The 226,792-nt window shown below is 54.8% G+C and carries 223 protein-coding genes, 2 tRNA genes and 6 pseudogenes (2 of these 231 cut by a window edge); 117 read left to right on the top strand and 114 right to left on the bottom strand.

All coding sequences use genetic code 11. The features are described 5' to 3' along the window. The 4 genes from ACOTY9_RS01720 to ACOTY9_RS01705 form a co-directional block, all read left to right on the top strand. Positions 1-2,547 carry the 3' portion of an efflux RND transporter permease subunit gene (locus ACOTY9_RS01720; protein ID WP_421637295.1) on the top strand. 543 nt of this gene lie to the left of the window's left edge, so 2,547 of the gene's 3,090 nt are visible here — the last part of the coding sequence; the start codon falls outside the window, past its left edge; it ends in the stop codon at positions 2,545-2,547. Positions 2,548-2,581: 34 nt separating this feature from the next. Next, positions 2,582-3,175, top strand: a complete 594-nt coding sequence (locus ACOTY9_RS01715; protein WP_348565521.1) for a TetR/AcrR family transcriptional regulator — start codon at positions 2,582-2,584, stop codon at positions 3,173-3,175. A gap of 73 nt (positions 3,176-3,248) precedes the next feature. After that, a complete protein-coding gene (locus ACOTY9_RS01710; RefSeq protein ID WP_047027391.1) occupies positions 3,249-3,848 on the top strand; it encodes an NAD(P)H-dependent oxidoreductase in 600 nt (199 codons plus the stop codon). A 337-nt stretch (positions 3,849-4,185) separates the two neighbouring features. Further along, the gene (locus ACOTY9_RS01705) at positions 4,186-4,725 is read left to right on the top strand and encodes a cysteine hydrolase family protein (protein WP_014883728.1); all 540 of its coding nucleotides are present in this window, start codon (positions 4,186-4,188) and stop codon (positions 4,723-4,725) included. 64 nt (positions 4,726-4,789) lie between these two features. Here ACOTY9_RS01705 and ACOTY9_RS01700 read toward each other — a convergent pair whose 3' ends face one another. Next, positions 4,790-5,266 (bottom strand): WbuC family cupin fold metalloprotein, encoded by a 477-nt coding sequence (locus ACOTY9_RS01700; RefSeq protein ID WP_014883727.1) that lies wholly within the window; start codon positions 5,264-5,266, stop codon positions 4,790-4,792. Between the two features lie 468 nt (positions 5,267-5,734). Between ACOTY9_RS01700 and ACOTY9_RS01695 the strand changes: the two genes are divergently transcribed. Beyond that, entirely contained in the window at positions 5,735-6,175 is a 441-nt protein-coding gene (locus ACOTY9_RS01695) for a VOC family protein (RefSeq protein WP_014883723.1), read from the top strand. Here the strand turns inward: ACOTY9_RS01695 and ACOTY9_RS01690 are convergent. Further along, positions 6,150-6,764, bottom strand: coding sequence for a TetR/AcrR family transcriptional regulator (locus ACOTY9_RS01690; protein ID WP_348565522.1), 615 nt, complete (start codon positions 6,762-6,764; stop codon positions 6,150-6,152). The genes ACOTY9_RS01695 and ACOTY9_RS01690 overlap by 26 nt on opposite strands. Positions 6,765-6,903: 139 nt before the next feature. Here ACOTY9_RS01690 and ACOTY9_RS01685 point away from each other — a divergent pair, with 139 nt between their 5' ends. Continuing rightward, positions 6,904-7,305, top strand: coding sequence for a RidA family protein (locus ACOTY9_RS01685; protein WP_014883721.1), 402 nt, complete (start codon positions 6,904-6,906; stop codon positions 7,303-7,305). Positions 7,306-7,420: 115 nt separating this feature from the next. Here ACOTY9_RS01685 and ACOTY9_RS01680 read toward each other — a convergent pair whose 3' ends face one another. The 10 genes and pseudogenes from ACOTY9_RS01680 to ACOTY9_RS01635 all read right to left on the bottom strand — a co-directional run bounded on the left by ACOTY9_RS01680 (position 7,421) and on the right by ACOTY9_RS01635 (position 13,783). Then, positions 7,421-7,795 (bottom strand): cell envelope integrity TolA C-terminal domain-containing protein, encoded by a 375-nt coding sequence (locus tag ACOTY9_RS01680; protein WP_348565737.1) that lies wholly within the window; start codon positions 7,793-7,795, stop codon positions 7,421-7,423. A gap of 215 nt (positions 7,796-8,010) precedes the next feature. Beyond that, the gene (locus ACOTY9_RS01675) at positions 8,011-8,493 is read right to left on the bottom strand and encodes a glutathione peroxidase (protein WP_348565523.1); all 483 of its coding nucleotides are present in this window, start codon (positions 8,491-8,493) and stop codon (positions 8,011-8,013) included. A 59-nt stretch (positions 8,494-8,552) separates the two neighbouring features. Next, on the bottom strand, positions 8,553-9,044 hold the full coding sequence (locus ACOTY9_RS01670) for a DinB family protein (RefSeq protein ID WP_348565524.1): 492 nt from the start codon (positions 9,042-9,044) through the stop codon (positions 8,553-8,555). A 222-nt stretch (positions 9,045-9,266) separates the two neighbouring features. Continuing rightward, complete coding sequence (locus tag ACOTY9_RS01665; RefSeq protein ID WP_348565525.1) at positions 9,267-10,472, bottom strand: MFS transporter; 1,206 nt, start codon at positions 10,470-10,472, stop codon at positions 9,267-9,269. Positions 10,473-10,476: 4 nt separating this feature from the next. Further along, positions 10,477-11,505 carry a zinc-binding dehydrogenase gene (locus ACOTY9_RS01660; RefSeq protein WP_348565526.1) on the bottom strand — a complete coding sequence of 343 codons (1,029 nt, stop codon included), beginning with the start codon at positions 11,503-11,505 and terminating at the stop codon, positions 10,477-10,479. Positions 11,506-11,531: 26 nt separating this feature from the next. Next, positions 11,532-12,050: a carboxymuconolactone decarboxylase family protein gene (locus ACOTY9_RS01655; RefSeq protein ID WP_117582039.1), complete on the bottom strand. Its 519-nt coding sequence runs from the start codon at positions 12,048-12,050 to the stop codon at positions 11,532-11,534. A 36-nt stretch (positions 12,051-12,086) separates the two neighbouring features. Continuing rightward, a complete protein-coding gene (locus ACOTY9_RS01650; RefSeq protein ID WP_348565528.1) occupies positions 12,087-12,569 on the bottom strand; it encodes an OsmC family protein in 483 nt (160 codons plus the stop codon). A gap of 45 nt (positions 12,570-12,614) precedes the next feature. Beyond that, positions 12,615-12,740 (bottom strand): annotated as a pseudogene (locus tag ACOTY9_RS01645) (SDR family oxidoreductase); the annotation flags it as partial. A 1-nt stretch (position 12,741) separates the two neighbouring features. Then, a pseudogene (locus tag ACOTY9_RS01640) lies at positions 12,742-13,194 on the bottom strand (MFS transporter); the annotation flags it as partial. A gap of 127 nt (positions 13,195-13,321) precedes the next feature. Then, positions 13,322-13,783, bottom strand: a complete 462-nt coding sequence (locus tag ACOTY9_RS01635) for a cyclophilin-like fold protein (RefSeq protein WP_248189386.1) — start codon at positions 13,781-13,783, stop codon at positions 13,322-13,324. 116 nt (positions 13,784-13,899) lie between these two features. On the opposite strand from ACOTY9_RS01635, the gene ACOTY9_RS01630 reads away from it, so the two are divergent. Further along, positions 13,900-14,799, top strand: a complete 900-nt coding sequence (locus tag ACOTY9_RS01630; RefSeq protein ID WP_348565529.1) for a LysR family transcriptional regulator — start codon at positions 13,900-13,902, stop codon at positions 14,797-14,799. A 299-nt stretch (positions 14,800-15,098) separates the two neighbouring features. Here ACOTY9_RS01630 and ACOTY9_RS01625 read toward each other — a convergent pair whose 3' ends face one another. From ACOTY9_RS01625 to paaA, 15 genes are all read right to left on the bottom strand, one after another. After that, on the bottom strand, positions 15,099-15,773 hold the full coding sequence (locus ACOTY9_RS01625) for a hypothetical protein (RefSeq protein ID WP_421637294.1): 675 nt from the start codon (positions 15,771-15,773) through the stop codon (positions 15,099-15,101). A 458-nt stretch (positions 15,774-16,231) separates the two neighbouring features. After that, entirely contained in the window at positions 16,232-17,020 is a 789-nt protein-coding gene (locus ACOTY9_RS01620; RefSeq protein WP_348565531.1) for a phosphotransferase family protein, read from the bottom strand. Between the two features lie 148 nt (positions 17,021-17,168). Then, positions 17,169-17,765: a phenylacetic acid degradation protein PaaY gene (paaY, locus tag ACOTY9_RS01615; protein ID WP_032636682.1), complete on the bottom strand. Its 597-nt coding sequence runs from the start codon at positions 17,763-17,765 to the stop codon at positions 17,169-17,171. Between the two features lie 9 nt (positions 17,766-17,774). Next, positions 17,775-18,710, bottom strand: coding sequence for a phenylacetic acid degradation operon negative regulatory protein PaaX (gene paaX / locus ACOTY9_RS01610; protein ID WP_014883708.1), 936 nt, complete (start codon positions 18,708-18,710; stop codon positions 17,775-17,777). Between the two features lie 89 nt (positions 18,711-18,799). Further along, positions 18,800-20,116 carry a phenylacetate--CoA ligase PaaK gene (gene paaK, locus ACOTY9_RS01605; protein WP_014883707.1) on the bottom strand — a complete coding sequence of 439 codons (1,317 nt, stop codon included), beginning with the start codon at positions 20,114-20,116 and terminating at the stop codon, positions 18,800-18,802. 26 nt (positions 20,117-20,142) lie between these two features. After that, positions 20,143-21,348 carry a 3-oxoadipyl-CoA thiolase gene (pcaF, locus tag ACOTY9_RS01600; RefSeq protein WP_318594213.1) on the bottom strand — a complete coding sequence of 402 codons (1,206 nt, stop codon included), beginning with the start codon at positions 21,346-21,348 and terminating at the stop codon, positions 20,143-20,145. Beyond that, positions 21,348-21,770: a hydroxyphenylacetyl-CoA thioesterase PaaI gene (gene paaI, locus ACOTY9_RS01595; RefSeq protein ID WP_014883705.1), complete on the bottom strand. Its 423-nt coding sequence runs from the start codon at positions 21,768-21,770 to the stop codon at positions 21,348-21,350. Before paaI ends, pcaF begins: the two co-directional genes overlap by 1 nt. After that, positions 21,760-23,184 carry a 3-hydroxyacyl-CoA dehydrogenase PaaH gene (gene paaH, locus ACOTY9_RS01590; RefSeq protein WP_318594212.1) on the bottom strand — a complete coding sequence of 475 codons (1,425 nt, stop codon included), beginning with the start codon at positions 23,182-23,184 and terminating at the stop codon, positions 21,760-21,762. Before paaH ends, paaI begins: the two co-directional genes overlap by 11 nt. A 1-nt stretch (position 23,185) precedes the next feature. Continuing rightward, positions 23,186-23,974 carry a 2-(1,2-epoxy-1,2-dihydrophenyl)acetyl-CoA isomerase PaaG gene (gene paaG / locus ACOTY9_RS01585; protein WP_100246810.1) on the bottom strand — a complete coding sequence of 263 codons (789 nt, stop codon included), beginning with the start codon at positions 23,972-23,974 and terminating at the stop codon, positions 23,186-23,188. Continuing rightward, the gene (paaF, locus tag ACOTY9_RS01580; protein ID WP_348565533.1) at positions 23,974-24,741 is read right to left on the bottom strand and encodes a 2,3-dehydroadipyl-CoA hydratase PaaF; all 768 of its coding nucleotides are present in this window, start codon (positions 24,739-24,741) and stop codon (positions 23,974-23,976) included. Before paaF ends, paaG begins: the two co-directional genes overlap by 1 nt. After that, a complete protein-coding gene (gene paaE / locus ACOTY9_RS01575) occupies positions 24,738-25,808 on the bottom strand; it encodes a 1,2-phenylacetyl-CoA epoxidase subunit PaaE (protein ID WP_045269530.1) in 1,071 nt (356 codons plus the stop codon). Before paaE ends, paaF begins: the two co-directional genes overlap by 4 nt. Positions 25,809-25,815: 7 nt before the next feature. Further along, positions 25,816-26,313: a 1,2-phenylacetyl-CoA epoxidase subunit PaaD gene (gene paaD / locus ACOTY9_RS01570; RefSeq protein WP_032636692.1), complete on the bottom strand. Its 498-nt coding sequence runs from the start codon at positions 26,311-26,313 to the stop codon at positions 25,816-25,818. An 11-nt stretch (positions 26,314-26,324) separates the two neighbouring features. Continuing rightward, positions 26,325-27,071, bottom strand: a complete 747-nt coding sequence (gene paaC / locus ACOTY9_RS01565; RefSeq protein WP_348565535.1) for a 1,2-phenylacetyl-CoA epoxidase subunit PaaC — start codon at positions 27,069-27,071, stop codon at positions 26,325-26,327. An 8-nt stretch (positions 27,072-27,079) separates the two neighbouring features. After that, positions 27,080-27,367 (bottom strand): 1,2-phenylacetyl-CoA epoxidase subunit PaaB, encoded by a 288-nt coding sequence (gene paaB, locus ACOTY9_RS01560; RefSeq protein ID WP_006175064.1) that lies wholly within the window; start codon positions 27,365-27,367, stop codon positions 27,080-27,082. A gap of 12 nt (positions 27,368-27,379) precedes the next feature. Next, positions 27,380-28,309 carry a 1,2-phenylacetyl-CoA epoxidase subunit PaaA gene (paaA, locus tag ACOTY9_RS01555; protein WP_014883698.1) on the bottom strand — a complete coding sequence of 310 codons (930 nt, stop codon included), beginning with the start codon at positions 28,307-28,309 and terminating at the stop codon, positions 27,380-27,382. A gap of 282 nt (positions 28,310-28,591) precedes the next feature. Here paaA and paaZ point away from each other — a divergent pair, with 282 nt between their 5' ends. The 3 genes from paaZ to ACOTY9_RS01540 all read left to right on the top strand — a co-directional run bounded on the left by paaZ (position 28,592) and on the right by ACOTY9_RS01540 (position 34,334). Beyond that, complete coding sequence (gene paaZ / locus ACOTY9_RS01550) at positions 28,592-30,631, top strand: phenylacetic acid degradation bifunctional protein PaaZ (protein WP_063434439.1); 2,040 nt, start codon at positions 28,592-28,594, stop codon at positions 30,629-30,631. A gap of 204 nt (positions 30,632-30,835) precedes the next feature. Further along, on the top strand, positions 30,836-33,109 hold the full coding sequence (gene tynA / locus ACOTY9_RS01545) for a primary-amine oxidase (protein ID WP_023330318.1): 2,274 nt from the start codon (positions 30,836-30,838) through the stop codon (positions 33,107-33,109). Between the two features lie 118 nt (positions 33,110-33,227). Beyond that, positions 33,228-34,334, top strand: a complete 1,107-nt coding sequence (locus ACOTY9_RS01540; protein WP_348565536.1) for a GGDEF domain-containing protein — start codon at positions 33,228-33,230, stop codon at positions 34,332-34,334. 87 nt (positions 34,335-34,421) lie between these two features. Here ACOTY9_RS01540 and ACOTY9_RS01535 read toward each other — a convergent pair whose 3' ends face one another. Continuing rightward, on the bottom strand, positions 34,422-35,921 hold the full coding sequence (locus tag ACOTY9_RS01535) for an aldehyde dehydrogenase family protein (RefSeq protein ID WP_250365992.1): 1,500 nt from the start codon (positions 35,919-35,921) through the stop codon (positions 34,422-34,424). A 240-nt stretch (positions 35,922-36,161) separates the two neighbouring features. On the opposite strand from ACOTY9_RS01535, the gene feaR reads away from it, so the two are divergent. Further along, a complete protein-coding gene (feaR, locus tag ACOTY9_RS01530; protein WP_348565738.1) occupies positions 36,162-37,070 on the top strand; it encodes a transcriptional regulator FeaR in 909 nt (302 codons plus the stop codon). Here feaR and ACOTY9_RS01525 read toward each other — a convergent pair whose 3' ends face one another. The 5 genes from ACOTY9_RS01525 to ACOTY9_RS01505 form a co-directional block, all read right to left on the bottom strand. Continuing rightward, entirely contained in the window at positions 37,071-37,388 is a 318-nt protein-coding gene (locus ACOTY9_RS01525; protein WP_023330315.1) for a YdbL family protein, read from the bottom strand. 7 nt (positions 37,389-37,395) lie between these two features. Continuing rightward, complete coding sequence (locus ACOTY9_RS01520; protein WP_014169918.1) at positions 37,396-37,587, bottom strand: YnbE family lipoprotein; 192 nt, start codon at positions 37,585-37,587, stop codon at positions 37,396-37,398. Continuing rightward, complete coding sequence (locus tag ACOTY9_RS01515; RefSeq protein WP_348565537.1) at positions 37,584-40,223, bottom strand: YdbH family protein; 2,640 nt, start codon at positions 40,221-40,223, stop codon at positions 37,584-37,586. The genes ACOTY9_RS01520 and ACOTY9_RS01515 overlap by 4 nt, the downstream gene beginning before the upstream one ends. A 202-nt stretch (positions 40,224-40,425) precedes the next feature. Next, complete coding sequence (locus tag ACOTY9_RS01510; RefSeq protein WP_248177527.1) at positions 40,426-40,749, bottom strand: hypothetical protein; 324 nt, start codon at positions 40,747-40,749, stop codon at positions 40,426-40,428. Between the two features lie 2 nt (positions 40,750-40,751). Next, on the bottom strand, positions 40,752-41,507 hold the full coding sequence (locus tag ACOTY9_RS01505) for a DUF4225 domain-containing protein (RefSeq protein WP_248177525.1): 756 nt from the start codon (positions 41,505-41,507) through the stop codon (positions 40,752-40,754). A gap of 359 nt (positions 41,508-41,866) precedes the next feature. On the opposite strand from ACOTY9_RS01505, the gene ACOTY9_RS01500 reads away from it, so the two are divergent. Then, a complete protein-coding gene (locus ACOTY9_RS01500) occupies positions 41,867-42,856 on the top strand; it encodes a 2-hydroxyacid dehydrogenase (RefSeq protein WP_023338286.1) in 990 nt (329 codons plus the stop codon). A 19-nt stretch (positions 42,857-42,875) separates the two neighbouring features. On the opposite strand, the gene ACOTY9_RS01495 is transcribed toward ACOTY9_RS01500, so the two are convergent. Both ACOTY9_RS01495 and ACOTY9_RS01490 read right to left on the bottom strand, forming a co-directional pair. Continuing rightward, positions 42,876-44,084 (bottom strand): MFS transporter, encoded by a 1,209-nt coding sequence (locus ACOTY9_RS01495; protein ID WP_248082216.1) that lies wholly within the window; start codon positions 44,082-44,084, stop codon positions 42,876-42,878. 106 nt (positions 44,085-44,190) lie between these two features. Next, positions 44,191-44,643: a MarR family winged helix-turn-helix transcriptional regulator gene (locus tag ACOTY9_RS01490; protein ID WP_023330311.1), complete on the bottom strand. Its 453-nt coding sequence runs from the start codon at positions 44,641-44,643 to the stop codon at positions 44,191-44,193. A gap of 239 nt (positions 44,644-44,882) precedes the next feature. Here ACOTY9_RS01490 and ACOTY9_RS01485 point away from each other — a divergent pair, with 239 nt between their 5' ends. Then, on the top strand, positions 44,883-45,005 hold the full coding sequence (locus ACOTY9_RS01485) for a DUF1330 domain-containing protein (RefSeq protein WP_348565739.1): 123 nt from the start codon (positions 44,883-44,885) through the stop codon (positions 45,003-45,005). A gap of 145 nt (positions 45,006-45,150) precedes the next feature. Continuing rightward, complete coding sequence (gene uspF, locus ACOTY9_RS01480; RefSeq protein WP_023338284.1) at positions 45,151-45,585, top strand: universal stress protein UspF; 435 nt, start codon at positions 45,151-45,153, stop codon at positions 45,583-45,585. A gap of 75 nt (positions 45,586-45,660) precedes the next feature. Here the strand turns inward: uspF and ACOTY9_RS01475 are convergent, their stop codons facing one another. Then, a complete protein-coding gene (locus ACOTY9_RS01475) occupies positions 45,661-48,231 on the bottom strand; it encodes a bifunctional diguanylate cyclase/phosphodiesterase (protein ID WP_348565538.1) in 2,571 nt (856 codons plus the stop codon). Between the two features lie 297 nt (positions 48,232-48,528). After that, positions 48,529-50,562, bottom strand: a complete 2,034-nt coding sequence (gene dcp, locus ACOTY9_RS01470) for a peptidyl-dipeptidase Dcp (protein ID WP_348565539.1) — start codon at positions 50,560-50,562, stop codon at positions 48,529-48,531. 142 nt (positions 50,563-50,704) lie between these two features. Between dcp and ydfG the strand changes: the two genes are divergently transcribed. Both ydfG and ACOTY9_RS01460 read left to right on the top strand, forming a co-directional pair. Further along, positions 50,705-51,451 (top strand): bifunctional NADP-dependent 3-hydroxy acid dehydrogenase/3-hydroxypropionate dehydrogenase YdfG, encoded by a 747-nt coding sequence (gene ydfG / locus ACOTY9_RS01465; protein ID WP_023330307.1) that lies wholly within the window; start codon positions 50,705-50,707, stop codon positions 51,449-51,451. A gap of 91 nt (positions 51,452-51,542) precedes the next feature. Beyond that, positions 51,543-52,229, top strand: a complete 687-nt coding sequence (locus tag ACOTY9_RS01460; RefSeq protein ID WP_014883681.1) for a GntR family transcriptional regulator — start codon at positions 51,543-51,545, stop codon at positions 52,227-52,229. A gap of 34 nt (positions 52,230-52,263) precedes the next feature. On the opposite strand, the gene ACOTY9_RS01455 is transcribed toward ACOTY9_RS01460, so the two are convergent. After that, positions 52,264-52,695, bottom strand: coding sequence for a universal stress protein (locus ACOTY9_RS01455; RefSeq protein WP_014883680.1), 432 nt, complete (start codon positions 52,693-52,695; stop codon positions 52,264-52,266). 288 nt (positions 52,696-52,983) lie between these two features. On the opposite strand from ACOTY9_RS01455, the gene ydfZ reads away from it, so the two are divergent. After that, complete coding sequence (gene ydfZ / locus ACOTY9_RS01450; RefSeq protein ID WP_014883679.1) at positions 52,984-53,187, top strand: putative selenium delivery protein YdfZ; 204 nt, start codon at positions 52,984-52,986, stop codon at positions 53,185-53,187. A gap of 43 nt (positions 53,188-53,230) precedes the next feature. Here the strand turns inward: ydfZ and ACOTY9_RS01445 are convergent, their stop codons facing one another. From ACOTY9_RS01445 to ACOTY9_RS01425, 5 genes are all read right to left on the bottom strand, one after another. Continuing rightward, positions 53,231-54,694: a mannitol dehydrogenase family protein gene (locus ACOTY9_RS01445; protein WP_047626284.1), complete on the bottom strand. Its 1,464-nt coding sequence runs from the start codon at positions 54,692-54,694 to the stop codon at positions 53,231-53,233. A 219-nt stretch (positions 54,695-54,913) separates the two neighbouring features. Further along, the gene (locus ACOTY9_RS01440) at positions 54,914-56,281 is read right to left on the bottom strand and encodes an MFS transporter (RefSeq protein WP_014883677.1); all 1,368 of its coding nucleotides are present in this window, start codon (positions 56,279-56,281) and stop codon (positions 54,914-54,916) included. A gap of 70 nt (positions 56,282-56,351) precedes the next feature. Next, complete coding sequence (locus ACOTY9_RS01435) at positions 56,352-57,374, bottom strand: Zn-dependent oxidoreductase (protein ID WP_348565540.1); 1,023 nt, start codon at positions 57,372-57,374, stop codon at positions 56,352-56,354. 14 nt (positions 57,375-57,388) lie between these two features. Then, entirely contained in the window at positions 57,389-58,603 is a 1,215-nt protein-coding gene (gene rspA, locus ACOTY9_RS01430) for a starvation-sensing protein RspA (protein ID WP_014883675.1), read from the bottom strand. A gap of 110 nt (positions 58,604-58,713) precedes the next feature. Beyond that, positions 58,714-59,040: a YnfA family protein gene (locus ACOTY9_RS01425; protein WP_023330304.1), complete on the bottom strand. Its 327-nt coding sequence runs from the start codon at positions 59,038-59,040 to the stop codon at positions 58,714-58,716. A 152-nt stretch (positions 59,041-59,192) separates the two neighbouring features. Here ACOTY9_RS01425 and ACOTY9_RS01420 point away from each other — a divergent pair, with 152 nt between their 5' ends. Further along, the gene (locus ACOTY9_RS01420) at positions 59,193-59,531 is read left to right on the top strand and encodes a DUF1283 family protein (protein WP_008502414.1); all 339 of its coding nucleotides are present in this window, start codon (positions 59,193-59,195) and stop codon (positions 59,529-59,531) included. After that, positions 59,531-60,091: a spermidine N1-acetyltransferase gene (speG, locus tag ACOTY9_RS01415; RefSeq protein ID WP_014883673.1), complete on the top strand. Its 561-nt coding sequence runs from the start codon at positions 59,531-59,533 to the stop codon at positions 60,089-60,091. The genes ACOTY9_RS01420 and speG overlap by 1 nt, the downstream gene beginning before the upstream one ends. 100 nt (positions 60,092-60,191) lie before the next feature. Here speG and ACOTY9_RS01410 read toward each other — a convergent pair whose 3' ends face one another. Beyond that, a complete protein-coding gene (locus ACOTY9_RS01410) occupies positions 60,192-60,902 on the bottom strand; it encodes a YnfC family lipoprotein (RefSeq protein ID WP_348565541.1) in 711 nt (236 codons plus the stop codon). A 106-nt stretch (positions 60,903-61,008) separates the two neighbouring features. Between ACOTY9_RS01410 and ACOTY9_RS01405 the strand changes: the two genes are divergently transcribed. The 5 genes from ACOTY9_RS01405 to ACOTY9_RS01385 all read left to right on the top strand — a co-directional run bounded on the left by ACOTY9_RS01405 (position 61,009) and on the right by ACOTY9_RS01385 (position 66,512). Further along, complete coding sequence (locus tag ACOTY9_RS01405) at positions 61,009-61,302, top strand: DUF1161 domain-containing protein (protein WP_023330302.1); 294 nt, start codon at positions 61,009-61,011, stop codon at positions 61,300-61,302. Positions 61,303-61,433: 131 nt separating this feature from the next. Next, positions 61,434-63,872: a selenate/tellurate reductase subunit YnfE gene (ynfE, locus tag ACOTY9_RS01400; protein ID WP_348565542.1), complete on the top strand. Its 2,439-nt coding sequence runs from the start codon at positions 61,434-61,436 to the stop codon at positions 63,870-63,872. Positions 63,873-63,965: 93 nt separating this feature from the next. Next, a complete protein-coding gene (dmsD, locus tag ACOTY9_RS01395; RefSeq protein WP_014883669.1) occupies positions 63,966-64,580 on the top strand; it encodes a Tat proofreading chaperone DmsD in 615 nt (204 codons plus the stop codon). Between the two features lie 439 nt (positions 64,581-65,019). Next, a complete protein-coding gene (asd, locus tag ACOTY9_RS01390) occupies positions 65,020-66,138 on the top strand; it encodes an aspartate-semialdehyde dehydrogenase (RefSeq protein WP_348565543.1) in 1,119 nt (372 codons plus the stop codon). 149 nt (positions 66,139-66,287) lie between these two features. Then, positions 66,288-66,512 carry a hypothetical protein gene (locus ACOTY9_RS01385; RefSeq protein ID WP_014883667.1) on the top strand — a complete coding sequence of 75 codons (225 nt, stop codon included), beginning with the start codon at positions 66,288-66,290 and terminating at the stop codon, positions 66,510-66,512. Position 66,513: 1 nt separating this feature from the next. Here ACOTY9_RS01385 and ACOTY9_RS01380 read toward each other — a convergent pair. Then, a pseudogene (locus ACOTY9_RS01380) lies at positions 66,514-66,782 on the bottom strand (MipA/OmpV family protein); the annotation flags it as partial. 56 nt (positions 66,783-66,838) lie between these two features. Here ACOTY9_RS01380 and ACOTY9_RS01375 point away from each other — a divergent pair. Continuing rightward, positions 66,839-67,051 (top strand): annotated as a pseudogene (locus tag ACOTY9_RS01375) (sensor histidine kinase); the annotation flags it as partial. Between the two features lie 198 nt (positions 67,052-67,249). Then, complete coding sequence (locus ACOTY9_RS01370) at positions 67,250-67,729, top strand: RrF2 family transcriptional regulator (protein WP_023330297.1); 480 nt, start codon at positions 67,250-67,252, stop codon at positions 67,727-67,729. Positions 67,730-67,794: 65 nt separating this feature from the next. Here ACOTY9_RS01370 and oqxB read toward each other — a convergent pair whose 3' ends face one another. Then, entirely contained in the window at positions 67,795-70,947 is a 3,153-nt protein-coding gene (gene oqxB, locus ACOTY9_RS01365) for a multidrug efflux RND transporter permease subunit OqxB (RefSeq protein ID WP_348565544.1), read from the bottom strand. 24 nt (positions 70,948-70,971) lie between these two features. Continuing rightward, positions 70,972-72,147: an efflux RND transporter periplasmic adaptor subunit gene (locus ACOTY9_RS01360; RefSeq protein WP_047344089.1), complete on the bottom strand. Its 1,176-nt coding sequence runs from the start codon at positions 72,145-72,147 to the stop codon at positions 70,972-70,974. A gap of 336 nt (positions 72,148-72,483) precedes the next feature. Here ACOTY9_RS01360 and ACOTY9_RS01355 point away from each other — a divergent pair, with 336 nt between their 5' ends. Next, on the top strand, positions 72,484-72,837 hold the full coding sequence (locus tag ACOTY9_RS01355; RefSeq protein WP_014883647.1) for a helix-turn-helix domain-containing protein: 354 nt from the start codon (positions 72,484-72,486) through the stop codon (positions 72,835-72,837). Between the two features lie 69 nt (positions 72,838-72,906). Then, positions 72,907-73,221: a YebG family protein gene (locus tag ACOTY9_RS01350; protein ID WP_014883646.1), complete on the top strand. Its 315-nt coding sequence runs from the start codon at positions 72,907-72,909 to the stop codon at positions 73,219-73,221. An 11-nt stretch (positions 73,222-73,232) separates the two neighbouring features. Here the strand turns inward: ACOTY9_RS01350 and catA are convergent, their stop codons facing one another. Then, positions 73,233-73,907 carry a type A chloramphenicol O-acetyltransferase gene (catA, locus tag ACOTY9_RS01345; protein ID WP_421637293.1) on the bottom strand — a complete coding sequence of 225 codons (675 nt, stop codon included), beginning with the start codon at positions 73,905-73,907 and terminating at the stop codon, positions 73,233-73,235. A gap of 113 nt (positions 73,908-74,020) precedes the next feature. Further along, positions 74,021-74,905 (bottom strand): LysR family transcriptional regulator, encoded by an 885-nt coding sequence (locus tag ACOTY9_RS01340; RefSeq protein WP_045269514.1) that lies wholly within the window; start codon positions 74,903-74,905, stop codon positions 74,021-74,023. A 114-nt stretch (positions 74,906-75,019) separates the two neighbouring features. Here ACOTY9_RS01340 and ACOTY9_RS01335 point away from each other — a divergent pair, with 114 nt between their 5' ends. From ACOTY9_RS01335 to clcB, 13 genes and pseudogenes are all read left to right on the top strand, one after another. Continuing rightward, positions 75,020-76,147, top strand: a complete 1,128-nt coding sequence (locus ACOTY9_RS01335) for an alpha/beta hydrolase (protein WP_047028290.1) — start codon at positions 75,020-75,022, stop codon at positions 76,145-76,147. A 50-nt stretch (positions 76,148-76,197) separates the two neighbouring features. Continuing rightward, a complete protein-coding gene (locus ACOTY9_RS01330; RefSeq protein WP_047028291.1) occupies positions 76,198-77,379 on the top strand; it encodes an MFS transporter in 1,182 nt (393 codons plus the stop codon). Between the two features lie 324 nt (positions 77,380-77,703). Then, positions 77,704-78,018: a hypothetical protein gene (locus ACOTY9_RS01325; protein WP_071922275.1), complete on the top strand. Its 315-nt coding sequence runs from the start codon at positions 77,704-77,706 to the stop codon at positions 78,016-78,018. A 45-nt stretch (positions 78,019-78,063) separates the two neighbouring features. After that, complete coding sequence (hxsD, locus tag ACOTY9_RS01320) at positions 78,064-78,441, top strand: His-Xaa-Ser system protein HxsD (protein WP_248196546.1); 378 nt, start codon at positions 78,064-78,066, stop codon at positions 78,439-78,441. 218 nt (positions 78,442-78,659) lie between these two features. Beyond that, positions 78,660-80,117, top strand: a complete 1,458-nt coding sequence (hxsB, locus tag ACOTY9_RS01315; protein WP_045269509.1) for a His-Xaa-Ser system radical SAM maturase HxsB — start codon at positions 78,660-78,662, stop codon at positions 80,115-80,117. Next, positions 80,114-81,352, top strand: coding sequence for a His-Xaa-Ser system radical SAM maturase HxsC (hxsC, locus tag ACOTY9_RS01310; protein ID WP_050862162.1), 1,239 nt, complete (start codon positions 80,114-80,116; stop codon positions 81,350-81,352). The genes hxsB and hxsC overlap by 4 nt, the downstream gene beginning before the upstream one ends. A 60-nt stretch (positions 81,353-81,412) precedes the next feature. Then, positions 81,413-81,912, top strand: a pseudogene (locus tag ACOTY9_RS01305) (glutathione S-transferase family protein); the annotation flags it as partial. Positions 81,913-82,082: 170 nt separating this feature from the next. Beyond that, positions 82,083-82,826 (top strand): YoaK family protein, encoded by a 744-nt coding sequence (locus ACOTY9_RS01300; protein ID WP_014883641.1) that lies wholly within the window; start codon positions 82,083-82,085, stop codon positions 82,824-82,826. A gap of 273 nt (positions 82,827-83,099) precedes the next feature. Further along, positions 83,100-83,810 carry an osmoprotectant ABC transporter permease OsmY gene (gene osmY / locus ACOTY9_RS01295; protein WP_063861673.1) on the top strand — a complete coding sequence of 237 codons (711 nt, stop codon included), beginning with the start codon at positions 83,100-83,102 and terminating at the stop codon, positions 83,808-83,810. A gap of 18 nt (positions 83,811-83,828) precedes the next feature. After that, a complete protein-coding gene (gene osmX, locus ACOTY9_RS01290; RefSeq protein WP_348565546.1) occupies positions 83,829-84,728 on the top strand; it encodes an osmoprotectant ABC transporter substrate-binding protein OsmX in 900 nt (299 codons plus the stop codon). 8 nt (positions 84,729-84,736) lie between these two features. After that, entirely contained in the window at positions 84,737-85,384 is a 648-nt protein-coding gene (osmW, locus tag ACOTY9_RS01285) for an osmoprotectant ABC transporter permease OsmW (protein ID WP_014883638.1), read from the top strand. After that, the gene (osmV, locus tag ACOTY9_RS01280; protein ID WP_348565547.1) at positions 85,384-86,532 is read left to right on the top strand and encodes an osmoprotectant ABC transporter ATP-binding protein OsmV; all 1,149 of its coding nucleotides are present in this window, start codon (positions 85,384-85,386) and stop codon (positions 86,530-86,532) included. The genes osmW and osmV overlap by 1 nt, the downstream gene beginning before the upstream one ends. 102 nt (positions 86,533-86,634) lie before the next feature. Next, a complete protein-coding gene (gene clcB, locus ACOTY9_RS01275) occupies positions 86,635-87,945 on the top strand; it encodes a voltage-gated ClC-type chloride channel ClcB (RefSeq protein WP_348565548.1) in 1,311 nt (436 codons plus the stop codon). On the opposite strand, the gene bioD is transcribed toward clcB, so the two are convergent. The 3 genes from bioD to ACOTY9_RS01260 form a co-directional block, all read right to left on the bottom strand. Beyond that, positions 87,880-88,575, bottom strand: a complete 696-nt coding sequence (bioD, locus tag ACOTY9_RS01270; protein ID WP_014883635.1) for a dethiobiotin synthase — start codon at positions 88,573-88,575, stop codon at positions 87,880-87,882. The genes clcB and bioD overlap by 66 nt on opposite strands. A gap of 130 nt (positions 88,576-88,705) precedes the next feature. Beyond that, entirely contained in the window at positions 88,706-89,926 is a 1,221-nt protein-coding gene (gene mlc, locus ACOTY9_RS01265; protein ID WP_014883634.1) for a sugar metabolism global transcriptional regulator Mlc, read from the bottom strand. Between the two features lie 120 nt (positions 89,927-90,046). Further along, positions 90,047-90,952, bottom strand: a complete 906-nt coding sequence (locus ACOTY9_RS01260; protein WP_023330286.1) for a LysR family transcriptional regulator — start codon at positions 90,950-90,952, stop codon at positions 90,047-90,049. Positions 90,953-91,073: 121 nt separating this feature from the next. On the opposite strand from ACOTY9_RS01260, the gene ACOTY9_RS01255 reads away from it, so the two are divergent. Further along, the gene (locus tag ACOTY9_RS01255) at positions 91,074-92,327 is read left to right on the top strand and encodes an MFS transporter (RefSeq protein ID WP_014883632.1); all 1,254 of its coding nucleotides are present in this window, start codon (positions 91,074-91,076) and stop codon (positions 92,325-92,327) included. Between the two features lie 75 nt (positions 92,328-92,402). Here ACOTY9_RS01255 and ACOTY9_RS01250 read toward each other — a convergent pair whose 3' ends face one another. From ACOTY9_RS01250 to ACOTY9_RS01240, 3 genes are all read right to left on the bottom strand, one after another. Then, positions 92,403-93,794, bottom strand: a complete 1,392-nt coding sequence (locus tag ACOTY9_RS01250; RefSeq protein ID WP_014883631.1) for an APC family permease — start codon at positions 93,792-93,794, stop codon at positions 92,403-92,405. Continuing rightward, complete coding sequence (locus ACOTY9_RS01245; RefSeq protein WP_418251745.1) at positions 93,784-93,969, bottom strand: hypothetical protein; 186 nt, start codon at positions 93,967-93,969, stop codon at positions 93,784-93,786. Before ACOTY9_RS01245 ends, ACOTY9_RS01250 begins: the two co-directional genes overlap by 11 nt. 181 nt (positions 93,970-94,150) lie before the next feature. After that, positions 94,151-95,569 carry a glutamine synthetase family protein gene (locus ACOTY9_RS01240; RefSeq protein WP_032636739.1) on the bottom strand — a complete coding sequence of 473 codons (1,419 nt, stop codon included), beginning with the start codon at positions 95,567-95,569 and terminating at the stop codon, positions 94,151-94,153. A gap of 226 nt (positions 95,570-95,795) precedes the next feature. On the opposite strand from ACOTY9_RS01240, the gene puuD reads away from it, so the two are divergent. The 8 genes from puuD (at position 95,796) to ACOTY9_RS01200 (ending at position 104,588) form a co-directional block, all read left to right on the top strand. Further along, the gene (gene puuD / locus ACOTY9_RS01235) at positions 95,796-96,548 is read left to right on the top strand and encodes a gamma-glutamyl-gamma-aminobutyrate hydrolase (protein WP_196238017.1); all 753 of its coding nucleotides are present in this window, start codon (positions 95,796-95,798) and stop codon (positions 96,546-96,548) included. Between the two features lie 25 nt (positions 96,549-96,573). After that, positions 96,574-97,131: an HTH-type transcriptional regulator PuuR gene (gene puuR / locus ACOTY9_RS01230; RefSeq protein WP_013096835.1), complete on the top strand. Its 558-nt coding sequence runs from the start codon at positions 96,574-96,576 to the stop codon at positions 97,129-97,131. 155 nt (positions 97,132-97,286) lie between these two features. Continuing rightward, positions 97,287-98,780 (top strand): aldehyde dehydrogenase PuuC, encoded by a 1,494-nt coding sequence (puuC, locus tag ACOTY9_RS01225; RefSeq protein WP_200925185.1) that lies wholly within the window; start codon positions 97,287-97,289, stop codon positions 98,778-98,780. Next, positions 98,777-100,057 carry an NAD(P)/FAD-dependent oxidoreductase gene (locus tag ACOTY9_RS01220; RefSeq protein ID WP_014883627.1) on the top strand — a complete coding sequence of 427 codons (1,281 nt, stop codon included), beginning with the start codon at positions 98,777-98,779 and terminating at the stop codon, positions 100,055-100,057. Before puuC ends, ACOTY9_RS01220 begins: the two co-directional genes overlap by 4 nt. Positions 100,058-100,082: 25 nt before the next feature. Beyond that, a complete protein-coding gene (gene puuE / locus ACOTY9_RS01215; RefSeq protein ID WP_213784471.1) occupies positions 100,083-101,354 on the top strand; it encodes a 4-aminobutyrate transaminase in 1,272 nt (423 codons plus the stop codon). 123 nt (positions 101,355-101,477) lie between these two features. Next, a complete protein-coding gene (locus ACOTY9_RS01210) occupies positions 101,478-102,965 on the top strand; it encodes a carboxypeptidase M32 (protein WP_348565549.1) in 1,488 nt (495 codons plus the stop codon). Positions 102,966-103,114: 149 nt separating this feature from the next. Next, the gene (asr, locus tag ACOTY9_RS01205; protein WP_014883624.1) at positions 103,115-103,489 is read left to right on the top strand and encodes an acid resistance repetitive basic protein Asr; all 375 of its coding nucleotides are present in this window, start codon (positions 103,115-103,117) and stop codon (positions 103,487-103,489) included. A 277-nt stretch (positions 103,490-103,766) separates the two neighbouring features. Beyond that, complete coding sequence (locus ACOTY9_RS01200) at positions 103,767-104,588, top strand: trypsin-like serine peptidase (protein ID WP_014883623.1); 822 nt, start codon at positions 103,767-103,769, stop codon at positions 104,586-104,588. 38 nt (positions 104,589-104,626) lie between these two features. On the opposite strand, the gene mdtI is transcribed toward ACOTY9_RS01200, so the two are convergent. The 3 genes from mdtI to ACOTY9_RS01185 all read right to left on the bottom strand — a co-directional run bounded on the left by mdtI (position 104,627) and on the right by ACOTY9_RS01185 (position 105,595). Next, on the bottom strand, positions 104,627-104,956 hold the full coding sequence (mdtI, locus tag ACOTY9_RS01195; RefSeq protein ID WP_014883622.1) for a multidrug/spermidine efflux SMR transporter subunit MdtI: 330 nt from the start codon (positions 104,954-104,956) through the stop codon (positions 104,627-104,629). Then, positions 104,943-105,305, bottom strand: coding sequence for a multidrug/spermidine efflux SMR transporter subunit MdtJ (mdtJ, locus tag ACOTY9_RS01190; RefSeq protein WP_014883621.1), 363 nt, complete (start codon positions 105,303-105,305; stop codon positions 104,943-104,945). The genes mdtI and mdtJ overlap by 14 nt, the downstream gene beginning before the upstream one ends. Positions 105,306-105,424: 119 nt before the next feature. Continuing rightward, on the bottom strand, positions 105,425-105,595 hold the full coding sequence (locus ACOTY9_RS01185; RefSeq protein WP_086527785.1) for a hypothetical protein: 171 nt from the start codon (positions 105,593-105,595) through the stop codon (positions 105,425-105,427). A 133-nt stretch (positions 105,596-105,728) separates the two neighbouring features. Between ACOTY9_RS01185 and ACOTY9_RS01180 the strand changes: the two genes are divergently transcribed. Continuing rightward, positions 105,729-106,763, top strand: coding sequence for an AI-2E family transporter (locus tag ACOTY9_RS01180; protein ID WP_014883620.1), 1,035 nt, complete (start codon positions 105,729-105,731; stop codon positions 106,761-106,763). 110 nt (positions 106,764-106,873) lie between these two features. Here ACOTY9_RS01180 and ACOTY9_RS01175 read toward each other — a convergent pair whose 3' ends face one another. Then, on the bottom strand, positions 106,874-107,899 hold the full coding sequence (locus ACOTY9_RS01175; RefSeq protein ID WP_014883619.1) for an LLM class flavin-dependent oxidoreductase: 1,026 nt from the start codon (positions 107,897-107,899) through the stop codon (positions 106,874-106,876). A gap of 195 nt (positions 107,900-108,094) precedes the next feature. Here ACOTY9_RS01175 and ACOTY9_RS01170 point away from each other — a divergent pair, with 195 nt between their 5' ends. Both ACOTY9_RS01170 and yajD read left to right on the top strand, forming a co-directional pair. Further along, the gene (locus tag ACOTY9_RS01170) at positions 108,095-108,988 is read left to right on the top strand and encodes a PhzF family phenazine biosynthesis protein (protein WP_047625205.1); all 894 of its coding nucleotides are present in this window, start codon (positions 108,095-108,097) and stop codon (positions 108,986-108,988) included. 77 nt (positions 108,989-109,065) lie between these two features. Continuing rightward, entirely contained in the window at positions 109,066-109,413 is a 348-nt protein-coding gene (gene yajD, locus ACOTY9_RS01165; protein ID WP_006808895.1) for an HNH nuclease YajD, read from the top strand. A 50-nt stretch (positions 109,414-109,463) separates the two neighbouring features. Here yajD and ACOTY9_RS01160 read toward each other — a convergent pair whose 3' ends face one another. After that, on the bottom strand, positions 109,464-110,231 hold the full coding sequence (locus ACOTY9_RS01160; RefSeq protein WP_348565550.1) for an arylamine N-acetyltransferase family protein: 768 nt from the start codon (positions 110,229-110,231) through the stop codon (positions 109,464-109,466). 95 nt (positions 110,232-110,326) lie between these two features. Here ACOTY9_RS01160 and ACOTY9_RS01155 point away from each other — a divergent pair, with 95 nt between their 5' ends. Beyond that, positions 110,327-111,763, top strand: a complete 1,437-nt coding sequence (locus tag ACOTY9_RS01155) for a PLP-dependent aminotransferase family protein (RefSeq protein WP_045134986.1) — start codon at positions 110,327-110,329, stop codon at positions 111,761-111,763. A 17-nt stretch (positions 111,764-111,780) separates the two neighbouring features. Here ACOTY9_RS01155 and ACOTY9_RS01150 read toward each other — a convergent pair whose 3' ends face one another. From ACOTY9_RS01150 to ACOTY9_RS01135, 4 genes are all read right to left on the bottom strand, one after another. Next, positions 111,781-112,227, bottom strand: a complete 447-nt coding sequence (locus ACOTY9_RS01150) for a hypothetical protein (protein ID WP_032628920.1) — start codon at positions 112,225-112,227, stop codon at positions 111,781-111,783. Between the two features lie 68 nt (positions 112,228-112,295). Next, positions 112,296-113,558 (bottom strand): translesion error-prone DNA polymerase V subunit UmuC, encoded by a 1,263-nt coding sequence (gene umuC / locus ACOTY9_RS01145; RefSeq protein ID WP_059371921.1) that lies wholly within the window; start codon positions 113,556-113,558, stop codon positions 112,296-112,298. After that, complete coding sequence (gene umuD / locus ACOTY9_RS01140) at positions 113,542-113,976, bottom strand: translesion error-prone DNA polymerase V autoproteolytic subunit (RefSeq protein ID WP_063433828.1); 435 nt, start codon at positions 113,974-113,976, stop codon at positions 113,542-113,544. The genes umuC and umuD overlap by 17 nt, the downstream gene beginning before the upstream one ends. A 109-nt stretch (positions 113,977-114,085) precedes the next feature. Then, complete coding sequence (locus tag ACOTY9_RS01135) at positions 114,086-114,964, bottom strand: aldo/keto reductase family oxidoreductase (protein WP_348565551.1); 879 nt, start codon at positions 114,962-114,964, stop codon at positions 114,086-114,088. A 144-nt stretch (positions 114,965-115,108) separates the two neighbouring features. On the opposite strand from ACOTY9_RS01135, the gene tcp reads away from it, so the two are divergent. Continuing rightward, the gene (gene tcp, locus ACOTY9_RS01130) at positions 115,109-116,770 is read left to right on the top strand and encodes a methyl-accepting chemotaxis citrate transducer (RefSeq protein ID WP_088126829.1); all 1,662 of its coding nucleotides are present in this window, start codon (positions 115,109-115,111) and stop codon (positions 116,768-116,770) included. Between the two features lie 38 nt (positions 116,771-116,808). Here the strand turns inward: tcp and smrA are convergent, their stop codons facing one another. Next, entirely contained in the window at positions 116,809-117,372 is a 564-nt protein-coding gene (gene smrA, locus ACOTY9_RS01125) for a DNA endonuclease SmrA (protein ID WP_348565552.1), read from the bottom strand. A gap of 346 nt (positions 117,373-117,718) precedes the next feature. Further along, complete coding sequence (locus ACOTY9_RS01120; RefSeq protein WP_058690816.1) at positions 117,719-118,636, bottom strand: LysR family transcriptional regulator; 918 nt, start codon at positions 118,634-118,636, stop codon at positions 117,719-117,721. A 175-nt stretch (positions 118,637-118,811) separates the two neighbouring features. On the opposite strand from ACOTY9_RS01120, the gene ACOTY9_RS01115 reads away from it, so the two are divergent. From ACOTY9_RS01115 to uspE, 7 genes are all read left to right on the top strand, one after another. After that, positions 118,812-120,122 carry a M20 family metallo-hydrolase gene (locus ACOTY9_RS01115; RefSeq protein WP_023330272.1) on the top strand — a complete coding sequence of 437 codons (1,311 nt, stop codon included), beginning with the start codon at positions 118,812-118,814 and terminating at the stop codon, positions 120,120-120,122. Beyond that, positions 120,122-121,567, top strand: a complete 1,446-nt coding sequence (locus tag ACOTY9_RS01110) for a M20 family metallopeptidase (protein ID WP_164954963.1) — start codon at positions 120,122-120,124, stop codon at positions 121,565-121,567. The genes ACOTY9_RS01115 and ACOTY9_RS01110 overlap by 1 nt, the downstream gene beginning before the upstream one ends. Before the next feature lie 49 nt (positions 121,568-121,616). Continuing rightward, positions 121,617-123,143, top strand: a complete 1,527-nt coding sequence (gene abgT / locus ACOTY9_RS01105) for a p-aminobenzoyl-glutamate transporter (RefSeq protein ID WP_348565553.1) — start codon at positions 121,617-121,619, stop codon at positions 123,141-123,143. Between the two features lie 10 nt (positions 123,144-123,153). Beyond that, positions 123,154-123,669 carry a methylated-DNA--[protein]-cysteine S-methyltransferase gene (gene ogt, locus ACOTY9_RS01100; protein ID WP_014883605.1) on the top strand — a complete coding sequence of 172 codons (516 nt, stop codon included), beginning with the start codon at positions 123,154-123,156 and terminating at the stop codon, positions 123,667-123,669. Between the two features lie 183 nt (positions 123,670-123,852). Continuing rightward, the gene (gene fnr, locus ACOTY9_RS01095; RefSeq protein WP_006174991.1) at positions 123,853-124,605 is read left to right on the top strand and encodes a fumarate/nitrate reduction transcriptional regulator Fnr; all 753 of its coding nucleotides are present in this window, start codon (positions 123,853-123,855) and stop codon (positions 124,603-124,605) included. 146 nt (positions 124,606-124,751) lie between these two features. Further along, a complete protein-coding gene (locus tag ACOTY9_RS01090; RefSeq protein ID WP_014883604.1) occupies positions 124,752-124,934 on the top strand; it encodes a hypothetical protein in 183 nt (60 codons plus the stop codon). Between the two features lie 109 nt (positions 124,935-125,043). Beyond that, the gene (gene uspE, locus ACOTY9_RS01085) at positions 125,044-125,994 is read left to right on the top strand and encodes a universal stress protein UspE (RefSeq protein ID WP_014883603.1); all 951 of its coding nucleotides are present in this window, start codon (positions 125,044-125,046) and stop codon (positions 125,992-125,994) included. Between the two features lie 40 nt (positions 125,995-126,034). On the opposite strand, the gene ACOTY9_RS01080 is transcribed toward uspE, so the two are convergent. From ACOTY9_RS01080 to pntA, 3 genes are all read right to left on the bottom strand, one after another. Further along, positions 126,035-127,144 (bottom strand): mechanosensitive ion channel family protein, encoded by a 1,110-nt coding sequence (locus ACOTY9_RS01080; protein WP_045269495.1) that lies wholly within the window; start codon positions 127,142-127,144, stop codon positions 126,035-126,037. Positions 127,145-127,251: 107 nt separating this feature from the next. Then, complete coding sequence (pntB, locus tag ACOTY9_RS01075; protein ID WP_023330269.1) at positions 127,252-128,640, bottom strand: Re/Si-specific NAD(P)(+) transhydrogenase subunit beta; 1,389 nt, start codon at positions 128,638-128,640, stop codon at positions 127,252-127,254. A gap of 10 nt (positions 128,641-128,650) precedes the next feature. Further along, on the bottom strand, positions 128,651-130,180 hold the full coding sequence (pntA, locus tag ACOTY9_RS01070; RefSeq protein ID WP_023330268.1) for a Re/Si-specific NAD(P)(+) transhydrogenase subunit alpha: 1,530 nt from the start codon (positions 130,178-130,180) through the stop codon (positions 128,651-128,653). A gap of 535 nt (positions 130,181-130,715) precedes the next feature. Between pntA and ydgH the strand changes: the two genes are divergently transcribed. The 3 genes from ydgH (at position 130,716) to folM (ending at position 133,991) form a co-directional block, all read left to right on the top strand. Further along, on the top strand, positions 130,716-131,660 hold the full coding sequence (ydgH, locus tag ACOTY9_RS01065; protein WP_014883599.1) for a DUF1471 family protein YdgH: 945 nt from the start codon (positions 130,716-130,718) through the stop codon (positions 131,658-131,660). A 185-nt stretch (positions 131,661-131,845) separates the two neighbouring features. Next, positions 131,846-133,228, top strand: coding sequence for an amino acid permease (locus ACOTY9_RS01060; RefSeq protein WP_348565554.1), 1,383 nt, complete (start codon positions 131,846-131,848; stop codon positions 133,226-133,228). A 40-nt stretch (positions 133,229-133,268) separates the two neighbouring features. Further along, on the top strand, positions 133,269-133,991 hold the full coding sequence (gene folM, locus ACOTY9_RS01055; RefSeq protein WP_014883597.1) for a dihydromonapterin reductase: 723 nt from the start codon (positions 133,269-133,271) through the stop codon (positions 133,989-133,991). Here the strand turns inward: folM and ACOTY9_RS01050 are convergent. Continuing rightward, positions 133,988-134,323 carry a GlpM family protein gene (locus ACOTY9_RS01050; RefSeq protein WP_032640070.1) on the bottom strand — a complete coding sequence of 112 codons (336 nt, stop codon included), beginning with the start codon at positions 134,321-134,323 and terminating at the stop codon, positions 133,988-133,990. The two genes, folM and ACOTY9_RS01050, sit on opposite strands and share 4 nt — an antisense overlap. Before the next feature lie 128 nt (positions 134,324-134,451). On the opposite strand from ACOTY9_RS01050, the gene rstA reads away from it, so the two are divergent. The 4 genes from rstA to tus all read left to right on the top strand — a co-directional run bounded on the left by rstA (position 134,452) and on the right by tus (position 138,043). Continuing rightward, complete coding sequence (gene rstA / locus ACOTY9_RS01045) at positions 134,452-135,168, top strand: two-component system response regulator RstA (RefSeq protein WP_032636775.1); 717 nt, start codon at positions 134,452-134,454, stop codon at positions 135,166-135,168. Positions 135,169-135,405: 237 nt separating this feature from the next. Next, complete coding sequence (locus ACOTY9_RS01040; protein ID WP_014883594.1) at positions 135,406-135,666, top strand: hypothetical protein; 261 nt, start codon at positions 135,406-135,408, stop codon at positions 135,664-135,666. A 75-nt stretch (positions 135,667-135,741) separates the two neighbouring features. Next, positions 135,742-137,040, top strand: coding sequence for a two-component system sensor histidine kinase RstB (rstB, locus tag ACOTY9_RS01035; protein WP_014883593.1), 1,299 nt, complete (start codon positions 135,742-135,744; stop codon positions 137,038-137,040). Positions 137,041-137,113: 73 nt separating this feature from the next. Continuing rightward, on the top strand, positions 137,114-138,043 hold the full coding sequence (tus, locus tag ACOTY9_RS01030; protein ID WP_050862540.1) for a DNA replication terminus site-binding protein: 930 nt from the start codon (positions 137,114-137,116) through the stop codon (positions 138,041-138,043). Here tus and fumC read toward each other — a convergent pair whose 3' ends face one another. Both fumC and fumA read right to left on the bottom strand, forming a co-directional pair. Beyond that, positions 138,044-139,438 (bottom strand): class II fumarate hydratase, encoded by a 1,395-nt coding sequence (gene fumC, locus ACOTY9_RS01025; RefSeq protein WP_045134979.1) that lies wholly within the window; start codon positions 139,436-139,438, stop codon positions 138,044-138,046. A gap of 139 nt (positions 139,439-139,577) precedes the next feature. Further along, entirely contained in the window at positions 139,578-141,224 is a 1,647-nt protein-coding gene (gene fumA / locus ACOTY9_RS01020) for a class I fumarate hydratase FumA (RefSeq protein ID WP_348565555.1), read from the bottom strand. Between the two features lie 199 nt (positions 141,225-141,423). On the opposite strand from fumA, the gene manA reads away from it, so the two are divergent. Both manA and ACOTY9_RS01010 read left to right on the top strand, forming a co-directional pair. Continuing rightward, positions 141,424-142,599, top strand: a complete 1,176-nt coding sequence (gene manA, locus ACOTY9_RS01015) for a mannose-6-phosphate isomerase (RefSeq protein ID WP_348565556.1) — start codon at positions 141,424-141,426, stop codon at positions 142,597-142,599. 99 nt (positions 142,600-142,698) lie between these two features. After that, positions 142,699-144,231, top strand: a complete 1,533-nt coding sequence (locus ACOTY9_RS01010) for a YdgA family protein (RefSeq protein ID WP_050862541.1) — start codon at positions 142,699-142,701, stop codon at positions 144,229-144,231. 104 nt (positions 144,232-144,335) lie between these two features. On the opposite strand, the gene ACOTY9_RS01005 is transcribed toward ACOTY9_RS01010, so the two are convergent. Further along, on the bottom strand, positions 144,336-145,364 hold the full coding sequence (locus ACOTY9_RS01005; RefSeq protein ID WP_014883587.1) for a Mal regulon transcriptional regulator MalI: 1,029 nt from the start codon (positions 145,362-145,364) through the stop codon (positions 144,336-144,338). 177 nt (positions 145,365-145,541) lie between these two features. Here ACOTY9_RS01005 and malX point away from each other — a divergent pair, with 177 nt between their 5' ends. The 3 genes from malX (at position 145,542) to add (ending at position 149,453) form a co-directional block, all read left to right on the top strand. Continuing rightward, positions 145,542-147,134, top strand: coding sequence for a maltose/glucose-specific PTS transporter subunit IIBC (malX, locus tag ACOTY9_RS01000; protein ID WP_045269488.1), 1,593 nt, complete (start codon positions 145,542-145,544; stop codon positions 147,132-147,134). Between the two features lie 48 nt (positions 147,135-147,182). Next, positions 147,183-148,355 carry a MalY/PatB family protein gene (locus ACOTY9_RS00995; RefSeq protein WP_348565557.1) on the top strand — a complete coding sequence of 391 codons (1,173 nt, stop codon included), beginning with the start codon at positions 147,183-147,185 and terminating at the stop codon, positions 148,353-148,355. A 96-nt stretch (positions 148,356-148,451) separates the two neighbouring features. Further along, a complete protein-coding gene (gene add, locus ACOTY9_RS00990) occupies positions 148,452-149,453 on the top strand; it encodes an adenosine deaminase (protein ID WP_023332825.1) in 1,002 nt (333 codons plus the stop codon). 52 nt (positions 149,454-149,505) lie between these two features. Here the strand turns inward: add and ACOTY9_RS00985 are convergent, their stop codons facing one another. Next, positions 149,506-150,546: an oxidoreductase gene (locus ACOTY9_RS00985; protein WP_023337193.1), complete on the bottom strand. Its 1,041-nt coding sequence runs from the start codon at positions 150,544-150,546 to the stop codon at positions 149,506-149,508. Positions 150,547-150,789: 243 nt separating this feature from the next. Between ACOTY9_RS00985 and blr the strand changes: the two genes are divergently transcribed. The 12 genes from blr (at position 150,790) to gstA (ending at position 161,065) form a co-directional block, all read left to right on the top strand. Then, complete coding sequence (gene blr / locus ACOTY9_RS00980) at positions 150,790-150,915, top strand: division septum protein Blr (protein ID WP_168112406.1); 126 nt, start codon at positions 150,790-150,792, stop codon at positions 150,913-150,915. Between the two features lie 231 nt (positions 150,916-151,146). Further along, positions 151,147-151,362, top strand: coding sequence for a transcription modulator YdgT (ydgT, locus tag ACOTY9_RS00975; protein WP_013096896.1), 216 nt, complete (start codon positions 151,147-151,149; stop codon positions 151,360-151,362). Between the two features lie 86 nt (positions 151,363-151,448). Then, positions 151,449-151,889: a DUF2569 domain-containing protein gene (locus tag ACOTY9_RS00970; protein ID WP_014883582.1), complete on the top strand. Its 441-nt coding sequence runs from the start codon at positions 151,449-151,451 to the stop codon at positions 151,887-151,889. Positions 151,890-151,965: 76 nt separating this feature from the next. Beyond that, on the top strand, positions 151,966-152,547 hold the full coding sequence (rsxA, locus tag ACOTY9_RS00965) for an electron transport complex subunit RsxA (RefSeq protein ID WP_014883581.1): 582 nt from the start codon (positions 151,966-151,968) through the stop codon (positions 152,545-152,547). After that, positions 152,547-153,125, top strand: a complete 579-nt coding sequence (gene rsxB, locus ACOTY9_RS00960; RefSeq protein ID WP_023337191.1) for an electron transport complex subunit RsxB — start codon at positions 152,547-152,549, stop codon at positions 153,123-153,125. Before rsxA ends, rsxB begins: the two co-directional genes overlap by 1 nt. Continuing rightward, positions 153,118-155,235 carry an electron transport complex subunit RsxC gene (gene rsxC, locus ACOTY9_RS00955; RefSeq protein ID WP_047344992.1) on the top strand — a complete coding sequence of 706 codons (2,118 nt, stop codon included), beginning with the start codon at positions 153,118-153,120 and terminating at the stop codon, positions 155,233-155,235. Before rsxB ends, rsxC begins: the two co-directional genes overlap by 8 nt. Next, entirely contained in the window at positions 155,236-156,288 is a 1,053-nt protein-coding gene (rsxD, locus tag ACOTY9_RS00950) for an electron transport complex subunit RsxD (protein WP_023332821.1), read from the top strand. Between the two features lie 10 nt (positions 156,289-156,298). Then, a complete protein-coding gene (rsxG, locus tag ACOTY9_RS00945) occupies positions 156,299-156,919 on the top strand; it encodes an electron transport complex subunit RsxG (protein ID WP_063667285.1) in 621 nt (206 codons plus the stop codon). 2 nt (positions 156,920-156,921) lie between these two features. Next, entirely contained in the window at positions 156,922-157,608 is a 687-nt protein-coding gene (locus ACOTY9_RS00940) for an electron transport complex subunit E (protein ID WP_023337188.1), read from the top strand. Beyond that, positions 157,605-158,240 carry an endonuclease III gene (gene nth / locus ACOTY9_RS00935; protein ID WP_348565558.1) on the top strand — a complete coding sequence of 212 codons (636 nt, stop codon included), beginning with the start codon at positions 157,605-157,607 and terminating at the stop codon, positions 158,238-158,240. Before ACOTY9_RS00940 ends, nth begins: the two co-directional genes overlap by 4 nt. A gap of 605 nt (positions 158,241-158,845) precedes the next feature. Beyond that, on the top strand, positions 158,846-160,354 hold the full coding sequence (dtpA, locus tag ACOTY9_RS00930) for a dipeptide/tripeptide permease DtpA (RefSeq protein WP_348565559.1): 1,509 nt from the start codon (positions 158,846-158,848) through the stop codon (positions 160,352-160,354). Between the two features lie 105 nt (positions 160,355-160,459). Further along, positions 160,460-161,065, top strand: coding sequence for a glutathione transferase GstA (gene gstA / locus ACOTY9_RS00925; protein ID WP_014883574.1), 606 nt, complete (start codon positions 160,460-160,462; stop codon positions 161,063-161,065). A gap of 77 nt (positions 161,066-161,142) precedes the next feature. Here gstA and pdxY read toward each other — a convergent pair whose 3' ends face one another. The 5 genes from pdxY to anmK all read right to left on the bottom strand — a co-directional run bounded on the left by pdxY (position 161,143) and on the right by anmK (position 165,725). Then, the gene (gene pdxY, locus ACOTY9_RS00920; RefSeq protein ID WP_247170765.1) at positions 161,143-162,003 is read right to left on the bottom strand and encodes a pyridoxal kinase PdxY; all 861 of its coding nucleotides are present in this window, start codon (positions 162,001-162,003) and stop codon (positions 161,143-161,145) included. 66 nt (positions 162,004-162,069) lie between these two features. After that, positions 162,070-163,344: a tyrosine--tRNA ligase gene (gene tyrS, locus ACOTY9_RS00915; RefSeq protein ID WP_348565560.1), complete on the bottom strand. Its 1,275-nt coding sequence runs from the start codon at positions 163,342-163,344 to the stop codon at positions 162,070-162,072. A 125-nt stretch (positions 163,345-163,469) separates the two neighbouring features. Further along, positions 163,470-164,126: a pyridoxamine 5'-phosphate oxidase gene (gene pdxH / locus ACOTY9_RS00910; protein ID WP_421637292.1), complete on the bottom strand. Its 657-nt coding sequence runs from the start codon at positions 164,124-164,126 to the stop codon at positions 163,470-163,472. Between the two features lie 57 nt (positions 164,127-164,183). After that, positions 164,184-164,507, bottom strand: a complete 324-nt coding sequence (gene mliC, locus ACOTY9_RS00905; RefSeq protein WP_014883571.1) for a C-type lysozyme inhibitor — start codon at positions 164,505-164,507, stop codon at positions 164,184-164,186. A gap of 93 nt (positions 164,508-164,600) precedes the next feature. Further along, complete coding sequence (gene anmK, locus ACOTY9_RS00900) at positions 164,601-165,725, bottom strand: anhydro-N-acetylmuramic acid kinase (protein WP_014883570.1); 1,125 nt, start codon at positions 165,723-165,725, stop codon at positions 164,601-164,603. Positions 165,726-165,980: 255 nt separating this feature from the next. On the opposite strand from anmK, the gene slyB reads away from it, so the two are divergent. Both slyB and ACOTY9_RS00890 read left to right on the top strand, forming a co-directional pair. Continuing rightward, positions 165,981-166,448 carry an outer membrane lipoprotein SlyB gene (gene slyB / locus ACOTY9_RS00895; protein WP_014883569.1) on the top strand — a complete coding sequence of 156 codons (468 nt, stop codon included), beginning with the start codon at positions 165,981-165,983 and terminating at the stop codon, positions 166,446-166,448. 201 nt (positions 166,449-166,649) lie between these two features. Further along, positions 166,650-168,011: a GGDEF domain-containing protein gene (locus ACOTY9_RS00890; protein WP_348565561.1), complete on the top strand. Its 1,362-nt coding sequence runs from the start codon at positions 166,650-166,652 to the stop codon at positions 168,009-168,011. 37 nt (positions 168,012-168,048) lie between these two features. On the opposite strand, the gene slyA is transcribed toward ACOTY9_RS00890, so the two are convergent. Further along, on the bottom strand, positions 168,049-168,489 hold the full coding sequence (gene slyA, locus ACOTY9_RS00885; RefSeq protein ID WP_032628878.1) for a transcriptional regulator SlyA: 441 nt from the start codon (positions 168,487-168,489) through the stop codon (positions 168,049-168,051). A gap of 186 nt (positions 168,490-168,675) precedes the next feature. Here slyA and ACOTY9_RS00880 point away from each other — a divergent pair, with 186 nt between their 5' ends. From ACOTY9_RS00880 to ACOTY9_RS00870, 3 genes are read left to right on the top strand one after another with little or no spacing between them, the layout of a single operon-like run. After that, positions 168,676-168,912, top strand: coding sequence for a DUF1656 domain-containing protein (locus ACOTY9_RS00880; protein ID WP_014883567.1), 237 nt, complete (start codon positions 168,676-168,678; stop codon positions 168,910-168,912). Between the two features lie 2 nt (positions 168,913-168,914). Further along, positions 168,915-169,775 carry an HlyD family secretion protein gene (locus tag ACOTY9_RS00875; RefSeq protein ID WP_014883566.1) on the top strand — a complete coding sequence of 287 codons (861 nt, stop codon included), beginning with the start codon at positions 168,915-168,917 and terminating at the stop codon, positions 169,773-169,775. Continuing rightward, positions 169,775-171,808, top strand: coding sequence for an FUSC family protein (locus tag ACOTY9_RS00870; RefSeq protein WP_348565562.1), 2,034 nt, complete (start codon positions 169,775-169,777; stop codon positions 171,806-171,808). Before ACOTY9_RS00875 ends, ACOTY9_RS00870 begins: the two co-directional genes overlap by 1 nt. Here ACOTY9_RS00870 and sodC read toward each other — a convergent pair. The 3 genes from sodC to ACOTY9_RS00855 form a co-directional block, all read right to left on the bottom strand. After that, complete coding sequence (gene sodC / locus ACOTY9_RS00865) at positions 171,787-172,305, bottom strand: superoxide dismutase [Cu-Zn] SodC (protein WP_348565563.1); 519 nt, start codon at positions 172,303-172,305, stop codon at positions 171,787-171,789. The two genes, ACOTY9_RS00870 and sodC, sit on opposite strands and share 22 nt — an antisense overlap. A gap of 80 nt (positions 172,306-172,385) precedes the next feature. After that, on the bottom strand, positions 172,386-173,282 hold the full coding sequence (locus ACOTY9_RS00860) for an aldo/keto reductase (RefSeq protein WP_014883563.1): 897 nt from the start codon (positions 173,280-173,282) through the stop codon (positions 172,386-172,388). 48 nt (positions 173,283-173,330) lie between these two features. Next, positions 173,331-173,570, bottom strand: a complete 240-nt coding sequence (locus tag ACOTY9_RS00855; protein WP_014883562.1) for a DUF1289 domain-containing protein — start codon at positions 173,568-173,570, stop codon at positions 173,331-173,333. A 149-nt stretch (positions 173,571-173,719) separates the two neighbouring features. Here ACOTY9_RS00855 and eptA point away from each other — a divergent pair, with 149 nt between their 5' ends. The 5 genes from eptA (at position 173,720) to rnt (ending at position 178,391) form a co-directional block, all read left to right on the top strand. Beyond that, positions 173,720-175,345: a phosphoethanolamine transferase EptA gene (eptA, locus tag ACOTY9_RS00850; protein ID WP_348565564.1), complete on the top strand. Its 1,626-nt coding sequence runs from the start codon at positions 173,720-173,722 to the stop codon at positions 175,343-175,345. Positions 175,346-175,386: 41 nt separating this feature from the next. Next, a complete protein-coding gene (locus ACOTY9_RS00845) occupies positions 175,387-175,986 on the top strand; it encodes a TetR/AcrR family transcriptional regulator (RefSeq protein ID WP_014883560.1) in 600 nt (199 codons plus the stop codon). 53 nt (positions 175,987-176,039) lie between these two features. Beyond that, positions 176,040-177,137, top strand: coding sequence for an alkene reductase (locus ACOTY9_RS00840; RefSeq protein WP_014883559.1), 1,098 nt, complete (start codon positions 176,040-176,042; stop codon positions 177,135-177,137). A gap of 100 nt (positions 177,138-177,237) precedes the next feature. Further along, on the top strand, positions 177,238-177,645 hold the full coding sequence (gene gloA / locus ACOTY9_RS00835) for a lactoylglutathione lyase (protein ID WP_071922299.1): 408 nt from the start codon (positions 177,238-177,240) through the stop codon (positions 177,643-177,645). Positions 177,646-177,740: 95 nt separating this feature from the next. Further along, positions 177,741-178,391, top strand: coding sequence for a ribonuclease T (gene rnt / locus ACOTY9_RS00830; RefSeq protein WP_023332811.1), 651 nt, complete (start codon positions 177,741-177,743; stop codon positions 178,389-178,391). A 44-nt stretch (positions 178,392-178,435) separates the two neighbouring features. Here rnt and grxD read toward each other — a convergent pair whose 3' ends face one another. Next, complete coding sequence (gene grxD, locus ACOTY9_RS00825; protein ID WP_003832760.1) at positions 178,436-178,783, bottom strand: monothiol glutaredoxin 4; 348 nt, start codon at positions 178,781-178,783, stop codon at positions 178,436-178,438. Positions 178,784-179,121: 338 nt separating this feature from the next. Here grxD and ACOTY9_RS00820 point away from each other — a divergent pair, with 338 nt between their 5' ends. Both ACOTY9_RS00820 and sodB read left to right on the top strand, forming a co-directional pair. Then, positions 179,122-179,895: a C40 family peptidase gene (locus ACOTY9_RS00820; RefSeq protein WP_014883556.1), complete on the top strand. Its 774-nt coding sequence runs from the start codon at positions 179,122-179,124 to the stop codon at positions 179,893-179,895. 122 nt (positions 179,896-180,017) lie between these two features. After that, complete coding sequence (sodB, locus tag ACOTY9_RS00815; protein ID WP_176260610.1) at positions 180,018-180,599, top strand: superoxide dismutase [Fe]; 582 nt, start codon at positions 180,018-180,020, stop codon at positions 180,597-180,599. A 39-nt stretch (positions 180,600-180,638) separates the two neighbouring features. Here the strand turns inward: sodB and ACOTY9_RS00810 are convergent, their stop codons facing one another. Next, positions 180,639-181,805, bottom strand: a complete 1,167-nt coding sequence (locus ACOTY9_RS00810; RefSeq protein WP_014883554.1) for an MFS transporter — start codon at positions 181,803-181,805, stop codon at positions 180,639-180,641. Positions 181,806-181,968: 163 nt separating this feature from the next. Next, entirely contained in the window at positions 181,969-182,058 is a 90-nt protein-coding gene (locus tag ACOTY9_RS00805) for a YnhF family membrane protein (protein WP_014883553.1), read from the bottom strand. Positions 182,059-182,355: 297 nt separating this feature from the next. Here ACOTY9_RS00805 and purR point away from each other — a divergent pair, with 297 nt between their 5' ends. Next, positions 182,356-183,381: an HTH-type transcriptional repressor PurR gene (gene purR / locus ACOTY9_RS00800; RefSeq protein WP_014883552.1), complete on the top strand. Its 1,026-nt coding sequence runs from the start codon at positions 182,356-182,358 to the stop codon at positions 183,379-183,381. A 17-nt stretch (positions 183,382-183,398) separates the two neighbouring features. Here the strand turns inward: purR and punR are convergent, their stop codons facing one another. Then, on the bottom strand, positions 183,399-184,310 hold the full coding sequence (gene punR, locus ACOTY9_RS00795; protein WP_014883551.1) for a DNA-binding transcriptional activator PunR: 912 nt from the start codon (positions 184,308-184,310) through the stop codon (positions 183,399-183,401). A 114-nt stretch (positions 184,311-184,424) separates the two neighbouring features. On the opposite strand from punR, the gene punC reads away from it, so the two are divergent. Continuing rightward, the gene (punC, locus tag ACOTY9_RS00790) at positions 184,425-185,624 is read left to right on the top strand and encodes a purine nucleoside transporter PunC (protein ID WP_045135091.1); all 1,200 of its coding nucleotides are present in this window, start codon (positions 184,425-184,427) and stop codon (positions 185,622-185,624) included. A 298-nt stretch (positions 185,625-185,922) separates the two neighbouring features. Then, complete coding sequence (gene cfa / locus ACOTY9_RS00785; RefSeq protein ID WP_014883549.1) at positions 185,923-187,071, top strand: cyclopropane fatty acyl phospholipid synthase; 1,149 nt, start codon at positions 185,923-185,925, stop codon at positions 187,069-187,071. Between the two features lie 32 nt (positions 187,072-187,103). On the opposite strand, the gene ACOTY9_RS00780 is transcribed toward cfa, so the two are convergent. After that, complete coding sequence (locus ACOTY9_RS00780; RefSeq protein ID WP_014883548.1) at positions 187,104-187,745, bottom strand: riboflavin synthase; 642 nt, start codon at positions 187,743-187,745, stop codon at positions 187,104-187,106. A 224-nt stretch (positions 187,746-187,969) separates the two neighbouring features. Here ACOTY9_RS00780 and mdtK point away from each other — a divergent pair, with 224 nt between their 5' ends. From mdtK to ACOTY9_RS00760, 4 genes are all read left to right on the top strand, one after another. Next, on the top strand, positions 187,970-189,343 hold the full coding sequence (gene mdtK / locus ACOTY9_RS00775; RefSeq protein WP_348565566.1) for an MdtK family multidrug efflux MATE transporter: 1,374 nt from the start codon (positions 187,970-187,972) through the stop codon (positions 189,341-189,343). 153 nt (positions 189,344-189,496) lie between these two features. Next, a tRNA-Val gene (locus tag ACOTY9_RS00770) sits at positions 189,497-189,573 on the top strand. A gap of 4 nt (positions 189,574-189,577) precedes the next feature. Continuing rightward, positions 189,578-189,654, top strand: a tRNA-Val gene (locus tag ACOTY9_RS00765). A 118-nt stretch (positions 189,655-189,772) separates the two neighbouring features. Beyond that, positions 189,773-191,368, top strand: a complete 1,596-nt coding sequence (locus ACOTY9_RS00760; protein ID WP_023332806.1) for an FAD-NAD(P)-binding protein — start codon at positions 189,773-189,775, stop codon at positions 191,366-191,368. Between the two features lie 28 nt (positions 191,369-191,396). On the opposite strand, the gene ACOTY9_RS00755 is transcribed toward ACOTY9_RS00760, so the two are convergent. Together ACOTY9_RS00755 and ACOTY9_RS00750 are read right to left on the bottom strand one after the other, a co-directional pair. Next, entirely contained in the window at positions 191,397-192,032 is a 636-nt protein-coding gene (locus ACOTY9_RS00755) for a carbonic anhydrase (RefSeq protein ID WP_014883545.1), read from the bottom strand. Between the two features lie 72 nt (positions 192,033-192,104). Continuing rightward, positions 192,105-192,887 carry an MBL fold metallo-hydrolase gene (locus ACOTY9_RS00750; protein WP_023332805.1) on the bottom strand — a complete coding sequence of 261 codons (783 nt, stop codon included), beginning with the start codon at positions 192,885-192,887 and terminating at the stop codon, positions 192,105-192,107. 125 nt (positions 192,888-193,012) lie between these two features. On the opposite strand from ACOTY9_RS00750, the gene ACOTY9_RS00745 reads away from it, so the two are divergent. After that, positions 193,013-193,153: a hypothetical protein gene (locus tag ACOTY9_RS00745; protein ID WP_003857665.1), complete on the top strand. Its 141-nt coding sequence runs from the start codon at positions 193,013-193,015 to the stop codon at positions 193,151-193,153. A 48-nt stretch (positions 193,154-193,201) separates the two neighbouring features. Here ACOTY9_RS00745 and ACOTY9_RS00740 read toward each other — a convergent pair whose 3' ends face one another. From ACOTY9_RS00740 to ACOTY9_RS00715, 6 genes and pseudogenes are all read right to left on the bottom strand, one after another. After that, entirely contained in the window at positions 193,202-194,608 is a 1,407-nt protein-coding gene (locus tag ACOTY9_RS00740; RefSeq protein WP_421637322.1) for a DUF1996 domain-containing protein, read from the bottom strand. A gap of 145 nt (positions 194,609-194,753) precedes the next feature. Further along, positions 194,754-194,921, bottom strand: coding sequence for a hypothetical protein (locus ACOTY9_RS00735; RefSeq protein ID WP_014883542.1), 168 nt, complete (start codon positions 194,919-194,921; stop codon positions 194,754-194,756). A 108-nt stretch (positions 194,922-195,029) separates the two neighbouring features. Beyond that, positions 195,030-195,239 (bottom strand): fumarate hydratase FumD, encoded by a 210-nt coding sequence (gene fumD, locus ACOTY9_RS00730; RefSeq protein WP_014883541.1) that lies wholly within the window; start codon positions 195,237-195,239, stop codon positions 195,030-195,032. Positions 195,240-195,349: 110 nt separating this feature from the next. Then, the gene (locus tag ACOTY9_RS00725) at positions 195,350-196,162 is read right to left on the bottom strand and encodes a MetQ/NlpA family ABC transporter substrate-binding protein (protein WP_334372550.1); all 813 of its coding nucleotides are present in this window, start codon (positions 196,160-196,162) and stop codon (positions 195,350-195,352) included. A gap of 23 nt (positions 196,163-196,185) precedes the next feature. Next, positions 196,186-196,854 carry a methionine ABC transporter permease gene (locus tag ACOTY9_RS00720; RefSeq protein WP_348565567.1) on the bottom strand — a complete coding sequence of 223 codons (669 nt, stop codon included), beginning with the start codon at positions 196,852-196,854 and terminating at the stop codon, positions 196,186-196,188. Continuing rightward, positions 196,847-197,869, bottom strand: a pseudogene (locus ACOTY9_RS00715) (methionine ABC transporter ATP-binding protein). The gene ACOTY9_RS00720 and the pseudogene ACOTY9_RS00715 overlap by 8 nt, the downstream one beginning before the upstream one ends. A gap of 400 nt (positions 197,870-198,269) precedes the next feature. On the opposite strand from ACOTY9_RS00715, the gene ACOTY9_RS00710 reads away from it, so the two are divergent. The 5 genes from ACOTY9_RS00710 to lpp all read left to right on the top strand — a co-directional run bounded on the left by ACOTY9_RS00710 (position 198,270) and on the right by lpp (position 203,132). Beyond that, positions 198,270-199,640, top strand: coding sequence for a pyridoxal-phosphate dependent enzyme (locus ACOTY9_RS00710; protein ID WP_179120745.1), 1,371 nt, complete (start codon positions 198,270-198,272; stop codon positions 199,638-199,640). 10 nt (positions 199,641-199,650) lie between these two features. Then, on the top strand, positions 199,651-200,796 hold the full coding sequence (locus ACOTY9_RS00705) for a PLP-dependent aspartate aminotransferase family protein (protein WP_348565741.1): 1,146 nt from the start codon (positions 199,651-199,653) through the stop codon (positions 200,794-200,796). Positions 200,797-200,971: 175 nt separating this feature from the next. Beyond that, positions 200,972-201,166, top strand: coding sequence for a hypothetical protein (locus tag ACOTY9_RS00700; RefSeq protein WP_418251742.1), 195 nt, complete (start codon positions 200,972-200,974; stop codon positions 201,164-201,166). Between the two features lie 7 nt (positions 201,167-201,173). Next, positions 201,174-202,586: a pyruvate kinase PykF gene (gene pykF, locus ACOTY9_RS00695; RefSeq protein WP_014883536.1), complete on the top strand. Its 1,413-nt coding sequence runs from the start codon at positions 201,174-201,176 to the stop codon at positions 202,584-202,586. Positions 202,587-202,895: 309 nt separating this feature from the next. Next, complete coding sequence (lpp, locus tag ACOTY9_RS00690; RefSeq protein WP_001082307.1) at positions 202,896-203,132, top strand: murein lipoprotein Lpp; 237 nt, start codon at positions 202,896-202,898, stop codon at positions 203,130-203,132. Between the two features lie 62 nt (positions 203,133-203,194). On the opposite strand, the gene ldtE is transcribed toward lpp, so the two are convergent. The 9 genes from ldtE to ACOTY9_RS00645 all read right to left on the bottom strand — a co-directional run bounded on the left by ldtE (position 203,195) and on the right by ACOTY9_RS00645 (position 212,274). Further along, entirely contained in the window at positions 203,195-204,208 is a 1,014-nt protein-coding gene (gene ldtE / locus ACOTY9_RS00685; protein ID WP_014883535.1) for a L,D-transpeptidase LdtE, read from the bottom strand. Positions 204,209-204,305: 97 nt separating this feature from the next. Then, complete coding sequence (gene sufE, locus ACOTY9_RS00680) at positions 204,306-204,722, bottom strand: cysteine desulfuration protein SufE (protein WP_014883534.1); 417 nt, start codon at positions 204,720-204,722, stop codon at positions 204,306-204,308. A 14-nt stretch (positions 204,723-204,736) separates the two neighbouring features. Then, entirely contained in the window at positions 204,737-205,957 is a 1,221-nt protein-coding gene (gene sufS, locus ACOTY9_RS00675) for a cysteine desulfurase SufS (RefSeq protein WP_348565568.1), read from the bottom strand. Continuing rightward, on the bottom strand, positions 205,954-207,222 hold the full coding sequence (gene sufD, locus ACOTY9_RS00670) for a Fe-S cluster assembly protein SufD (protein WP_014883532.1): 1,269 nt from the start codon (positions 207,220-207,222) through the stop codon (positions 205,954-205,956). Before sufD ends, sufS begins: the two co-directional genes overlap by 4 nt. Continuing rightward, the gene (sufC, locus tag ACOTY9_RS00665) at positions 207,197-207,943 is read right to left on the bottom strand and encodes a Fe-S cluster assembly ATPase SufC (RefSeq protein WP_348565569.1); all 747 of its coding nucleotides are present in this window, start codon (positions 207,941-207,943) and stop codon (positions 207,197-207,199) included. Before sufC ends, sufD begins: the two co-directional genes overlap by 26 nt. Before the next feature lie 10 nt (positions 207,944-207,953). Beyond that, positions 207,954-209,444: a Fe-S cluster assembly protein SufB gene (gene sufB, locus ACOTY9_RS00660; protein ID WP_014883530.1), complete on the bottom strand. Its 1,491-nt coding sequence runs from the start codon at positions 209,442-209,444 to the stop codon at positions 207,954-207,956. An 8-nt stretch (positions 209,445-209,452) separates the two neighbouring features. Then, positions 209,453-209,821, bottom strand: coding sequence for a Fe-S cluster assembly scaffold SufA (gene sufA, locus ACOTY9_RS00655; protein WP_008500631.1), 369 nt, complete (start codon positions 209,819-209,821; stop codon positions 209,453-209,455). Between the two features lie 315 nt (positions 209,822-210,136). Further along, on the bottom strand, positions 210,137-210,865 hold the full coding sequence (locus ACOTY9_RS00650; RefSeq protein WP_014883529.1) for a MerR family transcriptional regulator: 729 nt from the start codon (positions 210,863-210,865) through the stop codon (positions 210,137-210,139). A gap of 188 nt (positions 210,866-211,053) precedes the next feature. Beyond that, entirely contained in the window at positions 211,054-212,274 is a 1,221-nt protein-coding gene (locus tag ACOTY9_RS00645; RefSeq protein ID WP_176260600.1) for a diguanylate phosphodiesterase, read from the bottom strand. Positions 212,275-212,615: 341 nt separating this feature from the next. Here ACOTY9_RS00645 and ycgZ point away from each other — a divergent pair, with 341 nt between their 5' ends. From ycgZ to fdhF, 4 genes are all read left to right on the top strand, one after another. Then, the gene (ycgZ, locus tag ACOTY9_RS00640) at positions 212,616-212,855 is read left to right on the top strand and encodes a regulatory protein YcgZ (RefSeq protein ID WP_008500634.1); all 240 of its coding nucleotides are present in this window, start codon (positions 212,616-212,618) and stop codon (positions 212,853-212,855) included. Positions 212,856-212,859: 4 nt separating this feature from the next. Then, complete coding sequence (locus ACOTY9_RS00635) at positions 212,860-213,180, top strand: hypothetical protein (RefSeq protein ID WP_045282005.1); 321 nt, start codon at positions 212,860-212,862, stop codon at positions 213,178-213,180. Between the two features lie 29 nt (positions 213,181-213,209). Further along, positions 213,210-213,488 (top strand): biofilm/acid-resistance regulator YmgB/AriR, encoded by a 279-nt coding sequence (locus tag ACOTY9_RS00630; RefSeq protein ID WP_014883526.1) that lies wholly within the window; start codon positions 213,210-213,212, stop codon positions 213,486-213,488. Between the two features lie 181 nt (positions 213,489-213,669). Next, positions 213,670-215,820: a formate dehydrogenase subunit alpha gene (fdhF, locus tag ACOTY9_RS00625; RefSeq protein ID WP_421637291.1), complete on the top strand. Its 2,151-nt coding sequence runs from the start codon at positions 213,670-213,672 to the stop codon at positions 215,818-215,820. A gap of 94 nt (positions 215,821-215,914) precedes the next feature. Here fdhF and ACOTY9_RS00620 read toward each other — a convergent pair whose 3' ends face one another. From ACOTY9_RS00620 to ACOTY9_RS00595, 6 genes are all read right to left on the bottom strand, one after another. Continuing rightward, entirely contained in the window at positions 215,915-216,556 is a 642-nt protein-coding gene (locus tag ACOTY9_RS00620) for a helix-turn-helix transcriptional regulator (RefSeq protein ID WP_023332797.1), read from the bottom strand. Position 216,557: 1 nt separating this feature from the next. Further along, positions 216,558-217,070 carry a fimbrial protein gene (locus ACOTY9_RS00615; RefSeq protein ID WP_023332796.1) on the bottom strand — a complete coding sequence of 171 codons (513 nt, stop codon included), beginning with the start codon at positions 217,068-217,070 and terminating at the stop codon, positions 216,558-216,560. 11 nt (positions 217,071-217,081) lie between these two features. Continuing rightward, positions 217,082-218,029, bottom strand: a complete 948-nt coding sequence (locus ACOTY9_RS00610) for a fimbrial protein (RefSeq protein WP_023337168.1) — start codon at positions 218,027-218,029, stop codon at positions 217,082-217,084. A gap of 11 nt (positions 218,030-218,040) precedes the next feature. Further along, positions 218,041-220,569: a fimbria/pilus outer membrane usher protein gene (locus tag ACOTY9_RS00605; protein ID WP_348565742.1), complete on the bottom strand. Its 2,529-nt coding sequence runs from the start codon at positions 220,567-220,569 to the stop codon at positions 218,041-218,043. Positions 220,570-220,614: 45 nt separating this feature from the next. Further along, the gene (locus ACOTY9_RS00600; RefSeq protein ID WP_047626051.1) at positions 220,615-221,292 is read right to left on the bottom strand and encodes a fimbrial biogenesis chaperone; all 678 of its coding nucleotides are present in this window, start codon (positions 221,290-221,292) and stop codon (positions 220,615-220,617) included. 78 nt (positions 221,293-221,370) lie between these two features. Next, positions 221,371-221,901, bottom strand: coding sequence for a fimbrial protein (locus ACOTY9_RS00595; RefSeq protein WP_348565571.1), 531 nt, complete (start codon positions 221,899-221,901; stop codon positions 221,371-221,373). Between the two features lie 418 nt (positions 221,902-222,319). On the opposite strand from ACOTY9_RS00595, the gene ACOTY9_RS00590 reads away from it, so the two are divergent. Both ACOTY9_RS00590 and ACOTY9_RS00585 read left to right on the top strand, forming a co-directional pair. Then, complete coding sequence (locus ACOTY9_RS00590) at positions 222,320-222,979, top strand: helix-turn-helix domain-containing protein (RefSeq protein WP_014883518.1); 660 nt, start codon at positions 222,320-222,322, stop codon at positions 222,977-222,979. A 69-nt stretch (positions 222,980-223,048) separates the two neighbouring features. Continuing rightward, positions 223,049-223,678 carry a helix-turn-helix domain-containing protein gene (locus ACOTY9_RS00585; protein WP_047626050.1) on the top strand — a complete coding sequence of 210 codons (630 nt, stop codon included), beginning with the start codon at positions 223,049-223,051 and terminating at the stop codon, positions 223,676-223,678. A 50-nt stretch (positions 223,679-223,728) separates the two neighbouring features. On the opposite strand, the gene ACOTY9_RS00580 is transcribed toward ACOTY9_RS00585, so the two are convergent. The 3 genes from ACOTY9_RS00580 to ydiJ form a co-directional block, all read right to left on the bottom strand. Then, positions 223,729-223,923 (bottom strand): YdiH family protein, encoded by a 195-nt coding sequence (locus tag ACOTY9_RS00580; protein ID WP_003857766.1) that lies wholly within the window; start codon positions 223,921-223,923, stop codon positions 223,729-223,731. Positions 223,924-224,008: 85 nt separating this feature from the next. After that, on the bottom strand, positions 224,009-224,419 hold the full coding sequence (menI, locus tag ACOTY9_RS00575) for a 1,4-dihydroxy-2-naphthoyl-CoA hydrolase (RefSeq protein WP_047344137.1): 411 nt from the start codon (positions 224,417-224,419) through the stop codon (positions 224,009-224,011). Next, positions 224,416-226,792: the 3' portion of a D-2-hydroxyglutarate dehydrogenase YdiJ gene (gene ydiJ / locus ACOTY9_RS00570; protein ID WP_421637290.1), read on the bottom strand. Its footprint extends 680 nt past the window's final position; only the last 2,377 of its 3,057 coding nucleotides appear in the window; its start codon lies beyond the right edge, outside the window; it ends in the stop codon at positions 224,416-224,418. The genes menI and ydiJ overlap by 4 nt, the downstream gene beginning before the upstream one ends.

The following is a 226,792-nucleotide window of genomic DNA, read 5'->3' as shown; positions in this document are numbered from 1 at the left end:
ATTATCGGCGAACAGGCGGAGCGGATATACATCGCTTTCTCTCATGACCGACTGGCTACGTTGGGTCTTTCGCCGCAGGATATTTTCAACGCCCTTAACAATCAGAACGCGTTAAAAGCAGCGGGCTCTATTGAGACCCGGGGCGCCCAGATGTTTATCCGCCTCGACGGCGCGTTTGATGAGTTGCAGAAGATCCGCGATACACCCGTTGTAGCTCAGGGCAAAACGCTCAGGCTGTCCGATGTGGCGACGGTTGAACGGGGCTATGAAGATCCCCCTACGATGCTGATACGTAACCAGCATGAACCCGCCCTTCTGCTGGGTATCGTCATGCGTGAGGGCTGGAATGGTCTGGCACTGGGTAAAGCGCTGGATGCCGAAACGGCAAAAATAAACGCGCGTCTGCCGCTGGGCATGACCCTGAGCAAAGTCACCGACCAGTCAGTGAACATCAGCTCGGCGGTGGATGAGTTTATGATCAAATTCTTCGTCGCCCTGCTGGTGGTGATGGTGGTCTGTTTTGTCAGCATGGGCTGGCGCGTGGGGGTGGTGGTTGCAGCGGCGGTACCGTTGACGCTGGCGGTGGTCTTCGTGGTGATGGAAGCCGTGGGGATAAACTTTGACCGTGTCACGCTGGGCTCCCTGATCCTTGCCCTCGGCTTACTGGTTGATGATGCCATTATCGCCATCGAAATGATGGTGGTCAAAATGGAGGAAGGTTACGACCGGGTCAAAGCCTCCGCCTACGCCTGGAGCCATACCGCCGCGCCAATGCTGGCGGGTACGCTGGTGACGGCAATTGGCTTTATGCCAAACGGTTTTGCCCAGTCAACCGCCGGGGAATACACCAGCAATATGTTCTGGATTGTCGGCCTCGCCCTGATTGCATCGTGGTTTGTCGCCGTGGTGTTTACCCCCTATCTTGGGGTGAAGATCCTCCCGGCCATTCCCAAAGTGGAAGGAGGCCATGCCGCCATCTATGACACGCCGCGTTATAACCGTTTTCGCCGGATGCTGAGCCGCGTTATCGCCGGAAAATGGCGGGTGGCCGGTGCCGTGGTCGCTATTTTCATCCTCGCCATATTCGGCATGGGACTGGTAAAAAAACAATTTTTCCCGACATCCGATCGCCCGGAAGTGCTGGTTGAAGTGCAGATGCCCTATGGCACCTCAATCGAACAGACCCGTGCCGCAACCGCAAAAATAGAAGCATGGTTGAGCCAGCAGCCTGAGGCCAACATCGTGACGGCCTATATTGGCCAGGGATCGCCCCGCTTTTACCTGGCGATGGCCCCCGAATTACCTGACCCGTCTTTTGCAAAAATCGTGATCCTGACGGACAGCGAGACGTCACGCGAAGCGCTCAAGTTCAGGCTCAGGGAGGCTGTCGCCAGCGGCCTGGCGCCTGACGCCCGCGTGCGGGTGACGCAACTGGTCTTTGGCCCGTACTCGCCCTTCCCGGTTGCCTGGCGCGTTTCGGGGCCGGATGTCGGTACCTTACGCGATATCGCAGACAAGGTGAAAGGCGTCCTACAGGCAAGCCCAATGATGCGTACCGTCAATACCGACTGGGGATCACGCATTCCGGTATTGCATTTCACCCTCGATCAAAACCGTCTGCAGGCCACCGGCTTAACGTCCAGTGCCGTGGCTGAGCAGCTTCAGTTCTTGCTCTCAGGCGTGCCAATTACCGCCGTGCGAGAAGATATTCGCTCGGTAGAGGTCATGGGGCGCGCCGCGGGGGATATCCGTCTCGACCCGGCAAAAATTGAGGGTTTTACCCTCGTCGGCAATGCGGGGCAGCGCGTTCCGCTGTCTCAAATTGGAAAGATTGAGATCGGTATGGAAGACCCGATTTTGCGCCGCCGCGACCGCACTCCGACCATTACCGTGCGGGGTGATATCGCCGACAATCTTCAGCCACCGGATGTATCGGTCGCCATCATGAAACAGCTCCAGCCGATTATAGATACGCTACCGGCCGGATACCGCATTGAGATGGCCGGTTCGATTGAGGAATCGGGCAAAGCCACGCAGGCAATGATTCCGCTGTTCCCGATCATGATTGCGCTGACGCTGCTGATCATCATTCTGCAGGTGCGTTCGCTCTCGGCGATGGTGATGGTGTTCCTTACCGCGCCGCTGGGGCTGATTGGCGTGGTGCCGACCCTGTTGATTTTCAATCAGCCGTTTGGCATCAACGCGCTGGTGGGGTTGATCGCCCTTTCAGGCATTCTTATGCGCAATACGCTGATCCTGATTGGGCAAATCGATCATAACCAGAAGGACGGTCTCGATCCGTTCCACGCGGTGGTCGAGGCGACGGTTCAGCGAGCCCGGCCCGTACTGCTGACGGCTCTTGCCGCCGTGCTGGCGTTTATTCCTCTGACGCATTCGGTATTCTGGGGAACCCTGGCTTACACGTTGATTGGCGGAACCTTAGGCGGTACGGCCATTACGCTGGTGTTCCTGCCTGCGATGTATGCGATCTGGTTCCGGATCCGCCCTGCGGAACAGCGCGTGCAGTCCCCGGCAGAAAACGTGTAAACTACCCTAAGTAGATAACTGTTCCGAGGAAAGCATGGTTGTTAAGCGCTTAAGAAAAGAGGATCGCCGCGTACAGCTGCTGGAAGTGGCGCGCGGAATTGTCCGCCAGCAAGGCACGGAGGCACTGACGTTGGGTTACCTGGCGGAGCGGGCCAACGTGACCAAGCCTATCCCCTACGACCATTTTGGCGATCGTGAAGGGTTGCTGATGGCCTTGTATCAGGATTATAGCGATCGGCAGTTGGTGAAATTCCGTGAGACGCTGGCGGTAGACAGCAAAACGCTGGACAAGACGATCCGCTTTTTCAGCGCCGCCTATATTGATTGCGCCATGACCGCCGGGCCCGAAACCGGGCCCATCGCCGCGGCGCTGTCCGGCTCTCGCGCGTTGCAGTCGTTTCGTGAGGCGTGCGTTGCCGAATGCGCCGACTGCCTGCGTACCGCGCTTTCCCCTTTTGTCGTCCTGAAAGGCGTTCAGGGAGAAGCGGTATTGACGGCCATCATTGGTGCGGCGGACGCGCTCAGCACCGCCGCGTGTAACGGCGTGCTCGCCCGAAATGTTGCGGAAGATACCCTCAGCGGCGCCATCACCGGGGTGCTGGAGACCTACGTGAATAGCACAAAATGATCGTTGGGTGCGGATTGACAGCTAAGTTACCAATAGTAATATAAACGTCAATTCTCACCCATTCGAGGTCGCTATGTCTGCTACACATGCCATTAATAATGCACTGATCGTGACGGCTCACCCTGTCGACAATTCGTTATCCCATTCGCTGGCCGCCCGCATTGCCGGGAAACTGCGTGAACAGGGTACGCAGGTGGAGATGGCCGATCTGCATGCCGAAGGGTTTAACCCGGCCATGTCCCGCGCCGATCTTGATTTGTACCACGGCGATCCGAGCGCCCTTCCTGAAGATATTCTGCGCGAGCAGCAGCGGGTCGAGCGGGCGGATATGCTGGTACTCGTTTTCCCGGTGTACTGGTGGTCCGTTCCCGGTCTGTTGAAAGGCTGGTTTGATCGCGTTCTGACGCTGAACTGGGCGTATAAAGTGGCAGAAGACGGCCGGATTGTGGGCAATTTGCGCGACGTTCCCGTTCGCCTTATTGCGACTGCTGGCAGCGATCTTAACGGTTTCGATAAACATGGTTATTCGACGGCGATTCAGACTCAAATAGTCGAGGGCATTTTCGGCTTCTGCGGTTTGAAGAACGTCAAACTCGATATTCTTTACCAGGCAGACACGGCGATGCCTGAGCAGGTGGAGGAGTTCCTGAAGGGGCTAGAGGGCCTTAAGTAATCCCGGCTATTCAGTCAGCAAAGGCGTGCACAGCAGGTTACGAGCCTTTGCTGACAGCTTCCTGCCGCTGCATCGTACCCCTACTCAAATTGGTGTCTTGAAGCAATGCGTTAAGCAACGCTATAACTAACGTGCTCATTCCGCATATAGCGGAATGAATAAACAAAGGTCATTCCATGTATCAGTCAGTTCAGCCAACAACCACCCTCACCACCACCGGCACCTTCGGCGGCATGAGCGTATCTGTAGCAAACGACTGACAAACAGAACCTCAATCCCCGCCTAACTGGACGGGGAAATACCTCTCCGTTCACCGCCCTCTGAATGGAGAAAGAAAATGATTTCTGACAATGCTCTCTTAATTATCGACATGCAGCAGGGCCTCTTCCGGGGCCCGGTCTCACCCTGTTCCGCCGATGCCGTTCTGGCAAATATCCGTTTGTTAATAGCCAACGCGCGCCACGCTCAGGTACCCGTCTTTTTTGCCCGCCATGTTGGACCAGACGACTCGCCCTTTTCAGCGCAGGGGCCGTTGACGCAGCTGATACCCGAGCTGGACGTGAAGGAGCAGGATGTTGTTTTCACCAAGCGCCATCCCAGCTGTTTTCGGGATACCGAATTGCTGCGTGAACTTAATCAGAGAGGCATCAAACAGCTGGTCATTGCCGGGATGAAAACAGAATTTTGTGTCGACACCACCTGCCGGGCCGCGCCGGAGCTGGGCTTCAGGACGATATTGATTTCAGATGCGCATACCACAATGGATAACGCACATTTATCCGCCACTGACATCATTGCGCATCATAACAGCACGCTGGCCGGCCCATTCGTGATGCTGTCGACTGCCGGCGACTGGCATTTTAATACGGTCAGTTGAGTTGGCGGGAGCGTCTCTCTCTATCCCGGCGTGCCTTTCCGCGCGTCGGGAAAAGTAGAGAAAATTACAGGGTAAAACCTCCATCACCCACCTGTGCCTGAGCGTACCATTTCATCAGCTCCGCACTACCGGGCGCGTTCTCAGCCGGTGACCATGGAGCGGTATCGTGCTCCGGAACAGGCTGATAGCCGCCGTGTTTCACCTCAAAAATGACGCCGCCTTTATCCAGCGACAGCACGGCATGCCAGGTACCGGCATCCATCTCCAGCACTTTGCAGTCTTCACCTAACACCACGCGCTGGGTCACGTTACCGCTGTCATCAAAATTCAACACCAGAAAGCGACCGCTCAGAGCCGTCAGCAGTTCAAACGTGTGCGGGTGGCGATGAGGGCGAACATAGGTACCTGGCTCCATCGCGATAGCCAGGCGTTGTACCGGGTCGCTCAGTTCGGGATGTAAATTTCGGTGCGCGCGTAAGCGAGGAGAATTGGCAGCCTGCTCGCTTTGTTGCTGCAGGTCACTGAACGTAATTTGTTTCATATACACCTTTGTGAATGGAGTCAGCGGGCGGCAACCCGATTGCCGCAGGACGTTATACCATTCTGAAAAGCCGATAAGCCACGGTATTTATGAAACAAAACGCTGCCAGCGTGTTGAAAACATCGCATCTGCCGCTCCGCGCGGACAGGTAATTTTAAGAGAGACAGGGATTTTTCAAGCGCTGACTCAGACCAGCCGTGGGTGTGATAAATCCATGCGGGATCTGGATAAGTTCTCGCCAGACATACCATGCTCGTGCGCCCCCTTCGGTTTCAGGTCGTAAGTATAGTGTGATGAGTCCAAAACTGAGGTTGAGTAAAACTCACGTTGAAACGCACGTCATCGCACTGAAATTTAAACCCGTCGGGAACGTGTAGACACGGTGAAAGCGATGCCAGAATTGAGAGTCGTATTTCAACTGGTCGTAAGATAAATTCAGCGTGAGTGTTACGTCATACAGGAGGGGATATGCCGCAAGCGTTACCGGAAATTGATGTTTTATTTGTCGCTGGGTTCGGGCCTATTTCACGGGATACAGCGTCCAGCGCCGCGTTTTATATCCATACACTCGGCCTTCCGCTTAAGCCGATGGAGGGGAACAGTGATTATCTGCTCGCAGAAGTGGGCCAGTTGAAAGGCGTGAAGCATTTCGCCGTCTGGCCGCTTACACAGGCGGCAATGTCCTGCTTTGGAGAAGAACAATGGCCCGCTGAGCACCCGATACCGCAAGGATGGGTTGAGTACGAGGTTCAGGACCTGGACTCGGCTACCCGTATTTTGACTGAAAAAGGCTATCGGTTGCTGGTGGCAAACCGCACAGAACCGTGGGGGCAAACCGTCACCCGTCTGCTCAGCCCGGAGGGCTTGCTTACGGGATTAACGATTACGCCGTGGCTTCGGGAGGTATGACGCCCTTCACCAGGCCATTTACCAGCAGGGTAAAAACCTGAATCGCTTTTGGTAATGCCTGCTGCGGATCTTCGCTGGCGGCCACCCACTGGGCGGCATTCAGTGCGGCACCGTTTAACAGCCAGGCGGTGGCATCAACATCTACCGGTTCGATTAAGCCGCGTTCAATCAGGTCGGAAAGGCTCTTACGCGTAGCGTCGAGGCAGTTATTCTGGCTCGGCCATTTTCCCGGGTCCCCAAGAAAAGCCGGACCATCAAGCAGAACGATGCGACGGACTTCTTCATCCAGCGCCATCTCGATATAGGCTATCCCTTCTGCCAGAAGATTTTGCTGGTCATCCTTCACATGTGCCGCTGCACTTTTGGCGCTTTGCGCCATTTCAGAATCAATCTGGGTAACGACAGCGGCAAGTAACCCTTTTTTATCGCCAAAATTATGATACAGGGCCCCGCGCGTCAGGCCCACGCTGGCGGTTAAATCATCCATCGAGGCTGCGGCAAACCCTTTTTCGGCAAAGGCTTTACGTGCAGCCGCAATCAATTTAGTGCGGGTTTCTTCCATCGTTTCGGCGCGGCGTTTGGCTGCCATAAGAACTCCTTGCAATCTACACCACGCAAGTCGTTTGACATACGCGGCGTATGTGTGATTAAGTTGACATACGCCGCGTATCTTAATTCATTTATTTATGCCGCGCATCCATTGTCCCTGTCCAAAGAAAGGATCCGTTATGAACCAACCGAAACCCGTTTTCCCTGCAAATCGCCACGCGCTGTATGAGCAGCACGGTTATTCTGCAGCGATCCGCTCTGGTGATTTACTGTTTGTTTCCGGACAGGTGGGTAGCCGGGAAGACGGTACACCCGAACCCGACTTTGCAACGCAGGTAGAGCGTGCCTTCGATAATCTCAAGGCCACGCTTGACGCTGCAGGATGTACGTTTGCCGATCTTGTTGATGTGACCACCTTTCATACCGATCCGGAGAATCAATTTCCAGCCATTATGCAGGTGAAACAAACACTTTTCCCTAAGCCACCGTATCCGAACTGGACAGCCGTGGGCGTTACCTGGCTGGCGGGATTTGATTTTGAGATAAAGGTTATCGCCCGGATCCCTGAACATCAGGAATGAACACGTTGCACACAGATATCAGAAGAACCGGTATCTGTGTGTAAATGTGCAACCGGGGCGGACATAGTGAGTGGTAACTTAGCGTGACGCTAACTTACAAAGGGCGGTTAGCGTGTTACCCACGCATATCGAAACCGGATTTTTGAAAATCTCTGTAGACTTCCGGATTGTTGAATGCCGGGAATTTGGCTTTATGGGCTGCTGATTTTATCGCTTCACAATAGGCTTTATTGCCGTTGCTGGTGGATATGTTTAAAGGCGTGCCATCCTGAGCAAATTCAATATGCAGCCTGCATTTTTTCCCTTTCCAGTTTTGCGGCTCATCCAGTTTGGCATTTATTGCCGCCCTGATTGCCCGCGCTTGCGCGCCCCACTCATCCTGATCGTCCCAGCGTCCTGAGCTGCAACTGCCCGTTGCCGTGGTCTTATGGCATCCAGAAGGATGTAACGGCGCACATCCTGCGACCATGTTCACCAGTAATGCCACCATAACAATTTTCTTTATTGTTTCAGACACGCTCACTTCTTGCCTCTCAGTCCATTTAAGCCTCAGAAATAGTTATCTATTTTTCTGTATTGACTGGACATGTTTCAACTACCAATTTTTCACACAACCCGATGCTTCCAATGAACCTTTTTATGGCGCAAGGGTAATAACCTGCGATTTCGTCTTTCATCATGCACGCTAAATCACTACCAAAGCGCTCACCTCCCCAGTGCCTCAAGAATTGCATCCTCCATTTTCTCGGGCGTCGTCATCGGTGCAAAACGCTTGAGGGGCATCCCATCGCGTCCGATCAGGAACTTCGTGAAATTCCATTTGATCCGTCCTCCCAGCACGCCAGGCAATTCGTTTTTCAGATAACGAAACACCGGGTGCACTGCGCCACCGTTTACCTCAACTTTCTCGAACATGGGGAAACTTACGCCGTAGTTAATGTAACAAGTCTTCGAGATTTCATCGGCGCCGCCGGGCTCCTGCTTCCCAAACTGGTTACAGGGAAAACCAAGCACCACTAACCCTTGACTGGCGTATTTCGTGTAGAGCGCTTCAAGGCCCGCGTATTGCGGCGTGAAGCCACACTGGCTGGCAGTATTCACGACCAAAACCACCTTACCCGCATAGTCGTCCATTGAGATAAGACGGCCATCCAGGCTGGTGGCGGTAAGTTGATGAAAATTGGTCATACTGGCATCCTTAAAAGAGAAACGGTTCGGCGTGAAATCTGGTTAACCCTCAGGTTGAATCACTCCTGATGATGGTCCCTCAGGAAAACGGTTAACACATCCTTAGGAGGGGTTATTCCCGTTTCTGAAAGCATCCAGCCCACCGCGCCGCGATGATATGAACCGTGAAAAAGGACATGATTGAGCATATCTCCTGCCTTCATTTCACCATACCCACCATCGACGAAACGAAATTTAACGATTTCAGAAAGATCAGCCGTGTTCATTGTACCGACGTGTTGAATATACCATTCAGTGCATTCGAACATCTTTGTCAGAAGCTCGTCTGCAGTCGGGGTTTCTGGCGTATTTAACGCGGTGTATTGGTGCTTTTGGCCAGTAATGTTGGCTCTGAAAATCATATCAACGACATAAACATGGTTCATAAGCCTGAGCATCAGATGATGCTTATCAGCATTCGCTAACGTATCTACCTTCATTATCGCTTGTAATGTTTCTGCATCTGCCCAGCGCTTGAACTTTAATAGCGTGACTATCGTGTTTGTGTTCATTCCCCCCCTCCAAATCAACAAAAAATTATCATATCAGCAACGTTGTCAAGCCGGTACCGGGGACTGACCAGAAAAGATCCGCAGTGAGCGAAGAGCGGACGTTAATGAGAACATGGAACCAGTAAGCATCGGCAAGTATGCCCAAAATGATGCTCATTAATTTTGGGCTTTAAATACTTTTCACATAAACATAATCCACTTACAGCAGCAGATAAAACCGTGTCAGGAGCTTAATTTATGGTCCTTTTTTGCCCGCAACTCGTTAATAATACCTAAAAATGCAAGCCCAACGGGAACAAGGGATCCCCACAGGACGGCGTTCCAGCCGTAGAGACTAAGCAGAGCACCAGAAGAAAACGATCCTACAATCATCACCCCAAACACAATAAAATCGTTCAGGGACTGAACCTGGGTTTTCTCTTCGGGACGGTGATATTCAATAATCTTCGCCGATGCGCCGGTGAAGCCAAAATTCCAGCCAAGACCCAGCAAAACCAGCGACAACCAGTAGTGAATAATATCAGTGCCACCGAGGCCGGCCAGCACAGAGCACACCGTGATAAGCAGACCCGCTGCGGCGATGCGCATGGCTCCAAAGCGGTTAATTAATTTGCCGGTGAAAAAGCCCGGACCGTACATGGCGATAACATGCCACTGGATACCGAGATTGGACGCCTGCTGAGAAATGCCGTGCATGTGCATCGAGAGTGGTGCTGCCGTCATCAGGAAGTTCATCACCATATAAGTTACCGCACCGCTGAATACTGTTCTGGCAAACCCTGGCTGTCGGACAATCTCGCGCAAAGGTCTTCCACCCGTTTTTACTGCGCTGGCAGGTTCTGTGGTCTTCACTCCTTTGAGTATGAATGCCGAAATAACGGCCACAAAGGCCTGAGCGAGAAACGTGACGGCGAAGGTATGAGGCGGCCAGAGGTGCATCGTTCCGGAAACCAGCATAGGACCAACCACGCCAGCTATCACTCCGCCTCCCATTACCAGCGACAGGGCCCGGGCCCGGCGTTCAGGCGTAACGCCGTCCGTTGCGGCAAAACGAAAGCTGAGCGCGACCGCCGCATACGCACCGCCCATAAATGCAGCAATGCAGAACAGCAAGAATGAGCCGATGAAGACGGCCAGAGCAGCCGTCAGTCCGGTAATGACGCCCGCCCCGGTGCCGACCATAAAGGCGGCTTTACGACCATTTGTCCGCGCCAGTGAACCTAACGGCAGGATACAGGCCGCCATCCCCAGAACAAACATGGTGATGGGAAGAGTGGCCAGCGAACTGCTGGGAGCCAGTGCGTTACCCACAATTGCGCCTGTGGCATAAAAAACCACGGAGTTAGCACCAGCGAGAGCCTGTGCGGCCGACAGGCGGATAATATTGTTTTTCTGATCTGCAACGGGCAGGAAATGTTCTGCGGACATGTGATTAATTATCCTGATTCATGGTGAGCACTATCCGGTATCGCGCCAGACCCTGCTTCAGTCTGCTGAGCGCCTCATTTGCCCTTTCAAAGGGCAGTAGCTCTGTAACAGGCAAAGCCTGAAAGAGGTGGCTGAACTGCAGCGCTCGCTCGGTTTGCGCTGGTGTGCTGACAAAGGATCCTGTCAGGGTACGTTCAGCGCCGATCATCATACCCGGTGTGACCAGCAGCGGCGTTTTTCCGGTACCCAGCAGGATCGCTTTTCCCCGTGGAGCCAGCGCAGACATGAGGGCTGAAACCATTTCTGAAGCCGGCGCCGTTGCCACAATAAAATCCACACCGCCGTCATTTTTCAGGCGTTCTGATGCGTTTTCATCAAGGATATTGATGTAGTGATGCGCACCCAGCTCAAAAGCAGCCTGCTCTTTTTCACTACCCCGCGCAATCACAGTCACCTCAAAACCCATCTTACGGGCGTACTGAACGGCCATGTGGCCAAGGCCCCCCAATCCGAGAACCGCCACTCTGTCGCCCGCCCTTGCGCCTGAATTACGCAGCGCATTGAAGGTAGCGGTACCGGCGCAAAGGATCGGAGCGGCATGCACGGCAGAGAGCGCGGAGGGAATGGCTATGAGCGCGGTATGACGCATGACAATGTACTCTGCGTAGCCGCCATCGCAGCTAAGACCGGGCGTCAGTTGGTTTTCACAGAGATGAAAAAGCCCGCTCCGGCAGGGGTTGCAATGCTGACAGTACCCACCCAGTCGCCCAATCCCTACCCGCTGACCGGTTTGCCAGATATCGGGCACCTGGTTACCCTTCCGGGTAATAAACCCGACGATTTCATGTCCCGGGATACGGCCGGACTGGCCCCCCAGCGGTGCTTTTTCCGCGTCCCGGAGATCGGCACCGCATACGCCGCATGCTTCAATTCTAACGAGCACCTCATCCGGGCCGGGAGCGGGTATTGGCCGCTCTGTCATTTCCAGTACACCGGGGGCAACGACCTGCATAGCACGATATTTTTTATTCATAAATTGCACCGGAAAATTTGGGGTTGTCAGATGGCAAGGGCGACAAGAAAACGGGACACCATGTTATAGGCGGCGACAGTAGCAACGGCTTCTACGGTCTCTTTTTCACCTAACAGGCTTTTCAGCGCACCAATTACTTTCTCCTCAACCACGACGTTCCGGGTGGACTGGTCCGTAAGATGTATCAGCAACGTTTCGGTGTCATTAAAGATGTGTGGCGCGGATGATAACCGCAGGGCTTCTGCTTTTTCAGCAGTGCCGCCTGCATCCAGATAGGCCGGGTAGTGCACGTTCCATTCAAATTCTGCTTTATTCAGCCAGGCAACGCGCAGCATGATCAGTTCCCGGTATTCAAGGTTGAGCGAAAATTCCTGACGTACCCGTACCATCAGTTCGTTCCAGCCCGTGGCCAGGGGGGCACTCTTCAGTAATACCCGGTCAATAGCTATCAGTTTTCCGCCGGGCCGACGGGCCTTTATCGCGTTGAGAAGATTGGCGTCAACGGGCTCTTCATCCTGCCAGGGGGTTACTCTTGGTGTGGTCATATCATTTTTCCTGTTGAACAGAACAATCCAGCCGCGTCAGCTCAGTGTTAAGTCACCTTCGATCAGCATATTCTTCGCCAGTAACCACCGGTTCAGAGAGGAGTCAATCACCCGCTGATGGACCCCTTCAAACTGATGCACCGTGCCGCTACCGCTTACATGGATGACATACACAAGCCTGCCGGAGGTATCCTCTGCAGGTCTGTCACCGGAGGCCGGTATACCCTTCGGAAGGTGCCCGTCAGTGTGAATTTCAAGATGCGTAAGGGCGAGACCTTCAGCCCTGGCTTCGAGAATAAAGGCGGCCATCATGCAGGCATTAAACGCAGCGAGCATCAGCTCCTGGGGGTCAGGAGCCAGCCCTTCTCCACCCAGCGAAACCGGTTCATCGGAATCGATAACATGACTTTGCAGGGCAGGCGGAGCGTTGTCTGCGGAAAAGGACTGGCAGAGCGTCCGGCTGGCCATGCCCCCCTGCCACGAGATGACAAGGTCATAATACGCAGTCTGGATTTGCATAATTACTCCAGTGCCGCACGCGGGTGAGCGCGTGCGGCATGGTTATCAGGCGTTACGGCCAGCCATCACACCGCCATCGATATCCCAGATAGCGCCGGTGACCCAGCCAGTCTTGTCAGAAAGCAGGAAAGCAACGGTTTCCGCGATATCGACCGGGGTACCCACGCGGCCGAATAGCCAGCGCCAGCGGAACACGATGCACCGGGACCAGACGCATTGCCGTCGCGGCCGACATCGACCAGAACCCGCCGACCACAATGCCAATCAGGGCCCTGCCCGCCATATAGGTCAGGTAATTGGGTGCCATCGCAATAACAGCACCGGAAATTGCCATAATGCAGGTCAGGCCGAGCAGCAGCGTTTTCCGGTTAAGCGTGCCTGCCAGCACGGAAATAAACAGGCTGGTTACCACTGCAAATGCCCCGGAAATAGCGATGCCCTGTCCGGCCATGCCTTCGGTGACACGAAGGGTCTGCGCCATCGGTGTCAGTAGGCTGACCGGCATGAATTCGGAGGCGATCAGGGCGAAGACGCACAGCGTCATGGCAAAGACACCACTCCAGTGCGCAGGCTGTTTCCCGCTTCCGGTGTTTTTTTTTCTGTTTTCGTCTGTCTTATTACTCATTCAGGGATTTCTTTTCAGTAGATAACATGAAGTCTGTGCCCCGGAGCCTTCAGCGCTGCAGGAAGCGCTGAAACGGCATACGGGGACGGGATAAGAGGGATAATCGCGGTACGGAAGGTGCTGCGGGTCAGTTGGCGACCCTGATCTGCACCGCAAGAGGTCCGTGGCGCTGCAGGACCGGCAGTCCGGAATCCACTTTCCCTAACGGGATCAGTGAACGGGCGTAAGCCCTGCCCCGGGCAAAAATCGCCAGGTCGCCCCAGGGCGCGTAGTAAGTGATATCTCCGGCTTCCGGCGTCATGCCGTCCGGTGCCTGCACCGTGGAAAGCCTGTGCGGCAGGTCGCTTATACGCTCAATATCGTCATAGTCTTCCAGCGTCAGGCTGAGGGGAAGCAAAGACGCAAAGTCCCGGCCTGTCGGCGTATCAAAGAGGGTGGCGGTGGCGGTTTCTCCCTCCACAATGATCTCAATTTTCATTAGCGTCTCCTGCGCCACCCCCCGATCGTTGTCACCCGCCATAGCGGACTGCGTGAAGAAAAGCAGGCCGACAAGGAGCATCAGTGATGCTCTGCGGTAAGCGTTTTGCATAAGGGTTAGCGTTGACTTTTTCATCGCATTATTGTTACCAATATGCAGCGGGTTAACTAGCTAATGAATACTTAATACCCTTATAAGTAAAATTTATAAATGGACCGGAAACGAGCATGGCCAGACGCAATCTTAACGACTTACTCTCTTTCGTCACCGTGGCGCGTGAGGGCAGCTTTACGCGCGCTGCCGCCCAGCTCGGCGTGACCCAGCCCGCACTGAGCCAGGCGATTTCCGGGCTGGAAGAACGGATGCAAATCCGCCTGCTGACAAGGACCACACGCAGTGTGTCAGTGACGGCTGCCGGGGAGCGCCTGCTGCAGTCTGTGGGACATCGTATTGATGAGATTGAAGCCGAGCTGGACATGCTGACGGCACTGCGTGATAAACCTGCCGGGACCGTCCGTATTACATGTGGACCTAATGTTCTGAAGACCACACTGCTGCCAAAGCTGACACCACTGTTACGCGAATATCCTGATATTCATATTGAGTTTGATGCCAACCACGGCTTCCGGGATATCGTTGCGGATCGTTTTGATGCCGGCGTGCGGCTCGGAGACACTATCGACAAAGATATGATAGCCGTACCCATTGGCCGGAAACTGCGCATGGCGGCTGTAGCTTCCCCTGAGTATTTTTCCCGGTGCGCCGCCCCTCAGACGCCACGCGATCTGATGCAACACTGCTGTATTAATGAGCGCATGGTTCAATCGGGGAAAATTTACGCCTGGGAGTTTGAGCAGGAAAACGGTAAATTTCACGTTCGGGTTGAAGGGCAACTGACGTTTAACACATCGGAACACGTCGTTGACGCAGCTCTTGCCGGACTGGGCATTGCCTTTTTACCTGAAGAGGAGTTCGGCACACATCTGCAGGAAGGAAAACTGATCCGCGTGCTTGAAGAATGGTGCCGTCCTTTTCCCGGCTACTATCTTTATTATCCCAGCCGTAAACAGCCTTCCCCAGCGTTTTCACTCGTTGTGGATGCGTTGCGTATTAACCGGAAAATTTAACGCTGAATTATCGGGCCAATATTTCAAGAACGGACGTGAACGTCCGCTTCTGGCACGGAGCGGACAAGCCAACAGCGCTGAAGGTCCGCTCAGAGCGAGGAGCGGACCTTATAACTACGAGCAAATGGACATACAGGTTATGCCGTCCACTTTAAAGAAGGACGCACTTATGAGAATTAGGATAAGAATACTCAGTGGCGTTTTTATGATTCTACTCGTTGTCGCTTTCTGATTATCGTTACCTTAGTTAGAAATACAGTTAATTCCGCCCAGTGATGAATAGTAAAAAAAAGAATAATTTATAAAACCTGACCATCTTCCCCTGCTTTTATACACCCTTCGAAGTCTATAAACTTAATAAATAAAATATTTTTCAGCGCTTCATCTCGAAACGTTTCCGGTACATTTTTTGCCGTAACGTAGTGTTCTACGAAATGGACACCATAAGGGATAATTTTAATGGTATCGTTTCTATGTTTTTTACCGCAATTAACCCCAAACAGTTCAGGGAATGTTGTTGCAGCCCATAAATCACCTTTTACATTGAAATAATCATTATTGAAATAGTGGTCTATTTTCTTTAGTTGCCTATCATCGTTAAACTTACGAATTTTAAAAGTAATCGTCCTTGTTTCTCTAACCCCTGTCTCTTGAACAAGGGAATCCATCTGTTTGTGAGATTGCACTGTTGGCCTGACTAAAAATGGTAGCAATGTTGCCACCCCAAGATTTGACGTCAAGTCTTTTGCACCTACGGTGGTATAGGTTCCTGGAACGTTATAATATAAATCAATATTATTTATTGTATAGGAGGTAAAACCTTTTGGTCTTGAAAATTCAATGAAACCGTAATATTCATTTTTGGAGTACCCTGGTATATCAGAACCATCTAGTTCATACTTTTTTGGTGAAGAACCACAGGACACAACAAACAATGCACAACCCAATATTTTAATATATTTAATAAATTCCATTTCGCCCCCTGCTAAATAACATAACAATCTACGTTACTGACACTATAGTAATATCAAACCAAAAGTGATACAAGTAGAATGCAACTTCCAAGAACTACTGGCATAACACACTGTTGAGTAACTTCCGCGCTGCTTTGGACACACAGGTGATTCTGCCCAGTTCTGCTAGTTACGCGAAATTTGGCCTGGTAAGATTGCTTTAATCGTTGAGTAATAGAACTATAAAAAGGCGGGTTTGTGCCAAAAGTTCAAAAAGAGATCATCGAACCAAAGATAGAGGCGCACCACACTGTCGAATGTCTGCAATTGGCACAAAGCGGACAAGATGACTAGGCTGAAGGTCTGTTGTGAGCGAGGAGCGTACAATCCACATCTTATGCCTGTCAACCTGAAGGGAATCCCACTTGTTGCAGGTGATTTCCGAGCACTCGGAATCTGTCCGACCGAAAAATGCATCATCAAAGCATTTTTGACGTGTTATCTAACCAGGCGGGGAGATTTTCTCTGTACCAGTTGAGATACAATTGAAAATCATTTTTCTGCCGTTCATGAAGCAATACAATTACCTCCGTAACAATCCATGCTTTAGCAATCGCAATTTCTTTAGCTAAATTATTAGGATTATAATTATGTGATAACCAGCTATAGCGCTCAGCAAACTCAATAAACTTTTGTTTAGAGCCCATTCCCTTTATAAGTGGGGCAAGATCAATCGCTGGGCTACCAATGCTGAATCTTTCCCAGTCAAAAAGAACGAAATCGCCGCCATCCCTTTTTCCCCAATTACCCGCATTACTGTCGCCGGAAATTAAACACTGACCACTAAACAGAACATCACTTGCCTGTTGAAAGTACCGTAACTGTTTTGCTGCTCTGTCCGATAATGCCAAAAGTAGGAGCGATTTTTCGAGGGCTGCTTCTGACCAGGTGTGATTGTGATAAATCCATGAAGGGTCAGGTCGGTAGCCATGTAAGCGGGACAAAACTGATAACACTTCATCTCCTCCAACTTCGTCCTGATCAACCTGGTGTGGGATATATTCCAGTCTTAACCGGCGTGTAATTGGATCGGCAAACAACATTCTTGGCGTGGAAATATCAGCTCGAGTGAGATGCTTGGCTGCGTGTTGATAAAAACTAAATTCGACATCACCCACAGGCAATTTTTCGATTACCTTATGACCAGTTTCATCCACCAGAAGCGTCACTTTGGCAGTGCCCATGCGGGATAAATTATCAACAGACATACATCTTGCCTTTAACATTGGTCGGTTGGTTAATTAAGTGGAGTTTGAGTTTAGCGCAACCTACGAGTCAAGCAGCCAGATCACATCTCTAAAGTAATCAAATTACGAGATGTAGAATGTCCGCTCCTGGCACAAAGCGGACCTCCCCCTACACCGCCGACTTCGGCCTTAAATTCTCATCAAACGTCAGCCGTTTCCGGTCAGGCTCAACCTCGCGCAGCGGCTCGACCTGGTGCATCGTCAGCTTACAGCGCTCCACCAGCACCTGATACTCCCGCGTGCCCTGCTGCTTCCAGGCCAGTTCCTGCTCGCTGAGCTCGCGGATCGCTTTGGCCGGACTGCCGATAATCAAATGGTTAGCGGGCATCTCCGCTTTCGCCTTCACGAACGCCGCCGCGCCGACGATGCTGTTTTCACCGATGACCGCTCCGTCCATTACCACCGCGTTCATGCCCACCAGCGCGTTACGGCGGATAATGCACCCATGGAGAATGGCACTGTGGCCGATATGCCCGTCCTCCTCCACCACCGTGTCCTGCTCCGGGAAGCCATGCATGACGCAGTTATCCTGAATGTTGGCGCCATCTTTCACCACAATGCGGCCAAAATCACCGCGCAGGCTGGCGTTAGGGCCGACATAAACGCCTTTACCCAGAATCACGTCCCCAATCAGCACCGCCGTTGGGTGGACGTAGCTCTCGTCAGGCACCACCGGCGTCAGACCGTCAATTTGATAAACAGGCATCTTCACTCCTTATGCGCTTGAAAGACCACCAAAGCGTTGATAGTAGAGCGTGCCGGGCACGGGCAGTTCGCCGACGGAGGTTTCCCCCTTCTCGCTGACAAACGCCAGCGCCCCCGGTGCGACACGCTGATAGATATTGATGCAGAGCTGTCGGGCGCTTTGTCCCGCCCAGTGCGCAGGCAGTAACTCCTCCGGCAACAGCGGGTCTTTTAGCACCACACGACGATAAAAGTGAATCAGCAGCAGCTGGATCTGGAAGCACCGTTCTGGCGTCAGCTCCTCCGGTGCGGCCTCTTTTAACAGCGGCAGAAGCGGCCGGAACGAAGTAATAAACGACTCATACATCGCGTTTTGCTCGGTTAGCTGCCAGCACTCTTCTACCCGTGAACGCAGCGCCGCGCGGGAGAGCGCCAGCGGCGAGTGGGCTTCAAAGAAAATGACGTTCTCCGCCACGCCAGCATCGTGAAGCAAAGATTGTACATCCGCCAGATGCTGCGACGGCGAGGCCATCAGGCTCGGCGCCAGCGTGCCAAACCCCTGCCAAATCAGCTGCTTTTTGACGTCGGCAAGGGTGGTTTTGTCCAGTCCTTCGGAGAGCAGCAACAGCCATTTTCCGTCCCAGGCGGGCAGTTCGGCGCGGTAAATCTTATTCTCCGCTCGACGGGTCAGGCGCAGCCCTTTATCGCTCAGGCGGTAAAAGCTGCGACGCCCGATGCGCGAGACGTCCAGCCAGCCCTCTTTGTTGAGGCGAAACAGCGCGGTGCGCACGAAGCGCTCGCCAAACCCCATGCCTTCCAGTAAGGCGGCGAGGCTGCCAAGCCAAATCTCGCCGCCGCGATGTGAAAGCGCGTCACCGTATAATGAGGAGATAAGCGACGTTCCGCTAACGGGAACCGAGCTAACCGCGTGCTGGATAAAGGCATCGAGTTTATTCATGTGATTCATTCTGTTGTTATTTTTGGTCTGGATGAATCATAGCATATTCCCCGCACCCTAACCCTCTCCCAAGGGGAGAGGGCTGACTTGTGGGAAACTCAACCGTTGGCCGCGACTTTACGCAAATCAAACACCCGACAGGCCTTGCCCTCTGAACGCGGGATGCTGCCGCAGTTGACTATCATCACATCGGTGGAAATCCCCACCATCGATTTAATGCGATGACGCAGCTGGTGGCACACCTGGCAACGCTGCTCGTGGGTCAGCGTTAAGCTGCTCTCTTTCAGCTCCACCTTTACGGAAAGTGAATCAAGATGTCCGCGACGGTTCACCTCCAGCTGATAGTGGGGTGAGAGATGTTCAAACTTCACAATCTCCTCTTCTAGCTGTGACGGGAAGACATTGACGCCGCGGATGATCAGCATATCGTCGCTGCGACCGCTGATCCGGTCCATGCGGCGCATGGTACGGGCGGTGCCGGGCAGCAGACGCGTCAGGTCGCGGGTGCGATAGCGGATCACCGGCAGCGCCTCTTTAGTGAGCGTGGTGAACAGCAGTTCGCCCTGCTCGCCGTCGTTCAGCGGCGTGCCGTCGTTCGGGTTGACGATCTCCGGATAGAAATGATCTTCCCAGATGGTCGGACCGTCGGCGGTTTCAATGCACTCCATCGCCACGCCCGGCCCCATCACTTCGGAGAGGCCATAAATGTCCAGCGCCGTAATCCCCAGGCGTTTTTCGATTTCACGGCGCATGGCCTGTGTCCACGGCTCGGCGCCGAATACCCCCACGCGCAGGGAACAGGTGCTGGCATCGCCGCCCATCTGACGTTCCAGCTCCTCAATCAGGTTGAGGCAATAGGATGGCGTCACCATGATCATGTCCGGCTGGAAATCACGGATCAGCTGCGCCTGTTTCTCCGTCTGGCCGCCGGACATCGGGATCACCGTCGCCCCTAAGCGCTCGGCACCGTAATGCGCGCCCAGCCCGCCGGTAAACAGACCATAGCCATACGCCACGTGAATTTTGTCCTTCGCGCTACCGCCCGCGGCGCGCAGGGAGCGGGCCACCAGGTTGGCCCAGTTGTCAATGTCGCCCTGCGTGTAGCCGACAACGGTCGGTTTGCCGGTGGTACCGGACGATGCGTGAATGCGCACCACCTGCTCCATCGGTACGGCAAACGTATCAAACGGATAGTTATCCCGCAGATCCTGCTTGGTGGTGCACGGGAATTTGCGGATATCCGCCAGCTCGTTGAAATCGTCAGGGTGAACGCCTGCGGCGTCAAACTTGCGTTTGTACATCGGCACGTTGTTGTAGGCGTGATGCAGCGTCCATTTCAGACGCTCAGTCTGCAGCGCCTGTAACTCGTCAAGGGAGGCTGTTTCAATCGGATCAAGCTTTGTTGTATTTGTCATTGTAGGGTGCTCACAGTGAAATTTGATCAAACACGCTCAAGGATCATGGCAATGCCCTGACCCACACCGATGCACATCGTACAGAGCGCGTAGCGCCCGTTGCGTCGATGCAATTCATTACTCGCGGCCAGCGCCAGTCTGGCCCCGCTCATTCCCAGCGGATGGCCCAGCGCAATCGCGCCGCCGTTCGGGTTAACGTGCGCGGCATCATCCGGCAAACCCAGCTGACGCAGGACGCCCAGCGCCTGCGCGGCGAAGGCTTCGTTGAGTTCGATGACGTCCATATCGTTGATGCTGAGACCGGCACGCTCCAGCACCCGGCGGGTGGCAGGCACCGGTCCGAGCCCCATTAAACGTGGCTCCACGCCTGCCGTTGCCATCGCCACGATCCGCGTGCGGGGGATTAATCCCTGCGCCAGCGCCATTTTCTCGCTGGCGATGATTAACGCCGCCGCGCCGTCGTTGACGCCGGACGCATTCCCCGCCGTCACCACCCCGTTCTTACGGAACGGCGTTTTCAGCCCGGAAAGCTGTTCGAGCGTGATCTCTGCGCGCGGATGTTCATCCACGATGAATTCGGTGACCGTCCCTTTTTTACCCGGTACCCGTACCGGCACGATTTCCTGCGCCAGAATGCCGTTCTGTTGCGCCAGAGCGGTTCGTTGCTGGCTGCGCAGCGCGAACGCGTCCTGATCGGCACGGCTGATATTTAACAATTCAGCTACATTCTCTGCCGTTTCCGGCATACTGTCAGTTCCGAATTGCTGATGCATGAGCGGATTCACAAATCGCCAGCCGATGGTGGTATCAAAGATCTCCGCCTGGCGCTGAAACGCGGCGGTGGCTTTTCCCATCACAAACGGTGCGCGGGACATGGACTCGACGCCGCCCGCCATCAGCAGGTCGCCATCACCTGCTTTAATAGCGCGAGCAGCGAAGCCTATTGCGTCCAGACCCGAGCCGCACAGGCGGTTAATGGTGGTTCCGGATACCGTCTGCGGCAGACCGGCCAGCAGCGCCGACATTCGCGCCACGTTGCGGTTATCTTCCCCCGCCTGGTTGGCGCACCCGAAAATCACATCATCAATCCGTTCCAGGTCGAGCTGCGGGTAGCGGTCCAGCAGCGCACGCAGCGGTACGGCACCGAGATCGTCCGTTCGCACGGCAGAAAGCGCGCCGCCGTAGCGCCCCACTGGCGTTCGAACGCCATCACAAATAAATGCGTCACGCATCAGGCCTCTCCTGTGACAGTGCCGCCGATGCGGTGTGATTTTCCGCGGAACAGGGCGACGGTTTTCTGTTGCTGGTTCTGAATTTCAATGTCGTACACGCCGGTCAGTTTGCCCTGATGCATCACCCGCGCGGTGGCGGTGAGCTTATCTCCGGCAAAGCCCGGACGCAGAAAATCGATCGAGCAGCCGGAGGCCACCGCCGCCAGCCCCTGGCTGTTGCAGGCGTAGGCAAAGGCGGTGTCTGCCAGCGAAAAAAGTTGGCCTCCGTGACAGGTTTTGTGGCCGTTGAGCATCTGCGGGGTGATGGTCATCGTCACCACCGCGTAGCCCTCGTCCATATCGACAATGTCCATCCCCATCGCCTGCGCGCAGGCGTCCTTTTCGTACATCGTGCGGGCGTTATGCCAGGCGTTATGACTCATAGCTACTCTCCAGAAGCGCCCGCTGGCGCAGCAGTGAACAGGGGCGATAACGTTCTTCGCCGTAATGTCGTTGCAGGTTCTCCAGCAGGGTCAGCAGGCGCTGCCAGCCCAGACGCTCGCCCCAGGCGATCGGGCCGCTCGGGTAGTTCACGCCCAGACGCATGGCGGTGTCGATGTCCTTCTCGCTGGCGACCCCCTTTTGCAGGGCATCCAGCGCTTCGTTAGCAATCATTGCCAGCGTGCGCCAGACCAGCAGACCGGGATAATCGGCAATTTGCACCACCCGGAGACCCTGCTGTTGCAGGTAGCGGATGGCTTTTTGCGTCGCGGTGTGCGGGTTGCTGGCGGCCGCCGCAATCACCGCCACGTCACGCTCAATACGGTCTACCACCACTACCGGGCCGTTGAGGCGCAGCGCCAGTGCCTGAGCGGTTTCCCCCTGCGTTTCAACCAGATACACATCATCAATTTCCGTGACACCGTCACGTATTTTTTCCACGCGCATCGGGCTGTAGCTGTCATTTACGGTCTCAACCCACTGCACGATGGGTTTCTCCCCCTGCCAGTCGTAAACCCCTTTTCCGCTCTTTTTACCCAGCCTTCCGGCCAGCACCAGCTCCTGCTGCATCAGCGAAGGCAGGAAACGACGCTCCTGCCAGAAGGCGTTAAACACCGAGCAGGTCACCGCAAAGTTCACGTCCTGACCAATCAGGTCGGTCAGCTCCAGCGGCCCCATCGGAAAACCGCCGCCCTCGCGCAGCGCAGCGTCAATCACCTCCGGTGGAGCGACCTGCTCTTCCAGCGCACGCCAGGCTTCGGAATAAAACGGGCGCGCGACGCGGTTGACGATGAACCCAGGCGTTGACTGGCAGCGAACGGGTTGTTTACCCCAGTTCAGCGCCAGTTCACACAGCGCGTCTGCCACTTCCGCAGAGGTCGCCAGCCCGCTGACCACCTCCACCAGCTTCATCACCGGCGCGGGGTTAAAGAAGTGCAGCCCCGCCACGCGCTCCGGATGATTCACGTCTGCCGCAATCGCCGTGACGGAAATGGACGATGTATTGCTGGTCAGCAGCGTCTGGGGCGGACAGATCTCCGCCAGCTGCGCAAACAACGCCTTTTTCACCTCCAGCCGTTCGGAGGCCGCTTCAATCACCAGTTCGGCCCCAGAAAGCGCGGTGATATCCGTCACCGGAAGCAGTCGGGCCAGGATCTGGGCGCTGGCATCGGCGGAGAGCTTTCCGCGCGTTACCCGGGAGGCCAGACGCTGGCGAATCCCGTCGATGGCGCGTGAAATCGCATCGCCAGCGATGTCGTAAAGCAGAACCTGATGGCCGTGGCTGGCGGCAACTTCGGCAATGCCCGCGCCCATCGTGCCGCTGCCAATCACGGCAACCGTGCGTATGTTCAGCATCTTATTTCCCCGTAAAGTTCGGCGTGCGCTTCGCCAGGAAAGCGCTGACGCCCTCGCGGTAGTCGTCGCTGCGACCGGCCAGACGCTGATAGTCGCGCTCCAGGTCAAGCTGGGCATCCAGGGTGTTAGTTTCCGCGGCGTTGATGGCCTGCTTGATCAGCCCCAGCCCAAAGGTTGGCTGAGACGCAAAGTGCAGCGCCATCTGCTGCGCGGTAGTGGAGAGCTGGTCGTCATCCACCACCTGCCAGATCATTCCCCACGCCTGCGCCTGTTCGGCGCTGAGTTTATCGCCGAGCAGCGCCAGTCCCATGGCGCGGGCACGTCCGGCCACGCGTGGCAGTAGCCAGGTGCCGCCGCAGTCCGGCACTAAGCCGAGCTTGCTGAAGGCCATCACAAAGTTGGCGGAACGGGCGGCAATCACCATGTCGCAGCCGAGCGCCAGCGTGGCGCCCGCGCCGGCCGCTACGCCGTTGACTGCACAAATGACCGGCTTCGGCAGTTTTGCCAGGCGGCGTACCAGGGGGTTATAGAAGGTTTCAACCGACATCCCCAGGTCCGGTGCCGGGCCGTTGGGGTCGACGTTGCGGTCGTTCAAATCCTGCCCGGCACAGAAACCGCGCCCTGCGCCGGTGATCAGCAGGCAGCGGATGGTGTCATCGCGCTCGGCCTGTTTCAGGCATTCTGCAAGCTGCTGATGCATCACGTCATTAAAGCTGTTCAGACGCTCCGGACGGTTCAGCGTAATGGTCATTACGCCCTGTTCTACTTGACTGAGAATACATTCCACAATTAGCGTCCTTTAAAGTCGGGGGTACGTTTTTGCAAGAAAGCGTCGATACCTTCCCGGCGGTCTTCGGTGGCAGAGAGCAGCGTAAAAAGCTGACGCTCCTGCATCAGGCCAGCCTGCAGTGGCACCTCCTGAGACTGACGAAGCGCCTGTTTCGCCGCCTGTAGCGCCAGCGGGGAATGGCGCGCCATCACTGCCGCCTGCTTCAGGGCATACTCCAGCGTCAGGGATGCCGGGAAGACATCGCTGACCAGCCCGGCGCTCTTCGCCTGCTGCGCAGTAATGCTCTCTCCGGTCAGCACCATTTTGCTGGCAAGGGATTTACCGACGCTGCGGATCAGTCGCTGGGTACCGCCCGCCCCCGGCATAATGCCGAGGGTGATTTCCGGCAGTCCAAATCGTGCGTTATCCCCGGCAATCACCACGTCGCACAGCAGCGCAAGTTCACATCCGGCGCCCAGCGCGAAACCGTTGACGGCGGCGATCAGCGGTTTGTTAAACGCGTTAATGCGCGCCCACAGTTGCGGGCGGATATCGTTCAGGGTGGCGGGCAGGTCTTTCTCTGCCATTTCGTTGAGATCGGCCCCGGCGGCAAAGCAGCGTTCGTTGCCGTAGATCACACAGGCCGAGATGTCGGCATCAACCGCAGCGCTTTCCAGCGCGTCGGCTAATTGCGTCAACAGGGCGTTATTCAGGGCATTACGCGCCGCCGGACGGTTCAGCGTCAGCTGCAGCACGCGGCCATGACGGGTAACAGTCAGTTCGCTCATGCCATCCCCTTTGCGTCAAAGTCGACGATCACGTCGGCGGTGAGCGGCAGTGACTGACAGCTCAGCACATACCCGGCGGCCAGCTCGTCCGGCTCCAGACTGTAGTTGGTCGCCATGTCCACCTTCCCGCGCAGCACTTTGCATTTACAGGTCGCGCACACGCCGCCTTTACAGGCATAAGGCAGGTCCGCCCCCTGACGCAGGGCAGCATCGAGGATGCTTTCGTCGTCTGCCGTCAGGGTAATTTCGCGGTCGCGCCCGTCCTGTCGCACGGTCACTTTCTGCCCTTCCGCCTGCACGTTTACCGTGCGTTTCACGGCGGTCCCCGGCGTATTAAAGCGTTCAAGGTGAATGGATTTTTCCGACATACCCAGCGCCTTCAGCGCGGCTTCGGCCTCGTCCATCATCGACGACGGGCCGCAGATAAACGCGTCGTCGTACTGACGGAAGTTGATCAGGGTTTTCGCCAGCGCCTGCAGCTTTTCCCCGTCGATGCGGCCATACAGCAGATCGCTGTCCAGCCGCTCCTGGCTAAAGATGGAGACCAGCTGCAGCCGCTGCGGATATTTATCTTTCAGGTCCGCCAGCGCCTGGCGGAACATCATGCTCTGGCTGCTGCGGTTGCCGTAAATCAGAGTGAAATGGCTGTTCGGTTCGGTGGCCAGCGTGGCGGAGAGGATCGCCAGCATCGGGGTGATGCCGGAGCCTGCGGCTATCGCCAGGTAGTGGCCTTCACGTTCGGCCTGCGGCTGATAGCCAAATTGCCCCTGCGGAACCATCACCTCCAGCGCCATGCCTGCTTTGATCTCATCCCGGGCATAGCGGGAAAAACGCCCGCCTTCGATGGCTTTGACCGCCACGCTGATCTCACCCGGCGCGGTACTCCGGCAGATGGAGTAACAGCGGCGCAGCTCGTCCCCGCCCAGCTTCGTTTTCAGCGTCAGGTGCTGTCCGGGGCGAAAGCGGTAGGCTTCCTGCAGCGCCTGCGGCACCGCAAACGTGATGGTCACCGCGTCGCGGGTTTCGGGTTCCACTTTTGCCACTGTTAATGAATGAAACGTTGTCATGGCAGCCTCAAATGCATTTGAAATAGTCGAAGGGTTCGCGACAGGTGTTGCAGCGGTAAAGCGCTTTGCAGGCCGTCGAACCAAATTCACTGATTAGCGCGGTGTCGGTGCTGGCGCAGCGCGGGCAGCTCACCTCCGCCGGGGCGTGCGCGTGGCAGCTATGCCCCACGGGCGGGCTGATGCCGTAAGCCCGCAGGCGTTCGCGCGCGTCGGCGGTCATCCAGTCGGTGGTCCAGGCAGGGTCAAGCTGGAGCACAATGTGCACCGGGGTAAAGCCATGCGCGGTCATCACGTCGCGGATCGCCCCCAGCAGGTGTTCCGTTGCCGGGCAGCCCGAATAGGTTGGCGTGAAGCCAATCACCCAGCCTTCCCCCTGTGCCTTCACGCTGCGCACCATGCCTAAATCGGTGATGGTTAATACCGGCACTTCCGGGTCCGGGATCTGGCTTAACAGCGACCAGATCTGCGGGATTTGCGCCGGTGCGATGTCGACGAGACGTTGCATAGCCTTCTCCTTTACCACTGCTGACCGGGATACGCGCGCTGGAGATACTGCATTTCTGCCAGCATCGGCCCCAGATGTTCGGTATGCAGCCCCTTCTTACCCCCGCTGCGGTACGCCACCTCGTCGGGTACGCTCAGGCTGGCTTCTTTAAGACCGGCATACACTTCGCTTTCCCACGGCTGGCGCAGGGTGCGTGGGGCCACCGCCACGCCGGAATGTATCAGCGCCAGCTCAACGTCATCGGCGTCAAACAGCTCTGCCGTAAAGCGCCACAGGTTATCGATGGCCTGCTGCATTTTTTGTGCGGACGTTTCGGTCCCGTCGCCCAGGCGTACCAGCCAGCCGCGGCTAAAGCGCAGGTGGTAGCGCGCCTCTTTGATCGCTTTGGCGGCGATGGCGGCAAGCTGGCCGTCAGTGCTGCGGGTCAGGCGCTCATACAGCGCCACGTTCCAGGCATCCATCAGGTACTGACGGGCAATCGTGTCGGCGAAATTGCCGTTGGGCTGCTCCACCAGCAGGACATTGCGGAACTGGCGCTCGTCGCGCCCAAACGCCAGGGTATCTTCGTCGCCCTCACCTTCACATTCAGCGGCGTAGGCCAGGAAATTGCGCGCCTGGCCCAGCAGATCAAGACCGATATTGGCCAGCGCGAGATCGATCTCCAGCTCCGGCGCGTGGCCGCACCAGGCACCCAGACGCTGGGAGAGCACCAGACCGTTGTCGCCCAGACGCAGGGCATAGGCTGTGACTGTTTTCATCCTTCGCCTCACATGTGCTCGATGCCATCGGGGATGGTGTAGAACGTCGGATGGCGGTAAACCTTGCTTTCCGCCGGATCGAAAAATTCGCCGCTCTCTTCCGGCTGGGAGGCAATAATCTCGCTCGCCTTCACCACCCAGATAGAACATCCTTCACTGCGACGAGTGTAAGCATCGCGCGCATTTTCCAGCGCCATGCGATCGTCGGCGGCATGCAGGCTGCCCACGTGACGGTGGGACAACCCTTGTTTGCTGCGTACGAACACTTCGTACAGCGGCCAGTAGACATTGCTCATGATTATTTCCTCTTATGCGGCCTGACGGGCGCGTTGTTTTTCTGCGTGGGCCAGGGCGGCTTCCCGCACCCACGCCCCGTCTTCCCAGGCTTTACGTTTCGCGGCCAGCCGTTCGTGGTTGCAGATGCCGCGCCCGTTAATCACCTCTTCAAATTCCTGCCAGTCGATTTCGCCGAAGCGGTAGTGACCGCTCTCTTCATCAAAACGCAGGTCAGGATCCGGCACCGTCATGCCCAGCATCGCCACCTGCGGCACCGTGTTGTCGACAAAACGCTGACGCAGCTCGTCGTTTCCGAAGCGTTTGATTTTCCAGGCCAGACTGCGGGCGCTGTTTGGCGAGTTATCGTCGTTCGGCCCGAACATCATCAGCGCAGGCCACCAGAAGCGATTGATGGCGTCCTGCAGCATCTGGCGCTGCGCCTCACTTCCCTGGGCCAGCGCCATGCAGGCTTCAAAGCCCTGACGCTGGTGGAAGCTCTCTTCTTTGCAGATTTTCACCATCGCCCGGGCATACGGACCGTAAGAGGTGCGGCACAGCGCCACCTGATTGACGATGGCAGCCCCGTCCACCAGCCAGCCGATGACACCGATGTCGGCCCAGCTCAGGGTGGGATAGTTAAAAATGGAGGAGTACTTCATCTTGCCGTCGAGCATCTTCTGGTAGATGTCTTCCCGTGCGCAGCCCAGCGTTTCTGCCGCGCTGTAGAGGTAAAGTCCGTGTCCGGCTTCATCCTGTACTTTCGCCAGCAGAATCGCTTTTCGGCGCAACGTGGGTGCGCGGGTGATCCAGTTACCTTCCGGCAGCATGCCGACGATTTCGGAATGCGCATGCTGACCAATCTGGCGGATCAACGTTTTACGGTAGGCGTCAGGCATCCAGTCCTGAGGCTCAATCGCCGTCTCCTGCGCTATGCGCTGCTCAAACCGTTGTTCTTGCGTCACGTCATCACCTTTATGATTCGTTAGTTTGCAAATTAAAGCGAAATGATGAATCACTTTTTTTAAAAGTTACACAAAGGTTAAATATAACCCCAAGAATTGTTTCCTTGTTTTGTGATGGTGCTCGCAAGGCTTTTGCTATCGCCCTTGCAGAAAGCGGTCTGACGGGCTGCAATTCATCAGGCCAGATCACAGCATTAACAATTCATTAAAATCTCAGCTTGCTTTTTATGATTCATAATTAAACTATTAATGGTGAAATTACGTAACACTTGGAGATAAGCGATGCAGCAGTTAGCCAGCTTCTTGTCCGGTACCTGGCAGTCTGGCCGGGGCCGTGAACGCGCCATTCATCACGCCATCAGCGGCGAAGCATTGTGGGAAGTCACCAGCGAAGGGCTGGATATGGCGGCCGCTCGTCGCTATGCGATTGAGCGCGGTGGCGAAGCGCTTCATAAGATGACCTTTATTGAACGTGCAGCCATGCTGAAAGCGGTAGCGAAACACCTGCTTAGCGAAAAAGAGACGTTCTATGCCCTCTCCGCCCAGACCGGGGCGACGAAAGCGGACAGCTGGGTGGATATTGAAGGCGGGATCGGCACCCTCTTTACTTACGCAAGCCTGGGCAGCCGGGAGCTGCCGGATGACACGCTGTGGCCGGAAGATGAGTTGATCCCGCTGTCAAAAGAAGGCGGTTTTGCCGCTCGCCACGTTCTGACCTCGAAATCCGGCGTGGCGGTACATATCAACGCCTTTAACTTCCCCTGCTGGGGGATGCTGGAAAAGCTGGCGCCGACCTGGCTTGCCGGGATGCCCGCCATCATTAAACCGGCCACCGCCACCGCGCAGGTGACACAGGCGATGGTGAAATCTATCGTGGACAGCGGACTGGTGCCGGACGGCGCCATTAGCCTGATTTGCGGCAGCGCGGGAGACCTGCTTGACCATCTCGACAGCCAGGACGTGGTGACTTTTACCGGCTCCGCCAGTACCGGGCAAAGCCTGCGCGTTCACCCGAATATTGTGGCGAACGCGATACCGTTCACCATGGAGGCCGACTCCCTGAACTGCTGCGTGCTGGGTGAAGACGTCACGGCGGAGCAGCCGGAGTTTGCCCTGTTTATCCGGGAAGTCGTTCGCGAGATGACCGCCAAAGCCGGACAAAAATGTACCGCTATCCGCCGTATCATCGTCCCCCAGAATCAGATTGATGCCGTCAGCCAGGCGCTGATTGCCCGGCTGGAAAAAGTGGTGGTGGGCGATCCGGCGCAGGACGGGGTGAAGATGGGCGCCCTGGTGAATGCCGAACAGCGCGCCGACGTGCAGGAGAAAGTGGACCAGTTGGTTACGGCGGGATGCCAGATCCGTCTGGGTGGCAAAGCGGATTTACAGGCCGCGGGCGCGTTCTTCCCACCGACCCTGTTGTTCTGTCCGCAGCCGGACGAAACCCCTGCGGTGCACTCAACTGAAGCTTTCGGCCCGGTAGCGACGCTGATGCCGTATCGCCACACAGAGCACGCGATGGCGCTTGCCCGCGCGGGCGGCGGCAGCCTCGCAGGAACGCTGGTTACCGCTGATTTAGCCCTTGCCCGCCAGTTCATTGCCGGTGCGGCACGTGCCCACGGTCGTATTCAGATCCTCAACGAGGAATCATCCAAAGAGTCCACCGGCCACGGCTCCCCGCTGCCGCAGCTGGTGCACGGCGGTCCGGGTCGCGCGGGCGGCGGTGAGGAACTGGGCGGCCTGCGCGCGGTGAAGCACTACCTGCAGCGCACGGCGATTCAGGGCAGTCCGACCATGCTGGCGGCCATTGGCAAGCAGTGGGTGCGCGGCGCAACCGTGCAGGAAGATCGCGTGCATCCGTTCCGAAAATACTTTGAGGAGCTGCAGCCGGGCGACAGCCTGCTGACGCCGCGTCGCACCCTGACGGAAGCGGATATTGTGAACTTTGCCTGTCTGAGCGGGGATCACTTCTACGCCCATATGGACAAGATTGGTGCGGCAGAGTCGATCTTTGGCGAACGGGTGGTTCACGGTTACTTCCTGATCTCCGCCGCAGCGGGACTGTTCGTCGATGCGGGGGTCGGACCGGTGATTGCCAACTACGGTATGGAAAACCTGCGCTTTATCGAGCCGGTCAAACCGGGCGACACCATTCAGGTGCGCCTCACCTGCAAACGCAAAACGCTGAAGAAGCAGCGCACCGCGGAAGAAAAACCGACGGGCGTGGTGGAGTGGGCGGTTGAGATTTTCAACCAGCACCAGCAGGCCGTAGCGCTCTACTCCATCCTGACGCTGGTGGCGCGCCAGCGGGGTGAATTCTAACACCTTACCTTCACCGCCTTCCCTGCCGGGTGGCGCGATGCTTACCCGGCCTACGACGACCTGCCGGGTGTGACACCGTCCCGCTCTTTTTTTAACCTGGCAAGTGCAACAAATAACCTGGCAGATGCAGGCAAACGCTTTTCTCAGGCGTCTGTCAGGATAAGGCTGACACAACACAATAAACACAACAAGATGAGGTCTACGATGGGAAGCAATTCTTCTTTTTCTGCCCGTAGAACGGCACTGGCCATGGCCGTTGCGCTGTGTTGCGCCTGGCAATCCCCTGTTTTCGCCCACGGCAGCGAGGCGCATATGGTCCCGATGGACAAAACGCTGCAGGACTTCGGCGCAGACGTGCAGTGGGACGATTACGCACAGATGTTCACCATTGCGAAAGACGGCGCCTTTGTGAAGGTCAAACCGGGCGCAAAAACCGCTATCGTCAACGGTAAAACCCTCACGCTTGAGGTGCCGGTGGTGATGAAAGGCAACAAGGCCTTTATCTCAGAGACGTTCATCAACGATGTTTTCCAGTCCGGTCTCGATCAGACCTTCCAGGTTGAAAAAAGTCCTCACCCGTTAAACGCGCTCACGGCAGACGAAATTAAGCAAGCCGTAGAGATTGTTAAAGCCTCTGCGGATTTTAAACCGAATACCCGCTTTACCCAGATCGCCCTTGCGGAGCCAGAGAAAGCCAAAGTGTGGGACTATGTGCTCAACGGTACGGCAGTCGATGCCCCTCGCCAGGCGAAGATCGTCATGCTCGAAGGAAAGCATGTCATCGAGAGCCTGGTGGATCTGAAGGATAAAAAAATTCTGCGCTGGGAACCGGTCAAAGACGCGCACGGTATGGTGCTGTTGGATGATTTCACCGCGGTTCAGCAGATCATTAACGACAGTACCGAATTTGCTGAGGTGCTTAAAAAGCACGGCATAACCGACCCGAAAAAAGTGATTACCACGCCGCTGACCGTCGGCTATTTCGACGGTAAAGATGGCCTTAAGCAGGAAGACCGTTTGCTGAAAGTGGTGAGCTATCTGGATGTCGGCGACGGCAACTACTGGGCACATCCGATTGAAAACCTGGTGGCGGTGGTCGACCTTGAGCAGAAGAAGATCCAGAAGATTGAAGAAGGCGCCGTTATCCCGGTTCCTCTGACCCCGCGTCCCTATGATGGCCGCGACCGCATAGAGACACCAAAAAAACCGCTCGACATTATTGAACCGGAAGGCAAGAACTACACCATAACCGGCGACAGAGTGCACTGGCAGAACTGGGATTTCCACCTGAGCCTGGACTCGCGCGTGGGCCCGATGATATCAACCGTCACGTATAACGACAACGGCAAGAAACGTCAGGTGATGTATCAAGGGTCGCTCGGCGGCATGATTGTCCCTTACGGCGATCCGGACGTGGGCTGGTACTTTAAAGCCTATCTCGACTCCGGCGACTACGGCATGGGCACCCTGACCTCGCCGCTGGTGCGGGGTAAAGACGTGCCGTCCAACGCCGTGATGCTCAATGAAACCATCCCGGACTATACCGGCGCGCCGATGGAGATCCCGCGCGCAATCGCCATTTTCGAACGCTATGCGGGGCCGGAATACAAGCATCAGGAGATGGGTCAGCCAAACGTCAGCGCCGAGCGTCGTGAACTGGTGGTGCGCTGGGTGAGTACCGTCGGTAACTACGATTACATCTTCGACTGGGTATTCCATGAGAACGGCACCCTCGGCATTGATGCTGGCGCGACGGGTATCGAAGCCGTGAAAGGCGTTCAGGCCAAAACCATGCATGACGCCACCGCCAAAGACGATACCCGTTACGGCACGCTGATTGACCACAACATTGTGGGCACCACGCACCAGCACATCTATAACTTCCGTCTTGATATGGATGTCGATGGTATTAACAACAAGCTGGTGGCGATGGATCCGGAAGTGAAACCCAATACCGCCGGTGGCCCGCGCACCAGTACCATGCAGGTCAATCAGTACGACATTGATACCGAACAGCAGGCGGCACAGAAATTTGACCCGGGCACTATTCGCCTGCTGAGCAACACCCGTAAAGAGAACCGCATGGGCAACCCGGTCTCGTATCAGATTATCCCCTACGCGGGCGGCACCCACCCGGTGGCAACCGGCGCGAAATTTGCCCCGGATGAGTGGATCTACCATCGCCTGAGCTTTATGGATAAACAGCTGTGGGTGACCCGTTACCATCCGGATGAACGCTATCCGGAAGGTAAATTCCCTAACCGCTCCATCCACGACACGGGACTGGGACAGTACAGCAAAGATAACGAGTCGCTTAACGATCAGGATGACGTAGTCTGGATGACCACCGGCACGACCCATGTCGCCCGTGCGGAAGAGTGGCCGATCATGCCAACGGAATGGGTGCATGCCCTGCTTAAACCGTGGAACTTCTTCGACGAGACGCCAACGCTCGGAAAGAAAAAAGACGAAAAATAACCCACCGCCGGGCAATCGCCCGGTTTTTTTTGCCCTGCCGTTTGAGGATCGTCCATGCTTGCTTATAGTTACAGATATCTCACCTGCATGATTTATCCCCCGGACGGGAAAGGGCTTTATGGAAAAAAGAAAAAAACCGACACTGGAACGCGCTACCTGGCCGACGCGCCACGCGATGATCATGCATGGGCTGGCGATGAACCTGCCCTGGCTGGCGTTCGTCAACGTCAGCTTCGCCGTGATGATCCTGCTGCGACACGTCCTGCTTAAGGCCAGCGATCCGCTTTATCCTCATATACCGCAACTGACGACCCTGGTCGATGCCTCGATGCTCGGCATTATTATCCTCTCTGCCGCGTTGATCCTGATGGCCTGGCGGCGTATTGCGGGTATCAGCGTGGTGCTCTTTATCTGTAGCGCCATCTGGTCGGTATCCTGTTTTTTGTTTATTACCTATTTGCTGCTGCCCCACGTCTGGCCGCTGTGCGTGATTTTGTTACTCGCAGGGTTAACGGCGCTCTACTTTTACCCTGAGGGATTACTCGCCTTTGTGCTTCCGCTCTGGATCACCCTTCCGGTCGCAAACTGGGTACTCAACGATGGCCTCAACCTTCACTTTGTCATCATCTGGAGCGTGTTTACCCTGATCCTGATCTGCGGGCGTTTTATCCTGTTGAGCTGGTTTGATGAAGCCTGGCGTCGTAATCAGCAAAATCAACTGTTGATCTCACGGCTGGATGCGCTGGCGCATCAGGATCCGCTAACCAAAACCGCCAACCGCCGGAGAATGGAGGTGGTGCTGGAAAACGCGGTTGAGCAGAAGAAACCTTTCTCGCTGATTATGCTGGATATCGACTATTTCAAACGCTACAACGACACCTACGGCCATCAGGCGGGTGATGACTGCCTGACGCGCGTGGCGCGGGTGCTGAAGCAGTCGGTACGAACGCCGGACGACGTCGTATCACGTTACGGCGGCGAGGAGTTTGTGGTGATCCTTTTCAATTGCCCGCTAAACATCGCAGAAAAGGTTGCCATGCGTATTCAGGACGGGCTGCGCACGGAGGCCATACCGCATGGCGCCTCGACGGTCAGCGACCATGTGACCGTGAGCATGGGGATTGCCGGCATGACGGAGGGGTTAGCCGGCACCGAAATAATCGCCCGCGCCGATGCGGCGCTTTATCGGGCGAAAGAGGCCGGACGGGATCGGTGGTCGCTTTGAATAATGCCGGGTGGCGCTGCGCTTACCCGGCCTACAAAACCAGAGAAAGTAGGCCTGGTAAGGCGTAGCCGCCACCCGGCTTGTTTCTTAATACCGCACGCAAACCGACTTCGTCTCACACCATCCGTCCAGCCAGTCCGGGCCAAAGTCGCGACCGGTGCCGGACTGCTTCATGCCGCCGAACGGCAGGTTGGCGTCGATCAGCGTATGGCTGTTTACCCAGACGGTGCCCGCCTGCAGCCTGTCGGTGTACTCCAGCGCCTTGCTGATATTCTGCGTCCAGACGCTGGCGGTCAGGCCATATTCGGTGTCGTTTGCCAGCTGAAGCGCCTCTTCACCATCGGCAACGCGCACCAGATTGACCACCGGGCCAAACACCTCTTCGCGGGTTAAGCGCAGCGCGGCATCCGGGTTGACCACCAGCGTCGGCGAAACGTAATAGCCTTTCCCTTCCGGGCCACGGTTACCGACAATCAGCTCTGCGTGGCGAGATTGCGCTTCATCGAGGAAAGTCTGCACCTTGTCACAATGCGCACGCGACACCAGCGGGTTGATAAATGCTTCCGGGGACATGCCCGGCCCGACGCTCAGGGATTTCACCGCCTGTTCGAAGCCGCTGACCAGCGTGTCAAACAGCGGCGCTTCAATGTAGATACGGGAACTCGCCGCACACACCTGCCCCTGGTTCAGGAAGCTCCCGGTCATCAGGCCTTCGATCACCCACGCCGGGTCCGCATCTTTGAGTACGATAGCCGGGTTTTTGCCCCCCAGTTCCAGGGTCACGCCTGTCAGGGTATCTGCCGCCGCGCGGGCAATTTGCTTGCCCGTCGCCGTTGAGCCGGTAAAGCTCACCTTTGCAATATGCGGATGCGAGGTCAGCGCTGCGCCGCACACCGCGCCGCTCCCGGTCACCACGTTGAATACCCCGTCCGGAATGCCCGCTTCACTGGCCAGTTCCGCCACGCGCAGCATGGTCAGCGGCGTGGTTTCTGATGGCTTGATGACAATCGAGCACCCCGCCGCCAGCGCAGGCATCACTTTCCACATCCCAATCATCAGCGGGAAGTTCCAGGGCACAATCCCGGCCACCACGCCAACCGGCTCTTTACGTGTCCATGCCTGATAACGCGCCCCCTGTGGCAGGGGAATAGAAAGGTCGAGGGTTTTGCCTGCGATTTTGGTGGTCAGCCCGGCGGTATAGCGCATCCAGTTCAGGGTACAACCCACTTCAAAGAGACGGGAAATGTTAATCGATTTCCCCTGCTCCAGCGTTTCAAGCTGGGCCAGCTCCTCGCTGTGCTGTTCAACCAGATCGGCGAAACGGAGCAGGATCCGCTCGCGCTCCGCCGGTAATTTTCCGGCCCAGTTGCGGGCAACAAAAGCACGCCAGCCGGACATGACGGCACGGTCAACGTCATCGACGCTGGCATCGGCCGTCGAGGCAATCACCTCGCCCGTGGCCGGGTTATAGACGTTGAGCCGCTTTTCGCTGTCCGACGCGGCCTGACGCCCTTCAATCCACAGGCCATGATGTCGGTCTAAAAACTGCTGCACGGCAGGCTGAATAGCCACCTGGGATTCGGACATAGGATACTCCTTCGTTATTATTCGCAGGGTGTTCATCCAGTCTAAGAGGGGTTTCGCATTCTCGCTTTTGTCTCTGTGACATTCGCTTTGCCACCTGTGACAGGTGCCGCAAATCGTGATAATTCCACCTTATATCGCTGTTCCCGATGAGTGTTCTTTCCTATAGTCAGCCCAGAGCTCTGACAAAACGCAACATAAATGCAACAATGCGAAAACATTGACGGTGCAGTGAGAGAAACGATGGCGTGTGCAAGCGAGCAGGAACAGTATCAGCAGTGGCTGGCGCAGATTAACCAGGTGTGCGGGCGTTTTAATGCACAGCCCACCGGGGGAAAATTCGTCGGCGAACTGGAGACTAGCTATGCGCGCAGCCTGAAGCTCAGCACCGTCACCGCCGGCGGCGTAAATCTGTTCCGCTCCCGTCAGGAGATCAAACAGAGTAATGATGCCTGGTTCTATACCGTCTTCCAGCTTGAGGGCAGTGCGGAAATTGAACAGGATGACCGTCGCGCTGTGCTCCGAACAGGCGATATCACGCTGCTTGACGCCTCCCGACCCTGCTCAATCAACTGGCAGGAAAAATCCCGCCAGATTTCGCTGCTGGTACCCCGCCAGATTATCGAGCAACAGTGTCGTTTCCATGAGATTAGCTGCGCGCTCGCCCTCTCTCGCTCGCTGCCAACGGTACAGCTGAGCCATCGCCTGCTGATGGAAAGCATGAACAACGCCGACCTGAGTGACCGGGAGAGTGAAGCCGCGCTCGAAGCCATGGTCTGCCTGCTGCGCCCCGCATTTCAGCAACGCGACGTGATTCAGCCGCGCAAGGAACGCCTGTTCCAGCATGTCGTGGCGCTGATTGACGATCATATTCAGTCTGACTCTCTGCGCCCGGAGTGGATTGCCGCCGAGAGCGGGATGTCCGTGCGCAGCCTCTACCGCATGTTTGCCGAGAAGGGGCTGGTGGTCGCGCAGTACATTAAAAACCGTCGGCTGGATCTCTGTGCGCAGGTGCTGCGCTCTGCCGGGGATGATGAAAAGCTGGCGGGAATTGGCTACAGCTGGGGGTTCACCGACCATAGCCATTTTTCAACGGCCTTTAAGCAGCGTTTTGGCGTCTCGCCCGGCGAATACCGCAAGCGCCACCGCTAGCTATTTTTTCAGCCATTTACCGTTAATTCCCTTCACGTATTCGCCCGGCTGCGCACGGGCAACCAGTTTTTGCCCCGCCATTTTCGCCACTTCATCGACCGGTAAATTATTGCTGTCGGCAAGCTTCTGATAGCTCTCGGTGCGCGCCGCGTTAATACGGTTTACCAGCGCCAGCGTTTCAGCATCCTGTTGGATCGGGGCAATATACCCGCTGAGTGTTTCCCCCACGCGCCCCTGCGCCCGGGCATCATTTAAGGTCAGCGCAGCCGCCTGCGCATTCATCCCCAGAGCCAGTAAAATCAGAGCTAGTCGTTTCATGGCATCCTCAGAACAGATCGCTGCGCGATTTCAGCAGGGTTTCAACGTCTTTATCGACCTTAATGTGGATCTCGTGTTCGATTTTGACATTCATATTGATGGTAATCGGCTCTTTCGGCGCAGCGACTTCAATACGCGGCGTACAGCCGGTCAGTAGCGCAGCAACGGCAACGGTGAGTACACCAGCCATCTTTTTCATTGTTGTTCCTCACTTTCCTTGCCAGTCGAACTGCGGAGACCGGGTATCGCCGCGTGTTGCTCAAACCAGGTTTGCAGGTTGTCTCCAAAACGCAGGCTGCGCCAGAGGGTAAAGACATTCTCGTCATGGGTATAGTTCAGGTTGACGGAGCTGCTTTTACCATCCACACGGCTGGTTCCCTTGATGGTCGCCTGCATGGTTAATTCACCCAGGTTATCTAAATTGATTCTTGTCCACGAACGAGAAATTTCCATATAGCGGAGCCAGTTGATCGCGGCACCCGCAACCATATTATCTTTCACGATGGCATCCGCCGTATCTTTATCGATACGCAGCGTCATTGGGCCAGGGTTGGTCAGCCAGCCATCTTTAATGATCCATTTTTCATTGTCCAGCCAGAGTGGCAGCGCCCCGCTTACCGGGCCTGACATGGCAAACTGTTTCGGATTGACGGCGCCGATCAGTTCACTTGACGAGATATTGTCCACGCGAAGCAGCGCCGGATCGTGCTGCGGCATCCGCAACTGCTGCATCGTAATCTTCCCGCCGAGGGTTTCCACTTTCACGTTGGTAAGCAGCAGCGGATTGTCCTCCGTCCAGGGATAATCGCCCTGTAGATCGGCGGTAATATTGCGCGCGGTCACCAGGTTTTCCACTTCGCCAATACGCAACGTAACCGGGCCGCGCGTGCCCAGGGACCAGGTCCCCTTGCTGAAGCGGAACGGCAGCACAAAATCGACACCGTTGATCTGGTTATCCGGCATCCAGGCGCTACCGGCTTTCAGCACGCCGTGCCCCCCCGCCTCAAAGCCCTGATAGGCTGCCGCCGAGAAAGCCACCTGCGCATAGAGTACCCCGTCACGCAGCGTCATTTTCCAGTCCGGAGGGATCAGAGGCTGGAACACGGTGAGCGACTGTTTCGGCCACCAGGCCTGCCCGCGAAGGCGTTCACCATCCCAGCGACCATTCACCTGTACCGGGCCGATTTTCTCTGCATGGAGGTCGCCCTTAAACTGGAACACCGTCGGATCGGTGCCGTCGACGCTAAAGGTCAGCACCGACGGTGGCAGCGTGCTGCCACCGGAGAAACGGGTTTGCCCGGCATTGAGCGCCAGCGCGCCGCTGAACGTCGGCTTTTCGGCGTCACGGAACCAGCGCACGGGTTGATCCAGCACCAGACGCGGCGTGCTGACCTCCATGGTTCCATACTGGAGCTTGTCAAAACCGGTGGAGAGCGCCGTGAGCTCAATGAGTTTGTCACGCCACTCGCCTTTCCCGGCGACATCCCAGCGGGCATGCATCGGCGTAAAACTCCCTTTTCCCCAGTAGCGCCACTGCCAGAGACCGCTGTCGGGTAAAAAGTCGTTCGCCTGCCCGTCCAGATGCAGTTCAAAATCGCCCATCTCGTTTTCATGGGCACGCAGGATAGCCTGTAACCGCCCGTCCACGCCCTTCTGCGTCAGCTTCACACCTGCCAGCGGCCAGCGGATTTCATCGATATCAAGCGAGTCAATGATGCGCCCGCGCGAGCGAAGCAGTGCGCCCGGTTCAAAGGCGAGTTGCGGTTCATATACGCTGCCGGTCAGTGTTGCCGGCAATTTGGCATAAAGAATGAGGTCGTTTTGCTTCGCCTCACCGCTGAGATGCAGCGGCATGTCGCTGTTTTCCATACTGAGCCTGCCTGGCCCAATATTGAGTACCGCGTTGCCTTTCCCCGCATCACCATGGGTAAGCACGTTCAAACGCCCGGTCAGGGTGGCTTTCTCAAGCCCCTGCTGCCAGTTATCGGCGCGAAGCGAAACGCGTCCGCTCAGCGGCATACCGGACAGATCCCAGTTCCAGCGCCCGTCGCTGATGTTCAGCTGTTCCGCCGTAACTTGCCACGGCAGATCGAGCAGTGGATCAGGGTTGTCTCGCGCCATCACCACCAGTTGTCCACGGTTGTCTTCCCAGTCCAGATCGGCATCGACGAGAGACGTCAGTTGTGGCACGTTAAAGGTTGCCACCGCGTGGCCTTTTACCGGCACGCCATCCGGCACCAGCGGCAGAGTGAACTCCCCCACCAGTTTAATGGGCTGCGGCTGATCGGGAAGCTGCACATCGAACTGGCTGACCGAAAGCGTCTGGCCGCGAAGCGTTCCTTTAATGCTCACCTGCTCGCCTTTATAGGCTATCTCCTGGCTGGACGGGGTCAGCGAGGCCTTCAGCTCACCCTGCCACTGCTGCCAGGGCGAGAGGGTGAGACGGTGAATGGTCAGCCAGGTATTCGGTAATACCGCCTGCCACTGCGCCAGCGTTTTGGGGGCAACGGTCGACGGCGCGGATTGGGGAATTTTGCTGAGGCAGACGGCGTTAAGATCCAGCGCGCCGATATCCAGCTGCCAGCGGCTCGGATGTGACAGCGTCACGTTCTCAATGCGAGCAATTTCGCACTCTTCAACCAGATAGCGGAGATCGGGGATCACCAGCGCATGACGAGTCAGTTTAGGACTCTCTTCGAAAGCGATACGCGTCCCGACGGGAAGCCAGATTCCGGCAAGCGTCGGTACCCACTGAGCGAGCGTCATCAGCAGCGTCAGCGGCAATAAAATGAACAGCAGTAAAAGCGCAAGTGCGGCTTTGTATTTACCCTTCATGGGCAGTTAATATCCTGATTTAGCGAAAGAATTAAGCCAGCAATGCTGAACATTGTCGCATGTTTAGCGGGTCAATTGAAGCCAAAGGCAAGTTTAAGGATAGAAGCTGTAGCGATATGTGGTAAATTTTTTTGCTATGCATAACCCTAAGAACATATTAAATATTCAATGGGTTATGCATAATTAATGAAATGATTACGAATCAGAACCTGTTCCTTGGCATCGCCAGCAGGTAAAGCATTGCGAATACCAACGCCCCCCAATACACTGAATCATAACGCCAGGGATCAAAGTCAATATGTAAAAAGCCGCGAACAAACTCGTAGCCATTGGCAAATACGTTAATTTGTATGGCCGCAATGGCTATCACAAACAATGTATAAGCAATAAAAAGTGGATATTTGCGGAGCTTGTTAACCTTGAGTTTCCCCATGTATAGCAAGAAGAAAACGGCAATAGATACAATAAAATAGCACAAGGCAGGCAAAATGGGCGGAGTTAATGACAACTCAAACTGTTCCGACATAATTAGTTCTCTTTAGCTATCTGGTACATCTGCCAACCAGTGACGCTTCCACTGGTTAAATCCAGAGCCATCGCGGTTTTAGAGGCTTCTTGCCATCCTCTAATATAATCAGATTCGATATTGCGAAATAAACTCCATGATTTTTCTCTCGGTGCCAGGACTCTCCTGCCCGCACCGTAGGCTGATAATGAGATATCCACTACACCATAAACAATATCAGCTTCATTATTTCCATAACCGAGTTTCGCTGCTGCATAACGATATGCATCTCTTAACGTTCCAGAACGATCTTCGCGGTAGAGAAGATAGTACCCATTTTCATACATATTGTTTAACCCATGTGTAATCATAGGCGCGCCATATGCTGCACATGCAAGGCCGAGCGAGCCGACACACAAACTAGCGCCACCATACACTTGTGCACCACCCGCAACAAAACCAATCTGTTTTAGAGCTAAGGTCGTTGTAGTTGTACGATTTTTTTCGACGACGATGTACAATTTTGCTCGGTTAAAGGTAAGTAAATCATCCTGCTCCTTAAGATGACGTATCTGTTCATCAAGCAATTGAACGCCACCTGACCAGGACAGGCAGTGTGATTCAATCTCCCTTTTAAGATAATCAACACGTTGTTGAGTCTCGAAAAACATGCCTGATGTACCATAAAGCAAATGCTTTGCGGCAGTACGCTGAGCAAGATTTTCAATTTCTAAGACTTTCTCCTCGAAAAGGCTTTTCTCCCGGTTATGGTTGTACACTCGGCCTCCCTGTCATTTGAAAATGATAACTCTAATACTACCTTCAATATCAAGACATTCAAGGGGCCGTGCCTATGAGAGACTGAGTGTATCAACACGGAGATATTGTTTGATCCTTTTCCCAAACATACATACTTGTTGTGTTCGACGTTTGGTTCGTAACCACATCTGGCAATGACTTGCAGGCATGGCGCGGGCAAATTCCCGCAGCGAAAATGTTGGATATGAATATCATGGAGTTAGGGTAACAAGATGCTCTAGAATAATTCATAGAACTTATTGAATTCAATAATATTTTAGAAATTGTAAGATAATTTTAATCATGCTAACGTGAATGCAAAATCACTGGAGAAAGTCTTATGAAACTCGCGGTATATAGCACAAAGCAGTACGACAAAAAGTATCTGCAACATGTTAACGAAGCTTACGGGTTTGAGCTTGAATTTTTCGACTTTCTGCTGTCCGAAAAAACCGCCAAAACGGCGCACGGCTGTGAAGGCGTCTGCATTTTTGTTAACGATGACGGCAGTCGTCCGGTGCTGGAAGAGTTGAAAAAACAGGGAGTGAAGTATATCGCCCTGCGCTGTGCAGGCTTTAACAACGTGGATCTCGATGCGGCGAAAGAGCTGGGGCTGAAGGTGGTGCGCGTTCCGGCCTACTCCCCGGAAGCCGTCGCGGAACATGCGATTGGCATGATGATGTCGCTCAACCGTCGTATTCACCGCGCTTATCAGCGCACCCGTGATGCCAACTTCTCGCTGGAGGGGCTGACCGGCTTTACTATGTACGGTAAAACCGCAGGGGTGATCGGGACCGGGAAAATTGGCGTCGCTGCCCTGCGGATCCTCAAAGGCTTTGGCATGCGTCTGCTGGCGTTTGATCCGTATCCAAGCGCCGCGGCGCTGGAGCTGGGCGTGGAATATGTCGACCTGCCGACCCTGTTCTCGCAGTCTGATGTGATCTCCCTGCACTGCCCGCTGACGCCGGAAAACTATCACCTGCTTAACCAGGCGGCGTTTGACCAGATGAAAGACGGCGTGATGATCATCAACACCAGCCGTGGTGGCCTGGTTGACTCTCAGGCCGCTATCGAAGCGCTGAAAACCCAGAAGATTGGCGCACTCGGGATGGACGTGTATGAGAACGAACGCGATCTGTTCTTTGAAGACAAGTCCAATGATGTGATTCAGGACGACGTGTTCCGCCGCCTGTCTGCCTGTCATAACGTCCTGTTTACCGGTCACCAGGCGTTTCTGACGGCTGAAGCGCTGATCAGCATTTCAGAAACCACGCTGGGTAACCTGCAGCAGCTGGAAAAAGGCGAAACCTGCCCTAACGAGCTGGCATAAGTATGACGCCGGGTGGCGGCTATGCCCCACCCGGCGTACTGTCTGTTTCCCAGGTTCGGTGAGCAACGCGCCACCAGAGCAGGACGGCCACCAGCGCAATCGCGCTCAGCACGCTGAATGCCGTCGCAAAGGAGTAATACCCGGCTATCGTGCCGGTTAACGCCGGGCTCATCGATGCCCCAACGCCCTGCATCAACATCACCACGCTCTGCCCGGCATTGACGTGCCCGCTCCCTCGCAACAGCACAACAATAAACGACGGTACTACGACGCCGAGGATGCCTGCGGCCAGCCCGTCGAGAATTTGCACCGGGATCATCATCAACGGCGCGTCCGTGGACGCCGCCAGCGCCGCACGCACCGGCATCACCAGCAGCGCCAGCATAATTAATCGCCAGTAGCCGTAGTGTTCTATTCTCCGTGCGACCCAAATGGCGACGGGGATCATCACGGCCTGAGAAATAATGACAGTGCCCGCTGCATACAAGCCGGGGTTGATTGAAGCGGGTGCCGCCGCCACCCTCATGCTGAGCATCGGTAACAGGGCAGCGTTCGCCAGATGGAACAGGAGCAGCGTCAGTCCGGTAACAAACAGCGCCCGGTTTTTAATCAGCACCGCAAAGCCCGGAACAGGCAGGTTCGCTGGAGAGGACAACCCGCGCGCGGCATTGTTGTCGATATCCTTATTGCGAATGGCAAGCAGCGCACACAACGTTAGCAACGTCGTACAGGTCATCAGCAGGAAAATTCCGCCGACGCCCCAGTACCAGGCAATGCCGCCAGCCATCAGTGCGGTCATAAAATTGCCCGCATGATTAAACGCCTCATTTTTGCCCATCTGCGCGCTGAACCCACTCTGGCCGGTCAGCCCTAAGGTAATTCCGGTGATCAATGGCCCCACAAACGCCGCACAGATGCCGGTGATAATTTGTGAAACGGCGACAACGCCGCTCTGCTGGCTAAACCAGAGCAGAAGCGTGCTCAGGGTGATCAACAGGCAAAGCAGCGCGAGTACAGCGCGTTTGTTTCGGGAGGTGTCGGTGATGAATCCCGCCGGGAGCGTGGCCAGTAAACCCGCCAGCCCGCCCGCCGTCATCAGAATACCAATATCATCAGGCGTCCAGTGACGTTCGGTGAGAAAAATACCGAGAAAAGGGCCGAGGCCATCGCGGACATCCGCAATGAAAAAACTGGTCAGGCATAACGCCCGCAGCGAACGAAGAGACATACTGCCTGCCTTTACAAAGGGTCGCCTGAAAAAATTAAAACGTAGTATACCCGGCATTGCGCGGTTTGGTACGTCGCGTCGCAGGTACGGATTGTCGCGGATCGCGTCATAAAGAAGCAGTGGCTTTGCCCAGGCTTCTCATCATATTCGTCGTCAGGCTAAGTTGTTCGCTCCCCATCTGATGGGACAGTTCTTCCATCGCTGCCTTCCATACCGGAATGACCTGTTCGAGCAGGCTCCAGCCCTCTGCTGTGAGGGTGAGTCGTTTACCGGCACGCCCCCGGCCTCCCACCGCGTCGATAATGCCGCGGGACACCATACTACCTATATTTCGACTCAGCGTGGTGGCATCTACCCCCGCCCTTGCGGCCAGTTCTGCAACGGTTTCATTGGGTGCACCTCCGATCCCAACCAAAAGACTGAACTGCTCTGCGGTCAGACCAAACGGTCTTAAGCAGGCGTTGTAATAGCGTGTAATAGCCCGGGCAGTGGCTCGCGCCTGAAACACAGGACAGACTTCCGGAATGGTCTTCAGCAGCGCCACATCGATGTTGTTCATCTTTTCATCTCGACAATCAATACAATATCAAATACTGTATATACACTATTAATCAGATTTGAGGAACAGTGATGCCCGCATTCGTCCACATCAACTTACGTATTATTGACCCTGCGCGACAGGCCAACCTTGCCCCCCGCTTCACATTAGCGTTAGAGGAAGCGGGAGGGAAAATTGTGCATTTTGGTTCGGTTGCAGAAGTACTCTAAGGCGATGAAGCCCCGTTACCCTATGCTGGCATTTTTGAATTCCCGACTTTAGATCAGGCGCTTGCTTTCTATCATTCAGAAAAGTATGCGCCGATTAAGGCTGAACGCCAGCTAGCCCAGCAGGCCAGGATGTTCATCGTCACGACAGGCTGAACGCGTCATTGACCCCATGCCGGGAACGTTCGCCTGTATAGCTATCACAGAACCGAAATTTGTCTCCGTTATGACAACCTGCTCTCTGTTTTCCTGGAATTAACGGTCTAACCTGAATTGTGTAAAAAACACTCAGGAGGGACAAATGTACAATTCAATTTTGGTTCCAATTGATATTTCCGAAGATAGCCTGACGCATATGGTGATTCCTTTCGTTCAGGCTCATACCGCACTTAACACAGCTAAAGTCCATTTTCTTACGGTCATTCCTTCGCTACCTTATTATTCATCTTTAGGCCTGGCCTACTCCGTGGAGATGCCGAAGCTAAAAGAGTTCCAGCATGCGGCCTTAGAAAAACTGGATGAAATCGTTAAGCAATTTAAAATTCCGCCAGAAAAGGTGCAGACGCACGCCGTTACGGGATCGCCAAAAGATCAGATCCTTAAACTCGCGGACACGATCGGCGCCGACCTGATCATCATCGCCTCCCATAAGCCTGACATATCAACGTATCTGTTAGGTTCAAATGCGGCGGCAGTGGTGCGCCACGCAAAATGCCCTGTGCTGGTCGTAAGATAAAAAACCGGGCGAAGAGCCCGGTTTTTTTGCTGACACTTCCCTGTCCCAGGGGGCGCGGAAAATGCTAAAACGCGTTTATGTATTCACCACGCTGGCGTTTAAATTGAGATCGGCAATGGCGGCGGGTTTTCCAAGTAAATATCCCTGAACTTCATCACACTTATTTTTTTTAAGAAAAGCCAGCTGTTCGCTGGTCTCCACTCCTTCAGCGGTCACTTCCATGGAATAGGCTTTACCCAAATCGATTATCTTCTCGACTACCGATTGGTTCTGTGGCGAATCCGCTAAGGTAAAAATAAAGCTTTTATCGAGCTTTAGCCCATCAAACTGAAACTTTCGAAGATAGCTCAGAGAGGCATAGCCTGTACCGAAATCATCGATCAGAATCCGTACGCCCATTTTTTTGAGGGCTTTCATGGTGTGCAACGTTTTTTCTGGATCGGAAAGCGTGACATTTTCAGTCACTTCTATTTCCAGCCTGGTGGGTTCAAGTCCCGTTTCGTGAAGAATTTCTTTTACTCTTTCAGCCAGATCGCTCGCCTGGAATTCAATAGCCGAAATGTTGACTGATACCGATAACCCTGGCAATTGTTCTTTGGCCTCCGTACACGCTTTACGAATGACCCAGTTGCTGAGGCTAATAATCAGCCCTGTTTCTTCAGCCAACGGGATAAACTGATCGGGCATCATGGTTCCTCGATCCGGGTGTTGCCACCGGACCAGCGCTTCGACGGCATCTGTTTTCGAATATCGGAGGTTATAACGCGGTTGATAAACCAGATAGAGTTGGTCTTCGCGAATGGCGGTCTTCAGCTCCAGTTCGAGTTTTCTGCGTTCGGTCAGCTTTTCCGACATATCCTGGCGATAATAGACCCATCGGTTTCTCCCGGATTGTTTTGCCTGGTAAAGCGCAATGTCAGCATAGCGCAGAAGATCGTTTGCGCTGTTGCCGTCTTGTGGCGCCAGTGCAATCCCCATGCTTACCCCTATTGTCACATCATTGCCATCAATGGTGAAAGGACGGTTGAGTTCTGACACGATGCGCTGGCACACCTCTTCAATCTGGTCTGTCTGGCTGGTATTACCGAGGAGCAGCATAAATTCATCCCCGCCCTGCCGTGCAACAAAATCACCGCTCCGAATACAGCTTTTAAGACGTAAGGCGACCTCGCCAAGCAGAGCGTCGCCGGTGGAATGCCCAAAAATGTCATTGACGGGTTTGAACTTGTCCAGATCCAGGCAAATCATTGCAAAGGGATAATTATTGACGCCTTCATTCGCTAACCGGCCCGCCAGAAACTCCTTAATATGATACCGGTTTGGAAGCCCCGTTAATTCATCATGCCGTGACAGGAATTCCACACGTTTAGTTGCTTCCACTTCCAGAGAGACATCTGTTGCCGCGCCCCGTAAAACCACCGAACCATCAGGCTGAGAAGAAAATTTAGCCAGAAGCGTGCAGTAGGACGTGGATTGCTGATAGTTAATATAAGGGCAATTCTTAAATTCGAAGCGTCCAGTTAATTCCCAGTGGCGGACACGATCATAAAGTAAGTGACTTGTCGACGGAAAGAGCTCATCCAGCCTGCGGCCGATCCATTGACTATGTTCATATCCCGTTACCGTGGAGAAACGACCTGATAGCCATGTAATCTTTAACGATAAGTCAGTTTCCCAGAACCAATCGCTGGTTGTTTCACTGACATCCCTGAATCGTTTTTCACTGGTGATAAGATTCAACCGTGCCTGCTCAAGGAGAAAGGCATTTTCGTCATGAATTCTCGCCTTGTGCATAATATGACGCATAAGGATCACCGTCATCGATATTGTCAGCAGTACGGAAAGAATGAGTAATGGCAGGAAATAAACGATCAGCGCCTGGCCAGGATTTTCACTGTCCCATAAAATATGCACATCACCATTTGGCGTGCTTATGGTCAATGACGTCTGATTATTCACTTCATTGGGTGAAATGCGAACATTTTTGATGGCGGCATCATGCCCAATCGCAAGGAGTTTTTTAGCCGTTAATTTGTCGACAAACACCATGACTGAAGGCCTGCCCGGTAACGGTTGCACACTCGAATCATCACCCGTTGTTATCCATTCAGCAGAAACAATGGCCGGTATGCCGTCGATAAGCGTTAGCATGGACACCGGCAATCCCTTTTTTTTGCTCAGTTCACTGAGTAAACGGTCTTTTGTGGATTGACCCAACCAACGCTCCAGATCTTCAGGTATCCGTTTCCCGGAAATCACGCTGTAGCGCGTGGCGCCTTCCGGAGAGAGAACAAACACCCCCTCATAGCCAAAGTTATCATACAGAGACTTGCCAAGATTCTGCTTATCCCATGCCCAGTGCATGTCAACATTCTGATGAAGATGTTTGTAGGCATCCCCCCACTCGGCATAGTCTTTCAAATGGCTACGGATGCTCTCCTGTCGGGTATCTAACGCTTTTCTTAGTAAGAAATCATCATGCGAATCGCTGATTTCATTAACATTATTTTTTATTATCAACAAAGAAATTATTGCCGCCGCAAAAATAGCGATCAGCAACGTTACAACATAGGTAAAGGTTTTATTTATCAGCCTCTTAGAATGCTCAGCATCCGTAAAGCCAGGAGTGGTCAGAGGTAGGGTCATCTTTCGCCTTCTTAACTGCTATAACGTCGATTTTTTTGTTATCCTCATTTATCGGCATAAAAGGGCAAAAATTTAGAATTAAAAAAGACATTTGAAAGAAGATTTTATTTCTTACAACCCAGTTCAAATTATTAACAGTTCTCGAATGTAGAGCTTTGTCTCTATTAATAAAAAATCCTTTTATCGGCGCGTTCAATTTCACCGGTTATCTTTCAAAAGCATGCTAAAATATCGCTGATTAAAGGGTATAAAAAACCGGGCTTCACGCCCGGTTCTTTTTTTCAGCCCAAATGGACACTATTCACTTAACCCACGATTCTCCAGCATCGGTTCAATCCTCGGATCGTGCCCGCGCCAGTTCCGGTAAAGTTCACCTAAATCAGTGCTGTTCCCGCGCGACAAAATCGCCTCGCGGAATTTCTGTCCGTTTTCACGCGTCAACCCGCCCTGCTCGACAAACCACTGATAGCCATCGTCTGCCAGCATTTGCGTCCACAGGTAGGCGTAATACCCCGCCGCATAGCCACCGCCGAAGATATGGGCGAAATAGCTGCTGCGATAACGCGGGGGTACCGCGGGCAGGTCCAGCCCCTCTTTTTTCAACGCAGCCGTTTCAAAGGCTTCAACGTCAGATTCGGCTTCACTGATGGCGTGCCAGTTCATGTCCAGCAATGCCGCACCCAGCAGCTCCGTCATGTCATAACCCTTGTTGAAATGGGTCGCGTTGAGCATGCTTTCCCGCAGCGCGTCCGGCATCGGTTCACCGGTTTCGTAGTGACGGGCGTAGCGGGTAAATACCTGAGGATGGCTGGCCCAGTGTTCATTGATCTGCGACGGAAATTCAACGAAATCACGCGGCGTATTGGTACCGGACAGCGTGGCGAAGCGCTGGCTGGCAAACAGACCGTGCAGGGTATGCCCAAACTCGTGGAACAGGGTAATTACGTCGTCCCAGGAGAGTAACGCGGTGCCCCCGTTACCCGGTTTTGGGTAGTTACAGACATTGTAGATAACCGGGCGGGCAGAAAACTCAAAAGATTGTTCAACGAAATTGCCCATCCAGGCTCCGCCCTGCTTGGAATCGCGGGCAAAGAAGTCGCCGTAAAACAGCGCCATCCCTTCACCGGTATGGTCGAAAATTTCCCATACGCGAACGTCCGGATGATAAACCGGAATATCGAAGCGTTCCACGAAGCGGATACCGAACAGCTGGCTGGCCGCCCAGAAGACGCCGTCATGCAACACGGTATTGAGCTCAAAGTAGGGCCGGATCTGCGACTCATCAAGCGCATATTTCGCCTGGCGCACGCGCTCGGCATAAAAGGCCCAGTCCCAGGCCTGCACGGTGAAACCGCCCTGCTCGTCATCAATCACTTTCTGAATATCGGCCTGTTCGCGCTCCGCACGGGCTCGGGCGGCAGGCACAATGCCGCGCATAAAGGCCAGCGCGGCGTCGGGGGTTTTCGCCATCTGGTCGGCAATACTCCAGCTGGCGTAATCCTCAAAGCCGAGCAGGCGAGCCTGACGCGCACGGAGCGCCGTCAGACGCAGGATCAGCGCGCGGGTATCGTTTTCATCCCCTTTCTGGGTACGCGTCCAGCCTGCGTTGAACAGGTTTTCACGCGTCTGCCGATTGCGCAGCGCAGAGAGCGCAGGTTGTTGAGTCGTATTCAGCAGTGAGATCAGCCAGCGGTCGTTAAGCCCTTTTTCCGCGGCCGCCTGCGCGGCGGCGGCGATCTCTTCTGCACTGAGCCCCTCAAGCTGATGCGCATAATCCACCACCAGCCCACCCGCTTTATCGGCGGAAAGCAGACGCTGGTTAAACTGGCTGGTCAGGGAGGCTGCCTCGGTGTTCAGCGCCTTCAGCTCGGCTTTTTCTGTCTCATTCAGACGCGCACCGGCCAGAATAAACCGCTGGTAGGTCTCCTCGACCAGCCGACGGGACTCGGCATCCAGCGCACCGCGATCTTGCCAGACGCTCTCAACGCGGGCGAAAAGTGTGTCATTCAGCCAGATGTCATTCGCCAGCGCGGCAAGTTCAGTGGAAAACTGCTCCTCTAACTCTTGCAGGTACGGATTGGTATGCGCAGAGGTCATGGCGAAAAAGACGCTGCTGACGCGCGAGAGCATAACGCCGCTTTTCTCCAGCGCCAGCACGGTATTATTGAAGTCTGGCGCGGCGGTTTGCGAGACAATCGCATCAATGTCCGCCCGCTTCTGACGCAGCGCTTCATCGAACGCCGGACGATAGTGACTGTCGTTAATCTGATCAAAATGGGGTGCCTGGTAAGGCAACAGACTGATTTCAAAAAAAGGATTCGTGGCCGTCATCTTTCACTCCTCAGAACGGATATCTTCCCAGAGTAGGCCAGGCCGCCATCACCTGCAATGCTGTCATACAAATGTTGCCTTAACGCACCCTCTGCGGCCGTGCTATGTTAGTACAACACAAAAAGCGTTGAGGAACAGTGAGATGATTATTTTAGTTACCGGGGCAACGGCGGGTTTTGGTGAATGCATCACGCGTCGCTTCGTCGCCAACGGGCACAAGGTGATTGCAACGGGCCGTCGTCAGGAGCGCCTGCAGGAGCTGAAAGACGAATTAGGTGACAGCATCCTGACCGCACAGCTGGACGTGCGCAACCGCGCAGCCATTGAAGAGATGATTGCTAACCTGCCTGCCGAGTGGCGCGCCATTGATCTGCTGGTCAACAACGCCGGACTGGCGCTGGGCATGGAGCCCGCGCACAAAGCCAGCGTTGAAGACTGGGAAAACATGATCGACACCAACAACAAAGGGCTGGTCTATATGACTCGCGCGGTGTTGCCGGGCATGGTTGAGCGTAATCGCGGTCACATTATCAATATTGGTTCTACCGCCGGGAGCTGGCCTTACGCGGGCGGCAACGTCTATGGTGCGACCAAAGCGTTTGTCCGTCAGTTCAGCCTGAACCTGCGCACCGATCTGCACGGCACCGCCATTCGCGTTACCGATATCGAGCCGGGTCTGGTGGGCGGCACCGAATTCTCCAACGTGCGTTTCAAGGGTGACGACGCGAAAGCGGATAAAACCTACGAAAATGCTAATGCGCTGACGCCGGAAGATGTCACTGAAGCGGTCTGGTGGGTGGCGACGCTGCCTAAGCACGTCAACATCAATACCGTGGAAATGATGCCAGTGACCCAGAGTTTTGCCGGACTTAGCGTCCATCGTGGCTAAATAAGCCCCACCCGGCCTGCGGGCCGGGTCTGTTTCGGGTTCGAAAAGAATGGTAGTATGTTCAGGCTAACTCTCTGAGAAATGACAACTCATGGCCGCTGAATCGCAACTCAATCCCACCCAGCCCGTAAACCAGCAAATCTATCGCATTTTGCGACGTGATATTGTCCATTGCCTGATTCCGCCGGGAACGCCGCTTTCTGAAAAAGAGGTCTCGGTGCGTTTTGACGTCTCCCGTCAGCCGGTGCGTGAAGCGTTCATTAAGCTTGCTGAAAACGGCCTGATTCAGATCCGCCCGCAGCGCGGCAGCTACGTAAACAAAATTTCACTTTCTCAGGTGCGTAACGGCTGTTTCGTTCGCCAGGCCATTGAATGCGCGGTCGCCCGCCGGGCGGCAACGCTTATCAATGATAACCAGTGTTACCTGCTGGAGCAGAACCTGCATCAGCAGCGTATAGCGATCGACCGTAAGCAGCTCAACGATTTCTTCCAGCTCGATGATGAATTCCACCAGAAACTGGCACAAATAGCGGATTGTCAGTTGGCCTGGGATACCATTGAGAACATCAAGGCCACCATCGACCGCGTGCGTTATATGAGCCTCGATCACGTCTCCCCGCCGGAAATGCTGCTCAGACAGCATCACGATATTTTCAGCGCGCTGGAAAAACGCGACCCGGACGGCGTGGAAAAAGCGATGACGCTGCATTTGCAGGAAATCAGCGAATCCGTGCAGCTTATTCGTCAGGAAAACAGCGAGTGGTTTAGCGAGGAGTAATATTCGCCGCACCCTGTTGGGCGCGGCGTTGGGTTTAGCGAACTACTAACACCGGAATCGTGGCGTAGCGCAGAATGGATTCCGCATTCGATCCCAGCAGATGGGTGGTGATGCTCGGGTTTTTCGACCCGATGACAATCGCATCGTATTTCCCCTCCTTGCTCAGCTTGATAATTTCATCGCGAACGTTGCCAAAACGAACCATGCTGTGAATATTCTCTGGGGCAATATCAAACAGTCTTTTTAATTCGTTCATTTTCTTCGCGGATTCCGCGGTCATATACTCTTCAAACTTTTTGATATCGGCATTGAACCCGCGCAGGAGAGACCGACTGCTGGCAGGCAGAATGTTGACCAGGGTAATTGATGCCCCCTCTGCCTTTGCAAGGCTTGCCGCGTGGCGAACCGCTTTGTCGCTCAAATCCATTTCAAACACATCTACAGGCATCAAAATGTTCTTATACATAAGCCTGACTCCTTATTCCGATGAAAGGGTTATTTCCTGTACCCAGAATGGCAGCAGAAATATAAACCAATCCTAAACGCTTCCATGTTGAAACTATCAATAAATGAAAATAACGGTCTGCTTTGTAAATTGCTGTCGCGAACCGTCAGCACCTCATATCATTAAGAAAAAAGTGTGACTTTGATCAAAAACAAAAACATCACTTGCAGACAGGCGTATTTATATGCCCCGTGAACGGTGAAACCTGAAATACCGCCGTAACGGATAAGTTAGAGAGGAGAAAATACCATGATGACATACGACCGTAACCGCAATGCAATTACCACTGGCAGCCGCGTGATGATTAGCGGCACAGGCAAAACTGGCGTGATTAAAGCGATCCACAGCGACGGGCTGGATGCCGCGCAGGTGCGCCGCAGCAAAACGGTGGAAGTGGAAGGATGCGAAGGTAAGTTCGAGCCGATTGAGCTGATTCGTCTGGGTATGCACTAAGTTGTGCGCTGACATGCCGCCGCACACGGCGGCATGTACTGAATTACCGTTGAGACGCGTACTGCGCCACGGTAGCTTTCGCGCCCTTTTGCACCAAAGACCGGTACGCGGTCATCACCGCATCAACAAAGACCGTCTCACGCGGTAATTCTTTGCCAAAGATAGACTCAATGCCGAGCAGCGCACGCACGCGGCTTTCCCCTTCAGCACTTCCCTTCACTGCCGCCTGAATCACCGCCAGCTGCGGATCGCTCACCTCGATGGCATTACCCTGCTCATCCACTCCGCCGACATAGCGCATCCAGCCCGCCACGCCCAGCGCCAGCAGGGGGAAAGGTTTCTGATGCACCAGATGCCAGCGCACGGAATCTAACATGCGTTGCGGGAGCTTCTGACTGCCGTCCATCGCGATTTGCCAGGTGCGATGACGCAGAGCCGGGTTGCTGTAGCGGGCAATCAGCAGATCGGCGTAATGTCCTAAATCGACGCCTTTCACCTTCAGGGTCGGCGCCTGCTCGTGGAGCATCAGCGCGTGAGCCGCAACGCGGTAATTCTCATCTTCCATGCAGTCGTTGATATGCTGATAACCGGCCAGATACCCCAGGTAAGCCAGGAAGGAGTGGCTGCCGTTAAGCATGCGCAGCTTCATCTCTTCAAACGGAATGACGTCTGATACCAGCTCGGCCCCGGCTTTTTCCCACGCAGGACGCCCCGCCACAAAGTTGTCTTCGATCACCCACTGGCGAAAGGGTTCACAGGCCACGCCCGCCGGATCACGCACGCCAGTGAGCTGTTCGATTTTATCCAGCGTATCAGGCGTGACCGCAGGTACGATGCGATCCACCATGGTTGACGGGAACGTAACGTTAGCCTCGATCCAGTCCGCCAGCTCACCGTCTACCGCCCGGGCATAGGAGCAGGTTACGTTGCGCATCACATGACCGTTTTCCGGCATGTTGTCGCAGGACATCACGCTAAAGGCCGGTAACCCCGCCGCTTTGCGACGCGCCAGCGCTTCCACCACCACACCCGGTGCGGACGTCGGCTGATGCGGGTTTTGCAGGTCGGCGGCGATGAATGGATGATCGAGCATCAGTTGCCCGGTTGCGGGAGAGTGACAGTAGCCCTTCTCGGTAATGGTCAGTGAAACAATCGCCACCTGCGGTTCGCACATCGCTGCCAGTACGGTCTCCAGCCCGTCAACCTGCGCGTGGTGGGCCTTTTTGACCACGCCCACCACGCGGGATGTCCACGCTTCGGCGGACATCTCCGCTACGGTATAGAGGTTATCCTGCGCCTTCAGGTCGGCAATTTGCTGCTCGCCGCCAATCAGGTTGACCTCACAGTAGCCCCAGTCGCTGCCATAATCAGACGCGAGGATGTCGGCATACACCGCCTGATGCGCGCGGTGAAAGGCGCCAAATCCTAAATGAACAATGCGTGCTTTAAGGCTGTCGCGATTGTACTGAGGCAGCGTCGCTTTGGCCTGTAATAACGTGTTTTCCATGATTAAGACTCGTTAATTAGAAAGCTGTGGATCGCTGCCGCTTGTTATAAAGCGGCAGCGTCTGCTGACTACACCAACTAGAATGGCAGTTGGGGTAAAAAATCTCTGCCATCCACCATACTGATACTGCCATTTGAGATTTTGATTTATATTAACTTTTGTTCAGGTGGTGTGACACAAAGGCAAAGTTGTGTGACAAGTCACGCAGGCTGTATACCATTACCGCCGTGACGATACCGTGCCGTAGGCCACAGGCTCTTTTGGCGTGGCCTCCGCAGCATCTTCCGCTGCGCTCAAATCACGATCCCGCACTTCGGGCATCAGGCAGGCCGAGACCAGACCAATCACTGAGTAAGCCACCAGCATGGCCACAATCGGCCACCAGGAACCGGTCATGTTACAGAAGATCCCCGCCAGCACCGGACCAAACCCCACCGCCACCAGACCGCCCGCCTCTTTGGAGATAGCCATCCGGGTAAAGCGATTTCGCGAGCCAAACATCTCCGCCATGGTGATATTTTCCAGCGCAAACAGCCCCAGTACCGCGAAATTATGGATAACGATGATGGAGAGCATAATGGTTCCCGGCGCATAGCTTTTATCGACGATGATCGACAGCATCGGGTAGGCCAGAATAATGGCGGAAATATTAAGGATAATGTACGGCAGACGGCGTCCCACTTTATCGGACAGCCAGCCCAGCAGCGGGATAGAGATAAACCCAAGAATGGAGCTTATCATCAGCGCGTCGGTGGGAATGGCTTTATCGAACAGCAGCGTCTGGACCAGATAACCGGCCAGAAACGTCTGAATCAGACCCGAGTTGCCCGCCTGACCGAAACGCAGACCGGTCGCCAGCCAGAAAGATTTACTTTTCACCATGGCACCTAACGATGTGTCCGGCTGCGCGGTTTGAGCATCGTTCACTTTCTCAAAGACCGGGCTTTCCTTGAGGTTCATACGCAGCCAGATGGCAAAGATCATCACCACGACGCTGGCGAGGAACGGCACGCGCCAGCCCCAGGCGAGCAGCTGTTCGCGGTCGAGGGCAAAGAACATAACGGCCCAGATAGCGGTCGCGCTCAGCGTCCCGCAGTTAGTGCCCATCGCCACCAGCGAGGAGATGATGCCGCGTTTACCTTTCGGTGCGTACTCCGCCAGCATGGTCCCGGCCCCGGAGATCTCTGCCCCTGCCCCGAGTCCCTGAATGATGCGCAGCGTCACCAGCAGTACGGGCGCGAAAATCCCGATCTGTGCATAGGTGGGCAGCACGCCAATCAGCGTGGTGCAGATCCCCATCATGGTGATGGTGATAAACAGTACCTTTTTACGGCCAATGCTGTCGCCCATGCGACCAAAAATAAAGGCGCCGACGATACGCGCGATATAGCCTGCGCCGTAGGTTCCCATCGCCAGGATCAGTGCCATCGCAGCGGACTGTTCCGGGAAGAAGATTTCATGAAATACCAGGGCGGCCCCCAGCGAGTAGAGCTGGAAATCCATGAACTCCAGCGCGGTGCCCAGCCAGCCTGAAACGGCGGCTTTCACCAGATCGGAGGTGGTTCTTTGAGGTTGTGCTTGCGTCATAATGGCTATCTCTGAAAGGTAAGATGCGTACCACATAGAGCCCGTCTTCGCGGGCTCTTCACCGCGTGAATTATTCTGGGTTGAACGTGAGCAGGACCTTGCAGCACTGCCTCTGGTCTTTCTCAAACAGTTCAATGGCGTCTGTTACATGGTGATAGTCAAAGGTATGGGTGATCAGTTTTTCCGGGTCGATCAGTCCTTTTGTCAGCCAGTCGATGACGACCGGGAATTTATTGGCGTTCAGGCGCGAGGAGAAAATCGCCAGCTCTTTGCCGGTGATGCCCTGCTGAACAATCTGGCTCGGTTCGCTGGAGAAGCCCATCAGCACGATGCGCGCCGCCGGCGAGGCCAGGGTTATCGCTTCCTGTAAAATGGACGGATGACAGGCGGCATCAATGATTAACGTCGGTTTGATGCCTTTTTCGTCCAGCGCGGCCTGCAACGACTGCTCGCCGTTATTAAAGACCCAGTCCGCGCCGCTGCGCTGGGCCATTGCCAGGCGTTCGTCTATGCGGTCAACCACAATCACCTGTTTCACCTTATAGACGCCCTTCAGCGCCTGCACGGTGACCAGCCCCATCGGGCCTGCGCCGTAGATCAGCGCCACGTCCTGTTCACCAGGGTTGGCCTGCCCCGTCACGTTGGCGGCAATGGTAAATGGCTCAACCATGACGGCGTGTTTATCCGGGATCGCATCCGGGATGCGCCAGGCATTTTTTGCGGGTACCGTTGCATATTCGCTGAAACCGCCGTCGCGGTGAACGCCCAGCACCACCAGCGAGGTGCAGACGTTTGGTTTTCCGACGGAGCACGGGTAGCAGTGTCCGCAGCTGATCACCGGGTCAACCGACACGCGTTCTCCTGACCGGGACGGATCCACGCCCTCGCCAACGGCATCGATCACGCCAAAAAACTCGTGGCCAATCACGCGCGGATACTTCGCAAACGGGTTATGGCCGCGGTAGATGTGGCTGTCCGAACCGCAGATCCCGGCGAGTGAGATTTTGACGCGCACTTCGCCTGCGCCTGGCTGCGGGCGTGGACGCGCTTCAATGACCAGCTGGTTCGGCTGTTGAATGACTATGCTTTTCATCGTTCGCTCCTCGTTTACCAGTTCCACAGCGTACCGTCTTCAAGACGTGCCACCGGCAGGTACGCCGGATCGTACGGGTATTTCGCCGCCAGTTTCTCGTCAAACTCAATGCCCAGCCCTGGCTTGTCACCCGGGTGCATATAGCCGTTATCAAAGCGCCAGCTGTGCGGGAAGACGTCGAGCATTTGTTCGGAATAGCCCATATATTCCTGCACGCCAAAGTTCGGTACCCACAGGTCAAAATGCAGCGCGGCGGCATGACACACCGGCGACAGATCCGACGGGCCGTGCGAACCGGTACGTACCTGGTAGAGCGACGCAAAGTCAGCGATGCGACGCATGCCGGTGATGCCGCCCGCATGCGTGATTGTGGTGCGGATATAGTCGATAAGCTGCTCTTCGATAAGCTGCTTGCAGTCCCAGATGCTGTTAAACACCTCGCCCACCGCAATGGGCGTGACGGTGTGCTGGCGAATAAGACGGAAGCAGGCCTGGTTTTCGGCAGGCGTGGGATCTTCCATCCAGAACATGCGGAAGTCTTCGATGCTCTTACCGAAGCGCGCCGCCTCAATGGGCGTCAGACGGTGGTGCATATCGTGCAGGAGGTGTTCATTGAAGCCAAATTTACTGCGCACCGCGTCGAACAGTTTGGGTGTGAAATCGAGGTATTTCTCGGTCGACCAGAGCTGCTCTTCCGGCCAGTCGCCTTTGGTGGCAGGCTCGTAGGCCAGCCCTTTTCCTTTCGACATGCCGTAGGTGGTTTTCATACCCGGCACACCGCACTGCACGCGGATCGCCTTGAAGCCCATCTCTTTATGACGCGCGTAATCTTCCAGCACGTCGTCAATGGTGTGACCGGTCGTGTGGCAGTAGACCATCACGCCTTCACGGGAGGCGCCGCCCAGCAGCTGATAGAGCGGCATATTGGCCGCTTTGGCTTTGATGTCCCAGAGCGCCATATCAACGGCGGAGATGGCCGACATGGTGACCGGTCCGCGACGCCAGTAGGCGCCTTTATAGAAGAATTGCCAGATATCTTCGATACGGTGCGCGTCGCGGCCAATTAACTGCGGGCAAAGGTGATCCTTCAGGTACGAAGCGACGGAGAGCTCGCGTCCGTTCAGCGTAGCGTCACCGAGGCCGACAATCCCGTCATCGGTGGTGATTTTAAGGGTGACAAAGTTCCGCCCCGGGCAGGTAACAAATACGTCAGCCGCGACAATCTTCATAGTTCCTTTCCTTACATCGTTCGTTGTGATGCCGGAAATTTACTCAATTGCAATACTACCATACAAGTATAATGATCATGAAATCAGCGAGCGATCACAAAACCGGGGGCTCAGGCCCGCCCCCATCCCGCCACGATAATTAGCATCCCGCACAGAGCAATTAGCGCGCCGGCCCAGTCATAGGCGCTAAGCCTGACGCCGTCCACCACGCGTAACCACAGCAGCGCGGTACAGACATATACACCGCCGTAGGCCGCGTAGACGCGCCCACTTGCCGCCGGATGCAGCGTTAACAGCCAGACAAAAAGAGCAAGCGCGACGCCCGCCGGGATCAGCAATAATGCGCTACCTCCCTTCTTCAGCCAGAGCCAGGGCAGGAAGCAACCGATGATTTCGCAGAGCGCAGTGGCAAAAAAAAGCAGCGTGGTTTTGAGCATATTTCACTTCAGGTGAGGATTTATTTAAACATCATACCCGATGATGGCGTTAACTTTTCCATACCTGCGCTGCGGGTATGCCGTCTTTTCTCTTTGGTGTAGAATCTGTAAGGGGTTACTTGATTATCTGCACCCATTTAAAAGGAAACGCTATGACAACATTAAGCAAACGCCTTTGTCTGACAGCCCTGCTGGCGCTGTCATCGTTCGCTTTTGCCGCCTCTGCGACAGCCGAAACCAGCAAACTCATTATTGAGTCTGGTGACAGCGCGCAAAGCCGCCAGAACGCCGCCATGGACAAAGAACAATGGAATGACACCCGTAGCCTTCGTCAGAAGGTCAACAAACGTGCTGAAAAAGAGTGGGATAAAGAAGATGTCGCTTTTGACGCACGCGATAAGTGTCAGCAAAGTGCAAACGTCAATGCCTACTGGGAGCCTAACACCCTGCGCTGCCTGGACCGCCGCACTGGCCGTACGGTAGCCCCATAATGTCGGCTTCGTGTGACGTTAAGCTCCGTCCGCTGGAGCGTGAAGACCTGCGCTTTGTCCATCAGCTCGACAACAACGCCAGCGTGATGCGCTACTGGTTCGAAGAGCCTTACGAGGCCTTTGTCGAGCTGTCGGATCTGTACGACAAACACATTCACGATCAGAGCGAACGTCGTTTTGTGGTGGAGTGTGGCGGCGAAAAAGCCGGGCTGGTGGAGCTGGTTGAAATCAACCACGTTCACCGTCGGGCAGAGTTCCAGATCATCATTTCGCCTGAGCACCAGGGGAAAGGCCTGGCCTCACGCGCGGCGAAGCTGGCGATGGATTACGGATTCAACGTTCTGAATCTCTACAAGCTGTACCTGATTGTGGACAAAGAGAACGAGAAAGCGATCCATATCTACCGCAAGCTGGGCTTTATGGTGGAAGGCGAGCTGATTCACGAGTTCTTTATCAACGGTGAATACCGCAATACCATCCGCATGTGCATCTTCCAGCATCAGCACCTGGCCGGGCATAAACCCTCAGGCGCCAGCCTGCTGAAACCAACCGCGCAGTGAGTTTGATGATACCCCCTGTCATCAACAATTGCGCCGTCTTTCTTGCCGGGTGGCGCTGCGCTTACCCGGCCTACATTGTGCAATAATATCAATACATTGCTCAGTAGTATTCAATCGTGTTTTTGATGGTGTACTTGCGCTCAACGGCGGGCTTGACGCTGTCGTCGGTGATGATCAGATCGCAGCTCACCGGATTGTTGTGTCGATCGTAGTCGCAGCTCTGCTTCACGTTACCCAGCGGCTTGTCGTTTAACAAACTCACTGCCGAGTAATCCATCCTTTTGCGTACGTCTTTAGACGGTGTCGACTGGACAGACAAATGCTGATCCCCGGAGACGGTGGTTTTGCCCAACGGGTAACCATCGGCATCATAGCGGTATTTCACTTCCATCTCTTTGCCGTGCGCCGCCACCACGAAACCGTTATCGTCGGTATCCCACGTCACCCCGGCTGACGGCAGTTCGGCCAGCTGGCATTTCCCCTGCAGCTTCACTTTGCGCTGCTGGGTTTCGGAATCAATGTAGTAATTCGCATCCAGCACCAGCGCCACGCCGGTGTTGGCCTCCAGGTCGTGCAGTTCCAGCGTATCGAAACACCCTTCTGTCGACACGGTGCCCGTCACCCGTTTAGACACTTCGCCCTTCTCGTTGAACAGCGTCTGGGTAAAGTCTTTAACCGGGCCGCGCAGGGGGTCAAAATCAAATTCGTTCGAGAAACTCGCCATCTCCGGCGTAAACGACAGTGGTGCGGAGTTGTTGTCACACCCCACGAGAGTGGCTGCCAGGAGCGTTATCGCTGCATATTTCTTCACATTGATTACCGTACAGAGAGATTATTCCCAATCATATTAGCAAATACAGTTGTTTACACGAAGCCTGCTAAAATTAATGTCTACACACAGAGAAAAGGAGCGACAGATGAAACGGTTACCCTGGATTACCGCCCTGCTGTTAATGAGTGCTTCAACGGCCGCCCTGGCGGCACCCGATTCCTGCGAGCGCGTGAAAAGCGATATTCAGCAGAAGATCATCAACAACGGCGTGCCGGAGTCAGGGTTCACGCTGAACATTGTGCCGAACGATCAGGCCGATCAGCCGGACGCACAGGTGGTAGGCCATTGTGCCAACGACACCTTTAAAATTCTGTACACCCGCACAGGGAGCGGAGCGGCATCCGCCAGTCAGGATAATGCGCCAACTGAACCGCAGTAATTTCCCCTCAATCCCCTTTGATTTGATAAGGATTAATATTTACTACCCCTAAATCAGTAACACTCACCCCACCATTAGCCCGGTTATCATTTCGGGAAAAATAATACGCAATTACATTGGTGGGGTGAGCCATGTCCGATATCGAACATCACGGCGGGATTAGCCGTCGAACACTCGTGAAATCTACGGCGATAGGATCGCTGGCGTTCGCCGCCGGTAGCGTCTCATTGCCTTTTGGCGTGAAACGCGTTGCCGCCGCAGTGCAAAGCGCCACGAAACCTGCTGACGATAAAGTCGTCTGGGGCGCCTGCTCGGTTAACTGTGGCAGCCGCTGCGCATTGCGTCTGCACGTCCGCGACGATGAGGTGTACTGGGTCGAAACGGATAACACCGGCGAGGATATCTACGGCAATCACCAGGTTCGCGCCTGCCTGCGCGGACGTTCTATTCGCCGTCGCATCAACCACCCTGACCGTCTGAACTACCCGATGAAGCGCGTGGGCAAACGCGGTGAAGGCAAGTTCGAGCGTATCAGTTGGGATGAAGCGCTCAACACCATCACCGCCAGCCTGAAAGACGTGGTCGCCAGATACGGCAATGAAGCGGTGTACATCAACTACTCCTCCGGGATTGTCGGCGGCAATATCACCCGCTCCTCCCCTTACGCGTCGCTGGTGGCGCGCCTGATGAACTGCTACGGCGGTTTCCTGAGCCATTACGGCACCTACAGCACGGCGCAAATCGCCTGCGCAATGCCTTACACCTACGGCAGCAATGACGGTAACAGCACCTCGGATATTGAAAACACCAAACTGGTGGTGATGTTCGGCAACAACCCGGCGGAAACGCGCATGAGCGGGGGCGGGATTACCTATTATCTTGAGCAGGCTCGCGAGCGGTCCAACGCGCGTATGATTGTCATCGATCCGCGCTATACCGACACGGCAGCCGGACGTGAAGATGAATGGATCCCGATTCGTCCAGGGACCGATGCCGCGCTGGTGGCCGGTCTGGCATGGGTAATGATTAACGAAAATCTGGTCGACCAGTCTTTCCTCGACAAGTACTGCGTCGGCTACGACGAAAAAACGCTGCCGGAAGGCGCGCCGGCTAACGCGCACTACAAAGCGTATATTCTCGGCCAGGGCGATGACGGAACGGCGAAAAGCCCGGAGTGGGCCTCGCGCATTACGGGCATACCGGCCGATCGCATCGTTAAGCTTGCCCGGGAGATCGGTTCTGCGAAGCCAGCCTATATCTGCCAGGGCTGGGGTCCACAGCGTCAGGCGAACGGCGAATTGACGTCCCGCGCCATCGCGATGCTGCCGATCCTGACCGGCAACGTAGGGATCAACGGCGGTAACAGCGGCGCGCGTGAGTCGACGTACACCATCACCATCGAACGGATGCCGCTGCCGGAAAACCCGGTCAAAACGCAGATCTCCTGCTTTAGCTGGACGGACGCCATCGCCCGCGGACCGGAAATGACTGCCCTGCGCGACGGGGTGCGCGGTAAAGATAAGCTGGATGTGCCGATTAAGTTCATCTGGAACTACGCGGGTAATACCATCATCAACCAGCACTCCGATATCAATAAAACCCACGATATCCTGCAGGATGAAAGCAAGTGCGAAATGATTGTCGTCATCGATAATTTCATGACGTCGTCAGCGAAGTATGCCGATATCGTGTTGCCGGATTTAATGACCGTCGAGCAGGAAGATATTATTCCTAACGATTACGCCGGGAACATGGGCTACCTGATTTTCCTCCAGCCCGTCACCGCACCGAAGTTTGAACGCAAGCCCATCTACTGGATCATGAGTGAAGTGGCGAAACGTCTTGGGCAGGATATCCATCAGAAATTCACCGAAGGACGGACGCAAGCGCAATGGCTGCAGTATCTGTATGCCAAAATGCTCGAAAAAGACCCTCAACTGCCGTCCTATGATGAGCTGAAGAAAATGGGCATTTATAAGCGCAAAGATCCGAACGAACACTTTGTGGCGTATAAAAAGTTCCGCGAAAACCCGGAAGCCAATCCGCTGAAAACGCCATCGGGTAAGATTGAAATTTACTCGAGTAAGCTGGCTGAAATTGCAGCGACCTGGGAACTGGCAAAAGACGAAACCATCAGCCCTCTTCCCGTCTATGCCTCAACATTTGACGGTTGGGATGCCCCCGCGCGCGCGCAGTATCCTCTGCAGCTGTTTGGCTTCCATTTCAAAGCCCGTACCCACTCTAGCTACGGTAACGTTGACGTGCTGAAAGCGGCCTGCCGCCAGGAGGTCTGGCTTAATCCTCTCGATGCCGAAAAACGCGGCATTAAGAACGGCGATACGGTGCGCGTGTTTAACGATCGCGGTGAGGTGAGAATTGAAGCGAAAGTCACGCCTCGCATCATGCCCGGCGTGAGTGCCATGGGCCAGGGCGCCTGGCATGACGCCAATATGGATGGCGATCGTATCGACCACGGCTCCTGCATCAACACACTGACGACCCATCGCCCGTCTCCGCTGGCCAAGGGCAACCCGCAGCACACCAACCTGGTACAGATTGAGAAGGTATAAGGGGTGAAACGGATGGCCGTGGTTTATTCTATGGTGTGTATTACTGATTAACACAGTCGCGCGGGCGTGCCCCGCGCAAGCAAGGAAGGTTTAATGAAAGACGTCTTACAGCGTGAATCGTTCGCGTTCAGCGCCCGGGTGCTGGGCGCGCTGTTTTATTTCGCTCCTGACAGCGAGCAGACTGCGCCCCTGGTGCAGGCCCTTATCGCCGGCGAATGGGTTCAGGACTGGCCCCTGTCTCCGGAAACGCTGCAGCCCGTTGCCGATACCTTTGCCACGTCTTCCGATGAGCCGCTGACGGACGCCTGGCAACGGTTGTTTATTGGCCCTTATGCCCTGCCCGCTCCGCCGTGGGGTTCCGTCTGGCTGGATCGCGAATCCGTGCTGTTTGGTGACTCAACCCTTGCGCTGCGCCAGTGGATGCGTGAAAACGGCATTGCTTTTGAGATGCAGCAGAACGAACCGGAAGATCATTTCGGTACCCTGCTGCTGCTGGCGGCGTGGCTGATTGAGAATGGCCGCGATTCGGAGTGCGACCAGCTCCTGGCGTGGCACCTGCTGCCGTGGAGTACCCGCTTCCTGTCGGTATTTGTCGACAATGCGGGTCATCCGTTTTACACCGCGCTGGGCAGGCTTGCGCAGCTGACGCTGGCGGACTGGCGATCCGCGCTGGTTATCCCTGTTGCGGAAAAGACGCTGTATCGCTAAGGGATGTGATGAGGTGTTGAGATTGTCCGCTTGCGGTCTTGCTTGTGCCGGAAGCGGATTTTTTAAAAAAAGATAACAGATAAACCTCTTCATCCAGGCAGGCGAATTCCTCATTTTTATTTCCTCAACCTTAACCATTCAGAGCCCTTCTTAGCCCTTAATGAAAGCGACGTAATATGCGTGGCTCGTATGTCCGCAATTGCTCTAAATGCTTAACGCTCATTACTTATGTATGACGCGCCAGCCTATGATTATTTATTTAATACCAGGTGATTGCGAATTTTTTGCCTGGTTTAGCTATAAAAATCACTGATGCCGTATGAAACATTTTAATAATGATTAAATCTGATGCCATACGTAATGACCTTCAACTTTAGATGCGATATAACGTCCCCCGAACACAAATTAACAATATCATAACATTACGAAGGTTAAGCAAATGAAGCAGGTTGGCATCGTCGGTTGGCGAGGAATGGTAGGTTCTGTTTTGTTACAGCGAATGGTCGAAGAGAACGACTTCGACGGTATTTCTGTGCATTTTTACAGTACTTCAAGTGCAGGTGCCGCCGGTCCTGTCATTGGTGGCGTCGGCTATACGCTAAAAGATGCTAATTCAATCAATGCCCTGTCCGAAATGGATATCATTATAACCTGTCAGGGCGGTGATTATACTAAAGCAATATATCCTGATTTGATTGATCATGGCTGGAAAGGCTACTGGATTGATGCGGCCTCAGCGTTACGGATGGATGAGAAAGCCTCTATTATTCTCGACCCCGTCAATCGTTCTAATATTGATCGTGCAATCAAAGAAGGAATTAAACTTTTTGTTGGTGGCAACTGCTCCATCACCCTGAGTCTTATGGGGCTTGCTGGACTGATAAAGGCTGACTTAATCGAATGGATGAGCGTAATGACGTATCAGTCTGCATCAGGTGCAGGGGCTAAATATGTTAGAGAATTAATCGCTCAAAGCGCATATATCAGCCAGCATTTATCCTCAGATGAACTCATGTCATCAGGATCGGTGCTTCCTTTAGTCAATAAAGTCAGTGAGCTTATTAACAGTGCTGACATGCCCATCCAGAATTTCGGCGTACCTCTTATGGGCAGCATCATTCCATGGATTGATAGCGATTTAGGCGATGGGAATAGCCGCGAAGAGTGGAAAGGTGAGGCAGAAACGAACAAGATTCTTGGGCTTTCTCCAGGTACAATCCCGGTAAACGGTTTGTGTATTCGTGTCGGCGTGATCCGGTGCCATAGTGCTGCCATCACCCTGAAGCTCAAGCGTGAAGTCAGCGAAAAAGAATTCGCAAGCTTAGTAACGCATTCCCACCCCTGGGTTAACTACGTACCCAATAACAAGGATGAAAGTGTCAGTCGATTGACCCCAGCTTACATCAGCGGTTCGCTACAGGTTGGCGTTGGCCGTTACAAAAAAATGTCCCTGAATAATGACCCTATTTACTCGGTTCTGACGGTGGGCGATCAGCTATTATGGGGGGCGGCAGAACCGTTGCGCCGGATGTTGAATATTTTGCTTGGCAAAATATAAGTCGAATTTTACGAGTAAAACATCTCGTGACGGAATCACTGCAAATCCACCAGAGCGAAAACGAATATTAACCCTACATTTAGTGGTTGCTATGTGAAGGTAGTTCATCCATCCTGCTTGTAACCGCGGGCAGGACGGAGTCACATTTTGTGGGTAATCCAATCCTTGAGAAAACCATCGTCATCTTTCTTCTCATCTTGTGGATAATCAGTGCATTCAGGGCCAGGAAAAGAAAATGTTCTGACCCCGCTATTGAAGCAGCTGATGCCAGAGAACGCCATGAATGGCGCTATTTCAGATGGGGGTTCCGGACGATACAAGTGGCAGCGACAATATATATCTTTGTTCAGCTGTTTCAGGTATTAATGAGATAAGATACGTCACTTGCAAACTCCCCGTGGGCGACGTTTTTCGTTGCACAATCGGGTTATCGCCTGCCTCTCCCGTCAACTGCGTTACGCCCGCTGCGGCAAGCACGCTCCAGCGGGCGGTGAGCTTGTGGTTCCAGTCAAGATCCATCGACCAGGCGTAAATCCATGCACCGGCGTCATGTCGGGCAAACCCCGATGCCGCCGACTGGGCATCGCTCACGCCATAAACGTTTGCATATACTTGCTGGAGCCCTAACTGCCTGTCAGCGCCAGCGCTCCGCATTTTACGCACACCTGACGATCTCTCCCCCTTAAAAGCCGTACCACAGCACAGTGAGGCGCGCATTGACGCCGCGAAGGAGTCCATGCCGCTAACGTCGCTCATACCGGAGCGAATGGCCGAGCTGGAACCGTTAGCCTCAGCACGCAGAATTAAACTGGAATTCTTCGCCGAGGAGAACATCCGGATTAGCGGCGTCAGGCAAAGTTTGATATCGCTGATAGACAATCTCATTGAAAATGCCGTGAAGTACAGCCCTGAGTGCGTCCGCAGAAGGTGGCCTCCTGGTGACGGTTGCCTTCCCGAACCGCACGTTTAGCTAAACCAGAACAGGGTGTTTGATCGCAAATGCCGCAGATTGCTTCAAAAAAATTACCCTATTTGTTATATTGTTGTTTATTGCTTATTCACCTCTGCGGTGCCAAAAAGAACAAGATTCACCGCGACCCAGGACAGAGAAATGTTAGATTACCGCTTCCCGACAGCTTTGCAGATGGTCCTCAGCGTAGCGATGGCGGAGCAATTAGGTAAACGTTCGACGAGTGGCGTTCTGGCCTACGGCCTGGAAGCCAACCCGAGCTTTATCCGCAAATTGATGGTTCCCCTTACGCGTGACGGAATTATCGTCTCCACGCTTGGCCGCAACGGCTCCATTCATCTTGGGCGCCCGCCGGAAGAGATCACCCTGCGTGACATCTACCTTTCGGTCACTGAAGATAAAAAGCTGTGGGCGTCGCGTCCTGACGTACCGGCTCGCTGTGTGGTCAGCGCTAACGCCTGCTGGTACTTTAAATCGGTATCCGAAGAAGCTGAGCAGGCTTCGCTGGCGGTATTAGCCCGACACACCGTGGCAAGCGCGCTGGAAGAGGTCAAAAAAGCCGATAGCAGCGGCTGTGATCCGGTACCTGAGCTTATGGCCCAGTATAAAGAAACGTTTTAACGATTGATCTGATGTGAAAAAAAGCGCCTTACTGTGAAGGCGCTTTTTTGTTTTCTGCAACATCCCTATGCAGGCAGAACCTCCCTTTCCTCTTTACCGCGCGTAACGAATTTACGCAGCGTCACGTAAAACACCGGCGTCAGGAACAGACCAAACAACGTGACGCCCAGCATCCCGGAGAAGACCGTAATCCCGGTGACACCGCGCACTTCTGCGCCCGCGCCGTGGCCAAGGATCAGCGGAATGGTTCCGGCGATGAAGGCAATGGAGGTCATCACAATCGGGCGTAAACGCAGGCGGCAGGCCTCCAGCGCGGCTTCCATGATACCTTTGCCCTGAATTTCCAGCTCGCGGGCAAACTCCACGATAAGAATCGCGTTTTTACACGCCAGCCCCATCAGTACCACCAGCCCTACCTGCACGAACACATTGTTATCGCCACCGGTCAGCCAGACGCCAAACAGCGCGGACAACATTGTCATCGGCACGATAAGGATCACCGCCAGCGGCAGCGTCCAGCTTTCATACAGTGCCGCCAGCACCAGGGAGGCCAGCAGCACCGCGACCGGGAAGACGATCAGCGCCGTATTACCTTGTGTCGCCTGCTGGAAGCTCAGATCCGTCCATTCAATATTCATTCCGTTCGGCAATATCTGCTTAGACATACCTTCCAGCTGCGTCATCGCCTGGGCAGAGGAGAGTACGCGCGGGTCGGCATCGCCAATCAGGTCAGCCGCCGGGTAGCCATTGTAGCGGATCACCGGATCCGGCCCGTAGGTGGTGCTGATCTTAACCATACTGCCAATCGGCACCATTTCACCCTGGTTATTACGGGTACGTAAGTTCGCAATATCCTCCACGCTCTCGCGGTACGGTCCGTCGGCCTGCGCCATTACACGCCAGGTACGCCCGAACTGGTTGAAGTCATTCACATAAGACGAGCCCAGATAGGTTTGCAGCGTACCGAACAGATCGGTCAGCGACACGCCCTGCGCTTTCGCCTTGTCACGGTCAACCTGCACGTCCAGCTGTGGAACGTTGGCCTGGTAGGTCGAGATCGGGAAATGCATCCCCGGCGTCTGCATAATCGCACCGGACATGGTATTCACCGCGTTCTGCAATGCGCCATAGCCAAGACCGGCACGATCCTGAATGTACAGGGAATAACCCGACCCCTGCCCCAGCCCCAAAATCGGCGGCGGCAGAATGGAGAAGCCAAAGCCCTGCTGGATTTGCGCAATTTTCGCATTGATTTCAGCGTTAATTTCCGCAGCACTGTGTTTACGCTGGTCGAACGGCTTCAGGCCAAAGAAGACCGTCCCGGTGTTCGGCGTATTGGTGAACTGCAGCGCATTCAGACCCGGGAAAGCAACCGCATAGTCCACGCCTTCGGTATTCATCCCGATTTCGCTCATTTTGCGGATCACCGCATCAGTACGCGCCAGCGACGAGCCTTCGGGCATTTTCACGCCACCAATCAGGTACAGCTTATCCTGTGTCGGAATAAAGCCACCGGGAACCGCTTTAAACATGACGCCTGCGGCACACAGCAGCAGCAGATACACCACAAACACCGCGCCACGTCGGCCGAGCGTTTTACCCACCAGCCCCTGATAGCCAGTCGAGCTACGATGGAAAAAGCGGTTAAACGGTCGGAAAATCCAGCCGAACAGACGATCGATAAGCCGGGTCGGGAAATCTTTCGGTGCGCCGTGCGGTTTTAACAGCAGAGCAGCCAGCGCTGGCGAGAGCGTCAGCGAGTTGATAGCGGAGATCACCGTCGAAATGGCAATCGTTACCGCAAACTGTTTGTAGAACTGGCCGGTGACGCCAGAAAGGAACGCCATCGGCACAAACACCGCGCACAATACCAGCGCAATCGCGATAATCGGCCCGGACACTTCACGCATCGCCTGATGCGCTGCCGCAAGCGGAGCAAGCCCCTCTTCGATATTTCGCTCGACGTTTTCCACCACCACGATGGCATCATCCACCACGATACCGATAGCCAATACCAGCCCGAACAAACTCAGGGTATTAAGCGAAAAGCCCAGCAGGTAGAGAACGCTGAACGTCCCCACGACCGAAACCGGCACCGCGATCAGCGGAATGATCGACGCACGCCAGGTTTGCAGGAAGAGGATCACTACCAGCACGACCAGCACTACCGCTTCCAGCAGCGTTTGCACCACCGCACGGATGGAATCGCGCACGAATACCGTCGGATCGTAAGGTGCCGCCCACTTCATATCTTCCGGGAAACGGGTGGACAGTTCCGCCATTTTAGCGCGCACCGCGTTAGACAGATCGATGGCGTTTGCGCCAGGAGACTGGAAGATACCGATCCCGACCGCGTCTTTATTGTTAAGCTGCGAACGCAACGCATAGCTGCCCGATCCCATTTCAATACGCGCCACGTCGCGCAGGCGTACCAGCGACCCGTCCTGAGACGTTTTGAGAATGATATTGCCAAACTCTTCTTCGGTATGCAGACGCCCCTGGGCGTTAATGGAGATCAGGAAATCGCTCTCCTTCGGCAGCGGCTCGGCGCCCAGCTGCCCGGCCGACACCTGCACGTTTTGCTCCTGCATCGCCGTGACGACATCCGAGGCGGTCAGCCCGCGCGCCGCTACTTTATTGGGATCCAGCCAGACGCGCATCGCGTATTCGCCTGAGCCAAAAATCTGGATCTGGCCGACACCGGGCAGACGCGCCAGTTCGTCCTTCACTTTCAGCGTGGCGTAGTTGCGCATATACAGAGAGTCGTATTTACCGCCAGGCGAAAACAGATGCACCACCAGGGTCAGCGTAGGAGACTGTTTCTGCGTCGTGATGCCCAGACGGCGCACATCCTCCGGCAGACGCGCCTCGGCCTGCGCCACGCGGTTTTGTACCTGAACCTGCGCCTGATCCGGGTCGGTTCCCGGACGGAAAGTGACGGTCGTCACCAGCACGCCATCAGAACCCGCGACGGATTTCATGTACATCATGTTCTCAACGCCGTTGATCGCCTCTTCCAGCGGCGTCGCCACGGTCTCAGCAATCACTTTCGGGTTGGCGCCCGGGTACTCCGCGCGCACCTGCACGCTTGGCGGTACGACATCAGGGTATTCGCTCACCGGCAACAGCGGGATGGCGATTAATCCTGTGATAAAAATCAGAATCGACAGGACGGCAGCGAAAATCGGCCTGTCGATAAAAAAGCGGGAAAAGTCCATGGGTAGGATTCTCAGGTCAGATGATCAGTTGAGGGCGGTGCTGGCGGTCATGGCGACGGTTTTCGCGTTAACCGGCATACCCGGCATAAACACTTTTTGTAAACCATCGACGATGACTTTATCGCCGGGTTTCAGCCCCTGCTGCACGATGCGTAAGCCGTCCGCCAGGCGCCCTGGCGTAATATCGCGTCGCTGTGCTTTGCCCTCTTTATCCACGATATAAACATATTTGCGATCCTGATCGGTCAGCACCGCTTTGTCGTCAATAAGCGTGGCCTGGAATTCAGCGCTGCCCGGCAGGCGAACGCGAGCGAAAAGGCCCGGCGTGAACTGACGCTGCGCGTTATCCAGCAGCGCGCGCATACGGATCGTACCGGTACTCGGCGCCAGCTGATTATCCAGGAAATCCACTTTGCCCTGATGGGGATACCCTTCCTCACCCGCCAGGCCAATTTCAACCGGTAGTGCAGTGTGATTGCTGGACGCCCCCTGCCCGCTGCGGGCGAGGTTTTGATAGTGGAGGTAGGTTGACTCATCCACGTCAAAGTAGACGTACACCGTCTTCTGCGAGACCAGCGTTGTCAGCACGCTGGCGCTGTCGCCCGCCGTGACCAGATTACCGCTGGTGATCAACGCGCGGCTGGCGCGGCCATCAATCGGTGCCGTTACTTTCGTGAAATCGAGGTTAAGCTGCGCGGCGTCTACCGCAGCCTGCGCGGCGCGAATATCGGCCTGCGCCTGAATGGCGGCCGCACGGCGCTGCTCCCACTCTTCACGGGATACCAGGTTGGTATTGATGAGTTTATCGGTACGGTTAGCCTCGCTTCGGGCCAGGCTGGCCTGCGTTTTGGCTCTCTCCAGCGTCGCCTGCGCCTGCTCCAGCGCGGCACGATAGGTTCTGTCATCAATCGTGAACAGCACCTCACCCTTTTTCACCTCCTGGCCGTCGGTGAAATTCACTTTGTCGATATAGCCAGAGACGCGGGGGCGAAGCTGAACGCTCTCCACGGCTTCGATCCGGCCGTTAAAGCTATCCCACTGACTAATGGATTTCACAACCACATCAGCAGCATTGACGGCGGGCGCAGGGGGTGCAGCATTTTGCGCGACGCTGTTATCACATCCGACAAGCAACAGGGAGAGCAATATCGCTCCCAGCGCATGCAGAGGTTCGTTTCCCCAGGTTTTTTGCAGGCTCATTATTTTTATTCCGGTAATTGTAGCCGCCGGGCAAGACGCGGCAGGAGGCACCGCGCCACTTCCTTTGTCCGGGCTGGCTTAAGGCCATTTGTGTCGTTCATCGCCACAAAACTGTAACAGTTGCGAATACACTATTCGCGGCGATTGTAGGAAGGCGCTTAACTAAGTGCAAGAATAATTGTTGCACTTTATGTGCTATTCGGTCGGATGTTAAAAAGGCCCGTTTCAGGTAAGGATTTAAATGCAACAATAAAACTTGCAATTACTGCAAAAACGCGCCAACTTTAAATGCAACAGATAAAGATACCATTTAACAGGCTGCGTGGAGGTAACCCGATGAACACGGGCGCATTTATGCATGATTTACTCGACTGGATCGACAACAACCTTGATAGCCGTCTGGATATTGAGTCCGTCGCCAGGCGCTCCGGCTATTCGAAATGGCACCTTCAGCGACTGTTTAAAGAACATACGGGCTACCCTCTCGCCGGATACATTCGCGCGCAAAAGCTGCAAAAATCCGTTGAGCGCTTAACCCACAGCGACGAACCGATTCTGAACGTGGCGATCGCGTTGGGTTTTGACTCTCAGCAATCCTTCAACCGCAGTTTTAAACGGCAATATGGCCAGGCTCCAGGCGCATGGCGGCGCAGTGTGGCCTGCCGTGAAACCCAGCAGGCGCACACGTAACGCACATTTTGCTGCAACTTTTTCCGGCCTCTGTTATACTGTACATAAATACAGTATGAGAGGTGCGTGATGGCTGTTGAAACAAAATATGTTGTCGTAAGAAAAGGTGAAGAGAAAATGACATTTGCCAGTAAGAAAGAGGCTGACGCTCACGACAAACTGCTTGATATGGCAGAGGCGTTTACCGACTGGCTTTTGCAAAGCGGAATGCAGATGGATGAAACGCAGGCTGAAGATCTTGGTCTGTATCTCGCCGAGCAGAAAGATGCCGTGCAGCATATTTTGCGAACCAGTAAGCTCCCGGCTCTTGATACCCCTGCTGACGATAAAACCGAGTCAGGTGCAGCTGACAGTAAAAAAATCAGGGCGGTTAAAGCGGCCTGATGGCCACATCATCATTCCTGTTGCCCGGTCTGCTGTGGTAACGCATCGCAGACCTCTTGTAACTCATTAAAAAACCTTGCCACATGGAAACCATCGCAGACAGAATGATGTACCTGAACGGCGAGAGGTAATAATACCCTGCCCTCTTGCTCGTAATATTTTCCAAGCGTAAACATAGGGGCAAAAAAGTTTTTCATATTAGACACGCTAACGCTAAAGCTCGTAAAACTTACCCACGGAATGCCGGATATAAAAAAGATATTTTCCCTGGATTCTTCTTTTGGCCAATACGCAAGTTTATCGCCATAGCGAGCCATGTCTTCAGAATAGGTTTTCTGAAAGTGCTGTATATCGCCATCGTAATGACTCCATAATGATGAAAAGGTCTCTGTTTCATTATGGAAAATCGTATAATTTGGATGAATTTCATTCCATATGACAAGCTCATTGTCCTTCATGGCCATACGGAATTCTGGGTGACGGTTAACGACTTTAGCAACGAGAAAAATAATCGTCGGATAAAACTTCCAGCCAACGTTTTTAATATGGCTTAGCAGCACGGTAATATCGACCAACACAGTCTGGTTAAACGTCGATTGAGCAAACCCCTGAAATACCTCAAAATGCTCCTTTCTTGCCCAACGGGATAAATCAACAGCCGTATATTCCGGGATTATTTTTTCCATTTTTAAGCCTTTGTTGAGCAAGCAGATCTTGATGTTAGCCTAAGTTTTTTTCCTGACTTAAGCAAGCAGGGGCCTGTCGTTCACATGTCGAAGAAAAAACACGTTCACAGAAATCACATTTTCAGCGTATCAATAACTGCCCTCAAAGCCGGCGATACGTTGCGGTGCGGATAATAAAGATACAGCCCGTCCATGCGCAGGCTATAGCGCTGCAATACGCGGATAAGCGCTCCTTTTTCAAGATCATCAGCCACCAGCTCAAGCGGAACATAAGCCAGCCCAAGCCCAAGACGGGCGGCTTCGGCTTCCATATAGCTGTCTGACAATGCCCACTGCCCTTCTGGCCGATGGGTGATTTTTTTCCCGTCCTCGACCAGTTCCCACTGATAATCACTTCCATCAGCAAACTGATAGGCAATGCAGGGATGCGCCACTAAATCAGCTGGCGTCTGGGGAAAGCCATAACGCCTGAAGTGCCCCGGTGCAGCCACTACGGCCATTTCCATATCGGGCGTGATGCGCACCGCAATCATTCCCTGACTGACCTCAGCTCCCAGCCTGACACCCGCATCAAACCGCTCGGTGATGATGTCGACGAAGCGGCTCTCATTTATGAGTTCCAGCCTGATATCCGGGTAACGCTGTTTAAAAATGGCGAGCTTTGGCAGCAGGCATTTGTCGATGGCGTGCTGACTGGCGTTAATGCGCACCGTGCCGGACGGTGTCTGACGATAATGTGCGAGGGTCGCCAGACCCGAATCAAGTGCATCGAACGCGGATTCGGCTGTCTGATAGAGCTGCTCTCCGGCGTGGGTTAACGACAGCTTACGCGTGGTGCGAACGAGAAGCTGGACGCCCAACCGCTCCTCCAGCTCGCGCACCGAGCGGCTCACCCCGGATTGCGCCAGCCCAAGCCGCTGCGCAGCCGCGGTGAAACTTCCCTCCCGCACCACCTGCATAAACAGATACAGCTCATTGTAGTTTTCTCGCTTCGCCATTACGCCCCGCAATTCATAACAATTTGATATTAATTCTAGCAGATTATGGCCTCTAATCAGCACTCATTCTGCTAACTATAATGGCCGCAACACAACACCGCAGGGTATCGATACATGAAAATATTCACCCAAAAACTGTCTGTTGCGATGCTGCTATGCGCATCATTAAGTGGAGTGACAACCATGAGTTATGCAGAAGCCACCAATCCTAACGCCCCCGTCTCGATGGTCACAACCTGGGACAAAACCTTTGCCAAAAGTGACCGGGTTGACCACCGTAAGGTCTCCTTCCAGAACCGTTACGGTATTACCCTGGTAGGCGATCTCTATCTTCCTAAAAACCGTGGCGACCGTAAGCTGGCAGCGATTGCCGTCAGCGGGCCATTTGGCGCGGTCAAAGAGCAGTCCAGCGGTCTCTACGCGCAGACTCTGGCGGAAAAAGGGTTTGTAACCCTGGCGTTCGACCCTTCCTGGACGGGCGAAAGTGGCGGTCAGCCGCGCAACGTCGCGTCACCGGACGTCAACACCGAAGACTTTAGCGCCGCGGTTGATTTCCTGGGCGTGCAGAAAGAGGTCGACCGTAACCGCATTGGCATCCTTGGGATCTGCGGCTGGGGCGGTATGGCGCTGAATGCGGCATCCATGGATACGCGCATCAAAGCTGTCGCCACCAGCGTAATGTATGACATGAGCCGGGCGATGGGTCACGGCGTAGGCGACGGCAAAGATCGTTATTCTTCGGCAGATCGCCATGCTGTGCTGCAATACCTGAATGAACAGCGCTGGAAGGATGCCGGGAACGGCACCTTTGCACAGGGCGGCCATGACATTTATGTTGACGAGAACGGCAAAGTGACCGCATCAGAACGTATTTTGCCAGAAGCCTTGCCCGCCAACCCGAATCCGGTGCTGAAAGAGTTTTATGACTACTACCGCATGCCGCGTGGCTTCCACGCGCGTTCCGTCAACTCAACCGGCGCATGGACGGCAACTATGCCGCTCTCGTTCATGAACATGCCGCTGCTGAGCTATGCCGGAGAGATCGCTATCCCGACGCTTATCGTGACCGGCGAAAAGGCGCACTCCCGTTATTTCGCCGAAGATGCGTTTAACGCGGTCGGCAGCAAGCAGAAAGAACTGGTGATTGTCCCGGGCGCAAACCATGTCGATCTCTACGACAATGCTGCCGGGAAGATCCCATTCGCACAGTTTGAACAATTCTTTAAAAACAGCCTGAAATAAACCTCCCTGCTGCCCGTTTCGACGGGCGGCTCTCTTCGCGAAATCAGACGATGTCCACATTAAACCACACCACTTCACAGCATGAGGAACATGCGTACTGGGGAGGCATTTTTGCCATGACCCTTTGCGTATTCGTCCTGATTGCCTCGGAATTTATGCCCGTGAGCCTGCTCACCCCGCTTGCCGCAGATTTAGGCGTGACGGAGGGGCTTGCAGGCCAGGGCATTGCTATCTCCGGCGCGCTGGCGGTACTGACCAGCCTCTTCCTCTCCCGGCTTGCCGGGAATATGAATCGTAAACACCTTCTGCTGGGCATGACGATACTGATGGCGCTCTCGGGGCTCATTATTGCCTTCGCCACGAACTATCAGACGTATATGACCGGTCGCGCGCTGATCGGTATCGCCATCGGCGGGTTCTGGTCCATGTCGGCGGCAACGGCTATTCGCCTGGTTCCCCATCATCAGGTCACGCGCGCGCTGGCTATTTTCAACGGTGGTAACGCGCTGGCAACGGTCGTGGCCGCCCCGCTAGGCAGCTACCTGGGTGCAACCATTGGCTGGCGCGGTGCCTTCCTTTGTCTGGTGCCCGTGGCAATCGCCGCATTCCTGTGGCAGTACGTTAGCCTGCCAAATATGAGCGGGCGTAAAAACGGTGCGTCAGGTGAAGGCGTCTTTCGGCTATTTCGCCAGCCTGTCGTATCCGTCGGTCTGATAGCCTGCAGCCTGTTCTTTATGGGACAGTTTGCGCTGTTTACCTATGTGCGCCCATTTCTCGAGACCGTCACGCACGTCAGCGCCTCCGGGCTATCGCTGATTTTGCTCGCCATCGGCATTGCCGGATTTGTTGGCACCCTTCTCGTTACTCTGGTTCTGAACGCGGCGTTTTACCTGACGTTAATAGCGATTCCACTGCTGATGGCCGCCATCGCTGGCGCGTTGATTTTGACCGGGCATAACGTGTGGATTGTTGCCCTGCTGTCAGGCTTGTGGGGAATGCTGGCGACGGCAGCACCGACGGGCTGGTGGGCGTGGGTCGCCCGAACGCTACCGGAGGATGCCGAAGCGGGCGGAGGGTTAATGGTCGCGGTGATCCAGCTCGCCATTGCACTGGGTTCAACGGCGGGCGGTATGGTGTTTGATCGCCTCGGCTGGCAGAGCACGTTTGCCCTGAGCGGCATAGTGCTGCTTTGTGCGGCTGCGTTGACGTTTATCACATCGCGTTATAAATGAGCGATACGATGTTTTGACCGAGAATTGTGCGATAAAATTTTTAATGTATATATTAGCCTTCCGTTAATTGGATGTTCCATCTCTGGCTAAAATTAACATTATCGATAGCAGGCTATTCATATAAAAAATGAATTAATTTCACTAAGTGCATAATTAATGCTTACATGTTCCCTTTCAATTTCCAATTTGAAATCAATCTATTTACTCGCTGCATGATTAAAATCAAATAACAAACATAAATATTATCCCGAACGAATATCACAGTGTCTTATCATATTCACGATAACAATCCTGTTATCTCTCGTTCTATGATAAGGATTACAGATGAAAGCATTGCCAAAAGTCGTAAAAGGCTCTGTCAACGAACTTTCAGGTAAAAATATCGTACCTGTCGTTGCGGGTATTGTTGCTGGGGTGATAGCGGGTGCGAGCGCCCCAGCGTTCGCCAGCAACAGTACACCAGTAATTGCACCAACGCACTCCAAGGTTGCCGCCAGCAACAGCGTACAGCAACCTGGTACGTCTGTTTTACTGGCTAAACCTTCTCTGGAAGGACAAGCATTCGCGGCGCATTACAGCCACTCAAGTCATGCAAGCCATTCCAGCCACTATTCCTGCACGCCTGGTTCAACGTGCTAACACTCATGGCCAGCTGCAGGCTGGCCATTCCGGAAGGAGATGCTCATGGATAACCTCAAACATGGAAAGAATGAATTAGGGGAATATTTTTTGTTACCCCTAAACAAAAAACTCTATAGCCGTGAAGCTATAATGAAAACATGCTACTCGTTTACCGATGATTTCTTCATTCATGCCGTCAAATCAGAAAATGAAGATGTTGGTATCTATATCTACCAAAAAAACGACAGCGTTAATGATATGAATTCCGTAGCAAAGCGCTTTTTACATTTACTTCATGAAAATCAGATGCGTCAAATCATTCATGATGAAACTTCAGCCTTACATGAAGAGATCGTCAGGAAAGCATTCTCCCCGGCCGCCGTGTTTGTTGAAAAACGGGTACAGGCTGACACTCAAGATATTTTAAAATCGGTAGTATAAGACGATGATAATCAAGCTTGACCCACATTTTTATACTCAGGGCGCTATAGAGAATATAGCCCAACAATTCAATGATTATTTGAGTGTAGAGTTTACCACTAAAGAGGCGTTCTGTCTGAGGATAAGTATCAATAAAAAATATCTCTCAGATGCACCTCTCATTATGAATACCTTCCTGACTAACATCCTTGATCTCAGTATACAGGACATCATGCACAATGAGCGTTAGATTTAAATCTCCCGCTGAGTTTGCTTCTCAGTCATATCAACTACTTCCATTCAGATTCAGCCAACTGGATGACGGAAATTATTTCCTTTCGACTGATTATGGCGAGTGGATGTGTATTAGCCCTTCACAACTTACTACACTCATCAATAAGGAGAAGATTGAAGATGAAACGCTTTGGTATGAACTGAAGGCCAAACACATGGTCAGTAACGGAATTGATGACAACCAGATCGCTTTACTCTCCTCCCGATACAGAACAAAGAAATCATTCCTGGAAAACTTTTCTCAGCTCCATATTTTTGTCCTCACCGTTCGCTGTAACAACTCCTGCGTCTATTGTCAGGCCTCTCGTAAGAGCTGCCAGTCCGATCAATCTCGTTATGATATGAGTCCGGAGACCCTTGAAAAGAGTATTGATTTATTCTTATCTATGCCTTCAGACAAGCTTACGCTTGAATTTCAGGGGGGAGAGTCCACGCTGAATATGGGCCTCATCCGTCAGGCCGTCGCCTTGGTCAACAGGAAAAATACCCGAAAAGATATTCAATTCGTGGTTTGTACTAATTTGTGCGAGTTGAATGACGAAGATCTCGACTTTTTGCTAGAGCATAATTTTTCAATCAGCACATCGCTTGATGGCCCTCAGGCGTTGCATGATGCTAACCGTAAATATGCAAAATCAGGTGCATGGAGTGCACTCATTTCAACGCTTAATAAAATCAAACGGCGTGATGCGTTTGACAGAGTTAGCGCACTGATGACAACGACCCGGCCAAGCCTTGATATGGCTGAAGAGATTATAAATGAATATGTAAGCCATGGATTTCGGAGTATTTTCATCCGCGAACTTAATCCTTATGGCTTCGCACAGAAATACTTCCATAAAATCGGGTATACCACGGAACAATTTCTGGCGTTTTATGAGAAGTGTCTCGATTACATCATTCGCATTAATCACGATGGAATTGCATTTCGCGAATCCTATGCTGCATTGATCATGAAAAAGCTCATGACGCCTTGGGCAACAGGATTTGTGGATCTTCAGTCCCCCTGTGGATCTGGTTTTGGGGTCACACTGTATAACTATGATGGAAACATCTACCCAAGCGATGAAAGCCGAATGATGGCAGAAACGGGCGATCAGCATTTCAAAATGGGGAGTGTTTTTGAGAATAGCCCAGAAGAACTTTTCTTTGGCTCAGTCATGCAAGAACTCGCCTCTGCAGGAGTCAATGACTGCCTGCCCGTCTGTTCTGACTGTGCGTTTGCTCCCTACTGCGGCGCAGACCCTGTACGCCGCTATCAGGTAACAGGTTCAGTTTATGGCCATCCCGGTAAAGACGATTTCTGTTTAAAAAACAAAGGTATTATTTCGATGATTATTAAACGATTTGTTGAAGGCGATCGCGAGACCCGTCGTATTCTGATGCAATGGGGAATGAAATGAAAACACGATGCACTGACGATACGCTTTTTCTTTCTACTCAGGCAGAAAGCATCTGGCACCTGAAGGAAGCACTATTTGGTAAAGTCGCTGTCGAATTAAATCAAATCGCAGCGGATTGCATTGTCTTTCTGACCTCCGGCAAATCGATACCACTGTCAGCATTGCCCTCAGCACGAGCAATCATTTGTACAAAGAACAATCCGAACTTTGAAGACTTAATCGCCCAGGGGGAGACACCGGTTATCGTCGTTTCAGAAGAAACTGTTTTCAGTGAGGGCGATGTAATAACCATCAGCGAGCGGGGGCGGATCCATCGCTTATTTCGTGCAAGCTCTAAGAACAACGCATTCCTGGTGACTGAAGTTTGCAACAACCTCTGTGTAATGTGCCCGCAGCCTCCTAAACCGGAAGCAGCAATTAACCAGGGTGATATTGAGCAGCGGATCCTAAAAACTCTTTCACTGATTGATGATAAGCACTTTCCGGAAGCACTCTGTATTACGGGGGGGGAACCGACAATGTTAAAGGAAGGATTGCTTCATATTATTGAGGCGATTTCAGAAAGAAACCAACAGACGTTAATACACTTGCTGACGAATGGCCGCTACTTATGTCAGGGGAACTATACAGCGCGTCTGGCACAGAAAAGTAATCATCATTTGCTCGCCGGCATCCCCCTTTTTGGTCATGTTTCAGAGATTCACGACTATGTTGTTCAATGCGAAGGGGCATTTGATCAAACAATGGCCGGTTTGTTAAATTGCTACAAACACGGGATTGACATTGAACTGCGCGTTGTACTGAACAAATTAACGGTAAAATATTTAACTGCGCTGGCAGAATTTATTTCCCGAAATCTCTTTTTCGTTAAGCATGTTGCGCTTATGGGCATGGAGAACATGGGATATGCAAAACTGAACCGGGAAGCCGTATTTATCGATCCCTGGGAGTATAAGGATACGCTATCCGCCACCATCGAGATTTTTCAGTTATATGGTATTGATGTAAGGGTCTTTAACCTTCCTTTATGTATTGTTAATGAAGACACACGAGCCCATTGCAAACAGAGTATCAGCGACTTTAAGAATAGCTGGAGCCCTGTTTGTACCTCCTGTATGAAACGCGACGCATGCTGCGGTTTTTTCAGTTCCTCGACGGATAAATTTTGGTTATCCAACCATATCAGTCCTTTTGTTACAGACCTGGAGAGAAAACACCCGAGTTTTGGAGGTTGAATTCTGTTCAAGCCAGTGTGTTGTTTTAGATCGTTCATACCCTTAAAGGGCACCAGCACTATGCTAAAGATCCTCGGCCAAACCACCTCCATCAACGTGCGCAAAGTGCTCTGGACCTGCGAGATGCGGGCATCGACGGGCAGCAGGAAGATGACGGCAGCGGTTTTGCCTCAACGGAAACGGATGCTTTCCGAGCCCTGACCCCCAATGCCATCGTGCCGGTACTGATCGATGACGATTTCGTACTGTGGGAATCTAACGCCACCTGCCGTTATCTGGCGCGCAAAGCCGGACGTCGCGATCTTCTGCCCGCAGAGTCACAGCTCTGAGCCAAAGTTGAGAGCTGGATGGACTGGCTGGCGACCGAACTTAACGACGCCAGGCGCTATATCTTCCCAGCGCTGTGGCGTAACAACCCAGGCTTTAACGACCCTGAGCGCATTGCGGCAGGAATAAAAGAGTGGAACCACTGCATCACCATTCTGGAAAGCCAACTGCAGCGCATCGCTCTTACCCTTGCGGATGTGGTGCTTAGGCTGTCGGTGAATCGATGGAAAATAATGGCGTAGCGTGAGGTTTCAGTTTGGAATACTTTTCGTAAGGATATTTTATTTAATTACTAAACCCTCAACGTCGCCAGAGGGAATAATAATTAAGCAATATCCTGGACAGCCCGTCGACACGCTTTGCTAGCCTGATTATTCAGGCAAAGCTCACCCCGGAGGTATTCTTGCTGATTAAACTCAAGAAAGAACGAACGCACCAGGAGGATCGCCGGCTTGCTCTCTGGCTGGCGACCTCAGCAGGTTTACTCAACGCCATCGCCCTTGGGGCCTTTGGCTTTTTCCCCTCTCATATGACCGGCAACACCTCACAATTATCCAGCGAAGTCTCCTCCACCGATCTGAGCGATATCATTTTCTTTGGCTCGATTATTCTCTCCTTTGTGGCGGGTGCAATCCTTGCGCGTCTTATCGTGATATGGGGCATTATCCATAACGTCAGGCTGGTTTTTTGCCAAATCCTTTTTGTCGAAGGGATATTATTGACCGGCGTATCTCTCTACGAGATGTATTTCCATGCGCTCACCAGCAACCGCGAGATTATTATTTTCCTGTGCTGTCTGATGGGCATTCATAATTCAACCTCCACACAGCTTTCCGGCGGACGGGTGAGATCGACGCACATTACCGGCACGCTGACGGACGCGGGAATTTCCCTGGCCTCCGTCACGGTTGCCATGCTTCGCAGGGATTACTCCAAAGATACCGCAGCACAAAAAAGTCAGTTGAAAACCCACTTAACCACCCTTTTCTCGTTCATTACCGGGGGTATCGCCGGGTTACTGCTCTTCAGATGGGTTGGCTTCAACGCCATGCTGGCGCTCGGGTTGATGCTCTCCGTTGTCGCGACCGTATCGATTATCAGTATCTCAGTGCGTGTTCGCCGTGTACGCCCCCTACTCAGCAGATAAAGCTCTCAGGCAGGGTGACAGGAACATCGCGATACGTGACCCTGTCACTTTATGGGCTGCGCTTTAGGACTATTCTGCCTGCGCCATATTCAGCCCTTACGCCATAAGGCCTGACTTAAGGTTGTCACGCTTTTCATAGGGTTACTGATTTTCCCCCTTCGCTGGAACCCTTCCCAAACGCTTGCTATAGGTCAATTACCCCTGCCGAAACATGGCATAACAACAGGCAACCGGTGGTTGCTATAACGCATGCGCACAGGGAGACACACCGCAATGCACCCATTACTCAAACGTTCGCTGCTGTTTGTTGGCGCGATTATCATGGTTCTTGCCCTTCTCATCTGGGGGATCGGACTTGAGACAATCAAGGCGCGTCAGGTTGACCTGATTTATCTCGGGCAACAGCACATGATACTGGTTTTCTCGTCGATGTTTTTTGCCCTGCTGGTCGGTATTCCGGCCGGTATCCTGCTGAGCCGCCCGGCCGCGCGGGGTATCGCCGAATATGTGATGCAAATTTTCAACGTGGGTAACACGCTGCCACCGCTGGCCGTGCTGGCCCTGGCGATGGTGGTGATTGGCATCGGCGATACGCCCGCCATCATCGCGCTGTTTCTTGCCTCGCTGCTGCCCATTGTGCGCAATACCTACGCGGGACTGTGTTCCGTTCCGGCCTCGTTACTGGAAGCGGCAAACGGGATCGGGATGACCAAATGGCAGCGTCTGCGTCAGGTTGAATTGCCCAACGCCTGGCCCGTCATGCTCTCCGGGATCCGCATCGCCACCGCCATCAACGTCGGTACCGCGCCGCTGGCATTCCTGATTGGTGCCAGCAGCTACGGTGAGCTGATTTTCCCCGGCATCTACCTGAACGATTTTCCGACCCTGATCCTCGGCGCGGCGGCCACCGCCCTGTTCGCCCTGATCCTCGACACCCTGCTGGCGGCGCTGGGTCGCGTGATGAGCCCCCATCTCGCTCAATAACAATAACAAGGAGCTTTTATGAGACTGTTTTCCGGCCTGACGGCGCTGTGCGCCGCGGCGCTCTTCACCAGCCAGGCAATGGCAGCCCCGCTGATCCTGGCAACCAAAAGCTTTACCGAGCAGCATATTCTCTCGGCAATGACCGTGCAGTATTTACAGAAGAAAGGATTCCATGTACAGCCGCAAACCAATATCGCCACGGTGATTTCCCGTAACGCGATGATCAACAAACAGATCGATATGACCTGGGAGTACACCGGCACGTCATTAATCATCTTTAACCACATCAACAAACGCATGTCGCCGCAGGAGTCTTACGAGACGGTGAAACGCCTGGACGCAAAGCACGGTCTGGTATGGCTTAAGCCCGCTGACATGAACAATACCTATGCTTTCGCCATGCAGCGCAAGCGCGCCGAGGCGGAACACATCAACACCATGTCAGAGATGGTGGCGAAGATTGAGCAGATCCGTCAAACCAACCCGGACAAAAACTGGCTGCTGGGCCTGGACCTGGAATTTGCCGGGCGCAGCGACGGCATGAAGCCGCTGCAGGCCGCCTATAACATGACGCTGGACCGCCCGCAGATCCGTCAGATGGACCCGGGACTGGTCTATAACGCGGTGCGCGACGGCTTTGTCGACGCCGGTCTGATTTACACCACCGACGGGCGCGTGAAGGGCTTTGACCTGAAGGTGCTGGAAGATGATAAAGGCTTCTTCCCGAGCTATGCGGTCACTCCGGTGGTGCGTAAAGACACGCTGGAGGCTAATCCGGGTCTGGAAGAGGCGCTCAATACCCTCTCCGCCCAGCTCAACAACGACGTTATCACCGAGCTGAACAAGAAGGTGGATATCGACCATCAGTCACCGCAGCAGGTCGCCCGTGATTTCCTGCGTAGCAAACAGTTGCTGTAGGAGGCGCTATGGATACCGTTCACTACATCCTGGATAACTGGGACTATCTGTTAACCCTGACGCTGCAGCACCTGTGGCTGGTGGCGCTGGCCGTGGGTTTAGCCATCCTCATCGGCGTCCCGCTGGGCGTTCTGATTGTCCGTCATAAATGGCTGGCAACGCCGGTACTGGGCATCGCTACCATCGTGCTGACCATTCCGTCCATCGCCCTGTTTGGTCTGATGATCCCGCTCTTTTCGCTGATCGGTCAGGGTATCGGCGCCCTGCCCGCGATTACGGCGGTGTTTCTCTACTCGCTGCTGCCGATTGTACGTAACACCCATACGGCGCTCGACAGCCTGCCGCCGGGCCTGCGTGAAGCCGGACGGGGCATCGGCATGACCTTCTGGCAGCGTCTGCGCTGGGTGGAAATCCCGATGGCGCTGCCGGTAATTTTCGGTGGGATCCGTACTGCCGTCGTCATGAATATTGGCGTGATGGCGATTGCCGCGGTAATCGGCGCGGGTGGCCTGGGCCTGCTGCTGCTCAACGGTATTGGCGGAAGTGATATTCGCATGTTGATTGCGGGCGCGCTGATGATTTGTCTTTTAGCTATTGTGCTCGACTGGCTGCTGCACCGTTTGCAGGTGGTTCTGACTCCAAAGGGGATTCGATAATGATAAAACTGGAAAACCTCACCAAACACTTTTCACAGAAGCATGGCCAGACCATTAAGGCCGTCGATAACGTCAACCTGAACGTTCCCGAAGGGGAAATGTGTGTCCTGCTCGGCCCGTCCGGCTGCGGGAAAACCACGACCCTGAAGATGATTAACCGCCTTATCACACCCAGCAGCGGAACAATCCTCATTAACGGTGAAGACACCAGCGGGATGGACACGGTGACCCTGCGCCGCAATATTGGCTACGTGATCCAGCAGATTGGCCTGTTCCCGAACATGACTATCGAAGAGAACATCACCGTTGTACCGCGCATGCTGGGCTGGGATAAAGCGCGCTGCAAAACCCGCGCCGAAGAGCTGATGGATATGGTGGCAATGGATCCGCGTAAGTTTCTTAGCCGCTATCCGCGCGAGATGTCCGGCGGCCAGCAGCAGCGTATCGGCGTCATCCGCGCCCTGGCGGCGGATCCTCCGGTACTGCTGATGGATGAACCGTTCGGCGCGGTGGACCCCATCAACCGCGAGGTGATCCAGAACCAGTTCCTGGAGATGCAGCGCAAGCTGAAGAAAACGGTGATGCTGGTCAGCCACGATATTGATGAAGCTCTGAAGCTCGGCGACCGAATCGCGGTCTTCCGTCAGGGGAAAATCGTGCAGTGTGCCAGCCCGGATGAACTGCTGGCAAAACCGGCCAATGAATTTGTCGGCTCGTTTGTTGGTCAGGACAGGACGCTGAAGCGGCTGCTGCTGGTCTCCGCAGGAGACGTCACCGACCAGCAGCCGACCATTACGGCGCGGAGCTCAACGCCGCTTCCTGAAGCCTTTGCCACGATGGACGACAATGACATTCGCGCAATTACCGTGGTCGACGAGCACGGAAAACCGCTGGGCTTTGTGAAACGTCGCGAAGCGCGCAACGCCAGCGGTACCTGTGGCGACATCCTGCATCCGTTCCGCATGACCGGCAAGGCGGAAGACAACCTGCGCGTCGTGTTGTCACGTCTGTATGAAAGCAATACCAGCTGGATGCCGATCGTGGATGAGGACGGGCGTTACAACGGCGAGATTTCGCAGGACTATATTGCCGAGTACCTGAGTTCCGGGCGTACGCGTCGGGCACTGAATATTCATAGCGACAGTTAACCCTTCTGGCCGGGCCTCGCCCGGCGCTTTCGCACGCATACCTTTTGCTAACCCCGCGATTTCCCGCCACAATATTGTATCGTTCCCCTGTAATCGCGACCCATGCAACGTCTTCATGCTTACCCCGACATCCGGGCGATGTTTCGCCGACTGTTGATTGCCACCGTCACCGGCGTGCTGGCGGCGCTGGCCGTTGCGGTGTTTCGTCACAGCATGTACCTGCTGGAGTGGCTGCTTCTCAGCAACGACAGCGGTAGCCTGGTGAATGCCGCCGCATCGCTCTCGTCCTGGCGGCGCGCGCTGACGCCTGCGCTGGGTGGGCTGGCCGCCGGGGTACTGCTCTGGGGATGGCAACGACTGACCGCCCAGCGGCCTCACGCGCCAACCGATTACATGGAGGCGCTGGAGACCGGGGACGGCCAGTTTGATTACGGTGCCAGCCTTGTAAAATCCCTGGCGTCGCTGCTGGTCGTCGCCAGCGGAAGCGCCATCGGGCGCGAAGGGGCCATGATCCTGCTTGCCGCTCTCGCCGCCTCCTTTTTCGCTCGCCGTTTTACGCCCAAATCTGAATGGAAGCTCTGGATCGCCTGTGGCGCCGCGGCCGGGATGTCCAGCGCTTATCATGCCCCCTTAGCCGGAAGCCTGTTTATTGCAGAGATTCTGTTTGGCACGCTCATGCTGGCCTCACTCGGCCCCGTGGTTATTGCGGCGGTGGTGGCGCTTCTGACCACGCGCGTGCTGGCACCCGGCGCCAGCACGCTCTATGAAGTCCATCTGAGCGGCATACTGACCGCGACAGATTATGCCCTGCTGGTCGCCATGGGTCTGCTGGCAGGTCTTTGCGGACCCCTGTTGATGTGGCTGATGAAGTTTAGCCACGGACTGTTTCTGCGTCTCAAACTTTCGCCGCCGTGGCAGCTGGCGCTGGGGGGGTTGATCGTCGGGCTGCTGTCCCTCCTCACGCCGCAGGTATGGGGGAATGGCTACAGCGTGGTTCAGGCTTTTCTGCTCGCCCCGCCGCTGCTGTCGGTGATTGCCGGAGTGTTTATCTGTAAATTGCTGGCGGTACTGGCCAGCAGCGGTTCGGGTGCACCGGGCGGCGTGTTTACGCCCACGCTGTTTGTCGGCATGGCGACGGGGATGCTGTTTGCGCAGCTTTTCGCGCTGTGGTTACCGGGTTCTGAGACGGCAATATTGCTGGGACTGGCGGGAATGGCCACGCTACTTGCTGCGACCACGCATGCGCCCATTATGTCGGCGCTGATGGTCTGTGAAATGACCGGACAGTATGTTTTACTGCCCGGTTTACTGGTCGCCTGTGTGGTGGCGTCCGTGCTGTCGCGGACGTTACGCCACGACTCGATCTACGGCCAACACGCCGCCGAGGGCAGAGAGATCGATGTACTGCGCTAACTCGCGCTGCTCGGCACGAGGCAGATAAGGCAGCTCACCCACCAGCGGCCCAGGCAGTTTGGCGCTCAGCACGTCGATGATCTCCGCGTAGTGCGCCAGGCCCGGGTTGATACGGTTTGCCACCCAGCCCACCAGCGGCAGGCCGTCATTGGCAATCGCCTGCGCTGTCAGTAGCGCATGGTTGATGCACCCTTCCTGGATACCCACCACCATCACCACCGGAAGCTGTTCCTGGACGACCCACTCAGAGAGCGGACGCAAATCATTCATCAGGCTGCGCCAGCCGCCCGTCCCTTCGACCACCACGTGATCAACCTTCTCGCTCAGGTTCGCCAGCCCGTCGGACAGCAGGGGATAATTAATCAGACCGCTGTGCGCCACGCTGCTCTCCTCTTCGCTTAAGGCAATGGGATTGACCGCCTGATAAGGCAGTTCCAGCGACGAGACGCTTTGCAGCACCAGGGCGTCTTTATTACGCAATCCCTCTGGCGTCTCTTTACTCCCTTTTGCGACCGGTTTGTACCCTGCCACGCGTTTACCGCTTGCTGCAAGCGCCTGCAGCAATGCGCGGGATACGACGGTCTTGCCGACAGAGGTATCTGTACCAGTAACAAAGAAACGCTTAAGCATGACTCACTCCACCTCTTGGGTATGCTTCGAAAATATAAACCAGGTAAATAATTCAGTGGAGGAAGTCTACGGGATGCGTGCGCTACCCGGCTTGAGATAGCGCAATTTTTCGTACATCTGCGGAAAAGAGTTAACCCTGTAACAGGCGGATAAGCAGCGAGCCGTTATACATGGCATCTTTGACCAGCGCCGCACCTGCCATGGTGCCCTGGTTAGAGAATTGGGTGCTTTCCACCGCAATATTCTTGCTGTAGGCGGGAAGCGACTGCTGATGGATACAGGCAGAGATCGCCGGAAAGAGGATCTCCGCCGCCTGGCTGAGCGGGGAGCCAATCAGGATTTTTTGCGGGTTAAAGAGGTTCACCATAATCGCCAGGATGCGGCCAACGTTAATCCCCACCCCGGTAATAATATCCTTCGCCAGCAAATCTCCCTGACGCGCGGCGGCGCAGAGGGAATCGACCGTTAAGGGTTGGCCGTGCAGCGAGGAGCTCATGGACTGGCTGAGCCTGACCTGCGCCAGCTCCAGCACGCTTTCTACACTGGCAATAGTCTCCAGGCAGCCATGGTTCCCGCAGTAGCAGCGCTTCCCGTACGGGTCGACCTGAGTGTGCCCGATTTCCACCAGGCTGCTGCTCCCGGCGTGAAGAAGACGCCCGTCGGTGATGACACCCGCCCCAACGTTATGGTCGATCACCACCTGAATCACATCTCGCGCACCGCGCGACGCGCCAAACAGGGCCTCCGCCATGGTCCAGGCACTGATGTCATGCTGAATATAGACCGGCACGCCGGTATGGTTTTTCAGCACCTCTCCCAGCGGCATCTCTTTAACATCGTCGTAAAACGGCATGCGGTGCACGATGCCGTTTTCGGTATCAATAATGCCCGGCATGGTGATGGCGATTGCCGTTAAGCGTTCCAGCCGCTGCTGATGGCGGATAAAGAAGTTATCGATATGGGAGACAATGGCATCGAGGAGCGATTGTTCCGCGTTGAGCGGCAGCTCAAGCCGATCCTCCACCACCAGTTTGCTGCTCAGATCGCGCAGCGCGAGGAAGATCTCCCCGCGACTGATGCGCAGTGACAGGTAATGCCATGCTTCCGTCTCAACCACCAGCCCGACCGCCGGACGGCCACGGCTGCCCGGCTCCTGAATTTCCGTCTCCTGGACCAGGTGCGCTTCCAGCATTTCACGGACAATCTTGGTGATACTGGCAGGTGCCAGCTGTGCCAGGCGCGAAAGATCGATACGCGAAACCGGACCAAGCTGATCAATCAGGCGGTATACCGCGCCAGCGTTGGTCTGCTTAATCTGATCAATGTGCCCTGGCTGACTATCAGCAACCACCTCGTACTCCCTTATTTTCGAGCTTCGAAATAAACTTTGGGCTATGGTGAAGCACTTCCATAGCTGTCGTCAAATATTTACTTAGCTCTGTGATTTACCGCACATTTTTATCCCTTTTCCCTACCGGTTTTGCCCACCTGAAGCACTGATTAACTGCTGTTTGAAGCGCTGCGCGGCGTGGCTCTGTTCACGATGTTTTGACCAGACCAGCCACATCTCGGAAACGGCATCCTCTTCGGCGATGGGAACCCAGCGCATTTCGCGCAGTTGTACCCGTTTAAAGGAGGCCGGAAGAATAGAGACCCCCAGTCCGGCGGCGACCAGCCCAATAATGGTCATCGCCTCGCCCACCTCCTGGGTGATAACCGGAGCAAGATCGTAGCGACGCATCAGTCCCAGAATGTCGTCATACAGGCCCGTTCCGACCTGAGGATCAAAAAAGACAAAGGGTTCTTTTGCCAGCTCTGCCAGCGATACCGCCGGACGAGAGGCCAGCGGGTGGTCAAGGGGGATCATAGCCATCAGGGGTTCATGCAGAATCACCTGCCACGCCAGCGTGTCCGGCAGCTGCGTATTCCGCATCAACCCCAAATCCAGTGCGCCTTCATTCAGCGGTGCAATTTGCTCGCGGGTATTAATTTCGCACGTCTGAATATGCACATCCGGGAAATGGCGGCGGAATGAGGAAAGCGTCTGGGAGACGGCGCTGATAAAGGGCGCGGACGACGTAAACCCGATTCGCAGCTCACCGGCTTCTCCGAGGTAAAGCCGCTCTGCACGGGCGGCGGCGTCATCAACCATGCTCAGGATTTGTCGGCTGTCGGTCAGAAACTGCTTACCCGCCGCCGTCAGGCTCACGCTGCGGTTGGTGCGGGCCAGAAGGCGCGCGCCCACCTGCTGTTCGAGGATTTGAATCTGCTGGCTTAACGGGGGCTGAGAGATATTCAGCCGTGCCGCCGCGCGGCCAAAATGCAGCTCCTCAGCAACGGCGACAAAATAGCGAAGATGACGCAGTTCGATATTCATATTTTTAAAGTATCATTTGAGATAATTAATATATTAGACAGAATATTTACATTTTCCTACCCTGATCGTGTGGTCATACCCGTCACCCGAAATCACGGGGATGTTTAAGCAAGGAAACTGTGTGAGTCGTACAACCTCCATTGATATCTCTCCGGCCAGCGATATCAATGATTTACCCGTAGCATCGCAGCCGGTTCAGTTCATTAAACGTGGTACTCCCCAATTTATGCGCGTTACCCTGGCGCTCTTTTCGGCCGGTCTGGCCACGTTTGCCCTGCTCTACTGCGTTCAGCCGATCCTCCCCGTTCTCTCCCATGAGTTTGGCGTATCGCCCGCCAGCAGCAGCGTTTCGCTCTCGATTTCAACCGCGATGCTGGCAATTGGCCTGCTCTTTACCGGCCCTTTGTCCGACGCCATTGGCCGTAAACCGGTGATGGTCACTGCCCTGATGCTGGCCTCGGTCTGTACGTTGCTCTCGACCATGATGACCAGCTGGCACGGCATTCTGGTGATGCGCGCGCTGATCGGGCTGTCGCTCAGCGGCGTGGCCGCGGTCGGGATGACCTATCTCAGCGAAGAGATCCATCCGAGCTTCGTTGCCTTTTCGATGGGGTTGTACATCAGCGGGAATTCAATTGGCGGCATGAGTGGGCGTCTGCTGAGCGGGGTCTTTACGGACTTCTTTAGCTGGCGTATTGCGCTGGCGGTTATCGGGTGTTTCGCGCTGGCATCTGCACTGATGTTCTGGAAAATCCTGCCGGAATCACGCCATTTTCGCCCGATTTCCCTGCGCCCGAAAACGCTGTTTATTAACTTCCGTTTGCACTGGCGTGATAAAGGGTTGCCGCGCCTGTTCCTGATGGGCTTCCTGCTGATGGGGTCATTCGTCACGTTGTTTAACTATATTGGCTATCGCCTGATGCTTTCACCGTGGCATCTGAATCAGGCCGTGGTCGGTTTGCTTTCTGTGGCTTATCTCACCGGCACGTGGAGTTCGCCGAAAGCCGGGGCGATGACCGCACGCTTCGGCCGCGGGCCGGTCATGCTGGTCTTCACAGCGGTAATGCTGCTCGGCCTGCTGTTGACGCTCTTCTCCTCACTGTGGCTGATTTTTGCCGGGATGCTGCTCTTCTCCGCCGGGTTCTTCGCCGCGCACTCGGTCGCCAGCAGCTGGATTGGCCCGCGCGCGCGTCGAGCCAAAGGACAGGCATCGTCGCTGTACCTGTTTAGCTATTACCTGGGATCCAGCATCGCCGGGACGCTGGGGGGCGTGTTCTGGCATCACTACGGCTGGAACGGCGTGGGCGGGTTTATCGCCCTGATGCTTTGTGCCGCACTGCTGGTGGGGGCAAGTCTTCATCAACGTTTGAGATAATAAGCGTGCGGGCTGATGTCCGGTAAGACGCACGCGCGACCTAAACGGCACCAGCGTACTGGTGCCGTTTATCGTTCAGGAATCCCAGGCCTGCTCTATCTTACCGGCTTCAAACTGCGGAGGCGGTTTTCGGAAACGGCGCGTTAGCCATGTCAGGTAAAGGATCCCCAGAGCCGCCCAGATGAGGCCAAGCGTCAGGGACGTCGCTTCGAGGTTTATCCACAGCACGCCGACCGTTACCGCCCCAATAAGCGGCAGCAGGAGATAGTGGAAACGATCTTTCCACGTTTTGTTCAGCCCCTTACGCCGCCAGAAATGGTTGTACACCGAGAGGTTAACAAACGTAAACGCCACCAGTGCGCCAAAGTTGATCAGCGCCGTTGCGGTCACGAGGTCAAAGTACAGCGCCGACAGGGCCACTATCCCCACCATAATGACGTTCAGGGCCGGGGTACGCCATTTCGGATGCACATAACCAAACACCCGCTCCGGAAAGACGTTGTCACGCCCCATCACATACAATAACCGCGAGACGCTGGCGTGCGAGGCCAGACCCGAAGCCAGCGTATTGACAAAGGTGGTACATAAAAACACCGACTGGAAGAGCTTACCTCCCACGTACAGTGCGATTTCCGGCAGCGCGGCATCCGGGTTCTTGAAGCGCGCGATGGTCGGGAAAAAGAGCTGCATGAAGAACGAGGCAATAATGAATATCAGCCCGCCATACAGCGCGGTCAGGAAAATGGCTTTGGGAATGACCCGTGCCGCGTTTGGCGTCTCTTCCGATAGCGTGGTAACCGCATCAAAACCGAGGAAAGAGAAGCAGACGATGGTCGCGCCGGTAATAATAGGGATCAGATGTGCGTTCTCGCTGATAAACGGCTGCAGCGACCAGACGGTGCCGACCCCTTCTCCCTTGTGCAAGCCATGCACCACGAGGATGACAAACACCACCATAATCGCGACCTGCACCAGCACAAACAGGGTATTAAAGTTGGCGACCAGGTTAACACTCTTCAGATTCGCCAGCGTCAGGATCGTCACAAACCCCACTACCCAGACCCACGGCGGGACCTCAGGGAACATCGCGGAAAGGTAGATCTTCGCCAGCAGCACGTTGATCATCGGCAGGAAGAGATAGTCCAGCAACGATGACCAGCCGACCATAAAGCCCACGTGGGGTCCAATCGATTTCTGCGTGTAGGTATACGCGGAGCCCGCTTCCGGGAACTGCCGTACCAGTTTACCGTAGCTGATGGCGGTAAACATGACGCCAGCCAGCGCCAGGAGATACGAGGCGGGCACGTGGCCGTTGCTGATACCGGACACAATACCGAAGGTATCAAACACGGTCATGGGGGTGAGGTAAGCCAGCCCCATCATCACCACCTGCCAGAGCTTAAGAGAACTGCGCAGTCGGGTTCTGCCGGCCATGCCCGGCGCGTCAAGAGACGTGTTAGTCGCCATACACCGTCCCCCCCATGCTTACCGTGGTTTGCAATCGCGTTGACCTTAACGCAAACCTGCTTAGCAAAGGGGGAAGTTGTGAAGAACAAACGCGACCGTACCAGCGCACCGTCTCTGGCTCGCATTCACCATGGAAGCCTGACTGGCCCCCTTCGCCCTGCGGATAGTTGAACATCTGCATCATTTCCTACCTCGTCACACAGTGTCGTTAAGAAAGTCCCTGTGCCGCCTGCGCTCCATAACGCGACTCCCGGGAGATAGCTGGCGTGCCAGCGAACAGTTCGGCCAGGCTCCGCGCAGGCCGTATGGTGATACGTATGAGATGAAACAAAGCGGCCCCTTACTGGGGCGCGTTATCAGGCGTTTTTCAGCATCCACTCGATTTCTGTTTCAGTAATCAGGCGTTCAAACTGCAGTAATTCATCATTTTTGCAGGCGTGATACACGTGGCAGAAACGCTCGCCCAGCCGCTCGCGAAGGCGATCGTTTTGCATAAACTCCCACAGCGCATCACTCTGACGAATCGGGAACGGCAGTCCGTCCTGCTCCAGACCATTGCCTTCAACCTCTTCCTGCAGCGGTAAATCGTTATCCAGCCCGTGCAGAATGCCGGCAAAAATCGCCGCCATCACCAGATACGGATTCGCGTCTGCCCCTGCCACCCGGTATTCGACTCGATGATTATGGCGATCGCCGCAGGGAATACGCAGGGCTACCGTGCGGTTGTTGTGACCCCATGACGCCTGCGTCGGCACATACATTCCCGGCTGGAAACGGCGGTACGAGTTGACGTTCGGTGCCAGCAGCGCCATGGACGCTGGCATCAGATCGATCATCCCGGCCAGCGCGCGTTTCAGCAGCGCGGAATCCTCGCCGCTGGCGTCCGCGAGCACGTTTTCGCCTCTGTTGTTTTGCATACTGATGTGGATATGCATCCCGCTGCCCGCATGCTCTTCATACGGCTTCGCCATAAACGTGGCGTGCATCTTATGTTTTTCTGCCATCTGCCTGACGAGACGTTTTAGCGCCAGCGCATCATCACAGGCATCCAGCACGTTTTCCGTATGGTGCAGGTTAATTTCAAACTGACCCGGCGAGGCCTCAGCCACTGCGCCATCGGCGGGGATCAACTGCAGCTGTGCCAGCTCATCAATATCGTTCAGCACGTCAGCAAAGTGGTTAAGATTATCAACAGAGTAGACTTGGCTTTGCGTGTTACGCACGTCGGTGCCCGGCGCGCAGGGTGGCTGCAGATAGCCGTCGGCATCGCGATTCCGATCAAGTAAATAGAACTCCAGCTCTACCGCTACCACGGGGAACAGACCGCGCTGGCGCAACTGCTGCCAGAGCCGGTTGAGTACGTTCCGCGGCTCAACGTCAAAGGGAGCGCCATCTTCATCGACCATGGTGAGCTGCACCTGACCAATGTATTCCGGGTCCGCCGCGGACGGTGTCAGGGTGCCCGGCACCGGCACACAAACACAGTCAGGCTCGCCGAGCTCCTGCCCCAGGCCCGCTTCTTCCACCACGTTACCCAGAATATCCATGGCGAACACCGACGCCGGGAAATAGCAGCCTTTTTCGAGTTTGTTCAGTCCGGCAACCGGAATACGTTTACCGCGAAAACAGCCGTTCAAATCGGTCAGGAGGACATCAATAAACTGGGTGTTCGGATACTGTTCTAAATAGCGCTTCACCTCCTGCGTAAAGGCGCTGCCCCGCCTCTCATCCGTGTAGTGAACAAAGTTCTCAACTTCTACGATATTGGTTTCCATGATTTACCACCGTTTTTGGGATTTGCGTTCGCTGCTCAGGACTGTCAAATATAATGTCCACCCTATCGAATCTGTATGCAAATAAATTGTTTGTCAAATGTTAAATTAAGTTTGCAAAAGGCAGATCTCGTTGCTAGATTGAGAAAATATTGAACGAAAAGGCCGTTTTACAGGTGAAACTGGCCTAAATTTAGTCCACTTTGTGAGGGCGATCATGGAAAATATAATGAACAAGCCAGTCATTGGCGTGGTGATGTGCAGAAACAGGCTTAAGGGTCACGAGACCCAGACCCTGCAAGAAAAGTACCTGAATGCCATTATCAATGCGGGGGGCTTACCCATTGCCTTACCGCATGCGCTGGCAGAGCCAGAGTTGCTTACCACTCTGCTGCCAACCCTGGACGGGATTTACCTGCCGGGCAGCCCAAGTAACGTGCAGCCGCACCTTTATGGTGAAAACGGCGATGAGCCTGACGCCGATCCCGGGCGTGATCTTCTGAGTATGGCGCTGATTGCCGCCGCGCTCGAAAGGCGCATCCCCATTTTCGCCATCTGCCGGGGGCTGCAGGAACTGGTTGTTGCGACGGGAGGGACGCTGTATCGCCGCCTGTTCGAGCAGAATGACCTGCTTGAGCACCGGGAAGATCCTGAACTGCCGGTTGAGCTACAATACGCCCCGTCTCATGAAGTTCAGGTTCAGGAGGGAGGACTGCTGTCTCAATTAATACCAGGCTGTAACACATTTTGGGTAAACTCGTTACACGGGCAAGGTGCACGAACGTTAGGACCACGGCTTCGCGTGGAGGCCCGCTCGACGGACGGGCTGGTTGAAGCGGTCAGCGTGCACGACCATCCTTTTGCCCTCGGCGTGCAATGGCACCCCGAATGGAACAGCAGCGAGTACGCCCTGTCACGTATGTTGTTTGAAGGTTTTATCACCGCCTGTCAAAGCCACATTGCCGAGAAGCAACGACTTTGACCACTACCGTAAAGGAAATGCAACTATGAGCGATGACGGACTGGCGCCAGGGAAACGTCTGTCTGAGATCCGCCAGCAACTGGGTCTCTCGCAGCGGCGTGCCGCCGAACTGTCTGGGTTAACACACAGTGCCATCAGCACCATCGAGCAGGATAAAGTCAGTCCTGCCATCAGTACGCTTCAGAAGCTGCTGAAAGTCTATGGGCTGTCGCTCTCGGAATTCTTTTCGGAACCGGAAAAACCTGATGAACCGCAGGTGGTTATTAATCAGGAAGACCTTATCGAAATAGGCAGTCAGGGGGTTTCGATGAAGCTGGTTCACAACGGAAATCCGAACCGTACGCTGGCGATGATTTTTGAAACTTACCAGCCAGGAACCACGACCGGAGAGAGGATCAAACATCAGGGTGAGGAGATCGGTACGATACTGGAAGGTGAAATTGTGCTGACCATTAATGGCCAGCCTTATCACCTGGTTGCGGGGCAAAGCTATGCCATTAATACCGGCATACCGCACAGCTTCAGCAATACCTCGGCAGGCATCTGCCGCATTATCAGTGCCCACACCCCCACCACGTTCTGATGACCACTCAGCCCCGGCGTAAAGACTTACGCCGGGGCAAATAAAAACGATCAATGTCGGCATTTTACGGGTTAATCCCCGGGATGCCTCACGGCTTCGTATTGCCTGAAACGGCCATGCCTTTATTTATCTGATTGCGAAAGAAAGGAGTGAATATGCATTTTCAGCACCTGACTTACTGGCAGGATAAAGCAAAAAACAGTGCCATTGAGACCCGGTTATTTATTAACGGTGCCTATTGTGACGCCGCCGATAAGGCCACGTTTGAAACCGTCAACCCCGCTACCCGTCAGACGCTAGCGAATGTGGCCCGGGGCAAGCAGGCGGACGTAGACCTCGCGGTTCAGGCTGCGCGTGAGGTATATGACCGTGGCGACTGGTCGCAGGCATCACCGGCGCAGCGCAAATACGTTCTCAATAAGTTCGCCGATTTGATGGAACGCCACGGCGAAGAGCTGGCCTTACTGGAAACCCTGGACACCGGTAAACCCATCCGCCACAGCCTGCGCGACGATATTCCCGGCGCGGCGCGCGCCATTCGCTGGTACGCCGAAGCGGCGGATAAAGTCTACGGCGAAGTGGCGCCTACGGGTCCGGACGAGCTGGCGATGATTGTGCGCGAACCGATCGGGGTTGTCGCCGCCATCGTTCCCTGGAACTTCCCGCTGCTGCTGGCCTGCTGGAAGCTGGGCCCGGCGCTGATCGCGGGCAATAGCGTGGTATTGAAACCGTCCGAAAAATCGCCCCTCACCGCCCTGCGGCTGGCCGGGCTGGCGAAAGAGGCGGGCCTGCCGGACGGCGTGCTGAATGTGATAAGCGGTTACGGCCACGAGGCGGGCCAGGCACTGGCCCTGCATCCGGACGTTGAGGTGCTGACGTTTACCGGCTCTACCCGTACCGGCAAGCAGCTGTTGAAGGACGCAGGCGAAAGCAACATGAAGCGCGTCTGGCTGGAGGCTGGCGGCAAGAGCGCCAACATTGTCTTTGCCGACTGTCCGGACCTGGACAAGGCCGTGAGCGCGACCGCCGCCGGGATTTTTTATAACCAGGGGCAAGTGTGTATCGCCGGGACCCGCCTGCTGCTTGAGGAGAGCATCGCCGATGACTTTCTGGCAAAGCTGAAAGCGCAGGCCCGCCACTGGCAGCCGGGCGATCCGCTCGATCCCGACAGCACGATGGGAATGCTCATCGACGCCGCGCACGCCGATACCGTTCACACGTTTATTCGCGAGGGCGCCCGGAAAGGTACGCTGCTGCTGGACGGGCGGGCACAATCCTGGCCTTCTGCGGTAGGTCCAACCATTTTTGTCGACATCGACCCTGCCTCCCCGCTGTGCCGGGAAGAGATTTTCGGGCCTGTTCTGGTCGTCACCCGTTTTAAAACCGAAGAGGAAGCCTTAACGCTGGCCAACGACAGTGAATATGGGCTTGGCGCGGCGGTATGGACCCGCGACCTCTCCCGCGCACACCGCATGAGCCGTCGCCTGAAAGCAGGCTCGGTCTTCGTCAATAACTATAACGACGGGGATATGACCGTACCGTTTGGTGGCTATAAGCAGAGCGGCAACGGCCGCGATAAGTCTCTGCACGCGCTGGAAAAATTTACCGAACTGAAAACCATCTGGATTGCCCTGGAGCCTCAATCATGACCGAACATACCACCAGCTATTATGCGGCCAGCGCGAACGCGTACGAACCATTCCCGACGCTTAGCGAATCAATCAGCTGTGACGTGTGCGTGGTAGGCGGCGGCTATACCGGCCTCTCCTCCGCACTGCATCTCGCTGAAATGGGCTACGACGTGGTGCTCCTTGAAGGGGCGCGCATCGGCTTCGGTGCCAGCGGACGCAACGGCGGCCAGCTGGTTAACTCCTACAGCCGCGATATCGACGTGATTGAGAAAAACTATGGCCCCGATGCTGCCAAAGTCCTCGGGAGCATGATGTTTGAAGGCGGGGAAATCATCCGGGAGCGTATTCAGCGCTATCAGATCCAGTGCGACTATCGTCCCGGCGGGCTGTTTGTTGCCCTGAACCATAAGCAGCTGGAGACGCTGGAAGAGCAAAAAGCCAACTGGGAACGCTACGGCAACACGCAGCTGGAGTTGCTGGATGCCAGCGCGATCCGCCGGGAAGTCGACAGCGAACGCTATACCGGCGCGCTGCTGGACCGCAGCGGGGGACATATTCATCCGCTCAACCTGGCGATCGGCGAAGCGGACGCCATTCGCCTTAACGGCGGGCGGGTGTATGAACAATCCCCGGTGACCGCCATTCAGCACACCAGCCCGGCCGTGGTAAGCACGCAGCATGGTCAGGTGACGGCCCGCTATGTGATCGTCGCCGGAAATGCCTATCTGGGCGATAAGGTCGAACCAGAACTGGCAAAACGCAGCATGCCCTGCGGCACCCAGGTGGTGACCACCGCCCCGCTGCCGGAAGAGGTCGTCCGCACGCTGATCCCCAATAACTACTGTGTTGAAGATTGCAACTACCTTCTGGACTACTACCGTCTCACCGCCGACAACCGCCTGCTGTACGGCGGTGGCGTAGTCTATGGCGCGCGCGATCCGGACGATGTCGAGCGTCTGGTGATGCCAAAGCTGTTGAAAACCTTCCCTCAGCTGGCAGGGGTCAAAATCGACTACCGCTGGACGGGCAACTTCCTGCTGACCCTGTCGCGCATGCCGCAGTTTGGTCGTCTGGATAAAAACATCTACTACATGCAGGGCTACAGCGGCCACGGCGTGACCTGCACCCACCTGGCCGGACGGCTGATTTCGGAACTGCTGCGCGGTGACGCAGAGCGCTTTGATGCGTTTGCCAACCTCCCGCACTACCCCTTCCCGGGCGGTCGCAGCCTGCGGATTCCATTTACGGCGATGGGCGCGGCGTATTACAGCCTGCGCGATCGTCTTGGCGTTTGATCATTTCGACAAAAGGGTATCTGACATGAGTAACCAGGAATTTCATCAGCGCAGACTTTCGGCCACCCCGCGCGGCGTAGGCGTAATGTGTAATTTCTTTGCCCGCACGGCGGAGAATGCCACGCTTACCGACGTGGAAGGCAATGACTATATTGATTTCGCCGCCGGGATCGCGGTACTGAATACCGGCCATCGTCATCCTGAAATGGTGGCCGCAGTGGAAAAACAGCTGCACCAGTTCACCCACACGGCCTACCAGATTGTGCCATATGAAAGCTACGTTTCCCTGGCCGAAAAACTTAACGAGCTGGCCCCGGTACAGGGCCCGGCTAAAACCGCGTTCTTCACGACGGGCGCGGAAGCGGTGGAAAATGCCATTAAAATCGCCCGGGCCCACACCGGCAGGCCTGGCGTGATTGCCTTCGGGGGAGGCTTTCACGGCCGAACCTATATGACCATGGCGTTAACCGGCAAGGTCGCGCCTTATAAGCTGGGATTTGGCCCCTTCCCCGGGTCGGTTTATCACGTACCGTATCCCTCCGAGCTTCACGGCATCACGACGCAGGATGCCATCACGGCGATAGAGCGCCTGTTCAAAGCCGATATTGAGGCGAAACAGGTAGCGGCGATTATTTTTGAACCCATTCAGGGTGAAGGCGGATTCAACGTCGCGCCGCCAGAGCTGGTGGCCGCCATCCGCCGCATCTGTGATGAGCACGGGATCGTGATGATTGCCGATGAAGTGCAGAGCGGTTTCGCCCGTACCGGTAAGCTGTTTGCCATGGAACACTACGCTGACAAGCCTGACCTGATGACGATGGCCAAAAGCCTGGCAGGCGGAATGCCGCTGTCCGGCGTGGTGGGCCGCGCTGAGATCATGGATGCACCAGCCCCCGGTGGACTCGGGGGAACCTATGCAGGCAATCCGCTTGCGGTGGCCGCCGCGCACGCGGTGCTGAATATTATCGACAACGAGTCACTGTGCGCGCGCGCCTGTCACCTGGGCGATCGACTGAGCGCCACGCTGGAGGAGATTCAGGGTACCTTCCCTGCGCTCGTGGCGATTAGAGGAAGAGGATCGATGATTGCGGCAGAGTTTTTTGATCCCGAGAGCCGTGAACCGTCGGCCGCCATCGCGCAGGCGATTCAGCAAAAGGCACTTTCCCGGGGCCTGCTGTTACTGATCTGCGGCCAGTACGGAAACGTGATCCGCTTCCTTTATCCGTTGACCATTCCGGATGCCCAGTTCACCCAGGCGCTGGCGATCCTGCAACAGGTTATGCGTGATAAGGCATAAGTGCCCACTGAGAACCGTCTCCCGGACTTCCGGAAGACGGTTTCCACGGAGGAAATGTTGGGGAATTTGGCCTGTTTCATTGTATGCTCCCTGAAACACATCCCTGGCAAGAGGAAATAAGAATTGCAAAATCCATCCGCCTATCAGTCACTTGTGAAAACCTTCCAGCGCCTCTCCCGCTTCTCGCATCTCTCCTCCATCGCCAGCTGGGACATGTTTACCATGATGCCGCCCGGCGGCAGTGCCGCGCGCGGTGAAGCGCTGGCGGAAATGAGCGTCCTGCAGCACCAGCTCCTTACCGATAAAAAAGTGGGCGAATGGCTGACCGCAGCGGCAGAGGAAGATCTGAATGACGTCGAACAGGCTAACCTGCGTGAAATGACGCGCCACTACCAGCAGGCGACCCTGCTGCCGGAATCGCTGGTTGAAGCCAAATCGCTGGCGGGCAGCAAGTGTGAGCACGCCTGGCGTACACAGCGCCCCGCTAACGACTGGCAGGGTTTTTCCGCCAATCTAAAAGACGTCGTCAAACTCAGCCGTGAAGAAGCCCGTCTTCGCGCCGAGGCCAAAGGCTGTACCCCGTACGATGCCCTGCTGGATATTTTCGAACCGGACATGACCAGCGCGCGCCTGGACGTGCTGTTTGGTGATATGAAAACCTGGCTGCCGGACCTGCTGGCGAACGTGGTGGAAAAACAGGCTCAGCGGTCGTTCGTCCCGCCACAAGGCCCTTTCCCAACGGCTACCCAGCGCGAACTCGGACTGGAAGCCATGAAGATGCTCGGCTTCGATTTTAACGGCGGTCGTCTGGACGTCAGTGCCCACCCGTTCTGCGCCGGCGTGCCGGAAGATGTGCGTATCACCACGCGCTATGACGAGGACGAGCTGCTCAGTGCGCTGTTTGGCGTGATCCACGAAACCGGACACGCGCGCTACGAGCAAAACCTGCCGCGAGCCTGGGCAGGACAACCCGTGGCGCTGGCGCGTTCAACCGCCATCCACGAATCTCAGAGCCTGTTTTTTGAAATGCAGCTGGGACGCAGCGAGGCCTTCCTGAAGCATCTGCTCCCTGCCGTTCACGCCCGCTTTGGTAGCCAGGCCGCCTTCAGCGAAGAGAACTTTATCGCCTGGAACCAGCGCGTTAAGCCAGGTTACATCCGCGTTGATGCAGACGAAGTGAGCTACCCTGCCCACGTGGTGCTGCGCTATGAAATTGAGCGTGCGCTGATTAACGGCGAGATCGAGGTGGACGATATTCCCGCCCTGTGGGATGAAAAAATGCAGGCCTGGCTTGGGTTATCAACCAAAGACAACTATCGCAACGGCTGTATGCAGGATATCCACTGGACCGACGGTGGGTTTGGTTATTTCCCGTCATACACGCTGGGCGCTATGTATGCTGCACAGTTGTTCCATGCCGCAAAAACCGCCCTGCCGGGGCTACAGGCCTCTATCGCCGAGGGCGATTTTTCGGCCCTGTTTGAGTGGCTGCGTCAGAACATCTGGCAGCACGGCAGCCGCTTCAGCACGTCGCAATTAATCACCCAGGCGACAGGCGAAGATCTGAATATCCGCTACTTCCGCGAACATCTCACCTCGCGCTATTTGTAATAACAACGCCGGGGAGGCTCCCCCGGCGTTGTACATATGGTTACACGCCGATACCAATCACTCACGGAAACCTCGAATTTACAGGGATATAGTTATTTCAACGGCCCCGCAGTGGGGTTAAATGAAAAACCAAATTCGAGGTTATGAACATGAAAAAAGTATTAGCTCTGGTTGTTGCCGCTGCTATGGGTCTGTCTTCTGCTGCGTTTGCTGCTGAAACCACTGCTGCACCAGCGGCCGCTGCGCCAACTGCAACGACCACTGCTGCGCCAGCAAAAACTGTACATCATAAAAAACACCACAAAGCCGCTAAACCTGCTGCAGAGCAGAAAGCGCAGGCCGCTAAAAAGCACCACAAAAAAGCCGCTAAACCTGCTGTAGAGCAGAAAGCCCAGGCCGCTAAAAAGCACCATAAAAAAGCCGCTAAACCTGCTGTAGAGCAGAAAGCCCAGGCCGCTAAAAAGCATCACAAAAAAGCAGTAAAACACGAAGCTGCTAAACCAGCTGCTCAGCCAGCTGCGTAAGGTACAAGCTTAACCGTGCCCTTCGGGGCACGTTGGTAAACCGGCGCTGAACCGGAAAAGGTTCTGCGCCGTTTTTTTATCCGGAGGGCGTATGCTGCGACGCTATCGGTTTGAGCTCATTCTGATCCTGCTTATTTTATGCGCGCTCATCGCAAGCCATTTTTATCTTTCCTGATTGTAGCACGCTGATTTTACTCCCACTTTCGTGCTGTCCCGTCTATAGTATTTTCATAGGGTTCACTTTTAATAATCATAATTACCCCCACCAGAGTGTGATATGCGTAAATCTGTTGTGTTGTTGCTGGGAACGTTTGGTCTTTTTTCTGGATTTTCACAGGCGGATGATGGCGGCGATGACGCCATTAGCGCGAAAGAGCTTAAGACGCTTTTTTTCGGTCATGACGATCGTACTCGCGTCACCGACCCAACACAGGCCCCCTGGGATGCTATTGGACAACTGGAAACCGCCAGCGGCAATCTGTGCACCGCGACGTTGATCACCCCGCAATTAGCCCTAACGGCAGGCCACTGCCTGTTGACGCCCCCTAACGGAAAGCCAGACAAAGCGGTAGCCTTACGGTTTGTGTCGCAAAAAGGTGTCTGGCGCTATGAAATCCACGGCATCGAAGGCCGGGTTGATCCTTCTCTGGGTAAACGACTGAAACCGGATGGTGATGGCTGGATAGTGCCGCCCGCGGCAGCGTCATGGGATTTTGGCCTGATCATTCTCCGCTACCCGCCTTCAGGCATTACGCCACTGCCGTTATTTGACGGAGATAAAGCGGCGCTCACCGCCGCGCTGAAAGCCGCCGACCGTAAGGTCACGCAGTCAGGCTACCCGGTCGATCATCTGGATGCGCTTTACACCCATACCGACTGTGTTGTAACGGGCTGGGCACAAACCAGCGTGCTGTCGCACCAGTGCGATACGTTACCGGGTGACAGTGGTTCGCCCTTGATGCTGAAAACCGATAACGGCTGGCAATTGATTGGTGTTCAAAGCTCCGCTCCGGCGGCGAAAGACCGATGGCGAGCCGATAACCGGGCCCTATCCGTCACCGGTTTTCGCGATAAGCTGGAAGCGCTGGCTCAAGAGTAAGCCAGCGCGGCTGCGGGAGAAAAAGGGGTAACGGGTTATCAGGCGAGTTTTATCATGACCATACCCGCCAGCAGCAATATCAGTCCTATCCAGCCTTTGTTATTTAACCGCTGGCCGAACAGTACCCAACCGGCGGCAAGGGTGGCGGCGATACCAAAACCGCCCCACAGCGCATAGGCCACCGAAAGATCGATACCTTTGACCGCCTGCGACAGGGCGCTGAACGCCCCCAGAACCGCGGCTATCGACATCAGGCCATAGACTTTACGACGAAAACCGTCGGAGAATTTCAGCAGAACGTTGGCGAAAATTTCCAGCACGATGGCGAAACCCAGCCAGGCCGCATGAACCCATTCAAACTGTTGCATGGTTCTGCTCCTTCTGCTGTTTGGTCGGTTTACGGGTACCTGATTTAATCAGCACAATACCCGCGACCAGCGTCGTTAACCCGGCGACTTTCATTGTTGTTAATGTTTCGTCAAATATCAGGACGCTGAAGAGTGTAATCAATAAAATACCGATCCCTTCCCACAGCGCATACGCCACACCCAGCGCAATTTTTTTCACCGCAAATGAGAGGAAAATATAGGAAAGTGAAATCATCACCAGCATTAAAATAAAACCGGTATTGCCATCGCTGACGCTCGCCCACTTCATCGACAGCGTGCCAGTAATCTCAGCGATAATAGCCAGAGCGAGTAAAATCCAGTAAAACATGTTTTTCTCCTGCTTGAGAATATAATCCATCGTGGCCCGCCGCATGCGGCAAACCAAAAAAAATATGAAATTAAATCAGACAGCTAAGCGCGTAGCGCCAGCTCAGGCAGAAGAGATAACTATAGGGCGGTGCGCCAGTGTTGCTCACCAGCAACCAGGCAGAAGGAGGTGAAAAATACAGCGGTGTTGTTTGAAGAATACGTCCTGAACACATTGTCCATAAAATTACAATTATCCGCGTTGTTGCTTCTCGTCTTTGCGGATGAAAATTGTCCTCGGTAGTTAAACACGCTAAATTTGTACCATAAGCCAGGATTTTACTCAAAGTCTTTGCAATTCTTTACCCACACCGTTTGATTTTGGTTAGTTTATTGCAACGCGTTTCACCTTTATTATAAATAAAAAGCGTATTTCGGAGTCACCATGGCTAAACCCATTATTACCCTGAACGGGTTAAAAATTGTCATCATGCTGGGCATGCTGGTGATCATACTGACGGGCGTGCGATTTGCAGCCGACATCATCGTGCCCTTTATTCTGGCGCTGTTTATTGCGGTGATCCTTAACCCGCTGGTACGGCGCATGACGCGGCTACGCATCCCGCGCGTGCTGGCGATTACCCTGCTCATCAGCGTGATTATTGTTGCCATGGTATTACTGGTTGCCTATCTCGGCACCTCGCTGAATGAACTGGCGCGCACGTTACCGAAGTACCGATCGTCGCTGGCGATACCGCTGCTGCAGCTTGAACCCTGGCTGCAACGCGCAGGTATTGAAGTCTCGGTTGAGGAACTCCTTAAATATATCGACCCCAATGCGGCCATGACGATCGTCACCAGCCTGCTGGCGCAGCTTTCGAATGCCATGACCTCCATTTTCCTGCTGTTTTTAACGGTGGTGTTTATGCTGCTGGAGGTGCCTCAACTGCCGGCAAAGCTGCAGCAGATAATGGTCCGTCCGGTTGAGGGCATGGGGGCGATTCAACGCGCGCTGGACAGCGTCTCACGCTATCTGGTGCTGAAAACCGCCATTAGCCTGGTTACGGGTGGTGTCGTCTGGGTGATGCTGCTGGCGCTGGACGTCCGCTTCGCGTTCGTCTGGGGATTACTGGCCTTCGCGCTCAACTACATTCCCAACATCGGTTCCGTGCTGGCAGCGATCCCCCCTATCCTTCAGGTGCTGGTTTTCAGCGGGCTGTATGATGCGCTGGTTCTGCTGGCCGGATATCTGGCCATTAACCTGCTGTTCGGCAATATTCTTGAGCCACGGATGATGGGACGCGGGCTGGGGCTATCCACATTGGTCGTCTTTTTGTCTTTGATTTTCTGGGGCTGGCTGCTCGGTCCCGTCGGTATGCTGCTCTCCGTTCCGCTGACCATCATTGTGAAGATTGGTCTGGAACAGACCGAGGGCGGACAAAGCATCGCCGTGCTGCTGAGCGATATGAGCCAGAAATAGCGCTGACAGGAGGAATGTATTGATCCTCCTGTCTTCACGATAAGCGCCCGGATAGTTACAAATGGAGATTCACGCCACGTGCGGCGACGGGGCTTATCCCAGCGCGTCGACTACTCGCGCCAGCCCATTGCCGGTGCGACATGTTTGAGAATGGACTCAATCACATGCGCATTGTAATCCACACCGAGCTGGTTCGGTACGGTCAACAATAACGTATCCGCTTCAGCAATCGCCTCGTCTTTTTTCAGCTGTTCGATAAGCTTGTCCGGCTCCGCCGCATAGCTGCGGCCGAAGATCGCGCGCGTTTTCTCGTCAAGATACCCCACGCTATCGCTGTCGTTGCGGCTGGCACCGAAGTACATCCGGTCACGGTCGTCCATCAGGGCAAAAATACTGCGGCTGACCGACACGCGCGGCTCACGCGTATGCCCTGCCTCTTTCCACGCCTGGCGGTACGCGCGGATCTGTTTTGCCTGCTGAATATGGAACGGCTCACCGGTTTCATCGTCTTTCAGCGTAGAACTTTGCAGATTCATGCCGAGCTTAGCGGCCCATACTGCCGTCGCATTCGAACCGGCGCCCCACCAGATACGCTCGCGCAGCCCTTCGGAATAGGGTTCCAGTCGCAGCAGCCCCGGTGGATTCGGAAACATCGGCTGTGGATTCGGCTTTGCAAATCCTTCGCCGCGCAGAACCTCAAGCAGCACCTCGGTATGACGGCGTGCCATATCTGATTCGTTTTCCCCTTCCTGCGGGACATAGCCGAAATGACGCCAGCCATCAATGACCTGCTCCGGGGAGCCCCGGCTGATGCCAAGCTGCAAACGACCGCCGGAAATCAGATCCGCCGCACCGGCATCCTCGGCCATGTACATCGGGTTTTCATAGCGCATATCAATCACGCCGGTACCGATCTCGATGGTTTTCGTTTTGGCCCCAATTGCGGCCAGCAGAGGGAACGGAGAGCTCAGCTGACGAGCAAAGTGGTGCACGCGAAAATAGGCGCCGTCCGCCCCCAGCTCTTCGGCCGCCACGGCCAGGTCAATGGACTGCAGCAGGGTGTCTGCTGCCGAGCGCGTGCCGGACTGCGGAGAAGGCGTCCAGTGACCAAACGATAAAAAGCCGATCTTTTTCATAATCCTGTGTCCTGATAATGCGTTGCGTTCTCCCTACTGTACGCATTACCTGTGGAGAATAAATGGCGTTTCTTTAACGGAATGATTCAAATAAATTGATTGAATTTTTTTCAGGTCCGTCGGGTGAAAAACGGCTGGTTATCGGTTTGATTTAACGTTACATCTCTATATCAGGACTTTTACATCGGACAGAAAATGAAAAGACGCTATGTTGTTGCGGATGTTTTTACTGATACTCCGTTTCTGGGTAACCCTGTTGCCGTCGTACTCGATGCTCAAGGCATGAACAAAGCACAAATGCAGCAGGTCGCCGTTGAATTTGGCTACAGCGAAACCACGTTCGTTTTGCCGCCAGACAACCCTTCCCATACAGCACGCGTGCGAATCTTTACGCCCTCGCGCGAGATCCCCTTCGCCGGGCACCCGAATGTTGGAACGGCTTACGTGCTTGCCCATTACGCCGCGATGAATCATCAGCGCCTGCCTGATACGCTACACTTCGAGGAAATAGCCGGTGTGGTGCCCGTTCGCCTGTTGCGCGACAACGATACGATCACTGGCGCAGAACTCCTGGTGCCTGAGGCACTCTCGTGCCGCTCTGAAGTCAGCCCGGAAAGCGTGGCTGCCTGCTTATCCCTGAACACGGAAGATATCCGTACCGAGGTACATAGGCCTGTGGTCGCGTCGGTAGGTCTGCCCTTTCTGATAGCCGAGCTGGCTTCTCGTGAGGCGCTTCGTCGATGCGTGCCGAATTTACAGGGTTTTCGCGCGACCTTACCGCTGGATGGCGCCGTTTCCCTCTATGCCTACACCCTGGATACGAATGCTGATGAACCTCATGATGTGCAGGCCCGCATGTTTACTCCCCGCATGACAGAAGATCCTGCCACAGGCAGCGCGACTGCCGCTGCGACAGCGCTGCTGGCGTTGCACCGCAATAAAACGACGCTTAATCTTAACGTCAGTCAGGGCGTTGATATGGGACGAGCAAGCGTGCTGTTCGCGGGATACGATGCCTCGTCGGGAGAGGCGGTGGTTCGCGTTGGCGGAAATTGCGTGATGACGCTTGAAGGCACATTCTCGCTCTAGCGGAGGAAGGTCCTGTACATTTACCGTGCCTGATGGGATATATTGGCACACTCTTTTTATCACAGGTAAAACCAGCAATGGCTCTGATCCCCAAAAACTACGCGAGACTTGAAAGTGGCTATCGCGAAAAAGCGTTAAAAATCTATCCCTGGGTATGCGGACGCTGCTCGCGCGAGTTTGTCTATTCCAATCTGCGCGAACTGACGGTTCACCATATCGATCACGACCATACCAACAACCCGGAAGATGGCAGTAACTGGGAGCTGTTGTGCCTGTTTTGCCACGATCACGAACATTCGAAATACACCGAAGCGGATCAGTACGGTACCACCGTGGTCGCCGGGGAAGACGCGCAAAAAGACGTGGGCGTCGCCACGTTTAACCCGTTTGCCGATTTAAAAGCGATGATGAACAAGAAGAAGTAATGCTTCAACCGCGGTGCGGGAGGCTCAGGGGGCACAGGCCCCCTTCTGCTTTATGCCGCGATCAACGCAAAACGCTCTTTCAGAATACGGGGGATGTCGTCCTCCGCCAGCTGCCGGGTTTCCGTGCCCTTCGCCGTAATGATTTTCAGCATATTCCCCAGTAAAATCTCGCGTCCCTCCGGTCGATGCTGCACCACCACACGCTTCTGCACAAAAATGGCATCCGGGTGCGTGGAGTTAAGGTAGTTGGCCGGAACGAAATCAATCCACTCCTGTGGCGTGAGATCAAAGCCGTACTGACGGGCCCATTCTCCCGCCACCTTCGCCTGAAGCAGATATTCGCCCTCAGCGCTGCGGCTAAGCCGGAACGTGTCAAAATCCTGTGCGATATCAACATCAAGCGTGTCCAGAGCCATTGGCGCACGAATGCCATAGCTGCCAAACCCGAGGTCGCAAAGCCACTGTCGGCTCTCCACCTCAGCAATTAACGCCATATGGGTTTTTGGCCGCCGTACGGGGTAGAACATCGGGCGTGCCGCCACAAAACGGTAAGGAATACCTAACGCCTCCAGCGCCATGGCAAACAGCCCGTTCACCTCATAGCAGTAGCCGCCGCGCCCCTGTGTTAACAGCTTATCGGCAATATCGTCAGGTGCCAGCGAGACAATTTTCCCCGCCTGTACATCCAGATTTTCAAACGGGATTGCAAAAAGCTGATGACGCATAAGCGCATGCAGGGTACCCGTATCGGCAGCCGCGGGGCCAGTGTAGTTTATGCGTTTGAAATACGTGGAAATATCAAAATTATCGCTGTGCATAATGCCTCCTTGTCCTGAACATGTCGGACACTATAGATGGCGTGCATTATTGGCTGTATAGTCAGTTTTATCGAAAATTAGCCTGAACAGATACCATGTCTGCCCCATCCCCGTCCTCTCCTCACTATCGCCGTATTGCGGATATGCTGCGTCTTACAATTACGTCTGGCGCGTTGCGAGCCGGTGACAAGATCATCTCCGCGCGTAAACTGGCCGAACGCGAGCATGTCAGTCTTCCGACGGCGCTTGAAGCGCTGCGCTGCCTTGAGGCCGAGGGGCTGATTGTTGCACGTCCGCGTTCAGGTTATTACATCCACCAGACAAGCCTTCCGCAGCCTGTGGAGCCTTCTCGTTCTCCGCCAGGCCCGGTTCCCGTCACCCTGTCGGCTATGGCCCGGTCGCTGTTCAGCAGTTCAGAAGCCCGTCTGGTGCCTCTGGGTGCAGCCCTGCCCGATCCTGCTTGGCTGCCGGGCGAGACGCTACAGCGGGCGTTGCACTCCGCGGGCCGACGTCTGGACGCGCACGGTCAGAGCTATAGCCTGCCGCCGGGAAGGCGTGATTTGCGAAGCAAGATTGCCGCGCGTTCTGCACAGTGGGGAGCCCGTTTCAGCGCGGATGACCTTATTATCACCGCAGGTGCGACGCAGGCGTTGCGCCTTGCGCTACGAGCCGTGTGCCAGCCCGGTGATGTGGTGGCGATTGAGCAGCCAGCCTACTTTGGTACGCTCCTGCTGCTGGAGGATTTGGGTCTGAAGGCCTTATCGATCCCCACCGATCCTGTTGAGGGCCTGCTGCTGGAACCGCTGGCGGACGCCATTCGGTGCCACCGCCCGGCCGCCGTTCTGGCCTCCCCTACGGTGCAAAACCCTTTGGGCGCCAGTATGCCCGTCACGCGTAAGCAGGAACTCGTTGCCCTGCTTGACGCGGCAGATATTCCTCTCATTGAAGATGATGTTTACGGCGATCTTGTCGGCGAGGGACAACGTCCCCCAGCCTGTAAAGCGTTCGACCAGAGTGGAAATGTCATTTATTGCAGCTCCCTGTCTAAAACGCTTGCGCCCGGCTGGCGAATCGGCTGGATTGCCGCCGGACGCTACTTTCCGCAGGTTTTACAGGCCCGCATGGCCGGAGACTGGGCAGGCGCTCCGCTGCTGGAAGCCGCAACCAGCGAAGTCCTGGCGAGCGGCGATTACGATCGCCATCTGCGGCGGCTCAAGCGTCGCGTTGCGGAGGGAATAGACGCCGTCGTGGCGCGAGTCGAGGCAAGTTTTCCTCCCGGCACGCGTGTTAACGCGCCCGCCGCGGGTTACTTGCTGTGGGTAGAACTTCCTTTGCAGGTCAACGCGCTGGAGGTACATCGTCGCGCGCTGGCGCTGGGTATTGGCGTCAGCCCCGGCCCGCTGTTTTCCCCTGCCGCAGAGCTGTCTCACTTTTTGCGGCTAAACTGCGCAAACGAACCGACGCCCCGCCTGCTGAATGCCGTGGAGCGGATTGGGGCGCTGTGTTATGAACTGGCGGATGCGCGGCCGTGACGGTCTGCGGTCCTTTTTCACAAATTCAGGATTGCGCGCTCTTTAACGACAGCGTCAGGATTGGCTCTTTTTATCGCGGTCAGAAAAGCCGTGAAGTTATGATTCCAGAGGGTGAGATTGTTATAAAACTGCACCTGCTTTTCATTAGCACCGTCACGGTAAATAACAATCCAGACCCGTCGGCTATTTATCTCGATATTCCCCGGCCCGATTTTAATGATAGTAGCCAGCGCAATCTTACGGGTGGCGTTGTTTTTAACTTCATATAAAAACTGGTCATCATAAAACCATGTTTTACCTGCATTCCCGCCAAAAATTGAGGGGTTAGCAGATATCTTTTTCATCCCGTTATGATCTGAAATAAGGCGCTTTGCCTGGCGAATACGTCTGACAACAAATCTTAACAGGATGAAAAGCGCAATGAGGGGCAGCGCGACTGATATCATTTTTAGGCTCTCGTACATATCCCTGCCCCGTCATACATTCTTATTAACGCCGTGAGTATAACGCGGCGATCGTTTATGACAATATCCTACCTTGCCACCGGCAAATCTGCGTACCGCGTCGTATACGCCGGTGACAGCATCTCACGCTTCATCGCCCAGGATTTCTCAATCCCCTGCCCGGCAAACCATATCTTCCCTTTGCCGGAATGGTTTACGCTGTCGATTATCTCCATCAGCGCTGCGCTATTGGCACACAGGCGGTTATCATCAAACAAATTCAGCTGGGCGACGCCGCTGCTGAAAAAATCCGCCAGCATCACCCCCGCTTTCATATAGCGATACCCATCAAGCCATATACGCCCCAGCGCCTCCGTGGCAGCACGGATGATATCGCGCGTGTCATTAGTGGGTGTCATCAGGGTGACTGAGGCCTGGTTGCCGTAATAAATTTCGTTGTCGGCATGCGGGCTGGTGCGCACAAACACGCTGATAAAGCGGCAATACTGATGCTCGCCGCGCAGTTTTTCGGCGGCACGCTCCGCGTAGGCACAAATGGCCTGGTGCATCTCTTCGTATTGCGTAATACGGTGTCCAAACGAACGACTACAGATAATTTGCTGCTTCGTCGGGGTAAACTCTTCCAGATCAAGACAAGGTTCACCGCGAAGCTCGCGCGCCGTGCGTTCCATTACCACGTTAAAATGTTTGCGAATGACCCAGGAGGACGCTTCCGCCAGCTCCAGCGCCGTGGTAATCCCCATGGCGTTGAGTTTTTTCGTGATGCGTCGCCCGACACCCCACACTTCCTCTACCGGCACCTTCGCCAGCAGCTTACGCTGCCGTTCGCGATCCGATAGATCGACCACGCCGCCGGTGGCAGACCACCGCTTCGCCGCATAGTTGGCCAGCTTCGCCAGCGTTTTGGTCGGGGCAATACCGACCCCAACGGTCAACCCCGTACTTTTAGCGACCTGGTTGCGCATCTGATGGCCAAAAGCCTCCAGCGACATGCAGCGGCTGACGCCCGACACGTTCACGAAGGCTTCATCAATCGAGTAGATCTCAATTGCCGGAGCAAGATCGGTCAGCGTTTGCATCACCCGGCTGCTGAGATCGGCATACAGCGCATAGTTCGAGCTAAAAACATACACCCGCGCCGGATAACCCTTCTCCTTGAATTTAAAGTAGGGCTCACCCATTTTTATGCCGAACTGTTTGGCCTCCCGCGACAGCGAAATAATGCAGCCGTCGTTGTTCGAGACCACCACGATGGGTTTGCCCTCCAGATCGGGGCGAAACACCCTCTCGCAGGAGGCATAAAAGCTATTCACATCAACGAGTGCGAACATGTTTATACGTTTTGAGGGTGTGAGTGACAACGCCGAAGATTTGTAGCTCCTCTTCTGACTGGAAGGTAATCGGCTGATAGCGGGCATTATGCGGCAGCAACCTCAAAACCGGACGGGTCTGTAGCTCTTTCACCGTAAACTCACCGGCAACCGACGCCACGACGATATCCCCATGTTCGGCATTTAACGAACGATCGACCACCAGCAGATCGCCGTCGCCGATCCCAGCCCCAATCATCGAGTCACCACTCACTTTTATAAAGTAGGTCGCACTGGGGTGCCTGACCGCCAGCCGGTTAAGATCGAGACGATCCTCCACATAATCCTGCGCCGGGCTGGGGAAGCCGCAGGCGACGCGCTCCAGAAAGAGAGGTAATTCAATGACTTGATTAGAGTGATAAGAAAAGAGAGTGCCCATAAATGCTTTCCTGCCGTAATACTGTATATAAATACAGTATTACGGATTATGGGCCAGGATCAAGATGCTTTCCGGCGGTGAAGCCGAACGTATTGAAGTTTGAACGGATTTAGTTCAACGATCGGCCTACCAGCGTATTCAGCGTTTCCAGAGCGTCAGGCGGCAGTTGCAGTTCTCCTGCTGCGAGATTTTGCCGCAGATGCGCCACGGAAGAGGTGCCGGGGATCAGCAGAATATTCGGGGAACGTTGCAGCAGCCATGCCAGCGCAACCTGCATCGCGGTTGCGCCAAGGGAATCCGCGACGGCCTGCAGATCGCTGGATTGCAGTGGCGTAAAGCCGCCCAATGGGAAAAACGGCACATAGGCAATCCCCTGCTGCGCCAGTAAATCCACCAGCGCATCGTCGCCGCGGTTCACTATGTTGTACATGTTCTGCACGCAGACAACAGGCACCATCTTCTGCGCTTCCGCAACCTGAGTGGCCGTGACATTGCTCAGACCAATGTGGCGTACCAGCCCTTGCTGCTGTAACTCTGCGAGGGTGGAAAGCGGTTCAGCAATCGATCCTTCTGCCGGGCCGTGAGCGCTAAACATGATCCGCAGATTCACCACATCCAGTACATCCACCTGCAGATTACGCAGGTTATCATGCACCGCCTGAGTCAGCTCCTGCGCGGAAAAGGCCGGCAGCCAGGCGCCTTTATCGTTGCGGCGGGCCCCGATCTTGGTGACGATAGTGAGATCGTCCCGGTACGGATGAAGCGCCTCGCGGATCAGCTGATTGGTCACATGGGGACCATAAAAATCGCTGGTATCGATATGATTCACCCCCCCCGCCACGGCTTCGCGTAACACCTCCAGCGCGGCATTTTTATCTTTCGGAGGGCCAAATACGCCCGGTCCGGCAAGCTGCATCGCGCCGTACCCCAGTCGTTTAACCGTCCGCGTACCGAGCGCGTACGTCCCGCTTTTATCAATGCTGCTCATGTTGACCTTCCTCATAAAAATGATCCGGATTTACAACAGGTTCCTGACCGGAGCCCTTCGTTAAGCGCGAGTTAAATTAAAGTTTAAATTCTATACGACGATAGTATTGGTGTACCTCTGCCTCTTCTCTAACGGACGACCGCTATGCTGAAAAATCTGCACGTGATTACCGGTATTATCTTTGCCCTCACCATATTCTGTCTGCTGCAAGTTGTCACGGGAGGGTTGTTCTACTCCGCCGTCAGCAACGATCGCCATAACTTCCAGAACTCCGGCGTGCTCAATGCCCAGCAGGAAAATCTGAGCGACAGCGTAAACACGCTGGTAAAAACGCGCGTCACCGTGACCCGCGTGGCGATCCGCTACCTGAAAAACCAGCGCGATCCGGCTTCCCTTGCCGCGATCAACAAACTGCTTGATACCGCAAGTAACTCGCTGGCTAAAGCAGAAACCTATAACAAAGCGTGGCAGAAACTGCCGCAGGTTAACGGCCAGAATGCGGCGTTAACTGACGAGATGCAAAAATCCTGGAATCAGATGCATGAGGTCATGCGTTTGTCGATTCAGTATCTTCGCGCCGACAACTACCAGGCCTATGGCGATCTGGATGCTCAGCAGGCACAGGATGATATGGAAGCGGTCTACAACCGCTGGCGCGCCGAAAACAACACGCTGCTGAAAGCGGCAACCGAAGAGAACCAAAGCAGCTTTACGCAAATGCAGTGGACGCTGGCAGTCATTTTCCTGGCCGTTATCGCCGTGCTGGTGGTCATCTGGCAGGGGTTACAACACCTGCTGTTAAAACCACTCAACACCATTATGAACCATATTCGCGCCATTGCGGGGGGCGACCTGACGCAGAATATCGCGCTCTCTGGCCGCAATGAAATGGGTCAACTGGCCGCAGGCCTGCATGAGATGCAACAATCTCTGGTGACTACCGTCAGCGCCGTGCGCGGCAGTACCGACTCCATCTACACCGGCGCAGGTGAAATTGCCGCAGGCAGCAACGATCTTTCCGCTCGCACCGAAGAGCAGGCCGCCTCGCTCGAAGAGACGGCCGCCAGCATGGAAGAGCTGACCGCGACGGTTAAACAGAACTCCGATAACGCCCGTCAGGCTACGTTACTGGCGAAGAATGCCTCTGAAACCGCAGCACGTGGTGGCCACGTCGTGGATAACGTGGTTCGCACCATGACCGAAATTGCCGACAGTTCCCAGCAGATTGCCCACATTACTGGCGTGATTGACAGCATCGCGTTCCAGACCAATATTCTGGCACTTAACGCCGCGGTAGAAGCCGCACGCGCCGGGGAACAGGGGCGTGGTTTTGCGGTCGTCGCAGGCGAAGTCCGTACGCTGGCGAGCCGCAGTGCACAGGCGGCGAAAGAGATCAAAGGGCTTATCGAGAACTCCGTCAACCGGGTGAATACCGGTTCTGAGCAGGTTAGCGAAGCGGGCGCGACCATGAAGGAGATTGTCGCCGCCGTGACCCGCGTAACCGATATCATGGGTGAGATTTCGTCGGCCTCCGATGAGCAGAGCCGCGGTATTGAACAGGTGAGCCTGGCCGTTTCGCAAATGGACAGCGTGACGCAGCAAAACGCCGCGCTGGTGCAGCAGTCCGCTACGGCGGCGGCGGCACTGGAAGATCAGTCCGAACAGCTGCGTCAGGCTGTGGCCGCGTTTCGTCTGAACGGAAAAGAACACGCGGTCGCCTCACGTCCGGCAAATGTGAAAACGCCGCAGCTACTGCGTCCGGCAACGGCTAACGCCACGCCTGACAGTCACTGGGAAACCTTCTGAGTCACAGGCGGGCGATCGCCTCGCCCGCGAAAACCGCCTTAACGGCTGCGCTTGGCGTGCCGTTCCCAGTTCTCCTGTTTCGCTTCATCGGATTTCCGCAGTGAAACGTAACATGCCCCGCTGCCGCCGTGATGCGGCAGCGCCACGCAGAAAGCCTGCACTTCCTCGAACTCAGTTAACCAGCGTGCCAGATAGCTGCGCACCACATTGGGATGCGAATTCTGTTCGCGCCCTTTCCCGTGAATGATGATCAGGTTACGTAATCCGTCACGACGGGCCTGACTGATAAAGGAATACAGCATCTGTCGGCAGCGTTCGGCGGGCTGACGCAACAGGTTTAAGCTGGCCTGTCGGTCGTATTTCCCCGAACGCAGCTTCTCTATAACGCCCTGCTGTACCCCTTCGCGCTGGAACGCCAGCGGTTCTTCAAGGGGCAGGAGTTCCAGAACCCCCAGCGTCAGAAAGTTGTCCAGCTGTTCAGTATCCATCTCCTGCCGCGCCCGTGCGTTTCTCATCGGCTGCCAGTGGATATCCGAGCAGCGCTTCATGGGCTGGACATCCTCCATGGCGTCAAGAAAAAGTGATTTGTCGTCAGGGTTCATGGGGATCCTCCGGCTACTTCTGAGGGAGGTACTATACCTGTGCCAGACATGTGTCTCAATAACCGTCAGCGGCCCACTCACGGCATATATATTTACCCGGCGAATATATAATAAGGGTGATACGCACTTAAACCAGACTTAACTAAAACTTCAGTGAAGGTAAAATAAGTGATTTACGTTAAAAATTCGTGAAATCAATCACTCGTCAACCTGTCTTTTTTCGGAAAAGGTGTTATAACTAAATAAACCTGCCCCATGGAAATAATACTCAGGACTGGCAAAAGGACGTACTGCTGTGTGTACTGTAGGGTCTGTCTGATGTCGGGCAGACTCTGTTTTTTTATTTTTAATTTTCCGCTGCGTCTATTTTTCTCGCTTCCCTTCTGAATTGCGTAATTAAGGATTCAGCAAGAGGTGTCTGACGTGAATCACGTCGCTGAATTAAATAATACGCGGCTTTTGGAAGCGATTCGACAACCGGCAGAATGACGAGACGGTGCGCCAGAAGCGGGTCAGAGCCCAACTCCTGCGGCAGGATACTTAAAAAATCACTTTGCGCAACCAGGCTTATACAGGACGAAAATGTTTCACACACCACCCCAATTCGCGGTATTTGCGAGCGGTGGCGAAATAGATCTTCTAATTGCTTATAATAGCTTCCCCGCGGCGTCGGCATTGTCCAGTTATAATGCAAAAGTTCATTAATGGATGTTGCCCCTGTCGCCGGATGCCCTTCCCGGCAAAATACCGCAAACGGTTTTTCAAACAACTTTTCGAACGTAAATTCATGGTCGTAAGGCCCCTGATAATAGGTGTTAATGGTGAAATCCAGCTCACCCTGGCGTAATTCATTGATCATCGACACCAGCTGCCCTTCCATAATCCGCACCTTGACCTGGGGGTGTTGTGCATGAAAGCGCGTAATAACGGCGGGCATCAGGCTGCGTGAAACGCTGGCGCCCATCCCGATATTGATCTGCCCGGCCAGTTCCCCCTGCCGCTGGCGAATATCATCCTGCGCCGCACGCAACTCTTCCAGAATCAGTCTGGCGCGCTGGTAGAAGCCCTCGCCACACTCGGTCAAGGCAACACCTTTACTCCGGCGCACAAAAAGCTGTGCCGCCATACCCTCTTCCAGCTCTTTGATCGATTTGGTCAGCGCTGGCTGCGAAAGATTCAGCGTCCTGCTGGCACCGCGAATACTGCCCTGACGCGCGACTTCAACAAACGCCCGGATTTGATGAAATTTAATCTGAAATGTCATAGCCCGACCGATAACCGTTGTTTATCAGAGTAAAGAAACTGTCATCTACTTTAATGGAAAGGGATGTGCGAGGGTAATTCCTGAACGGTTAAAACTGTGAAAAATCGGTTAGTGATAAGTAAAAACTATCACAGCGTGAAGCAGTTCACATTTTTTAATGATGACGGGAAGAGATATGGACACACTGGCGCAGTACATCCAGACATTAACGCCGCAGCTGAGCGCGTGGCGTCGCGATTTTCACCATTTTGCGGAATCCGGCTGGGTAGAGTTTAGAACTGCAGCGAAAGTCGCTGAAATTCTTGATTCGCTGGGGTACGAACTGGCGATGGGCCGTGATGTGGTGGATGCCGAAAGCCGAATGGGATTGCCCGATGACGCAACGCTGGCGCGAGAATTTGCCCGAGCGCGTGCGCAAGGCGCCCCCGAAAAATGGCTGGCACCGTTTGAAGGCGGATTTACCGGCATTGTGGCGACCCTTAAGACTGGCCGCCCGGGGCCAACCCTGGCGTTTCGCGTAGACATGGATGCCCTTGATTTAAGCGAAGCGCAGGACAACAGCCATCGCCCGTTCCGCGACGGTTTTGCCTCCTGCAACCCGGGAATGATGCACGCCTGCGCGCATGACGGCCATACCACCATTGGTCTGGGACTGGCGCAGGTGCTTAAGCAGAATGAAGCGCAGCTCAACGGCACCATCAGGCTCATCTTTCAGCCTGCCGAAGAAGGGACGCGCGGCGCACGCGCTATGGTTGCCGCCGGGGCGCTGGATGGCGTGGACTATTTTACTGCCATCCATATCGGTACCGGCGTGCCTGCCGGAACGGCGATCTGCGGCAGCGATAACTTTATGGCGACCACCAAGTTCGACGTGAATTTTACGGGCGTTGCCGCACACGCAGGCGGAAAACCGGAGGACGGGCGAAACGCCCTGCTCGCCGCCGCGCAGGCCGCTCTCGCCTTACACAGCATCGCACCGCACAGTGAAGGGGCTTCCCGCGTCAACGTCGGGGTCATGCAGGCCGGAAGCGGCCGCAACGTGGTGCCCGCGAATGCGCTCATCAAAGTGGAAACCCGCGGGGAAAGCGAAGCCATAAATCAGTATGTCTTTGAACGCGCGCAGGCCGTCATTACCGGGGCGGCCGCACTCTACGGCGTGAAGGCGGAGATGCGTCTGATGGGGGCCGCCACCTCCAGCGCGCCCACACCGGCCTGGGTTGATTATCTGCGCGAACAGGCGAGCCAGGTTTCCGGCATTGATCGCGCTATAGATAAGGTCAAAGCCCCCGCCGGCTCCGAAGACGCCACGCTGATGATGGCCCGCGTGCAGCAAAACGGCGGCATGGCGTCGTATATGGTATTCGGCACGGATTTGAGCGCCGGCCATCACAACGAAAAATTCGACTTCGATGAACAGGTTATGGCTATCGCCATCGAAACGCTGGCGCGGACTGCGCTCAATTTTCCGTGGACGCGAGGTGTGTAATGCAGGAGAACTACGCTTTTATTGCCGATGCCATCGATACGCGATGTCAGACGCTAACCGATATAGCCGATGCCATCTGGGATCACCCTGAAACCCGCTTTGAAGAATTTTGGTCCGCCGAACGACTCGCCGGCGCGCTGGAGGCCGAAGGCTTTACGTTGACTCGCGAGGCGGGCGGTATTCCAAACGCTTTTATTGCGAGCTACGGCAGTGGGAAACCGGTTATCGCCCTGCTCGGTGAATACGATGCGCTGGCCGGGCTAAGCCAGCAGGCGCATTGTGCAACCGCGCAATCCGCCACGCCGGGAGCGAATGGTCACGGCTGCGGGCATAACCTCCTGGGCACCGCGGCGCTGGCCGGTGCGGTGGCGGTAAAAAGCTGGCTTGAACAGCATGGCGGTAGCGGAACGGTGCGTTTTTACGGCTGCCCCGGGGAAGAAGGCGGCTCCGGCAAAACCTTTATGGTGCGGGAAGGACTGTTTGATGACGTCGATGCCGCCGTCACCTGGCACCCGGAAGCCTTTGCCGGCATGTTTAACGTCAGCACCCTGGCCAATATTCAGGCCGCCTGGCGTTTTCACGGCGTGGCGGCGCATGCGGCCAACTCCCCTCATCTGGGACGCAGCGCGCTGGATGCCGTGACGCTGATGACGACCGGCACCAACTTCCTTAATGAACACATCATTGAGAAAGCACGTGTCCATTACGCCATCACCGATACCGGCGGGATTTCGCCCAACGTGGTGCAGGCCCAGGCCGAAGTGCTGTACCTGATCCGCGCCCCGGAAATGGCCGATGCGCAGCAGATCTACGAACGCATTGAGAAAATCGCCCAGGGCGCGGCAATGATGACCGAAACCACCGTGGAGTGTCGCTTTGATAAAGCCTGCTCCAGCTACCTGCCAAACCGCACGCTTGAGGCGGCAATGTATCGGGCGTTACAACACTACGGCACGCCGGCGTGGACTGCTGAAGAGTGCGATTTTGCCCGTGAGATCCGCGCTACGCTCACGCCCAACGACCTGCAGAACAGCCTCAAAAATATAGCCGCCACGGGCGGAGACGCCGGTAAAGCCTTTGCCCGCCGTCATCAGGAGACACTCCTGGTGGATGAGATTGCGCCCTATGCCATTACCGATAACGTGCTGGCGGGTTCAACGGATGTGGGTGACGTCAGCTGGAAAATGCCGGTCGCCCAGTGCTTCAGCCCCTGCTTTACCGTGGGAACGCCGCTGCATACCTGGCAACTGGTGGCACAGGGGCGAACCTCCATTGCTCACAAAGGCATGCTGCTGGCCGGGAAAGTCATGGGCGCCACGGCACTGAATCTGCTGCAGGATGCAGCCCTGCTAAAAAAATGTCGTGAAGAGTTCGAACAACAAATACAAGAAAAACCGTACGTGTGTCCGATCCCACAGGGCGTGACACCGTCACCTTTAAAATAAAAAAACACAACACAACAACACAACAACACAACACTCCCGAGGAACGCCCATGAGTATGTCATCCATACCTTCGCATTCCCCATCCAGTAAGCTCTATGGCTGGGTTGAAAGGATCGGCAATAAAGTGCCACACCCTTTCCTGCTGTTTATCTATCTGATTGTCATTTTGATGGTTGCCACCGCCGTGCTCTCCGCCTTTGACGTGAGCGTGCGAAGTCCGGCCGATGGCAGCCTGGTGGCGGTGAAAAACCTGCTCAGCGTTGACGGGCTGCACTGGTTTTTACCTAACGTCATCAAAAACTTCAGCGGCTTCGCCCCGCTGGGCGCCATTCTGGCACTGGTATTAGGGGCCGGGCTGGCAGAGCGCGTGGGTTTGCTGCCTGCATTGATGGTAAAGATGGCATCCCACGTCAGCGCACGTTACGCCAGCTATATGGTGCTGTTTATCGCCTTCTTCAGCCATATCTCCTCCGACGCCGCGCTGGTGATCATGCCGCCAATGGGGGCGTTGATCTTCCTCGCCGTCGGGCGGCACCCGGTGGCGGGCCTGCTGTCGGCAATTGCGGGTGTCGGCTGCGGATTTACCGCCAACCTGCTGATTGTCACCACTGACGTATTGCTCTCGGGCATCAGCACGGAGGCGGCGAAAACCATTGACGCAGCAATGCACGTCAGCGTAATCGACAACTGGTACTTTATGGCCAGCTCAGTGATTGTTCTGACGATTGTCGGCGGGCTGATTACCGACAAGATCATCGAGCCGCGTCTGGGCAAATGGGAAGGCCGTAGCGATGAAACGCTGGAGACGCTGAGCAAAGAGCAGAAATTCGGCCTGCGCGTGGCCGGTATTGTCTCGCTGGTATTCATCGCCATGGTCGCGCTGATGGTGGTGCCGGAAAACGGTATTCTGCGCGATCCAGTTAAACATACCGTCCTGCCCTCGCCGTTTATACAGGGTATTGTGCCGCTGATCATTCTCTTCTTCTTTGTCGTTTCGCTCGCTTATGGTATCGCCACCGGCAAAATTCGCCGTCAGGGCGATCTGCCGCAGCTGATGATCGAACCGATGAAAGAGATGGCGGGTTTTATCGTCATGGTGTTCCCGCTGGCGCAGTTTGTGGCGATGTTTAACTGGAGCAACATGGGCAAGTTTATGGCCGTGGGCCTGACCGACGCGCTGGAAGCTGCCGGGTTAAGCGGCGTACCGGCGTTTGTCGGCCTGGCGCTATTGTCGTCCCTGCTGTGCATGTTCATCGCCAGCGGCTCCGCCATCTGGTCGATTCTGGCCCCGATCTTCGTGCCGATGTTTATGATGCTGGGCTTCCATCCGGCGTTTGCGCAGATCCTGTTCCGCATCGCCGATTCGTCAGTGATCCCGCTTGCACCGGTTTCGCCGTTTGTCCCGCTGTTTTTAGGCTTTCTGCAGCGCTATAAACCCGAGGCAAAACTGGGTACCTACTATTCGCTGGTTTTGCCCTACCCGCTTATCTTTTTAGGGGTATGGCTGGTGATGCTGGTGGCATGGTATCTTGTCGGCCTGCCGATTGGGCCGGGGATCTACCCGAGGCTGAACTAAAGGAATGAGGATGCTGAGATTACTCGAAGATAAAATTGCGACGCCGCTTGGGCCGCTGTGGGTGATCGCGGACGAGCAGTCTTGTCTGCGCGCCGTTGAATGGGAAGAGCACAGCGACCGCATGGAAGAGCTGCTGAACATTCATTATCGGGCGCAAGGTTTTGAACGTATCCGCGCCACCAATCCGGGTGGGCTGAGCGATAAGCTTGCGGCGTACTTCGAGGGCGATCTCAGCATCATCGATACACTCCCCACCGCCACGGCTGGCACCCCTTTCCAGCGTGAAGTGTGGCAGGCGCTGCGGGCCATTCCCTGCGGGCAGGTCATGCATTACGGCCAGCTCGCGGAGCAGCTGGGCCGCGCAGGCGCCGCGCGTGCGGTGGGGGCCGCCAATGGCTCTAATCCCGTTAGCATTGTCGTTCCCTGCCATCGCGTCATCGGACGCAACGGTACCCTGACCGGCTATGCCGGTGGCGTGCAGCGCAAGGAGTGGTTGCTGCGTCACGAAGGATATCTTCTGCTGTAGATCCCAGGCTTTTTGTGCTTAATTTTCTACCGGTTAGGCTAAAAATCCATAATCAAGCTGTGGAATTTCAAGAAGATGGCGACACATTGCCGTCTCTTATCCTTATTGATGGTTTGTCAGGCTTACGTACTTACCAAAAAGATGTTAAAATTGACCAATATCAATTAAGGCTTGAGCAAACCTATGATCCCGGAAAAGCGAATTATACGACGCATTCAGTCTGGCGGTTGTGCTATCCATTGCCAGGATTGCAGCATCAGCCAGCTCTGTATCCCGTTTACCCTGAATGAGCATGAACTCGATCAGCTTGATAATATCATCGAGCGCAAAAAGCCTATTCAGAAAGGGCAGACGCTGTTTAAAGCCGGAGACGAACTGAAATCGCTCTATGCTATCCGCTCTGGCACCATCAAGAGCTATACCATCACCGAACAGGGTGATGAGCAGATCACCGGCTTCCATCTGGCGGGTGACCTGGTGGGCTTTGATGCCATCGGCACAGGCCATCACCCGAGCTTTGCTCAGGCGCTTGAAACCTCTATGGTTTGCGAAATCCCGTTTGAAACGCTGGACGACCTGTCCGGTAAGATGCCTAACCTGCGTCAGCAGATGATGCGTCTGATGAGCGGTGAGATCAAAGGCGATCAGGACATGATTCTGCTGCTTTCTAAAAAGAATGCAGAAGAGCGCCTGGCCGCGTTTATCTACAACCTCTCCCGCCGCTTCGCCGAACGGGGTTTCTCGCCGCGCGAATTCCGTCTGACCATGACCCGTGGTGATATTGGTAACTACCTGGGCCTGACCGTGGAAACCATCAGCCGTCTGCTGGGTCGTTTCCAGAAAAGCGGGATGCTGGCCGTTAAGGGTAAATACATCACTATCGAAAACGGTGAAGCACTGGCCGTGCTTGCCGGTCATGCCCGCAACGTGGCATAACTCTCCGCATGTTGATCACCAGACTGATAAATTCACATGATTTATTAGTCTGGTATAATCACTTCCGCTTTAAGCCGTCTTCACCGTAGCACATCCCCACACAGCGCCTGAAAGGTTGTCGTTGAGGTTATGAATTGAGAGAAAGTTTGTTTTTCGTTTCAGTCGTGATTGCCTCAGTGACCTTTATCTTCATCTGGATCATGCTTGTCGGCCCAATGAAGGGGGAGGAAAAAACCTACGTGCAGGACTCCACGACGTTTGCAATAGCGGTGATGGTGCTGCTGTTTATTGCGTTTATCGCGGTGACAACCACGGTGCTTTTCCTCTGATAAATTTTCATGAATTATTGATCTGACAAAAGCTCTCCTCTGTTTCATTCAGGATATATAGGTTACTCTTTTACTTACAGACTGTGGTGACAGTAGTAAGGAGACCTGTATGGCCAAGTATCAAAACATGCTGGTAGCTATCGATCCTAATCAGGACGATCAGCCGGCATTACGACGTGCTGTGTATCTACATCAACGGATTGGCGGCAAAATCAAAGCGTTTTTGCCGATCTATGACTTCTCGTATGAGATGACCACCCTTCTGTCGCCTGACGAGCGCACCGCTATGCGTCAGGGCGTCATCAGTCAGCGTACCGCGTGGATCCGTGAACAGGCGAAGTATTACCTTGAAGCGGGGGTTCCTATTGATATCAAAGTGGTCTGGCATAACCGACCTTTTGAAGCCATTATCCAGGAAGTCGTTGCCGGTGGACACGACCTGCTGCTGAAGATGGCGCACCAGCACGACAAGCTGGAATCCGTGATCTTCACCCCAACCGACTGGCACTTGCTGCGTAAATGCCCTTGCCCGGTCTGGATGGTGAAAGACCAGCCGTGGCCGGAGGGCGGGAAAGCCGTAGTGGCGGTAAACCTCGCCAGCGAAGAGGATTATCATAATTCACTCAACGAGAAGCTGGTGAAGGAAACCATCCAGCTCGCTGACCAGGTCAATCACACTGAAGTGCATCTGGTGGGCGCCTATCCAGTCACCCCAATCAATATCGCCATTGAGTTGCCTGAATTTGACCCCAGCGTCTATAACGACGCCATTCGCGGCCAGCATTTGCTGGCCATGAAAGCGCTGCGCCAGAAGTTCAGCATTGACGAGAACATGACGCACGTAGAGAAAGGGCTGCCTGAAGAGGTGATCCCGGATTTAGCAGAACATTTGCAGGCCGGGATTGTGGTCCTGGGGACCATTGGCCGGACCGGTATTTCTGCCGCGTTCCTCGGCAATACCGCCGAACAGGTGATCGACCATCTGCGCTGTGACCTGCTGGTCATTAAGCCAGATGAGTTCCAGACGCCGATTGAGCTGGACGATCCGGAAGACGATTAATATAACCCTGTCAGCCCGCCGCTCCGGCGGGCTTTTTTTTTCAGCTCTCCATCACCGGCTTCGGCTGTTCACCCGCCTCATCCTGCATCCACGGCGCGTGCAATACCATGCTCGGCAGTGCCAGCTTAATCTCCTGAGCATTCAGCCCTTCAAGAATACGGATATTGATTTCCTGCTGGATATCCATGTATTTGTTGTAATCCGCAGTATTGACGATATGAACGACTTCAAACGTCAGACGGTCGCGGTCAAATCCGAGGAAATGGGCACGATCGAATTTTGTCTCACCCACATCGGTGATGATTTGCCTGACCATATCCCCCACGTAGCGCAGCTTATCGGGCGGCGTGTCGCTGGCCACGCCAAAGGTAAAGACGATACGACGTGTCTGCATACGTTTGTAGTTGTGGAGCGTTTGCTGGAGCAAAATGGCGTTGCCGCAGACGATCTGCTCCCCGCTCAGACTGCGTATGCGGGTCGTTTTAAGGCCAATGTGCTCTACTGTCCCCGCCACGTCGTTGAACACCACAAAATCACCAATTTCAAACGGCTTATCAAAACCAATGGACAGGGAGGCAAACACGTCGCTCAGGATCGTTTGTACGGCGAGAGCGATGGCAATCCCCCCCACCCCAAGGCTGGCAACCAGAGCAGTGATGTTGACGCCCGCGTTAGCAAGAATAGACAGCAGCATCACTGACCAGACAATGGCACGGAGAATAAGCCCCGTGATCACCAGCGTAACCGGGTTTTTATGACTTCCCGGTGCCAGCATGACGTGACGTAGCCACGACACAACGCCCTGATCCATCCACAGTGCCACCTGAATCGCGAAAACCAGGAACCAGGCATGGCTGACCGTGCCAAAAAGATGATCGGGTAAGTCAACAAAACGCAGGCTGAACAGAAGTGCTACGACAAAAAGCAGGATCCGACTCGTCCTGTTAAGCATATCGCTCAGGATAAAACGCATCCGGTTGGTGGTCGGGTGTTTGTCGCCCCAGGTGGTGATCCCTTTCTTAACGAACGCGATCAGGCGCGTCAGCAGCCAGTACACCAGCAGCGTGACAAAGACAACCGTGGCGACGCCTACCCAAAATGTCGGCGTCATCATCAACGCGATGATGTCGAAGCGGGACAGAAATTGCATTACACCTCCTCGTCTTACACAAAGGGTAAAGTATAGACAGAGGAGAAAAGCTGACCGCAGAAATAAGAAAACCGCCCCGAAGAGCGGTTTGTCAGGGTGAAGCGAAATTACAGTGCTTTCAGAATCGCATCCACGCTGGCTTTGGCGTCGCCAAACAGCATGTGGGTGTTCTCTTTGAAGAACAGCGGGTTCTGCACGCCAGCATAGCCGGTGTTCATGGAGCGTTTGAAGACAATCACGTTCTGCGCCTTCCATACTTCCAGAACCGGCATACCCGCGATTGGGCTGCGCGGATCGTCCTGCGCCGCCGGGTTAACGGTGTCGTTAGCGCCAATGACCAGCACGGTGTCGGTATCGGCGAAATCATCGTTGATCTCGTCCATCTCCAGCACGATGTCGTAAGGCACTTTCGCTTCCGCCAGCAGCACGTTCATGTGGCCTGGCAGACGTCCCGCCACCGGGTGAATACCAAAGCGAACCTTGATCCCACGCGCGCGCAGCTTCTCAGTAATTTCTGCGACCGGATACTGCGCCTGCGCCACCGCCATGCCATAGCCCGGGGTGATAATGACCGAGTGCGAGTTTTTCAGCATCTCTGCGGTATCTTCCGCGCTGATCTCACGGTGCTCACCCACTTCTTCATCAGAACCGGTAGAGGAGCCGTCAGAACCAAATCCCCCGGCGATAACGCTGATAAACGAACGGTTCATCGCCTTACACATGATGTAAGACAGGATCGCACCAGATGAACCCACCAGCGCACCGGTGACGATCAGCAGGTCGTTGCTCAGCATAAAGCCTGCCGCCGCCGCCGCCCAACCGGAGTAGGAGTTCAGCATGGAGACCACTACCGGCATATCCGCACCACCGATAGACGCCACCAGGTGCCAGCCAAATGCCAGCGCGATGAGGGTCATCACCAGTAATGCCAGCACCTGCAGGCCCACGCTTTCGGTACGCACGAAGATAACCATCAGTACAAACGATACCACCAGCGCCGCCAGGTTCAGCTTGTGACGGTTTGGCAGCATCAGCGGTTTAGACGAAATCTTACCGCGCAGTTTGCCGAACGCCACAATTGAGCCGGTGAAGGTCACCGCACCAATAAAGATGCCGAGGAACACTTCGGTCAGGTGAATGTTGACCAGAATCGGTTCCAGACCCGGTTCGTGATACAGGTAGCTGTTGAAGCCCACCAGCACGGCCGCCAGACCCACAAAGCTGTGCAGAATAGCAACCAGCTCCGGCATCTCGGTCATTTCAACGCGTTTCGCCAGGCGAATACCGATCGCGCCGCCGATAATCATCGCCACCAGGATCCACGCCACGTTGCCGGTGTCCGGCCCGAAGATGGTGGCGATCAGCGCAATCGCCATCCCGGCGATACCAAAGTTATTCCCCTGCTGAGACGTTTCGTGTTTGGAAAGCCCCGCCAGACTGAAAATAAACAGGATTGCAGCAACAATGTATGCGGCTGTGACTAATCCTCCAGACATATGCTACCCCTTAGCCTTTACGAAACATTTTCAGCATGCGCTGAGTCACGGTGAAACCACCGAAAATATTGATACTGGCGATCAGCACCGCAATAAAGCTCAGGAAGCTGATCCAGCCGCCGTGACCAATCTGCAGTAACGCCCCGACCACGATAATCCCGGAGATGGCGTTGGTTACCGACATCAGCGGCGTGTGCAACGCGTGGGAGACGTTCCACACCACGTAGTAACCGACCACGCAGGAGAGCGCGAAGACGGTAAAGTGGCCGAGGAACTCTTTCGGCGCGACGTCAGCCAGCCAGCCGAACAGGATAATGACCAGCGCCATGATGGCGTATTTACGCCATGGAGACGCCGGTTTAGCGGGTTCTTTTGGCTCTGGTGCCGCTTTCGGCGCGGCCTGAGGCTGAGCAGAAACCTGAATCGGCGGTGCCGGCCAGGTGATTTCACCATCACGGACAACGGTAACACCGCGCACCACGACATCGTCGAAATCAACGGTGACGTTTCCGTCTTTCTCTTTGCACAGCAGCTTCAGCAGGTTAACCAGGTTGGTGCCGTACAGCTGAGACGACTGCGTTGGCAGGCGGCCTGGCAGATCGGTATAGCCGATCACCTTCACGCCGTTGGCGGTGGTCGTCACCTGATTAGCAACGGTGTACTCACAGTTACCGCCGTTTTGCGCCGCCAGGTCGACAATCACGCTGCCCGGCTTCATGGAATCCACCATCTCACGGGTGATAAGCTTCGGCGCAGGTTTACCCGGAATCAGCGCGGTGGTCACAATAATGTCGACATCTTTCGCCTGAGCGGCGAAGAGTTCCATTTCGGCTTTGATAAAGGCTTCGGACATGACTTTCGCGTAACCGTCACCGCTGCCCGCTTCTTCCTTGAAGTCCAGCTCAAGGAATTCGGCACCCATACTCTGGACCTGTTCCTTCACCTCCGGACGGGTATCAAATGCGCGCACGATAGCGCCGAGGCTGTTTGCCGCACCGATTGCGGCAAGCCCTGCGACACCCGCACCAATCACCATGACTTTTGCCGGAGGGACTTTCCCCGCCGCGGTGATCTGACCGGTAAAGAAGCGTCCAAATTCGTGAGCCGCTTCCACAATCGCGCGATAACCCGCAATGTTAGCCATGGAGCTTAAGGCATCCAGCGACTGCGCGCGCGAAATGCGCGGCACGGAGTCCATCGCCATCACGGTCACGCCACGTGCAGCCAGCTTCTCCATAAGCGCTGGATTTTGCGCAGGCCAGATGAAGCTCACCAGCGTGGTGCCCGGATTCAGCAGCGCAATCTCACTCTCTTCCGGTGCGTTAACCTTCAGAATAACCGGCGACTGCCAGACTTCAGCACCGTCCACCACTTCCGCACCCGCCTGGATAAAGGCCTCGTCATCGAAACTCGCCAGTTTGCCTGCGCCGCTTTCAACCGCGACGGTAAAACCCAGCTTAAGCAGTTGCTCCACCGTTTTCGGTGTTGCCGCTACGCGGGTTTCATTGGCTAACCGTTCTTTTGGTACCCCAATACGCATAGTTTTCCCTTCCATCGGTTTTTGATGATGGTTTGTCGATAAATGCCCGCGGTTTGTATCAATTTTCGCCATTCTCATAGCGATGAGAGATGATTAACCCCGGAAAATAAAACAGTAACAAACTGTCTATAACCTACTGAAAATAGCGCCCGTGATCTACCGCCAGAAAACACTATTTCTTACTTTATCTGTGAAAAATAAGCGATCGGCGTCACTGACAGTGATATTTACCTTAAATTCATCGCCAGAACCGATAAATAGCGCAAGCGAAGCGGTAAAAACATGATATAGCGCCATAAGAGAACAAGTTATTAACATTAAATTAACTTGTAAAAGTCATATGCTTTATCAGTTTTACTTGTCAAACGCCTGTTTTTTCAACATATCACTAAATGTTATCGAATTCGTTAATTCAGTGAGCACAGGCAGTGAAAAATGGCGCAGACAGCGACGGGTTTTAAATGCCATAATCGGGGCCGTCTCAAATTAACAACAATACCAGTACATGGTTTGCGCAAGGCGAAGGATTATTTTTATGAAGCTTAAGAACACACTCCTGGCGTCCGCACTTCTCTGTGCGACCGCCCTGTCTGCGAATGCCGCAACAGAGTTAACGCCAGAGCAAGCGGCAGCGTTAAAACCTTTTGACCATACGGTCATTGTGGGTCGTTATAATTCTATTGGCGATGCCGTCGCCGCCGCATCAAAAGCCGCTGATAAAAACGGGGCGGCCTCGTTTTACGTTGTTGACCAGTCTGATTATGGCAACAGCGGCAACCAGCGCGTAACCATTGCGCTGTATAAAGACAATGCGCCAAAAGCAGACGCACCGAAAAACCGTGTGATTAACGGTATCGTTGAGCTGCCAAAAGATCAGGCAATTGAGCTGGAACCGTACGACACCGTTACCGTTCAGGGCTTCTATCGCAGCCAGCCTGAAGTGAACGATGCCATCACCAAAGCCGCGAAAGAGAAAGGGGCCTACTCGTTCTATATCGTGCGCCAGGTGGATGCTAACCAGGGCGGCAACCAGCGTATTACCGCATTCATCTATAAAGAAGATGCGAAGAAACGCGTTCTGCAGAGCCCGGATGCCATCCCTGCTGACTCCGAAGCGGGTCGCGCGGCGATAGCGAAAGGCGGCGAAGAAGCGAAGAAAGTTGAAATTCCAGGCGTAGCGACGACTGCGGCGCCAAGCGCAGAAGTGGGCCGTTTCTTTGAAACGCAATCCACGAAAGGTGGCCGCTATTCCGTGACGCTGCCAGACGGCACCAAAATTGAAGAGCTGAACAAAGCCACTGCTGCACAGATGGTGCCGTTCGACAGCATCAAGTTTACCGGCAACTACGGCAACATGACGGAAGTCTCTTACCAGGTCGCGAAGCGTGCGGCGAAGAAAGGGGCGAAGTATTACCATATCACCCGCCAGTGGCAGGAACGTGGTAACAACGTGACCATCAGCGCCGATCTGTACAAGTAACAAAATCATTGACCAAAGGCGGCGCAATGCCGCCTTTTTTTGTTACTTTTTTCGAATTTCTGCCACACATCATTGCATGCTTTCGTGACACTCCGTAAAATCCCGCGCCTTAGTGTAATCCACCATTTTTATGCGCCGCAGCGAAATAATTATTCTGGATTGGGACTTTTCATAACAGGAAGCCAATGGAAAAGAAACTTGGCCTGAGTGCTCTGACTGCACTCGTTTTAAGCTCAATGCTGGGTGCGGGCGTATTCAGTTTACCGCAGAACATGGCTGCCGTCGCAAGCCCCGCCGCGTTACTCATCGGCTGGGGGATTACCGGCGTCGGGATATTGCTGCTGGCGTTTGCCATGCTGCTGCTCACCCGCATTCGCCCCGATCTGGACGGCGGTATTTTCACCTATGCGCGTGAAGGATTTGGCGAGCTGATCGGCTTCTGCTCCGCCTGGGGCTACTGGCTGTGCGCGGTGATCGCCAATGTCTCCTATCTGGTGATCGTTTTCTCAGCGCTCAGCTTCTTTACCGATACGCCTGAACTGCGTCTGTTTGGTGACGGCAATACCTGGCAGTCAATTGTCGGTGCCTCGGTGCTGCTCTGGGTCGTTCACTGGCTGATTTTGCGCGGCGTCCAGACCGCCGCCAGCATCAACCTGGTGGCAACGCTGGCGAAACTGGTGCCGCTCGGCCTGTTTATCGTACTGGCCTTTATTGCGTTTCGTCTTGATGTGTTTACGCTTGATTTCAGCGGCATTGCGCTGGGCGTTCCGGTCTGGGAGCAGGTGAAAAACACGATGCTGATCACCCTGTGGGTATTCATCGGCGTTGAGGGGGCAGTCGTGGTCTCTGCCCGCGCGCGCAACAAACGTGATGTGGGCCGTGCCACGCTGCTGGCCGTCCTGGCGGCGCTGGGCGTGTATCTGCTGGTCACGCTGCTGTCGCTGGGCGTGGTGGCGCGTCCTGAACTGGCCGAAATGCGTAACCCGTCAATGGCCGGGCTGATGGTGAAAATGCTTGGCCCGTGGGGTGACGTCGTGATTGCCGCGGGATTGATCGTCTCCGTCTGCGGCGCGTACCTGAGCTGGACCATCATGGCGGCTGAAGTGCCGTTCCTGGCCGCGACGCACAAAGCGTTTCCACGCCTGTTTGCCCGTCAAAACCAAAATAATGCCCCTTCAGCGTCTCTCTGGCTGACCAATATTAGCGTTCAGGTCTGTCTGGTGCTGATCTGGCTCACAGGTTCAGACTATAACACCCTGCTGACCATCGCCTCAGAGATGATTCTGGTACCCTATTTCTTAGTGGGCGCGTATTTGTTAAAAATCGCCACGCGTCCGGCGCATTATATCGTGGGTATCGGGGCCTGTATTTACGGTCTGTGGTTGTTGTATGCTTCCGGGCCTATGCATCTGCTGCTGTCGGTAGTGCTGTATGCGCCGGGTCTGCTGGTGTTTATCTACGCCCGCCGCACGCATCAGCTGGATAACGCGCTGAGACGGCGTGAGATGGCCTTAATCGGACTGTTACTGGTTGCTGCCGTTCCGGCAACCTGGATGTTAATGGGATAGCCCTCGTCTTTCCCATTGTTGAACTGTAAAGGAGAATACGATGGGAAATACACCGCTTCGCCCAATACTGATCACGGGTGGAGGCCGCCGTATCGGCCTCGCCCTCGCCCATCATTTTCTCAACCTTCGCCATCCGGTCATTGTCAGTTACCGTACGGAATACCCGTCAATTGAGGGTTTGCGCAAAGCCGGAGCCGTCTGTATTCAGGCCGATTTTTCCACTGATGAGGGCATTCTGGCCTTTGCTGAGAAGGTGAAAGCCACCACCACGGGGTTGCGCGCCGTGATCCATAACGCCAGCGCCTGGCGGGCCGAGAAACCCGGCACGTCACTCAGCGAAACGCTCTCCGCGATGCTGCAGATCCACGTCAATGCCCCTTATCTGCTTAACCACGCCCTGCAGGATCTGCTGCGTGGCCATGGTCATGCTGCGGGGGACATTATTCACTTCACCGACTATGTAGTGGAACGCGGCAGCGACAAGCACATCGCCTATGCGGCCAGTAAAGCCGCGCTGGATAACATGACGCGTTCGTTCGCCCGCAAGCTCGCGCCTGAGGTGAAGGTGAATGCCATCGCTCCGGCGATGATTTTATTTAATGAAAACGATGATGCGGAGTATCGCCAGCAGGCGCTCAATAAGTCGCTCATGAAAATAGCCCCAGGCGAGAAAGAGGTGATCGACCTTGTGGATTACCTGCTCACCAGTTGCTATGTCACCGGCAGAACCTTTGCCGTGGACGGCGGCCGCCCGTTACGCTAGTGAAAGCGGCTCCAGAAGAAAATTAACACCCAGGCGCTGAGCCCCCAGCAAACCACTGCCCCGCCCAGCGCCAGGGGAAGCCGTAGAAAACCGGTGAAATACCATAACGAAAGCAGGTAGAGAAAATAGGGGATGATAGACCACATACCAAACACAATGGTGGTGCGTAGCGCCTCGGTTCCCCGTTCAGACGCCACAATATAATGGGCAATAAGCGCAAAGGTCGGGAACAGCGGGATCAGCCCGGCAATATAGTAGTTTTTGGTTTTTGCCAGAATGCCTATCAGTAACACCACCAGCGCTCCCAGCGCCGCTTTGATCATCAGCCCCATACTTTTTCCTATAACAATCAAATAACAATATGAGCCAGAATAACGGAAGCGGCGTTAATTTTGAAAGATTAATGGAAGGTTAAGGTTCCGCGGTGTATGTTGGCTTTTTTCACGAAAACAGACGTTGTATGAATAAGATTGTTTATGTTGAAGACGAACCCGAAGTCGGGCAGTTGATCGCCGCCTATCTGGGCAAACATGATATGGACGTCATTGTTGAGCCTCGCGGCGATCGGGCCGAAGAGGTGGTCGTCCGTGAAAACCCGGACCTGGTGCTGCTGGATATCATGTTGCCTGGCAAAGACGGCATGACCCTCTGCCGCGACCTGCGCGCCCGCTGGGAAGGTCCTATCGTGTTGCTCACCTCTCTGGACAGCGATATGAACCATATCCTGTCGCTGGAGATGGGTGCCAACGATTACATTCTGAAAACCACACCGCCTGCCGTTCTGCTTGCCCGTCTGCGCCTGCATTTGCGCCAGCACGCGAGTGTCGAACGCGAATCGCCCGCCCCCTCTCTGACGCCGCACAAAGCGATGCGTTTTGGTACGCTGTCTATCGATCCGATCAACCGCCAGGTGCTGCTTTCCGGCGAGCTTATCGCCCTCTCCACCGCCGACTTTGACCTGCTGTGGGAACTGGCAACGCATGCCGGGCAAATCATGGACCGTGACGCGCTGCTGAAAAACCTGCGTGGCGTGAGCTATGACGGCATGGACCGCAGCGTCGACGTTGCGATTTCGCGCCTGCGCAAAAAGTTGCAGGATAATGCCACCGAGCCCTACCGCATTAAAACCGTGCGTAACAAAGGTTATCTGTTTGCCCCGCACGCCTGGGAAACCTGATTACGCTCACCGGCTAACCAAACATGCTCGAAATGAAGGCATTACATCGCGATGCCTTCTCTTTCTCGCGTTTAATTACCCGTTTGCGCAACAAATACTTGCTAAGCACGCTATCTAATCCATAATTAAAGTTCAATTGTCTCTTCTTCAGGCCGCACCGGCCCCGCTACCTGCTTACACCTGTTCCGCACATTCCCTCCCATGAAATCTTGAAGTGAGGATTTAAGCCTATGAAATATGTATAGCTACCATGAAGTAGAAGCCATCAAAACCAATCTTGAATGGATTGTTAATCAGCTAACCTTTAAGCAATCCTCCCCCTCAGGTACCGACCTAAAAGCGCTCTTTGACCTGCTGGAACTGATTCAGTCTTACGAAATGCTCCTGGACTTAATCAGGGACTTCGGAACGGACGTGATTGATACGCACATTGCGGAAGGCCTGGCCGTCACGGAAAAACTCATCGCCAAGGTCAAAAGAAGTGCGCACGCAATGTAAGAGGCGTCACAGACATGAAAACAGGTGAGGTTTTTCATGTATATTCTGCCTATCGCGTTTTTCCGGTGAGATGGAATGAAAAAGCTGTTTGTGCAGTTTTATCTTTTACTGTTTGTCTGCTTCCTGGTCATGACCATGCTGGTCGGGCTGGTCTATAAATTTACCGCCGAACGTGCGGGCAGGCAGTCGCTGGACGATTTGATGAAAAGCTCGCTGTATCTGATGCGGAGCGAACTCAGAGAGATCCCGCCGCACGACTGGGCGAACACCCTCAAAGAACTCGATCTGAACCTGTCATTTGATTTACGCATCGAGCCATTAAAAGATTTCGAGTTAGATCCGCCCGCAATGCAGCGCCTGCGCGATGGCGATATCGTGGCGCTGGATGAGAAATACACCTTTATCCAGCGTATTCCGCGCAGCCATTATGTGCTGGCTGTAGGGCCGGTTCCTTATCTCTATTATCTTCACCAGATGCGCCTGCTGGACATGGCGTTGATGGCCTTTATCGCCATTTCGCTCGCGTTTCCGGTCTTTATCTGGATGCGTCCCCACTGGCAGGACATGCTGAAACTGGAATCCGCCGCACAGCGTTTTGGCGAGGGGCATTTCACCGAGCGCATTCACTTCGACAGCGGTTCCAGCTTTGAACGGCTGGGCGTGGCCTTTAACCAGATGGCCGATAATATTAATGCCCTGATCGCCAGTAAAAAACAGCTAATCGACGGTATTGCCCACGAGCTGCGCACGCCACTGGTTCGCCTGCGTTATCGTCTGGAGATGAGCGAGAATCTGACAGAAGCGGAGTCACTCGCGCTAAACCGCGATATTGGTCAGCTTGAAGCGCTGATTGAAGAGCTGCTCACCTACGCGCGCCTCGACCGCCCACAAAACGAGCTGAACCTCAGTGCGCCAGATCTGCCCGCCTGGCTGCAAACCCATATTGATGATGTCCAAAGCGTGAACCCGCAACGCACGCTGTTGACGCGCGTCACGCCCGGCGATTACGGCGCGCTCGATATGCGGCTGATGGAGCGCGTGCTTGATAACCTGCTGAACAACGCCATGCGCTACAGCGAAAGTACGCTTCAGATTGGACTGGATTTGCAGGGTAACCAGGCAAGCCTGACAGTTGAAGACGATGGACCGGGAATTGCCCCGGAAGCACGAGAAACCGTATTTGAACCGTTTGTCCGCCTCGATCCTAGCCGCGATCGCGCCACCGGCGGGTGCGGACTGGGGCTGGCCATTGTTTACTCTATTGCGCAGGCCATGGGCGGCACGGTGCATTGTGAGGAGAGCGAACTCGGCGGCGCACGCTTCTGCTTTAACTGGCCGGTGTACCATAACATCGCCCTTCCCGTCCCTGTCTGACCTTAACCGCACGCTGGCCTGACCCGGCGTGCTGTGCTATATGATAAGTATGTTGTAACTAATGAGAGTGTTTATGGCAACCTACGATCTCATCGAACGGCTGAACAGCACGTTCCGCGAAATAGAACACGAATTGCTGACGCTGACCGCGCGTTTACAAACCTGCCGCCTGCTGGCCGCGCGCGTCTTTACCCTGCCCGATATCGCCAAAGGCGCGGAGCACGATCCGCTCGACGCCATTGAGGTGAAGCAGCATATCGGCAGCGCCGCGCTTGAGCTGGCCCTGAAGCACTACCGCCACCTTTTTATTCAGCAGCAGTCGGAACAGCGCAGCAGCAAGGCGGCCGTGCGCCTGCCGGGCGTGATCTGCCTGCAAACCGATGCCACCACGCGCGAGGCGCTGGAAAACCAGATTGCGCATATCAACGCCCTGAAAGCAACGTTTGAGAAGATTGTGACCGAAGAGTCCGGACTCGCTCCGGCCGCCCGGTTTGAGTGGGTGCACCGCCAGCTTCCGGGATTAATTACCCTTAATGCCTACCGCACGCTGACCGTACTGCGTCACCCTGCCACGCTACGCTTCGGCTGGGCGAATAAGCACATCATTAAAAACTTCACCCGGGATGAGGTGCTGGCGCAGCTGGAAAAAAGTCTTAAGGCACCGCGTACCGTTGCACCGTGGTCGCGTGAACAGTGGATTGAGCGTCTGGAGCAGGAGTATCACAGCATCGCCTCGTTACCGGCGGATACGCGCCTCAAAATTAAGCGTCCGGTAAAGGTGCAGCCTATCGCTCGCGTCTGGTATTCCGGTCAGCAAAAACAGGTACAATATGCCTGCCCGACGCCGCTGATTGCGCTTTATGATGCCGATCAGGGCGCCATCGTGCCGGATATTGGTGAGCTGCTGAATTACGACGCTGAAAATGTTCAGCACCGTTATCGGCCTCAGGCGCAGCCGCTACAGCTGATTATTCCGCGGCTGCACCTGTATGTGGCGGGATGATTATTTCAGACTGCCGACCATCGCTTCCGGGCGAACCCAGGCGTCAAATTCCGCCTCCGTTAGATAACCCAGCGCCAGAGCGGCAGCTTTCAGCGTTAGCCCCTCTTTGTGCGCCTTTTTGGCGATCTCGGCGGCCTTGTCGTAGCCGATATGGGTATTGAGTGCGGTGACCAGCATCAGAGACTCATTCAGCAGCTGGCTGATGCGCTCGCGGTTTGGCTCTATGCCCACCGCACAATGCTCGTTAAAGCTCTCCATCCCGTCGGCCAGCAGACGAACAGATTGCAGCACGTTGTGAATCACCATCGGACGATAGACGTTCAGTTCGAAGTTGCCGGACGCGCCGCCCAGGTTAACGGCCACGTCGTTGCCCATCACCTGACAGCAGAGCATGGTCATGGCTTCGCACTGGGTCGGGTTGACTTTACCCGGCATGATAGAGCTGCCCGGCTCGTTTTCAGGAATGCTGATTTCACCGATACCGCAGCGCGGCCCTGAGGCCAGCCAGCGGACGTCGTTGGCAATTTTCATCAGCGAAGCCGCCAGACCTTTCAGCGCGCCGTGGGTGTGAACCAGCGCATCGCAGGTCGCCAGCGCTTCGAATTTATTGGGCGCCGTGACGAATGGCTGTCCGGTAATGGCCGCAAGCTCCTTCGCCACGCGCACCGCGTACTCAGGATGCGTATTTAACCCGGTACCGACCGCCGTGCCACCGAGCGCCAGCTCCGCCAGATGGGGCAAACTGTTCTCGATATGCTTCAGGTTATGTTCCAGCATCGCCACCCAGCCGGAAATCTCCTGACCGAGAGTCAGTGGCGTAGCGTCCTGCAGGTGAGTACGGCCAATTTTAACGATGTCGCGGAAGGCCTGCGCTTTCTCGTTGAGCGTGGTTTTGAGCACGTTGAGCTGCGGAATAAGCTGCTCGCGGATCGCGATCACCGCCGCTACGTGCATCGCCGTCGGGAAGACGTCGTTGGAACTCTGGCTTTTGTTAACGTCATCGTTCGGGTGGATCTTACGCTCCATGCCGCGCACGCCGCCCAGCAGTTCACTTGCCCGGTTCGCCAGCACTTCGTTCATGTTCATGTTGCTTTGGGTACCGGAACCGGTTTGCCAGATGGCGAGGGGAAATTCGTCGGGATGTTTACCGGCCAGCACTTCGTCGGCGGCATTAATGATCGCGGTGGCTTTATCTGCGCCCAGCAGGCCTAAATCCTGGTTTACTTTTGCCGCTGCACGTTTGGTGAGTGCCAGCGCCTGAATCAGCGAGACGGGCATTTTTTCGGTCGAAATACGGAAGTGCTCCAGCGAACGCTGGGTTTGCGCGCCCCATAGCTTGTCAGCCGGAACCTCGATTGCGCCCATAGAGTCTTTCTCATGGCGTACCGTTGTCATTACTTTCTCCTTGATAACACTGTCGGGATTGCTCACATGCTTAAGAGATAAGTATTGATGACTTCTGAGAAACGTTATGGCGCTTTGTGCGCTCTTCTTGGAGTCGGGTGGCGGCTACGCCACCCGACAAGGTTTTAACTTACTTCACACACGCTGAACACTGGGACGACTGGATTTGCTTGAAGAAGTCGTTACCTTTGTCATCCACCAGGATAAACGCCGGGAAATCTTCCACTTCAATTTTCCAGATGGCTTCCATACCCAGTTCCGGGTATTCCACGCATTCCAGGCTCTTGATACTGCCCTGCGCAAGGACCGCCGCCGGGCCGCCGATGCTGCCCAGGTAGAAACCGCCATGCTTATGGCATGCGTCCGTTACCTGCTGGCTACGGTTGCCTTTTGCCAGCATGATCATGCTGCCGCCGTTGGCCTGCAGCTGGTCAACGTAGGAGTCCATACGGCCCGCCGTGGTAGGACCTAACGAGCCGGAAGCATAGCCTTCAGGCGTTTTGGCCGGTCCTGCGTAGTAGATCGGGTGATCTTTAATGTACTGCGGCAGCCCTTCACCGTTATCCAGCCGCTCTTTCAGCTTCGCGTGCGCAATGTCACGGCCGACGATAATCGTGCCGTTCAGAGAGAGGCGAGTCGACACCGGGTACTGAGAAAGCTGGGCCAGGATCTCTTTCATCGGACGGTTGAGGTCAACGCGAACCGCTTCCCCCTCACCCGCTTTACGCAGTTCTTCCGGGATGTATTTGCCTGGGTTGTTTTCCAGTTTTTCGATCCAGATGCCTTCGCGGTTGATCTTCGCCTTGATGTTGCGATCCGCAGAGCAGGAAACGCCCATGCCGACCGGGCAGGATGCACCGTGACGCGGCAGACGGATCACGCGCACGTCGTGAGCAAAGTATTTACCGCCAAACTGTGCGCCGAGCCCCAGGTTACGCGCTTCTTCCAGTAGCTCCTGCTCAAGCTGCACGTCGCGGAATGCCTGGCCGTGTTCATTACCTTCCGTTGGCAGACCGTCATAGTATTTGGTTGAGGCCAGTTTGACGGTTTTCAGCGTGCTCTCAGCCGAGGTACCGCCAATCACAAACGCGATGTGGTACGGCGGGCATGCAGCCGTACCGAGAGTACGCATTTTCTCGACCAGGTAGTTCTTCAGCTTGCCCGGGGTGAGCTGCGCTTTGGTTTCCTGGTAGAGATAGGTTTTGTTGGCCGAACCGCCGCCTTTGGCGATGCAGAGGAATTTGTACTCATCACCGTCGACGCTGTAGAGATCTATCTGTGCGGGCAGGTTGGTGCCGGTGTTGACCTCTTTGTACATATCCAGCGCCGCGTTTTGCGAGTAGCGCAGGTTATCTTCGGTATACGTGTTGTAAACACCGTGGGCCAGCGCCGCTTCATCACCGCCGCCGGTCCAGACGCGCTGGCCTTTTTTACCAACGATAATCGCCGTGCCGGTGTCCTGACAGGTTGGCAGAATGCCTTTCGCCGCGATATCGGAGTTACGCAGGAACTGCAGGGCAACGTATTTATCGTTCTCGCTGGCTTCCGGGTCGCTCAGAATATCGGCTACCTGCTGCTGATGCGCAGGACGGAGCATAAACGAGGCGTCGTGGAAAGCGTGCTGCGCCAGCAGCGTCAGCGCCTGCGGATCCACCTTAAGGATCTCTTGTCCTTCAAACTCAGAAACGGAGACGTGATCGCGGGTTAACAGGTAATACTCGGTCTGATCCTTACTGAGGGGGAAAGGATCCTGATAATGGAAGGGTTTATTCGACATTGTTCTCTCACTTACTGCTTCGGTCTGTTTATTCAGGGCAGATGTTCCGCTGCCCGGCTTAAAAGCGAGTCAGCTTATCCTACACAATTTTTTAACAAAAACTGAGACTAGTACGACTTTTTACATCCACAGGTTACTTCCATGTGGTTTATTGCTTTAATACCCGGAGTTAATTCCACAATTGAATCAGGGCTTGATAATGCAAAAACTCATTAACTCAGTGCAAAACTACGCCTGGGGAAGTAAAACTGCGTTAACGGATCTCTACGGTATCGCTAACCCCAACAACCTGCCGATGGCAGAGCTGTGGATGGGGGCACACCCGAAGAGCAGCTCAAAAATTGCAGACGCCAGCGGCCAGGTACGCAGCCTGCGTGACGTGATCGATGCCGATAAATCCGCGCTGTTGGGCGACAACGTTGCTCAGCGCTTCGGTGAACTGCCGTTCCTGTTTAAAGTCCTGTGTGCCGACCAGCCGCTCTCCATCCAGGTTCACCCGAACAAAAAAGCTTCTGAAATCGGCTTTGCGAAAGAGAACGCGGCGGGTATCCCGTTAGACGCTGCCGAGCGTAACTACAAAGATCCGAATCACAAGCCGGAACTGGTCTTTGCGCTGACCCCGTTCCTGGCGATGAACGCATTCCGCGAATTTTCCGAGATCGTTTCCCTGCTGCAACCGGTCGCGGGTGCTAACAAGGCTATCGCCCACTTCCTTGAAAACCCGAATGCCGACGCGCTGAGCCAGCTGTTTGCCAGCCTGCTGAATATGCAGGGTGAAGAGAAATCTCACGCGCTGGCGGTGCTGAAAGCGACGCTGGACAGCCAGCACGGTGAACCGTGGGAAACCATCCGTCTGATTTCCGCGTTCTACCCGGACGACAGCGGCCTGTTCTCTCCCCTGCTGCTGAACGTGGTGAAACTGAACCCGGGCGAAGCGATGTTCCTGTTCGCGGAAACCCCGCACGCCTACCTGCAGGGCGTGGCGCTGGAGGTGATGGCCAACTCCGATAACGTGCTGCGCGCGGGCCTGACGCCGAAATATATCGATATTCCTGAGCTGGTTGCCAACGTGAAGTTTGTGGCAAAACCGGCAGGTGAGCTGCTCACCCAGCCTGTCAAAACAGGTGCAGAGCTGGACTTCCCGATCCCGGTGGACGATTTTGCCTTCTCCCTGCACGACCTGAGCCCGACCGAAACCACCATTGCGCAGGAGAGTGCAGCAATCCTGTTCTGTGTCGAAGGCGAAGCCACGCTGCACAAAGGTGAACAGCGTCTGGTACTTAAGTCCGGTGAGTCAGCGTTCGTTGCAGCGAATGAGTCTCCGGTTAGCGTAAGCGGCACCGGTCGCCTGGCGCGCGTTTTCAATAAGCTTTAAGCACTTACTGAATTTTTTAACAACTCTTGCTAAGCTAGTTGCAGGCTTAATATCTCCGGGCGGTTTTTACCGCCTGGTTTCATTTTAGGGATAGTCGCAATGAAAAAATCGGTCGTAGCGGTTGGAGTGATTGTAGCGTTAGGCGTGGTCTGGACGGGTGCCTCCTGGTTTACCGGGAAACAGCTGGAAGGCCGTCTGGCTGAGATGGTGGCACAGGCTAATGGAGAGATTAAGCGCAGCGCGCCGGAAGCAGGTCTGGAACTGAGCTATCAGAACTATCAGCGCGGCGTGTTCACCAGCCATATGCAACTGGTGGTGAAGCCAATGGCCGGTAATGAAAACGGCTGGCTGAAGCCAGGCCAGAGCGTGGTGCTGGATGAAGTCGTCAGCCACGGTCCGCTCCCGCTGGCACAGTTGAAATCGTTTAATCTGATACCGTCCATGGCATCAGTTCACACCGTGCTGGTGAATAACGACGTCACTAAACCGTTGTTTGATCTGGCAAAGAATGAATCCCCTTTCGACATTAACACCCGCATCAGCTACTCCGGTGATACCAGTTCCGATATTGCCCTAAAAGCGCTGAACTATGAGAAAGAGAATGAGAAAGTCGCCTTCAGCGGCGGCAATTTCAAAGTCGACGCGGATCGGGATGGCAATGTCTTCTCCCTGACGGGTGAAGCGGAAAGCGGCCTGGTCAACGCCGTAAACGAATACAACCAAAAAGTTCAGCTCACCTTCAATAAGCTGAAGGCCGACGGCAACAGCCGTATGACCGATTTTAAAGAGCGTATCGGCGATCAGACGCTCTCCGTTGATAAGATTGCTATCGCGATTGAAGGTAAAGAGATGGCCGTGCTGGAAGGCATGGACGTCAACGGCAAATCCGACGTTTCCAAAGACGGGAAAAGCATCAACACCCAGCTGGACTACTCGCTGAAAAGCCTGAAGGTACAGAACCAGGATCTGGGCACCGGCAAACTCTCGTTGAAGATCGGCAATATCGACGGCCAGGCGTGGCATGAATTTAGCCAGAAATACAGCAAAGAGAGCCAGGCGTTGCTGACCAATACCGCCCTGCAACAGAACCCGGAAGCGTATCAGCAGCAGGCGATGGCGGTGCTGTTCAACAACCTGCCGATCCTGCTGAAAGGCGAGCCGGTGATCACCGTTGCACCTCTGAGCTGGAAAAACAGCAAAGGCGAAACCAACTTCAACCTGTCTCTGTTCCTGAAAGATCCGGCAACCGCAACGGGTGAACCGCAGACGCTGGCGCAGGAAGTGGATCGCAGCGTGAAGTCCCTCGACAGCAAGCTGACTATCCCGATGGATATGGCAACCGAGTTTATGACCCAGATTGCGAAGCTGGAAGGCTACGGCGACGAAGACGCCGGTAAACTGGCGAACCAGCAGGTGAAAGGCCTGGCGGCGATGGGCCAGATGTTCCGCATCACGAAGGTGGAAAACAATACTATCTCCACCAGCCTGCAGTACACCAACGGTCAGGTTACGCTCAACGGCGACAAAATGCCGCTGGAAGACTTCGTCGGCATGTTTGGTATGCCGACGCTGGGGATGCCGGGACCGGCTGAACCCGCAGCGCCAGCCGAACCGGCGGCACCGCAGCAGTAAACGTCAAAACCCCTCTCATGAGGGGTTTTTTATTGCCGGGTGGCGCTGACGCTTACCCGGCCTACGATCGGGGGCCGTTGCCGCCGGGCGATGTGCAGAGGCGTTTATTTCACGGTGACCAGGCGCGCCGCCACAATCTGGTGCCCGGCCTGGACATCCGTATTCTCGATGCGCTGCATGATTCTGTCCGCCAGCGTATAACCCATCTCCCGCGCGGGGGTGGTGGCCCAGACGATCGGCAGGTCATCCAGCGCGTTTTCACCGACGTCGGCGAACGCCCCCAGCGAGACCTGGTGGCCAAAGAAGGTTTCCACCCCGCCCTCACCGCTCTGCCGCCCGGCGCGGATCAGGCCAAACCAGGCCCCCATAGCAATCACATCGTTGTAGCAAATCACGGCGCTGATCGTCGGGTTGCTTCGCAACAGCGCATTTATCGCTTCAGCCGCTTTCTTCTGGCTGGATTCACATTCAACAACCCATTCACTGTGGAACGGCAGACCGTATTTGATCAACGTCGCGCAGTAGCCGCCGACCCGTTCGGCGCGGGTCAGGGACGAACTTTTACCCCCCAGCCAGGCAATGCGCTGATGACCGCGACGAATAAGATGCTCGGTCAACATTTGCGCGGCCTGCATGTTATCCGGACGCAGCGTATCCGCTTCGTCCAGGTAGCTGGCGCGCGAAGCAAAGACCAGCGGCACGCCTTTTTCGGCGGCACGCTCGCACAGTTCGCTACCCACGCCCGACGCCCCGGCGACGATCACCCCGTCCACGCCCTGGTTGAGCAGCATATCCAGCCGGGAAAGGAGCTGATCGGCTTCGCGTCCGCCGTGCAGCAGAAAAACCATCCGCCCCTGCGCTTCAAGCGCCTCGGTTAACCCGGCGGTCAATTCTGCATAAAACGGAGACGTCAGATCCCGGACAATCAGGCCAATCACCCCGCTTTGCCCACCGCGCAGCGCCGACGCCTGGCGGTTACGCACAAAGCCTAATTGTTCAACCGCCTCGTTAACTCGCTGCCCGGTGGCAGGCGAGATGCGCCCTTTTCCGCTCAGCACCAGAGAAACGGTACTGACGGAGACCCCCGCCGCCAGCGCGACATCGTTGATGGTGATTTTTTTCGCTACAGCCATGTGTCGGCGTGACTCCCTGAAATGAGATCGGTAAAACGTTTTATCAATACGTTATCTTTATACTACCAGTCAAAGCCTGAGAATGTGATTTAGCGCGCACTAAACTTTGATAAAACGTTTTATCTTCTCGCAGCATTGAAGCAGATAAACTGATTTTAACAATAAAGGAGTCGTTTTATGACGGCGAAAGCAGCACAAAAAATATCGCTGTGGGAGTTTTTCCAGCAATTGGGTAAAACCTTTATGCTGCCTGTGGCACTCCTCTCGTTCTGTGGGATCATGCTCGGGATCGGTAGCTCACTGAGCAGTAAAGACGTCATTACCCTGATCCCGTTCCTCGGTACCCCCGTACTGCAGGCAATCTTCATCTGGATGAGTAAAGTCGGCTCCTTCGCATTTAGCTTCCTGCCTGTGATGTTCTGTATCGCTATCCCGCTGGGCCTGGCGCGCGAGAACAAAGGTGTGGCGGCGTTTGCCGGTTTTGTGGGTTACGCAGTGATGAACCTGGCGGTTAACTTCTGGCTGACCGCGAAAGGCATTCTGCCGACCACCGACGCTGCCGTGCTGAAAGCCAATAACATTCAGAGCGTGATTGGTATCCAGTCGATTGATACCGGGATCCTCGGCGCGGTGATCGCCGGGGTGATTATCTGGATGCTGCACGAGCGCTTCCACAATATTCGCCTGCCGGATGCCCTGGCCTTCTTCGGCGGTACCCGCTTTGTACCAATTATTACCCTGGTGGTGATGGGTCTGTTTGGTTTGATCATTCCGCTGATCTGGCCAGTCTTTGCGATGGGCATCAACGGTATTGGCCGCATCATTAACGGCGCGGGCGATTTTGGTCCGATGATCTTCGGTACCGGTGAGCGTCTGCTGCTGCCGTTTGGCCTGCAGCATATCCTGGTCGCCCTGATTCGCTTCACCGAAGCGGGCGGAACCATGGAGGTGTGCGGTCACGATGTGAGCGGCGCGCTGACCATCTTCCAGGCGCAGCTGAGCTGCCCGACCACTCATGGCTTCTCTGAAAGCGCCACCCGCTTCCTGTCTCAGGGTAAAATGCCAGCCTTCCTTGGCGGCCTGCCGGGTGCGGCACTGGCGATGTACCACTGCGCGCGTCCGGAAAACCGCCATAAAATTAAAGGGCTGCTGATCTCCGGCGTGATCGCCTGCGTCGTCGGCGGGACCACTGAGCCTATCGAATTCCTGTTCCTGTTTGTTGCGCCGGTGCTGTATCTCATCCACGCCGTGCTGACCGGTCTGGGCTTTACCGTCATGGCGGTGCTGGGCGTCACTATCGGTAATACCGACGGCAACGTGATTGACTTCGTGGTGTTCGGTATCCTGCATGGTCTTTCCACCAAGTGGTATCTGGTACCGGTCGTGGCGGCCATCTGGTTTGCGGTGTACTACGGCATCTTCCGCTTCGCCATTACCCGCTTCAACCTGAAAACGCCAGGCCGTGATGTTGAAACAGCCACCAGCGTCGAACAGGCAGTTGCAGGAACCGTGGGCAAATCCGGCTATAACACCCCTGCCATTCTGGCGGCGCTGGGCGGTGCGGATAACATTACCTCGCTGGATAACTGCATTACCCGCCTGCGTTTGTCGGTGGCGGATATGTCAAAAGTGGATACCAACGCCCTGAAAGCCAACCGGGCGATCGGCGTGGTACAGTTAAATCAGCACAATTTGCAGGTGGTTATCGGCCCGCAGGTACAGTCGGTGAAAGATGAGCTGGCAACCCTGATGCGAACAGTAGAAGCCTGATGCCCCGCCCCCTCGCTCTGAGGGGGTTTTACTTAAAGGACTCACGTGATGTTTGATTTCTCTACCGTCGTGGATCGTCACGGCACCTGGTGTACACAGTGGGACTACGTCGCCGACCGTTTTGGCGCGCCCGACCTGCTGCCCTTCACCATCTCGGATATGGATTTCGCCACCGCCCCCTGCATTACTGACGCGCTGCATCAGCGCATCAACCACGGCGTGTTTGGCTACAGCCGCTGGAAAAACGATGAATTTCTCGCCGCCGTCGCGTACTGGTTCCGCCAGCGCTTTAACAGCCACATTGATACCGAAACCATCGTGTATGGCCCTTCCGTCATCTACATGGTGTCCGAGCTGATTCGTCTCTGGTCCGCTCCTGGCGACAGCGTGGTGGTGCACACCCCGGCATACGATGCGTTTTACAAAGCCATTGAAGGCAATGGGCGTCATGTGGTGCCGGTTGAGATGGAAAAGCATGCTTCTGGCTGGCTGGGCAATATGGCTGCTCTGGAAGCGGCACTGGCGAAACCGGAAAATAGAATCCTGCTCCTGTGCAGCCCGCAAAACCCAACCGGTAAGGTCTGGACCCGCGAAGAATTGACCCACATGGCAGAGTTGTGCGCGCGCCATAACGTTGCGGTCATCAGCGATGAAATTCATATGGACATGGTGTGGGGTGCGCATCGTCACACGCCGTGGAATGAGGTGGCGCGCGGCAAATGGGCGCTGCTAACCTCCGGCTCGAAAAGCTTTAATATTCCGGCGCTGACGGGCGCTTACGGCCTGATAGGTGAAGAAGAGAGTCGTAACGGCTATCTCGGCGCCTTAAAAGGCCGGGACGGACTCTCTTCCCCCTCCGTACTGGCACTGACGGCGCATATCGCCGCCTACCAGCAGGGAGCGCCGTGGCTGGATGCCCTAAGGCACTATCTCGAAGAAAATCTGCTGTATATCGCGCAGGAATTAAACAGTGCTTTTCCGAAACTGAACTGGCAGCCGCCGGAGGCCACCTATCTGGCCTGGGTTGATCTGCGCCCGCTAAATATTGATGACCGCGCGCTACAAAAAGTACTGATTGAGCACCAAAAAGTGGCCATCATGCCGGGATATACCTACGGAAACGAAGGTAACGGTTTCGTGCGCCTGAACGCAGGCTGCCCGCGCAGCAAGCTGGAACAAGGGGTGAAACGCCTCATTGCCGGGATTAACACGCTCCTGTAATCAGTTTGCGCAACGGAATATTCCCTTGCGCAAATAGCTTTTTACCCCGTTTTGTTTTTATAATATGGCGCACTTTAACCAGAAAAGAGTGCGACCATGATTGATACACGCCTGCCTTTAACTGATATTCATCGTCACCTTGACGGTAACATTCGTGCCCAAACCATCCTCGATCTTGGCCGCCAGTACAATTTAACGCTTCCCGCTCAAACGCTGGAGTCATTGATCCCGCACGTTCAGGTCACCTCTAATGAACCTGACCTCGTCAGCTTCCTGAGCAAACTCGACTGGGGCGTGAAGATGCTGGCCTCGCTGGATGCCTGCCGCCGCGTGGCGTTTGAGAACATTGAAGATGCGGCCCGTAACGGCCTGCACTACGTTGAGCTGCGCTTCTCGCCGGGCTATATGGCGATGACCCACAACCTGCCCGTTGCAGGCGTGGTGGAAGCCGTGATTGAAGGCGTCCGCCAGGGCTGTGAAACCTACGATGTCCAGGCCCGTCTGATTGGTATTATGAGCCGTACGTTTGGCGAAGCGGCCTGCCTGCAGGAGCTGGAGGCGCTGCTGGCCCATCGCGATGCCATCACTGCCGTCGATCTCGCCGGTGATGAACTGGGCTTCCCGGGCAGCCTGTTCCTCTCTCACTTCAACCGCGCACGCGATGCCGGCTGGCACATTACCGTTCATGCGGGTGAAGCGGCAGGTCCGGAAAGTATCTGGCAGGCCATTCGTGAGCTCGGCGCCGAGCGTATCGGTCACGGCGTGAAGGCGGTAGAAGACCGTGCCCTGATGGATTTCCTCGCAGAACAGCGTATCGGGATTGAATCGTGCCTGACGTCCAATATTCAGACCAGCACCGTGGCAACGCTCGCGCAGCACCCGCTGAAAACCTTCCTGGAACACGGCGTGCTGGCCTCGCTGAACACTGACGATCCGGCGGTACAGGGCGTGGATATCATCCACGAATACAATAACGCCGCACCGCAGGCGGGTCTGAGCCGCGAGCAGATCCGTCAGGCGCAGATCAACGGTCTGGAAATTGCGTTCCTGACGCCGGAAGAGAAGCAGGCTCTGCGGAATAAAGTGGCAACCGCGTAAGCCTTTTTGCCGGGTGGCGGCTGCGCCTTACCCGGCCTACAGTATCTGAACCCTATGCCAGACAGAGCGTGGCGCGATGTTTGGCAGATTCGATACCCAGCTCAATCAGCTCCATAATCTGAATCGCCTGGCTGGCCGGAACCGGATTTTCTCCTGTTCCGTTCAACGCATCGCGAATAGCCGCATAATAGGCCGGATAGTTGCCCGGCATCGTCAGCAACGTTTCCTCAACCAGTTCCTCACCTTCAACCCGCGTGACCACGCCGTCGCGCATATCATAGCCCCAGTCTTCCTGCGGCAAACGCTCACCGTTTTTAAGACGGTCTTCCTGTGGATCGAGGCCAAACTTCACATAGCTTCCCCGCGTGCCGTGAATGATATAACGGGCAGATTCCGCGGCCGCGACCATCGTTCCATGCAGCACGATGCGGCGCTGCGGATAACTTAACACCGCGTGGAAGTAATCGGTCGTCTGCGCCCCGGGTCTGAGCTGGGCCAGATCGACCGTCATGCTCACCGGCAGACCAAACAGGTTGACAGCCTGGTCCAAAAGATGAGGGGCTAAATCGTACCAGATGCCGCTCCCCGGACCGGCCTGCTCCCGCCAGCGGTTTCTTACCTGCGGGCGAAAACGGTCAAAGTGCGATTCAAAAAAGAGGATCTCGCCTAACGTACCTTCGCTGAGTAGCGTTTTTACCGTCAGGAAGTCGCTGTCCCAACGGCGGTTATGAAAAACGGAAAGCAGTCTGCCCAGGCCTTTTGCCAGCGCGTCCAGTTCACGCGCCTGTGACAACGTCACCGTGAAAGGTTTATCAACAATGACGTGCTTTCCTGCTTCCAGCGCGGCTTTTGCCAGGGGGAAATGCGTGTCGTTAGGTGTAGGGATGACAATTAAATCAATATTCGGATCGTTGAAGAGATGTTTTGGCTCAGAGACAACCGGCACGGAAGGCCAGTCGGCATGGACTTTGGTAGCATCGCTACTGGATACTGCTGCCAGCATCATTCCGGGCGTTCCGGCTATCAGAGGTGCATGAAACGTTTTGCTCGCGTACCCATAACCTATCAGACCGACGCGGATATTATCACTCATAGTGCCGTCCTCTTTTATGACGTTCTTATTTCACACTGGCAAGCCTGGCATAAGCGCAGATTAATAATGTGCCGTATGACTTAAAATAGCAGGTTGTGGCGGTTGTTTTCGTTACATAGTATTAACCTTCTGATTTTGTTTAAGGGAACCGTTCCCAAAGCGCTTGCCGTTGGTGAGGCCTCGCTGTAACATTTGCGCCCTGTATTTATGGATAAAGTACAATTACGAGTCATGACATCAATTATTAATCGAATCATTGAATTAGCGGGATGGATTGTTCTTGGGGTATCGGTCATTTTGCTCGGCGTTGCCAGCCACATCGATAACTACCAGCCGCCGGAGCCTGTCACAGTCGCCCAACCTAAGTAACCGGTTACTGCAATAACGAGTGACATATTATGTCAGTTACGTATTGCCAGCCCAGGTGAACACGGTTAACCTTCTCTTCCAGGCATCGTCTGATGCCTGAATTTCAGCAAAGAAAACTCCTAATTTCGTCGCGTTACCTGAGTGGGCTGTTTACGTCTTTATTAATCCGTTTATTATTCGAACGAATTACCTTAACGGGTATTACTCACTTTTATATGGAAACTTATTAATATGACAGTTCAGGACTATTTATTAAAATTTCGCAAGATCAATTCGCTTGAGAGCCTGGAAAAACTGTTTGACCACCTGAACTACACCCTGTCGGATAATCAGGACATCATCAATATGTATCGCGCCGCCGATCATCGCCGTGCGGAGCTGGTCTCCGGCGGTCGTTTGTTCAACGTCGGTGAAGTGCCTAAGTCTGTCTGGCGTTACGTTTTATAAGAAAGTAGCCATCCGCGCGAAATGTTATATACTCTCCGCCCTGCAAACTGGCTGTACAACATTTCGCGCAGATTATGGGAGAGTTCATGACCGCAACGCCTGGAGAACGCATTGGAGGCTGGTTAATCGCCCCACTGGCATGGCTGCTGGTTGCCTTGTTAAGCGCATCGCTTGCGCTGCTGCTTTATACCACCGCACTGATCACCCCTCACGCTATTCAGACCCTGATGTCGCAAAGTGTGCTTAATATTGCGATGTGGTTTGTGTCCTTCGTTTTCGCGATCGGCATGTGGTACTACACCCTGTGGCTGACCATCGCCTTCTTCAAACGCCGCAAAGGGGTGCCTAAGCACTATATTATCTGGCTGTTAATCTCAGTCCTGCTGGCAGTCAAGGCGTTTGCGTTCTCGCCGGTGTCTGACGCGCTTGCGGTCCGCCAGCTACTTTTCCCGTTACTGGCCGCGGCGCTGCTGGTGCCCTATTTCAAGCGGTCGACGCGGGTAAAAAACACCTTTGTGAACCCGTAATAACCTTACAGATAACCTGTTGTCGCCTGACCCGGTTTGTCCGATAATAGGCGGCTTTTTTATTTCAGGCTAAATAATGACCGATTACTTACTGCTCTTTGTCGGCACTGTGCTGGTTAACAACTTCGTTCTGGTGAAGTTCCTTGGCCTGTGCCCGTTTATGGGCGTTTCCAAAAAACTGGAAACGGCGATGGGCATGGGGCTGGCAACCACCTTCGTCATGACGATGGCATCGATTTGCGCGTGGTTGATTGATACCTGGATCCTCATTCCGCTGGGGTTAATCTACCTCCGTACGCTGGCATTTATTCTGGTCATTGCCGTTGTTGTGCAATTTACCGAAATGGTGGTGCGTAAAACCAGTCCGGCGCTCTATCGCCTGCTCGGTATCTTCCTGCCGCTGATCACCACAAACTGCGCGGTACTCGGCGTGGCGCTGTTGAACATCAACCTTGGCCATAACTTTATGCAGTCGGCGCTGTACGGTTTTTCCGCCGCCGTCGGTTTCTCGTTCGTAATGGTCCTGTTCGCCTCGATTCGCGAACGTCTGGCCGCTGCGGATATCCCTGCGCCTTTCCGCGGTAACGCGATTGCGCTGGTCACCGCGGGTTTAATGTCTCTGGCCTTTATGGGCTTCAGTGGTCTGGTGAAGTTGTAATGAATGCTATCTGGATTGCCATCGCCTCTATTAGCGTCCTGGGGTTAGCGTTTGGCCTTATCCTCGGTTACGCCTCCCGCCGTTTCGCGGTAGAGGACGATCCCGTTGTAGAAAAAATTGATGAGCTTCTGCCGCAAAGCCAGTGTGGGCAGTGCGGCTACCCTGGCTGTCGCCCTTACGCTGAAGCGGTGGGCATTCAGGGTGAGAAAATTAACCGCTGTGCGCCCGGCGGCGAAGCGGTGATGCTGAAAATTGCGGCCCTGCTTAACGTTGACCCACAGCCCGTTGATGGCGATGCGGATGTGCAGGAGCCGGTCCGCGCCCTCGCCGTGATCGACGAGGCAAATTGCATCGGCTGCACTAAATGTATTCAGGCCTGCCCGGTTGATGCCATTGTTGGTGCCACCCGCGCCATGCATACCGTCGTGGCGGATCTGTGCACCGGCTGTAACCTCTGCGTAGCCCCCTGCCCGACGCAATGTATTACGCTGCGCCCGGTTGAAGCGACTACCGAAAGCTGGAAGTGGGATCTTCAAACCATTCCGGTTCGCAACATTCCTGTGGAACAACATGCTTAAGTTATTTTCTGCTTTCAGAAAAGAGAAGATCTGGGACTTTGACGGCGGTATTCATCCGCCGGAGATGAAAACCCAGTCTAACGGCACGCCGCTGCGCCAGATTCCGCTGGCGACGCGTTACGTCATGCCGCTCAAGCAGCATATCGGCGCGGAAGGTGAGCTGTGCGTAAAAGAAGGTGATACCGTCCTTCGCGGTCAGCCGCTGACCTTTGGTCGCGGACGTATGCTGCCTGTACACGCCCCAACGTCCGGTAAAGTGATCGCGATTGCCCCTCATACGGTGGCGCATCCGTCGGCACTTTCAGAGCTGAGCGTGATCATTGAAGCCGACGGCGAAGATCGCTGGATCGAACGTGACGGCTGGAGCGACTATCGCAGCCAGAGCCGCGAAGCGCTTATCGAGCGCATTCACCAGTTCGGCGTTGCCGGGCTGGGCGGCGCGGGCTTCCCTACCGGCGTCAAGCTGCGCGGCGGTAGCGATAAAATCCAGACGCTGATTATCAATGCCGCAGAGTGCGAGCCGTATATCACCGCCGACGATCGTCTGATGCAGGATTGCGCCGCTCAGGTAGTGGAAGGCATCCGTATCCTCGCGCATATTTTGCAGCCGCGAGAAGTGCTGATTGGTATCGAAGACAATAAACCGCAGGCTATCTCCATGCTGCGCGCCGTGCTGGCGGGTAGCCATGATATCGCCCTGCGCGTCATTCCGACCAAGTACCCGTCTGGCGGCGCAAAACAGCTGACGCAAATCCTCACCGGGAAGCAAGTGCCACACGGCGGACGCTCTTCGGATATCGGCGTGCTGATGCAAAACGTCGGCACCGCTTATGCCGTGAAACGTGCGGTGATTGACGGCGAGCCGTTAACCGAACGAGTCGTGACGCTGACTGGCGAATCGGTCTCCCGTCCGGGTAACGTCTGGGCGCGCCTCGGTACGCCGGTGCGTCATTTGCTGGAGCAGGCTGAATTCTGCCCGGGTACCGATCAGATGGTGATCATGGGTGGCCCTCTGATGGGCTTTACCCTGCCATGGCTGGATGTCCCGGTAGTCAAAATCACGAACTGTCTGCTTGCTCCCTCTTCCACCGAGATGGGCGAAGTGCAGGAAGAGAAAGGCTGCATCCGCTGTAGCGCCTGTGCCGATGCCTGTCCGGCGGATCTGCTCCCGCAGCAGCTTTACTGGTACAGCAAAGGCCAGCTACACGATAAAGCCAAAGCGCATAACCTGGCCGACTGCATCGAATGCGGCGCCTGCGCCTGGGTCTGCCCAAGCAATATTCCGCTGGTGCAATACTTCCGCCAGGAGAAGGCCGAAATTTATGCCATCTCCATGGAAGAAAAACGTGCAGCAGAAGCCAAAGCGCGCTTTGAAGCACGTCAGGCGCGGCTGGAACGTGAAAAAGCGGCCCGTCAGGAGCGTCATAAGCAGGCCGCCGTCCAGCCTGGCGAAAAAGATCAGGATGCAATTAACGCCGCCCTGGCACGCGTTCGCGAGAAAAAAGCCAATGCTGCCCAGACGGTGGTGATCCCTGCAGGTGAGAAGCCTGACAACAGTGAAGCCATCGCCGCGCGTGAAGCACGCAAGGCTGCGGCTCGCGCACGTCAGGCAGAAAAAGCGCAAACAGCGCAACCGGATGGGGAGGTCGATCCACGCAAAGCCGCTGTCGAGGCGGCGATTGCCCGTGCCAAAGCCCGTAAGGCCGGGGATCAGCAGGTGATGGTTGAACAGGACGCGGTCGATCCGCGTAAAGCCGCTGTTGAAGCCGCGATTGCCCGCGCCAAAGCGCGTAAAGCAGCGCAGCAGGCACCTGCAGCAGAACCAGAAGCACCGGTTGATCCGCGTAAAGCCGCTGTTGAAGCCGCGATTGCCCGCGCCAAAGCGCGTAAAGCGGCGCAGCAGGCACCTGCAGCAGAACCAGAAGCACCGGTTGACCCGCGTAAAGCTGCCGTTGAAGCGGCGATAGCCCGCGCCAAAGCCCGTAAAGCAGCGCAGCAGGAAGAGCAGCCGCAGGCCGCTAACGATGACCCGCGCAAGGCCGCCGTCGCTGCCGCGATTGCGCGCGTTCAGGCGAAGAAAGCCGCACAGCAAGCCGTTAACGAGGATTAAATGGTTTTCAGAATCGCAAGTTCCCCTTACACCCATAATCAGCGTCAGACATCGCGTATTATGATGCTGGTTTGCCTGGCCGCGCTGCCGGGTATTGCCGTTCAGTGCTGGTTTTTCGGCTGGGGAACCCTGTTCCAGATAGCCCTGGGCTGTATCAGCGCCGTAGCGGCAGAGGCGCTGGTGCTGAAGCTTCGCAAGATGACGGTCTCCCGCATTCTTGCCGACAACTCCGCGCTGCTGACCGGCCTGCTGCTGGCCATCAGTATTCCGCCGTTTGCCCCGTGGTGGATGGTCGTCCTCGGTACCGTTTTTGCCGTGATTATTGCCAAACAGCTGTATGGCGGGCTCGGCCATAACCCGTTTAACCCGGCGATGATCGGCTATGTGGTGCTGCTGATCTCCTTCCCGGTACAGATGACCAGCTGGCTGCCACCGCATGACATTGCCGCCACGGTGCCAGGCTTTATGGATGCCCTGCACGTGATCTTTACCGGCCATACGGCGCTCGGCGCGGATATGAACGCGCTGCGTATGGGCGTGGACGGCATCAGCCAGGCGACGCCGCTCGATACGTTCAAAACGTCCCTGCATGCCGGGCACAGCGTCGAGCAAATCATGAAATCCGCCATCTACAGCGGTATGCTCGCGGGCGCAGGCTGGCAGTGGGTTAACCTGGCGTATCTGCTGGGTGGCCTGTTCCTGCTGCAGCAGAAGGCCATCCGCTGGCATATTCCGGTCAGCTTCCTCGTGACGCTGGCGGTTTGTGCCACCCTTGGCTGGGTCTTCTCCCCTGAGTCGCTGGCCAGCCCGCAGATGCATTTGCTCTCCGGTGCAACGATGCTGGGCGCGTTCTTTATCCTGACCGATCCGGTGACGGCGTCTACGACTAACCGTGGCCGCTTAATCTTCGGTGCGCTGGCAGGACTGCTGGTCTGGCTCATCCGTAGCTTTGGCGGTTATCCGGACGGGGTGGCGTTTGCCGTCCTGCTCGCCAACATCACCGTTCCACTCATCGACTATTACACGCGCCCGCGCGTGTACGGCCATCGTTAAGGGTGTCGCGATGCTGAAAACAATGCAAAAACATGGCGTCACGCTGGCCGTTTTCGCCGCCGTACTCACCGGAATGACGGCGCTGGTGAATGAGCTGACCAAATCGACCATTGATGAACAGGCGGTGAAGCAGCAAAAAGCGCTGTTCGATCAGGTGATCCCGTCGGATTTTTACGATAATGACCTGCAAAAGAGCTGCTTCGTGGTAGACGCGCCGCAGCTTGGAAAAGGCCCACACCGCCTGTTTATCGCCCGCAAAGGGGATAAACCGGTCGGCGCGGTAATGGAGGCGACGGCGCCCGACGGCTATTCCGGCGCCATTCAGCTGCTCGTCGGCAGCGATTTCTCCGGTACCATACTGGGCACCCGCGTGACGCAACATCATGAAACGCCGGGCCTGGGCGATAAAATTGAAACCCGTCTGAGCAACTGGATTTTAGCTTTCGCTGGTAAAGTGATTCATGGCGAAGATGACACCGCGTTTGCGGTGAAAAAAGACGGCGGCGAGTTTGACCAGTTCACGGGCGCGACCATCACGCCGCGCGCGGTGGTGAACGCCGTAAAACGGGCCGGGCTGTATGCTGAAACGCTACCCGCGCAAATCAACAATCTTCCGGCCTGTGGAGAGTGATCATGAGCCAGGTTAAAGAGGTTATTGTCCAGGGACTGTGGAAGAACAACTCCGCGCTGGTTCAGCTGCTGGGGATGTGCCCACTGCTGGCCGTGACGTCAACGGCCACCAATGCTCTTGGTCTCGGTCTGGCAACGACGCTGGTGCTGACTCTGACCAACCTCTCCATCTCCGCCCTGCGCCGCTGGACCCCGTCGGAAATCCGTATTCCGATTTACGTTATGATCATTGCGTCGGTGGTCAGTATCGTCCAGATGCTGATTAACGCCTACGCCTTCGGTCTGTATCAGTCGCTCGGGATTTTTATCCCTCTGATCGTCACCAACTGTATTGTGGTCGGGCGTGCGGAAGCCTTCGCCGTGAAAAATAGTCCGGCCATGTCGGCGCTGGATGGTTTTTCGATTGGTATGGGTGCGACCGGTGCGATGTTCGTGCTCGGCTCACTGCGCGAGATCCTCGGCAACGGGACGCTGTTTGACGGTGCCGATGCGCTGCTGGGCGGCTGGGCCAAATCGCTACGTATCGAGGTGTTCCATACTGATACGCCATTCCTGCTGGCGATGCTGCCACCTGGCGCGTTTATTGGCCTTGGCATGATGCTGGCAGTAAAATACCTGATTGATGAAAAACGTAAGCGACGCGCAGCAGAGCGTAGCGTCCAGGAAGGGATCCCCGAGAAGGCCTCATGAATAAAGAAAAGCGCATTGCGATCCTGACCCGTCTGCGGGACGAGAACCCACATCCGACGACGGAGCTGAATTTTACCTCCCCGTTTGAGCTGCTGATCGCCGTGTTGCTCTCTGCACAGGCTACCGATGTGAGCGTCAATAAAGCGACCGCCCTGCTCTATCCGGTCGCTAACACGCCAAAAGCGATGCTGGAGCTCGGCGTGGAAGGCGTGAAGTCTTATATCAAAACCATCGGATTGTTTAACAGCAAAGCAGAGAATGTGATTAAAACCTGCCGGATCTTGCTGGAACAGCACGGCGGTGAGGTGCCGGAAGACCGCGCAGCGCTGGAAGCGTTGCCGGGTGTAGGACGCAAAACCGCGAACGTGGTGCTTAATACGGCGTTCGGCTGGCCGACGATCGCCGTGGATACGCATATCTTCCGTGTTTCTAACCGCACCAACTTCGCCCCCGGTAAAAACGTTGAGCAGGTTGAAGAGAAGCTGTTAAAAGTGGTGCCCGCCGAATTCAAGGTTGACTGCCATCACTGGCTGATTTTGCACGGCCGTTATACCTGCATCGCCCGTAAACCTCGTTGCGGCTCCTGCATTATTGAAGACCTCTGTGAATACAAAGAAAAAGTTTATCACTGAATTGCTGGTCTGAACAATCACAATCCCACATCAGGAGAAGGCCTTCCAAACGTCCCTCTCCTGACCATAAATCATCCGCCTCTTGCCCCTGCTGACTTGTCACTTGTTCGGCGCGTTAACGCTCAAACAGGTTAATACTTTTTTCATAGCCAAAAATTTCTATACATCTGTGATCGCGATCACTCTGATAACTTCATGTTGATTTTTTGTTGTCAAAATCATCCCAAAGCCTTTGCCAGACAAGATATAACCGATCAGAACCGGAAGATAAGACCAGCTATTTTTCAGAATATGGGCTATATCACTGCCACAAACGGCAAATAGCAGAACATATCGCCAAAAGCCGATCGGGGAGGGGGAATACCAGTTGAAAAAACTACCTTTACTCACCGTATGAAATTTAACGCTGAATAACATTTGCATGAACCGACGATTATACCACCCCATATAAATGTAACAGATTATTACAAACGTATTGCCAGACGGGTCAGGATAGTGAACATTACCCGCCGTTTCTCCTCCCAATATAACTATAAGGCGGATGGACTACGGCCATCACGCTATGAACACCCCCGTTAATATGGGATGTAAAAAAAGAGGTATATGTGTCGACTGCAAACAATAAACCAACAGATGAAAGCGTGAGTCTTAACGCTTTTAAACAACCGAAAGCGTTTTATCTCATCTTCTCTATCGAGTTATGGGAGCGTTTTGGTTACTACGGCCTGCAAGGGATCATGGCGGTTTACCTGGTAAAACAGCTGGGTATGTCCGAAGCCGATTCCATCACGCTGTTCTCCTCCTTCAGTGCCCTCGTATACGGCCTGGTTGCTATCGGCGGCTGGCTGGGTGATAAAGTTCTCGGCACCAAACGTGTCATCATGCTGGGCGCCATTGTTCTGGCGATTGGCTATGGGCTGGTCGCATGGTCTGGCCATGACGCCGCAGTGGTGTATATGGGTATGGCGACCATTGCTGTCGGTAACGGATTGTTTAAAGCGAACCCGTCTTCCCTGCTCTCTACCTGTTACAGCAAAGATGACCCACGTCTGGACGGTGCATTCACCATGTACTACATGTCCATCAACATCGGTTCATTCTTCTCCATGCTGGCAACACCATGGCTGGCCGCTAAATTCGGCTGGAGCGTGGCGTTTGCGCTGAGCTTCGTGGGCATGCTGATTACCGTAGTGAACTTCTTGTTCTGCCGCAGCTGGGTCAAAGACTACGGTTCAAAACCCGATTTCGAACCCGTCCATATGGGCAAACTGCTGGCGACCATCGTGGGCGTTGTGATTCTGGCGGCAATCGCCACCTGGCTGCTGCACAACCAGGGTATCGCCCGTGCGGTGCTGGGCGTGGTTGCGCTGGGTATCGTGGTCATCTTCGCGAAAGAAGCGTTCGCGATGCAGGGTGCTGCGCGTCGTAAGATGATTGTGGCCTTCATTCTGATGCTGGAAGCGATTATCTTCTTCGTACTGTACAGCCAGATGCCAACCTCTCTGAACTTCTTCGCCATTCGTAACGTTGAGCACTCTATCCTGGGTATCGCGTTCGAGCCGGAGCAGTATCAGGCGCTGAACCCGTTCTGGATCATGATTGGCAGCCCGATTCTGGCAGCTATCTATAACAAGATGGGCGACCGTCTGCCAATGCCGCACAAGTTTGCGATTGGTATGGTGCTGTGCTCCGGTGCGTTCCTGGTGCTGCCGCTGGGTACGAAATTTGCGACCGACGCCGGTATCGTCTCCGTAAACTGGCTGATTCTGAGCTATGCGCTGCAGTCTATCGGCGAACTGATGATCTCCGGTCTGGGCCTGGCGATGGTGGCACAGCTGGTTCCACAGCGTCTGATGGGCTTCATTATGGGTAGCTGGTTCCTGACCACTGCCGGTGCAGCAATTATCGCAGGTAAGATTGCGAACCTGATGGCCGTGCCGGAAAACGTCACTGACCCACTGGTCTCCCTGAATGTCTACGGCACCGTGTTCATGCAGATTGGTATCGCGACAGCGGTGATTGCAGTTCTGATGCTGCTGACCGCGCCGAAACTGAATCGTATGACTCAGGACGACGACAAGACGGCCAGGGCAAGCGAAACCGCGACTGCGTAAGATTATTGAGAAACGACTGTTGAGAAGCCGCTAATGCATTAGCGGCTTTTTTTTTGCCTGTTCGCGCACTAACATAGCTGAAACCTCAGCAAAAAGGAGTTACCGATGAAACTGTTCTACAAACCGGGCGCGTGCTCTCTTGCTTCCCATATCACCCTGCGCGAGAGCGGCAAAGATTTCACGCTCGATGGCGTTGATCTGATGAAAAAGCGTCTGGAGAATGGCGATGATTTCCTTGCCATTAACCCGAAGGGACAAGTTCCAGCGCTGTTGCTGGATGACGGAACTCTGCTGACAGAAGGCGTTGCCATCATGCAATTCCTGGCGGACAACGTACCGGATCGCCAGCTTCTTGCCCCCACCGGCAGCATTGCACGTTATAAGACCCTGGAGTGGTTAAACTATATCGCTACCGAGTTACATAAAGGCTTTACTCCCCTGTTCCGCCCGGATACGCCGGAAGAGTACAAACCGACCCTGCGCGCGCTTCTTGAGAAAAAGCTGCAGTATGTAAACGCGTCGCTGAAAGACGATCAGTGGATTTGTGGTTCCCGTTTCACGATTGCCGATGCCTATCTGTTTACCGTGCTGCGCTGGGCGCGGGCGGTTAAGCTCAATATGGAAGGGTTAGACCATATTACATCGTATATGACCCGTATGGCGGAGCGCCCTGCTGTGGCTGCGGCGCTGAAAGCGGAAGGTCTTAGCTAATATCGCCCGGCGGCGCTTCGCTTGCACGGGCCTACGGGTTTTGTAGGCCGGGTAAGCGCAGCGCCACCCGGCATCGTTTAAAGCCGGGTGGCGCTGAAATAGTGCTCCGGCTTCGCGATACGATCCTGTGCCGCGACGACCTGAAGTTCATATTCCTGCATCTCTTTCGTCGCAATCATGATTTCGTACACCGCCGCAGTCACATGCTCAAGCGCGTCTCTGACCGTTGCACCCTGCAGCAGTTTCACCAGCAGCAGACCGCTGGTCACATCCCCCACTCCCACTGGCTGACGCAGGCCAAAATCCACCAGCGGACGGCTAATATGCCAGGCGTCATCTTTCGTCACCAGCAGCATCTCAAAACGCGACTGGCTCAGCCCGGCGCGGGCGAGATGTTTTATCAGTACAATCTCTGGCCCCTGGGCTATCAGCTCGCGAGACGCGCTTACCGCCTCTTCTACGCTGTTAACCGGGTGCTCGCAGAGGATCTCCAGCTCAATAAGGTTTGGCGCAATGATATCGCTGGCAGGCAGAGCATGGCGAACGTGAAACTCTGCAACACCGGGCGCTACGATACAGCCTTTCTCCGGGTGTCCCATGACGGGGTCGCAGAAGTATTTTGCCGCCGGGTTCGCTGCTTTCACCTGACGCACAATGCCAAGGATGTGCTCCCCCTGCTCGGCTGACCCCAGATAACCGCTCAGAACGGCGTCACAGCGTTTGAGCTGGTCAATATCCGCAATGCCCTGAACCACCTCGGTGAGGTGCGAGGGCGGCATCACGCAGCCGGCCCATTTACCATACTGCGTGTGGTTGGAAAACTGCACGGTGTTGAGGGGCCAGACGTTAGCACCGAGGCGGCGCATCGGGAATTCCGCTGCACTGTTGCCCGCATGGCCAAAAACAACGTGGGACTGAATGGCGAGGATGTTCTTCATCTTTTTCTTACCAAACCCTGAAAAAACAAAAAGGGCGTGGTTTCCCACGCCCCTGGAGACTGTTAATTATTTCCAGCAAACAAGGCAGTAATTTTTCTTACCGCGGCGCAGCAGCGTGTAGCGTCCATACAGACGGTCGCCGTCAACGAAGGTGTATTCCGGGTCAGCCTGTTTCTCACCGTTGATGGTGATCGCGTTAGACGCGATGGTTTTACGCGCCTGTCCGCGAGACGGCTGCAGCTCGGAGACCACCAGCGCCTGCATCAGGTCAGCTCCTTTTTCCATCTCAACCATCGGCACGCCGTCCTGCGCCAGCTGTTCGAAGTCCGCTTCGCTCAGATCGCTCAGCGTACCGTTGAACAGGCTTGCCGTAATGCGTTTCGCCGCCGCCAGACCTTCTTCACCGTGAACCAGTTTGGTCACTTCATCGGCCAGCACATACTGTGCACGCGGTGCTTTACCGCTGTTTTTGTCTTCTTCTTCCAGCGCATTGATGTCTGCAATATCCATGAAGGTGAAGAACTTCAGGAAGCGGTAAACATCGGCGTCCGCCGTGTTGATCCAGAACTGGTAGAATTTGTACGGACTGGTTTTCTTCGGATCCAGCCACACCGCGCCGCCTTCCGTTTTACCGAATTTGGTGCCATCTGCTTTGGTGATCAGTGGAACCGTCAGGCCGAAGACCTGGTTCTGGTGCAGGCGACGGGTCAGGTCGATACCGGACGTGATGTTACCCCACTGGTCAGAACCACCAATCTGCAGGGAAACGCCATGCAGTTTGTTCAGGCAAGCAAAGTCATAGCCCTGCAGCAGGTTATAGGAGAACTCGGTAAAGGAGATACCCTGATCGTCACGGTTCAGGCGCTGCTTCACCGCTTCTTTGTTAATCATCTGGTTAACAGAGAAGTGCTTGCCAATATCACGCAGGAAGGTCAGCACGTTCATGCTGCCAAACCAGTCATAGTTGTTGGCAGCAATGGCAGCGTTATCGCCGCAGTTGAAGTCAAGGAACGGTGCAACCTGTTTACGGATCTTATCCACCCACTCCTGCACGGTATCTTCGGTATTCAGTTTACGCTCAGCGGCTTTAAAGCTTGGGTCACCAATCAGACCGGTTGCACCACCCACCAGAGCAACAGGCTTATGGCCCGCCATCTGGAAGCGTTTCAGGCATAACAATGGAACAAGATGCCCCAAATGCAAGCTGTCAGCGGTGGGATCGAAGCCGCAATAGAGCGCGATCGGGCCTTGCGCCAGTCGCTCTGCTAACGCTTCCTCGTCCGTCACCTGGGCCACGAGGCCCCGCTCTTGCAATTGTTTAATCAAGTTACTGCTTGCCATCAAATTCTCCATGTATAAACGACTGCACCTTTGCCGGTACACGACTTTTCGCCTGATGCGAAAGGACCATAGAATAAAGCGCAAGCGCGGTGTGCGCTAGCGCTTAAATCAACAAATTTCGGGGATTACGGTGCCAGTCTGTCGATTTTCCAGCCGCCATTCTCGCGCTGGTATAAAAAGCGGTCGTGCAGGCGATGTTTACCGCCCTGCCAGAACTCAATCTGCTCAATCGGGATACGGAAGCCGCCCCAGAAGCTTGGCAGTGGGATTTCCCCCTGCTGGAACTTCTGTTTCAGTTCCAGGAACTTGCTCTCCAGGACACCGCGGGCAGAGATTCGGCTGGACTGTTTTGAAACCCAGGCACCAATCTGGCTGTCACGCGGACGGCTGTGGAAATATTTCACCACTTCAAGGGTCGAGAGACGTTCCGCTTTGCCGGTGACCATGACCTGACGTTCCAGCATGTGCCAGGGGAACAGCAGGCTGATGCGCGGATTATTTTCTAAATGGTGCGCTTTGCGGCTGCCGAGGTTGGTATAAAACACCAGCCCTTTCTCATCATAATGCTTGAGCAGGACGATGCGCTGATACGGTTGACCGTTTTCATCTACCGTTGCGACAACCATGGCCGTTGGGTCGGCCAGTTTCGCTTCACAGGCCTGTTTCAGCCAGCGTTCAAAAAGCACGAGGGGTTCAGCGGGAAGATCCTGGCGACGCAGGCCGCCTTTGGTGTATTCACGGCGCAGATGCGCAATTTGCTGCAGTTCGTCGTTATCTGACATGGCGTTAGCTGACGTTGAGATTGGGTGGCGCTATTGTGCGCCGCCCCTGTAAAAATCTCAACGCTTCGGATTTTCAAGCTGGCAATTGTTCAGTACGATGCGGTCGCGTTTGTAGACCGTGGCGCTATCCCCTTTCGACCAGAAGACGTAGATACCGTCGGAATAACGTGCCCCGGAGGCCGACATGCCCTGCTTGAGGGTCAGCAGTTTATTGTCATAAACAAAACTGGCTTCCTGACGTGGATTATTCAGCTTCACGGTCAGCGGTTTTTCATCGCAGCGATACTCCAGCGTATCGGTCTGCATACGCTCAAGGAACTGGTTGTAGACGCTGCATCCTGACAGCAATAAAGGCGCGACAATAAGAAGAATTTTTTTCATGGGCGTATTCCGAAGACTTTCCTGGTCCTGGAGGGCATGGCTGCCCTCCTGTTTCATTCCATTCTAACGACGAGACGCCGCGCTGAATTTCAGTTAACTCTGATTATGACGAGGATTTGCCGGGTAAATCGCCCCGAGGACGCTGGCCTCGCGCGCGCCGGTCACCGAAGGTAAATTACCCGGAAGCCCGGCGATGGTGCGCCAGGCAAGCCAGGCGAAAGCCAGCGCTTCCATATCATCCCCACTGATACCCGCCTCGTCTGTCGTCGTCACTTCCGTCCCCGGCAGTAACGCGGCCAGACGCGCCATCACCAGCGGATTTCGGCTTCCACCGCCGCACACCAGCAGGCGTTCGCATCCGCCGCTGAGAAGTACCTGCTCAGAGATCGACACCGCCGTTAATTCGGCAAGCGTCGTCTGGACATCTTGCGGAGCCAGTGCCGGGAATGGCGCCAGCTGACGTTCAAGCCAGCCAACGTTGAAGTATTCACGCCCCGTGCTTTTCGGCGCCGGTAAAGCAAAGTAGGGATCGCTGAGCATCGACTGCAACAGCGGGAGAATCACTTTACCCTCGCTCGCCCACTCGGCGTTTTTATCATAGGGTTGCCCGCACTGCCGCCAGATCCAGGCATCCATTAACATATTACCTGGACCGGTATCGTAGCCGCGGACAGGCTGTCCGGGAATGAGCATTGACAGGTTGGCAATTCCGCCGATATTCAGCACCATCCGGCGTTCTGAAGGGTGTGCCAGCAGCGCCTGATGGAACGCCGGCACCAGCGGTGCCCCCTGGCCGCCAAGCGCAATATCGCGACGACGGAAATCGCCGACGACCGTGACGCCCGTCTTCGCCACAATCTGGTTGTTATCACCGATTTGCATCGTATGCGGCGCATCACCAACCGGCTCATGCCAGACGGTCTGTCCATGGCATCCGATGGCAACCACATCCTGCGGTCGAAGATTTTCTTTTTGCATTAACGCCTGTACCGCATCAGCAAACAGTGCTCCCAGGCGGACGTCAAGTTGCCCTAGCTGAGAGAGCGTCAATTGCTGCCCCTGACAGATACTCAGAATATCCTCTTTCAGTGAAATGGGAATGGGCCAGGTCAGGCTCGCCTGCTGAGCGACCATACGTTCATCAATGGCGGCCAAAACGACATCTACCCCATCCAGACTGGTGCCCGACATCACACCAATGTAGCGACCCGATTTCATGCGCTTTCCTTACGTTGCGTGGGCTAAGGTTATCCACTCAACCATAAACAGCACGGCTTTGCCATCCAGCGATAATATTTTTTAACAATGTCATGCGGGTGACATGAGCAGAACCTGTTTATGTCTCGTTAAGTCAAATTCAAGTACAATTTTCTTATTGTTAGTGCAAAGATATGAACTATGGCCCCTTATGCCATATAATTTAGCCATAACGGATGCCTCCAATTGGGCGTTTTTGGTGAACAGGAGATTCAAATGATTGTACGTGTACTGGGCGTTTCGCTGATTGGTTTAACCCTGGCTGGCTGTGTGAATGACAGCTCACTGTCTGGCGACGTTTACAGCGCTTCTGAAGCAAAACAGGTTCAGAGCGTGACTTACGGTACCGTTGTTAACGCCCGTCCTGTACAAATTCAGGGTGGCGATGACAACAACGTTATGGGCGCAATCGGCGGTGCTGTTCTGGGTGGTTTCCTCGGGAATACCGTTGGCGGCGGTACAGGCCGTTCTCTGGCGACCGCTGCGGGCGCTGTGGCGGGTGGTGTTGCAGGCCAGGGCGTTCAGGGTGCAATGAACAAAACGCAGGGTGTTGAGCTGGAAATTCGTAAAGACGACGGCAGCACCATTATGGTTGTTCAGAAACAGGGGAATACCCGTTTCTCTGCTGGTCAGCGTGTCGTGCTGGCAAGCAACGGAAGCCAGGTGACCGTTTCCCCACGTTAATTAAAACGGGATGTGGCTGTCAGGCCACATCCCTTTACAATATATATCATTTTCATGAATATATTTACAAAATATATTCACCCCACCCATTATTTACCCCACCGTATATTGTTTCTGCGCAAAGTAATTATTGTTTCAATTGATTAAACTCTTCGCTATTACCTCCTGTTCATTCATCTTTAATTATTTAAAAAAATTTATATGCTTGCGAATCGTCTTACCGTAAAAGGTCGTTATCTCTCGTTCTGTTTCGGTTGTGTTATTGTCATCGGAATATTACAGGGTTTATTTTCAAAACTGGTTGAATGGGTACCTTCCTTTTCGCCGCTGTTGTTCCCCACGCTCACCATTTTTTTACTGGTATTTCACCTGTTTATTGCCTGTTTTATGGCAATGAAATACTGGTGTGATAAGAGGCGTCTGTATCTGGTTGCCATCGCTTTTGCCTTTGCCGGTTCGGCATTGCTGATGGTTGGAACGCTGTCCAGTTTTCCCGCCTGGCTGGATCTCTACCAGTTCAACGTCGTGAACTATAACGATGCGATGATCTACTATATGTTCCGCCATCTCATCATGGCGGTCCTGTTCATCGCTTCGGCCCTGCTGTTTCCCCTGCGTAATCAGCCCCTTTCGCGGCTGACGCATATCGCTATCGTCAGCACGACATTTCTTTTTACTGCCGGTGGCGTGATGTTGGCGTGGATGTATTCCAGCCATTTTGATTTTTTAACCCTCGACCTGGTTGATAATGAAACGCGGCAGTTTATGGTTCTCTGGAGCCACAGCATTAATATTTCATTAATTGTCCTCTGGGTGGTGACATTAGCTACGCTGATGTATATGACGCGCGTACGTAATCTGTTCTGGGTGACCGGTAATTTTCTTTGTGTCTGCTATATCGTCACGCTCTTGATGCTGTTATTGGGTGGGCATGCCGAAGACATATCGTGGTATCGCGCACGGTTATTTGAAACCGTCGCCACGCTGCTGATTATTTTTGTTCTGCTCTGCGATGTCTTCAGCTTGTACCGTGAGTCGCATTCAAAGTATCAGCAGTCGTATCAGAATTCGATTCGCGATCCGCTTACGCGCCTGTATAACCGCAGCTATTTTTATGAATCGTTAAATCAGGCGCTGGCTGTCGCAAAATCCAGCCGCCCTGTTTCGGTTATTGTCAGCGATCTCGATCGCTTCAAGCGCATCAACGACAACTACGGTCACCTGCAGGGGGATAAAGTCTTACAGTTTGTCGCCAATCTGCTGGTGGATTCCGTGCGCCCGCAGGACATCGCGGCGCGTATCGGTGGTGAAGAGTTTGTCCTGATGCTGGCAAATACCCCTTCAGACGCAGCATGCCAGGTGGCGGAACGCATACGGCTGAAGCTGAGCAGCTTTGATAAAACCACCAGCGAAGGTCAGCTACCGGAGCCCATTACCATCAGCATGGGTGTGTTTACGGCAACATCATCGTCCGTGACCGCAGAGGAGTGCGTGGAAAGCGCCGATAAAGCGATGTATGAAGCGAAAGAGACTGGCCGAAACCGCGTCGTTGTCTTTAGGTAGGAAAAAGGCCTTGCAGATGCAAGGCCTTGTTGTCTTGTCAGTCGCGAGACTGCAGCTCGTGGATGTTCTGCTCAAGGCGAGAAATGAGGCTGATGAGCATTTCCAGCTCCGCCGGTGAAACGCCTGAAAGGATTTCACCGCGCGTTTTGGTAATCACAGCTTCCATTTCGGTAATAATGGGCGCTGCTTTCTCAGTGAGTTTAATCCGCTTGGCGCGACGATCGCTGGCGCAGGTTTGCCGGGAGATCAGCCCCTTCTCTTCCAGTTGATCAAGCGTACGCACCAGCGACGGTTGCTCAATACCTATCGCTTTTGCCAGTTGAATTTGCGACTGGTCAGGCGGCAACTGATGAATGTTGTGCAGCGTGACCCAATGCGTCTGTGTCAATTCCAGAGGTTTCAGGCGATGGTCAATCAGAGCACGCCAGACGCGTACCAACCTTGCCAGATCAGAACCTAATGGCGATTCCAATTTCATCTCCTTATAATTAGCTTGCTAAGTTATTATACTGATTTTAGAATAGTGTGCAGTATTTGTATTGGCAAAACAAATGCAATACTGCATTCATCTAACTCAAAAGTATGACTTACACTGAATTCTGATGCTTCTTTATACTCAGACAAGCCAACGCGGCATTCTGTTCACTGCAAAGGATCTCTGCTTGTGACCTTTTTTCATCGCTCAGAGGGTTTACCCCTCCAGGACCTGATCTTCGGTGCGTCAGTCTACTTTCCTCCCCTGTTTAAAGCCGTGCTGGTGGGCTTTATCCTCTGGCTCGTTGCGCACCGCCTGCTTCGCGACTGGATGTATTCCGGCGAAATCTGGCATCCCATGTTGATGGATCTCTCCCTGTTCGCCCTCTGTGTCAGTCTGGGCCTTGCTGTTTTGACCGTGTGGTGAATATGCCTCTGAAAACGCTGAAGTACTTTTCCACCCTGTTTGTCCTGGTCCTCGCGCTGATCGCCGGCTGGTGGCTCTGGAATTTTTATATGCAGTCCCCCTGGACGCGTGACGGCAAAGTTCGCGCCGAGCAGGTCAGCATCACCCCGCAGGTGTCGGGAAGTATTACCACGCTCCTGGTGAAGGATAACCAGTATGTTAAAAAGGGAGAGGAACTGTTCCGTATCGACGATACCCCCTACCATATTGCCGTTCTGAATGCCCAGGCGCAGCTGGCGAAAGCCCAGTCAGACCTGGCGAAGGCCAATAACGAAGCCAATCGCCGCCGTCACTTATCGCAAAACTACATCTCAGCGGAAGATTTGGATACCGCCAACCTTAACGTCAAGGCCATGCAGGCAAGCGTCAACGTAGCCCAGGCGACGCTTAAGCAGGCACAGTGGGAACTGACCCAAACCGTGATTACCGCACCTGTAGATGGATGGGTGACTAACCTCTCTGCCCGGGTGGGTAACTACGCCACCACCGGCCAGCCTGTTTTTGCCCTTGTCGACAGCCACTCCTTCTACGTGGTGGGCTATTTTGAAGAGACCAAGCTTCGCCACATTCGCGAGGGTTCACCTGCGGCCATTACCCTTTACAGCGGTTCGCAAACGTTACAGGGTCACGTCTCCAGCATCGGTCGCGCCATTTACGATCAAAGCGTTGAAACGGATTCCGGCCTCGTACCGGACATAAAGCCGAACGTCCCCTGGGTGCGACTGGCTCAACGTGTGCCTGTGCGTGTGGAGTTTGACCGTTTACCCGAGGGCATCACGCTGGTATCCGGCACCACCTGCACCGTCTCCATCGGAAGCCGTTAATGAAGCTGCAGGCGCTCTCCTGGCAAAACACGCCGTGGATGAAAGCGACGCGTCCTCAGTGGCGCTACGCGCTGCGTAATGGCATCGCCATATGTCTGGCGCTGACGGTCGCCTATTACCTGAATCTTGACCAACCCTACTGGGCGATGACCTCAGCCGCGGTGGTGAGTTTCCCTACCGTTGGCGGAGTGATCAGCAAAAGCCTTGGCCGCATCGCGGGGAGTCTGTTAGGCGCCACCGCGGCGTTAATTATCGCGGGGCATACGCTGAACGATCCGTGGCTATTCCTGCTGAGCATGGCGGCGTGGCTGGGATGTTGTACCTGGGCCTGCGCCCATTTTACCAATAACGTGGCCTATGCTTTCCAGTTAGCGGGCTATACCGCGGCCATCATTGCCTTCCCGGTCGTCAATGTGCTCGATACCACCGAACTGTGGGATATTGCACAGGCGCGCGTCTGTGAGGTGATTGTCGGGATCCTCAGCGGCGGGTTTATGATGATGATCCTGCCCAGCACTTCCGACGGTACGACGCTGATTACCGCGCTGAAGACCATGCATACCCGGTTGCTGGAACATGCAAGCCTGCTGTGGCAACCGGATACCAGTGATGACATCCGTCTCGCGCATGAAAAGGTTATCGGGCAGATCCTGACCATGAACCTGTTGCGCATACAGGCTTTCTGGAGTCATTACCGTTTTCGTCGTCAGAACACGCTGCTCAACTATTTGCTGCACCAGCAGCTGCGTATGACCAGCGCCATCTCCAGCCTGCGCCGGATGCTGCTCAACTGGCCGACGCCCCCTGAAAATACCCGCGCCGTCATTGAGACGCTGCTCGCAACGCTTGCGCGTCCTGACGCGGATATTTACACCGTCGCGAAGATCATCGCCCCGCTCGCCCCGACGGATGAGTATGATTATCGCCATCGCGCATTCTGGCAGCGCCTGAATTACTTTTGCCGGTTATATCTGCGCAGTAGCCGCTGGATTAACGCCGTCGAGAATGCCACGCCGGTAACGGAATTTAATGTCCCCGGCAGCCCGGCTCTCGCCCGACATACCGATTATCTGGAAGCACTGTGGAGTGGTTTTCGCACCTTTTGTGCGCTGACGCTGGTTGGGGCGTGGAGCATCACCACGCAGTGGGAATCCGGTGCCGCGGCCCTGACGCTTGCCGCCATCAGCTGCGTGCTTTACTCCGTCGCGGCCTCGCCGTTTAACTCTCTTACGCTACTGCTGCGCACGCTGGTACTCCTGTCATTGTTCAGTTTCGCCGTGAAGTTTGGCCTGATGGTGCAGATAAGCGATCTCTGGCAGTTCCTGCTGTTCCTGTTTCCGCTGTTAACGACGATGCAGCTCCTCAAGCTGCAAATGCCGAAACTGGCGGGCCTGTGGGGCCAGCTGATTGTCTTTATGGGCTCGTTTATCTCCGTGACGAATCCGCCGGTGTATGATTACGCCGATTTTCTCAATGATAACCTGGCAAAGATCCTGGGCGTGGGGCTGGCATGGCTCGCATTTGCGGTATTGCGTCCCGGCTCTGATGCACGTAAGAGCCGACGACATATCAGGGAATTACGCAGAGGGTTTGTCGACCAGCTCAGCCGCAAACCGCATCTGCGTGAAAGCGAGTATGAATCGCTGGTGTATCACCATGTCAGCCAGCTCAATAACAGCCATGACGCGCTTTCCCGCCGCTGGCTGCTGCGCTGGGGCGTGGTGCTGTTGAACTGTTCGCATGTGGTCTGGCAACTTCGCGCATGGGAAACGCGGTCCGACCCGCTGTCGCAGGTGCGCGATGTTTGCATTTCCCTGCTACGCGACGTGATGAGTGAACGCGGTGTCCAGCAGCGGCCTCTGGAGGTCACGCTGGCTGAACTGCAACGGATCTGCGATACCCTCGCGCATCACCATCTTCCCGCAGCCCGTGATTTAGCCTCAATCATCTGGCGCCTGCACTGCTCGCTGTCGCAGCTGGAACAGGCTCCCCCACCGGGCACCATTGGGGATCAGATCACGCCGCAGGCATAACGTGCCCCGCCGCCGCCAAGCGGTTTAGGCTGATCGGACATGTTATCGCCGCCCACATGGATCATCAGCGCTTTGCCTTTTACTTCATCCAGTTTTTTCAGGCGCGGGGCCATGACCGGATCGGTGGCTTTACCGTCATTGTTCACCACCAGCACCGGCAGATCGCCAAGGTGCCCCATACCGTCTGGCCCTTCATGTTTGCCTAAATGTTGCGGATCGAGATGCCCCCCGGCGGCTTCCGCCGCGGACGGTTTACCCTCTTTCATGGCAGGCTGGCAGCTTCCTTTGGCATGAACATGAAAGCCGTGTTCGCCGGGCGGGAGTGCTTTGAGATTGGGCGCGAATTCCAGCCCCTTGTCGGTCTCAGTGATTTTCACCGTCCCGATAGACTGACCCACACCCTGAGAGGTGACGAGATTCATTTCCACTTCGTCGCTGGCTGCCTGCGCTCCTGCGCAAACAACCAGCGTGACCAATGCCAGAGCAAAACGCTTCATATGACCTCCGCGGGTTATTTTTTGCCCCTTAAGTGTATACCAGAGGCAAAGATTTCACCGGAAAGTCAGATTATGGCGGTTTAAGGCACGTCGTAACCCAGCGCGGCTTTGCGGATGCGGAACCACTGCTGACGTGTCATCTCCAGCTCTTCCGCGGCAAGTGCGGAACGAACGCGTTCGATTTTTCCGGAGCCAATAATCGGCAGCGGTTTTGACGGCAGACGCAGGATCCACGCATACACCACCTGTTCAATGCTCTCCGCGTTCAGCTCACGGGCGATGGTTTCCAGTTCATTGCGCAGCGGCTGGAACGCCTCATCATTAAACAGGCGACCGCCTCCCAGGCAGGACCAGGCCATCGGGCGAATGCGCAGCTGTTGCAGCTGGTCGAGCGTACCGTCCAGCAGCAGCGGCTGATGGACAGGGGAAATTTCCACCTGGTTAGTGGCCAGGGTAAACGGCAGGCGAGACTGAAGCAGTGCAAACTGTGCCGGGGTAAAGTTTGAGACGCCGAAGTGACGCACTTTCCCACTCTGATGCAGGTGCAGGAACGCTTCCGCCACCTCATCGGCGTCCATCAGCGGGTCTGGGCGGTGAATCAGCAGCAGGTCGATGCGATCCGTCGCCAGATTGACCAGCGACTGCTCAGCGCTCTTGATGATATGCGCGCTGTCGGTGATGTAATGGCCGAGGGCGTGCTCAGGTTTTGCGGTGGTGGCAATCCCACACTTCGTGACGATCTCCATGCGGTCGCGGAGTGCCGGAACAAGCTTGAGCGCCTCGCCGAATGCGGCTTCACACAGGTAGCCACCGTAAATATCCGCATGATCGACGGTCGTGACCCCTAAATCGATATGCTCTTCAATAAAGCTCGCCAGCTGGAGGGGGGACATATTCCAGTCCATCAGGCGCCAGTAGCCCATCACAAAACGGGAGAATTCTGGCCCCTGGGGGGCAAGGGTAATTCGCTGAACCATAACATTTTCCTCAAGGACGTGATGTCATGAGTATACGCAATTACCGTGTTAAAACAGTGAAGGTTGCTGAGGTTCTTCGGTCTCAGCGGCTTTGTTTGCGCGGATTTTGCGCAGAAGTCGCTGCCGGCATAGCCGGAGCACCTCCTGTTTTTGCGTGTCGCTGAAGTTTTGCCAGTTAAAGCGCTCGTCACGGGTGCGCATGCACCCGCGGCAATATCCGCGTTCATCTACCTGACAAATACCCCGGCACGGGCTCTGGATGGGGAAAAACTCCAGTTGCTCTGCCACACTGACCTCCGCATGACCACTCTCATCTACAGTGAAGACGCTAAACGCGTCAGGTGCAAGGGCTTTACCACAGTTTTGTGGCATTAAGGTTTCACTAATCTTCCCTCTCTATACTCAGCCCATCATCAAAAGAACAGGTTTTTCGATCGATGCAGTTAATCAAAAAGTTACAATGTAACGATATTAAATTTACTCTGGGCTGTGCACTCTTTTTTACCCTGCTGAACGGGCTGTTTATCCAGCGCAGCTGGGCCATTATTGCCCCTTCTCATCTGCACGACATTCTCTTTGCCGCGTCCGTGCCGGTGGTGCTGTTTTGTGGCTGGGTAATTGTTTTTAGCCTGCTCAATATCCCGTACATCCGTAAGCCGCTGCTGATCGTTTTAACTGTCGGTTGCGCTGCGGCAACCTATTTTATGTATACCTACGGCGCGGTCATCGATCAGAACATGATCGTCAACGTGTTCGAAACCAACTCTCAGGAAGCCACCGCCCTGGTGACCCCGCAGATGATTCTGTGGATTGTTGTTGCTGGCCTCGTGCCCTCCGTGGTGCTGGCTCTCACCCGAATTCGTATCGGAAAATGGTGGTACGCGCTGCTGACGCGCGTAGCCGCGATGCTGGGCGCTCTGCTGGTGATCATCCTGATTGCCGCACTGTTTTATAAAGATTACGCGTCGCTGTTCCGCAATAATAAAAGCATCGTCAAAATGGTTACCCCGGCGAACTATGTCAGCGCCGTGGTGAAGTACAGCAAAATGCGCTGGTTTGCCGGCGATCAAACGCTGGTGCGCATTGGCGAAGATGCGCATAAAGGCTCGCTGATTGCGGGTCAGCAAAAGAAAACCGTTCTGGTGCTTGTCGTCGGCGAAGCCTCTCGCGCGGCAAACTACTCCCTGAACGGTTACGGGCGCGAAACCAACCCCGAGCTGAAAAAGCAAGACATGATTAACTTCCCGCAGGCCTCTTCATGTGGCACTGAAACCGCGGTTTCCGTTCCCTGCATGTTCTCCGGCATGACGCGCAGCAAATACGATGCCGACCTGGCTCGGCATCAGGAAGGGCTGCTTGACGTGCTCAGGCACGCGGGCGTCAACCTGCTGTGGCGCGATAACGACGGCGGCTGTAAAGGCGCCTGCGATCGCGTGCCTCATACCGACATGACGCAGTGGAATCTGGATCAGTTCTGTAAAGACAAATCCTGTATTGACGATGTGAACTTCTACCGTCTGGACAACGTGCTGGATGGCGTGAAGCAAGATACGGTGCTGGTCATCCACCTGATGGGCAGCCACGGTCCGGCGTACTATCGCCGTTACCCGGACAATTTCCGTAAATTCACCCCAACCTGCGACACGAACGAAATTCAGGATTGCGATCATCAGGCGCTGATGAACACCTATGACAACACCATCCTGTATACCGACAGCATGGTCAGCAAAACCATTGACGCACTGAAAGCCCGTCAGGCGAACATGAACACCGCCCTGATTTATTTGTCAGACCACGGTGAATCGCTGGGTGAAAGCGGTATTTACCTGCACGGTACGCCATACATGCTGGCACCCGAGCAACAAACGCACATCCCGTTTATGTTCTGGCTATCGCCGGATTATGCAAAAAACTTTGGCATCAACGCGCAGTGCTTACGCGACTATGCGGCAAAAAATGCGGTTTCGCAGGACAATTTATTCTCAACGGTGCTGGGTATGATGGACATTAAATCAAAGGTTTATCAACAGCAGCTGGATATTCTGAATGGGTGTCGGCAGTAAACAGGCTTGCATTAGACCGAACGGTCTATTAGAGTGAGGCCATGAGCAGAAATACTGAACACGATACCCGCGAACATCTACTGGCGACTGGCGAGCGGCTTTGCATGCATCGCGGTTTCACCGGCATGGGGTTAAGCGAGCTATTAAAAACCGCTGAGGTACCGAAGGGGTCGTTTTATCACTACTTCCGGTCCAAAGAGGCGTTTGGCGTGGCGATGCTGGAGCGGCACTATGCGGGCTACCATCAGCGTCTCGCGACCCACTTCGCCACGGGTGAAGGTAACTATCGGGATCGTGTTCTTAACTACTATCAGGAAACGCTGAATCAGTTCTGTCAGCAGGGCATCATCAGCGGATGCCTGACGGTAAAACTGTCTGCCGAAGTGTGCGATCTCTCCGAAGATATGCGCACGGCGATGGATAAAGGTGCCAGCGGTGTTATCGCCCTGCTGGCCCAGGCGCTGGAAAAAGGCCGCAATGAAAAAACGCTGGCCTTTTCGGGTGAGCCTCTGACTCAGGCGCAGGTGTTATACGCGCTATGGTTAGGCGCTAACCTGCAGGCCAAGATTTCGCGCAGTGCCGTGCCGCTGGAAAGCGCGCTGGCACATGTGAAAAACACAATTACTGCGCCTGGCATTTAACAGGCGTTTTTATTTATCTTATTACTAGTCGACTGGTCTACTCAGGAGTCTTTATGTCAGCTGAAAAATTATTTACCCCCTTAAAAGTGGGTGCCGTTACCGCGCCAAACCGCGTGTTCATGGCTCCGCTTACCCGTCTGCGCAGCATTGAGCCGGGTGACATCCCCACCCCACTGATGGGTGAATACTATCGTCAGCGCGCCAGTTCCGGCCTGATCATCACCGAAGCTACGCAGATTTCTGCTCAGGCTAAAGGTTATGCGGGTGCGCCGGGGCTGCACAGCCCGGAACAGATCGCCGCATGGCAGAAAATTACCGCGGGCGTGCATGCTGAAGAGGGACGCATTGCCGTCCAGCTGTGGCACACCGGGCGTATCTCCCACAGCAGCATTCAGCCTGGCGGCCAGGCACCGGTTTCAGCCTCTGCCCTGAATGCTAACACCCGCACCTCGCTGCGTGATGAAAACGGTAACGCGATCCGCGTCGATACCTCAACGCCGCGCGCCCTGGAGCTGGATGAGATCCCGGGTATCGTGAACGATTTCCGTCAGGCCGTGGCCAACGCCCGTGAAGCAGGTTTTGATTTGATTGAGCTGCACTCCGCGCACGGTTACCTGCTGCACCAGTTCCTGTCACCGTCATCTAACCAGCGTACCGACCAGTATGGCGGCAGCGTCGAGAACCGCGCCCGTCTGGTGCTGGAAGTGGTTGATGCCGTATGCCAGGAGTGGAGCCCGGATCGTATCGGCATTCGCGTCTCCCCGATCGGTTCTTTCCAGAACGTCGACAACGGCCCGAACGAAGAAGCGGATGCGCTCTATCTGATTGAAGAGCTGGCAAAACGCGGTATCGCCTATCTGCACATGTCTGAGCCAGACTGGGCCGGCGGTAAACCTTATACGGAAGCCTTCCGTCAGAAAGTGCGTGAGCGCTTCCACGGGGTGATCATCGGTGCGGGTGCCTATACGCCTGAGAAAGCGGAAGACCTGATCGGCAAAGGGCTGATCGATGCCGTTGCGTTTGGCCGCGACTATATCGCCAACCCGGACCTGGTTGCCCGTCTGCAACAGAAAGCCGCTCTGAACCCGCAGCGTCCTGAAAGCTTCTACGGCGGCGGCGCTGAAGGTTACACCGACTACCCTTCTCTCTAATCTCGCCATTGTTCATTGATAGCGGCGACACTTCGCCGCTATACTAAAACATCGTTTCTGTTCAAAAAAATATTCAAATCCATTGGTTAATGAGGAAATTATGCGCCTACTTCACACCATGCTGCGCGTTGGCGATCTGCAACGTTCTATTGATTTCTACACTAACGTACTGGGCATGAAACTGCTGCGCACCAGCGAAAACCCGGAATACAAATACTCGCTGGCGTTCGTGGGTTACGGCCCGGAAACGGATGAAGCGGTGATTGAGCTGACCTATAACTGGGGCGTGGACAGCTATGACCTCGGCAACGCCTACGGCCATATCGCGCTGGAAGTGGACAACGCAGCCGACGCGTGCGAACGCATCCGCAGCAACGGCGGTAACGTCACCCGTGAAGCGGGTCCGGTTAAAGGCGGCACCACAGTGATTGCATTTGTGGAAGATCCGGACGGTTACAAAATCGAGCTGATTGAAGCCAAAGATGCCGGTCGTGGTCTGGGCAACTGATCCCTCAGGGCGCAATATGCGCCCGTAGTTTTACTGCATCACCCCGCAAAATTTGCCATAATGCGCTCTGCTTTTTCCCCTTGTAAGAGACCCTGATGTCCGATAACGCTCAATTTAGCGGTCTGTGCGACCGTTTTCGTGGTTTTTATCCCGTTGTCATTGATGTAGAAACAGCCGGATTTAACGCTAAAACCGATGCGCTGCTCGAAATTGCCGCCATCACGCTGAAGATGGATGAACAGGGCTGGCTTACACCAGACACCACGCTGCATTTCCACGTTGAACCTTTCGAAGGGGCAAACTTACAGCCGGAAGCACTGGCCTTCAACGGTATCGATCCGCATAACCCACTGCGCGGTGCGGTAAGCGAATATGATGCGCTGCACGCCATTTTTAAAATGGTGCGTAAAGGCATGAAAGAGAGTAACTGCAGCCGCGCCATCATGGTGGCGCATAACGCCACCTTCGATCACACCTTTACCATGGCCGCAGCGGAGCGCGCCTCGCTCAAACGCAACCCTTTCCACCCGTTTGTGACCTTCGACACGGCAGCACTGAGCGGTCTGGCGCTGGGGCAAACGGTGTTATCAAAAGCCTGTATTACGGCGGGTATTGAATTTGACGGCACGCAGGCGCACTCGGCTCTGTATGACACGGAGCGCACCGCAGAGCTGTTCTGTGAGATCGTCAACCGCTGGAAGCGACTGGGCGGCTGGCCGCTGCCGACAGGTGACAGCGAAGAATAAAAAAAGCGACCTTAACAGGTCGCTTTTTTATTTGCGCAGCAAACTTACTCTGCGTCCGGCTCTTCGGTTTTGTACTTCGCCGCGGTCTCTTTGATCAGCTGCTGCAGTTCACCGCGCTGATACATTTCAATCAGGATATCGCAGCCGCCTACCAGCTCACCGTCTACCCACAGCTGCGGGAAGGTTGGCCAGTTAGCGTATTTTGGCAGCTCAGCACGGATGTCCGGGTTCTGCAGGATATCAACGTAAGCAAAACGCTCACCACAGGCTGAGAGCGCCTGAACCGCTTGCGCGGAGAAGCCGCAGCTTGGCAGCTTCGGAGAACCTTTCATATACAGCAGAATCGGGTTTTCAGCGATCTGGCGCTGGATTTTTTCAATAGTGGTGCTCATGTCTTGCTTCCTTTAACTTCTGTTACGGCAATAGTCTGACATTGTAGCGGGTCAGGCTGGCATCGGAAAATAACATTTTCGTCACGTTTATACATTTTACCGCGACTCTACAAAAGTTGCATTGCAAATGGTGTTTAACCCTGCGGCAGTCAGGGTTTTGCTTAGGGAGTGAACAATTGTGCGACAGAACGATGAATTTTTTTGCACTTGCTAACGAAACAGGTTTTTAGATTGAAAAATGCTATTAACTTCTCGGGTTTTTATGGATTAGAATCGACGGGCTTTGTAAATCACTCGCGGGTATTATTGATGACCTGCATTTATCAGGGGACTGCCCAGTGGCGCGGATAACAAAAATCTCGATCACGCTCTGTGCTTTACTGTTTACATCACTCACTCTCACGCCAGTGGCAAACGCCTCTCAGCAGGCGCGGCATTCTGCTGTACAAAAAAGCCATCTGGTAAAAGCCACAGAACGTAAGAAAAAGACCACCACAAAGAACGAAAAGAAAAAGACCACCACTAAGACGACACAAACCGCTTCCAGCAAGACCAAAACAAAATCTTCCCGCACTGCCCACACCACCAAAAGTAAAACTTCGCTGACCGCTGCTAACCTCGTCACTGAAAAATGCATTACGCGTAAAGGCCACAAAGCGAAATGCACCAAAGTCACGAAAATCGCGGAAGTACATAAAGTCCGTGTACAGAAAGCGCAAAAAACCGCGATGAATAAACTGATGGGGCAAATTGGCAAACCTTATCGCTGGGGTGGCAGTTCGCCACGAACCGGCTTCGACTGTAGCGGCCTGGTTTATTACGCCTATAAAGATCTGGTTAAGTTCCGCATTCCGCGTACCGCTAATGAGATGTACCACCTGCGCGACGCCTCTCCGGTGAGCCGTGGTGAACTGGAAAACGGCGATCTGGTCTTCTTCCGCACGCAAGGTCGCGGCACGGCTGACCATGTGGGTGTCTATGTCGGCAACGGGAAATTTATCCAGTCACCGCGCAGCGGCCAGGATATTCAGATCACCTCTCTGAGTGAAGATTACTGGGTGCGTCACTACGTCGGCGCACGTCGCGTGATGACGCCGAAAACTATTCGCTAACCCCTGCCCTGCCGCATCCGTGGCAGGGTAAGTTCCTCTTTTGCATACCCTTTCAATTTGCTATCCTGTCCTTGTTGTCTGTGTGGTTATTGGCAACGCTAAATACAATAAGGAGAGAAGCAATGTCGTTCGAATTACCTGCACTACCGTATGCAAAAGACGCCCTGGCACCGCACATTTCTGCGGAAACCCTGGAATACCATTACGGCAAACATCACCAGACGTATGTCACCAACCTGAACAATCTGATCAAAGGCACCGATTTCGAAGGCAAAACGCTGGAAGAGATCGTCCGTAGCTCAGAGGGTGGCGTATTTAACAACGCGGCTCAGGTGTGGAACCACACCTTCTACTGGCACTGCCTGGCACCCAATGCCGGTGGTGAACCTGCCGGTGAACTGGCTTCCGCGATTAACACCGCCTTTGGCAGCTTCGCCGATTTCAAAGCGAAGTTTACGGATGCCGCCATCAAGAACTTCGGCTCTGGCTGGACGTGGCTGGTAAAAGAAGCGGATGGCAAACTGGCAATCGTGTCCACCTCTAATGCAGGCACCCCGCTGACCACCAGCGCTACGCCGCTGATGACCGTGGACGTGTGGGAGCACGCTTACTACATTGATTACCGTAACGCGCGCCCGAACTACCTGGAGCACTTCTGGGCACTGGTCAACTGGGACTTCGTCGCGAAGAACTTCGCCGCGTAAGAGAGACGCAGAAGGGGTCCCCCTTCTGCGTTATTTTTATTATTCCGCCGTGCAAACGGCTTCTGGCTGTTTCCGGCCGGACATCATCACCAGCAGCAGGCCGAGCGCGGCAATAATCGCCCCCATCACCGGCACAAAGCTGTATCCCAGACCGCCAGAAATGACGGCGCCGCCCGCCGCAGCACCCAGGGCGTTCCCCAGGTTAAACGCACCGATATTCACCGAAGAAGAGAGTCCCGGCGCCTCGTGGGCGACACGCATCACGCGCATCTGCAGCGGCGGCACAACGGCGAAGGTGGCTGCGCCCCAGACAACCATCGCGATGGCCGCGCCAAACTCGTTACGCGCCAGCCACGGAATCGCGATCATGATGGCAATCAGCAAGGTTAAAAAGCCTTTCAACGTTCCGGTCACTGAACGGTCGGCAAATTTCCCGCCAAGGTAGTTACCCATTGAGAACCCTACGCCAATCAATACCAGCATCGCGGTAATAAAGATTGGGGTTGCATGGGTGATATCGTGCAGCACCGGTGAAATGTAGGTATAGAGCGTAAACATCGCCCCGGCCCCCAGCACGGTGGTCAGCAGTGCAGAAAGCACCTGCGGGCGCACCAGTACCGACAGCTCTTTGCGCACGTCCGGACGTTCACCCGCGCTGCCTTTCGGCAGGGAGAAGAACAAGGCCACCATCGCCACCACGCCCAGCCCGGCGGTTGCCAGGAATGACATACGCCAGCCGATCGCTTCACCCAGCCAGGTCGCAGCCGGTACGCCGCCAATGTTGGCAATCGTCAGCCCCATAAACATGGTCGCCACGGCGCTTGCCTGCTTATGTTTCGGCACCACGCTTGCGGCCACGACCGAGCCCAGCCCAAAGAACGCGCCATGGTTCAGGCTGGTCAAAATGCGCGACAGCATCAGGGTGGTGTAGTCAGGTGAAATGGCAGAGAGCACGTTGCCCAGGGTGAAAATCGCCATCAGGAAAATCAGCGCATTACGGCGCGCGCGGTGTGAAAGCAGTAGCGTCATCAGCGGCGCCCCCACCATCACGCCGATGGCATAAGCGCTGATTAACATCCCGGCCGCAGGGATCGAGACATCCACGCCCCGGGCGATAACAGGCAGTAACCCCATCGGGGAGAATTCGGTGGTGCCAATCCCAAAAGCGCCAATCGCCAGGGCCAGCAGGGGAAAATTGATTTTCATGCGTCAACTCCGGATGCCGTGTCATGTCGTGACACAGAACAAAGAAGCGGAAAGCATGACATCAATCACAAAAAATGAGAAGTTAACAAAATGGCAAAAGATTTTTGCCTGAGAAGTAACAATCCGGTAAACCGGGAGGGAGAAGATTCTCCCTCCGCGTAAATCAGTGCAGCGCAGCCGTCAGGCCAGCCGCCACAATCAGCGCCAGCACAACGATGGTGGTGAACAGCGAAAACTTCAGATCGGAACTCATCAATTTTTCTCCTTTTAATCCCCCCACGAAAAGTGAGCTTGCTCATTTTTGCACAGTTTACGTCAAAAATCTTCCCGGATTTAAGCTGATAACCACTTTACCTCTTCCCCTTTTCATCAAGATAGGACAAAATTCCACGCTAAATTTATTAGCGTACCGGCCATTGACCCCCTCCTGACGTCCCGTGTCGTTTTCCTGGCGTACCGCAATCTAAAATTGCGTGATAAGGGTGAGAGAAGGCAAACGTTTACCTTCAAGTATTTCAGGAGTTTAGGATATGGTCTGGAGTGACATTTAATGGCAACAATTAAAGACGTAGCAAAACGCGCAAACGTTTCCACTACAACCGTATCACATGTAATTAACAAAACCCGCTTTGTGGCGGAAGAGACGCGCAACGCCGTCTGGGCAGCGATCAAAGAGCTGCACTACTCGCCAAGTGCGGTTGCGCGCAGCCTCAAGGTGAATCACACCAAATCGATTGGTCTGCTGGCGACCAGCAGCGAAGCGGCCTATTTTGCTGAGATCATTGAAGCGGTAGAGAAAAACTGCTTCCAGAAAGGCTATACTCTGATTCTGGGCAACGCGTGGAACAGCATTGAAAAACAGCGAGCCTATCTCTCCATGATGGCGCAGAAGCGCGTGGATGGCCTGCTGGTGATGTGTTCCGAGTACCCGGAATCCGTACTGTCGATGCTTGAAGAGTATCGGCATATCCCGATGGTGGTGATGGACTGGGGTGAAGCCCGTGCGGATTTCACGGATTCCGTTATCGACAACGCCTTTGAAGGCGGCTATATGGCGGGCCGTTATTTGATCGAACGCGGTCATCGTGAGATTGGCGTGATCCCGGGTCCGCTTGAGCGTAACACCGGCGCAGGTCGTCTGGCTGGCTTTATGAAAGCGATGGAAGAAGCACTGATCACCGTGCCAGAAAACTGGATCGTACAGGGTGACTTTGAGCCGGAATCAGGCTACCGCGCGATGCAGCAGATTGTCTCCCAGCAACATCGTCCTACCGCCGTTTTCTGCGGGGGCGACATCATGGCGATGGGCGCGCTCTGTGCGGCCGATGAGCTGGGTCTGCGCGTCCCGCAGGACATTTCCGTGATCGGCTATGACAACGTGCGCAACGCGCGCTTCTTTACCCCTGCGCTGACCACCATTCACCAGCCGAAAGATTCGCTGGGTGAAACGGCCTTCAACATGCTGCTCGACAGGATCGTCAACAAACGTGAAGAGTCGCAGTCCATTGAAGTCCACCCGCGCCTCATCGAACGCCGTTCCGTTGCGGATGGTCCGTTCCGCGACTACCGTCGTTAATCGCTTTACGGAGCCAGTCACACTGGCTCCCGTAACCATTCCCGGTTAAGCGTTTCGCTGTCCCCCAGATAATCCAGCAGCCAGGCCATAGCAGGTGAAACATCATTTTGTTGCCAGGTCAGGCAGCAAGCCGCATCCGGGAACGGATTCTCCAGCGTCAGTTCAACCCACTCGCCGGTGTCGATTCGCGGGCGCGCAAAATGAACGGGCACCATCGCGACGCACAGCCCTGCACTGAGGCAGGTCGCCGACGATTCCCAGTCCGGGGCGACCACGCGACGCTGGTTATCCAGCAGCCAGGTGATACGCTTGGGCAGCGAGCGGGAGGTGTCCTCCAGCACCAGCGACGGCCAGTTACGCAGGGTATCGTCGCTTAACGGCCCCTCCATGGCCGCCAGGGGATGATCGCGTGCCACTACGCATTTCCAGCTCAGCATCCCCATATCGCGAAAGGCGTAGCGTCCCCCAACCGGAATCGCCTGCGTCGCCCCAATCGCCATTTCTACCCTGCCGTCCGACAGCGCGTCCCACACGCCGTTGAACACTTCCTGCGAAACACGCAACTCAACGTCAGAAAAATGACGATAGAAATCGACGATCATTTGCCGGGTGCGTTCCGGCTTCACGATATTATCGACCGCGATGGAAAGATGCCCCCGCCAGCCGTTAGCGATCTGCTGACACTGTTCGCGGGTGATCTGCATTTTTTTGATAACAGAACGCCCTTCTTTCAAAAACCACGCCCCGGCAGGCGTTAATTCCACATCACGATGTCGCCGTTCAAACAGCGGAACGGCCAGCCACTCTTCTAGCTGACGCACCGTATAGCTGATTGCCGACGGGACGCGGTGCAGCTCCTGCGCTGCACCGCTAAAGCTGCCGTTACGCGCGACAGCATCGACCACTTCAAGAGAATAATCTGACCACATTTTCTGCCTGCAAAAAATTTGAATGCACCCGCCAAATATTAGCGTTTCACAAGCCGCTTTGCACTCCCTACACTCTGCGCCAATGTACACCTGCCTCCTCAGGAGAAGAAAATAATGCAACCCAGGAAAGGTTTTTTAGTCTGGCTCGGCGGCTTAAGCGTGCTGGGCTTTTTAGCCACCGATATGTACCTGCCGGCTTTCGCCGCCATGCAGGAAGATCTGCAAACCCCTGCCGCCGCGATCAGCGCCAGCCTGAGTTTGTTCCTCGCCGGTTTTGCCTTCGCGCAGCTGCTCTGGGGACCTCTCTCGGATCGCTTTGGCCGCAAGCCGGTACTGTTGCTGGGTCTGGCCATTTTTGCCGTGGGCTGTCTGGGGATGCTATGGGTTCGCGACGCCACCTGGCTGCTGGTACTGCGGTTTATTCAGGCAGTCGGCGTCTGCGCCGCAGCCGTCACCTGGCAGGCGCTGGTCACCGACTACTATCCGGCGAACCGTACAAACCGAATTTTCGCGACCATTATGCCGCTGGTGGGGCTTTCCCCTGCCCTCGCCCCGCTGCTGGGTAGCTGGATCCTCGCGCATTTCGACTGGCAGGCCATCTTTGCCACGCTGTTTGCCATCACGCTGGTACTGATGCTGCCGGCGTTTGCCCTTAAGCCCGCGCATAAAAAAGAGGCGCATGCCGACGCCAGCCCAATTACCTTTGCCTCCCTGCTGAGCGCCAAAGCGTATCGCGGTAATGTGCTGATTTATGCTGCCTGCTCGGCGAGCTTCTTCGCATGGCTGACCGGTTCACCCTTTATTCTGCACGATATGGGCTATAGCCCGGCGGCCATCGGTCTGAGCTATGTTCCGCAGACCATCGCGTTCCTGGTTGGCGGGTACGGCTGTCGCGCGGCGCTGCAAAAATGGGAAGGCCAGCAGATGCTGCCGTGGTTGCTGGTGCTGTATGCGTTGAGCGTTATCGGGACCTGGGCCGTCGGCTTTATTCCCGGCGTCGGTCTGGCTGAAATTTTGATTCCATTCTGCGTAATGGCCATCGCGAACGGCGCGATATACCCTATCGTTGTGGCGCAGGCGCTTCGTCCCTTCCCGCAGGCGACAGGCCGTGCGGCCGCACTTCAGAATACGCTGCAACTGGGGCTGTGCTTCCTGGCCAGTCTGGTGGTCTCGGCGCTGATTGCCACGCCGCTCCTGACCACCACCAGCGTGATGCTGGTTACCGTTGCGCTGGCCGGCATGGGCTATCGTATGCAGGCAGCCGCGCAGCGTGCGCAGGATAACCGCGCGCAGGCAGAAACGTCACATGCGTAATTACTGCAAAAATTATGTAACTTTTCGGTGATTAGGTTGCTAACAATTTTCTATTGAATCAACAAATTTTGCGGCCTATACTAAATTTGGTTCGATTAAATACGATAAATATTAAGTGTTAACGGGAGCCGGAGTGCTCCCGTTTTACCATGGAAGGCATTTCGGCAAGGGTTATCTCCCTTCCTCTGTTCTACGTCGGATACTAGCCTCGCGGTATATACCGTGAGATTTCTCACAAACCAAAAAAAGCGTCTACGCTGTTTGAAGGTTCTGATCACAGTAGGGTGATGGAGAAGCTATGAGTTCATCGTGTATAGAAGAAGTCAGCGTTCCGGACGATAACTGGTCCCGGATCGTCAGTGAACTGTTAGGTCGAGCAGGCATCACGATTAATGGATCATCGCCATCCGATCCTCAGGTTAAACATCCCGACTTTTTTAAACGCGTGTTACGAGAGGGATCGTTAGGCCTGGGAGAAAGTTATATGGATGGCTGGTGGGAATGCGAACGGCTGGATATATTTTTCACCCGCGTTTTGCGTGCTGGTCTGGAAAATCAACTCCCTCGCCATCTGAAAGACACCCTGCGCGTCGCCTCAGCCCGCCTGTTTAACCTGCAAAGTAAAAAACGCGCCTGGATCGTCGGCAAAGAGCACTACGACCTTGGCAACGACCTGTTCAGCCGTATGCTGGACCCCTTCATGCAATATTCCTGCGCCTACTGGAAAGAGGCATCGACGCTTGAAGAGGCGCAACAGGCCAAGCTGCGTCTGATTAGCGAGAAACTGCAGCTTGAGCCCGGAATGCGTGTGCTGGATATCGGCTGCGGCTGGGGTGGGCTGGCGTATTTTATGGCGAAGCACTACGGCGTCAGCGTCGTCGGCGTCACGATTTCAGCAGAACAGCAAAAGCTGGCCCGAGAACGCTGCCAGGGTCTTGATGTTGACATCCGGCTGCAGGATTACCGTGACCTGAACGAACAGTTTGATCGTATTGTCTCCGTGGGTATGTTCGAACATGTTGGCCCGAAAAACTACGACACCTATTTTGACGTCGTGGATCGCAATTTGAAACCAGACGGCATTTTCCTGCTGCACACCATCGGGTCTAAGCGCACCGACAACAACGTCGACCCGTGGATCAACAAATACATCTTCCCGAATGGCTGTTTACCGTCCGTGCGCCAGATTGCCAACGCCAGCGAGTCCCATTTCGTGATGGAAGACTGGCATAACTTTGGCGCGGATTACGACACCACATTGATGGCATGGCATGCACGTTTTCAGGAAGCCTGGCCGGAGATTGCGGACAACTACTCTGAACGATTCAAGCGGATGTTTAGCTATTATCTGAATGCCTGCGCGGGGGCGTTTCGCGCGCGGGATATTCAGCTCTGGCAGGTTGTTTTCAGCCGAGGGATTGAGCACGGCTTGCGGGTCGCCCGCTAAAAAAAATAACCCCGGTTACCCGGGGTTATTTTTTATTCGTCTTCTGTGCTCGTTATTATTGCCGCTTCTTTTGCCGCCAGCACGCGCTCAACCGTATCCACTACCGCCTGGGTTTGCGGATCGATTTCGATATTCACGCGATGCCCGAGTTTTTTCGAACCCAGCGTGGTGCGTTGCAGCGTTTCAGGAATTAAATGCACGCAAAAACGCGTTGCCGTCACTTCTCCAACCGTCAGGCTAATCCCATCAATGCCAATAAATCCTTTATAGAGGATGTATTTCATTAATGACGGATCCTGCATTTTGAACCAGATTTGACGGTTATTTTCCGATGTCACGATTTTCGCCACTTCAGCCGTGGTCATGATGTGCCCCGACATCAGATGGCCGCCAATCTCATCACTGAACTTCGCCGCACGCTCAACGTTGACGGTATCACCTACAGCCAGCTCGCCCAGATTAGTAATACGCAGGGTCTCTTTCATTAAATCAAAGCTGATCTTGTTGCCATTAATTTCGGTGACGGTCAGACAGCAGCCGTTATGGGCAATCGAGGCGCCGGTTTCGATGCCATCAAGCATATATTCCGGCAGCTCTACAACATGCGTACGAAAATTAGGTTTTTCATCAATGGACACCACTTTGGCAGTGCCCTGCACAATACCAGTAAACATGCTTACAACTCCTGTTTTCTCCGGACGGTGGTTACACCGTTTAATCCCACCACAATAACAGTTGGAAAAAGAGGTTGCCAGCGGAGCGCATTTTCTGGCGATTTTTTCACTAGATAAATAGCTAAAGCCCGCTACAATAGCTGGCACCCCCCGCATTTTCTTCTTGCTGCCCGTTACGGCGGCTTTTTTAGTCTCTCTTATAACTACAAAATAAAGGTGTTCACGTGCAGAAGTACATGAATGAAGCGCGGCAGTTATTGGCACTGGCGATACCAGTGATCATCGCGCAAGTGGCCCAGACCGCAATGGGATTTGTGGATACCGTCATGGCAGGTGGCTATAGCGCCACTGATATGGCGGCCGTCGCCATCGGTACATCAATCTGGCTTCCGGCCATCCTGTTCGGCCATGGTCTGCTGCTCGCGCTGACGCCGGTTATTGCTCAACTTAATGGTTCGGGACGTCGCGAACGCATTGCCCATCAGGTCCGCCAGGGGTTCTGGCTGGCCGGATTTGTCTCCGTGCTGATTATGGTCGTGCTCTGGAACGCCGGTCATATCATTCGCGCGATGGATAACATTGACCCGGCACTGGCTGACAAAGCCGTGGGCTATCTGCGTGCCCTGCTCTGGGGGGCGCCGGGCTATCTCTTCTTCCAGGTAGCGCGTAACCAGTGCGAAGGCCTGGCGAAAACCAAGCCCGGGATGGTGATGGGCTTTATCGGCCTGCTGGTGAATATTCCGGTGAACTATATCTTTATTTACGGTCATTTCGGGATGCCAGAGCTGGGCGGCGTCGGCTGCGGCGTGGCAACCGCGGCGGTCTACTGGGTGATGTTCTTCTGTATGCTTACCTTTGTGAAACACGCCCGCTCTATGCGCGATATTCGTAATGAGAAAAGATTCAGTACGCCGGACTGGAGCATCATGACGCGCCTGATGCAGTTAGGCTTGCCGATTGCGCTGGCCCTGTTTTTTGAAGTGACGCTCTTTGCCGTCGTCGCCCTGCTGGTCTCCCCACTGGGGATCGTTAACTTGGCCGGGCACCAGATTGCGCTCAACTTCAGCTCCCTGATGTTCGTTCTGCCGATGTCGCTGGCGGCGGCGGTGACGATTCGCGTCGGCTTCCGTCTGGGCCAGGGCTCGACGCTGGATGCGCAAACGGCCGCACGGACCGGGCTAGGCGTCGGTGTCTGCATGGCGGTCTGTACGGCGCTCTTTACCGTTGCATTACGCGAGCAAATTGCCCTGCTCTATAACGACAACCCGGAAGTGGTGGCACTTGCCTCGCACCTGATGCTGCTCGCCGCGGTGTACCAGATTTCAGACTCTATCCAGGTGATTGGCAGCGGCGTGCTTCGCGGATACAAAGATACGCGCTCCATCTTCTTTATCACCTTCATCGCCTACTGGGTACTGGGACTGCCGTGCGGCTACATCCTGGCCCTGACCGATCTGGTGGTTGACCGCATGGGACCCGCCGGGTTCTGGATGGGCTTTATCATTGGTCTGACGTCAGCCGCGATCATGATGATGATGCGCATGCGCTTCCTGCAGCGCCAGCCATCAACCGTGATTTTGCAACGCGCTGCGCGTTAAATACGCAGTAGCCGTCTGCTGGCGGCTACTTTCTCTTCACTTTGCGCGGTAATGAAGCAATCGCGTGAAATCAGAGAGAAAAATGCATTTTCCCTCTTGCCACCTTGATGCTGTGCCGCTAATATTCGTCCCCGTTGTCACCGACAACACGTTGCGTTCATAGCTCAGTTGGTTAGAGCACCACCTTGACATGGTGGGGGTCGTTGGTTCGAGTCCAATTGAACGCACCATTCTGCGTCCGTAGCTCAGTTGGTTAGAGCACCACCTTGACATGGTGGGGGTCGGTGGTTCGAGTCCACTCGGACGCACCATTTCAGTCCTGAAATGGTGCAAATCCTCTTCAGATACCCTGATTTTTCTTAATCCCTTATTTTCATCATTATTCTCCTGCTACGCTTTTCTTATGGAAAAAATACAGGAAGCGCGTTGATGAAGAGTATCGCCATTATCGGCTCCGGCCCCACAGGGATTTACACCTTTTATCATCTGCTTAAAAACAGCACCCCGCTCTCAGTTTCCGTCTTTGAACAGGCCGATGACGCTGGCGTGGGCATGCCTTATAACGACGACGATAATTCTCGCCTGATGCTGGCGAACATTGCGAGCATTGAAATCCCGCCCATTTTTATGACCTACCTCGACTGGCTGAAGGGACAGAGTGAAGCGCACCTGGCGCGTTTTAAGGTAGATAAAACCACGCTCCACGATCGGCAGTTCCTGCCCCGGATCCTGCTGGGTGAATATTTTCGCGACAGCTTTCGAACCATCGTCAAAGAAGCTAAAAAGCAGGGGTTCGAGGTTAACATCCATGAATCCGCCGCCGTTACCGACGTCATTCCCTCCTCAACCGGCGTCACGCTTTCCGTCAATGGCAACATCTTTCCTGAACGCTTTGACCTTGCGGTTATCGCCACCGGTCACGTCTGGCCAGACGAGGACGAAGCCACGCGCACATTCTTCCCAAGCCCGTGGTCCGGTCTGATGGACGCCCGCATTCCCCCTTGCCGCGTTGGCATTATGGGAACATCGTTAAGCGGTCTGGATGCGGCGATGGCGGTGGTGATGCAGCACGGTGAGTTCCGTGACGGTAAATTCATCCTGGACAAAGGCAGTGAAGCGTTAAACATTACGCTGATGTCGCGGACAGGCATTCTGCCGGAAGCCGATTTTTACTGCCCTATCCCTTACGAACCGCTGTCCGTTTTAACCGCATCCGTGGTTGAAGGCGAGATAGCCAAAGGATCGGATGGCCTGCTTGACCGCATTTTTGCCCTGATGGTGAAAGAGCTTCAACGTGCCGACCCGGCATGGTGCGAGAAAATTTCTCTGCAACGCCACAACGCCGACAGCCTGCGTGACGCCTGGTTTGAGGATCGTCAACAGCACGGTCCGTTTAGCTGGGCGGAAGAGAACCTCAATGAAGTTGAACGGAACAAACGCGAACGGCGCACCGTCGCCTGGCGCTATACCGTCCTTCGGCTGCATGAGGTCGTTCAGGAGATTGTTCCCCATCTTAGCGATCAGGACAGAGAGCGCTTCAAAAACGGGCTGGCCCGCGTGTTTATCGACAACTATGCGGCGATCCCTCCGCAGTCTATCCGCAGACTGCTTGCGCTTCGCGAGGCTGGCATCATCAGCGTGGCGGCCCTGGGCGACGACTATACGCTGGATGTTGGCAGCGACCGCACGGTGGTGTCCACAAAAGAGACCGTTTACCGCTTTGACGTTTTCATCGATGCACGCGGGCAAAAGCCGCTCAAAACCAAAGATCTGCCTTTCCCCTCACTGCGCAGAGCGCTGGAAACGACCGGCGACGAGATACCCGATGTCGGTGAAGATTACACGCTAAATGCGCCTGAAACGGTTCGCGGGCGCATCGCGTTTGGCGCGATACCGTGGCTGATGCACGATCATCCCTTTGTTCAGGGGCTGGCGGAGTGTGCAGAGATTGCAGAGGCGATGGCCAGGGCGGCTGAAAAACCGGCCACAGGTTTACGGCGTCGATTACCGTACGTAGAGAACTGACAGGGCTTCCATGCCCTGCAACGCGATATTACTCGAAGAAGACGTCCGGGTTTTCAGACAGCGAGACAAAGGTTTTCGTCGCTTTATCCAGGGCACGAATTTCGCCGCTTTCAATGTCATAGACCCAGCCGTGCAGGCGAAGGGAGTTGTTACGCAGCCCCACCGCGACGGACGGGTGAGTCTTAATGTTGCTCAGTTGCGCAAACACGTTCTCCTGCACCATCGCATTCACTTTATCGAGCGGCTTATCCCAGGTTTTCTTCTCAACCACGGCTTTGGCCGCATCGGAATAGCGCAGCCAATGTGAAACAGCAGGCATCGGCTCCAGGTTCGCGTTATCGGCAATCGCCTTCATCGCGCCACAGTTAGAGTGGCCGCAGATGACGATATCCGTCACGCCCAGCGCCACAACCGCGTATTCGATAGTGGCGGAGACACCGCCAGGCTCAGGCCCGAACGGCGGCACAATATTACCAGCATTACGAATGACAAAGAGTTGTCCCGGCTCTTGCTGAGTAACCAGTTCCGGGACCAGACGGCTGTCGGAGCATGAGATGAACAGCGCTTTGGGATTCTGGCTGGACGCTAAACTGCGAAAGAGCTCTTTACGTTGCGGGAAAATCTCTTTTTGAAAGCTGAGAAAACCTTCAATGATATGTTGCATAGCAATTTCTCTTTTATCTGTTTTAGTTTAGGTATGATCGCGATCACACTCGTAAAGTTTACCCATCGCGCTTCACTTCAGACAAGCAATATATTTCTGGCCCGACCGCTGTACGATAGCGTCGGCATTCGCCGGAATGTTCTGCCCTTCGAACGCGCCGTAAAGACGGGCGAAAGATTTGCCCACCAGGCGCCGGGTGACCTCCTCAACCTTGCGGGCAGGCAACGGAAGCATATTCGGGTAGCTCCACATAAACGACACCGCATCCTTCCCGGGGGTGACCTGCAGAATATCCCCCGCCAGCAAAACGCCCTCGCCTTCCTGCCAGTGCAGCACAGTGCCGCCTGCGAAATGGCCGCCGAGACGCAGCAAAGTAACCGATGGCACGATCTCCAGCGCATCGCCCTCCCAGTAAACAATCGCCGGACTGGCGCGCATCACCCATTCGCGATCGCTGGCGTGCAGATAGACCGGCGCATCGAATGCCGCGGCCCACTCCTGCATGGTGGTGTAATAGTGCGGATGGGAAATCGCAATGGCGCGGAGGCCGCCGAGCGCGGTGATGATAGCGTGGGTGGCCGGGTCAAGGTTGGCGATGCAGTCCCACAAAATATTGCCGTGTGGGGTACGCAGCAGCAACGCGCGCTGGTTAATCGCAAAAGACGGTACCGTTTTGATGCTGTACAACTGCGGCTCCAGCTGCTGCCATTTATTCGCGTGCGTGGCCGTTACCGTCGCATACTCGATCCACGCCTGGCCGCTGGCCGGGACATACTGCCGTTCATCCTCGCAAATCGGGCATCTTTCCGGCTGTGCATCGTAGGAGGTACCGCAGGTTTTACAGAGTGTAATCATGAGCGCTCCTCAGTGATAAAGCACTGAGTATGGCAGGGATTATCCTTATGTGCTGCGTGGTACATTGCTGGCTTTTTTTGCCCTATACTGTGCCCGTATCAATAACTGAACATAGCAGGTGCAACATGGAAATTGATCTCGATAACCTGGTTTTTAACGGACTGGATGAAGCGGAAGAACGCAACGCGGAACGTCTGGATGACGCGGACAAAAAAGCCCAGGCGATTGTCGCCGACGACGACTGCGGTGATGCCTGCAAGATCTGATAAAAAGCACCGGTCAGCCGGTGCTTTTTTTTGGCACTCAACGGAGAGCTACAGTTCAGGTGTCTTTTTAAACCCCGTCAGCATCAGTACAAGGCTTTGCGCCGAAGAAGCCGGTTCAAACTGGTAATGGTTCCCCTGGCGGTCGCCGCCGATATACCACGATATTTCGGTTTTCCCTTCCGCCAGCGCCTTGCGCACGGCTTTGTCGACATCCACCATTCTGTACTCGCGCGAGTGGTTGAGATACAGCACCGCATCGGATCGATAGCTGCAGGCCGGGCGGTCAGCCCAGTTCACCGTTGCAGGATCCCAGTCGTTGCTGGCCGGATAGAAGAAGATCTGATCGGCGCCGTCAGTTTCTACCTTACCGCCGTAAATGCGAACGCGATATTTAAACAGAGAAGGATCCTGTCCCGCTGGCAGCGGCGGGATTGTAAACTTTACCAGTGAGAGGGTTTCACTGTTTTGCGTTCGGCCTCCGTTCTGCCAGTTATCCTGCACCAGCAAAGCCTGCGGCTGAGGCTGGGAGAGTCCCGGCTCAAGGCTGCTTAGCCAGACGTTTGCCTGCGCTTTTGAATAGGCATATGGCACGGTCGTGCCACAGTCCAGCCCGCGATTCATACACAGCTCGGTCATAAAGCGCGCCCCCTCTTCCGTCCAGCCATTCATGAAATCAGCATGCGCGGTGTAGAGACTTCCCCAGCGTTCTTCGCGTTCGTCGCCGTGCATAATGGGGTCGAGAGAAAGCTGTGCTTTGCTGGTATCGAGAGATGAAATTGTCGGAAGCACATAAGCGATGTTCATGTTCACGGTCGGAATTTTCACCGGAAACGCGGTCGGGCATTGCCCTTTCGTATCGTACGTCGCATTGGCAACGCCGTGAGCGGGCTTGAGATTCACGCCATCCCAGCAGTTGGGAAACTGAATACCGATATTAAACTGCACGGCGTCTCCCGCCTTGCGTAGCCCGCACACTTCGCCTGTTTTTGTCGTGTAACCTTTGCCGTTAGCACATAAGAACGTGATATGCGGGTTAGGCGCAGATCCATGGTGATCCCCCGCCAGCAGTGATAGCCCCGCCGGGAAAGGCTGCAGCGGCCAGGTTTCCACATTCGAGGCCTGATAATAGGTTTTTTGATACGCGGGTTTTACGATAGTGCCATCAGGCAGCCGCAGCGAAGGTGCCCAGTATGCCGAGCTATCCGCTTTGTTATCGCAGGTTGTTTCTTCCAGCGTGCGCAGGGTTTCCCGGCTCGAGCTGGCATCGGTGTGCGTGTTGCCGAAGAAGTCATGCAGCATGGCCTCGTTGGGCCTGCCAAACATCATTATGGCATCATCGCCAAGGGTATGGGAGTAGCCGCAGACGACATGAGCCTGTGGCGCAGCATGTGCCGCATGCATGGCGAGAAGTAGCGCAGGGGCTGAAAGAGCCGTGGTTAACGTGGTCCGTTTCATCATTATCTCCATTAATGAAAGGACCTATAGGTAACAAACAACGGGTTAATTAACCGAATGATTCACCGCGTACTTTTCTCCTCATTGTGGCTTTACACACGTAACGCACAGCTCATTCCAGTACATTTCGCGCGTGCGGCGCAGTTCAGCGTGACGTTTTATCATGGAACCACTCCGGGTCTATGTTAGCAACGTCCACCCCGTACAGGCTGGCGGCAGGCAGTATTGACTCAAGAACACGTTGCGCGCTGTTCTCCGCATTCACAGGTCGGGTGGCAAAAAACCGCCGTAACGTGCTGATCCATTTTTTCATCGTCTTGCCCCTCTTGCTTCACCTGCGTTCAGTAAAACACCCATTAACAATGGAGGGGAAATAACAATAACGACTGTTGATATGCGGGATCTGAGAAACGCGGGTGCATCACCCGGCGAGCGCTTTAACCACCGTCTCCATCGCTTCGGTTGTCAATTCGCTACGCTTGATGCGCTGGTTCGCCAGCGCCGTGCGCAGCACACCCGCAATGACAATATGCTTCGGCTCCTGCCCTAAATCACGCATCTCAAGTACTACCTTACCGACCACCCGGCACATCTCCTGGTACAGCGCTTCATCTTTGGTCACGTTACCCATCGTCATCACTCCGTTGCCTTTTAAACGTTGAGCTTAAATGATTCTCCTGCCGGATACAAAAAAGAAGCCCGGCGAGGATCTCGCCGGGCTTCATCTGTAAAATCAGCTAATTAGTTATTAACCGGAATCACAGCCCCTTTGTATTTGGTGCGGATCCAGTCCTGAATCTCTTTGGAGTGCAGCACGTTCACCAGTGCGACGATGTCCTTCTTATTCTCGTCACCGCGATGCACGGTAATGATGTTGGCGTACGGGTTATTTTCACCGCTCTCTACCGCTATCGGGTCGTGCACCGGGTCCAGACCGGCGTCAATCGCATAGTTGGCGTTAATCACGACCGCAGCGCCTTCATCGTTGTTGTACATCTGCGGCAGCAGAGAGGCTTCGACGTTAGGCGTGAACTGCAGCTTCTTCGGGTTCTCAACGATGTCGCTGATACGCGCCGTCACTTTGTCGATGCCAGGCTTCAGCTTGATCACGCCCTCTTTTTCAAAGATGGAGAGAATACGGCCTTCTTCGGAAACGGCATCACGCATAATGATCTTACCGCCTTCCGGCAGGTCCTTCAGCGACTTGTACTTTTTGGAGTAGATACCGATTGGCTCAATATGGATAGCACCCGCGCTGACAAAATCGTAATCCTTATCGCCCGCGTGATCTTTTAGCACGCTGTTCAGGTAAGGAATATGCTGGAAATAGTTGGCGTCAATGTCATGACCCGCCAGCGCGGTGTTGGGCAGAATGTAGTCCTGGAACGGTTTAATCTCCAGGTCAATCCCCTGCTTCGCCAGAATCGGCTTTGCCTGCTCCAGAATTTCGGCGTGCGGGGTGTTGGATGCGCCCACAGTCAGCGTATCCGCCCAGGAGGCGAAGCTCAGGGCGCTCAGGGTGGCTGCGGCGATCAGTGTCAGTGTTTTTTTCATGATGTGGTTCCTGTGTGTATTTATTAGCGTTTATCTAACAGAGAAGTCATAGCGTCGCCGCAGAACTGGATAATGAAAACGATGATCAGAATGGTCACCGTTGCCACCAGCGTGACGTCACCATGGTTGCGCTGGAATCCTTCCAGATAAGCCAGATTTCCCAAACCGCCGGCGCCAATCACCCCCGCCATAGCGCTGTAACTCACCAGCGCAATCAGCGTTACCGTTATCCCTGATACCAGTGCAGGTGATGATTCCGGCAGTAAAACCCGAAACACGAGCGTGCTCAGTCGTGCGCCCATTGAGCGCGTTGCTTCGATTACCCCTTTGTCCACTTCGCGCAGGGCAATCTCCACCAGGCGTGCGTAGAACGGCGCGGCCCCCACAATCAGGGCCGGCAGCGCCGCGTTGGCACCAAGAATGGTACCGACGATGGTCTTGGTGAACGGGATCAACAGGACGATCAGAATGATGAACGGTATTGAGCGAAACACGTTCACCACAATCGAAATCACGCTGTAGACCGTGCGGTTTTGAAACAGCCCGCCGCGCGCGGTTAAGAACAGCGCCAGGCCCAGCACGATCCCCAGCACAAAGGTCGCCGCCCCGGAAAGCGCGGTCATGTACAGCGTCTCCTGCGTCGCCGACCAGAGCTGATCCCATTTGAGGTGCGGGAAGAGATTCTCAGCCATGTTTAATGACCTCGCCTTCAATATCGCTGTGCTTCAGGTCGGCGAGGATATTGTTCAGTTGTTCATCAGATGCCACGACGTGGACCCAGAGCTGGCCGAAAACGCCGTGGGCGGTTTGCGTCATTTTCCCGTGCAGGATGTTAAACGGCAGACCGTAGCGCAGGGTCAGCTCACCCACGACCGGCTTGTGCGTGCTGTGGCCGGTAAAGGTCAGACGGATGACCGTGCCTTCCAGATCGTTTGCCAGTTCGGTATTGAAGGTTTCTTCCTCGGCGTACTGACTTACCTGGCGGACAAACTGCTGCGTAATCGGCTGCTGCGGATGGGTGAATACACTCAGCACATCCCCCTCTTCCACCACCTTACCGTTTTCCATCACCGCCACGCGGTCGCAGATCTTGCGCACCACATGCATTTCGTGGGTGATCAGCACGATGGTCAGCTTGAAACGACGGTTGATATCCAGCAGCAGATCGAGGATCTGATCGGTGGTCTGCGGGTCGAGTGCGGACGTGGCTTCATCACACAGCAAAACGTCCGGGTTATTGGCCAGCGCGCGCGCAATCCCCACGCGCTGTTTTTGTCCGCCGCTTAGCTGTGACGGGTAGGCATTCTCACGCCCTTTCAGCCCCACCAGCGCCACCAGTTCCGCCACGCGAGCCTTGATTCTGGCTTTTGGCACACCGGCGATCTGCATGGAGAACGCGATATTCTCACTTACCGTGCGCGACCACAGCAGGTTGAAGTGCTGGAACACCATACTGATTTTCAGGCGTGCCTGACGCAGGGCTTCACCTTTTGCGGCGGAGATGTCCTGCCCGTTAATCGTGACGCTGCCAGCGCTGGGTTTCTCCAGACCATTCAGCAGACGAATCAGCGTGCTTTTCCCGGCGCCGCTTTAGCCGATAATGCCGTAAACCTGTCCCTGCTCAATCGTCAAATTGACGTTATCAACGGCTGTGAGCGCCGCCTTACCGTTGTCAAAAACCTTCGAAATATTTCTGAGTACAATCATTCTAATTCATTATCCGATCCGCCAATGGCGGTTTAGAAGTATGGATGTCCAAAAGATAGTAAACAGGCGTTATCAGTTTTTAAATGAACAAAAAAGCATGTGTTATAACTTTCAGTAATAAACAACGACGCTACACGGCGGGAAGTATTTAGATTGATTTCAGCAATGATTATCTGCCAGACGCATAACGCTTGACTGATATGCGAAAAAAACGGTCATTATTGCAGCATTTTATGCCGAGATAGCCATCCTCACTTCCAGACAACTTTACGTCTTGCTGCCCTGACATCCAAAAACAGCACTGATATTCCCGTCTGTTATAAAAAGCAGTGAAGTGTTCTTTATTGCGAAAATTTCTCCGCCCTATCATCCCGTCATGACACCCAGAAAGGAAAACATCATGACGATCTACCACTCCGTCACCGAACTGATTGGCCGGACACCGCTGATCCAGCTGCACAAGCTTGATACCGGTCCCTGCTCGCTGTTTCTGAAGCTGGAGAACCAAAACCCCGGCGGCTCCATTAAAGATCGCGTGGCGTTGTCGATGATTAACGACGCGGAGCGTACCGGCCAGCTACGGCCGGGTGGCACGATTATTGAAGCAACGGCGGGGAATACCGGCCTCGGGCTGGCGCTGATCGCCGCCCAGAAAGGCTATACGCTTATCCTGGTGGTGCCGGACAAAATGAGCCGCGAGAAGATTTTCCACCTGCGCGCGCTGGGTGCCCAGGTGATACTGACCCGTTCCGACGTCAATAAGGGGCATCCGGCCTATTACCAGGATTACGCCCAGCGCCTGGCCGATGAACTGCCGGGCGCGTTTTATATCGACCAGTTCAATAACGACGCTAACCCGCTGGCACATCGCACTACCACGGCACCGGAACTGTATGAGCAGCTTGACGGCAGAATTGACGCCATCGTGGTCGGCGTCGGCTCAGGCGGGACGCTGGGCGGCCTGCAGGCGTGGTTTTCAGAGCATTCGCCACATACGGAGTTTGTGCTGGCCGACCCGGTAGGTTCTGTGCTCGCCGATCAGGTCGAGACCGGTCGCTACCACGATGCGGGCGCCTGGCTGGTTGAGGGCATTGGCGAAGACTTTATTCCACCGCTGGCCCGCATTGAAGGCGTGAACCGCGCGTGGCGCATTACCGACCGCGAAGCGTTTGCCACCGCGCGTGAACTGCTGAAAACGGAAGGCATTCTGGCGGGCTCCTCCAGCGGCACCCTGCTGGCGGCGGCGCTGAAATATTGCCATGCGCAAACCACGCCGAAACGCGTGGTGACCTTCGCCTGCGACAGCGGCAATAAATATCTCTCGAAGATGTTCAACGACGACTGGATGCGCCAGCAGGGGCTCATCACGCGCCCTCAGGCAGGCGATCTCTCTGACTACATTGCCCTGCGCCACGATGAAGGCGCTACCGTCACCGCCGCCCCGGATGACACGCTCTCCACCGTTCTGGCACGCATGCGCCTGTACGACATCTCCCAGCTGCCGGTACTGGAAAACGGTCAGGTCGTCGGCATTATCGACGAGTGGGATCTGTTGCGGCATATCGGCGGTGAAGCTGACCGCTTCGCCCTTCCCGTGACAGAGGCCATGACGCGTCAGGTGGAATTTCTCGATAAACGCGCCCCGGAAAGCGCCCTGCACGCCATCTTCGACCGCGGTCTGGTGGCCGTCATTAATGACAACGACCGTTTTCTCGGTTTGATTACGCGCAGCGACGTGCTGACCGCGTGGCGCAACCGTCTTCAGCCATAAGGAACAGATGATGAAAAACCTGGCAACCCTGAGCGTCCACAGCGGCGCGTTCAATGATCAGCATGGCGCCGTTATGCCGCCGATTTACTCCACCTCGACGTTTGCGCAACCCTCTCCCGGGGAGCATACCGGCTATGAGTATTCCCGCAGCGGCAATCCGACGCGCCATGCGCTCGAAACCGCCATCGCCGAACTGGAAGGCGGAACGCGCGGCTACGCCTTTGCATCCGGTCTCGCCGCCATCTCCACCGTGCTTGAACTGCTGGAGAAAGACAGCCATATCGTCGCCATTGATGACGTCTACGGCGGCACATATCGCCTGATTGAAAATGTCCGCAAACGCAGCACCGGTCTGCAGGTCAGCTGGGTTAAGCCGGACGATTTAGCCGGGCTTGAGGCGGCTATTCGCCCGGACACCCGCATGATCTGGGTTGAAACACCCACCAATCCGCTGCTGAAGCTGGCGGATTTAGCGGCTATCGCTGACATCGCCCGTCGTCATAACGTTATCAGCGTGGCGGATAACACCTTCGCATCGCCGGTCATTCACCGTCCGCTGGCGTCGGGTTTCGACATCGTGGTGCACTCAGCAACCAAATACCTTAACGGCCACTCTGACGTGGTGGCCGGGCTGGCGGTGGTGGGTGATAATCCGGCGCTGGCGGACAGGCTTGGCTACCTGCAGAACGCGGTTGGCGGCGTACTGGACCCGTTTAGCAGCTTCCTGACCCTGCGCGGTATTCGTACCCTTTCGCTGCGCATAGAGAGACACAGCAGCAACGCGCTGGCGATTGCGCAATGGCTGGAACAGCATCCGCTGGTTGAACGGGTCTTTTATCCCGGACTGGAGTCGCACCCGCAATATCAGCTTGCACGCACGCAGATGGCGCTGCCCGGCGGGATGATTTCTGTCGTGGTGAAAGGTGATGCGCAACGCGCCACAGCGGTGATTCGCAACCTGACGTTGTTCACCCTTGCGGAAAGCCTGGGCGGCGTGGAGAGTCTGGTGAGCCAGCCTTACAGCATGACGCACGCCTCGATTCCGCTGGCGCAACGGCTGGCAAACGGAATTGTGCCACAGCTGATTCGCCTGTCGGTGGGGATTGAAGATCCTAAAGACCTCATCGCCGACCTCAGTCAAGCGCTGCAAAAATAAGCAAAATGCGGCAGGTCAATCACCTGCCGCGATAAGTTGTCATCATGGCTTAACGCGTTGATAACAATATTATGTAAAACGACATTGATTATTTCTGAAACACCGTTTCCATTTTCCTTTTATCTTAAAATCAGCGTATAATGCGCGCCAAATCCCTGGTGAATGGTTTCAGCGCTTGGAATACAAAAAACAACGTACAACTTCTCCTCTCCTTCGTTGGGCTGTCACTCAGGCACACTTTCTTCTGCACGCTCATTTGATGTCTCCTATCCTTAGTGCGTGTCATATACTCTTTTGCAACACAGGTTTGACTCTGCGGCGGTGCGCCCCCGGAGCGAGATTTCCATATCCTTCCCAACTTAAAGACTAAGACTGTCATGAAAAAGACGAAAATTGTTTGTACTATCGGCCCGAAAACCGAATCCGAAGAGATGCTGAGCAAAATGCTGGACGCCGGCATGAACGTGATGCGTCTGAACTTCTCTCACGGTGACTATGCAGAACACGGTCAGCGTATCCAGAACTTGCGCAACGTGATGAGCAAAACCGGTAAAAAAGCGGCTATCCTGCTCGACACCAAAGGTCCGGAAATCCGTACCATCAAACTGGAAGGCGGCAACGACGTCTCTCTGAAAGCAGGCCAGACGTTCACCTTCACCACGGACAAATCCGTTGTGGGTAACAGCGAAATCGTTGCGGTCACCTATGAAGGCTTCACCAGCGATCTGTCCGTCGGTAACACCGTCCTGGTCGACGATGGTCTGATCGGTATGGAAGTGACCGCGATTGAAGGTAACAAGGTTATCTGTAAAGTGCTGAACAACGGCGACCTGGGCGAAAACAAAGGCGTTAACCTGCCGGGCGTTTCTATCGCGCTGCCAGCACTGGCTGAAAAAGACAAGCAAGACCTGATCTTCGGCTGCGAACAAGGCGTTGACTTCGTTGCAGCGTCCTTCATCCGTAAGCGTTCTGACGTGGTCGAAATTCGCGAGCACCTGAAAGCGCACGGCGGCGAGAAGATCCAGATCATCTCCAAAATCGAAAACCAGGAAGGCCTGAACAACTTCGACGAAATCCTCGAAGCGTCTGACGGCATCATGGTTGCACGTGGCGACCTGGGCGTTGAAATCCCGGTTGAAGAAGTGATCTTCGCGCAGAAGATGATGATCGAAAAATGTGTTCGCGCGCGTAAAGTGGTTATTACCGCGACGCAGATGCTGGACTCTATGATCAAAAACCCACGCCCAACCCGCGCTGAAGCAGGCGACGTGGCTAACGCCATCCTCGACGGTACCGATGCTGTTATGCTGTCCGGCGAATCCGCAAAAGGGAAATATCCTCTGGAAGCGGTTGGCATTATGGCGACCATCTGTGAACGTACTGACCGCGTGATGACCAGCCGTCTGGACTTCAATAACGACAGCCGCAAGCTGCGCATCACCGAAGCCGTTTGCCGCGGTGCGGTAGAAACTGCTGAGAAACTGGAAGCGCCACTGATTGTGGTTGCGACCCAGGGCGGTAAATCTGCGCGTGCAGTGCGTAAATACTTCCCGGATGCCACTATCCTGGCCCTGACCACCAACGAAACCACCGCGCGTCAGCTGGTGCTGAGCAAAGGCGTCGTTGCACACCTGGTTAAAGAGATTGCCTCTACTGACGATTTCTACATTCAGGGTAAAGCCATGGCTCTGGAAAGCGGTCTGGCACAGAAAGGCGACGTTGTGGTTATGGTTTCTGGTGCGCTGGTACCAAGCGGAACGACCAATACTGCATCCGTTCACGTGCTGTAATAATTCACGAACGAATTAATTTTGATAAAAAGCGCCCAATGGGCGCTTTTTTTATTCCTGTCATTAGCCAAACTCATTCAAAAAGCAAATCGGGTTTTTCTATTTAATTGCGAATTATCTAAGATGAATCCGATGAAAAATGCCTTTTTTTACATAGCTTTTTACTCAAAAAGGGCCGATTCGATGCTTCTTTGAGCGAACGATCAAAAATAGGCGTATTCCCATCAAAAAAATATTCTCAACCCAAAAAACTTTGTGTAATACTTGTAACGCTACATGGAGATTAACTCAATCTAGAGGGTATTAATAATGAATCGTACTAAACTGGTACTGGGCGCGGTAATCCTGGGTTCTACTCTGCTGGCTGGTTGCTCCAGCAACGCTAAAATCGATCAGCTGTCTTCTGACGTTCAGACTCTGAACGCTAAAGTTGACCAGCTGAGCAACGACGTGAACGCAATGCGTTCCGACGTTCAGGCTGCTAAAGACGACGCAGCTCGCGCTAACCAGCGTCTGGACAACCAGGCTACTAAATACCGTAAGTAATAGTACCTGTTAATAAAATGGCGCACATTGTGCGCCATTTTTTTTGCCTGCGTCAAACGGCTCTACTGCGTCATCTTCTCCCCTGCCTCTTCCGCTACCGCCGCGGACACACGACTGTTCTGCACTGACAATACGCTGTTACTGGCCGACGGGCCGCTTCCCGCAGAAACCACAACCGGGATCCCCGCACGGCGCGCCAGGGCTTTATCGATCAGCGCCTTATCGCTTCCGGACTGTGAAACAAAGGTCGCAAAGTCGGCGGAGTGCGTAATGGGCGAAATCTGTGGGTTTTCACCTTCCACCTGCGCCAGCGGACGATGGACCTCAATATAGCGTTTACCATCCGGCTCGACCGCGAATTTCACTGGCTCATTGATGATTTGTACCCGGGTGCCAACCCGTACCTGTTCGAACAGGGCTTTAATATCCGGGGCGTTCATTCGCATACAGCCGGAACTGACGCGCAAGCCAACGCTGTCTGGCGCACTGGTTCCGTGGATAAGATATTCCCCATTACCAATACCCAAACGCAGGGCATAGCGTCCCAGCGGGTTATTTGGCCCTGCGGGAACCACAGGAGGCAGTTTAATTCCCTGCGCAAGTGAACGGGCTCTGATACCGGCCGTCGGCGTCCAGGTTGGGTTCGGGATTTTTTGACTGACGCGGGTCGTGCTCACCGGTGTTTCCAGCCCCAGTTGCCCGATGCCAAGTGGGAAAACCTGGACAATGTTCTCTCCCGGCGGGAAATAGTAAAGCCGCAGCTCAGCGAGGTTCACAACAATACCCTCGCGCGGCGTGTCGGGTAGCAGCATCTGCGACGGGATTGTGATAACGGTTCCCGGTGCAGGGTTGACCGGCGCAATCGTATTGTTCGTTTCGAGGATCACCTGCGCCGCGGTATTAAACCGGCGGGCGATAGTCTGCAGCTTATTATCCCCTTCCTGTATGGTGTAGGTTTGATTTTGCCCAATCAGGCGACTGCCTGCGGGCGGCAACGGATAGTCCATCGCGCGGGCCGAATTAAGTGCACCGAGCGAACTGAGGAGTAATAGAGTTATGAGAGACGCGCGCTTCATGCTGAGATTCCTTATTCACTGGCAGAATGCCAGAAAGCTGAAAAACCAGCGAGGCGGGAACCACCTCGCGAAACAGAATGAATGCTGTTCTGTAAGTCTAGCTAAGGATTGCCGCTTTGGCGCGAATGGCGCGAATCATCGCTTCCAGTCCCTGGGAACGAGACGGGGTGAGGTGTTGGGTGAGGGCCATTTTTTCAAACCACGGGCGGACATCGAAGGCGACAATATCCTGTGCTGACATCTGGTGATAAAGAATAAAGACCACCGCAATCAGCCCTTTTACGATTGCCGCATCGCTGTCACCCTGCAGGGTTATCGTGCCATCGTCAGACTGCGCCATCACAATCCACACCTGGCTTTGACAGCCCTGAATACTGTTCTCCGGGGTATGCGCCTCTTCACTAAGCGGCGGCAGACGCTGCCCCAGCTCAATGATGTAGAGGTATTTCTCTTCCCAGTTTGCGCAACGCCCAAAGTTGCGCAGCAATTTCTCTTTATCCGGCAGTTCTGCCATCGTTCGCCTCTTTGTCAGCCCAGCAACTGGTGAATGCGTTTTAGTCCCGCCACCAGCCTGTCGACCTCTTCCATTGTGTTATACATCACCAGCGATGCGCGGCACATTGCCGGAACCTGGTAAAAGGCCATGAGCGGCATGGCGCAGTGGTGCCCGGTGCGCACGGCCACGCCGTAATTGTCGAGGAAGCTGCCCACGTCATAGGCGTGGTGTTGTCCCAGATTAAAGGCAATCACACCCTGTCGGTCAGCCGGCCCGTACAAGGTCAGGTCCGGCACGCTGGCCAGCTCCTGCAGCGCGTAATGCATCAGCAGCTGTTCGTACTCGTGAATGGCATCAAGACCAATTCCGGAAACGTAAGACACCGCCGCCCCCAGCCCGATGATCCCACCGGTGTTGGGCGTGCCCGCCTCAAAACGCCACGGCGCACGGGCGTAGGTGGTCCCTTCCGAGAGGCTAACGGTAGCGATCATTGACCCGCCCCCCTCCCACGGCGGCATCGCCTGCAGGATGTCCTCTTTCACATACAGCACGCCGATACCGGTTGGGCCATAAAGCTTGTGTCCAGAGAACACGTAGAAGTCGCAGTCCAGCGCCTGGACATCCACCGCGTGGTGCATTACCGCCTGCGCACCGTCAATCAGCACTTTCGCCCCGGCCTGATGGGCCTTATCGACAATCTCCGCAACCGGGTTTTCAGTACCCAGAACGTTAGAGACCTGGGTGACCGCCACGAGCCGCGTTTTATCGTCCAGCAAGGCGTCAAGCTGCTCAAGCTGTAACGTTCCGTCGAGGTTCAACGGGATGACGCGTAATTGCGCGCCAACGCGCTCACACAGCATTTGCCACGGTACGATATTAGCGTGGTGCTCAATCTGGGTAATGATAATGTTATCCCCGGCATGCACCTGAGCGTTACCCCAACTGTTGGCGACGAGGTTAATACCCTCGGTGGTACCGCGCACAAACACCAGCTCTTCCGGCGATCGCGCATTCAGGAAGGCAGCCACCTGCGTGCGCACGTTCTCCATGCGTTGGGTGGCTTCCGCGCTCAGGGTATGGATCCCCCGATGTACTGCTGCATAACCGTGGCGGTAGAACTCGGCTTCCGCATCCACCACCTGATTCGGTTTCTGCGCGCTGGCCGCGCTGTCGAGATAAGCCAGCGGCAGACCGTTCACTTCACGGGTCAGAACCGGGAAATCTGCCCGTACTTTCTCTACGGGAAAACTCATGCTTCGCCTCCGGGCAGACGCTGACCAATACGGGCCAACACCTGCTGCTTCAGTACGCCATCATGCAGCGCTTCCGTAAGCTCCGCCGCAAAGGCATAGATAATCATTTTCTGCGCCGCCTGCTGGTCGATACCGCGGGAACGCAGGTAGAACATCTGTTCGTCGTCGATCCGCCCGACCGTGGCGCCGTGGCTGCATTTTACGTCGTCGGCGTAAATCTCCAGCTGCGGCTTCGTGTCGACCTCCGCCAGGCGTCCCAGCAGGAGATTGTTGTTGGTCATCTGCCCGTCAGTCTTGATGGCGTGTTGCGCGACGTTAATCAGACCATTAAATACCGCGCGTCCTTTATCGCTGACGATGGTTTTGTGCAGCTGGCGGCTGTTGCAGTAACCTTTGTTGTGCTCAAGCCACGTGCGCGTATCGCACACTTCTGATTTGACCGGCATCGCCAGGCTGTTGATACGCAGCGTGGTATTTTCACCGTTAAGCTGGGTACTGGTGTTATGGCGCAGCACCGCACCGCCGAGCAGGAAGCTATGGCTGTACGCCGCGGCATCCGGTCCCAGCAGGATATCGTTATGCGCGAAGTGGTGGCTCTGGGGGTTCTCAAACGCCAGCTTAATGTGGTGGAGCTGCGCATTGGCGGCAACGTTCATCGTCAGACGCGACCCGGTAAAGTGGCGGGTGTCATTGAGACTCACGTAATGCTCAATCACCGTCGCGTCGGCCCCTTCGGCCAGTTCAAGATGGTGGCGATAGTGGGCGGTGTTGATTTCATCGCCCTCTACGCCCTGGGTGATATGCATCAGAAGCAACGGCCTGGCCGGACGCTGGTTACGCTTAACCTGGATATGCGTCACGCTGCGGGCGAGGCTCTCGGTCAAATGCAGGAAAACCTCCGGCTGAACCGGGGCGCCCAGACTCTGGCGTTCGTCGTTAATCACAATCCCGTAACCGCTCTCTCGGGTGTCATCGCTCAGTTCAGGGTGATAAACGCCGTCGACAAAGACCAGCCGTACCGCATCCACGGTCAACGCCAGGGCATCTCGTCGCTCCGGACCGATCGCCGCCGGACGCGCCACAAACTCGCCGCTCAGCAGGCCATCGAGCGGGGTATATTTCCAGTTTTCATGTTTACGCGTCGGCAGGCCGAGGCGCAGCATCTGCTGCAGGTGCTGCTGCGCCAGCTCAGAGCGATTCCCCTGCGCCTCGAACAGCCGGTGCCACTGCTGGAGTGCATTACTGCTGTTCGGTAAGCCAGCCATAACCCTGCTCCTCCAGTTGTTTAACCAGCGTGAAATCACCGGATTTCACAATGCGTCCCTGGTAAAGCACGTGGACGTAATCCGGCTTGATGTAGTCGAGAATACGCTGGTAGTGAGTGACGATAATGAACGAACGCTTGCCGTCACGCAGGGCGTTTACCCCGTCAGCGACAATCTTCAGGGCGTCGATATCCAGACCGGAGTCGGTCTCATCCAGAATGCACAGCTGTGGCTCCAGCACCGCCATCTGCAGAATATCGTTACGCTTTTTCTCGCCACCGGAAAAACCAACGTTGACCGAACGGGTCAGCAGGTCTTCCGGCATTTTCAGCAGTTTGATCTTCTCTTCCATCAGATCCTGGAAGTCGAAGCGATCCAGGGCCTCCAGTCCGCGGTACTTGCGCACCGCATTCAGCGCCGTCTGAAGGAAGAACTGGTTGCTGACGCCCGGAATTTCGACCGGATACTGGAAGGCCATGAAGATACCTTCACCCGCGCGATCTTCCGGCGACATCTCCAGAAGATCTTTGCCGTTAAATTCGACCGAGCCGTGCGTCACTTCGTAATCTTCACGTCCCGCCAGCGTCGCTGAAAGCGTACTTTTCCCGGAGCCGTTAGGCCCCATGATGGCGTGAACTTCACCCGGCTTGACGTCAAAATTGAGGCCACGCAGGATCGCTTTATCTTCCACGCTAGCCTGTAAATCTTTAATACGTAACATGTGCTTTCCCTTAACCGACGCTGTGTTCAAGACTGATGGCGAGGAGTTTTTGTGCTTCAACGGCGAATTCCAGCGGCAGTTCAGAGAACACGTCCTTACAGAAGCCGTTCACAATCATCGAAATGGCATCTTCTTCACTGATCCCGCGCTGCAGGCAGTAGAAGAGCTGATCTTCCCCAATACGCGACGTCGTCGCCTCATGCTCCAGCTGTGCTGAATTATTACGGCACTCGACGTACGGGAAGGTATGCGCTCCGCAGTCGGCCCCGATAAGCATCGAGTCACACTGGGTGAAGTTACGGGCGTTGGTCGCCGTTGGCATGATTTTCACCAGCCCGCGATAGCTGTTCTGGCTGTGCCCGGCGGAGATCCCTTTCGAGATGATGGTTGATTTGGTGTTTTTACCGATGTGGATCATCTTGGTGCCGGTATCGGCCTGCTGATGACCGCTGGTCAGCGCCACAGAATAAAACTCACCGATGGAGTTATCCCCGCGCAGAATACAGCTCGGGTACTTCCAGGTAATGGCTGAGCCGGTTTCCGACTGCGTCCAGGACATTTTGCTGTTTTCACCTTCACACAGCGCACGCTTGGTGACGAAGTTCAGGATCCCACCGGTGTTGCCGTCGCCGGGGAACCAGTTCTGCACCGTCGAGTATTTGACCTCAGCGTCTTTATGAATAATGACTTCAACGACCGCCGCGTGCAGCTGATAGCTGTCGCGCACCGGGGCGGAGCACCCTTCGATATAGCTGACGTAGCTGCCTTCATCCGCCACCAGAATAGTGCGTTCGAACTGGCCGGTTTTTTCGGCGTTAATGCGGAAATAGGTGGAGAGCTCCATCGGACAGCGCACGCCTTTCGGCACGTAGATAAAGGTCCCGTCCGACGCCACCGCCGCGTTGAGCGCGGCGAAGAAATTATCGTTACTCGGTACCACGGTGCCGATGTACTTTTTCACCAGCTCGGGATGGTCATGAATCGCTTCGCCAAAGGAGCAGAAAATAATCCCCTGCTCCGCCAGCTTTTCACGATAGGTAGTCGCCACCGAAACGGAGTCAAAAATAGCGTCTACGGCGACCTCTTTCCCCTCGCGCACGGGGACGCCGAGCTGATTGAACGCCTCTTCCACCTCTTTACTGAGGAAGCTGTTCTCCGCACCGGTCTGCTGTACTGCACCGGGCTGCGAAGCACACGTATCATCGCAGCTGCCGCAGGATGGCGCAGAGTAGTAGCTGTAATCCTGATAATTCAGCTTGTCATAATGGGCTTTCAGCCAGTGCGGTTCTTCCATCTCCAGCCAGGCACGGTAAGCGCTCAGGCGGAACTCAAGCATCCACTCGGGTTCGTTGCGTTTGGCCGAGATGGCGCGCACGACATCTTCGTTGATGCCTTTCGCCAGCTCATCGGTCTGCAGCTGCGTAAAGAACCCTTCTTTATAATTAAGGTGTCCGCCGCTCCAGGTATTTACATCACTCGTTGCTTCAGTATTACGAGACATAGTACCGCCTATACCCCAAAGCTTTCGCCGCAGCCGCATTCGTTCTGGGCTTTCGGGTTATGAAATTTGAATAACTGGTTTAAACCTTCCCGTACGTAATCCACTTCCGTGCCGTCAATAAACGGCATGGCCTGCAGCGCGACGTACAGCTTCGCACCGTCGGTTTCAAAGACCAGATCATCTTTTTCGGGTTCGGTGACAGTATCCAGCACGTAGCCAAAGCCCGCGCAACCGGTCTGCTTAACGCCTAAACGTACGCCGAGGATCTCGGGCTTTTTCGCCACCAGCTCGTGGATATGCGCTGCCGCCGCAGGCGTGAGCGTCAAACCACGCCAGGCAAAATCGGCAGGATTGAAGGTTTCTGAATGCAGTTCCATAGGTCCACCTCATCTGATTAGCCATCAGGGCATAACACCATGTTAGTGATAACGATTATCACTTCAACCCTCTGTCAGCAGGGGCATTCGGCTAAACCGCCCTTTTTGTCTACTTTTATTAAGCATAGACCCTGTCTGAAGATGCGGGCGGGATGGATGTAATTGTTCAATACTTTGAAAAATAATGGCTTATTTAATCAGCGAGAAAGCGCAAAACGAGGACGTAAAATATGCATCGGAAATGCCTATTTTTAAGATAGCTTTTGCTCTGGAAAGGAGAAAAAACAAAAAAAAAGGCCGCAAGGCCTCAGATAATCAGTGGTGAAATGAAACGCTAAATCCCTGCTCACGCCAGTGATCGAGCTGTTCCTGTTGACGGGGCGTTGGCGATGTTCCCGTCCAGACGAAGATTTTTTGCCCGGGGAACAGTTCAGGACGCGGCGAATCAATGGGTTCCGCCAGCACGTCAATATGCCAGCCTTTCTGGGCTAAACGCGCGGCTTCAAGCCAAAGATGTGTACGGTCATCGCATTCCCAGCCAATCAGAAGTGCGTCTTTACCCGCTTTCTTGCGCGATTCCGCGAGGCTTGCAATCGCAAATTCAATCAGGACACCGTCAAACAGACTCGCCATATGGCGTACGGTGTTTTGATCCTGATTCATTCGCTGACGGACGGGTGAAATGATGTTATCGATCAGCGCATCCATCGCGTGATCGCGGCGGAATTCACCGATCTTGGCGCGCAGCTTTGCCGGGCTGGCGTAACGCAGAACGGTCATCATCTCTTCCTGGAAAGAAGCCCAGTTACCCTGAGTCATCACTTCCTTATTTTCCAGCAAGGATTTTACTTTTCCGACCGAAACGCCGCTTTTCATCAGGCGCTTGATCTCTTCGATACGCAGGATATCTTCGTCGTCAAACTGACGATGACCCCCTTCGCTGCGCTGCGGCTTCAACAATCCATAACGGCGCTGCCAGGCACGCAGCGTAACGGGGTTGATACCGCATCGTTCGGCCACTTCGCCGATACTGTAATAGGCCATTAACTCCCTCACGCTCAGAACTTCCATACCTAACTACACCAACCTTATCAGATTGTACAACCCATTTGTAGAATTCAGACCTCATTTTGCACGGGTGAATGGCCTGCAAGGCCATCCAGCTGTTAATACATTGTTGTACAAATCTTGCCTGCCGTACAGTCAAGTCTACAGGTTTTTGTACAGCTTCGTCAGAAATCGTATTTTTTCTCTGGCCATGCGATAGCCGGGATACCACCGTGTCGGGGGCTGGCAAAAAGATGCCCCTGGAACTGAGAAATGCCCGCAGACTCCAGCCACATCCACTCTTCCGCCTTCTCCACGCCCACCGCGCAAAACTGTATTTCCAGTGAGGCACAGCATTTGATTATCGCCTGAATAATGGCCTGGCGTGGGCCACTTTTATGCACGTTCGCGACCAGATCGCGATTAATCTTAATTCTGTCCGGCTGGAATTGCGCCAGGAGCTGCAACCCGGCAAAACCGGCACCGAAGTGATCGATGGTTACGCTGATACCCGCACTTTTTAGCTGTCTGACCGAATGCGTAAACTCATCGAAACGGGAAATGGCTTCACTTTCGGTAAACTCCACCACAATTTGCTCCGGCACAAAGCCATTTGCATCAATAGCGGTGAGCAGAAAGTCCACGGCATTGGGCACGTTGACCAGCGTCATAGGCAGCAGGTTGATGGATAACGTCTGATCCTGTAGCCCCAGCGCGCTGGCCATGGAGAGAGCCACCTGTTTGCTTTGCAAATCAGAAGTATGCACTTCTTCACGCGTGCGATTGGCGAAATACGCTCCCGGTGAGTCACCGGATGGAGTGCGCAGAAGCGCTTCCCAGGAGACAACCTGCTGCATGAAAGGATCGACGATAGGCTGAAACGCAAAGCTACAGTCCGCCCCTTTTGCCACAACTTCAGGCTGCGCAGATAAGCGCGTTTCTTCCGGGACGAAATCCCAGGAATCCGCAGGCGGCAGCTCAAAATAGTTGGCTTTCTCTGTGGCCTCGACAAAGGTGCGGAAAAACTGCAGCGCTCGGTCGTTGTAGGTCAGCTGGTAGCGGGTTGTGCCTTTATCAAGCACCTGCTGGAGCACCTCTTCCCTGTCGTACTGGCGCAAATCAAAGAGTTCCATTCCCGCTTTACCGAAACGGCGTGAAGGTCCGTGATCGCGCATCAGCTCGACCACATTATGGTGGCGCGTATCAGAGCAGATCTGTTCGTAGATGGACGTTACGTTTTCGGCAGGCCCTTCAAGCAATTGAAAAAAATGTGTGCCGTTGAACAGCAAGATCCCCGTGACGCTGGATTGCCGGTTTTTACTATTTGCAGCAGCGACCATATTTTCCAGCGCTTTCACTGGCACGTCCTCGCAGATGTGACTGCGGTAAATGATGGTTGTAAGCATGCGAGTCCTGGGGGGTTAAGGTTTGACCACAAAAACATGTGGGGAGACTTCTTTTTATAGCACATTAATTGCCTGACAAATAATTTACGTCTCAATCATTTACGGCCGTTAATGGTGCATTTATGGGGCGCTGTACAACTTAACAGTGGCTCGTCAATTTGTACAATATATTCTGTAACATTACCGTTTCATGAACAACACACAACAAATTGAAAAATAAAGAATTTATAAAATATATCCTGATTTTATTAAAAATCTGTACATTTTTTATGTACAGATTTGGAAATTGTGTATACCTTAAATGTAACGTTACTGATTACAAAATTTTACAGGAGCGAAACATGCAGCAGAAAGGTTACGTCGCAGATTCCGCAGCAGCGATCGCACAGTACTTCGAAAAAGCCGCGCTTCCCACTCAACAGGAAACGCTGGGACAAGTTGTGGTTGAAATCCTGAGCGACGGGCGAAACCTTAATCGCAAATCGCTCTGTACCAAGCTGTTAAGCCGCCTCGAAAAAGCCGATGGCCCTGAAGAGGAAGAGCACTATCACATGCTGCTTGGTCTGCTCTTCGAACGGTAAGGTTATGAATAGCAGTGACGCAGATAAGCTGACTGACCAGTTGATTGGGGAAGCCGTTCTTTCTCTGTTGAAAGAGCACGGACCGATCACCACTGAGGCTCTTGTACAGCGTCTGCGGGATATGAAAGTACATGAAAAGGATCCCCGGCGGCGGGAGACACTGGCGAAGGTGATTGCCGAAATCGGCTCAAACAGCTTGCCATTAAAACGTCGCAGAACCGCGCAAGGACGAATAACAAGAGAGGGACCTCTCAATGATAACCGAGACAATGTAGTGCCGTTATTTGGAAATGGAAAACCGTCCGATCCCAAAAAAATACATTGACTGCAATTTAACAGCTACGGTGAGAACAAATGAGACAAAATATTCAGCTTCAACCCGAATACCATTCTGCTTTTTTAGAAAGCGCGCTGTCGGAGTATTTCCGTCACGCAGGCGATCGTTTTGCTGAAGAGTCCGCTGTTTTTTCTACTGCAGTACGCTGTGTTCTGGCTTCCGAAGGCCATCTGTCAAATAAAGCCATCATTCTGTGGCTCATCCAGACGCTGGAAGCCACCCATGATGTTGTTCAGGCGGATGTTATTCGTAAGACGCTTGAAATCGTCGTGGGTTACACCATGGACGACCTTTAATTCCCAGCCGCTGCTCTCGTGTCATCGTCAAAACTGACGAACATTTGACGATGACACGCCCCCGCCCTCATAACACCCTGTAAAACAAGCACTTTAAATATGGCATGGTTTCTGCTTAATCCCTTTTACGGGACTGGGCTTACCAGTCATTTTGCTTCATTTCTTAACAGGTCTGTTATTGATGAAAAAAATCGCCAGCGTCTGCCCTTACTGTGGTGCAGGCTGCAAATTAAACCTTGTTGTTGAAAATAACCGTATCCTCCGCGCCGAAGCGGCAGAGGGGGTCACAAACCAGGGGACCTTGTGCCTGAAAGGATTTTACGGCTGGGACTTCCTCAACGACACCCGTCTGCTCACTCCCCGCCTGACCCAACCGATGATCCGTTATCGTAAGGGAGAGGCATTCACCCCCGTGACCTGGGAAGAGGCTATCCGCTACACCGCCCACAAGCTCAGCAGTATCAAAGCGCAATTCGGTCCGCGCGCGATCATGACCACCGGTTCATCACGCGGCACCGGTAATGAAACCAACTACGTGATGCAAAAATTTGCCCGTGCGGTGTTGAACACGAACAACGTAGACTGCTGCGCGCGCGTTTGTCACGGCCCTTCCGTGGCCGGTTTACAGGAGACACTTGGCAACGGCGCAATGAGTAATTCAATCAACGATATTGAAAACTCAAAATGTCTGCTGGTATTTGGCTACAACTGCGCAGACTCCCACCCTATCGTCGCCCGTCGCGTGCTGAAAGCCCGGGAAAACGGTGCAAAAATCATCGTCTGCGATCCGCGCCGCATCGAAACGGCGCGCATTGCCGACCAGCATCTGCAGTTGAAAAACGGCAGTAACATGGCGCTGGTCAACGCTTTTGGCTATGTGCTGCTGGAAGAGGAGCTGTACGACAAAAACTACGTCGCACGCTTTACTGAAGGGCTAGAAGCCTATCGGCAGACGGTCAAAGAGTATGCCCCAGAGCGGGTTGAACACCTCACCGGCATTCCCGCCAGTGACGTTCGTCAGGCAATGCGTACGTTCGCGGCGGCCCCTTCCGCCACCGTGATGTGGGGAATGGGCGTGACCCAGTTTGGTCAGGCTGTGGATGTGGTTAAAGGACTTTCCAGCCTGGCGTTGCTGACCGGCAACCTCGGCCGTCCTGCCGTCGGCGTCGGTCCCGTGCGTGGACAAAACAATGTTCAGGGTGCCTGTGACATGGGCGTGCTGCCGAATATGTTCCCCGGCTATCAGGATGTGACCGATCCCGCCGTCAGACAGAAGTTCGCCGATGCCTGGGGAATTGACGTCAACAAGATGGACGATCGCGTCGGGACGCGCATTACCGAAGTGCCTCACCTGGCGCTGGAAGGCAAGGTCAAAGCCTATTACATCATGGGGGAAGATCCGCTCCAGACGGAAGCCGATCTCGGCCTGGTCCGCAGCGGTTTTGACGCTCTCGATTTTGTCGTGGTTCAGGACATCTTTATGACCAAAACGGCGGAAGTGGCTGACGTGCTGCTCCCTGCCACCTCATGGGGGGAACACGGCGGCGTCTTTACCTGTGCCGACCGGGGGTTTCAGCGTTTTGGCCAGGCCATTCAGGCCATCGGCAACGTTAAGCGTGACTGGGAGATCATCAGCCTGCTCGCCACCGAAATGGGCTATCCGATGCACTACGACGATAACCAGCAGATCTGGGACGAGATGCGCGCGTTGTGCCCTCTTTTCTATGGTGTGACCTATGAAAAAATGGGCGAAATGGGCCACGTGCAGTGGCCGTGCCCGACGCTGGATCATCCGGGAACGCCATACCTGTACAAAGACAATCAGTTCGACACCCCAACCGGCAAGGGGCAGCTCTTTGCTGCACCGTGGCGCGCACCGGCAGAAACCCCTGATGATGACTACCCTCTTGTGCTCTGCACGGTGCGTGAAGTGGGACATTATTCGTGCCGATCAATGACCGGGAACTGCGCCGCACTGCAAAGCCTGGCCGACGAACCTGGCCGGGTACAGATGCATCCAGCCGATGCGGATAAGCTGGGCATCCATGACGGCCAGCTGGTGTGGGTTCGTTCACGCAGGGGCAAGGTCATCACCCGCGCCAGCATCAGTGAGCGTATCAACGCCGGTGCGGTCTATATGACCTACCAGTGGTGGATTGGCGCCTGCAACGAGTTAACGCAGGACAACCTTGACCCTGTCTCTAAAACGCCGGAAACCAAGTACTGCGCGGTAACGCTGGAAGCCATTGAGGACCAGCGCTGGGCGGAGGATTTTGCGGCATCGTCTTACCAGACGATGAAAACGCGGTTGATCAATGCCGTGAACGTGTAAGGAAAAGAGGCTTAACGGTTTTGTAATTCGCAGAAACAGGGGCGCGATAATGAATGACACTATTGCGCCCCTGGTATGATATTGGGAATACTGGTTAACCATGATGGTGAGTCAGATAGTCTCGCAACCGGTTTCCAGGGGTATTCTTCTCCACCATCCTGTGAATCAAGGCCACCAGTTCAAAATCACTGCGCAGGTTGAATTTTTGCATCAGCAAATATTTATGGGTAAAAATAGTTTTATCACTTGTTTTAAGCTTATTCGCGATCTGCCCTACCGATAATCCTCTGTAAAAATTCACCATAACGCGAATTTGCTGTGGCGATAATATTTTATGCTGGCATTCGCTGCAGCTTCTCTTCCTCCAGTGAAAGCTTGAGAGCTGTGTGCGGTACCATGCGATAAACAGCGCCTCGGTGATCCTGTCCAGCGACGCGCGGCGCGAGATAAAAATCATATCCTGAAAACAGGACGGATATGTCGAGAAACGGTGTTCATCATCCACCAGCCCAACCACAATTCCTTTTTTCCGCGCCTGTAATTCAGGATAACAGGTCAGGGTTTCCCCCTGACATAAAGAGAGAAAAATAATATCGGCGGCACTGACATTTTCATGAGAAAGTTCGCCGTCAAAGTGAAGCAGATGTTTGAAATTATGAAAGAAGAAATCCACAAGAAAACACTGCAACCCCGCTCTGAAAAATGCGTCGGTCTCTTTAATCACAATATTCAGCATATCAGTTGTACTGCATCGTCATGACCACGACGGCACTGATGCTCCCCGGCGTCGCACCGCCGGTGAAGGATCTGACCGATGCCAGCATGGCTATCGTTGCCGTTCTGTCTGCTGAAACAGGTTGAGTGAGGCTTGCACCCGTTCCTTTCAGCACGCCTGTCGCGGCCTCACTCATCGCAATCGCAACGTGCGTGGCTGAACCGCTGTTCATGTAATAATCCGCTCCCGCATCCGGATCGGGAGTGCCGGTAAAGGAGACCGTCACGCTGCGCGTCCCCGTCGGGCACTGGGTAAATAAGAGGTTAAAGGGCACAGGATCGGATGAAGATCCCGGCGTAGCCATATTTGATGCCTGTATATTGCCAAGATTAATATTCAGACTGGCATTCCCTCCATTGAATATACACGGAGCGGCAATAATATTGCCGGTAACGCTGACATTAACGCTGTCCGCCGCAAAGATATTGCTGCTTATTACTGTGGCGGCGAGCGCGGCCGTGCGCAAAATATTCATCGCTTTATCCATCACTGATACGTCAAATTTAAGGTCGCAGAGGCATTAGCCGTGCCGGGCTCAACCGTCGTTTTTGTCTGGTAATAACGCGCCGTTAACGGAAATGTCTGCTGACCGCCAGCGGCAACGGTTAACGGCAGGCGCGTATTTAACGCCAGCGGCGTGCCGTTATAGAGCAACTGAACGCCAACCCCTTTCGCCGTGCCGGTATTCCCTTGCCCCGTAAGTGCCAGCACGCTCGTCGTCGCAACGTCCGGGTTCTGAATACCGCTGATCGAAACATTCACGTTGGCGCCAGGATCGCAGTTAAGTCCAAGATTTTGCGTATTCCGGGCGCCCGCCGGTGTGGTGCCCACCGTCGAGCCAAACGTCGCCGCAGAAATATCGCCGATAGGGAACGTCAGCTGCGGGGTGGTGATGCTGCAGGCCAGCACGTTAACCGTTCCCCCCAGCAGCGTGGTCGTCAGAGCATCACGGTAAATGCCATCGCTCCCCTGCAGCATCACCACGCCCAGTACTCCCGGCGTGAGTGAACCTGACGCGACCGGTCCGGTCACGATAAGTTCTATTTTACCGCCCCACCATTCGACATAGCTGGCCTGCGCGGTATAGGAAAAGGTATTTGTCGGATTTTCAAAATATCCCCCAGATGAAAAACGAATACCAATTCCACTTACGTTTGTGTCATAGACGTGATTTCCGAAAGCGCTCTGGGTTGCATTCAGATATCGCATGCTAAATCCCAGCATTACCGGACTCGTGCATCCCGTTAAATAGGCGCTGGTGATTGACGCATTACGCGAAAATAAAACGGTACCAACGGCCACATCGCGCTGCACCGTAATGGTGCCGATGGACAACGTAGATTCCTGGGGCGTAATCGTCGTGCAGGTGCCTGCATGGGCACTGCTCCAGCCTGCTGCGATACACAGCAGAAATATCATCGTAATTAAGCGCATTTTAAAAAACCCTAAAGACAATTGACGTTGAGTTCGGTAATTCCGCCTGCCGATGATGGCGGAGGGAGGACGAACGGTGCGCGGCATTGCCGGTCGCTTTCCGTACCCCAGGTCACAATGACGGTTCCCCGCGCATCCAGACCGGTGAGATAGACCTGTCCTTTATCGCCAACAATAACGCTGCTGTTATCGACACCGTTCAGGCTCGCCATTGCCCCGAAGGGAACAAATTGGCCGTTATGCGTTAAATTAAACAACACCCGGCGCCCCACCTTCGCCTGATAATCAGCCACCACGATCGCGCCACGCGTCGGGGTCACTGTGCGGGTATTAATCTCCAGCTCAACATCATCCGGCATACTTTCCGGAGCAAGGGCGATCTCATTTTTACGGTAAACGGAGAGATTACTGACCACCGTATAGCCCCGGTAATCCGTTTTGACCCCCGCCTGATTACGGATATCAACATCGTGCGCACCCGGGGCGCTAACCAGCACATTGGTCTCACCGAGAGGCTGTGAGAAGGTGATCCCTTCCCGGTGAGCGAGAACGCCTCCCTGCAGGCCATAGTTAAGGCGCTCGCTGTTTTTGTCGTAGCTGTAGCCCGCCGTCAGTTCAGCGTAGGTTCCTTTATAATCACCATTCAGGTTGCCCGTGTAGCCCACGCCATCCGACCCGTACCCCTGCTGCACGTTCCAGTTCAGCGCATGGTTTTCCAGCGCCACCCCGTTCAGACCGATGTTGTGTGTGGTGCCGTTATGCTGACTGGCGCTCACGCCATAGTTAGCCCAGTTTTGCGGCAAAAATTTCTCAAGGGGAATACTGACGTTGAAAGCCACGAGCCGATCGCTGTCGTATCGTTTATTACCATCGTATGAACCCGCACTGCCGTTTTTACTGTAAGTCCAGGTCAGTCCGTAACTGATGTTGTGCCAGTAGTTGTTGTAACCCAGGCTGTATGACGCCATCGTTTTACCCGAATTCCAGTAGTCTTCGCGGGCCGCGCTCAGGGTCAGCGAACCCAGATTGTTGCCCAACGTCTGGCTCATCGTCAGTTCGGCCCGGTTGCGACGCCGGTCCTGAAGCGCAGCGCTGTCACCCCAGGAATCGAGGATCTCCTGCATGCCGTAGTAACCGCGGGTCGAGTAGCGGTAGCCTGCAATCGAAAACTGGGTTCCGGTCCTCACAAAGTTCTTGCTGTAACGCGCGCGCCAGGATTGCCCGTTGGATTTTTTGCCGTCCTGCGGGGTGGACCAGGCCTGGGTCACGTCCGCAGAAATCGCACCCAAATCGCCCATGTTTTTCCCAAGCCCGGCTGCGACAGACTGGTATTTGCTCGACGCCTGCAACCCACCGTAGAGCGTGACGCCCCGCGAAAGACCATAGATCCCGGTGATTTGCCCAAACGGCGTCTTATCAACGTTATGGTTATAAGAGCGGTACTGGCCCCCGGTCAGCGCATATTTCAGGCGCCCCTCGCGTTGTAATACCGGCAACGAGGCATACGGTAGAGTGAAATGTTGCTCACTGCCGTCAGCTTCCTTAATGGTGATATCCAGATCGCCCGCGCCGCCCGTGGGGTACATATCCGTAATTTCAAATGCACCAGGCGCAACATAGGTCTGATAAATCTGATAGCCATTTTGCCGCACCACCACCTGGGCATTGGTCCGCGCGATACCGCGAACCACGGGTGCATAGCCTTTCAGCGAATCCGGGAGCATGTCGTCGTCGGAAGCCAGTTGCCCGCCGCGAAACGGCATACTGTCGAACACGTCTGCGGGCGCGGCGCTATCGCCCAGGGTGAGCTGTGCGTTGAGCGGGATAATGGCCCGCTGTGCGTAGGTGTAGACGGTATCCCACGTGTCCTGGCCCGTCTCATCCCGCGACCAGGTGGTGTAGTTGCGCAGCCGCCACGGCCCAACGTTAATGCCCGGGCGTAAGTTGGCGTATTGACTGTTACTGTTCTTATTGCCGGCCTGTTTTGCCCGGCTGTTCGCCCCGCTCAGGCTGTAGTTGAGCATCGCGGCGGTGATCCCTTCATCCCATTGTTCCGGCGAAACATACCCTCGTGCAGGCAGATCGATCGCGGCCTGAGGAATACTGATGACCAGCCGCTGCGCGCCGAACTGAAAATCGGTACTGGCATGCGGGATTGCCTGCAGGTTGACACAGGATGTCGTTTCGCTCGTCAGGCCGGGGAACAGTGCGGTTTTGACGCCCCAGCTTTTTAGCTGTGCAATACTCAGGCAAGGCAGCAGGCTGTCATTTCCCTTCTCATCGTTTCCTGCAATAAAATCAATATCGCCCGTCTCAATAAGCTGGTCGTCAAGAATGATATCAACATGGTATTTCCCTGGTGCCTGCGAACCGGATTCAAACGCAGATAAATCGGCTTTTGCCATCCCGGGATTATCCAGCTCCACCAGCTCGGCGTTAAAGGTTTCCCGGGCATGCGCCACAGATACAGCATGCGTCAGCGCGAAGGTGATATAAACAGCCAGACGCGCGGGTTGCATTTTTATATTTTTCGTTGCCATCATCATAAACCTGACCCACTAATGAGAGCGCCCGTTTTTCAACTATTAAAAACTGGCCTGGTGTCTTATTCCCGGGCTGCCATAATCGTTAATCACGCTGAACTGGATCTGATTGCCAGAAATGCCGGGCGGTAAGCTAAATGCAGCCACTGCGCCCGGTGCCACCCAGGAGGCCTCCTCCAGTTTTTTACCCCCGACGTTTATGTCATTAAAGTTAATGACATAGGGTGTAGGATTAGAGACCTGGATTTTATTTCCGCTGCGGGACCAGGTTAATTTATTTACCTGATCCTCCGGCGTTGACGCCTTCAGCTTTTCCGGACGATAAATAAGCTTGATGCGTGTCTTCACGGCAATCTGCAATGAATTAACCTGTTTCGTGGCTGACGGTATCGCTTTAATGTTCAGCCAGAACAGACTTTCCTTATCTTGCGGCAACGAGCCGGTGAGCAAAATACGTTCAATATTCTGCTGACCACCGTTAAGCCTGTAGAGCGGTGGGGTGATGATAAAAGGCGCTTTATTAGCATTACCTTCTGGCATCTCAATCCAGGACTGGATTAAGTAAGGGGCTTCATCCGCATTATTGATGCTGATGGAGGCTTCTTTTTTTCCACCATCAAAAATAACGCGGGTACCGCCAATAATAACCCCGGCAGAAGCCTGTGACAGCGACGCCATAATAACAGCCGCGCTCAGCAGGGCTTTGCTAATAACATTCATTTTGAACCTCTTGATACAAGGGGGCAATACCTGCCCCCAGACAACACCTTGCGGAGCGGACTTTTTGCTGCTGAGTAATTAGTTATAAACAACAGAGAAGTTAGCGACGGAGTTTGCAGGACCGGATGTTACCGCTGCCGCCGTTGAAATATACTGCGCATAGAAATCCAACGTATTGTCAGCACTGCTGCTTAACGAATAGTTGTAGCTATTGCTGCTATGCAGCGGCAGGTCGGCTTTATCAGCAGTCATCAAATTGATGGCAACCCCGGTTGCGGCACCGGCGACGGACGTATCAATCGCCAGCAGATCCGTATTGGTCATATCGGGCGTGCCGTCAAAACGGACTTTGGCACTGGTCACGGTTACCGGACAATTCTTCAGAATAATATTGAATTTCGTTGCCGCCGTTCTTGAACCGGTGGTTGGAAATTCTGTTTTATAATAATCACCAAATACCACCACCTGGTTTTGAGAGGCCACCGCAACATCGCAGGCTGAATCCAGGATGTTGCCATTAAAGTTTACGGTGCCCGCAGCCGCAAAGGCATTGCCCATCATTAAGGCGGAACCTGCCGCTACCATTGCTAAAATAATATTCTTTTTCATAATCATCATGTTCCTGTTTACTGGATAACTTTATTTATTATTGAAATTCACGTAGCAGAAAGCCGATAAAAGAACCAGTTAACATTCTTTTATTTCCCAATCGATGGCATAAGGTCTTTCTGACTGACTGGATAAAATTTATATAATCATTTTCCTGAAAACAACTTTTTGATGGTCTAGCTGTAGACTGTGATTTAACGAAAAAACAACATTTATCACAGCAGAAAATTATCGAATAGTGAGCGAGTCTAATTGTAGACCCGACACACTTTCTCCTGTGATTCAGAACGTTAGACTCCTGAGATCCCCCGGTCTACTTTTAGACCTGCGGGGAATATTCCCTGAGTTCTTCATTTTTAAGATAATTCCCTTCGCAGATCAAAAATTGATCATACAAAGCGTCGCTGTGAGGTATCTTATGAATACGCGTTTAACCACCCAACTGAATAATCACCAGTCCTCAGTTCTGGATTTAAAACCGTTCGCCCATATAGACACGCTGATTAAACATGTTTTGCCTGTGGCCAACAGAATGATCATCGGCCGTGGCGAAACGGTACATTATTATAAAGATGATATTCGGCAATGCTTTTTGCTTCTCCAGGGGAGCGTGGCGCTTCATCGGCGCGGCGACGGCATTGTTTTAAACTCTGAATCTACCCCTTTTATTCTCGGTGTCAGCAGTCAGTTTTCCTCTGAGCACCTGTATGTCCGGGCGCTGGAGACCGCAGAGATCGCCCGCGTGCCGCTGGAGAGCTTCAATCAAATTGTGTCGCAACATAATTTATGGGAGCACTTTTCTAAGCTGCTTATTTATACCGCCTCGCGGGTCTACGAACATTGCGCGCAAATATCGCAAATGTCGGCCTACGATATTATCCGCTTCCAGCTTGTAGAACTGATGCAGGAACCCGACGCAATCCGGTTAAATACGACGGCGGCAGCCTACATCAAAAGCCGGACCTATCTTTCGCGCAGCGGAATTATGCGTATCCTCTCGGAACTGCGCACCGGGAAGTACATCACCATGGAGCGTGGCGTGTTGCTCGACATTCATCATCTGCCACGAAAATATTGACCGCCGCCGTGCCGCCAGAGACGATAGACGCTATACTTAGCCAGGTTTATTTAAAGGTTAGCAGCGACCATGTCCCTTCCAGAAACGCCTCAACGTGGCTCACCCTACGCGCAAGAGCTTATTTCTCACTTACTGCCTGACTGTACGACACGACAAACCGCTCGCGGCGAGCGACTTGACCTTCAGATCGATGGTCAGGGAATGTGCTATTTAATTCTTGAGGGGACGGTCGCTATCTACAGAAGAAGCGACGATATGATGCTCTCCACGGCCCGCAGCCCCGCCCTCTTCGGCCTCGCTAATCTGACCGACATTTATTTTAATGACTACCTCAAGACCGTAAGCCCTTGCCTGATAGGCACGCTCACCGCCGAGCGGGTTAATGACATCATCAAAGAAAAGGCCTTGTGGGGGCTGCTTTCAAAACAGCTCATGTTTGTTTATAGCCGTCTTTATAACAACGTGATGCCTCAGGGGGCACCGACGGCGTATGAGATGATTCGCCAGCAGCTCATAAAGCTGATGGAGGAAGATGATAGCTATCGCGGCAGCGTGACGGCGGAAAGGTATATCAGGGAGAAAACCCAGCTCTCCCGAAGCGGGGTCATGCGCATTCTGGCCGATTTAAAAACCGGCGGGTTTATCGAAATGGAAGAAGGCCGTCTCCTTAAAATCAACAAACTTCCTGCCAGATACTGAATGTCAGGCACAAAAAAGGCCGCAATTGCGGCCTTTTCAACAACACTCACTCAATGGACGTGAACGCCCAACCGCCAGGCAAAGTAGATCTCTTCTTTCAGTTCATTTGAAGAGAGCGCCAGCAAATCTGTAAATTCCAGCTCAAGCTGTTTCAGCTTTTTCAGGTACTGCGCCGGAGACAGGTTGCTCTTATCGCGACGTAAATATTCAATTGCCAGCTGTGTTGGGGTTATTTCAGTATCCATGATGTCCTCGCTTATGTACAAATCCTGACCAGTATATCACAACCTGCTGGCTAGTTTTTGACCAAAGGCAATTCATCTGAAAACTTTACACGACCGCCGTCGTCAGACGTGACGAGCAGCAGAGGCGATCCTGCTCATCAAGGATATCAATCTGCCACACCTGATGACGGCTGCCGGCATGGAGCGCGCGGCAAATACCCCGTACGCGTCCGCTGCGCACCGAGCGAATGTGGTTGGCATTCACCTCAAGCCCGACCACCTTCTGATCCCCTTCGGTGCAGAGATACCCTGCAACCGAGCCCAGCGTTTCGGCCAGCACGACGGACGCACCGCCGTGCAATAAACCAAACGGCTGATGAGTACGATGATCGACAGGCATTGTGGCCTCAATATCATCGTCGCCAATGCGGGTAAACTGGATATCCAGCAGCCCCACCATATTCCCCTCGCCCATGGCATTCAGCGCCTGCAGCGTGACAGCACGTTTCCAGATCATCCAATTATCTCCAGTAAAGCCTGTAATGGGTGGCGTACGCCGTTACCTTCTACCCGTTTCACCTGGCTGCGGCAGGAGTAGCCCGTCGCCAGACAGCGGTTTCGCGGCAAACGCTGCATGGCCTGGTGCCAGGACAGCTCATAGATGCCGAGCGAACTGGCGTGGTTTTTCACTTCATGACCGTAAGTACCGGCCATCCCACAGCAGCCCACGTTAACGCTCTCCAGCTTCGCCCCGAACCGGGCAAAAATGGATGCCCATTGCGCCGGGGCGCCGGGCAGCGCCGTCACTTCCGTGCAGTGGCCGAACAGATACCATGGTTCACCGCTAACATCCTGAATCGCGCGCGCTTCCAGGGCTGACGGCAGCCACTCATGCACCAGCATGACGTGGAATTCGCCGCGCTTATCACCCAGCGTCTGTTTATATTCATCGCGATAGCAAAGCACCAGCGCCGGATCGACGCCGACCATCGGTATACCCAGTTGCGCCACACGGTTTAAGAAGTCAGCGGTTTTCCGCGCGGTCTTCGCAAAACGCGTCAGGAAGCCTTTAATGTGCTGCGCCTTGCCGTTCGGCGAGAACGGCAGAACCACGGGCTGATACCCCAGTTTTTCGGTCAGGCGGATGAAGTCCGCGACCACCTGGGCGTCGTAGTAGCTGGTGAACGGATCCTGCACCACCAGCACGACATTCGCTTTTTGCTCGGGGGTGAGCGCCTCAAGCTGTTCCAGGGTCATGTTTGCCGAGCGATGCCCGACAAGCTGGCGCTGCAGAGACGGCACCGACAGCAGCGGCAGATCGACCATACCGATATGCTTTTCGGAGAGCTTGCGCACCAGCGGCTGGTTGATAAAGAAGTTAAAGGTCTTAGGCGCGCGCGCCATCAGCGGTGCGTAACTTTCCACGGTTGCCACCAGATGGTCTCGCACCGGGCGCAGATAGCGCGTGTGGTAGAGCTGCAGGAAGCGCGAGCGGAATTCCGGCACATCGATCTTAATCGGGCATTGCGTCGAGCAGGCTTTACAGGCCAGACAGCCGGACATCGCCCCTTTCACCTCATGGGAGAAATCATACTCGCCCTTACTGGCATGCCAGCTATTGCGGGTGCGCTCAATCAGCGAGCGCAGGCTGGCCCGTTTTTCCGGTATCTGCTGCTCCAGCCTGAGCGGATCAACGCCGCGATCGGCCAGCAGGCGCAGCCATTCGCGCACCAGGGTCGCCCGCCCTTTCGGAGAATGGATACGGTTGCTGGTGATTTTCATCGACGGGCACATCGGGCTTTTCACATCGAAGTTAAAGCACAGGCCATTGCCGTTACACTCCAACGCGCCGCGCCAGGAGGCACGTACCGCAATTGGGATCTGCCTGTCGTAAGTCCCGCGTTTTACGGCATCCACCTGCAGCATTGGCGCATCCACGCCTTCAGGCGGGCAGATCTTTCCGGGATTGAGGCGGTTATGCGGGTCGAAGGCCGCTTTGACCTTGCGTAATTCCGCATAGAGCTGTTCCCCGAAGAAGGCCGGGCTGTATTCCGCGCGGAACCCTTTCCCGTGCTCCCCCCACAGCAGACCGCCATATTTGGCGGTCAAGGCCACCACATCGTCAGAGATCTGCTTCATCAGGATCTCCTGCTGCGGGTCGCACATGTCCAGCGCCGGGCGCACGTGCAGCACCCCGGCATCGACGTGGCCGAACATGCCGTAGCTCAGGCCGTGGCTGTCCAGCAACGCGCGAAACTCAACGATATAATCCGCCAGATGCTCAGGCGGCACGCAGGTGTCTTCGGCAAACGGAATCGGCTTCGCTGCGCCTTTTGCATTACCGAGCAGGCCCACGGCTTTTTTACGCATCGCATAGATACGCTCAATACCGGCCAGATCGTTACAGAGCTGCCAGCCAATCACGCCGCCTTCACCCTGCGCAATTAGATCATCCAGACGCTGGCAGAGCGTCGTCACCTGGCTCTCAATCAATTCCGCGTCATCGCCAGCAAACTCCACGATATTGAGACCCAGCATCTCTTTATCCGGCACGTCGGTAATCAGCTCCCGCACGGAGTGCCAGACAATGTCCTCCCGCGCCAGATTCAGCACTTTAGAGTCGACGGTTTCTACCGACAGCGCCTGCGCCTCAACCATAAACGGTGCATTACGCAGCGCGGAGTCGAAGGAGTCATATTTGACGTTCACCAGACGACGCACCTTCGGTAAACGGGTGATATCCAGCCGCGCCTCGGTGATAAACGCCAGCGTGCCTTCAGAGCCGGTCAACACCCGGGTTAAATCGAACTGCGTCAGATCGTCGTTAAAGACGTGACGCAAGTCGTAGCCCGTTAAGAAGCGGTTCAGTTTGGGGAATTTATCGAGGATC

Source organism: Enterobacter cloacae complex sp. SHL012 (genome assembly GCF_049237505.1).
GTDB classification, from domain to species: Bacteria; Pseudomonadota; Gammaproteobacteria; order Enterobacterales; family Enterobacteriaceae; genus Enterobacter; species Enterobacter kobei.
The sequence above is the reverse complement of the archived record's forward strand: the minus strand, read 5'-3'. Positions and strand labels throughout refer to the sequence as shown.

Excerpts from the sequence above, each read along its gene's own strand:
- ACOTY9_RS01715 (WP_348565521.1), top strand. The coding sequence starts at position 2,582 with ATGGTTGTTAAGCGCTTAAGAAAAGAGGATCGCCGCGTACAGCTGCTG.
- ACOTY9_RS01710 (WP_047027391.1), top strand. The coding sequence starts at position 3,249 with ATGTCTGCTACACATGCCATTAATAATGCACTGATCGTGACGGCTCAC.
- ACOTY9_RS01705 (WP_014883728.1), top strand. The coding sequence starts at position 4,186 with ATGATTTCTGACAATGCTCTCTTAATTATCGACATGCAGCAGGGCCTC.
- ACOTY9_RS01700 (WP_014883727.1), bottom strand. The coding sequence starts at position 5,266 with ATGAAACAAATTACGTTCAGTGACCTGCAGCAACAAAGCGAGCAGGCT.
- ACOTY9_RS01695 (WP_014883723.1), top strand. The coding sequence starts at position 5,735 with ATGCCGCAAGCGTTACCGGAAATTGATGTTTTATTTGTCGCTGGGTTC.
- ACOTY9_RS01690 (WP_348565522.1), bottom strand. The coding sequence starts at position 6,764 with ATGGCAGCCAAACGCCGCGCCGAAACGATGGAAGAAACCCGCACTAAA.
- ACOTY9_RS01685 (WP_014883721.1), top strand. The coding sequence starts at position 6,904 with ATGAACCAACCGAAACCCGTTTTCCCTGCAAATCGCCACGCGCTGTAT.
- ACOTY9_RS01680 (WP_348565737.1), bottom strand. The coding sequence starts at position 7,795 with ATGGTGGCATTACTGGTGAACATGGTCGCAGGATGTGCGCCGTTACAT.
- ACOTY9_RS01675 (WP_348565523.1), bottom strand. The coding sequence starts at position 8,493 with ATGACCAATTTTCATCAACTTACCGCCACCAGCCTGGATGGCCGTCTT.
- ACOTY9_RS01670 (WP_348565524.1), bottom strand. The coding sequence starts at position 9,044 with ATGAACACAAACACGATAGTCACGCTATTAAAGTTCAAGCGCTGGGCA.
- ACOTY9_RS01665 (WP_348565525.1), bottom strand. The coding sequence starts at position 10,472 with ATGTCCGCAGAACATTTCCTGCCCGTTGCAGATCAGAAAAACAATATT.
- ACOTY9_RS01660 (WP_348565526.1), bottom strand. The coding sequence starts at position 11,505 with ATGAATAAAAAATATCGTGCTATGCAGGTCGTTGCCCCCGGTGTACTG.
- ACOTY9_RS01655 (WP_117582039.1), bottom strand. The coding sequence starts at position 12,050 with ATGACCACACCAAGAGTAACCCCCTGGCAGGATGAAGAGCCCGTTGAC.
- ACOTY9_RS01650 (WP_348565528.1), bottom strand. The coding sequence starts at position 12,569 with ATGCAAATCCAGACTGCGTATTATGACCTTGTCATCTCGTGGCAGGGG.
- ACOTY9_RS01635 (WP_248189386.1), bottom strand. The coding sequence starts at position 13,783 with ATGCAAAACGCTTACCGCAGAGCATCACTGATGCTCCTTGTCGGCCTG.
- ACOTY9_RS01630 (WP_348565529.1), top strand. The coding sequence starts at position 13,900 with ATGGCCAGACGCAATCTTAACGACTTACTCTCTTTCGTCACCGTGGCG.
- ACOTY9_RS01625 (WP_421637294.1), bottom strand. The coding sequence starts at position 15,773 with ATGGAATTTATTAAATATATTAAAATATTGGGTTGTGCATTGTTTGTT.
- ACOTY9_RS01620 (WP_348565531.1), bottom strand. The coding sequence starts at position 17,020 with ATGTCTGTTGATAATTTATCCCGCATGGGCACTGCCAAAGTGACGCTT.
- paaY (WP_032636682.1), bottom strand. The coding sequence starts at position 17,765 with ATGCCTGTTTATCAAATTGACGGTCTGACGCCGGTGGTGCCTGACGAG.
- paaX (WP_014883708.1), bottom strand. The coding sequence starts at position 18,710 with ATGAATCACATGAATAAACTCGATGCCTTTATCCAGCACGCGGTTAGC.
- paaK (WP_014883707.1), bottom strand. The coding sequence starts at position 20,116 with ATGACAAATACAACAAAGCTTGATCCGATTGAAACAGCCTCCCTTGAC.
- pcaF (WP_318594213.1), bottom strand. The coding sequence starts at position 21,348 with ATGCGTGACGCATTTATTTGTGATGGCGTTCGAACGCCAGTGGGGCGC.
- paaI (WP_014883705.1), bottom strand. The coding sequence starts at position 21,770 with ATGAGTCATAACGCCTGGCATAACGCCCGCACGATGTACGAAAAGGAC.
- paaH (WP_318594212.1), bottom strand. The coding sequence starts at position 23,184 with ATGCTGAACATACGCACGGTTGCCGTGATTGGCAGCGGCACGATGGGC.
- paaF (WP_348565533.1), bottom strand. The coding sequence starts at position 24,741 with ATGAGCGAACTGACTGTTACCCGTCATGGCCGCGTGCTGCAGCTGACG.
- paaE (WP_045269530.1), bottom strand. The coding sequence starts at position 25,808 with ATGACAACGTTTCATTCATTAACAGTGGCAAAAGTGGAACCCGAAACC.
- paaD (WP_032636692.1), bottom strand. The coding sequence starts at position 26,313 with ATGCAACGTCTCGTCGACATCGCACCGGCGCAAATCCCGCAGATCTGG.
- paaC (WP_348565535.1), bottom strand. The coding sequence starts at position 27,071 with ATGAAAACAGTCACAGCCTATGCCCTGCGTCTGGGCGACAACGGTCTG.
- paaB (WP_006175064.1), bottom strand. The coding sequence starts at position 27,367 with ATGAGCAATGTCTACTGGCCGCTGTACGAAGTGTTCGTACGCAGCAAA.
- paaZ (WP_063434439.1), top strand. The coding sequence starts at position 28,592 with ATGCAGCAGTTAGCCAGCTTCTTGTCCGGTACCTGGCAGTCTGGCCGG.
- tynA (WP_023330318.1), top strand. The coding sequence starts at position 30,836 with ATGGGAAGCAATTCTTCTTTTTCTGCCCGTAGAACGGCACTGGCCATG.
- ACOTY9_RS01540 (WP_348565536.1), top strand. The coding sequence starts at position 33,228 with ATGGAAAAAAGAAAAAAACCGACACTGGAACGCGCTACCTGGCCGACG.
- ACOTY9_RS01535 (WP_250365992.1), bottom strand. The coding sequence starts at position 35,921 with ATGTCCGAATCCCAGGTGGCTATTCAGCCTGCCGTGCAGCAGTTTTTA.
- feaR (WP_348565738.1), top strand. The coding sequence starts at position 36,162 with ATGGCGTGTGCAAGCGAGCAGGAACAGTATCAGCAGTGGCTGGCGCAG.
- ACOTY9_RS01525 (WP_023330315.1), bottom strand. The coding sequence starts at position 37,388 with ATGAAACGACTAGCTCTGATTTTACTGGCTCTGGGGATGAATGCGCAG.
- ACOTY9_RS01520 (WP_014169918.1), bottom strand. The coding sequence starts at position 37,587 with ATGAAAAAGATGGCTGGTGTACTCACCGTTGCCGTTGCTGCGCTACTG.
- ACOTY9_RS01515 (WP_348565537.1), bottom strand. The coding sequence starts at position 40,223 with ATGAAGGGTAAATACAAAGCCGCACTTGCGCTTTTACTGCTGTTCATT.
- ACOTY9_RS01510 (WP_248177527.1), bottom strand. The coding sequence starts at position 40,749 with ATGTCGGAACAGTTTGAGTTGTCATTAACTCCGCCCATTTTGCCTGCC.
- ACOTY9_RS01500 (WP_023338286.1), top strand. The coding sequence starts at position 41,867 with ATGAAACTCGCGGTATATAGCACAAAGCAGTACGACAAAAAGTATCTG.
- ACOTY9_RS01495 (WP_248082216.1), bottom strand. The coding sequence starts at position 44,084 with ATGTCTCTTCGTTCGCTGCGGGCGTTATGCCTGACCAGTTTTTTCATT.
- ACOTY9_RS01490 (WP_023330311.1), bottom strand. The coding sequence starts at position 44,643 with ATGAACAACATCGATGTGGCGCTGCTGAAGACCATTCCGGAAGTCTGT.
- uspF (WP_023338284.1), top strand. The coding sequence starts at position 45,151 with ATGTACAATTCAATTTTGGTTCCAATTGATATTTCCGAAGATAGCCTG.
- ACOTY9_RS01475 (WP_348565538.1), bottom strand. The coding sequence starts at position 48,231 with ATGACCCTACCTCTGACCACTCCTGGCTTTACGGATGCTGAGCATTCT.
- dcp (WP_348565539.1), bottom strand. The coding sequence starts at position 50,562 with ATGACGGCCACGAATCCTTTTTTTGAAATCAGTCTGTTGCCTTACCAG.
- ydfG (WP_023330307.1), top strand. The coding sequence starts at position 50,705 with ATGATTATTTTAGTTACCGGGGCAACGGCGGGTTTTGGTGAATGCATC.
- ACOTY9_RS01460 (WP_014883681.1), top strand. The coding sequence starts at position 51,543 with ATGGCCGCTGAATCGCAACTCAATCCCACCCAGCCCGTAAACCAGCAA.
- ACOTY9_RS01455 (WP_014883680.1), bottom strand. The coding sequence starts at position 52,695 with ATGTATAAGAACATTTTGATGCCTGTAGATGTGTTTGAAATGGATTTG.
- ydfZ (WP_014883679.1), top strand. The coding sequence starts at position 52,984 with ATGATGACATACGACCGTAACCGCAATGCAATTACCACTGGCAGCCGC.
- ACOTY9_RS01445 (WP_047626284.1), bottom strand. The coding sequence starts at position 54,694 with ATGGAAAACACGTTATTACAGGCCAAAGCGACGCTGCCTCAGTACAAT.
- ACOTY9_RS01440 (WP_014883677.1), bottom strand. The coding sequence starts at position 56,281 with ATGACGCAAGCACAACCTCAAAGAACCACCTCCGATCTGGTGAAAGCC.
- ACOTY9_RS01435 (WP_348565540.1), bottom strand. The coding sequence starts at position 57,374 with ATGAAAAGCATAGTCATTCAACAGCCGAACCAGCTGGTCATTGAAGCG.
- rspA (WP_014883675.1), bottom strand. The coding sequence starts at position 58,603 with ATGAAGATTGTCGCGGCTGACGTATTTGTTACCTGCCCGGGGCGGAAC.
- ACOTY9_RS01425 (WP_023330304.1), bottom strand. The coding sequence starts at position 59,040 with ATGCTCAAAACCACGCTGCTTTTTTTTGCCACTGCGCTCTGCGAAATC.
- ACOTY9_RS01420 (WP_008502414.1), top strand. The coding sequence starts at position 59,193 with ATGACAACATTAAGCAAACGCCTTTGTCTGACAGCCCTGCTGGCGCTG.
- speG (WP_014883673.1), top strand. The coding sequence starts at position 59,531 with ATGTCGGCTTCGTGTGACGTTAAGCTCCGTCCGCTGGAGCGTGAAGAC.
- ACOTY9_RS01405 (WP_023330302.1), top strand. The coding sequence starts at position 61,009 with ATGAAACGGTTACCCTGGATTACCGCCCTGCTGTTAATGAGTGCTTCA.
- ynfE (WP_348565542.1), top strand. The coding sequence starts at position 61,434 with ATGTCCGATATCGAACATCACGGCGGGATTAGCCGTCGAACACTCGTG.
- dmsD (WP_014883669.1), top strand. The coding sequence starts at position 63,966 with ATGAAAGACGTCTTACAGCGTGAATCGTTCGCGTTCAGCGCCCGGGTG.
- asd (WP_348565543.1), top strand. The coding sequence starts at position 65,020 with ATGAAGCAGGTTGGCATCGTCGGTTGGCGAGGAATGGTAGGTTCTGTT.
- ACOTY9_RS01370 (WP_023330297.1), top strand. The coding sequence starts at position 67,250 with ATGTTAGATTACCGCTTCCCGACAGCTTTGCAGATGGTCCTCAGCGTA.
- oqxB (WP_348565544.1), bottom strand. The coding sequence starts at position 70,947 with ATGGACTTTTCCCGCTTTTTTATCGACAGGCCGATTTTCGCTGCCGTC.
- ACOTY9_RS01360 (WP_047344089.1), bottom strand. The coding sequence starts at position 72,147 with ATGAGCCTGCAAAAAACCTGGGGAAACGAACCTCTGCATGCGCTGGGA.
- ACOTY9_RS01355 (WP_014883647.1), top strand. The coding sequence starts at position 72,484 with ATGAACACGGGCGCATTTATGCATGATTTACTCGACTGGATCGACAAC.
- ACOTY9_RS01350 (WP_014883646.1), top strand. The coding sequence starts at position 72,907 with ATGGCTGTTGAAACAAAATATGTTGTCGTAAGAAAAGGTGAAGAGAAA.
- catA (WP_421637293.1), bottom strand. The coding sequence starts at position 73,907 with ATGGAAAAAATAATCCCGGAATATACGGCTGTTGATTTATCCCGTTGG.
- ACOTY9_RS01340 (WP_045269514.1), bottom strand. The coding sequence starts at position 74,905 with ATGGCGAAGCGAGAAAACTACAATGAGCTGTATCTGTTTATGCAGGTG.
- ACOTY9_RS01335 (WP_047028290.1), top strand. The coding sequence starts at position 75,020 with ATGAAAATATTCACCCAAAAACTGTCTGTTGCGATGCTGCTATGCGCA.
- ACOTY9_RS01330 (WP_047028291.1), top strand. The coding sequence starts at position 76,198 with ATGTCCACATTAAACCACACCACTTCACAGCATGAGGAACATGCGTAC.
- ACOTY9_RS01325 (WP_071922275.1), top strand. The coding sequence starts at position 77,704 with ATGAAAGCATTGCCAAAAGTCGTAAAAGGCTCTGTCAACGAACTTTCA.
- hxsD (WP_248196546.1), top strand. The coding sequence starts at position 78,064 with ATGGATAACCTCAAACATGGAAAGAATGAATTAGGGGAATATTTTTTG.
- hxsB (WP_045269509.1), top strand. The coding sequence starts at position 78,660 with ATGAGCGTTAGATTTAAATCTCCCGCTGAGTTTGCTTCTCAGTCATAT.
- hxsC (WP_050862162.1), top strand. The coding sequence starts at position 80,114 with ATGAAAACACGATGCACTGACGATACGCTTTTTCTTTCTACTCAGGCA.
- osmY (WP_063861673.1), top strand. The coding sequence starts at position 83,100 with ATGCACCCATTACTCAAACGTTCGCTGCTGTTTGTTGGCGCGATTATC.
- osmX (WP_348565546.1), top strand. The coding sequence starts at position 83,829 with ATGAGACTGTTTTCCGGCCTGACGGCGCTGTGCGCCGCGGCGCTCTTC.
- osmW (WP_014883638.1), top strand. The coding sequence starts at position 84,737 with ATGGATACCGTTCACTACATCCTGGATAACTGGGACTATCTGTTAACC.
- osmV (WP_348565547.1), top strand. The coding sequence starts at position 85,384 with ATGATAAAACTGGAAAACCTCACCAAACACTTTTCACAGAAGCATGGC.
- clcB (WP_348565548.1), top strand. The coding sequence starts at position 86,635 with ATGCAACGTCTTCATGCTTACCCCGACATCCGGGCGATGTTTCGCCGA.
- bioD (WP_014883635.1), bottom strand. The coding sequence starts at position 88,575 with ATGCTTAAGCGTTTCTTTGTTACTGGTACAGATACCTCTGTCGGCAAG.
- ACOTY9_RS01260 (WP_023330286.1), bottom strand. The coding sequence starts at position 90,952 with ATGAATATCGAACTGCGTCATCTTCGCTATTTTGTCGCCGTTGCTGAG.
- ACOTY9_RS01250 (WP_014883631.1), bottom strand. The coding sequence starts at position 93,794 with ATGGCGACTAACACGTCTCTTGACGCGCCGGGCATGGCCGGCAGAACC.
- ACOTY9_RS01245 (WP_418251745.1), bottom strand. The coding sequence starts at position 93,969 with ATGTTCAACTATCCGCAGGGCGAAGGGGGCCAGTCAGGCTTCCATGGT.
- ACOTY9_RS01240 (WP_032636739.1), bottom strand. The coding sequence starts at position 95,569 with ATGGAAACCAATATCGTAGAAGTTGAGAACTTTGTTCACTACACGGAT.
- puuD (WP_196238017.1), top strand. The coding sequence starts at position 95,796 with ATGAACAAGCCAGTCATTGGCGTGGTGATGTGCAGAAACAGGCTTAAG.
- puuR (WP_013096835.1), top strand. The coding sequence starts at position 96,574 with ATGAGCGATGACGGACTGGCGCCAGGGAAACGTCTGTCTGAGATCCGC.
- puuC (WP_200925185.1), top strand. The coding sequence starts at position 97,287 with ATGCATTTTCAGCACCTGACTTACTGGCAGGATAAAGCAAAAAACAGT.
- ACOTY9_RS01220 (WP_014883627.1), top strand. The coding sequence starts at position 98,777 with ATGACCGAACATACCACCAGCTATTATGCGGCCAGCGCGAACGCGTAC.
- puuE (WP_213784471.1), top strand. The coding sequence starts at position 100,083 with ATGAGTAACCAGGAATTTCATCAGCGCAGACTTTCGGCCACCCCGCGC.
- asr (WP_014883624.1), top strand. The coding sequence starts at position 103,115 with ATGAAAAAAGTATTAGCTCTGGTTGTTGCCGCTGCTATGGGTCTGTCT.
- ACOTY9_RS01200 (WP_014883623.1), top strand. The coding sequence starts at position 103,767 with ATGCGTAAATCTGTTGTGTTGTTGCTGGGAACGTTTGGTCTTTTTTCT.
- mdtI (WP_014883622.1), bottom strand. The coding sequence starts at position 104,956 with ATGCAACAGTTTGAATGGGTTCATGCGGCCTGGCTGGGTTTCGCCATC.
- mdtJ (WP_014883621.1), bottom strand. The coding sequence starts at position 105,305 with ATGTTTTACTGGATTTTACTCGCTCTGGCTATTATCGCTGAGATTACT.
- ACOTY9_RS01180 (WP_014883620.1), top strand. The coding sequence starts at position 105,729 with ATGGCTAAACCCATTATTACCCTGAACGGGTTAAAAATTGTCATCATG.
- ACOTY9_RS01175 (WP_014883619.1), bottom strand. The coding sequence starts at position 107,899 with ATGAAAAAGATCGGCTTTTTATCGTTTGGTCACTGGACGCCTTCTCCG.
- ACOTY9_RS01170 (WP_047625205.1), top strand. The coding sequence starts at position 108,095 with ATGAAAAGACGCTATGTTGTTGCGGATGTTTTTACTGATACTCCGTTT.
- yajD (WP_006808895.1), top strand. The coding sequence starts at position 109,066 with ATGGCTCTGATCCCCAAAAACTACGCGAGACTTGAAAGTGGCTATCGC.
- ACOTY9_RS01160 (WP_348565550.1), bottom strand. The coding sequence starts at position 110,231 with ATGCACAGCGATAATTTTGATATTTCCACGTATTTCAAACGCATAAAC.
- ACOTY9_RS01155 (WP_045134986.1), top strand. The coding sequence starts at position 110,327 with ATGTCTGCCCCATCCCCGTCCTCTCCTCACTATCGCCGTATTGCGGAT.
- ACOTY9_RS01150 (WP_032628920.1), bottom strand. The coding sequence starts at position 112,227 with ATGTACGAGAGCCTAAAAATGATATCAGTCGCGCTGCCCCTCATTGCG.
- umuC (WP_059371921.1), bottom strand. The coding sequence starts at position 113,558 with ATGTTCGCACTCGTTGATGTGAATAGCTTTTATGCCTCCTGCGAGAGG.
- umuD (WP_063433828.1), bottom strand. The coding sequence starts at position 113,976 with ATGGGCACTCTCTTTTCTTATCACTCTAATCAAGTCATTGAATTACCT.
- ACOTY9_RS01135 (WP_348565551.1), bottom strand. The coding sequence starts at position 114,964 with ATGAGCAGCATTGATAAAAGCGGGACGTACGCGCTCGGTACGCGGACG.
- tcp (WP_088126829.1), top strand. The coding sequence starts at position 115,109 with ATGCTGAAAAATCTGCACGTGATTACCGGTATTATCTTTGCCCTCACC.
- smrA (WP_348565552.1), bottom strand. The coding sequence starts at position 117,372 with ATGAACCCTGACGACAAATCACTTTTTCTTGACGCCATGGAGGATGTC.
- ACOTY9_RS01120 (WP_058690816.1), bottom strand. The coding sequence starts at position 118,636 with ATGACATTTCAGATTAAATTTCATCAAATCCGGGCGTTTGTTGAAGTC.
- ACOTY9_RS01115 (WP_023330272.1), top strand. The coding sequence starts at position 118,812 with ATGGACACACTGGCGCAGTACATCCAGACATTAACGCCGCAGCTGAGC.
- ACOTY9_RS01110 (WP_164954963.1), top strand. The coding sequence starts at position 120,122 with ATGCAGGAGAACTACGCTTTTATTGCCGATGCCATCGATACGCGATGT.
- abgT (WP_348565553.1), top strand. The coding sequence starts at position 121,617 with ATGAGTATGTCATCCATACCTTCGCATTCCCCATCCAGTAAGCTCTAT.
- ogt (WP_014883605.1), top strand. The coding sequence starts at position 123,154 with ATGCTGAGATTACTCGAAGATAAAATTGCGACGCCGCTTGGGCCGCTG.
- fnr (WP_006174991.1), top strand. The coding sequence starts at position 123,853 with ATGATCCCGGAAAAGCGAATTATACGACGCATTCAGTCTGGCGGTTGT.
- uspE (WP_014883603.1), top strand. The coding sequence starts at position 125,044 with ATGGCCAAGTATCAAAACATGCTGGTAGCTATCGATCCTAATCAGGAC.
- ACOTY9_RS01080 (WP_045269495.1), bottom strand. The coding sequence starts at position 127,144 with ATGCAATTTCTGTCCCGCTTCGACATCATCGCGTTGATGATGACGCCG.
- pntB (WP_023330269.1), bottom strand. The coding sequence starts at position 128,640 with ATGTCTGGAGGATTAGTCACAGCCGCATACATTGTTGCTGCAATCCTG.
- pntA (WP_023330268.1), bottom strand. The coding sequence starts at position 130,180 with ATGCGTATTGGGGTACCAAAAGAACGGTTAGCCAATGAAACCCGCGTA.
- ydgH (WP_014883599.1), top strand. The coding sequence starts at position 130,716 with ATGAAGCTTAAGAACACACTCCTGGCGTCCGCACTTCTCTGTGCGACC.
- ACOTY9_RS01060 (WP_348565554.1), top strand. The coding sequence starts at position 131,846 with ATGGAAAAGAAACTTGGCCTGAGTGCTCTGACTGCACTCGTTTTAAGC.
- folM (WP_014883597.1), top strand. The coding sequence starts at position 133,269 with ATGGGAAATACACCGCTTCGCCCAATACTGATCACGGGTGGAGGCCGC.
- ACOTY9_RS01050 (WP_032640070.1), bottom strand. The coding sequence starts at position 134,323 with ATGGGGCTGATGATCAAAGCGGCGCTGGGAGCGCTGGTGGTGTTACTG.
- rstA (WP_032636775.1), top strand. The coding sequence starts at position 134,452 with ATGAATAAGATTGTTTATGTTGAAGACGAACCCGAAGTCGGGCAGTTG.
- ACOTY9_RS01040 (WP_014883594.1), top strand. The coding sequence starts at position 135,406 with ATGTATAGCTACCATGAAGTAGAAGCCATCAAAACCAATCTTGAATGG.
- rstB (WP_014883593.1), top strand. The coding sequence starts at position 135,742 with ATGAAAAAGCTGTTTGTGCAGTTTTATCTTTTACTGTTTGTCTGCTTC.
- tus (WP_050862540.1), top strand. The coding sequence starts at position 137,114 with ATGGCAACCTACGATCTCATCGAACGGCTGAACAGCACGTTCCGCGAA.
- fumC (WP_045134979.1), bottom strand. The coding sequence starts at position 139,438 with ATGACAACGGTACGCCATGAGAAAGACTCTATGGGCGCAATCGAGGTT.
- fumA (WP_348565555.1), bottom strand. The coding sequence starts at position 141,224 with ATGTCGAATAAACCCTTCCATTATCAGGATCCTTTCCCCCTCAGTAAG.
- manA (WP_348565556.1), top strand. The coding sequence starts at position 141,424 with ATGCAAAAACTCATTAACTCAGTGCAAAACTACGCCTGGGGAAGTAAA.
- ACOTY9_RS01010 (WP_050862541.1), top strand. The coding sequence starts at position 142,699 with ATGAAAAAATCGGTCGTAGCGGTTGGAGTGATTGTAGCGTTAGGCGTG.
- ACOTY9_RS01005 (WP_014883587.1), bottom strand. The coding sequence starts at position 145,364 with ATGGCTGTAGCGAAAAAAATCACCATCAACGATGTCGCGCTGGCGGCG.
- malX (WP_045269488.1), top strand. The coding sequence starts at position 145,542 with ATGACGGCGAAAGCAGCACAAAAAATATCGCTGTGGGAGTTTTTCCAG.
- ACOTY9_RS00995 (WP_348565557.1), top strand. The coding sequence starts at position 147,183 with ATGTTTGATTTCTCTACCGTCGTGGATCGTCACGGCACCTGGTGTACA.
- add (WP_023332825.1), top strand. The coding sequence starts at position 148,452 with ATGATTGATACACGCCTGCCTTTAACTGATATTCATCGTCACCTTGAC.
- ACOTY9_RS00985 (WP_023337193.1), bottom strand. The coding sequence starts at position 150,546 with ATGAGTGATAATATCCGCGTCGGTCTGATAGGTTATGGGTACGCGAGC.
- ydgT (WP_013096896.1), top strand. The coding sequence starts at position 151,147 with ATGACAGTTCAGGACTATTTATTAAAATTTCGCAAGATCAATTCGCTT.
- ACOTY9_RS00970 (WP_014883582.1), top strand. The coding sequence starts at position 151,449 with ATGACCGCAACGCCTGGAGAACGCATTGGAGGCTGGTTAATCGCCCCA.
- rsxA (WP_014883581.1), top strand. The coding sequence starts at position 151,966 with ATGACCGATTACTTACTGCTCTTTGTCGGCACTGTGCTGGTTAACAAC.
- rsxB (WP_023337191.1), top strand. The coding sequence starts at position 152,547 with ATGAATGCTATCTGGATTGCCATCGCCTCTATTAGCGTCCTGGGGTTA.
- rsxC (WP_047344992.1), top strand. The coding sequence starts at position 153,118 with ATGCTTAAGTTATTTTCTGCTTTCAGAAAAGAGAAGATCTGGGACTTT.
- rsxD (WP_023332821.1), top strand. The coding sequence starts at position 155,236 with ATGGTTTTCAGAATCGCAAGTTCCCCTTACACCCATAATCAGCGTCAG.
- rsxG (WP_063667285.1), top strand. The coding sequence starts at position 156,299 with ATGCTGAAAACAATGCAAAAACATGGCGTCACGCTGGCCGTTTTCGCC.
- ACOTY9_RS00940 (WP_023337188.1), top strand. The coding sequence starts at position 156,922 with ATGAGCCAGGTTAAAGAGGTTATTGTCCAGGGACTGTGGAAGAACAAC.
- nth (WP_348565558.1), top strand. The coding sequence starts at position 157,605 with ATGAATAAAGAAAAGCGCATTGCGATCCTGACCCGTCTGCGGGACGAG.
- gstA (WP_014883574.1), top strand. The coding sequence starts at position 160,460 with ATGAAACTGTTCTACAAACCGGGCGCGTGCTCTCTTGCTTCCCATATC.
- pdxY (WP_247170765.1), bottom strand. The coding sequence starts at position 162,003 with ATGAAGAACATCCTCGCCATTCAGTCCCACGTTGTTTTTGGCCATGCG.
- tyrS (WP_348565560.1), bottom strand. The coding sequence starts at position 163,344 with ATGGCAAGCAGTAACTTGATTAAACAATTGCAAGAGCGGGGCCTCGTG.
- pdxH (WP_421637292.1), bottom strand. The coding sequence starts at position 164,126 with ATGTCAGATAACGACGAACTGCAGCAAATTGCGCATCTGCGCCGTGAA.
- mliC (WP_014883571.1), bottom strand. The coding sequence starts at position 164,507 with ATGAAAAAAATTCTTCTTATTGTCGCGCCTTTATTGCTGTCAGGATGC.
- anmK (WP_014883570.1), bottom strand. The coding sequence starts at position 165,725 with ATGAAATCGGGTCGCTACATTGGTGTGATGTCGGGCACCAGTCTGGAT.
- slyB (WP_014883569.1), top strand. The coding sequence starts at position 165,981 with ATGATTGTACGTGTACTGGGCGTTTCGCTGATTGGTTTAACCCTGGCT.
- ACOTY9_RS00890 (WP_348565561.1), top strand. The coding sequence starts at position 166,650 with ATGCTTGCGAATCGTCTTACCGTAAAAGGTCGTTATCTCTCGTTCTGT.
- slyA (WP_032628878.1), bottom strand. The coding sequence starts at position 168,489 with ATGAAATTGGAATCGCCATTAGGTTCTGATCTGGCAAGGTTGGTACGC.
- ACOTY9_RS00875 (WP_014883566.1), top strand. The coding sequence starts at position 168,915 with ATGCCTCTGAAAACGCTGAAGTACTTTTCCACCCTGTTTGTCCTGGTC.
- ACOTY9_RS00870 (WP_348565562.1), top strand. The coding sequence starts at position 169,775 with ATGAAGCTGCAGGCGCTCTCCTGGCAAAACACGCCGTGGATGAAAGCG.
- sodC (WP_348565563.1), bottom strand. The coding sequence starts at position 172,305 with ATGAAGCGTTTTGCTCTGGCATTGGTCACGCTGGTTGTTTGCGCAGGA.
- ACOTY9_RS00860 (WP_014883563.1), bottom strand. The coding sequence starts at position 173,282 with ATGGTTCAGCGAATTACCCTTGCCCCCCAGGGGCCAGAATTCTCCCGT.
- eptA (WP_348565564.1), top strand. The coding sequence starts at position 173,720 with ATGCAGTTAATCAAAAAGTTACAATGTAACGATATTAAATTTACTCTG.
- ACOTY9_RS00845 (WP_014883560.1), top strand. The coding sequence starts at position 175,387 with ATGAGCAGAAATACTGAACACGATACCCGCGAACATCTACTGGCGACT.
- ACOTY9_RS00840 (WP_014883559.1), top strand. The coding sequence starts at position 176,040 with ATGTCAGCTGAAAAATTATTTACCCCCTTAAAAGTGGGTGCCGTTACC.
- gloA (WP_071922299.1), top strand. The coding sequence starts at position 177,238 with ATGCGCCTACTTCACACCATGCTGCGCGTTGGCGATCTGCAACGTTCT.
- rnt (WP_023332811.1), top strand. The coding sequence starts at position 177,741 with ATGTCCGATAACGCTCAATTTAGCGGTCTGTGCGACCGTTTTCGTGGT.
- grxD (WP_003832760.1), bottom strand. The coding sequence starts at position 178,783 with ATGAGCACCACTATTGAAAAAATCCAGCGCCAGATCGCTGAAAACCCG.
- sodB (WP_176260610.1), top strand. The coding sequence starts at position 180,018 with ATGTCGTTCGAATTACCTGCACTACCGTATGCAAAAGACGCCCTGGCA.
- ACOTY9_RS00810 (WP_014883554.1), bottom strand. The coding sequence starts at position 181,805 with ATGAAAATCAATTTTCCCCTGCTGGCCCTGGCGATTGGCGCTTTTGGG.
- ACOTY9_RS00805 (WP_014883553.1), bottom strand. The coding sequence starts at position 182,058 with ATGAGTTCCGATCTGAAGTTTTCGCTGTTCACCACCATCGTTGTGCTG.
- purR (WP_014883552.1), top strand. The coding sequence starts at position 182,356 with ATGGCAACAATTAAAGACGTAGCAAAACGCGCAAACGTTTCCACTACA.
- punR (WP_014883551.1), bottom strand. The coding sequence starts at position 184,310 with ATGTGGTCAGATTATTCTCTTGAAGTGGTCGATGCTGTCGCGCGTAAC.
- punC (WP_045135091.1), top strand. The coding sequence starts at position 184,425 with ATGCAACCCAGGAAAGGTTTTTTAGTCTGGCTCGGCGGCTTAAGCGTG.
- cfa (WP_014883549.1), top strand. The coding sequence starts at position 185,923 with ATGAGTTCATCGTGTATAGAAGAAGTCAGCGTTCCGGACGATAACTGG.
- ACOTY9_RS00780 (WP_014883548.1), bottom strand. The coding sequence starts at position 187,745 with ATGTTTACTGGTATTGTGCAGGGCACTGCCAAAGTGGTGTCCATTGAT.
- ACOTY9_RS00760 (WP_023332806.1), top strand. The coding sequence starts at position 189,773 with ATGAAGAGTATCGCCATTATCGGCTCCGGCCCCACAGGGATTTACACC.
- ACOTY9_RS00755 (WP_014883545.1), bottom strand. The coding sequence starts at position 192,032 with ATGCAACATATCATTGAAGGTTTTCTCAGCTTTCAAAAAGAGATTTTC.
- ACOTY9_RS00750 (WP_023332805.1), bottom strand. The coding sequence starts at position 192,887 with ATGATTACACTCTGTAAAACCTGCGGTACCTCCTACGATGCACAGCCG.
- ACOTY9_RS00745 (WP_003857665.1), top strand. The coding sequence starts at position 193,013 with ATGGAAATTGATCTCGATAACCTGGTTTTTAACGGACTGGATGAAGCG.
- ACOTY9_RS00740 (WP_421637322.1), bottom strand. The coding sequence starts at position 194,608 with ATGAAACGGACCACGTTAACCACGGCTCTTTCAGCCCCTGCGCTACTT.
- ACOTY9_RS00735 (WP_014883542.1), bottom strand. The coding sequence starts at position 194,921 with ATGAAAAAATGGATCAGCACGTTACGGCGGTTTTTTGCCACCCGACCT.
- fumD (WP_014883541.1), bottom strand. The coding sequence starts at position 195,239 with ATGGGTAACGTGACCAAAGATGAAGCGCTGTACCAGGAGATGTGCCGG.
- ACOTY9_RS00725 (WP_334372550.1), bottom strand. The coding sequence starts at position 196,162 with ATGAAAAAAACACTGACACTGATCGCCGCAGCCACCCTGAGCGCCCTG.
- ACOTY9_RS00720 (WP_348565567.1), bottom strand. The coding sequence starts at position 196,854 with ATGGCTGAGAATCTCTTCCCGCACCTCAAATGGGATCAGCTCTGGTCG.
- ACOTY9_RS00710 (WP_179120745.1), top strand. The coding sequence starts at position 198,270 with ATGACGATCTACCACTCCGTCACCGAACTGATTGGCCGGACACCGCTG.
- ACOTY9_RS00705 (WP_348565741.1), top strand. The coding sequence starts at position 199,651 with ATGAAAAACCTGGCAACCCTGAGCGTCCACAGCGGCGCGTTCAATGAT.
- pykF (WP_014883536.1), top strand. The coding sequence starts at position 201,174 with ATGAAAAAGACGAAAATTGTTTGTACTATCGGCCCGAAAACCGAATCC.
- lpp (WP_001082307.1), top strand. The coding sequence starts at position 202,896 with ATGAATCGTACTAAACTGGTACTGGGCGCGGTAATCCTGGGTTCTACT.
- ldtE (WP_014883535.1), bottom strand. The coding sequence starts at position 204,208 with ATGAAGCGCGCGTCTCTCATAACTCTATTACTCCTCAGTTCGCTCGGT.
- sufE (WP_014883534.1), bottom strand. The coding sequence starts at position 204,722 with ATGGCAGAACTGCCGGATAAAGAGAAATTGCTGCGCAACTTTGGGCGT.
- sufS (WP_348565568.1), bottom strand. The coding sequence starts at position 205,957 with ATGAGTTTTCCCGTAGAGAAAGTACGGGCAGATTTCCCGGTTCTGACC.
- sufD (WP_014883532.1), bottom strand. The coding sequence starts at position 207,222 with ATGGCTGGCTTACCGAACAGCAGTAATGCACTCCAGCAGTGGCACCGG.
- sufC (WP_348565569.1), bottom strand. The coding sequence starts at position 207,943 with ATGTTACGTATTAAAGATTTACAGGCTAGCGTGGAAGATAAAGCGATC.
- sufB (WP_014883530.1), bottom strand. The coding sequence starts at position 209,444 with ATGTCTCGTAATACTGAAGCAACGAGTGATGTAAATACCTGGAGCGGC.
- sufA (WP_008500631.1), bottom strand. The coding sequence starts at position 209,821 with ATGGAACTGCATTCAGAAACCTTCAATCCTGCCGATTTTGCCTGGCGT.
- ACOTY9_RS00650 (WP_014883529.1), bottom strand. The coding sequence starts at position 210,865 with ATGGCCTATTACAGTATCGGCGAAGTGGCCGAACGATGCGGTATCAAC.
- ACOTY9_RS00645 (WP_176260600.1), bottom strand. The coding sequence starts at position 212,274 with ATGCTTACAACCATCATTTACCGCAGTCACATCTGCGAGGACGTGCCA.
- ycgZ (WP_008500634.1), top strand. The coding sequence starts at position 212,616 with ATGCAGCAGAAAGGTTACGTCGCAGATTCCGCAGCAGCGATCGCACAG.
- ACOTY9_RS00635 (WP_045282005.1), top strand. The coding sequence starts at position 212,860 with ATGAATAGCAGTGACGCAGATAAGCTGACTGACCAGTTGATTGGGGAA.
- ACOTY9_RS00630 (WP_014883526.1), top strand. The coding sequence starts at position 213,210 with ATGAGACAAAATATTCAGCTTCAACCCGAATACCATTCTGCTTTTTTA.
- fdhF (WP_421637291.1), top strand. The coding sequence starts at position 213,670 with ATGAAAAAAATCGCCAGCGTCTGCCCTTACTGTGGTGCAGGCTGCAAA.
- ACOTY9_RS00620 (WP_023332797.1), bottom strand. The coding sequence starts at position 216,556 with ATGCTGAATATTGTGATTAAAGAGACCGACGCATTTTTCAGAGCGGGG.
- ACOTY9_RS00615 (WP_023332796.1), bottom strand. The coding sequence starts at position 217,070 with ATGAATATTTTGCGCACGGCCGCGCTCGCCGCCACAGTAATAAGCAGC.
- ACOTY9_RS00610 (WP_023337168.1), bottom strand. The coding sequence starts at position 218,029 with ATGCGCTTAATTACGATGATATTTCTGCTGTGTATCGCAGCAGGCTGG.
- ACOTY9_RS00605 (WP_348565742.1), bottom strand. The coding sequence starts at position 220,569 with ATGGCAACGAAAAATATAAAAATGCAACCCGCGCGTCTGGCTGTTTAT.
- ACOTY9_RS00600 (WP_047626051.1), bottom strand. The coding sequence starts at position 221,292 with ATGAATGTTATTAGCAAAGCCCTGCTGAGCGCGGCTGTTATTATGGCG.
- ACOTY9_RS00595 (WP_348565571.1), bottom strand. The coding sequence starts at position 221,901 with ATGAAAAAGAATATTATTTTAGCAATGGTAGCGGCAGGTTCCGCCTTA.
- ACOTY9_RS00590 (WP_014883518.1), top strand. The coding sequence starts at position 222,320 with ATGAATACGCGTTTAACCACCCAACTGAATAATCACCAGTCCTCAGTT.
- ACOTY9_RS00585 (WP_047626050.1), top strand. The coding sequence starts at position 223,049 with ATGTCCCTTCCAGAAACGCCTCAACGTGGCTCACCCTACGCGCAAGAG.
- ACOTY9_RS00580 (WP_003857766.1), bottom strand. The coding sequence starts at position 223,923 with ATGGATACTGAAATAACCCCAACACAGCTGGCAATTGAATATTTACGT.
- menI (WP_047344137.1), bottom strand. The coding sequence starts at position 224,419 with ATGATCTGGAAACGTGCTGTCACGCTGCAGGCGCTGAATGCCATGGGC.